Genomic DNA, 224,889 nt, shown 5'->3' on the forward strand with positions numbered 1-224,889 from the left:
CGCTCCTGACCGGCCGGGCGGCGCAGCGGTGACGACCTGGTTCCACTCCTGGCGGGCCGCGGTCCGCATCGCCCGCCGTGACGCCTGGCGCTCCAAGGGCCGCAGCTTCCTGGTCCTCGCCATGATCGCCCTGCCGATCCTCGGCGTCAGCGCCTTCGACCTGACGTTCCGCAGCTCCGAACTCACCGCGGAGCAGCAGCTGGAGAGGTCCATAGGCGCCGCCGACGCCCGCTTCTCCGACGGCCATGTCGAAGGCGTTCCGCTGCTCCAGGACCCCAAGGGGGAGCAGAGCACACCCGTCGAGGACTACGACGGCGCCAACAAGCCCTGGCCGAACGGGCCGACGGACGTCACCAAGACCGTCCCGGCCGGTGCCACGGTCCTCACCGACAGCCGCGGCACCGCCAAACTCACCACCACCCACGGTCTGCTGCAGACCGAGGTCCGTGAGCTGAAGGCCGCCGACCCGGTCGCCCGCGGCATCATGCGGCTCACCGACGGCCGCTTCCCGGAGAAGAGCGACGAGCTCGCCGCGAGCACCGCCTTCCTGAAGAACAGCGGTCTCTCGGTCGGTTCCACGCTCACCGCCCGCGGCTTCGACCGCGAGTACCGGATCACCGGCGCGTACGAGCTGCCGAGCGACCTCAACGTCGAGCAGGTCAACGCCCTGCCGGGCGCGTTCCTCGCGCCGTACGGCAACGCCGTCGAGAAGGCCGGCATCCCGAAGCCCGACGTCGACACCGTGTACCTGGTGAAGAAGTCCGGTGGTTTCACGTGGAACAGCGTGCAGCAGATCAACACCAAGGGTGTCGTCGTCGTCTCGCGCGCCGTGGTCCTCGCCCCGCCCGCCGACTCCGAGGTCCCGCTGTTCCAGAAGGAGGGCTGGGGTTCCTACGAGACCAGCGCGGGCGCCGACGCCGCCGCGCTCGCCGCGGTCGGCACCGTGGTAGGCCTCGCGATGCTGGAGATCACCCTGCTCGCCGGTCCCGCGTTCGCCGTCGGCGCCCGCCGCTCCCGCCGCCAGCTCGGCCTCGTCGGCGCCAACGGCGGTGCCCGCAGCCACATCCGGGCCATCGTCCTCAGCGGCGGTCTCGTCATCGGTGTCGCCGCGGCCGTCGTCGGAACCGTCCTCGCGGTGGTCCTCACCTTCGCGCTCCGGCCGCTCCTCGAGGAGTACATGGGCCAGCGGTTCGGCGGGTTCAACGTGCGGCCCCTGGAGCTCCTCGGGATCGCCGCGATCGCCGTCCTGACCGGTCTGCTCTCCGCGATCGTCCCGGCGATCACCGCCTCCCGGACCACCGTCCTCGCCTCGCTCACCGGCCGCCGCGGCGTGCGCCGCTCCAGCCGGGTGCTGCCGGTCATCGGCCTCGTCGCCGTCGCCATCGGCACCGCGATCGCCCTCTACGGCTCGGTCGTCACCGACCAGTTCGTCATCGTGGCCGGCGGCTCCGCCATCGCCGAGCTCGGCGTGGTCGCCCTCACCCCGGCGCTGGTCGGCCTGTTCGGCCGCAGCGGCCGCTGGCTGCCGCTCTCGCCGCGCCTCGCCCTACGGGACGCGGTCCGCAACCGGGGCCGTACGGCGCCCGCCGTCGCCGCCGTCCTGGCCGCCGTCGCGGGCACCGTCGCCGTCTCCACGTACGCCGCGAGCCGCGACGCCGAGGGCCTGGCCACGTACCAGCCGAGGCTGCCGCACGGCGCCGTCGCCGCCATCGTCACCGAGGAGGGCGGCCGGGACGCCCCCGCCGTCCGCGAGGCCGTCCAGCGCTCCTTCCCCGTCGACGTGCGCGCCGACGTCTCCCGGATCTCCGTCGGCAGGCAGGGCTGCGACACGTACGGCGGCAAGGGCTGCGGCCGCTTCGAGATCGTCATCCCCAAGGCGAACGAGTGCCCCCTGTGGGCCGCCATGCCGGACGGGTCCGACCCCTCCGAGCGGTTCACCAAGGAGCAGCGCCGCAAGCTCTACCAGGAGGACTGGCGCTGCCGGTCGATGCAGGGCGAGGGCGTCTACGTCGAGGGCAACATGCTCGTCGCCGACGCCGGCGTCCTGAAGGTCCTCGGCATCACCGACCCGGGCGCCGCCAAGGCCCTCGCCGAGGGGAAGCTCGTCAGTTTCTCCAAGCCGCAGATCGACAAGAACGGCACCGTCGGCATCCGGCTGATCACCGACAACGAGGCCTACGACAAGGCCGCCCAGGAGAACAAGCCGCTCCCCGGCGAGATCAAGTCCTTCCCCGCCTACCTGGTGCCCGGCTCCCCGCTCTCGTACGGCGTGCAGAGCATCCTCAGCCCGGCCGCCGCCAAGGCCGCCGGACTGACCACGGTGCCCATGGGCGCGTACTTCACCACCGACCACCTGCCGAGCAGCGAGCAGCGGCAGAAACTCGACGGTGAGATCGCCAAGCTGGGCTCCAGCGTCGACCTGACCCTGGAGGAGGGCTACGTCAGCAAGAACAGCATCGTGCTGCTCGCGCTGACCGTCTTCGCCGGCCTGGTCACCATCGGCGCGGCCGGCATCGCGACCGGTCTCGCCCAGGCCGACGCCGAGGCCGACCTGAAGACCCTGTCCGCCGTCGGCGCCCCGCCCCGGGTGCGCCGTACGCTCAGCGGCTTCCAGTGCGGAGTCGTCGCGGCGATGGGCGTGGTCCTCGGCTCAGCCGCGGGCGTCCTGCCCGCCGTCGGGCTCAGGCTGACCGAGGAGCGCGAGCAGATGAACTTCTACCAGCGGGCCATGGACGAGGGCTGGGGCGACCTCCAGCCGCCGGTCGTGCCGGTCGTCGTCCCGTGGGAGACGCTCGCCGCCCTGCTGGTCGCCGTACCGCTCGGAGCCGCCCTGTTGGCGGCCCTGGTGACCCGCTCCCGCGGGGCGCTGGCCCGCCGCGCCGCGCACTGAGCGTACGCGGGCCCGTCGAGTCCGTTGCCGGGTCGTGCCCCTGGAGGAGGGTGGATCACCCTCCTCCAGGGGCACACCGTGTGATGAGGCGTTCGTGCGAGAGAATGGCGGCATGGAGATGCCGAGGAATGAAAGGTCGCCGGAGAGCCCCCAGGTCCTCATCGTGGGCCAGGACGGGATGGCGCTCGGCGGCACGGGTGACGACGAATCCCGCGAGGTCCCGGTGACGGAAATGGTCGAACAGCCTGCGAAGGTCATGCGCATCGGCAGCATGATCAAGCAGCTGCTTGAGGAGGTCAGGGCGGCACCTCTCGACGAGGCCAGCCGTGTTCGGCTCAAGGAGATCCACGCCAGCTCGGTGAAGGAGCTGGAGGACGGGCTGGCCCCGGAGCTGGTGGAGGAACTGGAGCGGCTGTCCCTGCCGTTCACCGACGAGGCCATTCCCTCGGAGGCGGAACTGCGCATCGCGCAGGCCCAGTTGGTGGGCTGGCTCGAGGGCCTCTTCCACGGCATCCAGACGGCGCTGTTCGCCCAGCAAATGGCCGCCAGGGCCCAGTTGGAGCAGATGCGCCGCGCACTGCCGCCCGGCTCGTCGCACGACGATGACGACGACCACGGGCCGCAGCGCGGCCGCGCGGTCGGCTCGGGGCCGTATCTGTAGACAGCTCCGAGGTTCCGCGAGACGCTCGGGGCCCGGCACACCGTGAAGGCGGTGTGCCGGGCCCCTCGTACGTCCGGAACGGAGCCGTATCCGGGGCCGTCTACGGCGCCAGCAGGAGCACCTTGCCGACGTGGCTGCTCGCCTCGACGGCCCGGTGGGCCTCGGCGGCGTCCGCCATCGGCAGGGTGCGGTCCACGACCGGGGTGACGGTGCCCGCGGCGATCAGCGGCCACACGTGCTCGCGGACGGCGGCGACCACCGCCGCCTTCTCGGCCGGCGGACGCGAACGCAGCGTCGTCGCGAGGACGGCGGCACGCTTGGCCATCAGCGCGGACAGGTTGAGCTCGCCCTTGACGCCGCCCTGGAGGCCGATGACGACCAGCCGGCCGCTGACGGCGAGCGCCTTGACGTTCCGTTCCAGGTACTTGGCGCCGACGATGTCGAGGATGACGTCCGCGCCTTCCCCGTCGGTCGCCTTGCGGAGCTCCTCGACGAAGTCCTGTTCGCGGTAGTCGATGAGGATGTCCGCGCCCAACTCGGCGCAGCGGGCCAGCTTCTCGGCGCTGCCGGCGGTGACCGCCACCCGCGCGCCGACCGCCTTGGCCAGCTGGATCGCCATGGTGCCGATGCCACTCGCCCCACCGTGCACGAGGAGCGTCTCGCCGGGCCGCAGATGGGCGAGCATGAAGACGTTCGACCACACCGTGCAGGCCACCTCGGGCAGCGCGGCGGCCGTCACCAGGTCCATGCCCTCCGGCTTCGGCAGCAACTGGCCCATGGGCACGGTCACTTTCTCGGCGTAGCCGCCACCGACGAGCAGCGCGCACACCTCGTCGCCGACGGACCAGCCGGAGACCCCGGGACCGAGCGCGACGATCCGGCCCGCGCACTCGAGACCCGGGTACGGCGAGCTGCCCGGCGGCGGGTCGTAGAAGCCCTGGCGCTGGAGCAGGTCGGCACGGTTGACGGCGCTCGCCACCACCTCGACGAGCACTTCACCCTCGGCGGGGACGGGATCGGGCACCTCGGCCCAGACCAACGCCTCGGGCCCGCCGGGTTCCGGAATCGTGATCGCATGCATGCCGGCGAGGCTACTCCCGGAGACGCCCGCGCCCGCGGTCCGGCCGGGCGCCGGACCGGGTGAGTGCCTGGTCCGGAGCGGGTCCGGTCGGGAGCGGGCCCGGGCCGGCTGGGCGCCGGGCCGGGCTGAGTCGCGGTCGTGTCCGGTCTGGCCCGGGCGGGCTCAGTCCTCCGCCGGGGTGGTGAGCGGGGTGACGGCCGCTGCGCGCACGATGGTGATCACTCGGTCGGTCAGCTGGAGCGGGCTGGCGGCGGGGTCGTCGTAACCGAGCAGCCGGTGCCCGCGCAGCACGCTCACCACCAGGTCGTCGGTGTCCCGCACGCTGCGCCCGGCCTCGGCCTTGGTCACCGGGCGTTCCACGAGGTCGAGGCCGGTGCCCTGCTGGATGAGGTCCTCCATCACCGTACCGGCGCTGGGGCTGAGCACCGACAGACCGAGCAGCCGGCCGGCGGCACTGGCGCTGGTGATCACGGCGTCGGCGCCGGACTGGCGCAGCAGCGGCGCGTTCTCCTCCTCACGGACCGCGGCGACGATCTTGGCGCCCTTGTTGAGCTGGCGGGCCGTGAGGGTGACGAGCACCGCGGTGTCGTCGCGCTGGGTGGCGATCACGATCTGACGGGCCTTCTGCACCTCGGCGCGGAGCAGGACTTCGCTGCGGGTCGCGTCGCCGAGGACGCCGACGAAACCATCCGCGTTGGCCGCCTCGATCACCTTGGTGGACGGGTCGACGATGACGATGTGGTCCTTGCGCAGCCCGGTCGCGCACAGCGTCTGGATCGCCGAGCGACCCTTGGTACCGAAGCCGACGATGACGGTGTGGTCGCGCAAGGTGGACCTCCAGCGGTTCAGCCGGAACTCCTCCCGGGTCCGCTCCGTGAGGACCTCGAGGGTGGTGCCGACCAGGATGATCAGAAACAGTACGCGCAGCGGCGTGACCAGCAGGATGTTCGCGAGCCGCGCCGAATCGCTGTAGGGGACGATGTCGCCGTAGCCCGTGGTGGAGAGGGTGACGGTCGCGTAGTAGACGCAGTCGAGGAAGTCGACCGTCTCGTTGGCGTTGTCGTGGTACCCCTCACGGTCGACGTAGACGATGAGGACGGTGACGACGAGGACGCCCAGCGCCATGAGGAGCCGTTTGCCCACCTGCCGGAGCGGCTTCTCGACCACCCGTCGCGGCAGCCGCACGCGGGGCCCTGACACCCGCTCGTCGGCCTGTCGCGCCATCGCGTCTCCACTGGGAAGTTTCACGTGAAACACGCCCCCTCGTCCGCGTCGAGTCCGGCACCTGCCGGCCAGGGAAGATCGAGGACCTCCAGCGGCTGCCCGGCGGCGGCACCCCCGGGAGGGACCACGGCCATCCCGTCGGCGGCGGCGATACCCCGGAGCATGGCGGGCCCGTGATAGCGCAGCGGCACGGCCTCGTCGCCACGCCGTACGACGGGCACGAGCCGGGTGTCGTAGGGATGCCCTTGGATCTCCTCACGCACCTCCACGCGGTACGGGCCCGGGGCCGGGGATGCGCCCGAGGACGCGGCGGAGCGTCCGGCGAGCGCGCGGAGCAGCGGCTCGGCGAGCGTGAGCAGTCCGGAGACGGCAGCGAGCGGGTTGCCGGGCAGGCCCACGAGATGCCGGGCGGGACGGCGGGCGCCGCCCGCGGCCGGGAGCTCGGCGAGGAGCATGGGGTGGCCGGGGCGGACCTTCACGCCGTCGACCAGCAGGGCGGCACCTGCCTTGGCGAGCACCGGGTGGACGTGGTCGACAGGCCCGGCCGCGGTGCCGCCGGTGGTGACCACGAGCTCGGCCTCGGAGCCGGTGACGGCCGCGTACAGCTCCTCGGCGTCGTCGCGGATCCGGCGGGTGCCGAGCACGTCGGCGCCGAGCGCCCGCAGCCAGGGGTCGAGCATGGGGCCGAGCGCGTCGCGGATCAGGCCCTCGTGGGGGAGCCCGGCGGTGAGGAGCTCGTCGCCGAGGACCAGGACCTCCACGCGGGGGCGCGGGTGCACGGTCAGCTCGTCGTAGCCCGCCGCGGCGGCGAGCCCGAGGACGGCGGGACTCACGGCACTCCCGGCGGGCAGCAACCGGTCGCCGGAGCGGCACTCCTGGCCGCGCGGGCGGATGTCCTGGCCGTGCGTGACCACGCGCAGGGCGTGCAGCTGGCCCGCCGGGTCGGTACGGGCGTGCTCGCTGCGTACGACGGCGGTGGCCCCGGCCGGTACCCGTGCGCCGGTGGCGATCCGTACGGCGTCGCCGTCGGCGAGCTCGGTGGGGCCGGACTGCCCGGCGAGGACGGAGCCCTCGGGGTCGGTCCGCCAGGGGCCGGGACCGGCGACGGCCCAGCCGTCCATGGCGGAGGTGTCGAAGGAGGGCAGGTCGGTGAGCGCGTGCAGCGGCTCGGCCAGGATCCGGCCGAGCGCCTGCCCGAGCGGCACCCGCCCGGCCGGCCGCGCCGCCGCCGCCCTCGCCCCGGCCCGCGCGGCCACGGCCCGCGCCTCGGGCCAGTCGGTGGCCCGATGCCGCTCGGGCTTCGGCACGGGGGCGGAAGCGGGCGCGGGTCCGGCGGCTGACGTGTCGGGCGAGGAATCGGTTCGGCGGCGGCCGACGAGGGCGAGGACATCGTCCACGCCGTCGTCCACGCCGTCGTCGGGCACCCGCTCCTTCATGGTCATCCGGCCTCGTCCTGCTCCGCGGCCCAGCGCTGGGCGAGCGCGGCGGCCTTGCGGGCGGCCTCGGCGACGGCCTCCCGGCCGCCACCGGCCCCGGCGGCGCTCGCCGCCGCGTACCCGACCAGGAAGGTGGTCAGCGGCGCGGCAGGCCGTGCGACGCCGTGCGCGGCGTCGCGGGCCAGGTCGAGCAGCACGCCCGTGTCGACGTCCAGGTCGATGCCCAGTTCGTCCTTGACTGCGGTGATCCATTCATCCAGCACGTTCCCATGCTCCCTGATCCGCGCCCGGGCGGTGGCGATGTCCTCCCAGGTGTCGCAGTCGAACGACGCCGAGCCCTCGGCGGCGACCCGCTCGACCCGCAGCCCGCCGACGACCTTCCGCAACGGAAGGCCGCCCAGCTCCGCCCCGGCACGCTCCAGCTCCCGCCGCAGCGCCTCCACCCGGTACACCGCCACCAGCGGCTGCTCCCGCCCTTCGCCGTCGACCAGGACGGCCCCCTCACTGCCCGGCGCCGCCTCCAGCGCCCGAACGAGCCGCCGCGCGGCCCGCACCTCGAAGAACGGCAGATCGGCGGAGAGCACGAGCACGAAGGGCGCGACGGGGCGGGCGGGGACGGAGGGGGCGGCGGGGACGGAGGGGACGGAGGGGGCGGCCAGGACGGAGGGCGCGGGCGCGGAGCCTTCTCCCGGGGCGGCGGGCGCGGGCGCGGAGCCTTCTCCCGGGGCGGTGGGCGCGGGCGCGGAGCCTTCCCCCGGGGCGGCGGGCGCGTCGCCGGAGGCTGCGAGGTCGGAGGCCGCGGGGCCTGTGGCCGCCGCATCGGGGCCTCCTGCCGCCTCGGTGGCGTCTGTGGCCGCCACGTCGGGGTCTGTGGCCGCCGCCTCGGTCAGGCGGCGCAGGCCCGCGTCGAGGGCGGCGACAGGGCCGCCGCCGGGCGGTTCCTCGCGTGCCCACTCGACGGGGTGGGCGGTCGCGCGGGGCTCGGCGACGACCACGATGCGGCCGGCGTCGCGGCAGGCCGCGAGGACCCGGTCGAGCAGGGGGCGTCCCCCGACCCGTACCCCGGGCTTGTCCGCCCCGCCGAGGCGCCTGGCGGCGCCCCCGGCGAGCACGATGGCGTCGTACGCGGTCGTCATCCCAGCAGTATGGTCCGCGCCCGGGCCGATGGGGTGACCGGCCCGGCACAGCCCGGCGCACCGGGAACGCGTCCGGGACCCGGCGTGGGGTTGGGTCCCGGACAGGGCCGCCGGGTACCGCCGGGGCCCCGTGCCCCGGCCGGTGTCCTTCCCGGCGGAGTCGTACGTCGTGAACCGGTCAGAGCGTGCGGAGCAGCACCGCCGGGTTCTCGACGCAGTCGGCGACGTAGCGGAGGAAGCCACCGGCCGTCCCGCCGTCGCACACCCGGTGGTCGAAGGTGAGCGAGAGCTGCACCACCTGACGCACCGCCAGCTCACCGCCGTGCACCCAGGGCTTGGGCACGATCCGGCCGACACCGAGCATGGCCGCCTCGGGGTGGTTGATGATCGGCGTGGAGCCGTCGACCCCGAACACCCCGTAATTGTTCAGGGTGAACGTGCCGCCGGTCAGGTCCGCCGGGGTCAGCGTGCCCTGCCGCGCGGACTCGGTGAGCCGGGCGAACTCGGCGGTCAGCGACTCGGCGGTGCGCCCGCCGGCGTCCCGGACCACGGGCACGACCAGACCGCGCGGGGTCTGGGCCGCGAAACCGAGGTGCACGCCGGGCAGCCGGACGATCTCCCGCGCGGCCGTGTCGACGGTGGAGTTGAGCTCGGGGAAGCGGGCCAGGGCGTGGGTGCATATCCGGGCAAACAGCGCGAGCACGGAGATCTTCGGGCCGCCCGCCGCGTTCATCGCCGCCCGCGCGGCCATGAGTTCGGTCGCGTCGGCGTCGACCCAGCAGGTCGCGTCGGGGATCTCGGTGCGGCTGCGCGACAGCTTGTCGGCGACGGCACCGCGCACGCCCCGCAGCGGCACGCGCTCGCCCACGGCGGCGGAGGCGGCCACGGCGGACGGCGCCGGGGCCGGGGCCGGGGTGGAGACCGTCGCGGCCTGCTCGCGGACGGCGAGCGCCGTCTCCACGTCGGCCCGCAGGATCAGGCCCTCGGGGCCGGAGCCGCGGACCTGCCGCAGGTCGAGTCCGCCGTCGCGGGCGAGCTTGCGCACGAGCGGCGAGATGACGGGCACGGGCCCCGCGGGGGCCTCGGCCTGCACGAGGGCGGCGGGCGCGGGGGCCGGAGCCGCCGCGGGCGTCTCGTGCCGCACCCGGCGGCGCCGGGCGGCGGGTCCGGCGGTGCCGTAGCCGACGAGGACGTTGCCCGAGTACTCGGAGGACTCGGCGTCCTTGGCTGCCGCGGCCTGCGGAGCCTTCGTGGCCTCGGGGGCCGGCGATGCGCCGTCGTCCGGCGCACCGCCGACGGCGACCGTCAGCAGCGGCGCGCCGACGGGAAGTTCCGTGCCCTCCTCGCCGAAGCGGGCGGTGACGACACCTCCGTACGGGCAGGGCACCTCCACCATCGCCTTGGCCGTCTCGACCTCGACGACCGGCTGGTCGATGGCGACGACGTCGCCGACGGCGACGAGCCAGCGCACGATCTCGGCCTCGGTGAGGCCCTCACCGAGGTCGGGCAGCTTGAATTCGAGCACCTGGGCCATCAGCGCCCCGCCTCCCACTGGAGGCGGGCGACCGCGTCGAGGACCCGGTCGACGCCCGGCAGGTGGTGCCGCTCCAGCATCGGCGGCGGGTACGGGATGTCGAAGCCCGCGACGCGCAGCACCGGCGCCTCCAGGTGGTGGAAGCAGCGCTCGGTGACCCGGGCGGCGATCTCGCCGCCGGGGCCGCCGAATCCGGCGGACTCGTGCACGACGACGGCCCGGCCGGTGCGGCGCACGGACGCGCAGACGGTCTCGTCGTCGAAGGGCACGAGCGAGCGCAGGTCGACGACCTCCAGGTCCCAGCCCTCGGCCGTGGCCGCCTCGGCGGCCTCCAGACAGACCGGCAGGGAGGGGCCGTAGGTGATGAGGGTGGCGCTGGTGCCGCGGCGGCGCACGACCGCCTTGCCGATCGGCTCGACGGCCGTCGGCGCCTCGGGCGACCAGTCGGACTTCGACCAGTAGAGCCGCTTGGGCTCCAGGAAGACGACCGGGTCGTCGGAGGCGATGGCGGCCCGCAGCAGCCCGTAGGCGTCCTCGACGGTCGCCGGGGTGACGACGTGGAGGCCCGGCGTCGCCATGTAGTACGCCTCGGAGGAGTCGCTGTGGTGCTCGACGCCGCCGATCCCGCCGCCGTACGGCACACGGACCACGATCGGCATCGGCATCGTGCCGCGGGTGCGGTTGCGCATCCGCGAGACGTGGCTGATGAGCTGCTCGAACGCCGGGTAGGCGAAGGCGTCGAACTGCATCTCGACGACCGGCCGCAGCCCGTACATCGCCATGCCGACGGCCGCGCCGAGGATGCCCGCCTCGGCCAGCGGCGTGTCGGTGCAGCGGTCCTCGCCGAACTCCTTGGCGAGGCCGTCGGTCACGCGGAAGACGCCGCCGAGCGTGCCGACGTCCTCTCCCATGACGTGGACGGTGGGGTCCTCGGCCATCGCGTCGCGCATGGCCCGCTGGAGCGCCTGCGCCATGGTGGCGGGCTTGGCCGCCGCCTTGGCGGCCGGCCGGGCAGTCGCGTGGGTGGTCATCCCGCCTCGCTCTCGGCGTCGAGCTCCGCCCGCAGCTGCGCCGCCTGCTCGCGCAGCTGCGCGGTCTTCTCGGCGTAGACGTGGGCGAACAGATCCATGGGGTCGAGCACGGGGTCGGCGTTCATCGCATCGCGGAGCCGCGCAGCCATCGTCTCGGCCTCGTCGGCCGCCGCGCGGCGGCCGTCCTCGTCGAGCAGTCCGCGCTCGGTGAGCTCCCGCTCCATGAGGAGGATCGGGTCGTGCGCCCGCCAGGTCTCGACCTCGCTGTCGCCGCGGTAGCGGGTGGCGTCGTCGGCGTTGGTGTGGGCGTCGATCCGGTAGGTGACGGCCTCGATCAGGGTGGGCCCGCCGCCGCGCCGGGCGCGGGCGACGGCCTCGGTGAGCACCTGGTGGACGGCGATGGCGTCGTTCCCGTCGACGAGCCGGCCGGGCATCCCGTATCCGACGGCCTTGTGGGCCAGGGACGGGGCGGCGGTCTGCTTGGCGAGCGGCACGGAGATCGCGAAGCCGTTGTTCTGCACCAGGAAGACCACGGGGGCCTGCCAGACGGCGGCGAAGTTCAGCGCCTCGTGGAAGTCGCCCTCGCTGGTGCCGCCGTCGCCGACCATGGCGAGCGCGACCACGTCGTCGCCCTTGAGGCGGGCGGCGTGGGCGAGGCCCACCGCGTGCGGCAGCTGGGTGGCGAGCGGGGTGCTGAGCGGCGCTATGCGGTGCTCGTGCGGGTCGTAGCCGGTGTGCCAGTCGCCGCGCAGCAGGGTGAGGGCCTGGACCGGGTCGAGGCCCCGGGCGACGGCTGCGAGGGTGTCGCGGTACGAGGGGAAGAGCCAGTCCCGCTCCTCAAGGGCCAGCGCCGCGGCGACCTCACAGGCCTCCTGACCGGTCGTGGAGGGGTAGACGGCGAGCCGGCCCTGCTTGGTGAGCGCCGTCGCCTGCGCGTTGTACCGACGGCCGCGGACGAGCTCCCGGTAGAGGCGGCGCAGCAGCTCGGGGTCCGCGTCGGCCACCGCGTCCGTGCCGAGCACGCGCAGCGGCTCGGCCTCCGGCAGCAGCGGGGCGGGGTCGGTGCGCGGCCGCCAGGCCGGGGGCGGGGTGGGCCGGTAGGCGCTCGCGGCGCCGGGGGGCTCTTGGACTGTCGAACTGCGCTGTTGCAACGAGTCCACCTCCTCGTGGGAGCGGGCATAAGACCCGAAGGCGGGTGGCGCGGAATGTGGCGCGCCTCACCTACCGATTGTTCGGTCGTGGAGGCATTTTGGCTACAGGCACCTCCAGCCTGTGGACAAACGGTTCTCCACAGCCTGGGATGGGTGCAGGTCGTCCACGAGAGAGAGGCGGGGGGACATGGCGGATGAACAAATGGCCGACGTCGACGAGCACACGGACGACGCGCCCCTGAACGCGCCCCCCGGCGCCGCCCCCGCGGCCGGGACGGCGCCCGTCCCGGCGGGGCCGTGGGGGAGCCCGTCGGGCCCGTCGGCGGGAGCGCCGACCGGCCCTGCCATGGTCTCCCCGATGCCGCCGGCCCGCCCGCTGGACGCCGTCGACCGCGACATCCTGCGGCTGCTCCAGGCCGACGGCCGGGCCTCTGTCCGTTCCGTGGCCGAGCGGGTCCACGTCTCCCGCGCCAACGCGTACGCGCGGATCAACCGGCTCATCGACGACGGGGTGATCCGCGGCTTCGGCGCCCGGGTGAACCACGAGCGGGCGGGGCACGGCGCCTCCGCCTACATCACGCTCAAGATCGTCCAGAACTCGTGGCGCACCGTGCGCGAACAGCTCCAGGCCCTGCCGGGCGCCGCGCACATCGCCCTGGTCAGCGGAGACTTCGACGTCCTGCTGCTGGTGCACACCCCGGACAACCGGACGCTGCGCGAGCTGGTGCTGACCCGGCTCCAGTCCATCCCCGAGGTGCTGTCGACGCGCACCCTGCTGGTCTTCGAGGAGACCGACCTGGACCCGTACCCGGAACGCGGCGACTGAGCGGAAAGGCGTCGCGCCCGCCCGGGAAGGTCCCCGGACGGGCGCGACGCACTCCAGCTGCGCTCAGTGGGCCGTGCGCAGCCCGTCGAAGGCGAGGTGGACGACCGTGTCCACCAGCTGCTCCCGCTCCGCCACGGAGGCGTGGTGCGGCCGGTACCACTCGACCAGCGAGTTGATCATGCCGAAGAGCAGCCGGGTCGCGAGCCGGATGTCCAGGTCGGCCCGCAGGTCGCCGTCGGCGGCGGCCGCCTTCAGGAGCTCCGCCACCCGGTGGTCGAACTCGCGGCGCCGCTCCATCGCCCACCGCTCGGTCGAGGTGTTGCCCCGCACCCGCAGCAGCAGCGTCACGTACGGCAGCTCGGCGATCAGCACCTCCACCGTGCGCCGGGTGACATACTCGACCCGCTCGACGGCCCGCCCGCGGTTCGCGGCCGGCTCGTCGAGGATGGCGAACAGCCCGTCGAGCGCACGGCTGACGGCCCGCCGCAGCAGCTCCTCCTTGCCCGCCACGTGGTGGTAGATCGACGACTTGGAGATGCCCGCCGCCTTGGAGAGGTGCTCCATGGACGTGCCGTCGTAGCCACGCTCGTTGAAGACCTGCACGGCGACCGAGAGCAGCGTCTCGGGGGTGTACGTGTCGCGTCGCGCGGTGGTCATCTCGCCTCCTCCGCTTCCTCGGCGTACGCCCGGCGCACGAGGCCGAGGCTCGGCGCGTACCGGCCCGTCGGGTACCGCTCGTGCAGCGCGTACAGCAGTGCCGCCGCGCGCCGGTGGCCGACCCGGGCGGCCCACTCCAGCGGACCGGCCGGGTAGTTGACCCCGAGGCGCATCGCGGTGTCCACGTCCTCGGCGGTGGCGACGCCCCGCTCGACCGCGTCGGCCGCCAGGTCCGCGAGCATCGCGACCGTACGGGCCACGATCATCCCGGGCACGTCGCCGATCACCGACACCTGCTTGCCGATCGCCTGGAAGAGGCCCACGGCCTCGGCGAGACCCTCCGGGGAGACGTCCTCCCGGGCGGACAGGACGATCCTGCCCGCCTTCTCGTAGTCGAGCGCGAGGTCGAAGTAGACGATGTCCTCCTGGTGGTACTCGAAGGAGGTCTCGCCGTCCGCGAGGCTGAGCTTCGCGCCCGACGGCAGGTCCACGAACCCGTCGCCCTTCTTGCGCCGGACGGCGACGCCCGCCTGTTCGAAGAGGTCCACCAAAGGCTGCGCGGGACCGAGGTCACCGCGCACCGTGATCCGCGCGGGCGCCTTCTCCGGCGCCGCGGTGTGCGGCTCGGGGCGCTCCGCGCCGTCCGCGTACGGGAACCAGCCGTGCCCCGACTTGCGGCCGAGCCGCCCCGACTCGACGAGCCTGCGCTGCGCGAGCGAGGGCGTGAACTTGGGGTCCTGGTAGAAGGACTCCCAGACCGACCGCGTCACGGCCTCGTTGACGTCCTGCCCGATCAGGTCGGTCAGCTCGAACGGGCCCATCTTGAAGCCGCCGGACTCGCGCAGGGCCGCGTCGATCGTGGCCGGGTCGGCGGCGCCCTCCTCGAAGACGCGCAGCGCCTCCGCGTAGAAGGGGCGGGCGACGCGGTTCACGATGAAGCCCGGGGTGTCGGTGCAGCGCACCGGCGTCTTGCCCCAGCGCTTCGCCGTCTCGTACGCGCGCGTGGCGACGGCCGGGTCGGTGGCGAATCCGCTGACGACCTCGACCAGCGGCAGCAGCGGCGCCGGGTTGAAGAAGTGCAGGCCGACGAAGCGACCGGGCAGCCGCAGCCCTCCCGCGATCGCGGTGACGGAGAGCGAGGACGTGTTGGTGGCGAGCACGGCGTCCGCGCTGACGACGTCCTCGAGATCGGCGAAGAGCCGCTGCTTGACCTGCAGCTGTTCGACGATCGCCTCGACGACGAAGGCGGCGTCGGCGAGCTCGGCGAGGCCGTCCGCCGGGTGCAGCCGGGCCACGGCCGCGTCCCGCTCGTCCTTGTCCAGCCGGCCCTTCTCGACCAGCCGGTCCAGACGGCCCGCGACGGCGGCGACGGCCTCCGCGGCCCTGCCGGGGGCGCTGTCGTAGAGGCGTACGGGATGCCCGGCGACCAGGGCGACCTGGGCGATCCCCTGCCCCATGGTGCCGGTGCCGACGACGGCGACCGTGCTGCCCGGCCCGATGCCCTGCCCGATGGGCCCGGATCCGTCGGCCGACAGCTCGTCGCTCCCCGGGCGGACGTTCGCGTTGGCGGTCATAGGAGTGATCCTCCCCGATGGGTTTTCCACAGGATCGCCGGACCCCCTTGTCCCGACCGATCGTTCGGTTACTCTAACTCCGTACGCGTCTCCCTGCCCAGCTCGACGAGGAGTTGGTCCACCCATGGCCACCGCTCAGCTGACCACCGACCGTCTGGCCGAGAAGCACCGGTCCACACTCGATCAGGCGCTCTCCACCATCCGCACCCGCGCCTACTGGTCCCCGTACCCGGAGCACCCGAAGGCCTACGGGGAGAACGGCTCGCTGGACGCAGCCGCGGGCCTCGCCGCCTACCAGGACCTGCTCGGCAAGCGCTTCGAGCTCGACCAGCCCGGCACGGACGGCTGGACCGACGGCGAGACCTCGCCCTACGGCCCGGCCCTCGGCATCGAGTACCCGCACGCCGACATCGACGTGCTGCTCCCCGCGATGCGCGCGGGCATGGCCGCCTGGCGTGAAGCCGGCCCCGAGACCCGCGCCCTGGTGTGCCTGGAGATCCTCGGCCGGATCTCCGCCCGCACCCACGAGTTCGCCCACGCCGTCATGCACACCAGCGGCCAGGCCTTCATGATGGCGTTCCAGGCCGGCGGCCCCCACGCCCAGGACCGCGGCCTGGAGGCCGTCGCGTACGCCTACGAGGAGCAGACCCGCACCCCGGCCGGCCGCGCCGCCTGGTCGAAGCCCCAGGGCAAGCGCGACCCGCTGGAACTCAGCAAGGAGTTCACGCCGGTGGCGCGCGGCATCGCGCTCATGATCGGCTGCAACACGTTCCCGACCTGGAACGGCTACCCGGGCCTGTTCGCCTCCCTGGCCACCGGCAACCCGGTCCTGGTCAAGCCGCACCCGCGCGCGGTCCTCCCGCTGGCCCTGACCGTCCAGGTCGCCCGCGAGGTCCTCGCCGAGTCCGGCTTCGACCCCAACCTGGTCGCGCTGGCCGCCGAGCGGCCGGGCGAGGGCATCGCCAAGACCCTCGCGGTCCGCCCCGAGATCAAGATCATCGACTACACCGGCTCGACCGCCTTCGGCGACTGGCTGGAGGCCAACGCCCGCCAGGCCCAGGTCTACACGGAGAAGGCCGGCGTGAACACGGTCGTCGTCGACTCCACCGACGACTACAAGGGCATGCTCGGCAACCTGGCCTTCTCGCTGTCCCTCTACAGCGGCCAGATGTGCACCACCCCGCAGAACCTGCTGATCCCCCGCGACGGCATCAGCACCGACCAGGGCCCGAAGACGTACGACGAGGTCGTCGCCGACCTCGCCGGCGCCGTCAGCGGCCTGCTCGGCGACGACGCCCGGGCGAACGCGCTGCTCGGCGCCCTCGTCAACCCGGACGTCAAGGCCCGTCTGGAGGCCGCCGCGGGCCTGGGCGAGGTGGCGCTGGCCTCCCGCGAGGTGACGAACCCGGACTTCCCGGACGCCGTCGTCCGCACCCCGGTCATCGTCAAGCTCGACGGCTCCAAGCCGGACGCCGAGGCCGCCTACTTCTCGGAGTGCTTCGGCCCCGTCTCCTTCGCCGTCTCGGTCGACTCCACGACCGACGCCCTGGAGCTCCTGCGCCGCACGATCCGCGAGAAGGGCGCGATGACGGTCGGCGCGTACACCACCTCGCAGGACACGGAGCGCGCGGTCGAGGAGGTCTGCCTGGAGGAGTCCGCCCAGCTCTCCCTGAACCTCACCGGCGGTGTCTACGTCAACCAGACGGCAGCCTTCTCCGACTTCCACGGTTCCGGCGGCAACCCCGCCGCCAACGCGGCCCTGTGCGACGGCGCGTTCGTCTCCAACCGCTTCCGCGTGGTGGAAGTCCGCCGCCAGTCCTGACCAGGACATCGGACTGACCCGGCCCCGCCCTCTCCGCTGAGGGGGCGGGGCCGTGGGCGTGATTCGGCTGGCGTAGGCCGTGGGCCGTGGGCCAGGCGGCGTGGGCCAGGAGGCTCAGCCCTCATGGACCGTCAGCGTGCCAGGCAGGGCAGGGCCGGGTGCGGTGCGGGATCAGAGGTGCCGTGAGGCGATCAACCGTCCGGCCCACCCGCACCACCAGGAGCATCACGCGATGTCCGCGTACCTCTGCACCCACGCATGCATCGCGACCGCCGCCGCCGCACCCGCGTTGATCGACCGCGTCGAGCCGAACTGCGCGATCGAGCAGACCATCGCCGCGTGCTCGCGGGCCTCCTCCGTGAGGCCCGGCCCCTCCTGCCCGAACAGCAGCACGCACCGGCGCGGAAGCACCGTCCGCTCCAGCGGCACCGCGCCCGGCAGGTTGTCGATGCCGATGATCGGCAGGTCCTCCTGCGCCGCCCACGCGGTCAGCGACGCCGTGTCCGGGTGGTGCCGCACGTGCTGGTAACGGTCCGTGACCATGGCCCCGCGCCGGTTCCAGCGCCGCCGCCCGACGATGTGGATCTCCTTCGCCAGGAAGGCGTTGGCCGTCCGTACCACCGAGCCGATGTTGAAGTCGTGACCCCAGTTCTCCACCGCCACGTGGAAGTCGTGGCGCCGGGCGTCGAGGTCCGCGACGATCGCCTCGCGCGTCCAGTACCGGTAGCGGTCGACGACGTTGCGCCGGTCGCCGCCGGCCAGCAGCTCAGGGTCGTAGCGTTCGCCGTCCGGCCACGGCTCCGGGTGCGGCCCGACGCCGATCTCGGGGCCGTACCCCTCGTCGTACTGGACCGGCTCGGTCGACTCGACCGGCTGTTCTTCGGTGGTGCTCACCCGACGAGGGTACGGGGGCTCGCCCCGTCACCCGAACGGCTCTGCTCGGACGCCCGGGCCTCGTCGCCCCGCGCCCGCCCGAGGCCGGCGCCGAGCACCCGGTCCCGACCCCGCGCCGCCCGCGCGCCCAGCCACACCAGGAACGCCGTCGGGAGGAAGACGGCGTCCGCCGCGATCATCGCCATCGAGAAGAACGGCAGCCCGAGCAGCAGCGCGATTCCGGCGTGCTCCAGCATCATCGCCGCGAGCAGCACGTTCTTGACCTTGCGGTTGAACAGCGTGAAGGGGAAGGCGACCTGCACGATCACCGTGCCATAGGTCAGCAGCAGCACCATCACACCGCTCGATCCCAGCAGGTCGGAGAGGGCCGGCCAGGGGGAGAAGTAGTCGAGCTTGAGCGGGAAGTAGAGCGCCGTACCGTCCTGCCAGCGCGAGCCCTGCACCTTGTACCAGCCGGCCGTGGCGTAGATCAGGCACACCTCCGCCATGATCACGGCGAGGGTGGTGTTGTGCGCGAGGTTGGCGAGGACGTCCAGCAGGGTGCGCGGCTCGCCGGGGGCGTACCGGCACACCAGCCACCACAGCCCGTGCCCCAGCCACAGCACCCAGAACAGCACCAGCAGCCACCACTCACCGGTGACGCCGGAGAAGTAGGTGGCGGCGAGCAGGAAACCGCCGAGCACCGTCCACAGCACCGGTCCGGCGAGTCCGCCGTCGTCACGGCCGCGGGCGCGGGCGGCACGCCGGGCGTCGAGCGACCAGACCTGCGCGCAGCGGGTGAGGACGAGGTAGATCGCCATGAGGTGGACGACGTTGTCGCCGCCGTCGCCCATGAAGATGGACCGGTTCTGCAGGGACAGCACGCCGGCCATGAAGACCACCGAGACGGCCCGGGTGTGCCAGCCGAGGAGGAGCAGGACGGCGGAGAGCACGGCGAGGCCGTAGACGACCTCGAACCACAGCCGCCCGTCCGACCACATCAGCACGGTGAAGGAACGGTTGTCCGCGATCAGCTGCCGGCCCATCTCCCAGGACCACGGGCCGTCCGGCCCGTACAGCTCCAGCCGGTGCGGCCACTCGCGCAGCAGGAAGAGCAGCCAGGTGAAGGAGAAGCCGATCCGAACGATCGCGGACTGGTAGGGGCCGAGGGCGTTCGCCGTGACCTTCTGGACCGCGGCGGCCAGCCGCCGGTCGAAGGGAACGCGAGACGGCGCGACAGACCGCGCGGCACCGCCGGCTCCGGCTCCGGAGCCGACTCCGGCTCCAGCTCCAGCTCCAGCTCCAGCTCCAGCTCCAGGGTTGTGGCTCATCGGGCTGCCTCCGTCCTGGCCTGGGCGGCGTCGGTGCCGTCGGTGCTGCTGCCGGCGGCCGCGCCGGGCCGGTCGGGCGCGGTGATGCGCCACCACGAGTACGTACGGAAGGACTGCGCGGTGTCGATCTTCTCGGTGCTCCAGGCGGGAGCCGGCACGGGCCGGGTGGCGGAACGCAGCTGGATCTTCTCGACGGTGCCGCCGAGCGCCCGCTCGTCGAGGCGCAGCATGACGATCCGCCGCATGTACTGCTCCGAGAGCTTGCCGCGCAGCCCGTTGGGGCGCTGGTCGTCGGTGTGGGAGTTGAGGTAGAAGTCCCAGGCCCGGCGCAGCTCGTTCTGCTGGACATGGCTGGGCAGGAGGTTGCCGCGGATCTGCGCGACGTCCTGCCCGGAGAGGTCGATCCAGTCGGTGGTCGTACGGGTCCCGTCCGGGCGGGCGACCTCGGCACGGACCTGGACGGCGATGTTCTGCTGGAGCGGGTTGGGGGCGAAGAGCTTCCAGTTCTGCTCGAACTCGGGGTAGACCCAGTCGTCGACCGCCTCGCCGTGCCGCTTGGTCAGCGTGTTCGAGGGCGCGACGTGCAGGAAGACCATCGCGAGGTGGACGCAGGCGAGAACGGTGACGACGGCGAGCGCGACGGCCGCGACGACCTGGTACGGCATGGAGAGCGCCCCGATCCCGCCCCCGGCCGCGCCACCTCCACCGGAACCCCCGCTGGCACCGACGCCGACGCCGGCGAAACCGTCCTCGGTCGCGGACTCGGCCCCGGGCTCGGACTCCGCTTCGCACTCGGCCCTGTCAGCCACACCGGCCCCGGCCCCGCCAAGGTCCCCGGCCCCGTCGATGACCCGCCCGGTCTCTGACGGCCCGGTCTCTGACGGCCCGGCCTCGGACGGGCCGGCCTCGGACGGGCCGGCCTCGGACGGGCCGGCCTCCGGCAGAACGGCGCCGTGCCGACCGGCGCCGTTCCGACCGGTCCCGGCCACCCGTTCGGGCGAACCGCCCGGACCGGGTGCGACCCCGCCCCCGTCGTCGTACGAGTCCATCGCGCCCCGCTCCCGCTCGGCCTCAGCAGTTATCCACAGGGTTGACACCATACGGGCCGCCGAACGACCATTGAAGTCATTCAACCGAACGATCGGTCGGTAGGGGTGCCCATGACCACAGGTACGGCAGAGACGACAGCGACAGAGGGGACGGCGGCGAGCCTGGCCGCCCTCGAAGCGGTGTTCGACGCCGCCGTGGCCGCCGACGAGCGCATCGAGCCCCGCGACTGGATGCCCGACGCCTATCGGGCCGGCCTCGTCCGCCAGATCGCCCAGCACGCGCACTCCGAGATCATCGGCATGCAGCCCGAGGCCAACTGGATCACCCGCGCGCCCTCCCTGCGGCGCAAGGCGATCCTCATGGCCAAGGTCCAGGACGAGGCCGGCCACGGCCTGTACCTGTACAGCGCGGCCGAGACCCTCGGCACCAGCCGCGACGAGCTCCTCGACAAGCTCCACTCCGGCCGCCAGAAGTACTCGTCGATCTTCAACTACCCGACGCTGACCTGGGCCGACGTCGGCGCCATCGGCTGGCTCGTGGACGGCGCCGCGATCACCAACCAGGTCCCGCTCTGCCGCTGCTCCTACGGGCCGTACGCGCGCGCGATGGTCCGGGTCTGCAAGGAGGAGTCCTTCCACCAGCGCCAGGGTTACGAGGCGCTGCTCGCCCTCTCCCGCGGCACCGAGGCGCAGCACGCGATGGCCCAGGACGCGGTCGACCGCTGGTGGTGGCCGTCGCTGATGATGTTCGGCCCGCCGGACGACGAGTCGACCCACTCCGCGCAGGCGATGGCGTGGAAGATCAAGCGGCACTCCAACGACGAACTGCGCCAGCGTTTCGTCGACATCGCGGCCCCGCAGGCCGAGAGCCTCGGCCTCACGCTCCCCGACCCCGACCTGAAGTGGAACGAGGAGCGCGGGCACTACGACTTCGGCCCCATCGACTGGGACGAGTTCTGGAACGTCCTCAAGGGCAACGGCCCCTGCAACGAGCAGCGGCTGAGCAAGCGCCGCCAGGCGCACGAGGACGGCGCCTGGGTCAGGGACGCCGCCGCGGCCTACGCGGCGAAGCACGACGACAAGCACGGCAAGCACGACACGCACAGCCGGCAGGACGAGCAGCAGCACACGCACGGGGAGGCACGCGCATGACCACCGACGGATGGCCGCTGTGGGAGGTGTTCGTGCGCTCGCGCCGCGGACTGTCCCACACCCACGCCGGCAGCCTGCACGCGCCCGACGCCGAGATGGCCCTGCGCAACGCACGCGACCTCTACACCCGCCGCATGGAGGGCGTCTCGATCTGGGTCGTCCCCTCCACCGCGATCACCGCCTCCTCGCCCGACGAGAAGGACCCCTTCTTCGAGCCCTCCGCCGACAAGCCCTACCGGCACCCCACCTTCTACGAGATCCCGGACGGGGTGAAGCACCTGTGACCGGCCGGACCAGCACCAGCGACACCACCACACTCCCCGCCGCCACGCTCGCCCTCGGCGACGACGCCCTCGTCCTCGCCCAGCGCCTGGGGGAGTGGGCGGGCGGCGCACCCGTCCTCGAAGAAGAGGTCGCCCTCGCCAACATCGCGCTCGACCTCCTCGGCCAGGCACGCGTCCTGCTCTCCCTCGTCGGCGACGAGGACGAGCTGGCGTACCTCCGCGAAGAGCGCGCCTTCCGCAACTGCCAGCTCGTCGAACAGCCCAACGGCGACTTCGCCCACACCATCGCCAGGCAGCTGTACTTCTCCACCTACCAGCACCTGCTGTACGGGCAGCTGGCCGCAGGCGACAGCCCCCTCGCCGGACTCGCCGCCAAGGCCGTCAAGGAAGTCGCCTACCACCAGGACCACGCCGAACACTGGACCCTGCGCCTCGGCGACGGCACCGAAGAGAGCCACCGGCGCATGCAGACCGCCTGCGACGCCCTGTGGCGCTACACCGGCGAACTGTTCCAGCCGCTCGAAGGCCTCGACCTCGACATCGAGGCCATGGACCGCGCCTGGCTCGACTCCGTCACCGCCGTCCTCGGCAAGGCCACGCTCACCGTCCCCGCCGGACCCCGCACCGGCGCCTGGTCCGCCGGCGCCGGCCGCCAGGGACTCCACACCGAGTCCTTCGGCCGCATGCTCGCCGAGATGCAGCACCTGCACCGCAGCCACCCGGGGGCGTCATGGTGACCGGCTCACCGACCACGGCCCCCACCCCGCTCGAGGAAGAGCTGGCCCGGATCGCCGGCGCCGTCCTCGACCCCGAGCTGCCCGTCCTCACCCTCGCCGAACTCGGCGTGCTGCGCGGCGTCCACGTCCACGGCCCCGGCCGCGTCGAGGTCGAACTCACCCCGACCTACACCGGCTGCCCGGCCGTCGAGGCCATGTCGTCCGACATCGAGCACGCCCTCCACGAGCACGGCGTGCCCGAGGTCTCCGTCGTCACCGTCCTCAGCCCCGCCTGGTCCACCGACGACATCAGCGAGGAAGGCCGCCGCAAGCTCGCCGAGTTCGGCATCGCCCCGCCCCGCCCGCAGGGCCCGGCCGGCGGACCGATACCGCTCACCCTGGCGATCCGCTGCCCCCACTGCGGATCAACCGACACCGAACTCCTCAGCCGCTTCTCCTCCACCGCGTGCAAGGCACTGCGCCGCTGCGCCGCCTGCCGCGAACCGTTCGACCACTTCAAGGAGTTGTAGATGCCGTCGACGCCGTCCTCGACCGCCGGACGGGCCGGGTTCCACCCGCTCCGCGTGAGCGAGGTCGAGCAGCTCACCGACGACTCCGTGGCCGTCACCTTCGCAGTCCCGCCCGAGCTCCGCGAGACCTACCGCCACACCCCCGGCCAGCACCTCGCCCTGCGCCGCACCGGCCCCGGCGGCGAGGAGATCCGCCGCACGTACTCGATCTGCACCCCGGCCGCCGCCGAAGGCGAGACGCCCGTCCTTCGCGTCGGCATCCGCCTCGTCGAGGGCGGCGACTTCTCCACGTACGCCCTCAAGGAGCTCGCCGTCGGCGACACCGTCGAGGTCATGGAACCCATGGGGCGCTTCGTCCTCGACCCGCGCCCCGGACACTTCGCGGCCGTCGTCGGCGGCAGCGGCATCACCCCGGTCCTGTCGATGGCCGCGACGCTGCTCGCCCGCGAACCCGAGGCACGGTTCTGCCTGGTCCGCAGCGACCGCACCGCGTCGTCCACGATGTTCCTCGACGACGTCGCCGACCTCAAGGACCGCTACCCCGACCGTTTCCAGCTGGTCACCGTCCTCTCCCGCGAGGAACAGCAGGCCGGACTCCCCTCCGGACGGCTCGACGAGGAACGGCTCAAGGCCCTGCTGCCCGCCCTGCTGCCCGTCGGCGACATCGACGGCTGGTTCCTGTGCGGCCCCTTCGGCCTGGTGCAGAACACCGAGCGCACCCTGCGCGACCTCGGCGTCCCGCGCACCCGCATCCACCAGGAGATCTTCCACGTCGACGACGGCTCCGCGCCCGCCCCGGCACCCGCGGCTGACGCACCCGCCCACGCCACGCTGACCGCCACCCTGCACGGCCGGTCCGGCAACTGGCCGGTCCAGCAGGGCGAGACGCTCCTCGACACCGTGCTCCGCGCCCGGGCGGACGCCCCGTACGCCTGCAAGGGCGGCGTGTGCGGCACCTGCCGCGCGTTCCTCGTCTCCGGCGACGTGCGGATGGACCGCAACTTCGCCCTGGAGCCCGAGGAGACCGACGCCGGCTACGTCCTGGCCTGCCAGTCCCACCCCGCCACCCCGGAGGTCGAGCTCGACTTCGACCGCTGACCCGGCACGACCGGACATGGGCGGGCACGCCCGGGCACGCCCCGGAGCGGGGCCCGCCCATTCCCTTCCGCTAGAACCTGTTCTATCTTGACGATCCGTCAGATCCCAGCGGGGGCAAGGCCGAAAGGGACAGGACCGTGGACTTCACCTTCACCGAAGAACAGCAAGCGGCCGTCGAAACGGCCAAGGCCGTCTTCGCCGACGTCCCACCCGACGCCGTACCCAGCCCCGCCCTCACCCCCGGCGCCGTCGCCGACGACCTCGACCGCGCCCTCTGGACCCGCCTCGCCGACACCGACCTCCTCGGCCTCGTCCTCGACCCCAACCACGGCGGCGCCGGACTCGACCCCATCGCCCTCTGCCTCGTCCTCCGCGAATCCGCCCGCGCCCTCGCCCGCATCCCCCTCCTCGAAACCAGCGCGGTCGCCCTCACCCTCCAGCGCTACGGCCCCACCGACACCGCGGCCACACTGCTCCCCCGCGTCACCCGCGGCGAACACGTCCTCACCGCCGCCGCCCACGGCCGCACCGGCCACGACCCGGCACCCCTCGCCGTCACCGCCCGACGCGACCACAACGGCTGGACCCTCGACGGCCACACCAGCGCCGTCCCCTGGGCCCACCAGGCCGACCACATCGCCGTACCCGCCCACACCCCCGACGGACACACCGTCCTCGCCCTGCTGCCCCGCACCAGCACCGGCCTCACCCTCACCGACCAGTACGGCACCCACGGCGAACGCCTCGCCGAACTCCACCTCGACGACGTCCACCTCGACACCACCGACGTCATCGACACCGAAGGCGCCTGGGAATGGCTCCACGGCCTCCTCACCACCGGAACCTGCGCCCTCGCCCTCGGCCTCGGCGAACAAGTCCTCACCATGACCAGCCAGTACACCGGCAAACGCGAACAGTTCGGCCACCCCGTGGCCACCTTCCAGGCCGTAGCCGTCCAAGCCGCCGACCGCTACATCGACCTCCGCGCCATGGAAGTCACCCTCTGGCAAGCCGCCTGGCGCCTCACCACCGACGCCGCCGGCCCCCTCCCCGCAGCCGCAGACATCGCCGTCGCCAAGATCTGGGCATCAGAAGGCGTACGCCGCGTCGTCCAGACCGCCCAACACCTCCACGGCGGCTTCGGCGCCGACACCGACTACCCGCTCCACCGCTACCACGCCTGGGCCAAGCACCTCGAACTCGCCCTCGGCCCCGCCGCACAACACGAAGAGGAACTCGGCGACCTGCTCGCCACCCACTCCCTCAACTGAACCGCGGCACGCACGCGCACTACAGCACGTACGCGGGGCTCCCGTCGTCCGTCACCATCGGGCGCCCCGCACCATCCCACGCGAGCATGCCGCCGTCGACGTTCACCGCGTCGATCCCCTGCTGCACCAGATACTGCGTGACCTGCGCCGAACGGCCACCCACCCGGCACATCACGAAAGCCCGCCGCCCATCGGCCACGGCCTCCGTCACCTCACCGAACCGCGCCACGAAATCACTCATCGGAACGTGCAGCGCACCCTCCACATGACCGGCCGCCCACTCGTCTTTCTCACGGACGTCCAGCACCAGGGCATCCGCCGGCACGGAAGCCACGTCAACCGTCGGCAGCGGGGCGAAATTCATGAACGTGGCCTTCTCTTCCGAAACTCCGCGCCCCCACGGGCGCACCTCACTCGAAACCTACTGCACCAGACCTACCGCACCAGCGCCGCGAGCTCCGCCTCACGCTCCGCGACCTGCGCCAGCAGCTGCTCCGCGATCTCCTCCAGCAGACGATCCGGATCATCCGGCGCCATCCGCAGCATCGCGCCGATCGCACTCTCCTCCAGATCCCGCGCCACCAGCGACAGCATCTCCTTGCGCCGCGCCAGCCACTCCAGCCGCGCGTACAGCTCCTCCGCCTCGCTCAGCCGCACCTCCGGCACCGGGCCGGCCGCCCACTCCTCCGACAGCTCCCGCAGCAGCGCCTCGTCACCCCGCGCATACGCCGCGTTCACGCGCGTGATGAACTCCTCACGCCGCTTCCGCTCGTCCTCGTCCCGCGCCAGATCCGGATGCGCCTGCCGCGCCAGATCCCGGTACAGCTTGCGGACCTCGTCCGACGGCCGAACCCGCTTCGGCGGCTGCACCGGCCGGTCCGTCAGCATCGCCGCCGCCTCCGCGGAAAGCCCGTCGGAGTCCACCCACTCGTGGAACAGCTCCTCCACCCCGGGCATCGGCATGACCGCCGCACGCGCCTCCTGCGCACGCCGCACATCCTCCGGATCCCCGGTACGCGCCGCCCGCGCCTCCGCGATCTGCGCGTCCAGCTCGTCGAGACGCGCGTACATCGGACCGAGCTTCTGGTGGTGCAGCCGGGAGAAGTTCTCCACCTCGACCCGGAAGGTCTCCACCGCGATCTCGAACTCGATCAGCGCCTGCTCGGCCACGCGCACCGCCTGGTCGAGCCGCGCCTCCGGCCGCTCGCCCGCCGACCCACCGGCCGACTCCTCGGACCCGCCAGCCACGCCCTGGTCCCCGCTCACGTCCACGCCCGTCCACGTCCTCGTTCCGGCTCGTCCTACCCAGCCTACGGTCCTGCCCACGTCCGGGGCGGGGGGCTCCCCCTCCCCTCCCCCCTCCCTCCCCTCCCCGCTGTGAAGCTCAGTCCTGGACGCCGCAGGCGGGACGCGGCACGTCGTAGGCCACCGCCCGGCCCTGCACCGCCCGCCGGGCCCGGCGCCGCGCACCCATCCCTGCCCCGCCCGCCAGGCCCTGCACAACAGGCCAGGCCCAACACTGTCCGCCCAGTACCACCGGCCAGGCCCAGTACCGCCGGCCAGGCCCTGCACGATCCGCCAGGCCCAGCTCGTCCCGGCCAGGCCCAGCACGTCCCGGCCAGGCCCTGCACCATCCGCCAGGCCCAGCACCGTCCCGGCCAGGCCCTGCACCATCCGCCAGGCGCTGCACCGTCCCACCAGGCCCTGCGCCGCGCGCCAGGCCGAAGGCCGCGCGTCAGGCCATGGCCGCGCTTCAGGCTCAAGGCTGCGTGCCGACTCCGCGTGCCGGCCGCAGGGCCGTGCACCCCGAGCCCGGGATGCGGGGCCGTGCGCCCCGAGCGTGCGGTGCTGCGCTCAGACGCCCGGTTCGGCGGCTATGCGGCCGGTGCGGATGGCCGCGACGAGGTCGGCGTGGTCCGCGGTGGTGCGGTCGGCGTAGGCGACGGCGAAGGAGGCGACGGCCTCGTCGAGCTCCTCGTTCTTGCCGCAGTAGCCGGCGATCAGCCGCGGGTCGGCGCTGTGCGCGTGGGCGCGGGCGAGCAGGGCTCCGGTCATGCGGCCGTAGTCGTCGAACTGGTCGGCGGTGAGGGCTGCGGGGTCGACGCTGCCCTTGCGGTTGCGGAACTGGCGTACCTGGAACGGTCGTCCCTCGACCGTGGTCCAGCCGAGCAGGATGTCGCTGACGACCTGCATCCGCTTCTGCCCCAGGACCACGCGACGCCCCTCGTGCCCGGTGTCGGGCAGGGGGAAGCCGACGGCCGGAAGGTACGGAAGCAGCGCCGAGGGGCGTGCTTCCTTGACCTGGAGGACCAGCGGCTCGCCCCGGTGGTCGAGCAGCAGCACCACGTACGACCGGGTGCCGACGCTGCCGGTGCCGACGACGCGGAAGGCCACGTCGTGTATCGCGTAGCGGGCGAGCAGCGGCAGCCGGTCCTCGGAGACGGTCGCCAGGTAGGGGCCGAGGGCGGCGGCGACGGCCGCGGCCTCCGCGTCTCCGACGCGGCGCAGTACCGGAGGCGCGTCGACGAAGCGTCGGCCGCCGCCCTCCGTCTCGGGCACGCTCTCCGTGGAGCGGGCCGCGAAGCGGGCGCTGGTGTTGTTGCGGGCCTTGGCGGAGACGCGTTCGAGGGTGCCTATGAGGTCGCGGGCGTCGGTGTGGGAGACGAGTTCCTCGTCGGCGATGGCGTTCCAGGCGTCGAGGGCGGGGAGCCGGGCGAGCAGGCGCATGGTGCGCCGGTAGGCGCCGACGGTGTCGAAGGCGGCGGCCCGGCAGGTGTCCTCGTCGGCGCCGGCTTCGCGTCCGGCGAGGACGAGGGAGGTGGCGAGCCGCTTGAGGTCCCATTCCCAGGGGCCGACGACGGTCTCGTCGAAGTCGTTGAGGTCGATGACGAGCCGGCCTCGGGCGTCGCCGTAGAGGCCGAAGTTGGCGGCGTGGGCGTCGCCGCAGAGTTGGGCGGCGATGCCGGTGACGGGGGAGCCGGCGAGGTCGTGGGCCATGAGTCCGGCGGAGCCGCGGAGGAAGGCGAAGGGGCTCGCGGACATCCGGCCGACGCGTATGGGCGTGAGTTCCGGTACGCGGCCCAGGTTGGAGTCCTCGACGGCGCGGACTGCGTCGGGCCTGTCGGGCGCGGGGGTGAGCGTGGCGTGGGCGGTGCGGGGGAGCCGGTCGCGCAGTTCCCTGCCCCGCTGCTTGGCTGTGGTCACGGCTCCGTCGGTGGCGCGACGGATGAATCCGGGGACGTAGGGGACGCGGGCGGTAGGCGTGTCCGCTGTGTGGTCGCGTGGTCCTGGTACCGCTGTCATGGTGTCGTCCATCGGACGCCCTCCCCCGTCTGTTCCGTGCGCGCCGCTCCGTGTGGCGTCGTGGCGTGCCTGTGCCGTGTCGTGCCTGCTGGCAACATCAACTTCCGTCGACTGGGCATGACGGTACCGCCGGGGCCACGGGGCCGTCGCCCCCTGTGGACAACGACCTGTGGACAACTCGGCGCCGCGTGTCTCGCGGCCTTCCGGAGCGGTCAGACGCCGACGGCTTCTTCCATCTCCTCCTCGGCGGCGGTCTCCCCGTGGGTCTGCGCGGCGGCCGGTGCCGGGGCTGAGGCCGGGGTCGTGGTCGAGGCCGTGTCCGGAGCCTGGGCCGGAGCGTCGGCCGGTGAAGCGGTCGTCCGGCGGCGGGCTTCGGTGAGGCCGGCGGTGACGGTCAGCGCGACGCCCGCGAGGAACCAGAGGGTCAGGACGAGGACGTTGCCGCCAAGGGAGTGGCCGTCGAAGTAGACGTGGCCGCGGACGCCTTCGACGAATCCGGCGCCGTTCCAGAAGGCGTGCAGCGAGCCGAAGAACCCGGGCTGGAGTTCGGGCCGGTAGATGCCGCCGGAGCTGGTGAAGTTCAGCATCACGAAGAGCACCATCACGCCGAGGGTGGTCCAGCGCTTGAGGTAGGTGTGAAGTCCGACGCCGATGAGCAGGACGCCGGCGCTGTACAGCCAGGACAGGGCCCAGACGCCGCCGAGGCCGTGGTCGACGAGGTGGAAGAGGGGTCCGGCGAAGACGGCGCCGACGAGGCTGACGACGAGGGACATGCCCGCGGCGAGCAGGGCCCTGATGCGCATGGGCAGGACGGCTCCGGCGCCGCCGATGACGGCGACGGAGGCGTAGGAGCCGATGCTGAGGGCGACGAGGAGGAAGAAGATGCCCTGGCCGGTGGGGTCGCCGGAGGCGACGGGGGCGACGTCGGTGACCTTGAGGGGCTCGCCCTGGGTGGCGGCGACCTTGGTGAAGACCTTCTCGACGGCCATGGCGCTGGTGTCGGAGGAGGCGGAGGCGACGAGCAGTTCGGGGCCGTGGCCGGCGGTGCCGGGGACGTAGGCGCCGAAGCTGGAGCGCTCGCGCAGGGCGGTGGTGGCGGTCGCGCGGTCGGGGACGGTACGGACGTCGAGGGCGCCTGCGCCCCTGTCCTGGAGGGTCTGCGCGAGGACCTGGGTCCGAGGTCCGGAGCCGACGATGTCGACGTGCAGGTCATGGGGTTGGGGGGCGTGGAAGGCGCCGAGGTAGGCGAGGCCCATGCCGATGCACATCAGCAGAGGGGTGAGCAGATGCCCGAGGACGTGGCGCAGTGCTCCCTTGGTGGTCGGTCCTGCGGACACCGGAACCTCCATGGTTGGCTTTTACAACTAAAGAACCGTTGTACTATACAACTGAAAGGGCGGGCCCGACCAGCGGGCCACCCGCGGCACCAGGGAGCGCACCATGAGCGACGGCGCGCGGGAGACGTCCCTCGACACGATCCAGCGCGAGCTGACGGCCTTCGCCCGTCGGGCGCGGGCCGCGGCGGCGCGGCTCCACCCGGAACTGCCGCTGGTCTCGTACACGCTCCTGGCCCACATCGACGACCGGAAGGGCTGCCGGGCCACGGACCTCGCGGCCCACTACCTGCTGGACAAGTCGACGGTCAGCCGCCAGATCGCGGCCCTGGAGAAGATGGGGCTGGTCGAGCGGCGCCCCGACCCCGACGACCACCGCGTTCAGGTGCTGCACCCCACCGAGGCGGGCACCCGGCTGCTCTCCTCGACGCAGGCCAGCCGGCTCGCCGCGTACGAGGAGCGCCTCAAGGACTGGTCGGCCGAGGACCTGGCCGCCTTCGCGGCGTTCCTCCTCCGCTACAACGCCGCCGGCGACGCGGGCCTCCCCACGCCGGTCGGGGATTCCTGGCCCACGCCCAAGCCGTAACCCCGTCCCCGGACCAGACGTCGGCACCACGCGCCGTCGGCTCCTGCGCCGGTTCCGAGCACCGGAGCAAGAGCAGGAGCGGGAGCGGGAGCGGGAGCAGGAGCCGGCACCAGAGCTTGAGCCTGGGCCGAACCAGCCGGCGTTCTACAACCCCGCGTCCCGGGCCAGCAGCGCCGCCTGCACGCGGTTCTCACAGCTCAGCTTGGACAGGATGCGGCTCACGTACGTCTTCACGGTGGCCTCGCTCATGTGCAGCCGCCGGCCCGCGTCGGCGTTGGACAGTCCTTCCCCGAGCAGGGCGAGCACCTCGCGCTCCCGCTCGCTCAGTGCGGTGAGCCGGGCCCGCGCCTCCTCCGCGCGTGCCGCCTCCCGGCCGGAGGCGAGCTGCTCGACGACGTGCCGGGTGGCCGCGGGCGAGAGGTAGGCGTCGCCCGCCGCCGCTGCCCGCACGGCCCGGATCAGCTCGGCCGGTGCGGTGTCCTTGAGCAGGAAGCCCGCTCCGCCGTGCTCCAGGGCCCGCAGCACGTTTTCCCGCTCGCCGAACGTCGTCAGCACGATCACGCGTGTCGCCGGGGCGGCCCGCCGCAGCTCCGGCAGGGCGGAGAGCCCGTCGAGGACGGGCATCTGGATGTCGAGCAGGACGACGTCCGCCGCGTGGGCGCGCGCCAGGTCGACGGCCTCGCGGCCGTTGGTCGCCTCGGCGACGACCTCGATCTCCGGATCCGAGGTGAGGATCATCCGGATCCCGGCCCTGATCAGGGGCTCGTCGTCGGCGATGACGACCCGGATCCGGCGCCCCGCACCCGAACCCGCGCCTGAACCCGGGGCTGAGCCCGCCCCTGATCCCGTCTCCGGTACGGCCCCCGGTCCCGGTCCTGTTCCTGCCCCGCCCACAGCCACTCCCCAACGGCCCCTGCGCGAACGCCCTAGCGCACGACCTCGTACGACTTCTTCTCGATCAGCTTGCCGTCCTTGAAGCAGAACCGGAAAACCGGCTCCTTGTCGAAGTCCTCGCTCGTCTCCGAGCTCATCAGGACCAGGCACGTCGATCCCTTGGGCTCCGCGGGGCCCTTCCCGTGCAGACCGGTGGTCGCGATCGTGTCACCCGAAGGAAGACCGTCACGCACCTTGCGCTCGCTGTCGCCGACCTTGACCGCGTCGTACTGGGCGGGATCGATCATCCCCTTCGACATCGAACCCATCAGGAACCAGAGGCCGAAGCCTGCCGCCACGAGCAGCAGCACCAGCGCCGCGACCGCGATCCCGCAGCCGATCGCTATCCCGCTGCCCGTACTCCTGCCCCTGCCCGCCTGCATCGCCATCGCCAGCTCCCGTTCGGCCACCGTCCAGTCGGACGGTCCGACTGCGACCCGACCACGGTGGCCGCGCCGGGGCCTCTTCGACTGCTGCCGGAAGTCGTCGGCCGCATCGACGAAAGGCGCGGCGTACGGGTCCGTCTGAGGGGCGGCGTAGGGGTCGACGTGAGGCGCTGCGTACGGGTCCACGTACGGCGCGGCCTCCACCGCCCCGTACGGCAGGACGCCGGCGACCCGGAAGCCGCCGCCGTCCGCCGGACCCGCGTGGACGATGCCGCCGACCAGGCGGGCCCGCTCGTGCAGCCCGGGCAGCCCCTGGCCGCCGCTGACGACGCCGGAGGGTGCCTCGGCCGTCTCCTCGTTGAGCACCTCGACGACGAACGCGTCCGGCTCGTACCGCACCTCGACGGTGATCCGGGCGCCCGGCGCGTGCTTGTAGGCGTTCGTGAGGCCTTCCTGGACGATGCGGTACGCGGCGTGGTCGACGGCCGGCGCGAGCGCCCGGGTCTCGCCGTGCCGGTTCAGGCCGATGGCGGTCCCGGCGGCGCGGGCGGCCGTGACGAGCCCTTCGATGCCGGCGGCCCCCCGCGCCGCCCGCCCCGTCTCGTCGCCCGGCCGCACCAGTTGGACGCCCTGGCCGCCCTGGTCGCCGTCGTGCGGTGCCTCCACGCCGTCGCGGAGGATGCCGACGACCTCCCGCAGCTCGTGCATGGCGTCCATGGACGCGCCGCGCAGCACGGCGACCACCTCGCGCTGGCGGTCGGTCAGGTTCGGGTCGACCTCCAGTGCCCCGGTGTGCACGGAGATCAGTGCCAGCTGGTGGCCGAGGCTGTCGTGCATGTCCTGCGCGATCCGCTGCCGTTCCCGCATCCTGGCCTGCCCGACGAGCATCGCCCGCTCCCGCAGCAGCTGCACGTTGCGCTCCTGGAGCGCGTGCAGCAGGGTCCTGCGCTGGGTCCAGTAGCGGTGGGCGAGGCCGGGTGCGAGCGTCGTCGCGAGGAAGTACAGCGTCGAGATGAAGGCGAGCGTGAGCAGCCGCTGCTGGTGCCAGGCCTCGACGGCGGTGCCCGCGATGTTCAGCACGTACGCCATGGTGAACGCCGCCAGCGCCCGTTCGACGCCCGCGACGTAGCGGCCGGCGGACCAGCCGACGAGTATCAGCAGCGCGAGGAAGCCCGGTATGAACGGGGCGAGGCCGGACGAGACGACGAGCACCGTCGCGGGCAGCCGGCGGCGCAGCAGCGAGAGCACGGCCGAGGCCAGGGCGACGGCGGCGAGCGTCCACCCTTCGCCGCCCAGGACGTCCTCGGTGCCGGCGGCCAGCAGCGCCATGACGACGGCGAGCACCAGCTCGCCCGCGGTCCTGCGCCGCGACCACTGCCCGGGCACCGCGAACCAGTGCCACCCGTCGCCGAGCAGCGTCGTCAGCCGCGAGCCGGCGGTCCGGATCTTCGTAGGAGCTTCCACGCCCGCACGATAGGCCCGGCGTCAGCGCGCCCGCCGTCCTCTTTCGTCTCGCCCCGCACCGACGAACGTCGCGACCGAAGCCCGGCCCCGGGCCCCGCCACCGTGACCGCAAACCCATCGCCGCCGCGCCCAACGTCACCGTGACCGCAACCTCATCGCCGCCGCGCCCACCGCCACCGTGACCGCAACCTCATCGCCGCCGCGCCCACCGCACCGCCCCGCCACGTGACCGCAGCCTCATCCCACCGCGCCCGCCGCACCGGTCCGCCGCCGTGACCACCCCGACCCCCACCGCCACCGTGACAAAGGCAACAACGCGGAAGCCCCGTAGGTCATCGACCTACGGGGCTTCCGTCTTGTGCGCGAGGGGGGAGTTGAACCCCCACGCCCTTGCGGGCACTGGAACCTGAATCCAGCGCGTCTGCCTATTCCGCCACCCGCGCATTGGGTGGTCTCCCGGCTCCCTCACCTTTCGGCTCGTTCGCCTGGCGACATCTGAAGATTAGCACGCCGCAGGCCTTGGATTCACATCCGTTGTTTCGCACCCTCCTCTGCGGTCGAGGAGAGAGAGGAGGGCAAGGAGTGAAGGACGGCACCTCCTGCTCCGCTCCCGTGTGCGGGACACTGTCCACAGGCCGCCTCTACGATCCGTGGGGGAAGGTCTGTGAGAGGTGACACTCGTCCACAGGGCAGAGAAGGGGAACCAGCCGATTTCCCGACGCGTGGATACGATCAGTAAGCAGTACGACGACAACGACGGAGGAGGTGCCCCATGGGAGTCCTGAAGCGGTTCGAGCAGCGACTCGAAGGTCTGGTCAACGGCACCTTCGCCAAGGTCTTCAAGTCCGAGGTCCAGCCCGTCGAGATCGCCGGCGCGCTCCAGCGCGAGTGCGACAACAACGCGACGATCTGGAACCGCGAGCGGACGGTCGTCCCCAACGACTTCATCGTGGAGCTGAGCGCGCCGGACTACGAGCGCCTCAGCCCGTACTCGGGCCAGCTCGGCGACGAGCTCGCCGGCCTGGTCAGGGACTACGCCAAGCAGCAGCGGTACACCTTCATGGGCCCGATCAAGGTCCACCTGGAGAAGGCCGACGACCTCGACACCGGTCTGTACCGGGTGCGCAGCCGTACGCTCGCGTCGAGTTCGTCACAGCCGCAGCCGCCCGCCGGCCAGCCGCAGCACCCCGGTCAGGGTCAGCAGCCGCCCCGCGGCGGCTACGGCTATCCGCCTCCCGCCTACGGGGCCGGGGCGCCCGCCGGTGCCCCGCCGATGCCCGCCTCTCCGCCGCCGGGTGCCCCGGCCATGCCGGGACACCGTCCGACGGCGCCCGCCGCGGGCCGCCCCGGCGGCCCCGCGCCGGTGCCCGCCGGAGGCGGCGGTCAGGTCCGCCGCTGGATCGAGATCAACGGCACCCGTCACCAGATTTCCCGCCCGACCCTGGTCCTCGGTCGCAGCACCGACGCCGACGTGAGGATCGACGATCCCGGCGTCTCCCGCCGGCACTGCGAGATCCGGACCGGAACGCCCTCGACGATCGCGGATCTCGGGTCCACCAACGGCATCGTGGTGGACGGGCAGCACACCACCCGCGCTACGCTCCGCGACGGCTCGCGGATCGTCGTGGGCAGCACCACCATCGTTTACCGGCAAGCCGAAGGGTGAAGCGGGGGCAATGTCAGAGCTGACCCTGACGGTCATGCGGCTGGGTTTCCTGGCCGTTCTGTGGCTGTTCGTCATCGTGGCCGTCCAGGTCATCCGTAGCGACCTGTTCGGCACGCGGGTCACCCAGCGCGGCTCGCGCCGGCAGGAGGCGCGCCCGCAGCAGGGCGGGCGGCAGGCCGCCGCTCCGCCGCAGCAGCGGGGCGGCCAGCAGGCCGCGCCCGGCGGCCGCCAGCGTCGCGGCGCGCCGACCAAGCTCGTCGTCTCCGAGGGCACCCTCACCGGCACGACGGTCGCCCTGCAGGGCCAGACCATCACGCTGGGCCGGGCCCACGACTCGACGATCGTGCTGGACGACGACTACGCCTCCAGCCGGCACGCCAGGATCTACCCGGACCGGGACGGTCAGTGGATCGTCGAGGACCTCGGGTCCACCAACGGCACGTATCTCGACCGGACCCGCCTCACCACCGCCACACCGATTCCGCTCGGCGCGCCGATCCGCATCGGCAAGACCGTCATCGAGCTGCGGAAGTAGTACGAAAATGAGCGAGCGGAGCGAGCGCGCCGGGACGGTCCCCACGCAGGGCCGCCCCGAGTACCGCGCGGCAGCCCGGGCAGTGGGCCAGGGTGGGTACGGGCTCCCGACCGGAGGGTGGGCAGTGTGGCTCGAGACCGGCGGCATCCCGACACGGCGCCGACAGGGCAGGTGGGCATGAGTCTGTCACTGCGTTTCGCCGCGGGCTCGCACAAGGGCATGATCCGCGAGGGCAACGAGGACTCCGGCTACGCCGGTCCGCGGCTGCTCGCGATCGCCGACGGCATGGGCGGCCAGGCCGCCGGCGAGGTCGCCTCGTCCGAGGTGATCTCCACCCTGGTGACGCTCGACGACGACGTCCCCGGCTCGGACATCCTCACCTCGCTCAGCACGGCCGTGCAGCGCGCCAACGACCAGCTGCGGATGATGGTCGACGAGGACCCGCGGCTCGAGGGCATGGGCACGACGCTCACCGCCCTGCTGTGGACGGGTCAGCGCCTCGGCCTGGTGCACGTCGGCGACTCCCGTGCGTACCTGCTGCGCGACGGTGTCCTCACGCAGATCACGCAGGACCACACCTGGGTGCAGCGGCTCGTCGACGAGGGCCGGATCACCCAGGAGGAGGCGACGACCCATCCGCAGCGGTCGCTGCTGATGCGGGTCCTCAGCGGCGATCCCGTCGAGCCGGACCTGTCGATCCGTGAGGTGCGGGCCGGCGACCGCTACCTGGTCTGTTCCGACGGGCTGTCCGGCGTGGTGTCGCACCAGACCCTGGAGGAGACCCTCGCCAGCTACCAGGGCCCGCAGGAGACCGTGCAGGAGCTGATCCAGCTCGCGCTGCGCGGCGGCGGCCCGGACAACATCACGGTGATCGTCGCCGACGTCCTCGACGTCGACGGCGGCGACACCCTCGCGGGTCATCTCTCCGACACCCCGATGATCGTGGGCGCGGTCGCCGAGAACCAGGCGCAGCTGCACGACGGCGGTGCCATGCACACGCCCGCGGGCCGTGCCTCCGGGCTCGGCCGGCCGGCGCCGCACCAGCAGCCCCCGTCCGGTGGTTTCGGCCCGCCCGGAAGCGGTGACGAGCACGGCTACGGCGGGATGCCGCCGCAGGGCTCCTTCGGCTCGTACACGGAGGACGACTTCGTGAAGCCGCGCTCCGGCCGTAAGTGGCTGAAGCGCTCCTTCTTCATCGTGCTGGCGCTCGCGGTGGTCGGCGGCGGTCTGTACGGCGGCTGGCGCTGGACGCAGACGCAGTACTTCGTGGGCTCGAAGGACGAGCACGTGGCGCTGTACCGGGGCATCAGCCAGGACCTCGCCTGGCTGAAGCTGTCGGAGGTCGAGAAGGACCATCCCGAGATCGAACTCAAGTACCTGCCGGCGTACCAGCGCAAGCAGGTCGAGGACACGATCGCGGGCGGCAGCCTCGGCAAGGCGCAGACGAAGATCTCCGAGCTGGCGCTGCAGGCCTCGGCCTGCAAGAAGAAGGAAGAGCGTCAGAAGGCCGCCGCGGACGCCGCGGACAAGGCGAGCACGCCGCCGCCGTCCACGGACGGTGCCGCGTCGCCGAATTCCAAGCCCACCACAGCCGCGCCGTCCCCTGGACCGACCCTGTCGGCGGAGGAGCAGAAGCTGGCCTCGAACTGCGGCAAGCAGTAAGCAGACCCGTAGGGGGCCTTTCACCACCATGAGCGTTGTCACCAACACGACCACCATCGGCGCCATCGAGGCGCCGAGCCGCCGTAACACCGAGCTGGCGCTGCTGGCGTTCGCCGTCGCGATCCCGGTGTTCGCCTACCTCAACGTCGGTCTGGCGATCGACGGCGAGGTGCCGCCCGGCATGCTCGGGTACGGTGCCGGCCTCACCCTTCTCGCGGGCGTCGCGCACCTCGTGGTGCGCAAGTGGGCGCCGTACGCGGACCCGCTGCTGCTGCCGCTCGCGACGCTGCTGAACGGCATGGGTCTGGTGCTGATCTGGCGCCTCGACCAGTCGCCGCGGCTGATCGCGCTGGCCAAGCGCTCGTACGGGGCGTTCAGCCCGTCCGCGCCGAACCAGATGATGTACTCGGCGATCGGCATCGCCATGTTCGTGGCGGTGCTGCTGCTCCTGAAGGACCACCGGGTGCTGCAGCGCTACACGTACATCTCCATGGTGGTCGCGCTGGTCCTGCTGCTGCTGCCGCTCGTGCCGGGTCTCGGCGCGGACGTGTTCGGCGCGAAGATCTGGATCCGGGTCGGCGGCTTCTCCATCCAGCCCGGTGAGTTCGCCAAGCTGGTCCTGGCCGTGTTCTTCTCCGGCTACCTGATGGTGAAGCGGGACGCGCTGGCGCTGGCCAGCCGCCGGTTCATGGGTCTCTACCTGCCGCGCGGGCGTGACCTCGGCCCGATCCTGACGATCTGGGCGGTCAGCCTCCTCATCCTGGTCTTCGAGAACGACCTCGGTACGTCGCTGCTGTTCTTCGGCATGTTCGTGATCATGCTGTACGTGGCGACGGAGCGGACCAGCTGGGTCGTCATGGGTCTGCTGATGTCCGCGGCCGGTGCCGTGGTCGTCGGTTCGACCGCGAGCCACGTCCAGTCCCGTGTGGCCGCCTGGCTCGACCCGTTCGAGTGCCTCAAGACGGCACCCGAGGGCTCGAACATGGCGTACGCCTGTGACCAGATGACGCAGGTGCTGATGTCGTTCGGCTCCGGCGGCATCCTCGGCACCGGCCTCGGCCAGGGCAACTCGGACCTGATCCAGTTCGCCGCCAACTCCGACTTCATCTTCGCCACGGTCGGCGAGGAGCTCGGTCTGGCCGGCGTCATGGTCTTCCTGCTCTTCTACGGCCTGATCATCGAGCGTGGTGTGCGGACGGCCCTCGCGGCCCGCGACCCGTTCGGCAAGCTGCTCGCGATGGGCCTGTCGGGCGCGTTCGCCCTCCAGGTCTTCGTCGTCGCCGGCGGTGTGATGGGCCTCATCCCGCTGACCGGTATGACGATGCCGTTCCTCGCCTACGGTGGTTCGTCCGTGATCGCCAACTGGGCGCTGGTCGGCGTGCTGATCCGTATCAGCGACACCGCGCGCCGTCCCGCGCCGTCCCCCGCCCCGAACCCCGACGCCGAGATGACGCAGGTGGTCCGTCCGTGAACAAGCCGCTGCGCCGTGTCGCGATCTTCTGCGGCCTGCTGATCCTCGCCCTGCTGGTGCGCGACAACTGGCTCCAGTACGTGCGCGCCGACGAGCTGAACGCCCACCCGAAGAACAAGCGGGTGACGATCGAGCGCTACTCCAACGAGCGCGGCAACATCATCGTCGACGGCAAGCCGATCACCGGGTCCGTCGACTCCGGCGACGAGTTCTACAAGTACAAGCGCACCTATGTGGACGGCCGCATGTGGGCGCCGGTCACCGGTTACGCCTCGCAGGCCTTCGACGCCAGCCAGATCGAGAAGATCGAGGACGGCATCCTCACCGGCAACGACGACCGGCTGTTCTTCGACCGCACGCTGGCGATGTTCACCGGCGAGCAGAAGAAGGGCGGCGACGTCGTCACCACCCTGAGCGGTGCCGCGCAGAAGGCCGCGTTCAAGGGTCTCGGCAACAAGACGGGCGCGGTCGTCGCGATCGAGCCGTCGACCGGCAAGATCCTCGCGCTGGCCTCCACCCCGTCGTACGACCCGGCGTCCTTCGCCGGCTACCACGACGCGGACGCCAAGGCCTGGCAGGCGCTGGAGAAGGACAAGAACAAGCCGAAGCTGAACCGCGCGCTGCGCGAGATCTACCCGCCCGGCTCCGTCTTCAAGGTCGTCACGGCCGCGGCGGCGCTGGAGAACGGCAAGGTCACGGACATCAACGCGGCCACGGACACCCCCGACGGGTGGAAGATCCCGCTCTCCTCGAAGGAGATGGTGAACCACGCCAGCGGCTGCGCCAACACCAGCCTGAACCACGCGCTGGAGATCTCCTGCAACTCGGTCTTCGCGAAGCTCGGTGACGACGTCGGCCGCGACAAGATGGTCGAGATGGCGGAGAAGTTCGGTTTCAACGCCGAGCAGTTCACGCCGGTCCGCGCGGTCGCCTCGGTGTACGACAAGAACGCCGACCGCGGTGGCAACGCGCTGTCGTCGATCGGCCAGTTCAACACGGCGACGACGCCGCTGCAGATGGCGATGGTCACGGCGGCGATCGCCAACGACGGCAAGCTGATGAAGCCGTACATGATCGACGAGCTGCGGGCGCCGAACGTCGACCTGATCAAGAAGACGGAGCCGGAGGAGCTCAGCCGCCCCGTCTCGCAGAAGACCGCCCAGCAGCTCCAGGAGATGATGGAGAACGTCGTCCAGAACGGGACCGGCCGCAACGCCGACCTGAACATGGACGGCGTGAAGGTCGGCGGCAAGACGGGTACGGCGCAGCACGGCGAGAAGAACGCCAAGCGCCCCTACGCCTGGTTCATCAGCTACGCGAAGACCGACCAGGGCTCGCCGGTCGCGGTCGCCGTGATCGTCGAGGACTCGGAGGGCACCGACCGCGAGGACATCAGCGGTGGCGGCCTGGCGGCCCCGATCGCCAAGTCCGTCATGAAGGCGGTGCTCAAGAGCCGGAGCTGAGGGCAGAAGCTGATCTTCCGGGCGTACGGCGCCGGTCTCGGTGACGGGCGCCACGCTCGGGCCCCGGCCGTGTACCGGTCGGGTATCAGGTGTCGGTCGGCGGACGAAGCGCTTCCCCGCGGCCGGTAGCGTATGCGCGAACAGCACACACCGCCGGACCACACATGGGTGCGGTCGGGACAGACGGAGAGGGCTGGAGAAGCTATGGAAGAGCCGCGTCGCCTCGGCGGCCGGTACGAGCTGGGCTCGGTGCTCGGCCGTGGTGGCATGGCCGAGGTGTACCTCGCGCACGACACCCGGCTCGGCCGCACCGTCGCCGTGAAGACGCTGCGGGCCGACCTCGCCCGTGACCCGTCCTTCCAGGCCCGGTTCCGCCGGGAGGCCCAGTCCGCCGCCTCGCTCAACCACCCGGCGATCGTCGCGGTCTACGACACCGGCGAGGACTACGTCGACGGGGTGTCCATCCCGTACATCGTGATGGAGTACGTCGACGGGTCGACCCTGCGTGAGCTTCTGCACTCCGGGCGCAAGCTGCTGCCCGAGCGCACGCTCGAGATGACCGTGGGCATCCTGCAGGCGCTGGAGTACTCGCACCGCGCCGGGATCGTGCACCGCGACATCAAGCCGGCGAACGTGATGCTGACCCGCACCGGCCAGGTCAAGGTCATGGACTTCGGCATCGCGCGCGCCATGGGCGACGCGGGCATGACCATGACACAGACCGCCGCGGTGATCGGCACGGCCCAGTACCTCTCCCCGGAGCAGGCCAAGGGCGAGCAGGTCGACGCCCGCTCCGACCTGTACTCCACCGGCTGCCTGCTGTACGAGCTGCTGACCGTCCGGCCGCCGTTCATCGGCGACTCGCCGGTCGCGGTCGCCTACCAGCACGTGCGGGAGGAGCCGCAGCCGCCGAGCGTCTTCGACCCCGAGATCACGCCCGAGATGGACGCCATCGTCCTGAAGGCTCTGGTCAAGGACCCCGACTACCGCTACCAGTCCGCCGACGAGATGCGCGCGGACATCGAGGCGTGCCTGGACGGCCAGCCGGTCGCGGCGACCGCCGCGATGGGCGCCGTCGGGTACGGCGCCGGCTACGGCGGCTACCCGCCGGAGGACCAGCCGACGACGGCGCTGCGCCAGGCGGACCCGGCGGGCCAGACGACCATGCTCCCGCCGATGAACCCGGACGACGGCGGTTACGGCTACGACGACCGCCCGGACCGCCGCCGCCAGAAGAAGTCGAACACCTCGACCATCCTGCTGGTCCTCGCGGGCATCCTGGTCCTGGTCGGCGCGATCCTGATCGGCCGCTCGATCTTCGACACCAAGGACGGCACCGACCAGGTGCCCGTGCCGCAGTTCGTCGGCAAGACGCTGAAGGAAGCGGAAAAGCTCGCGGAGAACTCGCAGGTCAGGGTGCAGCAGTCGGGCACCGAGCGCTGCGACCAGCCGAAGGGCGCGATCTGCAGCCAGACGCCCGGGTACGCCCCGACGGCGAAGATGGACGTCGGCGAGACGATCTCCGTCGTCGTGTCGGAGGGCGCGCCGCAGGTCGAGGTCCCGGACGTCACGGACAAGTTCCAGGACAAGGCCGAGGAGCAGCTCAAGGAGAAGGGCTTCAAGGTCTCCATCAAGTACGAGGAGTCCGACCAGGAGGCCGGCCGTGTGCTGCGGCAGAACCCCGACGGCGGCTCGAAGGCGGAGAAGAACTCCGAGGTGACGATCACCGTCGCCAAGAAGGAGCAGTCGCAGCTGCCGGACGTCACCGGCCGCAACTACGACCAGGCCGTGCAGCAGCTCGCACAGCTCGGCTTCACGAACGTCGCCCGCCAGGACGTGGACTCCGAGCAGCCGCTCGGCACGGTCATCGGACAGAACCCCAACGGCAGCACCAACCAGCCGAAGGACGTCCAGATCACGCTGAAGGTCTCCAAGGGCCCGCAGCAGCCCACGCAGGTCCAGATCCCGGCCGACGTCCAGGGCAAGAAGTTCAGCGACGTGAAGGCCCAGCTGGAGGCCCTGCAGCTGAACGTGGTGCAGCAGGGTTCGGACAAGGGCAACGCCACCGTCATGGGCACCAACCCGCCCGCCGGCAGCATGGTGAACCGGGGTGACACGATCACCGTCTTCAGCGTCGGCGGCAGCAACGACGACGGCAACGGCGGCTTCTTCGACTAGCCGGACCACCTGGTCGACGGACCCATGAGTAAGCCCCGGCATCCTGGATGCCGGGGCTTACGTCGTCTCGGGCACGGGGCTCGGGCCCCGGGTCTCAGGCCTGAGGCGCCCCGGGCCTGAGGCACCTCGGGTCTCAGGCCTGAAGTGCCTCAGGCCTCAGGCGTGAGGTGCCTCGGGCCCCATGTGCCTCGGGTCTCGGGCCTCAGGCCTGGAGTGCCAGGCCTGAAGTGCCTCAGACCCTCGGTCCTCAGGCCCCGGTCTCGTCTCTCAGCGCAGTTCGGCAGGCGGGGTGCGGGCGGAGTCGACCTTCTCCGTGCGCTCCAGTTCGCCCCACACGATGTAGCGGTAGTCCGAGGTGTACATCGGGGTGCAGGTCGTCAGGGTGATGAAGCGGCCCGGCTTGTTCCTGCCGGACTCCTTGGGGACGGGCTGGAGGACGTCCACGTTGAACTTCGTCGTCTCCGGGAGGGTCTTGTAGACCTTGTAGACGTACCAGGTGTCCTTGGACTCGAAGACGATCGGGTCGCCGCTCTTCAGCTTGTGGATGTTGTGGAACTTGGCGCCGTGGCCGTCGCGGTGCGCGGCGAGCGTGAAGTTGCCCTGCTCGTCCTGGGGCAGGGCGGAGCTGACCGGCTCGGTGTAGTAGCCGGCGACGCCGTTGTTGAGGGTCTTGGTGTCGGTGCCCTTCTTCACGAGCACCTCACCGCCGCCGAAGGCCGGCACGTGCAGGAAGCCGATGCCGTCCTTGGTGTCGAGCGCGCCCGGGCCGGTGTCGGCCCAGTGGTCGCGGACCTGGTCGCCTTCCTTGTCGGCGGCGCGGTCGGCGAGGACGTTGGTCCACCACAGCGAGTAGACGACGAAGAGGCCGAGGATGAGGCCCGCGGTGATGAGGAGTTCGCCGAAGACGCTGATGGTCCCGGCGATCCGGTTGCGCGCTCGTGCCACTGGGTCGTCCCGTCGAGGTGTGGGTGGTCTCGGTAGTGGGGCTCAGCCTACGAGCGCGTCCGGCTTTCCCTTGTCGCGCGGGCGTTCGTCGACGAGCTTTCCCCACACGATCATGCGGTATGTGCTCGTGAACTCGGGCGTGCAGGTCGTCAGCGTGATGTAGCGGCCGGGTCCCGTGAAGCCGGAGCCCTTGGGGACGGGGTCGATGACGGCGACGTTCGACGGCGAGGTCTGCGGCAGGATGCTCGCCATCTCGTACGTGTAGTAGGCGTCGCGGGTCTCGACGACGATCGGGTCGCCGGGCTGGAGCCGGTTGATGTACCGGAACGGTTCGCCGTGGGTGTTGCGGTGGCCGGCGACGGCGAAGTTGCCCTGCTTGTCGGAGGGCATGGCGGTCTTCAACTGGCCCTCGGCGTAGTGGCCGACCATGCCCTTGTCGAGGACCTTGGTCTTGTTGATGCCCTCGGCGACGGGCACGACGACGTCCAGCTTCGGGATGTACATGATGGCGAAGCCCGTGCCTGGCTCGAACGCGCCCGGCTCGCGGTCCTCCTGGGACCAGGAGTTCTCGATCTCCTCCTTGGCCTTGTCGGTCTCCTGGCCGGCGCGGACGTTGGTCCACCACAGCTGGTAGGTGACGAACAGGAGCATCACCACGCCGAAGGTGATGAAGAGTTCGCCGACGACCCGGCTGAGGACGACGCCGACGCTGTCCTTGGCGGCGCGGGCGGCCCGGCGGGCCTCGACGCGGGAGAGCGGGGCGGCGGGCGTCGCGGGGACGGGCGCGGGCTCCGGCGCGGCGGCGGCACCGCGCCCCTTGCGCCTGGCGGCGCGCCGGCGCTCGGCCCGCCCGGGCCCGGGCGGCGGCGCGGCCTCCTCGACGGTGCGCAGTGCCATCGTCTCGGGATCGGGCACGGGCTCGTACGGCTCGTACGCCGCCTCGTGCGCCTCGTGCCTGTCCGGCGTCCCGTAGGTCTGCGGCGTCTGTGACGTGTCGTACGCCTCCGGGGTCTGCGGCGTGTCGCGCGGCATCTCGTACGAGACCTCGTGCGCCGTCCCGTAGGGCGCCTCGTACGGGGTCTCGTACGGCGCTCCCTGCGCCTCCTGGGGCGCCGGGGGCGCCTGGCGGGGCTGGTACCCGTCGGGGGCCGTTATCGCCTCGTAGACGGCCGTCTCGGGCTCGTACGGGGGCTGTACGGGCTCCACGGACCCGGGGACGGGTATCTGACCGGGCTCGGGCTCCTCGGGCGGCAGGTTCGCCGCCCGGAACCACGGCGACCCGGCCGTCACGCGACGGCCTTGCCCACCACCGGCGCGAGTCCTTCCGACCGCGCGACCGCGCCCGTGTCCCCGCACTGCTCCAGCCAGTTGGCGAGCATCAGGTGACCGTGCTCGGTGAGCACCGATTCGGGGTGGAACTGCACGCCCTCCACGGGAAGTTCGCGGTGGCGCAGCCCCATGATGATGCCGTCCTCGGTCCGCGCGGTGACCTCGAGCTCGTCCGGCAGGGCGGCGGGCTCGGCGGCCAGCGAGTGGTAGCGGGTCGCGGTGAACGGCGAGGGCAGCCCGGCGAAGACGCCCTTGCCCCCGTGGGTGACGAGGGAGGTCTTGCCGTGCAGCAGCTCGGGCGCGCGGTCGACGATCCCGCCGTAGGCGACGGCCATGGACTGCATGCCGAGGCAGACGCCGAAGACGGGCACGCCGGTGGCGGCGCAGTGCCGCACCATGTCGATGCAGACCCCGGCCTGTTCGGGCGCGCCGGGCCCGGGTGACAGGAGCACGCCGTCGAAGCCGTCCTGGGCGTGGCTCAGCTCGACCTCGTCGTTGCGGAGCACCTCGCACTCGGCGCCGAGCTGGTAGAGGTACTGCACGAGGTTGAAGACGAAGCTGTCGTAGTTGTCGACGACGAGAATTCGCGCGCTCACTGGCCGTCCACCGTCACATCGTTGAACGGAAGCAGCGGCTCCGCCCAGGGGAACACGTACTGGAAGAGGGCGTAGACGACCGCGAGGACCAGCACGACCGAGATCAGCGCCTTCACCCAGGCGTTGCCCGGCAGGTGCCGCCAGATCCATCCGTACATGACGTCCGCTGCCCCTTCCGTTCGTTACGGGGACCAGAGTACGGGGCGTCGGGGCGGTAGGGGGTCAACCGTCCGAAGCCTGTGGACGACTCAGAGCCTGTGGACGACCGGCCGTCACCGGCTGGGTGGCGTCCAGGTGCGCCCAGACGATCAGCCGGTGGCTGCTGCCCCACTCCGGGTCGCAGGTGGTGAGGGTGAGGTAGCGGCCGGGTCCGTCGAATCCCGACTTGCGGGGGACGGGGTCGATCACGGCGGTGTCGGTGGGCACGGTCCGGTACGGGGCGCGTTCGACGCGGTACGTGAACCAGGTCGTCCCGTCGGTGAGGACGACGGCGTCGCCGGGGCGCAGCCGGGGGAAGTCCTTGAAGGGGTCTCCGTAGGTGCGGCGGTGCCCGGCGACGGCGAAGTTTCCCGTCCCGCCGAGGCGCGCGGTGCCGGCGTAGTGGCCGAGGCCCTTCTTGAGGGTGCCGGTGCGGGTGCCTTCCAGGACGGGCCATTCCCAGTCCTTGCCGAGGCGCGGCACGTACATGACGGCGAAGCCCTTGCCGTCGGTGTACGGGGCCGGTGCGGGCGTCGCGCGGGGCGCGCCGGCCGGGGCGGCGGGTTCGAGGGGGTGGTCCACCCACTCCCGCTGGAGGCTGTCGAGCTGGCCGGCGGTGGCGCTGCCGGCCTGGACGCCGGTCCAGTACAGGACGTACACGACGAACAGGACGATCAGGGCGCCGACGGTGATGCACAGCTCGCTGAGGGTCCGTACGACCAGTCGCACCGTCACCGCATCCGGCTCCCCCCGGTCAGCGCATGCGTCAGCTCACGGGCTTCGCGTAGTGGAGGTCCACTGTGCCGGAGTAGCCGGGCAGAGTCACCGCCTTGTGCTCGTCGACTTTCCAGCCGAGGCCGTAGGCCTTCACGTACAGCTGGTAGTTCTGGATGGCCGGGGAGTCGGCGAGGGCCTTGGTGAGCTTGTCGCGGTCACCGACAGCGGTGATCTTGTAGGGCGGCGAGTAGACGCGGCCCTGGAGGATCAGGGTGTTGCCGACGCAGCGCACGGCGCTGGTGGAGATGAGCCGCTGGTCCATGACCTTGATGCCCTTGGCGCCGCCCTGCCACAGGGCGTTGACGACGGCCTGGAGGTCCTGCTGGTGGATGACCAGGTCGTTGGCCTGCGGCTCGGGGTAGCCGGGTGCGGCCTGGGCGTTCGGCGGGGCGTCGTTGAGGGTGACGGAGAGGCCGGGGCCGGAGGTCTCGGTGGTGCCCGCGGCGGCCTCCAGGGCGCGCAGCCGCTCGTCCTGGGCCTTGGTGGAGCCGTCGTCGCGGGCGGCGAGTGCGTCGACCTGGTGGCGCAGGGCGGCGGCGGACTCGTCGAGGCCGGCGTTCTTGTGGCTGCGTTCCTCGATCAGATCGGAGAGCCTGAGGAGGGAGGCGTCGGTGCGGAGGTTGGTGCCCTTGGCGGTGTTGAAGCTGGTGACGAAGATCAGTCCGGCGAGGGCGAAGACGGCAGCCGTGAGCACCCGGACCGGGCGCCACCTGTGGCTGTTGCCCGGCCCGGCGGGAGTGTCGGCGGAATTGCTCAACGTACCCTGATCCCCTTCGGTGCCGCGGAACCACTACGCTAACGGACGCCCGGGGGACGCCGCGGTCCTCTGTGTCACATCCCGTTGTCACAGCCCGTCCGTCCGGCCCGGCACCAGCCACAGTTCCCTGCGCGGTCACGCAGCGCATCGACAGGAGAGTTCCTCGTGCCGAAGTCACGGATCCGCAAGAAGGCCGACTACACGCCGCCGCCCGCCACGAAGCAGGCCGCCGCCATCAAGCTGACCAACCGCAGCTGGGTGGCTCCGGTGATGCTGGCGCTGTTCGCCATCGGGCTCGTGTGGATCGTGGTCTTCTACGTCACCGACGGCACGCTGCCGGTCAAGTCCATCAGCAACTGGAACATCGTGGTCGGCTTCGGCTTCATCGCCGCCGGCTTCGGTGTCTCCACGCAGTGGAAGTGACGCGTCAAGCTCTGCCCTGAGTTATCCACAGTGTTGTGCACAGCACTGGATAACTTACGAAGATCTGTGGATAACTCCCACGGAGTTGACGCCGGTACGACCGCGAGAACGCCCGTTCGGGAACACATCGCCCCCTGCCTCTGACGAAGAAGACCAGGTCAGAGCCAGGGGGCGCGGTCATGCACCGATCACCGCAGCGCGTCGGCCACACACTGTGGATAACTCTGGGGAAAGCTTCCCCAGAAGCTCGTCCACAACCCTCTCCGCTCAGGTGAGCGCGGCGGTGCGGGCCAGCACGATCCCCAGGTCGATCAGCAGCATCAGCCCGCAGACCCCGTACTGGACCAGCTCCCGCCGCGTCCTCGGCGCGTGCACGAGCCCGTACGTGACGAGCGCGCCCGCCACCAGTCCGCCGATGTGCGCCTCCCAGGAGACGCCCGGCCGGGCGAAGGTGAAGACCAGCGAGATCGCCACGAAGAGCAGCACCGGCCCCATGTCGTGGCGCCGCCGCCGGGCGAGCACCACCCACGCGCCGATCAGGCCGAAGACGATGCCCGAGGCGCCGAGCGAGGCCTGGTTGGCCGGGGCGATCAGATAGACGAGCGCCGAGCCGGAAAGGCCGGAGAGCAGGCACAGCACGGCGTAGCGGACCCGGCCGAGCTCCGGTTCGACGATCCCGCCGATGACCCACAGGCCCAGCATGTTGAAGACGAAGTGCACGGCCTCCTGGTGCAGGAAGGCCGAGGTGATCAGCCGGTACCACTCGCCGTCCGCGACGCCGACGACCTCGCCGAGCAGCGGGTTGTAGGCGTAGCCGATCATGACCAGCTCGTCCACGAACCGGTCGCCGGCCACCTGGGCGGCGATGAACAGGCCCAGGTTGACCGCGATGATGATCTTGGTGACGAGCCGTCCGTCCGTCCTCACCCGGCCGCCCGCGATCGTCTTCGGCCGGTTGGCGTCGGGCGCGTGACCGGTGACGGAGCCGGTGCGGACGCAGTCGGGGCACTGGAAGCCGACGGCCGCGGAGACCATGCACTCCGGGCAGATCGGCTTCTCGCAGCGGGTGCAGCGGATGCCGGTCTCGACGTCCGGGTGTCGGTAGCAGTGCATCAGGGTCCTCCGAGGACGGTCGGTCGGGGACGGTCGGCGGGAACGGGCCAGCAGATCGCCCCGCCCTCCTGACGGACGGGCGGGGCGCGAAGGTTCCCGGGGGCCCGTACCGGGCCCGCCGGACGGGTCAGCGGCTCTCGATCACGACGGTCTCGATGACGACGTCCTCGACCGGGCGCTCGGTGCGCGGGTTGGTCTCGACGGCGGCGATCGCGTCCACGACCTTCTTGCTCGCCTCGCCGACGACCTCGCCGAAGATCGTGTGCTTGCGGTTCAGCCAGGTGGTCGCGCCGACCGTGATGAAGAACTGCGAGCCGTTGGTGCCCGGGCCGGCGTTGGCCATCGCGAGCAGGTAGGGCTTGTCGAAGAAGAGCTCGGGGTGGAACTCGTCGGCGAACTCGTAGCCCGGGCCGCCCGTTCCGTTGCCCAGCGGGTCGCCGCCCTGGACCATGAAGCCCTTGATCACCCGGTGGAAGACCGTGCCGTCGTAGAGCGGGGACGCCGAGACCTCGCCGGTCGCCGGGTGGGTCCACTCGCGCTCGCCTCGGGCCAGCTCGACGAAGTTCCTGACCGTCTTCGGAGCATGGAACGGCAGCAGCCGAATCTCGATGTCACCCTGGCTGGTCTTCAGAGTCGCGTACAGCTGCTCGGCCACGTTCCGCCCTTCCTCCACACCTCCGCACGGGCACGTCGATGCCCACGCGTCCTGCACGTCCGCATCCTCGCATGCCCCGGATGCCCGCCCCGCATGCCGGAGCGCGGTACGGCAGGCATGATTCCGAAAAGGATGGAAAGGTGAAAAACCGACATCGCCACCGAGGAGGAGGAATCCCGTGACCCGCATGGACAGCGTGCGCGCCGCGACAGGTTCGGCGAAGGAGAGCGTCCTGCACGCCGCGGAAGTGGTGGCGCCGTACGCCGGCACGGCCAGGGACCAGGCCGTTCTCTACGCGCACGAGGCGCGCGTCAAGCTCGCGCCGAAAGTCTCGAAGGCCGCGTCAGCGGCCCGTGTTCAGGCCCGTCAGCAGTACGACTGCCATGTCGCACCGCACGTGCCGCCGCGGGTCGACGAGGCCGCGCATCGCGCTGCGGCCGTGACCCGCAAGGCCGCCCGTCAGGCGACCGACTACACCGTTCCGCGTGTCGGGCACGCGGTTGCCGCGACCGGTCCGGTCCTGGAGGAGGCCGGTTCGCGTTCGACCGCCGCCTGGGCCGCGCTGCGCGGACAGGTGACGCCGAAGGACATCGACAGGATCATGAAGAAGCATGCGCGTCGGGCCAGGGCCGGACGCCTCGCCAAGGGACTCGTGGTCCTCGGCATCGTGGTCGGCGGCGCGTTCGCCGCCTGGAAGTGGTGGGACAAGCAGGCCAACCCCGACTGGCTGGTCGAGCCGCCCGCTCCCACCGAGGTGGACGAGGAGACCGGACTGTCGCCCGTCGACGACGCATCGTCCCTCGATCCCGGCGTTGCGGCCAAGGAGGCCGAGGAGGAGGCCGCGGATCGCGACGAAGAACGTCGCTGACCACCGGCCGTTCCGGGCGGTAGGGCTGCGGAGGATCCCGCCGCGCCCTACGCGGCAGCGGCGGCGGGGGCGCTGAGCGCCACTCCCGCCAGGTCGTGCGCTCCGGCCGGGTCCGAGCCGGCCGGGGCGTCCGCACGCAGGTGGCGGACGGCGGGGGAGGAACCGTGGGCCTCGGCACCGATGCGCTGCTTGATCGTGGGCGGCAGGGCGCGGCCCTGCGCGGTGTGCCACTGATGGCTGCTCCGCTGTGCGGGTACGGAGACGAGGGAGCGCGCGGCGGCCGTCGCGGCCTTCACGGGCGCGGCCGCCGGCTCCTCGCCCTGCTGGAGGGAGGGCTGCTGCGCGGCGGTGGCCGGGCTCGCCAGGCCGAGGGAGGCGAGCAGGGCGAAGAAGACGGAGATGAAGGCGGTCCAGAACTGCTTGACCTTGGCGGTGGCCATGGCTCCTCACTTTCCTGAGGCGGTTTCGGATGGTCCCGGATGTTCTCGGATGGTTCATTTCGGATTGCGCGCTTTTCGTACCTTCCTCATGATGAGGAAGCGCGTCCGCGATCCGTGGAGCGACGCCGTCGCCGCGCAGTTCTTCCGATGAACACCACTCGTCCGGCTCAGTGCGCGCCCGCGGGCTCCATGGCGGGGGCGCCCGGGGCCGCGCCCGCCATGGCCCGGGAGCGCTCCGCCCAGCGCACCGCCGGCGCCGTCGCGAAGCCCGCCACCAGGAAGATCCCGCCCAGGACCAGCCACCCCGCCGCGCCCCAGCCGATCAGCAGGGTGGTGACGAGCAGCGGCCCGAGCGTCCTGGCGACCGGCACGCCCGTGCCGTAGAAGCCCTGGTACTGGCCGATCCGGTCGACGGGGGCGAGCGCGAAGCCGATCTGCCACGAGCCCGCGGAGTGGCGCATCTCGGCGACCACCTGGAGGGCCGCTCCGAGGACCAGGACCGCGACGGTCTGCCAGGCGCCGAATCCGGCGGCCGTCACCGCGAACACCGCGCACGAGGCGAGCATCACCACACCCGACCGGCCCACCGCCCGGGTGGCCTCGGGCAGCCCCGTCACCGAGCGCGCGGCCCGTACCTGGAAGAGCATCACGGCGCCGGTGTTGAGGACGAAGAGCGCCGAGACCGTCCAGCCGGGGGCCGAGGTGCGCTCCACGATCCACAGCGGCAGCGCGAGGCTGAGCAGCGGCAGGCGGAGCAGCAGGACCGCGTTGAGGAGGGTGAGCACGGCGTACGGGCGGTCCCGCAGCACCACGAGCCGGGGCTCGCCGGCGCCGCCGGCCGGGCTGCCCGGCACCGGCGGGAGGCCGCGCAGCACCAGGGCGCAGAGCAGGAAGCCCACCGCGTCGAGGGCGAAGACCGTGAGATAGGCCGTGCGGGTGCCGGTACCGAGGGCGAGACCGCCGAGCGCGGCGCCGACGGCGAGGCCCGCGTTGAGCGTGGCCTGCAGCTTCGCCAGCATCCCGACCCGTTCGGCCGGCTCGACCAGCCCCGCGAGGAGCGCCTGGCGGGCGGCGGCGAGGCCGCTCTGGGCGGTCGCGTACACGGCGGCGGCTAGCAGGAAGGGCACGAAGGACCGTACGAGGAGGAAAGAGGCGACGGCCGCCGAGGTCACCAGGGCGAGCAGTACGGCGCTGCCGCGCGGCCCGCGCCGGTCCGCGAGGTGCCCGAGCGGCACCCCGGCGAGCGAGCCGATGCCCCAGGCGACGGCGAGCCCGGCGCCGATCTGCGGGGCCGAGAGCCCGACGATCCGGGAGAAGTAGAGGGCCGAGGTCACATAGAAGGCTCCGTCGCCGACGGAGTTGGCGAGCTGGGCCACCAACAGCGCCCGGCGGGTCCTCGTACTCGTGTGCGTCGTGCTCCTCGTCCGCGTCATGGCAACGAATCTAGGAGCGGATGGCCCACCGGTCCTGGTCCATTCCCGTCCCGGGACACTGGGCCACTTCACCCCGGACACGAAAAAGCTCCCTGCCCGCGTTTTCGCAGGTCAGGGAGCTTTTCTCACCAGAGTGGAGCCTAGGGGAGTCGAACCCCTGACATCTGCCATGCAAAGACAGCGCTCTACCAACTGAGCTAAGGCCCCGGAACGACAACAGAGTACCGGGTCACCCCCGGTATCCCGCAAAAGGATTGGGACTCCCCGTGGGCGACCACGCTCCGTAAGATGCTGATCGGGGTTCGCAGTGGCGAACCCAAGGGATGGGGAGAAGTAGTAATGGATACAGCGCAGCAGGAAGCCACGGCGAGAGCCCGCGAGCTTCAGCGCAGTTGGTACGGGGAGCCGTTGGGGGCGCTCTTCCGTCGACTGATCGACGATCTCGGGCTGAACCAGGCCAGGCTGGCGGCCGTGCTCGGGCTCTCGGCGCCGATGCTGTCACAGCTGATGAGCGGCCAGCGGGCCAAGATCGGCAATCCCGCGGTCGTCCAGCGTGTCCAGGCTCTCCAGGAGCTCGCCCGCCAGGTCGCCGACGGCACCGTCAGCGCCGCCGAGGCCACCGACCGGATGGACGAGATCAAGAAGTCCCAGGGCGGCTCCGTGCTGACCTCCGGCAGTCAGACCACCACGAGCAGTGGCGCGCCCACCGTGCGCCGCGTGGTCCGCGAGATCCAGTCCCTGCTGCGCTCCGTGGCCGCGGCCGGCGACATCATCGAGGCCGCCGACTCGCTCGCGCCCGTCCACCCCGAACTGGCAGAGTTCCTCCGGGTGTACGGCGCCGGGCGCACCGCGGACGCGGTCGCCCACTACGAGGCGCACCAGAACTGACGCCGACCCGTCCGGGGCCACCCGGCACGGGCCCGGCGACATCCGAGACGGCACGGGGAGCGGACGCAGCGCGATGGGTGAGGTCTTCGCTGGTCGGTACGAGCTGATCGATCCGATCGGCCGCGGCGGAATCGGCGCGGTCTGGCGTGCCTGGGACCACCGGCGCCGCCGCTATGTGGCGGCCAAGGTGCTCCAGCAGAGCGACGCCCACGCCCTGCTGCGCTTCGTGCGCGAGCAGGCGCTCAGGATCGACCACCCGCACGTCCTCGCCCCGGCCAGCTGGGCCGCGGACGACGACAAGGTCCTCTTCACGATGGACCTCGTGGCGGGCGGTTCCCTGGCGCACGTCATCGGGGACTACGGCGCGCTGCCGCCCCGCTTCGTGTGCGTCCTGCTCGACCAGCTGCTGTCCGGACTGGCCGCGGTGCACGCGGAGGGGGTCGTGCACCGCGACATCAAGCCGGCCAACATCCTGCTCGAGGTCACCGGAACCGGACGGCCCCACCTGCGGCTGTCCGACTTCGGCATCTCGATGCGCAAGGGCGAGCCCCGCCTCACCGAGACCAACTATGTGGTGGGCACGCCCGGTTACTTCGCGCCCGAGCAACTCATGGGCGCCGAGCCCGACTTCACGGCCGACCTGTTCGCGGTCGGCCTGGTCGCGCTCTATCTGCTCCAGGGCCGCAAGCCGGACTCCCAGGCCCTGGTGGACCACTTCCGGGCGCACGGCACGCCCGGCGCCCCGCAGGGCATCCCGGAGCCGCTGTGGCAGGTCCTGGCCGGGCTGCTGCAGCCCGACCCGCAGGCCCGCTTCAAGACGGCCACGGGCGCCCGTAAGGCGCTGACGACGGCGGCCGAGCTGCTGCCCGAGCCCGCGCCCGGCGAGGAGCCCGTCGAGGTCTTCGACCAGATCGGCCCGCTGCCGTCCGGCTTCGGCCCGGACGGTCCCGAGACCGGGGGCCACGGCGACCGGGCCCGGCCGTCCGCGGGGGCCGCCGCCCCGGCCCCCGCGCCCGTACCGCATCAGGACCAGCAGCAGCCACAGCCCGCGCAGCAGGTGCCGGGCCCGTCGGAGACGGGCAGCTTCCACCTGCCGCCACCGCCGCCGCAGGCGCCGGTCCAGACGCCCACGCAGGCCGTCGCGGCCCCGGCGTACGCGCCGGCTCCGGCCCCCGTGCAGGCTCCCGCGCATTCCCCCGCCTCCTTCGCCCAGGCCCCCACGGCCGCGGTGCCGTACGAGCAGGTCGCTCCTACTCGTGAATACACCGGTCAGGCCGCATCGGTTCCCGCCCGCAGGCCGGGGCCGCCGGCGAAGGTGGCGGTCCCCGTCCTGATCACGGCGCTGCTCTGCTTCGCCGTGGGCATCTGGGCGCTCATCCAGGCGTAGGGCCCGCCCCGGCCGCCGGCCGGCGGGCGAGCAGCCACCAGGCGCCCAGGCCGAGCAGCAGGACGCTCCCGGCGCCGATCCCGGCCACGCCGACGACCTTCAGGTTGCCGCTCCTGGCTGCCTGGGGGCCGCTGTGCCCGCTGGCCGCCGCGTCCCGGTCGTCGTCGGTCACTCCGAAGGACCCGGCGGGTCCGTCGTACGCCGGCGGGGACGTGGGCTGCCCGGTGAGGTTCACCCGCAGCGTCAGCGGCAGCGGCTTGTCCCCGTACGCCTTGGCGACCGCCGGATTGAGCGTGGCCGACACGTAGTACCAGCCGGCGAAGCGCATGGCGCTCGTCGAGTCGTCCCCGGCGAAGCGGTTCTCGTAGGCCACCGGCCGCTCGGGGTCGAGCGCCATCGTCGCCGGGTCGCCGTCGTAGGTCATGGTGTCGCGGCTGACGTGGCCGAGCACCTGGTTCTCCAGTGACAGCGCGAGCGCGCCGCTGATGTACTCGTCCGAGGCGGGGCTGCTGCCGAGTTCTGCGCTGACGAAGAGCTGCTGGCCCCAGTCGACCGGCACCCGGTAGACCAGCGTCTGTCCCGGCCTGATGTCGGTGCGCCACTCGCCCTGCTTCAGCGAGGTCGCGTCGCCGAAGCCGGCTCCGCCGTCGCGCCGCTGCGGCCCGCCCGTGGGCGGCGCGGGCGTGCCCGAGGGCCAGTTCGACGGCAGCGCCGTCGGCCCGTCCTTCTTGAGCCCCGGCTCGGTGCGGAAACGGATCTCCAGCTCCCAGTCGGCCGGGTCGGACTCCTGCCCCGACTCCCGCTCGACGAGCACGTAGTAGGCGCCGGCCTGCCGGCACGTGGTGGAGTCCGGGTCGATGGTGCGATCGGCGTACGCGGTGATCGGGCGGGGGAACTCGGCGGAGCCGAAGTTCGCGTCCTGGGAGCCGCACTCGGCGCTGGAGCCGTCCTGCATGCTGACCTTGATGCCGTCGCCGTACGCGGCCTTGCCGCCCGCCTTCGGGACGGCGACGACGGAGACGTACGCGTTCTGCTTCGTGTCGAGGTCGACGCGGTAGTAGAGCTTGCCGTCCTTCTTGATGGTGTCGCGGTAGGTCTGCCCGGGCTTCAGCTGTTCGGCGTCCAGGTTGGAGACGGCGCCCTTCACCCGCTGCGCGCCCTCCTCGAAGGCGTATCCGACGCCCTCCCCCGCCGCCCACGCCGTGCCCGGCAGCAGGGCGGCCGCACACACCGCCGCGGCCAGTGCCCCGGCCGCCCGCGTCCCCGCCGCACGCACCCCTGTCGTGCGCCCTCCCGCCGTACGGCCGGTCGCCCGTTGCCTCTTCACGCTCATCCCCTCGTCGTGTCCGTGCCGGCCCATCCTGCCCGCCCGTACGGCCGACACCCTACAAATTCGCGAGAGCAAGCAAATCGTTCACCGAGGCAAACAGAATGAGGCCCCGGCCGCTCGAAGCGGCCGGGGCCTCACTCACAGACGATCTTTCGTCTCACACACCCGAACCTGCGGGCACGGAGTCGGTCGCCTCCGTCCACAGATCCTGCTCGGCGCGATCCGCCTGGATCTGGCGGTACACGAGGAGCCCGCCGATGGCGGCCAGTGCGACCAGGAGAAGCTTCTTCACCGCGCGACCTCGTCTTTCGTTGACGTAGGAGACTTCTGACGCCCACTCTACACACCGGTCGATACCGATCGGTGACCTAGGCCGACAAGGCGTGCCCAAAGCAATCGGCCCGGACGGGTGAACCGTCCGGGCCGATCTTGCCGCCCGTCCACAGGCCGCGAAACGGCGATTGCGGCCGGTCGGCGGGCCTACGGGTAAGGGACCCCGAACTGGGAACCCGTGACGCCGGTGCCGGCGATGTTCGGTCGGTCCGTGTCGCCCGCTTCCCGTAGCGAGACGCACACCTCGTACTGCTCGCCGTGCTGCAGCTCCTTGCCGACCACGTACTCCACCCACTGCGGCTCGGACCGGGGCGTCGGCCAGGCCTCCCTGTCGAGCGCCTTCATGCCGTTGGGCAGGGACGCGCCCGGGTAGACGACCTGCCTGTTCGCGTCCTCCAGCCAGACGTAGACGTCCACCCGGCCCGGACCGGACTTCGTGCGCCATTCGGCCCCGATGTGGAGCCGGCCGTCCGGGGTCGTCCACCCGCACTGCTTGGCCTCCACGTTCTCCACACCGGACGGCCTCCACCCGGTGCAGGCCTTCGCCGGATTCGGCGGTGGCCCCGACACGGAGGGGCGGCGACTCGGCGACGCGGCCGGCGGTCGCTGCTGCTCCGACACGGCGCCGGGCGACGACGCCGGAGTCGCCGTCGCGGTCACCTTCGGGGCGGGGCTCGGCGTGGCGGCGGGTGAGGAGGCGGCGGCAGTCGGCTCCTTGGCGTCGCCGGCAGGGGCCGCGTCCGCCGCCGTACGCCGTTCCCACTGGTCGAGGCCCACGTACGTGCCGAGCGCCAGGACCATCGCACCCGCCAGCACCCACGCCAGGGTCGCCTTCCGGGAACGGCGGGGCGCGTAGTGGTGGTGTTCGTTGATCGTCTGGTTCCCACCGGACTGGTAGGACCGTCCCCGGTCCGAGGAAGTCGCCGTGAAGGACTGGCCGCCGGGCGTGTCCGGCGGAGAGGCGGAAGGTTCGGTCATCGTTCGTTGATCGTCTGGTCCCCGGCGGACTGATACACCCGCCCGTGCCCTGACACCGTCGCGTTGAAGACCGTGGAGGTGCCCTGCGGCTGCGGCGGAAGCGCCGGGGCGAGGTCCTCGGCCACGACACGGCGCAGCTCCTCGGCGAGATCCGGGCGCGTGGCCAGCAGCCGGCGGAACCGCAGGCGCCATTCGTCCGCCGAAACCTCGGCGGCGTCCCCCTCCGGAGCGGCGAGCAGCAGGGTCCGGGTCTCCGTGAGCTCCGCCTCCACGGTGTCCGCACGCTCGGGGTGCGCCCGCCGCCAGAGGGAGCCGACCGAGGCCTGGGCACGCTGCCACAGGTCGGTGGTGAGAGCAGTTACCACTGCGGTCCCCGCAGTGGAGGCGAGAGCCACTAACTCGGCGTCCACGGCCGCTCCTTATCGATGATCACGTTCCCAACAGGGGGCGCCATCCTAGGGCATCACGCAGGGTCCCCAAGGAACGAAGAAGACCCCCGGTCCATCCGGACCGGGGGTCTTCTGTCTGGTGGGGCTAACAGGATTTGAACCTGTGGCCTCATCCTTATCAGGGATGCGCTCTAACCAACTGAGCTATAGCCCCGCCGCGCCTTGCGGTGTGTGTCCCGCGCGCTGACTCCTGAAGATTAGCGCACGTGGGGGCCAGTCCCAAAATCGCCCGGAGCCGGAGCTCCTGAAGGGCACGCGGTCAGGCCCCCGCACAGCCTCCGGCGCAGGTCACTCGTCCTCGGCGAGGGTGAGCTCGACACCGCCCACGAAACCGGCCGACAGGTTGTAGATGAACGCGCCCAGCGTCGCCAGGGCGGTCATCAGGACCACGTCGATCACCGCGATCACCGAGGTGAACATCAGGACGCGCGGCAGCGACAGGAAGGACTGCAGATCGAAGCCGTTCGACTCGTTGGAGCCGGTCGCCTCGCTGATCGTGCCGCCCACGGTCGAGAAGACGCCCATGGCGTCCATGACCATCCACAGCACCGCCGCGGCCACGACCGTGCAGATGCCGAGCGCGATGGAGAGCAGGAAGCTCACCTTCATCACCGACCACGGATCGGCCTTGGCCACCCGCAGCCGCGCCTTACGGGTCCGCGGCGTGGTGCGCGCCCCCGTACGGGCCTTGCGCATGGCAGCGGCGTTCTGGCCGCCCAGCGTGCCACCCTGGCCGCCCTGCGTCTGGCCGCCGGCCGTCCCGTAGGCCTGCGGCGGGTGGTACGGGCCGCTCTGCTGCTGCGCCCCCGCCCGCTCGCCGGGCAGCGGCCCGTTGTACGTGTCGTACGAGGGGCCCTGCCCTCGAGTGTCCGTCACCGTAACCCCCTGGGAGTCCGTGGCGGAGCCACGGGCACCGCTCGATCCTGCGGTCCGGCCGTCGGCCGGACCGGCGCCCGTGGCTCCACTCACGCTCTACTCCTCGTGCTCCCCGGCCGCGGGCTCCGTGCCCTCGGCCGCCTCGACGGCCTCGGCAGCCTCGGCCACTCCATCGACGTCCTCGTCGTCCTCGCCGCCCGCCTCGGCGTTGCGGGCGATGCCGACGACGGCATCACGCTTGCCCAGGTTGATCAGCTGGACGCCCATGGTGTCACGGCCGGTCTCCCTGACTTCGTTGACTCGCGTACGAATCACACCGCCGGACAGCGTGATGGCGAGGATCTCGTCGGTCTCCTCGACCACCAGCGCGCCCACGAGCGAACCACGGTCCTCCACGATCTTGGCGGCCTTGATGCCGAGGCCGCCGCGACCCTGGACGCGGTACTCGTCGACGGCGGTGCGCTTGGCGTAGCCACCGTCGGTCGCGGTGAAGACGAACGTACCGGGCCGGACGACATTCATCGAGAGCAGTTCGTCGTCCTCGCGGAAACTCATGCCCTTGACACCGGAGGTCGCGCGGCCCATCGGGCGCAGCGCCTCGTCCGTGGCGGTGAAGCGGATCGACTGCGCCTTCCTGGAGATCAGCAGCAGGTCGTCCTCGGCCGACACCAGCTCGGCGCCGATGAGCTCGTCGTCGCTGCCGTCCTCCCGCTCGCGCAGGTTGATGGCGATGACACCGCCGGAGCGCGGCGAGTCGTAGTCCTTCAGCGCGGTCTTCTTCACCAGGCCGGCCTTGGTGGCGAGCACCAGGTACGGCGCGGCCTCGTAGTCGCGGATCGCCAGGATCTGGGCGATCTGCTCGTCCGGCTGGAAGGCCAGCAGGTTGGCCACGTGCTGGCCGCGGGCGTCCCGGCCGGCGTCCGGCAGCTCGTACGCCTTGGCCCGGTAGACCCGGCCCTTGTTGGTGAAGAACAGCAGCCAGTGGTGGGTGGTCGAGACGAAGAAGTGGTCGACGATGTCGTCCTGCTTCAGCTTCGTGCCGCGCACGCCCTTGCCGCCGCGCTTCTGCGAGCGGTAGTCCTCGGTCTTCGTCCGCTTCACATAGCCGCCACGCGTGATGGTGACGACGATGTCCTCCTCGGCGATCAGGTCCTCGATGGACATGTCGCCGTCGAAGGGCACGAGCTGGCTGCGGCGGTCGTCGCCGTACTTCTCGACCAGCGCCGCGAGCTCCTCGCTGACGATCGCCCGCTGCTTCTCGGGCGAGGCCAGGATCGCGTTGTACTCGTTGATCTTCGCCTGGAGCTCGTCGTGCTCGGCGACGATCTTCTGGCGCTCCAGGGCGGCGAGCCGGCGCAGCTGCATCTCGAGGATGGCGTTCGCCTGGATCTCGTCGATCTGGAGGAGGTCCATCAGGCCCCCGCGGGCGATCTCGACCGTGTCGCTGCGCCGGATGAGGGCGATGACCTCGTCGATCGCGTCGAGCGCCTTGAGCAGGCCGCGCAGGATGTGGGCGCGCTCCTCGGCCTTGCGCAGCCGGAACTTGGTGCGCCGGACGATGACCTCGATCTGGTGCGTCACCCAGTGGCGGATGAACGCGTCGATCGAGAGGGTGCGCGGCACGCCGTCGACGAGCGCCAGCATGTTGGCGCCGAAGTTCGTCTGCAGGTCGGTGTGCTTGTACAGGTTGTTGAGGACGACCTTGGCGACGGCGTCCCGCTTGAGCACGATGACCAGGCGCTGGCCGGTGCGCGAGGAGGTCTCGTCGCGGACGTCGGCGATGCCGCCGATCCTGCCGTCCTTGACGAGGTCGGCGATCTTCTGCGCGAGGTTGTCCGGGTTGACCTGGTAGGGCAGCTCGGTGACCACCAGGCACTGGCGGTTCTGGATCTCCTCGACCTCGACGACCGCGCGCATGGTGATGGAGCCGCGACCGGTGCGGTACGCCTCCTCGATGCCCTTGCGGCCGACGACGAGCGCGCCGGTGGGGAAGTCGGGGCCCTTGATGCGCTCGATGAGCGCGTCGAGGAGCTCCTCGTGGGTGGCCTCGGGGTGGTCCAGGTACCACTGGGCGCCGGCGGCGACCTCGCGCAGGTTGTGCGGCGGGATGTTGGTCGCCATGCCGACCGCGATACCGGCCGAGCCGTTGATCAGCAGGTTCGGGAAGCGGGCCGGCAGGACGGTCGGCTCCTGGGAGCGGCCGTCGTAGTTGTCCGTGAAGTCGACGGTCTCCTCGTCGATGTCGCGGACCATCTCCATCGACAGCGGCGCCATCTTGCACTCGGTGTAGCGCATGGCGGCCGCCGGGTCGTTGCCCGGGGAGCCGAAGTTGCCGTTGGAGTCGACGAGCGGCATCCGCATCGCCCAGGGCTGGGCGAGGCGGACGAGGGCGTCGTAGATCGAGGTGTCGCCGTGCGGGTGGTAGTTGCCCATCACGTCGCCGACGACGCGGGCGCACTTGTAGAAGCCCTTCTCGGGCCGGTATCCGCCGTCGTACATCGCGTACAGCACGCGGCGGTGCACCGGCTTGAGGCCGTCACGGACGTCGGGCAGCGCACGCGACACGATGACCGACATCGCGTAGTCGAGGTACGAGCGCTGCATCTCGGTCTCGAGCCCGACGGGCTCGATCCGCAGCTGCGGGCCTTCGTCTTCGGGGGTCTCGGTGTTCACAGGAGTGGTTTCGTCGGCCATTGCTGGTCGTCAGTCCTTTCGTACGGTCAGCTGAGACCGACTCAGATGTCGAGGAAGCGAACGTCCTTGGCGTTGCGCTGGATGAACGAGCGCCGCGCCTCGACGTCCTCGCCCATCAGCACCGAGAACAGGTCGTCGGCCTGGGCGGCGTCGTCCAGGGTGACCTGGCCGAGCACGCGGTGCTCGACGTCCATCGTGGTGACGCGCAGCTCCTCGGCGTTCATCTCGCCGAGACCCTTGAAGCGCTGGATCGAGTCTTCCCTGATCCGCTTGCCGTTCTGCTTGCCCAGCTCGACGAGCGCGTCCCGCTCGCGGTCCGAGTACGCGTACTCGAAGTCGTCCCGGCCCCACTTGATCTTGTAGAGCGGCGGGCGGGAGAGGTACACGTGACCGGCCTCGACCAGCGGACGCATGAAGCGGAAGAGGAAGGTCAGCAGCAGGGTGTTGATGTGCTGGCCGTCGACGTCGGCGTCCGCCATCAGGATGATCTTGTGATAGCGGAGCTTCTCGATGTCGAAGTCCTCGTGGACACCGGTGCCGAAGGCGGAGATCAGCGCCTGGACCTCGGTGTTCTGCAGGATCTTGTCGACGCGGGCCTTCTCGACGTTCAGGATCTTGCCGCGGATCGGCAGGATGGCCTGGTACATCGGGTTGCGGCCGGACTTGGCCGAGCCGCCGGCGGAGTCACCCTCGACGATGAAGATCTCGCACTTGGTGGGGTCGTTCGACTGGCAGTCGGAGAGCTTGCCCGGCAGGGACGCCGACTCCAGGAGACCCTTGCGGCGCGTCAGGTCGCGGGCCTTGCGGGCGGCCACGCGCGCGGTGGCGGCGGTGATGCCCTTGCGGATGATGTCCGCGGCCTCGTTCGGGTTGCGGTCGAACCAGTCCGTGAGGTGCTCGTGGACCACCTTCTGGACGAAGGTCTTCGCCTCGGTGTTGCCCAGCTTGGTCTTGGTCTGGCCCTCGAACTGCGGCTCGCCGATCTTGATCGAGATGATCGCGGTGAGACCCTCGCGGATGTCGTCGCCCGTGAGGTTGTCGTCCTTCTCGCGGAGCAGCTTCTTCTCGCGCGCGTACTTGTTGACGAGGGTCGTCAGCGCGGCGCGGAAGCCCTCCTCGTGCGTACCGCCCTCGTGGGTGTGGATCGTGTTCGCGAACGAGTACACGCCCTCGCTGTACGAGGAGTTCCACTGCATCGCGATCTCGACCGAGAGCAGGCGCTCCTTGTCCTCGGCCTCGACGTCGATGACGGTGGGGTGGATCAGCTCGCCCTTGCGCGAGTTGAGGTACTTCACGAAGTCGACGATGCCGCCCTCGTAGTGGTACTTCACGGTGCGCGCGGTGGGCTCCGCGGCGGCCTCGGCGTCCGGGTCGTCGGCACCGACGGTCGCCTTCGCCGACTCGCGCTCGTCCGTGAGCGAGATGGTCAGGCCCTTGTTGAGGAAGGCCATCTCCTGGAAGCGGCGCGAGAGCGTCTCGAAGGAGTACTCGGTCGTCTCGAAGATGTCCGGGTCGGACCAGAACGTGACCGAGGTGCCGGTCTCGTCGGTCGCCTCGTGCTTCGCGAGGGGCGCGGTGGGGGCGCCCATCTTGTAGTCCTGCGTCCAGCGGTGGCCGTCGGTCTTGATCTCCACCGAGACCTTGGTGGAGAGGGCGTTGACGACGGACACGCCGACACCGTGCAGACCGCCGGAGACGGCGTAGCCGCCGCCGCCGAACTTGCCGCCCGCGTGGAGGACGGTCAGCACGACCTCGACGGCCGGCTTGCCCTCGGACTCGACGATGCCGACGGGGATGCCACGGCCGTTGTCGACGACGCGCACGCCGCCGTCGGCCAGGATCGTCACGTCGATGGTGTCCGCGTGGCCGGCCAGGGCCTCGTCGACCGAGTTGTCGACGACCTCCTGCACCATGTGGTGCAGGCCGCGCTCACCGGTCGAGCCGATGTACATGCCAGGCCGCTTGCGCACGGCATCCAGGCCCTCGAGGACCTGGATGTTGCTGGCGGTGTACTGGTTGTTCTCGTTGGGGTTGCCGGAATCGGCCACGAAGCGCCCTTTCTGGCACAGCACAGGCCGTTCTCCGGGCATACGGGAGCGGCTGCGTCGTTCGACTTGTTCCGCAGGGTGGCGGGATTGTCTTCCAGTCTACCGGTACCACTGACACTCATGGGGGTTTGCCGGTACCTGAATGCTCATGTGCCGCCCTCGGCGGGCGCGAGACGACTCCCCATATCTGGAGAGGGGCTCCAGAGGCCTCTGACGGCCACCTAGCGCTTCGGGCGGTGACGGCGAGTGGCACCCGGCTGTGGGCGGTCGATTCCGCAGGGCGGAACGGGTGGGCACAGCCATCGCGGGCACGGCGCCCTACCGCTCGGACCTGCGCCCCGACGGACCTCTCGGGGCCCGGCTACCCGTACGTGTCGCCCGGCCCCGTGGATCCCGGCGCCCGCAGCGGCCCGTACCCCCGTCGCGGCCCGCCCGGCCCGAGGACCTTGATCATCCGCACGGTCCCGTGCCCCAGGTCCTCGTTCAGCCGCGCCACCAGCCGCGGCGCGAGCAGCCGCAGCTGCGTCGCCCACGCCGTGGAGTCGCACTGCACGGTGAGCACCCGCTCCTCGGGGTCCTCGTCGTACTTCAGCGGTACGCAGTGCTTGGCGAGGTCCTCGCCGACGATCTGCGGCCAGCGGCCCATGACGCCGCCGACCGCCGCGGGCGTCTCCCAGCCCCGCTCGGTGATCAGCCGGTTGATCGCGGCGCCGAGCGCCATCGGGTCGCGTCCGTCGGCGTGCGCGCCGGAGCGCAGTCCGCCGCCGCGCCGGGCCTGCTTCTTCTGCGCCGCCGCCGCGCCCCGCGCCCGCGCCTGCTCCTTGGCGGCGCGCAGTGCGACCCGGGCGAGATCCACACCGGACGGTTCGGGGGTCGGTCCGGCCGTCGGAGCCGAAGACTTGTCCACAGGCTGTGGGGAAGTGTTCTCGCTCATACGCGCTCCACCGCCCCGCCGGACACCTCGTACCGCGTCCCCGTGAGCACGCCCGGCACGTCGTCGTCGACCGCCGCCGTGACGAGCACCTGCTCGCCCGGCGCGACCAGCTCCGCGAGCCGCTCGCGCCGGCGCGCGTCGAGCTCGGCGAAGACGTCGTCGAGGACGAGCACCGGCTCGTTGCCCTCGGCCCGCAGCAGGTCGTACGAGGCGAGGCGCAGCGCCAGCGCGTACGACCAGGACTCGCCGTGGCTCGCGTACCCCTTGGCCGGCAGGTCGCCGAGCTTGAGCAGCAGGTCGTCGCGGTGCGGCCCGACCAGCGTGACGCCCCGCTCGATCTCCTGCTTGCGTACGTCGGCGAGCGCGGCGATCAGCTGTCCGTACAGCTCCTCGCGGGTGTGCCCGGCGCCGGGCGCGGACGGCTTGTACTCCAGCTGGACCGGCCCGCCGCCGGGGGCCAGCTGCTCGTACGCCTTGTCGGCGAGCGGCCGGAGCATCCCGATGAGGTCGAGCCGCTGGGCGAGCAGCTCGGCGCCGGCCCGGGCCAGGTGCTGGTCCCAGACGTCCAGGGTGGACATGTCCATGGAACGGCCGCCGTGCCGCCGGGCCATGGCGGCGGACTTCAGGAGCGTGTTGCGCTGCTTGAGCACCCGCTCGTAGTCGGAGCGGACGCCCGCCATGCGCGGCGCGCGCGCCGTGATCAGCTCGTCGAGGAAGCGCCGGCGCTCGCCGGGGTCGCCCTTGATCAGCGCCAGGTCCTCGGGCGCGAACAGCACCGTGCGGATGATGCCGAGCACATCACGGGGCTTGACCTGCGAGGACCTGTTGATACGGGCGCGGTTCGCCCGGCCCGGGTTGAGCTCGAGCTCGACCAGCTGGGAGCGTTCTCCCTGGGTGACGGCGGCCCTGATGATCGCCCGCTCCGCGCCCATCCGCACGAGCGGGGCGTCGGAGGCGACGCGATGGCTGCCGAGGGTCGCGAGATAGCCGATCGCCTCGACGAGATTGGTCTTGCCCTGGCCGTTCGCCCCCACGAACGCGGTGACGCCCGGGTCGAGCGGGACCTCGACCCGGGCGTACGAGCGGAAGTCGGCCAGCGACAGATGCGTGACGTGCATGGTGGGCGCCGACCTTCTTCCCCCGGCGGCTGTGCACCGCGGGGTGCACAGCCTGTGGATTACTTCTTCGTCTCGACCGCGTGGCCGCCGAACTGGTTGCGCAGTGCGGCGATCATCTTCATCTGCGGCGAGTCGTCCTGACGCGACGCGAACCGCGCGAACAGCGACGCGGTGATCGCGGGCAGCGGTACGGCGTTGTCGATGGCGGCCTCGACGGTCCACCGGCCCTCGCCGGAGTCCGACGCGTAGCCGCGCAGCTTGTCCAGGTGCTCGTCCTCGTCGAGGGCGTTGACCGCCAGGTCGAGCAGCCACGAGCGGATGACGGTGCCCTCCTGCCAGGAGCGGAAGACCTCGCGGACGTCGGTGACGGAGTCGACCTTCTCCAGGAGCTCCCAGCCCTCGGCGTAGGCCTGCATCATCGCGTACTCGATGCCGTTGTGGACCATCTTCGCGAAGTGGCCGGCGCCGACCTTGCCCGCGTGCACGGAGCCGAACTGGCCCTCGGGCTTCAGCGCGTCGAAGATCGGCTGGACGCGGGCCACGTGCTCGGCGTCGCCGCCGTACATCAGCGCGTAGCCGTTCTCCAGGCCCCAGACGCCGCCGGAGACGCCGCAGTCGACGAACCCGATGCCCTTGGCGGCGAGCTCCTCGGCGTGCTTCTCGTCGTCGGTCCAGCGGGAGTTCCCGCCGTCCACGACGATGTCGCCGGGGGAGAGCAGCTGGGCCAGCTCGTCGATGGTCGACTGGGTGGCGGCACCGGCGGGGACCATGACCCACACGACGCGCGGACCCTTGAGCTTCCCCACAAGCTCCTCGAGGCTGTGGACATCGGCGAGGTCCGGGTTGCGGTCGTATCCGATGACGGTGTGGCCGGCGCGGCGAATGCGCTCGCGCATGTTGCCGCCCATCTTGCCGAGACCGACGAGACCGAGCTCCATCAGAGATTCCTTAAGCGTCGTGTGCGGTTCGTACCCGGGTCCGAGCCTACGCCCGGACCCGCGTGCACACCTGTGGGGTCAGCCGCTCAGTCGACGCCGTCAGCCCGAGAGACGAACGGGCATGATCAGGTACTTGTAGGCCTCGTCCGCCTCCGCGTCGAGCGCCGGCTTGCCGCTCAGGAGCGCCGGCTTCGTGGAGGTCGTGAAGGAGAGCTGGGCGACCGGGGAGTCGATCGCGCTCAGGCCGTCCAGCAGGAAGGTCGGGTTGAAGGCGATCGAGATGTCGTCGCCCTCCAGCTGCGCGTCCACACGCTCCACAGCCTGTGCGTCGTCGCTGGAGCCGGCCTCCAGGATGAGAACGCCCTGCTCGAAGCTGAGGCGCACCGGGGTGTTGCGCTCGGCCACCAGGGCCACGCGCTTGACGGCCTCGACGAAGGGGGCGGTCTCGATCACCGCGACCGAGTTGAACTCGGTGGGGAACAGCGTCCGGTACTTCGGCAGGTCGCCTTCGAGCAGACGGGTGGTGGTGCGGCGGCCCGCGCCCTCGAAACCGATCAGACCCTCGCCCTTGCCGGAGCCGGAGAGCGCCAGGGTGACCGAGTCGCCGCTGGTCAGCGACTTGGCCGTGTCCAGGAGGGTCTTCGCGGGCACCAGCGCGACGGCGGAGGTGTCCGGGGACTCCGGCTTCCACAGGAACTCGCGGACCGCGAAGCGGTAGCGGTCGGTGGAGGCCAGGGTGACGGTGTCGCCCTCGATCTCGATGCGCACACCGGTGAGGACGGGCAGCGTGTCGTCACGGCCGGCGGCGATGGCCACCTGCGCGGCAGCGGCGGCGAAGACCTCGCCGGGGACGGTGCCGGTCGCGGTCGGCATCTCGGGCAGCGCCGGGTACTCCTCCACAGGCAGGGTGTGGAGGGTGAAGCGGGAGGAGCCGCAGACCACGGTCGCCCGTACACCGTCTGTGGAGATCTCCACCGGGCGGTTGGGGAGGGCGCGGCAGATGTCGGCGAGCAGGCGGCCGGAGACGAGGACGGTGCCGTCCTCCTCGACCTCCGCCTCGACGGAGACCCGCGCCGAGACCTCGTAGTCGAAGCTCGAGAAGCTCAGCGCGCCGTCCTCGGCCTTCAGCAGAAGGCCCGCGAGTACGGGCGCCGGCGGACGGGCCGGAAGGCTGCGGGCCACCCACGCCACCGCCTCCGCGAGTACATCGCGCTCCACCCGGATCTTCACCGGAACCGCCTCCTGCTTGTTGCTGGCTCTTCGTCGACTGCGGGAACCAGTCTGACGTACGCCACCGACACTCGGTGCGGCTCGGGGTCAAGTCGCGACAAGAGGTCGCCGAGGCTCCGGGCTCGAGTTGTGCACAGGCCCCGCTTCAAAGCGGATTCCGAGCTAACTATGAGTGGGAGTAGTAGTAGGGCCTGTGGAAACCGTGGATAACGTCGTCCGCGCAGGTCAGGCCCAGTTTTTTGTCCACTGCCCCTGTGGGTGGAACCGGTGGACAACTGACGTGTTCTGTGGACACACGAAAGTTCTGCACACCCGATTCACAGGCTACGGGGAGTTCTCCCCAGTGCTGTCCCCAGCTTTCCCCAGGTTCCCCACAGCCCAAACGTCTCCCTTGGTGTGACGGCTTTCACTCGGGCCAGTGAGGCCGGGCGTTTCGTTGCCGAACAGTGGACAGCGGTGTGGAGAAGCTGTGGGCAACCGGCCGCTGCCTGTGGGCGGCCGGTGGACAACCGCGCGGCGCCCCTGTGGACGGATCTTTCATCCACAGGCTGTGGAGATCGTTTGCCAACAATTCCACAGGGCTCTGACCTGGTGTGATGATCTGTCACCAGGGGGACCTGTGGATGCAATCCGGATAACTCGACAGTCCCCACCCTGTGGACGGGAGATCATCCCCCAATCTGTGGAGAACCCGCCACCGGAACGCAGTAATCGAACAGAGCGACCCACAGGCGACGGCGCGGTGAAGCCGCGGCGAGGGTCCGGGAGGCCGCGGTGAGGGTCCGGGAGGCCGCGGTGAGGGTCCGGGAGGCCGCGGTGAGGGTCCGGGGAGGCCGCGGCGGGGGCCCGGGGAGGGCCTGGCGGAGCTCTGGGGAGGCCGCGGCGAGGTGCCGGTGAGGCTGGGAGGTTCTGGCGGCGGCCGGGCGGCGATCGGGCGGCGATCGGGCGGCGGCCGCGCGGCGGGCGCGCGGCAGGCGCGGTCGGCTTCGGGAACGCCGAAGGGCGCCCCGGGAGGTGTCCGGAGCGCCCTTCGGAAGGCCGCGGTAGCGGTCGTCAGCCGTTCTTGATGCGGTTGGTCAGCTCGGTGACCTGGTTGTAGATCGAGCGCCGCTCCGCCATCAGCGCACGGATCTTGCGGTCCGCGTGCATGACGGTCGTGTGGTCCCGCCCGCCGAACTGCGCGCCGATCTTCGGCAGCGACAGGTCCGTGAGCTCACGGCACAGATACATGGCGATCTGGCGGGCGGTGACGAGCACGCGGCTGCGCGAGGACCCGCAGAGGTCCTCCACCGTCAGACCGAAGTAGTCGGCCGTGGCCGCCATGATCGCGCCGGCGGTGATCTCCGGAGCCGTGTCCTCGCCGCCCGGGATCAGGTCCTTGAGGACGATCTCGGTGAGTCCGAGGTCCACCGGCTGCCGGTTGAGGCTCGCGAACGCGGTGACGCGGATCAGCGCGCCCTCCAGCTCACGGATGTTCCGCGAGATCCGGGAGGCGATGAACTCCAGCACCTCCGGCGGGGCGTTCAGCTGCTCCTGGACGGCCTTCTTGCGCAGGATCGCGATGCGGGTCTCCAGCTCCGGCGGCTGCACGTCGGTGGTGAGGCCCCACTCGAAGCGGTTGCGGAGCCGGTCCTCCAGCGTCATCAGCTGCTTCGGCGGCCGGTCGGAGGAGAGCACGATCTGCTTGTTGGCGTTGTGGAGCGTGTTGAACGTGTGGAAGAACTCCTCCTGCGTCGACTCCTTGCTCGCGAGGAACTGGATGTCGTCGACCAGCAGGATGTCCACATCGCGGTAGCGCTTGCGGAACGCGTCGCCCTTGCCGTCACGGATCGAGTTGATGAACTCGTTCGTGAACTCCTCCGAGCTCACGTACCGCACCCGGGTGCCCGGGTAGAGGCTGCGCGCGTAGTGCCCGATCGCGTGGAGCAGATGGGTCTTGCCGAGGCCCGACTCCCCGTAGATGAAGAGCGGGTTGTACGCCTTCGCCGGCGCCTCGGCCACCGCGACCGCGGCCGCGTGTGCGAAGCGGTTCGAGGAACCGATGACGAAGGTGTCGAAGAGGTACTTGGGGTTCAGCCGGGCGTGCTGCTCGCCCGGTGCACCCGAGCCGGCGCCCTGACCCGACGAGGCGCCGCCCATGCCGGTCGTGCCGGCTCCGGGGCGGGGGCCGCGGCCGGCGGGGCCGGGGCCGGGGCCGTCCGCGTCGGGCAGCTCGGCCCGCTCGGGGCGCTGCGGCGCCTGCTCGTACGGAGGGCGCTCGTCGTAGCGCGGCTGCTGGGGCTGCTGGGGCCGCGGCGTCGCGTACGGATCGCGCTCCTGGAAGCCGCCGAGCCGCTGCTGCTGCCAGGTCACGTCCTCCTGGACGCGCGGCCAGACGCCCGGGTCGGGGCGCTGCTGCTGGTACTCGGGATAGGCGGGCCGGGCGGTCGGCAGACCGTCGTCCGGCATCGGACGCCCGTAGTCGTCGTAGCTCTCGTAGCTGTCGTAGCTGTCGTACGTGCCGTACGGCTGCGGTGCCGCAGGCCGGGCCGGCGGCGCGGGCGGCGTCGGCTCGCCCGCGGAGTCGTCGACGGTGATCGCGATCCGGATCGGCCGGCCGCACGCGCGGCTGAGGGCCTCGCTGATCAGCGGGGCGAGCCGGCCTTCGAGGACCTGCTTGCCGTACTCGTTGGGGACGGCGAGGAGCGCGGTGTCGGCCACCAGTGCGAGCGGCTGGCAGCGCTCGATCCACTGCTTGTCCTTGGGCTCGATGCCCTGGCCTTCGCCGAGGAGCTGTTCCAGCACGCGCGGCCACACTGCGGCAAGATCGGCAGGTACGTCAGCCACGGGGCACGCTTCCTCATTGGTCCCACGAAGGTGTGGTTCTGCGGGACGGTGGGTCGAAGTCCGGAAGGACAGGTAAGGACAGAACGGAAAAGATTGCGGAGTCCAGCCACGGTAGTCGTGGCGGCTGACGTGGTTCAAGTTGTTGTCCACAGCCTGTGCACAGAGGACCCCGATGACCGGTCGGTTTGACCGGATGGCGTAGCCGCGCGTACCGTAACCAGGTCGAGTTGTCGATGGCTGCTGCCGCCTGCCTACCGATGGGCGAAGATCACCATATGTGATCGCGAAGCGGTGCACTCGGGCGTATGCGAGCTACTCGTGGGCGCACGGTGACAGCCAGGCGATGTCCCGCCACCAACGAATCATTACTGGAGCCCCCGAGTGAGCAAGCGCACCTTCCAGCCGAACAACCGTCGTCGCGCGAAGACCCACGGTTTCCGCCTGCGCATGCGTACCCGTGCCGGCCGCGCCATCCTGGCCGCTCGCCGTGGCAAGGGTCGCGCCCGCCTGTCCGCCTGATCCGCGCACAGGTCATGACGTGCTGCCTACCGAGAATCGGCTGAGGCGGCGCGAGGACTTCGCGACCGCGGTACGCAGAGGACGCCGGGCCGGCCGCCCGCTCCTCGTCGTCCATCTACGCAGCGGTGCAACGGACCCGCACGCGCCTGGGGAGAGCGCTCCCCCGACGCGTGCGGGTTTCGTCGTGAGCAAGGCCGTAGGCGGCGCGGTCGTCCGCAACCAGGTGAAGCGTCGCCTCCGCCATCTCGTCCGCGATCGGCTCACCGAGCTTCCCCCCGGTAGCCTGGTGGTCGTACGGGCGTTGCCCGGAGCCGGTGACGCCGACCACGTTCAGCTGGCCCGAGACCTGGACGCCGCTCTCCAGCGGTTGCTGGGAGGGGGCACGCGATGAAGTACCCGCTGCTGGCTCTCATCAAGCTGTACCAGTGGACGATCAGCCCGCTCCTGGGTCCCGTCTGCCGGTACTACCCGTCGTGTTCCCACTACGGATTCACGGCCATCGACCGGCATGGCGCGATCAAGGGCACTGCCCTGACCGCCTGGCGCATCCTGCGGTGCAACCCGTGGTCGCCCGGCGGCGTGGACCATGTTCCCCCGCGTAAGCGGCCGCGTTGGCACGAGATGCTGCGGGACGCGCTGCGTGGAGACAAGGGCGGGTCCACCGCCGAGACGAGCCCGGCTGCAGAGACCTCGCCCAATGCTCAAGGAGCCTGATTAGTGGACACGATTGCCAATTTTTTCAGCTTCATCACCACACCTGTCTCATGGGTGATCGTCCAGTTCCACAAGTTGTACGGGGCGATCTTCGGCCCTGACACGGGCTGGGCCTGGGGCCTGTCGATCGTGTCCCTCGTGGTGCTGATCCGTATCTGCCTGATCCCGCTCTTCGTGAAGCAGATCAAGTCGACGCGGAACATGCAGGCGCTCCAGCCGAAGATGAAGGCGATCCAGGAGCGCTACAAGAGCGACAAGCAGCGTCAGTCCGAAGAGATGATGAAGCTGTACAAGGAGACGGGCACCAACCCGCTCTCCTCGTGCCTTCCCATCCTGGCGCAGTCGCCGTTCTTCTTCGCCCTGTACTCGGTGCTCTCGCACATCGCCGAGGGCAAGACGATCGGTGTCATCAACCAGTCGCTGCTGGACAGCGCCCGTCAGGCCCACATCTTCGGTGCCCCGCTGGCCGCCAAGTTCACGGACAGCGCGGAAAAGGTCGAGGCCCTCGGTGCCTCGATCACCGACGTGCGCATCGTCACCGCGGTCATGATCATCCTGATGTCGGCCTCGCAGTTCTTCACCCAGCGCCAGCTGATGATGAAGAACGTCGACCTCTCCGTGAAGACCCCGTACATGCAGCAGCAGAAGATGCTCATGTACATCTTCCCGGTGATCTTCGCCGTCATGGGCATCAACTTCCCCGTCGGTGTCCTCGTCTACTGGCTGACCACCAACGTGTGGACCATGGGCCAGCAGATGTACGTGATCAACCAGAACCCGACTCCGGGCAGCAAGGCCCAGGACGCCTACCTGCAGCGTCTGCTCAAGAGCGTCACCCACCACGGTGAGGTCCGCGGTCGCCGCCGGAAGAACATCGTCAAGGTGATCGTCGCCAAGGGCAGCAGCGACCGCAACGAGAACGAGCGCCGCTTCTTCACGGGCCTGGCCAAGGCCGGCTTCGCCGCCCAGGCCGACGGCACCGTGCTCAGGAGCGACACCGTGACCGCCGAGGCGGAGGGCGGTGCCGCCACCGCTCGGCGCCAGCAGCCCAAGCGTCAGACCAAGGCCCAGCGCCAGGCCGCCGCCCAGCACGCGAAGGACACCGAGGCGTCCGTCGAGTCCGAGGACGCGGTCTCCGAGGAGGCGACGACTCCCTCGCTGGAGAAGAAGCCGCAGTCCTCCGCGAAGGCTGCCAAGACCGGTTCCAAGGGCCAAGGCGACCAGCCGGCCCGTCCGAGCCGGGCGAACTCCGGCGGCTCCCGCCAGGGCCAGGCCAAGTCCGGTCAGCGCAAGGGCCAGCAGCGGCCCAAGCACCCCTCCTCCAAGAAGTAAGCCTCCACGAAGCAAGAAGGAGTCCATCCGTGACGGAAGGCACCACCTCCGCCGCCGAGGGTGGCGACACCCTGACCCGCCTGGAGCAGGAGGGTGAGATCGCGGCCGACTACCTCGAGGGCCTGCTCGACATCGCCGACCTCGACGGCGACATCGACATGGACGTCGAGGCGGACCGGGCCTCGGTCTCGATCATCAGTGACTCCGGCAGCCGTGACCTGCAGAAGCTGGTCGGCCGCGACGGAGAGGTGCTTGAGGCCCTTCAGGAGCTGACCCGGCTCGCCGTCCACCGGGAGACCGGGGACCGGAGCCGTCTGATGCTCGACATCGCGGGCTTCCGTGCCAAGAAGCGCACCGAGCTCGCCGAGCTGGGCGCCAAGGCTGCCGAGGACGTCAAGACCTCCGGCCAGCCGGTGAAGCTCGACCCGATGACGCCGTTCGAGCGCAAGGTCGTGCACGACGCGGTCGCCGCCGCCGGTCTGCGCAGCGAGTCCGAGGGCGAGGAGCCGCAGCGCTTCGTCGTCGTGCTTCCTGCCTGAACCCTCACGTAGAGTCGGCCCCGTCTGTTCGCAGGCGGGGCCGAATTTTGTCAGCCTGATAGTCAGCCACACAGTGCGCTCGCGCGGTATGCGTGCGGTACGGAAGGACGGTTCCCCGTGACGGAGGCAGCGGAGCTTCCCCAGGCGCCGGAGCAGGCCCGGACAGTCTTCGGCGAGTACTTCCCGGAGGCGGTCCGGTACGCGGAGCTCCTGGCGGATGCCGGGGTCAAGCGCGGTCTCATCGGCCCGCGTGAGGTTCCCCGGCTCTGGGAACGCCATCTCCTGAACTGTGCCGTGCTCTCCGAGGTCGTTCCCGAGGGCGTCACGGTCTGCGACGTGGGCTCGGGCGCCGGTCTGCCGGGCATTCCGCTGGCCCTGGTCCGGCGGGACCTGAAGATCACGCTGCTCGAGCCGCTGCTCCGCCGCACCAACTTCCTCCAGGAGGTCGTCGAGCTCCTCGGCCTCGACCATGTGACCGTCGTGCGCGGTCGCGCCGAGGAGATGCTGGGCAAGCTGCCGCCCGTGCATGTCGTGACCGCCCGCGCCGTGGCGCCGCTCGACCGGCTCGCCGGCTGGGGCGTGCCGCTGCTCCGTCCCTACGGAGAGATGCTCGCCCTCAAGGGCGACACGGCGGAGGAAGAGATCAACGGTGCTCGTGCCGCGCTCTCCAAGCTCGGTGTGGTCGAAGCCTCGGTGCTGCAGGTGGGCGAGGGCATCGTCGATCCGATGACCACGGTCGTCCGGGTCGAGGTGGGCGAGAGCCCCGGTGGTGTGAGGTTCGCCGCCAAGCGCGCCAAGGCCGCCCGGTCCGCCCGGCCGCGCCGCCGCCGCTGAGCGCCCTTTTTGTCGTGAACCCCAGCGGGCGAGACCTGCCCGCTGATCCGTACAAGCTGCGATACGTACAGATTTCGGAGTGTCGAGCGGTCCTGGCCCTGTGGCGCGTGCATCGTGTTTCACGTGAAACGTCGCTCACTGCTGCAGGGGATCATCAGCCGCGGCCGCGCGGCTGCCACGCCCTGGGACCGCAAGCCGCCGGTGAAGCCCCCCGTGAGGGTGAGGGGGTTGTCCACAGAGGTGGATTCATCCACAGAACCACGGGCCTCGCTGGTTCACGACCCCGAAAGCATGGCAGGCTCTGCTCATCGCGAGCCTGAAGCCGAGGAGAGTGAATCCTTGCGGTCCGACGCCAACATCGCGGGACCGATGACCGATCCGGTCCCCGGTCCCCGAACCGAATCGGTAGGGATGGATGTTTCACGTGAAACACCGCCTCCGATGGACGACACCCCCATTGGTCGTGCTGCCCAGCTGGCCGTAGAGGCGCTGGGTCGTGCCGGCGAGGGGCTTCCTCGGCCTGCCCAGACCCGCGTGATGGTGGTTGCCAACCAGAAGGGCGGCGTGGGCAAGACGACCACGACGGTCAACCTTGCCGCCTCCCTGGCCCTGCACGGGGCCCGTGTCCTGGTCGTCGACCTCGACCCGCAGGGCAATGCCTCCACCGCGCTCGGCATCGACCACCACGCCGACGTCCCGTCGATCTATGACGTTCTGGTGGAGAGCCGACCGCTCTCCGAGGTCGTCCAGCCGGTACGGGATGTCGAGGGCCTCTTCTGCGCCCCTGCCACGATCGACCTCGCCGGTGCCGAGATCGAGCTGGTCTCGCTGGTGGCACGCGAGAGTCGGCTGCAGCGGGCGATCCAGGCCTACGAGCAGCCGCTCGACTACATCCTGATCGACTGCCCGCCCTCGCTCGGTCTGCTGACGGTCAACGCCCTCGTGGCCGGAGCCGAGGTGCTCATCCCGATCCAGTGCGAGTACTACGCGCTGGAGGGACTGGGTCAGCTGCTGCGGAACGTCGATCTGGTACGGGGGCACCTCAACCCCACCCTGCATGTGTCGACGATCCTCCTCACCATGTACGACGGCCGCACCAGGCTCGCCTCCCAGGTCGCCGACGAGGTGCGGAGCCACTTCGGCGAGGAGGTCCTGCGGACCAGCATTCCGAGGTCCGTACGCATCTCGGAGGCACCGAGCTACGGGCAGACCGTGCTCACCTACGATCCGGGCTCCAGCGGTGCCCTGTCGTATCTCGAAGCGGCGCGCGAGATCGCCCTGCGTGGGGTCGATGTCGGCTATGACGCCACCCAGGCCCATGGGGGACAGCCTCCGATGGGTCACCAGAACAGCCAGCGAATGTCGGAGGGGATGCAGTGAGCGAGCGACGTAGGGGGCTGGGGCGTGGGCTCGGTGCGCTGATCCCCGCTGCTCCCCAGGAGCGACCGGTGCCGGCTGTCGGAGTGGGCTCTGTCCCGGCCGCGGCTTCTCCCGGAGCCATTCCGGCTCTCGGCTCTGAGCGTGGCGTGGCCGCGGCGAAGCTGGCGACCCTTCCGTCGAGCCCGCAGTCCCCGGACTCCGTGGTTCCGATGGCCGAGCCCGAGCCGGTGCCGGAGACCGCCGCCGGGGCGCACTTCGCCGAGCTGCCGCTGGACTTCATCACGCCGAACCCGCGCCAGCCGCGTGAGGTGTTCGACGAGGACGCCCTGGCCGAGCTGATCACCTCCATCAAGGAGGTGGGTCTGCTCCAGCCCGTTGTCGTCCGCCAGCTGGGCCCCGAGCGGTACGAGCTCATCATGGGCGAGCGCCGCTGGCGGGCCTGCCGTGAGGCCGGCCTGGAGCGGATCCCCGCCATCGTCCGCGCCACCGAGGACGAGAAGCTGCTGCTCGACGCCCTCCTGGAGAACCTGCACCGGGCGCAGCTGAACCCGCTGGAAGAGGCCGCCGCCTACGACCAGCTCCTGAAGGACTTCAACTGCACCCATGACCAGCTGGCCGACCGCATCGGTCGCTCGCGCCCGCAGGTCTCCAACACGCTGCGTCTGCTGCGGCTCTCTCCGCCCGTGCAACGCCGGGTCGCCGCCGGTGTCCTGTCGGCCGGTCACGCCCGTGCCCTGCTTTCCGTGGAGGACGCGGAGGTCCAGGACAAGCTGGCCTACCGGATCGTGGCCGAGGGGCTCTCGGTGCGGGCCGTGGAGGAGATCGTCACGCTCATGGGCTCGGAGCCCTCGTCTCCGGTGAAGCCCAAGAGTCCGCGGGCGGGTGCGCGGGTCTCTCCGGCACTGCGTGAGCTGGCGACCCGGCTCTCCGACCGCTTCGAGACCCGGGTGAAGGTCGACCTGGGCCAGAAGAAGGGCAAGATCACCGTCGAGTTCGCCTCGATGGAGGACCTGGAGCGGATCCTCGCGACCCTGGCTCCGGGCGAGGGCCGGGTCATGGACCAGGCTTCGGCGGCTCAGGACGCCGAGGACGTGCAGGACGAGCAGGGCTCCGAGGGCTGAGATCCCTCTTTTCGTCCTCAGGGCGGAGCGTGTTCCGGCGTTCACCGGAACACGCTCCGCCCTTTGCCTGTCCGCGGTTTCGCCCCGATGGCCCCCTCGTTACGATTCTGAGAGGCGTATTCGTACGGCGATTGCCGAGGGAAACGAGGAGCAGCCGTGGGGCGTCGGCTCGTACCGCTCACGCTGGACAATCTTCCGGATCTCCCCAAGCGTTGTCGCTCCTGTGTCTTCTGGGAGCTCGATCCGGTGAGTGGCGATGCCGCCGTGAAGGCCGGCCGCCCGGAGTTGGAGAAGGAGGCCTGGATCTCGGCGGTGCTCCTCGAGTGGGGCTCCTGCGGTCGGGTGGTCTACGTCGACGAGGTGCCCGTCGGGTTCGTGCTCTACGCGCCTCCGGCGTATGTGCCCCGGTCCACGGCCTTTCCCACGAGCCCGGTGGCCGCTGATGCCGTGCAGCTGATGACGGCGTGGATCATGCCCGGGTATCAGGGACAGGGGCTCGGCAGGACGATGGTGCAGACCGTGGCGAAGGATCTGCTGAGGCGGGGGTTCAAGGCGATCGAGGCCTTCGGTGACACCCGGTGGAAGGAGCCGGCCTGTGTGCTCCCCGCCGACCATCTGCTCGCCGTGGGGTTCAAGACCGTACGGCCGCACCCGAGTTTTCCCCGGCTGCGGCTGGAGCTGAGGACGACGCTCTCCTGGAAGGAGGACGTCGAGATGGCACTCGACCGGCTTCTGGGAGCGGTGCAGAAGGAGCCGGTGCTCCGGCCGCTTTGACAGAACGACAGCGGCCCGCCCCCTGGGAAGGGGGCGGGCCGCAGCTGTTTCACGTGAAACAGCGGATGCCTTGGGGCGGGGAGCGTCAGGCCTTCGGCTCGACGAAGCCCTCCAGGTCGCGCAGGAGCGCGGCCTTCGGCTTGGCGCCGACGATCGTCTTCACGACCTCGCCGTCCTTGTAGACGTTCAGCGTCGGGATGGACATGACGCCGTACTTGGCGGCGGTGGCCGGGTTCTCGTCGATGTTGAGCTTCACGATGGTGATCTCGTCGTGCTCGGCGGCGATGGCCTCGAGCGACGGGGCGATCTGGCGGCACGGGCCGCACCACTCGGCCCAGAAGTCCACGAGAACGGGCTTCTCGCTCTTGAGGACCTTCTCCTCGAAGTCAGCGTCGGTAGCGATAACGGTGGCGCCGGCCACGGCGTCCTCCTTCGGTTGGTGGGGTGTGGGGTGAGGAAGGCGTAGGGGTCAGACCGCGGGGGTCTCGGCGAGCTTCTCGCTGTCGGCGAGAGCGGCCAGGAAGCGCTCGGCGTCGAGCGCGGCGGAGCAGCCGGTGCCGGCGGCGGTGATCGCCTGGCGGTAGGTGTGGTCGACGACGTCGCCGGCGCCGAAGACACCCGTGAGGTTGGTGCGCGTGGACGGTGCGTCGACCTTCAGGTAGCCCTCCGCGTCCAGCTCCAGCTGGCCCTTGAAGAGCTCGGTGCGCGGGTCGTGGCCGACGGCGATGAAGAGGCCCGTGACCGGGAGCTCGCTGGTCTCGCCCGTCTTGGTGTTGCGCAGGGTCAGACCGCTGAGCTTCTGCTCGCCGTGGATCTCGGCGACCTCGCTGTCCCAGGCGAACTTGATCTTCGGGTCGGCGAAGGCGCGCTCCTGCATCGCCTTGGAGGCGCGCAGCGAGTCACGGCGGTGGACGATGGTGACCGACTTGGCGAAGCGCGAAAGGAAGGTGGCCTCCTCCATCGCGGTGTCGCCGCCGCCGACCACGGCGATGTCCTGGTCCCTGAAGAAGAAGCCGTCGCAGGTGGCGCACCAGGAGACACCGCGGCCGGAGAGCGCGTCCTCGTTCGGCAGGCCGAGCTTGCGGTGCTGGGAGCCGGTGGTGACGATGACCGCCTTGGCGCGGTGCACGGTGCCGGCGGTGTCCGTGACGGTCTTGATCTCGCCCGTGAGGTCCACGGCGACGACGTCGTCCGGCACGAGCTCGGCGCCGAAGCGCTCCGCCTGGGCACGCATGTTGTCCATCAGGTCCGGGCCCATGATGCCGTCGCGGAAGCCGGGGAAGTTCTCCACCTCGGTCGTGTTCATCAGGGCGCCACCGGCGGTGACGGCTCCCTCGAAGACGAGCGGCTTCAGGGACGCGCGGGCCGTGTAGAGGGCAGCGGTGTAACCCGCGGGCCCGGAGCCGATGATGATCACGTTACGGACGTCGCTCACGGGTTTCTTCCTCGTCTCTGCAGACTGCTGCCTACTGCCTACGGGGGCGGTCGGATCGGTCACTCTCACCCCACCCAACCGATCCTACGGGGCATGCATTCCCGGGACGGCCGCTCGGCACGGCGCACACGCTCACGAGCGCGGAACGGACTCCTGAAGGAGGACTTCGCCCTTGGTGTTCCCGCTGCCGGCGGCGCAGGAGGCGTCCACGACATAGGCCTGGACGCGTGTGCTGTCGACCGCGTCGGGGAGGACGACGAGATAGGCGGCCGTGCCCTGGAAGTCGCCCTGCTGGAACGCGAGAACAGCCTCGGTGCGTCCCGTACCGGCCTTGACGCAGTCGGGCAGTGTGGCGGGCAGCGACCGCTTCTGTCCGTCGCCGTCGCCCTCGACGGTGAGGGACTCGGGAGCGGAGCTCTGGTTCTGAGGAGCCTTGAAGGTGGCGTTCTGCTGGAGGAGCGCCTGCACGGTGCTCGTCACCGGCTCGCCGTCGAAGCGGGCGCTGTCCGCCGCGCTCACGGCGGCGTCGGACCGCTTGTCGGTGTCACCGTCGGCTCCGCCGAGGTTCAGCGCACCCGACTGGACGAAGAACAGGCTCAGCCCCAGGGCGGCAGCGCCGAAGACGGCGCCGAGGACCGCGACGCGACGGCGACGGGTCTTGCGGGGACGACCGGGGCCGGAGGCGGCGGAGGGCCGTCCGGCGGGCCGTCCGGTGCCGGGCGCCGCCGGTGCGGGGCGGCTGAGCGATGTTTCACGTGAAACATGGGCATCGGCCTCGGGCGCGGTCGCGCTCAGGAGCGCTTCGGCGGCGAGTGCCGCGTCGATCCGTCCGGCGATGTCGGCGGGCATCCGCGGAGGGCCGGGAAGCGTGCCGAGAAGTCCTCGGATCTCCTCGAGGGAGGCCCGCACGTCGGCGCACAAGGGACAGCCGTCGAGGTGCAGCCGTACAGCGGCGCTACGGGACGGCGAGAGCAGCCCCTCGGTGAGGTCGGAGATCTCCGAGACGTCCGGGTGCTGAGTCGTGTCGGCCGTGGAAGTCACGCGCGCCCACCTCCGCCCTTCACAGCCGCTGGATTGCTCGGTCCGGTATCCGTCGGTCCCGGCACCGGTGGGACGGATGCCCCCGGCGTCCGGTTCCTTCCCCGGTCCGGGCTCTCGTTACCCACCGTGTCACCGCGCAGATGAGTGAGCATCGGCAGCAGCCTGGCCCGCCCGCGTGCACAGCGGCTCTTCACGGTTCCCGTGGGGACATCGAGGATACGAGCGGCCTCGGCGACCGGGTATCCCTGCATGTCGACGAGGACGAGGGCAGCCCGTTGTTCCGTGGGGAGCGTGGCGAGGGCGGCCAGGAGCTGGCGGTGGAGGTCCTGGCGCTCGGCGGGTGCCTCGGCCGACTCGACCGGTTCGAGGAGCTGCTCGAAGCGGTCGGTGTCGTCCACGGGCGAGGTCCGGCGCGAGGCCGCCTTGCGGGCCCGGTCGAGACAGGCGTTCACCGTGATGCGATGGAGCCAGGTCGTGACGGCCGACTGGCCCCGGAAGGTGTGGGCGGCCCGGAAGGCCGACACGAGGGCGTCCTGGACGGCGTCAGCGGCCTCCTCGCGGTCGCCGAGCGTCCTCAGCGCCACCGCCCACAGCCGGTCGCGGTGGCGCCGTACGAGCTCACCGAAGGCGTCCTGGTCGCCGGCCACATGGCAGGCCAGAAGTTCCTGGTCGCTGCGCTCGTCGCGTGTGGCGTCGTCCAACGGTGAGCCCCTCCCCCCGGGTGTGGCGTCAGCTGGTGATCTTGATGTCCGAGATCTCGCCCCGGTAACCGCCTCCGCCGTTCGGCAGATCGGTCAGCCAGACCAGAACGTAGCGCGTCTTCGCCGGCTTCGGGGGCTGCAGGAGCACCTGAGTGCCGGATCCCTGGGCCTGCGTGGCGTAGCCGCCGGGCTGGTCCGGCCGCGAGGAGGCGCCTTCGGGTGCCGTCCTGAGCTCGACCGACGTCGAACCGAGGAAGGTGACCTCGACCTTGGCGACCTGTTGGACCTTGCCGAGATCGAGAATGATCCCGACGCCCTTCTTCAGGTTGCCGAACTTCGAGTAACCGTCGTACCGCATGGTCTTCCACGTGGTGCTCGGGTCGCCGTCGTACGCGTTCTTTATCTGGTCGCGGTTCTCGGTGCCGTCGCCCTCCGGGTCGAAGTCGTACGCGCCTACGATCGTGACCGGCTTGCCGTCCGCCGCCGGCTCCTTCTCGTCGTCGCCCGGCTGCGGCTGCGTGTTCTGCGGCGTGTCCGTGCCCTTGTCCTGGTCGAGGAGCCGGTCCGCGATCTGCCAGCTGCCCAGACCCAGGGCGGCGATCAGCAGGGCGGAGACGGCCCACTTGAGCGCCTTGCCGGCACGGCTCTGCAGCGGGGGCGGCGGGACGACGACCGGCTGGGTGACCGCGGGTCGCGGCTGAGGGCGGCCGTACGTGCCCTGCTGGTAGGTGGTGCGCTGGTACTCCGGCGGGGCGGGAAGCGGGAACTCCGGCTCCGGCGGGCGGATGCGCGGCATCGCGGCGACGGCCTTGGCGAGCTCGTCCGGCGTGGTGCAGGGCGGCTCCTGGCGCGAGGCGGTGGCCCCGTCGTTCGCGAGGGCGCGCATGGCGATCTCGGAGAGGCCGCGGTGGACGCCCGCGCGGACCTGGTCGGGGGCGAGCAGCCCGACGCCCTTGGGCAGCCCGGAGAGGCCGTAGGCGTCGCTCTCGTACGGCCAGCGCTGGGTGAGGGCCGCGTAGAGCAGGGCACCGATCGCCTCGGTGTCCGTGCGCTGCGGGCGCTCGGCGCTGATGCCGCGCAGGGCGGCGTTCACGGCGAGACCGCGGATGCGGTACTGGCCGGTCGAGCTGCGCAGCACGGCACTCGGAGTGAGCCGGAGGTGGGAAAGGCCCTCGCGGTGAGCGGCGGCCATGGCCTGCGAGACCTGGCTGACGAGCTGGTAGGCGTCGTGCGGCTCCATGGGGCCGGCCGCGAGCAGCGCGGTCAGCTCGGTGGAGTCGGGGAGCCACTCGTGCACCACGTACACGAGGTCGTTCTCCTCGACGGCGTCGAGGACCTGTACGAAGCGGGGGTCGCCGAGCAGCGCCGCGGAGCGCGCGGCGGCCAGCACGGAGCGGGCGCGGGAGTGGTCGGCGGGCAGGATGTGAACGCCGACGGCGCGGCGCAGTTTCTCGTCGACGGCACGCCAGCTGCTGAATCCGTCCAGTCGGGTGACGCACTCCTCCAGCCGGTACCGCCTCGCCAGCTTGTGGCCGCTGTGCAGCTCCGGTGCCGTGATGGAAGGCTGTTCGCCGTTCTTTCGTTCGCCCGCCTTGCTCTCCGTGGCCTCGGCGGACGTGGCCGCCTTCTTCTGCGCTTCCGCCACCCCGTCGGTCGCGGCCTTGTCCGCCTTGGCGGTCAGCGGGTCGTCACCGCTGTTGTCGGCCACGTCGACGGCAGCCGTGCTACGTTCTGCCACCGTCGTTCCTGCCTCCCCATCCGTTGCGCCACATCCAACAGCCATGCCAATTGTGCCCACAGTCCGGCGCTATGCACGACACGCGTCGGCGGGCGATGGTTGCGCGAACCCCGCGCGCCCGGCTCCGACCCGCGCCTGATCAGCGCCCAAGACGCCCGCGGACCATACCGACCATCGAGTTGAGCTCCGCGATCCGCATGCGCTTGGCCGCGACGAAGAAGACTCCCAGGAGCACCACGCCGCCGACGAGCAGGGCGACGAGCGAACCCAGGGCGCCCTCGCCGAGCACCTTCAGAAGGCCGAAGCCGGCCGCTCCGGCGACGATCGCCGCGGGCAGCGAGGCCAGGCACAGCCGGGCGTAGGTGCGCAGCACGTGGGCGCCGTCGAGGTCGCCGCCGAGGCGGTTGCGCAGCCGGCGCCAGGCGACACCGACGCCGACCGCGTAGGCCAGGCCGTAGGAGGCGGCCATGCCGACGACGGCCCACTGGGCGGGCAGCACCACGTAACAGACCGCGGAGGCGGCCGCGTTGACGGCGGCGACGATGACGGTGTTGTAGAAGGGCGTCCGGGTGTCCTCGTAGGCGTAGAAGCCGCGGAGCACGACGTACTGGACGGAGTAGGGAATCAGGCCGAGGCCGAAGGCCATCAGGATGAAGCCCATGCCCTGGGCGGCCTCGACGCCGCTGGAGGCGTAGAGCAGCGTGCACATGGGGACGCCGAGCGCCAGGAACGCGAAGGAGACCGGGACGATCGCGACGGCCGAGTTGCGCAGGCCCTGCGAGATGTCGTCGCGGACGGCGCCGGGGTCGTCGTCGGAGGCGGCGCGGGAGATGCGCGGCAGCAGCGCGGCCATGACCGAGACGGTGATGATGGCCTGCGGCATGCCCCAGATCAGCTGGGCGTTGGAGTAGGCGAGGAAGCCGGCGCCGTTCCTGCCGGACTCCTCACCCGCCGCGGTGGCGAGCTGGGTGACGACCAGGACACCGGCCTGGTTGGCGAGCACGAACAGCACGGTCCACTTGGCCAGCTTGACGGTCTTGCCGAGGCCGTGGCCCTTCCAGTCGAAGCGGGGACGGAAGCGGAAACCGGTCTCGCGCAGGTACGGGATCATCGCCAGGGCCTGGACGGCGAGTCCGAGCAGGGTGCCGATGCCGAGCAGCCGGATGCCCTCGTCGGGGATCGTCTGGACGCCCATCTGGGACTCGGCGGAGGTGCCGTAGACCCAGATGAACAGGCCGAACGTGGCGATCATGACGATGTTGTTGAGGACCGGTGTCCACATCATCGCGCCGAACTTGCCGCGGGCGTTGAGGATCTGACCCATCACCACGTGCACACCCATGAAGAAGATGGTGGGGAGGCAGTAGCGGGCGAAGGTGACGGCGACGCTGTTGGCCGCCGCGTCGTCGGCGATGGTGTTGGACATCAGCCGGATCAGCAGCGGGGCGGCGAACACGGCGATGGCGACGATCGCGCCGAGCGCCACCATGACGAGGGTCAGCAGGCGGTTGGCGTAGGCCTCGCCGCCGTCCTCGTCGTTCTTCATGGAGCGGACCAGCTGCGGCACGAAGACCGAGTTGAGACCGCCGCCGACGGTGAGGATGTAGATCATCGTCGGCAGGGTGTACGCGACGGTGAAGGTGTCACCGAGCAGCGCGGCGCCGAGGGCGCCGGTGATCACCAGGCTGCGGACGAAGCCGGTCAGCCGTGAGACGAGGGTGCCGGCCGCCATCACGGCGCTCGACTTGAGCAGCCCGGATGCACGGCCGGCCTTCTTCGGGGCGGGCGCGGGCATGGGGTTCGGCTCCGGAGAGGGCGGCGGCACCTGGCCGGGCGCCTGCTGGTCCCGATAGAGGTGCGCGAACGCGTCGGGCTCCGGCTGCTCCTCCCCCGCCCGGGTCACCAGGTCGTCGACGCCGGTGAACTGGACCGTGCGGGCGTCGTCGCCGTACGGCAGGTGGCGCGACGGGCCGTCCGGCTCGGGAGCCGGGGTCTGCGCCCAGACGCGCGGGTCCGGGGCGTGCTGGGGTGCGGCCGGCTGCTGGTAGAGGGGCTGCGGCTCCGCGAAGGTGCCCGGCGGGGGCGGCGGGTGCGCGGCACGGTCGTAGAGCGCCTCGCTCACCGGGTCCTGGGCAGAGAGATCCCGCGCCTGGTAGGGGTCGTGGGCGTAGGCGTCCTGGACGTAGGGGTCCTGGGCGTACGGACTCTGCTGGTCCGGTGCGTACGGGTCCGAGGCGGCCTGTGGCACCGGCCCGGGTGCCGGTGCGGCGGGCGTGCCACCGGACGGCGCGGGGCCGCCCGCGCCCTGCCCGCGGTCACCGTCGTACGGCGCGTTCATGGTTACCCCACCTCATCGTCCCCGGCCGACCGGCCACGACATCGCTCAACGGTCCACTTTCTCACCCGTGCCCGACGGGTCGCCGCTTTCCGAGCCGGTGTCCGGCGTCGGGTCACTCGGCTGCTCGGATTCCGCTTCCGCTTCCGCGTCGGCTTCCGAGCCGGCCTCGGCGTCCGCGGCGGCGGCCGGTCCGGCTTCCTCTTCCGCGGCCTCCGCCGCCGCGCTCCGGGCGGCGGCGCGCTTGCGCTGGCTGTACATCCGGACGCCGGCGAGAACGAGCAGCAGCACGCCGCCCGCGATGACGAGCATCACCGTCGGCGTGATCTCGGAGATCTTCACGGTGAAGGTCATCGGCTCGCCGTAGGGCGTGCCGTCCTCGGTGTAGAGCTGTGCCGTCATCGTGACCGGACCGTTGGCGTTGGCCGAGGCGTCGAACTTCACCGACTGGCTGTGGCCGCCGTCGATCTTCACCGGCCGTGCGGCCTCACCGTTGTCGTCCAGCTCCAGACGCGTCTTGTTGCTGGACTTCAGCTTGAGGACGAGGTGGTCCACGCCCTGCAGCAGCCGGTTCTGCACGGTCACCGGGATGGTCGCGCTGCGGCCCGACAGCGTGAGGTCCGACTTCTCGATCAGCTGCACCTCCTGCGTGAGGCTCAGGAGGTAGTCCTGGACCTCCTTGCGGTAGAGGGCCGCCGACGCGGGTTCGCCGCGCCACGAGGTCGACATTTCGCGGCTGATCGCGTTGGTGAAGGGAGGCACCACGCGGTCGGCGGCGGTCAGGATGACCTTGAAGTCGTCCAGCTGGTCGCGGGTCTCCTTCATCTGCCGGAACGCGACCGCGCTCAGTTCCTGCTCGCGCAGCTTCTTCGGGTAGGACGAGGTGCCCGGTACCCGCTTCGACGCCTCGGGGTCGGACTGCGTCGCGGCGGCCGCCAGATCGAGCGGCTCGGTCCAGCGCTTGGCGTTGAGCCCTTCCAGGGCCTTCGCCATGGTCTGCGCCTGGGCGGTGCTGGGCATGCGCTGCGGCGCGACCACGACGCTGCGCTGGTCCTCGGGCAGCTCCAGGGTGATCGCGAGCGACTGGGCGAGGAACTGCTGGACGGCCAGGGTGGCGTTCTCGGCCCTGATCATCTCGCCCTGGAAGGCCTTGGAAAGACCGGCGTCGCTGACGACGGCGGTCGTGCCGCCGCCGATGGGGCGGGCCGAGGTCGGCGTGTACGAGAGGTCGTCCCGGAAGCTGTCGCTGCGGGCGATTACGTTGTGCGCGCCGGCGGAGGTGGCGACCGCCATGATCGACGGGTCGACGGCACCGTCGACGGGCCAGGAGAAGTCGGTGGACGGCTTCACGTGGAGGACGGTCTCCACCGTGGACGACGCCAGCGCGGTCGCCTGCTGGAGGTGGCTGAGGGAGCCCGGCACGTCCTTGCCGTGATGGGCCAGTGAGGCCAGGTCGGGGTCGGCGAACGGCAGCGCGACGACCTTGCGGCCCTGTACGGCCTTCTCCAGGTCGTTCAGCCAGCGCTCGGCGACGGCCTGGTTCTTCCCGGCGACCTCGGTCGTCCCACTCTTGACCATGTACGGCTCGGTCATGGCGGCGACGCTCGCCAGCAGGTCAGGGTCGATCACCCAGGTGACGGGCAGGTTCTTGCCGAGCGCCACCATCTCGTGCAGTCGGCCACCCGGTGAGAGCTCGGCGGCCAGGTCGTCGTTCTCGAAGACGGGGGTCTGCTGCTGGTCCGCGCCCGTCTCGGCCGAGACATGGGCGGTGGAGATCAGCGGCCACAGATAGGTGAGCTGGGTCTTCTTGTCGGTGGCCTCGGGCTGGTAGGGCAGCAGGGTCCGCTCGATGCCCAGCACCCGCTTGTAGGACTGGCCCGCGGTCTCGCCGGAGAGGGAGACCCCGAGCTGGTAGACGCCGGCGTCGTCCAGGCCGAGCTTGGAGACCGGCACGGAGAGCGTGAACTCCTTGCTCAGTCCGGCGCCCAGCTCGGGGATCTTGACCGTGTAGGCCCCGCCGAGGGGAGCGGGGTCGCGTCCGTCCCGGTAGGCACGGCGGCCCGAGACCTCGTCGATCTCGCTGCGGCTGGTCATCTGGGGCCCGACGCGCACATCGACCGTGGCCTCGGTCACGGCCTGCTTGCCCTCGTTGGTGACCGTTCCCGTGATGGTGAGGGTGTCGCTCTCCACCGGGGCGCTGGGAGTCAGCGTGTCGAGCGACACATCCACGGTGCCGGCGCGCTTCGTGCTCTCGGCGGCCGCTGCCGCGGGGGCGGGAAGGCCCGGGAAGAATCCGGCCAGCAACGGGGCGGCGACGGCGAGTGAGGCCGTACGCCGCAGCCAGCGGCGGGCAGGTGAGGGAACGGTCCCCTGGATAGCTGCCGCCTCGGCCACGCGTCGCCCGTCCTCGTCGTCGTCTCGGTGTCAGTGGTGTCGCTGGTTCCCGGTTGCTGTGTCCAGGCATGGTAACGAGGCACGCGGGGGCCAAGTGCCGGGGACTGCTCCAGCTGATGGCCGCCGGGTCCCGGAAAAACGGGGACGATGCGGTGAGCCGGGGCACGTACCCTTTTCTGTTGTGCCGAACGCCAACGAAGACACCACGACTGCCCTGAGCCAGGTGCAACGCCGCGCGGTCAGTGAACTACTGCGTGTGTCCCCTGTCGCCGACGACCTCGCCCGCCGTTTCCAGGATGCCGGGTTCCGCCTCGCGCTGGTCGGCGGCTCGGTACGCGACGCCCTCCTCGGCCGTCTCGGCAACGACCTGGACTTCACCACCGACGCCCGCCCCGAGGACGTACTGAAGATCGTCCGTCCCTGGGCCGACGCCGTCTGGGAGGTCGGGATCGCCTTCGGCACCGTCGGCTGCCAGAAGAGCGCCCGCGTCGGGGACGCCGTTCAGCACTTCCAGGTGGAGGTCACCACCTATCGCTCGGAGGCCTACGACCGCACCTCGCGCAAGCCCGAGGTCTCGTACGGCGACTCCATCGAGGAGGACCTGGTCCGGCGTGACTTCACCGTCAACGCCATGGCGGTCGCCCTCCCGGAGAAGGAGTTCATCGACCCGCACGGCGGCCTCGAGGACCTCTCCGAGAAGGTGCTGCGTACCCCGGGCACGCCCGAGGAGTCCTTCTCGGACGACCCGCTGCGCATGATGCGGGCCGCGCGCTTCGCCGCACAGCTGGACTTCGAGGTGGCCCCCGAGGTCGTCACGGCGATGACGGAGATGGCCGGACGGCTGGAGATCGTCTCGGCCGAGCGCATCCGTGAGGAGTTCAACAAGCTCCTGCTCTCGGCCCACCCCCGCAAGGGCCTCGGCCTTCTCGTCGACACGGGTCTCGCCGCCCATGTGCTTCCCGAGCTCCCGTCGCTGCGACTGGAGAGCGACGAGCACCACCGGCACAAGGACGTCTACGAGCATTCGCTCACGGTGCTCGACCAGGCCATCGACCTGGAGGAGGACGGACCCGATCTGGTGCTGCGTCTCGCGGCGCTGCTCCATGACATCGGCAAGCCGCGCACCCGTCGCTTCGAGAAGGACGGCCGGGTCTCCTTCCACCACCACGAGGTGGTCGGCGCGAAGATGACCAAGAAGCGCATGACCGCCCTCAAGTACTCCAACGAGATGATCAAGGACGTCTCGCGTCTCGTGGAGCTGCACCTGCGGTTCCACGGTTACGGCACGGGCGAGTGGACCGACTCGGCCGTCCGCCGCTATGTGCGGGACGCCGGACCGCTGCTCTCGAGGCTCCACAAGCTGACCCGCTCCGACTGCACCACGCGCAACAAGCGCAAGGCCGCCGCCCTCTCCCGCGCCTACGACGGCCTGGAGGAGCGCATCGCGAAGCTCCAGGAGCAGGAGGAGCTGGACTCGATCCGCCCGGACCTCGACGGCAACGAGATCCAGGAGATCCTCGGGATCCGACCCGGGCCGGCGGTCGGCCAGGCCTACAAGTTCCTGCTGGAGCTCCGGCTGGAGAACGGGCCGATGGAGCACGACGCCGCCGTTGCCGCGCTCAAGGAGTGGTGGGCGGCTCAGAGCGCCTGATCCGGGGGTCGCCGTTTCACGGTCGACGTTTCACGTGAAACATCGACCGTGAAACGGCGAGACGGCCCCAGGAGCAGGGGGCGATGTTTCACGTGAAACATCGCCCCTTTCTCATGGCCCGGGCCAGCCCCAGCGTCACGAGGGCGTAGATCGCGGTCACCAGCGCCACGATCGCGGGGGAACGGCCGTCCGGAGGCAGCATGACGGCGGCGACGCCGGCCGCGCCGACGAAGGCGACGTTGAAGAGCACGTCGTAGAGGGAGAAGACCCGGCCGCGATAGGCGTCGTCGACGGAGGTCTGCACGACGGTGTCCGTGGAGATCTTCGCTCCCTGGGTGATGAGGCCTAGCACGAAGGCGGCCACGAGGAACGGCGTCCTGGCGAAGGTCAGACCCAGAGCGGGTGTCAGGACGGCGGCGAGGCCGGTGCACACGGTCATCCAGCCGAACGGCCCGAACCTCCCGACCGCCCAGGGCGAGAGCACCGCCGCCGCGAAGAAGCCGGCTCCCGAGGCGGCCACGGCCAGGCCCAGTACCGCGAGCCCGTCCTCCTCCGTGGCGCTCCACGCGTACCGGGCGAGCATGAGCACCGTCACGAACAGGGCGCCGTAGCAGAAGCGCATCAGGGTGACCACGGTGAGCGCCCCCGCGGCCGGGCGCCGCTCGGCGAGATGCCGGAGGCCGCTTGCCAGGCCCCGTGCGGTGGAGGCCAGGGCAGCGGTGAGCCGGGGCTGGACGAGTTCGGGGTCCGGCCCGAGGAGCTCGCGGGACATCCGGAGCGAGGCGAGCGCGGAGCAGAGATAGAGGACGGCGCCCAGGAGGACGACCGCGGCATCGGAGTCGTGCGCCACCAGCCGGACGCCGAAGGCCAGCCCGCCGCCCAGGGTCGCGGCGAGCGTCCCGGCGGTCGGCGAGAGCGAGTTGGCGACGACGAGCCGCTCGTCGTCGACCACGCGCGGGAGTGCCGCGGAGAGGCCGGCCAGGACGAAGCGGTTGACGGCCGTGACCGAGAGGGCCGAGGCGTAGAAGAGCCACTCCGGCACGGAGGCCAGCATGAGCACCGCGGTGCCGCCGGCCAGCAGGGCCCGCAGCAGGTTTCCGTAGAGGAAGACCTGGCGTCGCTGCCAGCGGTCGAGCAGGACGCCGGCGAAGGGGCCCACGAGGGAGTACGGGAGGAGCAGCACCGCCATCGCGGAGGCGATGGCCGCGGCGCTGGTCTCCTTCTCGGGGGAGAAGACGACGTACGTGGCGAGGGCGACCTGGTAGACCCCGTCGGCGCACTGGGAGAGCAGGCGGACGGTGAGCAGGCGGCGGAAGTTGCGCAGTCGCAGGAGGACGCGCAGATCACGCACGACGGACATGGGAGCAAGACTCACATACGACGAGGGTCCCCGGGCAGTGCCACGGGGACCCTCGTCGTCGAGCCGCTGAATCGTCGTCCGGCCATCAGGTGGTCGTCAGGCGATCAGGAGTGACCGTCAGGTCAGCGCTCGACCTCGCCCTTGATGAACTTCTCGACGTTGGCGAAGGCCTCGTCGTCGAAGTACTGGACCGGCGGGGACTTCATGAAGTACGAGGACGCGGAGAGGATCGGACCGCCGATGCCCCGGTCCTTGGCGATCTTGGCGGCGCGCAGGGCGTCGATGATGACACCCGCGGAGTTCGGGGAGTCCCACACCTCGAGCTTGTACTCCAGGTTCAGCGGAACGTCACCGAAGGCACGGCCCTCGAGGCGGACGTACGCCCACTTGCGGTCGTCCAGCCAGGCCACGTAGTCCGACGGACCGATGTGGACGTTCTTCTCGCCCAGGTCGCGGTCGGGGATCTGCGAGGTGACGGCCTGCGTCTTCGAGATCTTCTTGGACTCGAGGCGGTCACGCTCGAGCATGTTCTTGAAGTCCATGTTGCCGCCGACGTTGAGCTGCATGGTGCGCTCGAGTCGGACACCGCGGTCCTCGAACAGCTTCGCCATCACGCGGTGCGTGATGGTGGCGCCGACCTGGGACTTGATGTCGTCGCCGACGATCGGGACACCGGCCTCGGTGAACTTGTCGGCCCACTCCTTGGTGCCGGCGATGAAGACCGGCAGGGCGTTGACGAAGGCGACCTTGGCGTCGATGGCGCACTGCGCGTAGAACTTCGCGGCGTCCTCGGAACCCACGGGCAGGTAGCAGACCAGCACGTCGACCTGCTTGTCCTTGAGGACCTGGACGACGTCGACCGGGGCCTCGGCGGACTCCTCGATGGTCTGGCGGTAGTACTTGCCGAGGCCGTCGAGGGTGTGACCACGCTGGACCGTGACGCCCTTGTTCGGGACGTCGCAGATCTTGATCGTGTTGTTCTCGCTGGCGCCGATGGCGTCGGAGAGGTCGAGGCCGACCTTCTTCGCGTCCACGTCGAACGCGGCCACGAACTCCACGTCACCGACGTGGTAGTCGCCGAACTGGACGTGCATCAGGCCGGGCACCTTGGACGCCGGGTCGGCGTCCTTGTAGTACTCGACGCCCTGGACCAGCGAGGCGGCGCAGTTGCCCACGCCGACGATGGCTACGCGAACCGAACCCATTCCGGTTGCTCCCTGTGTGATCGTGGAAGCCCTGCGAACGCAGGGTTTCACTTGGCGGTGTCGTCGGACGGATCCGGCCGGGTACTGCCCCCGTGCCGGGGCAGGCCGCCCGTTTCTCCAGATTCTTCGTGCTGCTGAGCGGCGCCCTCGGGGGCGTCGGGGCCGGATCGCTGATCCCGTCCCGCCCGCTCGCTCTCGATGAGCTCGTTCAGCCAGCGCACTTCGCGCTCCACGGACTCCATTCCGTGGCGCTGCAGCTCAAGCGTGTAGTCGTCGAGGCGCTCGCGCGTACGGGCCAGAGAGGCGCGCATCTTCTCCAGGCGCTCCTCCAGCCGGCTGCGGCGGCCCTCCAGCACCCGCATCCGCACCTCGCGCTCGGTCTGGCCGAAGAAGGCGAAGCGGGCGGCGAAGTGCTCGTCCTCCCAGGCGTCGGGCCCGGCATGGGTAAGGAGCTCTTCGAAGTGCTCCTTACCTTCGGCCGTCAGCCGGTAGACGATCTTGGCACGGCGCCCCGCGAGTGAAGCCGCCACGGCCTCCTCCGGAGCGCTGCCCGGCTCCTCGATCAACCAGCCGTTGGCGACCAGCGTCTTGAGGCAGGGGTAGAGGGTGCCGTAGCTGAAGGCCCGGAAGATCCCCAGCGAGGTGTTGAGCCGCTTGCGCAGCTCGTAGCCGTGCATGGGGGCCTCGCGGAGCAGGCCGAGAACGGCGAACTCGAGGATTCCTGAGCGCCTGCTCATTCGCCGCCTCCTCCGTTCTCGGGACTCGTCTCGCGGACCTGGGGAAAACTCGTATGCCGAGCCGATGTGACGCGCTGATGTATCGGCTCGATACATCCCGACGATAGAACGACCCCATGTCCGCGACAAGTGGGGCTCGGGTGACCGGCGTCACATCGTCAATTCACAGCAATCGAGTTGCCGGATTTGGGGTGAACTTCACCCCTAGGGAGGTTTTGGCCGTGCGTAGTCTGTGCGGCATGCAGACCACCGGGAACCAAGCGATGCCGCAGGGCGTCAGTGAAGCGGGTGACCGGCTGCGACACGGAAGGGTCTTTTCCGAGGTCCGGCCGTGTGCCATTCGGGGGGACCGGAACACAACTGCCGCTTCCAGGCGTACGCGCCTGCCCGAGGAGTAGTCGTTCGATGAGCGAGCACCGTCGCAAAATGCCGCAGCAGCAACCGCCGTACGGCGGTCGTGCCGCGGCCCGGCGCGCCGCCCAGCAGCCGATGGGCCGCAGGCCGGCCCAGGGCCATGATGCCGCTACGGGGTCTCCGTCGGCCTCGTACGGGCCGCCGTCCTCCCATGGTGAGGAGCAGCGTCCTTACGGCGGCCGCGCCGAGGCCCGGCGCGCCGCGCAGAGGGGCGGGCGCAGGCGTGCGCCCGAGGCCGGCGGAGGTCCGGGCGGCCCGGGTGGCGGTCGGCGCGGCGGCGGGGGCGGCGGCCGTGGAGGCGGTTCCGGGCGCGGTCGTGACGGCGGCCGCCCGCCCGGCAAGAAGCGGCTCATCGACTACCCGCGCTACGGCAAGTACGGCTGGCGGCGCTGGGTGCCCTCGTGGAAGCTCGTGACGGGCCTGTTCCTCGGCTTCCTCGGCAGCCTCATGGGCGCGGCCACCATCGGCTACGCGATGGTGGGCATCCCCGACGAGGCGATCAGCGCCAAGCAGCAGAACAACGTCTTCTACTGGTCGGACGGCACGCAGATGGCCGCGACCGGTGGCGAGGTCAACCGCCAGATCATCGCGTACGCGCAGATCCCGAGGTCGATGCAGGACGCGGTGGTCTCGGCGGAGAACAAGACCTTCTGGACCGACTCGGGCATCGACCCCATGGGCATCGGCCGCGCCGTGTGGAACATGGCGAAGGGCGGCGAGACCCAGGGTGGCTCGACCATCACCCAGCAGTACGTGAAGAACAACCGTCTGGACGACCAGTCGCAGACGGTGACCCGCAAGGTCAAGGAACTGTTCATCTCGATGCGCGTCGGCAACGAGCGGGACAAGCACGAGATCATGGCGGGCTACCTCAACACCTCGTACTACGGCCGTGGCGCCTACGGCCTCCAGGCCGCGTCCCGTGCGTACTTCGGCAAGAACGCCCAGGACCTCAACCCCAGCGAGTGCGCCCTGCTCGCCTCGGTGCTGAAGGGCGCGACCTACTACGACCCGGCCGGCTACCCCGAGATCGACCCGGCGGCCTCCGCCCAGGCGAACACCGAGCGCGCCCAGAAGCGCTGGTCGTGGATCCTCGACGAGATGGTCAAGGACGGCTGGCTGAAGGCGGACGAGCGGGCCAAGTACACGACGCTCCCCACGACGAAGCAGCGGACCCAGGGCGCCCAGCTGGGCGGCCAGATCGGCTACCTCGTGCGCACCGCCGAGGCGAACTTCCTGAACAAGAACGAGCTGGGCATCACGACGCAGCAGCTGGCCAAGGGCGGCTTCGAGATCCACACCACCTTCGACAAGAAGAAGGTCCAGGCGCTCGAGAACTCGGTCAAGGACATCTACAAGGAGTACATCGACCCGAAGAAGCGGCCGAAGACGGACACCGACGTCCAGTTCGGCGGCGCCTCGGTCAACGTCGAGACCGGTGCGATCGTCGCCATCTACGGCGGCGAGAACGCCACGAAGCACTTCACCAACAACGCCGACCAGACCGGTGCCCAGGTCGGTTCGACCTTCAAGCCCTTCGTGCTGGCCTCCGCCATGCGCGACGGCGTGCGGGACCCGAAGCTCGGCAAGGTCCAGGACGCCTCCACGCGCAGGCTCGTCGACCCGGACAAGAGCCGCTACAACGGCCAGAACAAGCTGAAGATCAAGAACTACGACGGCACGACCTGGCGGGACGAGAACGGCAACGAGTGGCTCCAGGTCAACGACGACGACGCGAGCTACAAGAACATCAGCCTGCGTGAGGCCATGGAGCACTCGGCGAACTCGCCGTACGTGCAGCTCGGCATGGACGTCGGCATCGACAAGGTCCGCCAGGCCGCGGTCGACGCCGGTCTCCTGGAGTCGTCGCTGGTGAAGTCGGACGTGCCCTCGTTCTCGCTCGGTATCTCCTCCCCGAGTGCCATCCGCATGGCCGGCGCCTACTCGACCTTCGCGAACCAGGGTGAGCAGAACGAGCCGTTCTCCGTCACCAAGGTCCTGCAGAAGGGCGAGGTCATCTACGAGCACAAGGCCGAGCCCAAGCGCGCGTTCTCCACGGCCGTCGCCAGCAACGTCACCGACGTCCTGAAGAGCGTCGTCAAGAACGGCACCGGCAAGAAGGCCGCGCTCGAGGACGGGCGCGACGCGGCCGGCAAGACGGGTACCACCGACGGCAACAACTCGGCCTGGTTCGTGGGCTACACCCCGCAGCTGTCGACCGCGATCGACATGTACCGCTTCTCGGACGACGAGACGAAGAAGGACCGCAAGTTCGAGTCCATGTACGGCACGGGTGACCAGCCGAAGATCCACGGTAATTCGTTCCCGTCGCGGATCTGGAAGAACTACATGACCGAGGCCCTCAAGGGCGTCGAGGCGAAGAGCTTCCCGGAGCCCGAGGAGCTGGACGCCGAGGCGGTCTTCGGCGGCGGCGCGGCCAGCCCGACCCCGACGCCGACGGCGACCACGGAGTCGCCCACGCCGTCCTCCACGCCGTCGACGGAGATGCCCACGCAGAAGCCGACCAAGACGGCGGACCCGGGCAAGACCTGCAGCGTGTGGGACTGGCCGTGCAAGGACAACGGCGGCACCAGCACCGGCACCGACAGCGGAGGAACCGACGGCGGGGCGACCAGCACACCGACCACGGATCCGACGAGTACCGCCACTCCCACCGACAGCGGCGGGGGCGGAGGAAAGCCAGGAGGCAGTACCTGGGGCAGTGTGGGCGGCTGACCCCGGTCGTCCGACCCGGGGCCCCGAGGCCCTGAGGGCCGTCGTGCCCGGTCCGTACCTCGTGTGCGGGACCGGGCGCGGCGGCCCTCACCGTTTTCCCAGGGCCGTACGGCAGGATGTCCCCCATGCCGAGCCTCCAGAAGACGAGCCCTCCGCAGGATCCCCCGGTGGTCTGCCCCACCCGACGCGACGAGGTCGCCGCCGCGGGCAGCGAGCTGATCGGCGGTCCGATCGGTCGCCGGGCGATCCTCGGTGCCGGTCAGCTGACCCCGGTGCGCGTCATCGCCCTGGTGGCCATCGGAATGTTCGCGCTCGGCATGGTGCAGAAGGTGCCCTGCTACAACTGGGCCTGGTTCCGCGGTACCACCTCCCAGTACACCCACGCCTGCTACTCCGACATCCCGCACCTCTTCTCCGGACGCGGCTTCGCTGAGGGCCTGGTCCCGTACTTCGACCGGCTGGGCGGCGACATACCGTTCCTGGAGTACCCGGTCCTGACGGGACTGTTCATGCAGGTGGCCGCCTGGCTGACGCCCGGCGGCGACCTGACCTCGCAGGAGCAGTCGTACTGGCTGGCCAACGCGGGCATGCTGATGGTCTGCGCGGCCGTCCTCGCCGTCTGTGTGACCAGGACGCACCGCAACCGTCCCTGGGACGGGCTGCTCGTGGCGCTCGCGCCCGCCGTCGCGCTCACGGCCACCATCAACTGGGACCTGCTGGCGGTCGCCCTGACGGCCGCCGCGCTGCTGATGTGGTCGCGGAGCCGGCCGCTCGGCTTCGGCATCCTGCTCGGGCTCGCGACGGCCGCCAAGTTCTACCCGGCTCTGCTGCTCGTACCCGTGCTGCTGCTGTGCTGGCGCGCGGGCAGGTGGCGCGCGTTCGGCACGGCCGTGCTGGGCGCGGTCGGCGCCTGGCTGGTGGTGAACCTGCCGGTGATGCTGCTCGCGACCGAGGGCTGGAAGCAGTTCTACGTCTTCAGCACGGAACGGAACGTCGACTTCGGCTCCGTCTGGCTGCTCATCAGCCAGACCACGGGCGAGCAGATCCGGCCCGAGACGGCGAACTACTGGGCGCTGTTCCTGATGATGCTCGCGGTCGCGGGGCTCGCCTACCTGGCCTTCAACGCGCCCCGCAGGCCCCGGCTCGCGCAGCTGGCCTTCCTGGTCGTGGCCGCCTTCGTCCTCACCAACAAGGTCTACTCGCCGCAGTACGTGCTGTGGCTCATCCCGCTGGCCGCGCTCGCCCGGCCGAGGTGGCGGGACTTCCTGGTGTGGCAGGCCTGCGAGGTCATGTACTTCCTCGCCATCTGGCTGTACCTCGCCTACACGACGAGCGGGAACAAGCAGGGGCTGCCGACCGACGGCTACCAGTTCGCGATCGTGCTCCACGTCCTCGGCACGCTCTACCTGTGCGCGCTCGTCGTACGGGACGTCCTGGCGCCCGACCGGGACGGAGTGCGGCGGGACGGCTCGGACGACCCCGCCGGAGGCGTCCTGGACGGCGCCGAGGACGTCTTCGTGCTGGGCAGGGCGGCGCGGCCGGCGCGGCACGCGGCACCGGTCGTGGAGGGGCCGCGGGTGGAGTGGGGCGTCCCTCCGCGCCCATGAGGCGCCGTCGGGCGTCAGGGATCGGACAGGCACGCGAAGCGGCCCCCGGGGGACTTCCCGGGGGCCGCTTCACGTGTGTACGGGCTCAGCGCTCGACGAGCCGGTCGCTCAGCGCTCGACGAGCCGGTCGTACTGGGTCGTGGTGTGCCGCAGGTGCGCGACCAACTCGTCGCCGACCCTCGGCTCCTGGGCGTCGGACGGCACGAACAGGATCGACACCTGCATGTGCGGCGGCTCGGCGAACCAGCGCTGCTTGCCGGCCCAGACGAACGGAGAAAGGTTCCGGTTGACGGTGGCGAGACCGGCGCGCGCCACGCCCTTGGCACGCGGCATCACGCCGTGCATCGCCTTGGGGGCCTCCAGGCCGACGCCGTGCGAGGTGCCGCCCGCGACCACCACCAGCCAGCCGTCGGACGCGGCCTTCTGCTGCCGGTAGCCGAAGCGGTCGCCCTTGGCGACGCGGGTGACGTCCAGCACCGAGCCGCGGTACTCCGTGGCCTCGTGGTCGCCCAGCCACAGCCGGGTGCCGATCCGGGCGCGGAAGCGGGTCTGCGGGAACTGCTGCTGGAGCCGGGCCTGCTCCTCGGCCCGCAGATGGCTGACGAACATGGTGTGCAGCGGCAGCCGGGCGGCCCGCAGCCGGTCCATCCAGGCGATGACCTCCTCGACGGCGTCGGTGCCGTCGGGGCGGTCCAGCGGAAGGTGCAGGGCGAAGCCCTCCAGGCGGACGTCCTCGATCGCGGCGTGCAGCCTCGGCAGGTCCTCCTCGTGGACGCCGTGCCGCTTCATCGAGCTCATGCACTCGATGACCACGCGGGCGCCCACGAGGGCGTGCACGCCGTCCACGGAGGAAACGGAGCGGATGACGCGGTCGGGCAGCGGCACCGGCTCCTCACCGCGCCGGAACGGGGTGAGGACGAGCAGGTCGCCGCCGAACCAGTCCTTGATCTTGGCGGCCTCGTACGTCGTGCCGACCGCGAGCATGTCGGAGCCGAACCGTGCGGCCTCGTCCGAGAGCCGCTCGTGGCCGAACCCGTAGCCGTTGCCCTTGCAGACCGGGACGAGGCCCGGGAACTGCTCGATCACGGTCTTCTGGTGCGCCCGCCAACGAGCGGTGTCGACATAGAGGGAGAGCGCCATGGCCGGCCCGGAACCTTTCTGGTGGCTGCGGTGTATCAAAGATGTGTACGAGACTACGCAAGCCTCGCGCGCGTCGTCAGCGACGCGACATGTAGATGTCCAGGGCCTTGTGCAGGAGCTTGTTCAGCGGGAAGTCCCACTCGCCGACGTACTCCACCGCCTCGCCGCCCGTGCCGACCTTGAACTGGATCAGACCGAAGAGGTGGTCGGTCTCGTCCAGGGAGTCGGAGATGCCCCGCAGGTCGTAGACGGTGGCGCCCATCGCGTAGGCGTCGCGCAGCATCCGCCACTGCATCGCGTTCGAGGGCCGGACCTCGCGGCCGATGTTGTCGGACGCGCCGTACGAGTACCAGACGTGGCCGCCCACGACGAGCATGGTCGCGGCCGACAGGTTCACCCCGTTGTGGCGCGCGAAGTAGAGCCGCATGCGGTTGGGGTCCTCGTTGTTGAGGACGGTCCACATGCGCTGGAAGTACGAGAGCGGGCGCGGGCGGAACTTGTCGCGGACGGCCGTGATCTCGTAGAGCCGCTGCCACTCGGCCAGGTCCTCGTAGCCACCCTGGACGACCTCGACGCCGGCCTTCTCGGCCTTCTTGATGTTGCGGCGCCACAGCTGGTTGAAGCCCTTGAGGACGTCGTCGAGCGAGCGGTTCGCGAGCGGCACCTGGAAGACGTAGCGGGGCTGGACGTCACCGAAGCCGGCGCCGCCGTCCTCGCCCTGCTGCCAGCCCATCTTCCGCAGCCGGTCGGCGACCTCGAAGGCGCGCGGCTCGACGTGGGTGGCCTGGACGTCCTTGAGGCGCTTCACGTCCGGGTCCTGGATGCCGGACTTGATGGCGGCGGCGTCCCAGCGGCGGATCACGACCGGCGGACCCATCTTCACGGAGAAGGCGCCCTGGTGCTTGAGGTGCGCGAGCATCGGCTGGAGCCAGTCGTCGAGGTTCGGCGCGTACCAGTTGATGACCGGCCCCTCGGGCAGGTAGGCCAGGTAGCGCTTGATCTTCGGCAGCTGGCGGTAGAGCACCAGTCCGGCGCCGACCAGCTCACCGGACTTGTCGAACCAGCCGAGGTTCTCCGAGCGCCACTCGGTTTTCACATCCGCCCACGCCGGGACCTGGCAGTGGCTCGCCGCGGGCTGGCTCTGGATGAATGCCAGATGCTGCTCACGACTGATGGTCCTCAGGGTCAGGCTCATGCGGGGCGCTCCTCGGCAGGTGTGTCCCCATCGGTTCAGGGGCTCCGGCTCTCGCGCCGAAGCCTACTGCGACCGGGGAGCGCCCCGAATGGCCGTGTGGGGCCCTCCGGCGCCGGTGACAGGGCCCGTCTAGTTGATCACGCCGGTGAAGAGACCGCCGTGGGCCATGCCGAGGTAGAAGCCCACGCCGGCGAGGCCGAGCCCGATGATCAGCAGGAAGCGTTCACGCGTGGTGGCCGAGATGAACTGGCCGTAGCCGCCGCTGAGGATGCCGACCAGCCCCGTCCAGGAGGCCAGCAGGTGCAGGTCGTCGAAGAAACCCGTCACGAAGGAGAGGAGACCGAGCACAAGGGTGACCGCGACCAGGGTGTCCTGGACCGGGTGGGGCTTGCCGTCCGTGGCGAAGAGGGAGTGACCGGGGTCGGGTCGCATTGCCTGTGCCATGGGGCACCTCCTGGCGTGCCGTCCGGAGGGCGGCGCCATTGTGACGCCGCCCACATCCGATGTGTACAGATTGCGTCCCCTCACCGCCGGATTTCAACCGCAGGGCGGTGTGCGGGTACTCTGTACGGTCTGCACCGGTGTCTGCCCAGGTCCGTCCGAGGATCCCGACAGCACCCTCCTCGTTCGCCGAGGGGGACTGTCAGTGGTGGCGGATACCGTTGCTTACGCATCACGACCCTCCTGCCACGGAACGACCGTGGCCGCTGAGTCCAAAGGAGGTGGGTTCCACATGCGTCACTACGAGGTGATGGTCATCCTCGACCCCGATCTCGAGGAGCGCGCTGTCTCCCCGCTGATCGAGAACTTCCTCTCCGTCGTCCGTGAGGGCAACGGAAAGGTCGAGAAGGTCGACACCTGGGGCCGTCGTCGTCTCGCCTACGAGATCAAGAAGAAGCCCGAGGGCATCTACTCGGTCATCGACCTGCAGGCCGAGCCTGCGGTCGTCAAGGAGCTCGACCGCCAGATGAACCTGAACGAGTCGGTCCTCCGGACCAAGGTCCTCCGCCCCGAGACCCACTGAGCTTTCGCTCACAGGGACTCGGGTCCGAGTAGCAGTTAGCAGCCAGAAGCAATCCCGCCGAGAGGTTCACCCATGGCAGGCGAGACCGTCATCACGGTCGTCGGCAATCTTGTCGAAGACCCCGAGCTGCGCTTCACCCCGTCCGGTGCGGCGGTCGCGAAGTTCCGCATCGCGTCCACTCCCCGCACCTTCGACCGTCAGACCAACGAGTGGAAGGACGGCGAGAGCCTGTTCCTGACCTGCTCGGTCTGGCGTCAGGCGGCGGAGAACGTCGCCGAGTCGCTTCAGAAGGGCATGCGCGTCGTCGTGCAGGGCCGTCTGAAGCAGCGGTCGTACGAGGACCGCGAGGGCGTCAAGCGCACGGTCTACGAGCTGGACGTCGAGGAAGTCGGCCCCAGCCTGCGCAACGCCACGGCCAAGGTCACCCGCACCACCGGTCGCGGTGGCCAGGGCGGCTACGGCGGCGGTGGCCAGCAGGGCGGCGGCGGTGGCGGTGGCGGCTGGGGTGGCAACTCCGGCGGTGGCCAGCAGGGCGGCGGAGCTCCCTCCGACGACCCCTGGGCCTCCAGCGCTCCCTCCGGCGGCCAGCAGGGCGGCGGCGGTGGCGGCTGGGGTGGCAACTCCGGCGGCGGCTACTCGGACGAGCCTCCCTTCTAGGGCGCAAGCCCTGGAAGCAGCTCGTACCCAAACTTCTTGATCACACAGGAGAAACACCATGGCGAAGCCGCCTGTGCGCAAGCCTAAGAAGAAGGTCTGCGCGTTCTGCAAGGACAAGGTCGCGTACGTCGACTACAAGGACACGAACATGCTGCGGAAGTTCATTTCCGACCGCGGCAAGATCCGTGCCCGTCGCGTGACCGGCAACTGCACGCAGCACCAGCGTGACGTCGCCACGGCCGTCAAGAACAGCCGTGAGATGGCGCTGCTGCCCTACACGTCCACCGCGCGATAAGGGAAGGGTGACCGAACAATGAAGATCATCCTCACCCACGAGGTCTCCGGCCTCGGTGCCGCTGGCGACGTCGTCGACGTCAAGGACGGCTACGCTCGCAACTACCTGGTCCCGCGCGGTTTCGCGATCCGCTGGACCAAGGGCGGCGAGAAGGACGTGGCGCAGATCCGCCGCGCCCGCAAGATCCACGAGATCGCGACCATCGAGCAGGCCAACGAGATCAAGGCCCAGCTCGAGGGCACGAAGGTGCGCCTGGCCGTTCGCTCCGGCGACGCCGGCCGTCTCTTCGGCTCCGTGACCCCGGCCGACATCGCTGCCGCGATCAAGACCGCGGGTGGCCCGGACGTCGACAAGCGTCGCGTCGAGCTCGGTTCGCCGATCAAGACCCTGGGCTCGCACCAGGTGTCCGTGCGTCTGCACCCCGAGGTTGCCGCGAAGCTCGGCGTCGAGGTCGTCGCCGCGTAACGCTGCCCCTGGGCAGTTCGCGCTAGCAGTACGGAAGGGCCGCACCCCTCGGGGTGCGGCCCTTCCGCCGTTTCACGTGAAACGTTCAGCGGGTGGCCCCGGTGACGATCCAGCGACCGGAGCGGGCCCGGAACCACAGCGTCGCCATGCGGACCGTCATCATCAGGGTCATGGCTCCCCACAGGGCGGTCAGACCGCCTCCGGCCACCGGGACGAGCAGCGCGACCGGGGCGAAGACGGCCAGCGTCAGCAGCATGGCCCAGGCAAGATAAGGGCCGTCTCCCGCGCCCATCAGGACGCCGTCGAGAACGAAGACGACACCGGAGACGGGCTGGGAGAGGGCCACGACCAGGAGGGCGGGAACCAGGGCGTCCTGGACCGCCTGATCGCTGGTGAAGAGCGGGACGAACAAGGGCCGGGTGAGGACGAGCACCACCCCGAGCGCGACCCCGGAGAGCACGCCCCACTGCACCATGCGACGGCAGACCTGCCGGGCGCCGTCCGCGTCGTCGGCGCCGAGGTAGCGGCCGATGATGGCCTGACCGGCGATGGCGATGGCATCGAGGGCGAAGGCCATCAGGCTCCACAGGGACAGGATGATCTGATGGGCGGCGACATCGGCGTCCCCGAGGCGGGCGGCCACGGCCGTGGCGATCATCAGGACGGCGCGGAGCGAGAGCGTGCGGACCAGGAGCGGGACTCCGGCCTGGGCGCTGGCCCGGATGCCGGCGGTGTCGGGGCGGAGGGAGGCGCCGTGGCGCCTGGCGCCGCGGACGACGACGACGAGATAGGCGGCGGCCATGCCGAGCTGGGCGATGACCGTGCCCCAGGCGGATCCGGCGATGCCGAGGCCGGCGCCGTAGACCAGGCCGAGGTTGAGGGCGCCATTGGCCGCGAAGCCGGCGATGGCGACGTAGAGCGGGGTGCGGGTGTCCTGGAGGCCGCGGAGGACACCGGTGGCCGCCAGGACGACGAGCATGGCGGGGATGCCGAGGATGGAGATCCGCAGGTAGGTGACGGCGTAGGGTGCGGCCGTGTCGGAGGCGCCGAAGAGGCTGACGAGCCACGGCGCGGTGGGCAGGGTGAGGGCGACCACGGCGGCCCCCAGCAGCAGGGCGAGCCAGATGCCGTCGACGCCCTGGCGGATGGCGGCCTTGAGATCGCCCGCGCCGACGCGGCGGGCGACGGCCGCGGTGGTGGCGTAGGCGAGGAAGACGAAGACGCTGACCGCTGTGGACAGCAGCGCGGAGGCGATGGCGAGACCGGCGAGCTGGGGTGTGCCGAGGTGGCCGACGATGGCACTGTCGGCCATCAGGAAGAGGGGCTCGGCGACGAGTGCGCCGAAGGCCGGGACGGCGAGCGAGACGATCTCGCGGTCGTGTTGCCGTCGAACGGCCTTGGGGGTCGCGGGAGCCTGATGCATGCGCTCAATCTAATCTTCCACAGGTAAGAGATGCAATGCCCATATGACCCTTACCTGAGGAGCGAGAGACCCTTCGGCTGTGCGCCGTTTGTTCTGATCTTGGTCCAGGTGGCGAAGTTTTTCTCCCCCACAGCCGGTGGATGGAAAAACAGCAGGTCAGAAGTGTCCGCCGGAGCCGGTTATGAGTTTGTCCACATGGCTGTCCCCCGGTCCGTGCACAGGTTCCGGGGAGTTCTCCACAGCATCTGGGCCTTCACCCACAGGCCCTGTGGATAACCAGATTGGCTGACGGTGCCCGCGGGCCTACCGTGGTCCGGCGCCCGACGCGCCAGAAGCGGAGTCAAAGCCCCTTTTTTGTCGGAGCCGTGGCGTAAGAAAGAGGGGCACGGCGAGGTCCGCGGAGCGGACGGGAGGAGGTGGCTTGGGTGAGCATGCCCGAGCCCATGGACGATCCCTGGGCCGACAGCGGACCAGGCGACCGGCTCCCGACGCGTACCCGCGAGGGCCGGGGTCGCGGGCGCGGCCGGGAGGACCAGCACGAGCGCGGCAGTGAGGGCGGCTGGGACAGCGGCATCTCCGGCTTCGAGCGGGTCCCGCCGCAGGACCTGGACGCCGAGCAGTCCGTGCTCGGCGGCATGCTGCTCTCCAAGGACGCCATCGCCGACGTCGTCGAGATCATCAAGGGCCACGACTTCTACAAGCCGGCCCACGAGACGGTCTACGCGGCGATCCTCGACCTGTACGCCAAGGGCGAGCCCGCCGACCCCATCACGGTCGGTGCCGAGCTCACCAAGCGCGGCGAGATCACCCGGGTCGGCGGCGCCTCCTATCTGCACACGCTCGTCCAGTCGGTGCCGACCGCCGCCAACGCCTCGTACTACGCGGAGATCGTCCACGAGCGGGCCGTACTGCGCCGGCTCGTGGAGGCCGGCACCAAGATCACGCAGATGGGATACGCGGCGGACGGGGACGTCGACGAGATCGTCAACCGTGCCCAGGCCGAGATCTACCAGGTCACCGAGCAGCGCACGACCGAGGACTACCTGCCGCTCGGCGACATCATGGAGGGCGCGCTCGACGAGATCGAGGCGATCGGCTCGCGCAGCGGCGAGATGACCGGTGTGCCCACCGGCTTCACCGACCTCGACGCGCTCACCAACGGTCTGCACCCCGGTCAGATGATCATCATCGCGGCCCGACCCGCCATGGGTAAGTCCACGCTCGCCCTGGACTTCGCGCGGGCCGCGTCCATCAAGCACAACCTGCCCAGCGTCATCTTCTCCCTCGAGATGGGGCGCAACGAGATCGCGATGCGTCTGCTCTCGGCCGAGGCCCGGGTCGCGCTGCACCACATGCGCTCCGGCACCATGACCGACGAGGACTGGACCCGGCTCGCCCGCCGCATGCCGGACGTCTCGCAGGCCCCGCTCTACATCGACGACTCGCCGAACCTGTCGATGATGGAGATCCGCGCCAAGTGCCGTCGTCTGAAGCAACGCAGCGGGCTCAAGCTCGTCATCATCGACTACCTCCAGCTGATGCAGTCCGGCGGCTCCAAGCGCGCCGAGAGCCGTCAGCAGGAGGTCTCCGACATGTCGCGAAACCTCAAGCTCCTCGCCAAGGAGCTGGAGCTCCCGGTCATCGCGCTCTCCCAGCTGAACCGTGGCCCGGAACAGCGGACGGACAAGAAGCCGATGGTCTCCGACCTCCGAGAGTCCGGCTCGATCGAGCAGGACGCGGACATGGTCATCCTGCTCCACCGTGAGGACGCCTACGAGAAGGAGTCCCCCCGCGCGGGCGAGGCCGACATCATCGTCGGCAAGCACCGTAACGGTCCGACGGCCACGATCACGGTGGCCTTCCAGGGTCACTACTCGCGCTTCGTGGACATGGCGCAGACCTGATCCCGCCCGTGAGACCGGCCGTGGGTGCTGCTCAGCGCTTGGTCTCGTACCTGGTCATGACCACGCCGCCGGGAAAGGTCCGGGTCTCCACCAGGGTCAGGTTCACCCAGCTGTCCAGCGCGGTGAAGAACGACGTGCCGCCGCCCACCAGGACCGGATGGGTGGCGATCACGTACTCGTCGATCAGCCCGGCGCGCATGGCCGCCCCGGCGAGCGTCGCGCCGCCGATGTTCATCGGGGCGCCGTCCTCGGCCTTGAGCCGGGTGATCTCGGCGATCGCGTCGCCGGTGACCAGGCGGGCGTTCCAGCCGACCTCGTCGATCGTCGAGGAGAACACCACCTTCGGCGTGTCTCGCCAGTTCCGTGCGAACTCGATCTCCGCCGGGGTGGCGTCGGGCTGCTGGTCGCCGGTCGGCCAGTAGGAGCTCATCGTCTCCCACAGCTTGCGCCCGTACAGCGTCAGGCCGCTCGCCTGCTCGTGGTCGAGCCACCACTGGAACAGCTCGTCGCTCGGCGCGCTCCAGCCGATGTCGTCTCCCGCCGCGGCGATGTAGCCGTCCAGGGTCAGGTTCATGCCGTAGATCAGTTTCCGCATGGCCCAGCCTTCCGTCAGTGGGTGTCCGGCGTAGGACCAGCGTGGCGCGGGAAACCCGTCGGTGGGTGAGGACTCGCCGGTAGCCCTCGCGCCCGGCGCTCCGCGTCGCGTACCCGATCACGACGGAACAAGGGGGAAATGGGAGGCCGAGCGGGGGCCCGGGCAGCGAGGATGAGCCCATGACCTCCTCCTTCGAAGACCTGCTGCCCAGTACCGAGCGCGCCCTGCTGCACCGGATCGCCGTCGCGCAGACCGAGGGGCGCTCGCCCTCGTTCGTCGCGGGCGTGATGCGGGGCGGGCGGACGGCCTGGTCCGGCTCGCGCAGTTGTGTGGACGGGCACGCCCCCGACGCCGACACGCAGTTCCGGATCGGATCGATCACCAAGGTCTTCACGGCGGTCCTCGTGATGCGGCTGCGGGACGAGGGGCTGATCGGGCTCGACGACCCGCTGGAGAAGCATCTGCAGGGCACCGGCGTGGGCGAGGTGACGATCGCTCAACTCCTGTCGCACAGCGCCGGCCTGGCCGCCGAGACGCCGTCGCCGTGGTGGGAGCGGACGCCCGGGGCGACGCGGCCGGAGCTGGCGGACGTGCTGGGGGAGCAGCCCGTGCTGCACCCGGCCGGGCGGCTGTTCCACTACTCCAACCCCGGCTACACGCTGCTCGGTTCGCTCGTCGAGGCGCTCCGAGGCGTGTCGTGGGAGGAGGCGCTGCGCACCGAGATCCTGGAGCCGCTGGGGCTCGGCCGTACGACGGTCCTGCCGGTCGCCCCGCACGCCGGCGGCTGGGCGGTGCACCCGTGGGCCGATGTGATGCTGCCCGAACCGCTGGAGGACCTCGGGATCATGGCGCCGGCCGGGGTGCTCTGGTCGACGGTCGACGACCTCTGCCGTTTCGCCTCGTTCCTGGCCGAGGGGGACGACCGGGTGCTCTGCCGGACGTCCGTGGCCGAGATGAGGACGCCCGCGGTGCCGGCTGCGGCCGGTGACGCGGTGTGGGGGTACGGCCTCGGGGTCCAGTTGATGCGCAGCGGTGACCGGACGTTCGTCGGTCATACCGGCTCACTGCCGGGATTCGTCGCCGGCCTGTGGGTGAGCGTCGACGACGGCCTGGCCGCGGTGGCGCTTTCGAACGCCACTTCCGGCCCCCTCGCGGCGGCGGTGGCGGCCGATCTCGTCCGGATCGTGGCGGAGGCCGAGCCGCGCATCCCGGAGCCCTGGCGGCCCCTTCCCGCGGCCGAGGTGGACGAGGAGCTGCTGGCCCTCACCGGCCCCTGGTACTGGGGCACCTACGCCTTCGGGCTGCGGGTCGGTGCCGGGCGTTCCGTGACCCTGGAGCCGCTGAAGGGCGTCGGCCGTCGGGCGAGCTTCCGGGCTCTGCCGGACGGTGGCTGGATCGGTCTCGACGGCTATTACCAGGGCGAGACCCTGCGGGTGGTCCTGCGCCCGGACGGCTCCGTGAGCCATCTCGACCTGGGTTCCTTCGTCTTCACCCGCGAGCCGTACGAGCAGGGCGACGCCGTCCCCGGCGGTGTGGACGAGGCGGGCTGGCGCGGCCTCTGACCGGCGCCGCGGCCGCACGCCTGGGCGTGCGGCCGGCCGCGTACCGGGGTGCGCTGTTTCACGTGAAACAGCGCACCCGCTCACAGGCTCAGCTTGAATCCCACGTGCGAGGCCTCGAAGCCCAGCCGCTCATAGAACCGGTGGGCATCGGTGCGTGTGACGTCGGAGGTCAGCTGCACCAGTCGACAGCCCTGCTCGCGGGACTCCTCGACGGCCCACTCGATGAGCCGGCTGCCGAGGCCGCTGCCGCGCTCGTCTCCGTGGACGCGGACACCCTCGATGATCGAGCGGGTGGTGCCCCGGCGGGAGAGCCCGGGAATGACGGTCAGCTGAAGCGTGCCGACGATCCTGTCCGCGCGCACGGCGACGACCACGTGCTGGTGAGGATCACCCTCGAGCCGGTCGAACGCGGCGTTGTAGGGGCCGAGGTCGTCTGGGGACTCCCGCTGGGCACCCAGCGGGTCGTCGGCGAGCATCGCGACGATGGCGGGCAGGTCCTGCCGCCGGGCAGGCCGGATCTCAAGATCGCTCATGGAGGCAGGCTACGCGCCGCCCTCCCGGCTCAGGCCGGAACGCCGAGACCTTCGAGAACCTGCACGAACGGCGCCAGCTCCGGGTTCTTGGCCGCCTCGTCCAGTGCCTCGCGCAGCGCCGTGTCGTTGGTGGGACGGGCCTCGTCGAGGAGCTTCTGGCCGGCCTCGGTGACGTCGGTGTAGATGCCACGCCGGTCGGTCGCGCAGAGATAGCGGGTGAGCAGCCCGCGGTCCTCGAGGCGGGTGACGAGCCGGGTGGTCGCGCTCTGGCTGAGCACGACCGCATCGGCGACCTGCTTCATCTGGAGGTGGCCACCGGGCCCGTCGTGCTGCCGACTGAGGACATCGAGGAGCGAGTACTCGCGGACGCTCAGACCGTGCCGGGACTCCAGGGCCCGCTCGATGTGCGACTCGATCCTGCCGTGCAGCAGGGAGAGGGCGCACCAGCCCTGGGAGAGGGCCGTCAGGGCGGGATCCGTCGCGGTCATGATCTCTCCTCGCTTCCACGGTCTGGCCTGGTCCGGAGCGGCTCCCTACCAGCGTAGAGGATGCCGCGCAAAAGTCCGCGTATGCAATTAATGCGGGGAGTCAGTGCTTCATCCCGCGGCGACCGTCAGGGGAGCGAAGCGGCGGCTCCAGTCACCCGGCAGGTCGGGAAGTGAGCGCATCATGACCGCGTTGGTGGCGATCCGCTCCAGTCCGTTCGCCTTCAGCCAGGTCACGAGGCCGGTGTGACCGGCGTCGACGTCCGTGCGCAGCGGGCGGTCCGTGGCTGCGGCCAGGGAGGCGACCAGCGCCTGTGCCGTGGCCAGGTCGCGGGCGATCAGCGGGCCGATGACATGGGTGTCCATGTTGGGCCAGATCGCGCCGAAACCGGTGATCTCGCCGTCCTGCTCCGCGACCCGCAGCTGGTCGGCGAAGGCGGGAAGCCGGGTGATCATGTGGGTGCGGTCCGCGCCGAAGATCTCGTGGTCGAGGCGCAGCACGTGCTGGAGGTCCTCGGCGGTGGCGGGCCGGACCGCACGCCCGGGCGCGGACTCGGTCGCGGTGAACCGTCCCTTCAGCATCTCCGAGCGACCGACCTCGGCGAAGCCCAGCTCCTCGTAGAGCGGCTGCCCGTTCGGTGTGGCGTACAGGCTGAGCGGGGTGTCGCCGGCCTCCGCGAGGACATGGCGCATCAGGCGGCGTCCGACGCCCCGGCGGGCGTAGCGCTCGGCGACCAGGACCATGCCGATCGCGGCGAGGCCGGGTCCGTACGAGGTGACCACGCACGCTGCGGCGAGTCCGTTACCGGCCGGGTCGTCGATGCCGTACCCGGTGCCGGCCGCGAGGAGCAGGCCCCACTTGTGCTCCTCCCGGGGCCATCCGCGGTCCTCGGAGAGGTCGGCGCACGCCGGCAGGTCATCGGAGGTGAGACGCTGGATCGGCAGCCGGTCGAGCGGGATCTGTTCGAGCGGAGAGTGCGAGAGGGGCATGGCGATCAGGCTGTCCGACGCCCTGCGGGCGCGTCCACCGGTTTAAGAGAACTGGCCTTCACGGGCCGCCCCGGAGGTCCCGGGCGCACGGCGCGTGGCCGATCCCCGCAGGCGGCGGCCGCGTGCCGTCAGCCCCCAGGGCTTGAGCACGGAGATCGCGGTCATGAAGAGATAGGCCGTCGTGGAGACCACCGGGGCCGCGACCAGACTGCTGTCCGGCACCCCCGCGGCCGCCGCGTGGGAGATCTCCGGGCGGAGCGCGAAGATCGTCGCGGTCGCGGTGGCCACGGTGATCCAGAACTTGATCCAGACCCAGCGATGCCGGGCGAGCCCCCAGGGCGTCCCGAGGGAGAGGACGAGGCCGCTGCCCAGGGTCACCACCGCGACCGGTGCCAGGAGCCAGTCGGCGAACACCTTCATGGCCCGGTAGGCCGCCTGTGTGAGAGAGGGGTCCTGGCTCCTGTATGCGGTGAGGCCCAGGGTCAGCAGTCCCACGCTGAGGCCGAGCCAGGACACCGAGACCGCCACATGGACGACGAGGAGCGCCCGCCGTACGGGCCGCTGGAGATGTTTCACGTGAAACACCGTGCCGAACGCCGGCCGTCCGCCGCGTCTGACCGGGGGAGTAACCGGTCGTACTAGCCTCGGCGTACATGACGACCCTTCGCGGCCGGCGGCTGCACCTCTTCGATCTCGACGGCACGCTGATCCGCGGTTCGGCGGCCGCGGTAGAGATCTCCCGCCAGCTCGGGGTGAGCGCGGAGATCGAGAAGCTGGAGCAGGAGTTCCTGCTGCGTGGACTCACGCCGGACGAGTTCGCCGTGCGGGCGCACGCGCTCTGGGCGGACCTCACCCCGGAGCACGTGACCGCGGCCTTCGAGGGAGCACCCTGGCTGGCCGGGATCCAGGAGGTCTGGGCCGAGCTCCGCGCCGAAGGCGATCACTGCGCGGTCATCTCCCTGTCGCCCGATTTCTTCGTCGAACGGCTCCTGGACTGGGGCCTGGACGCCGCCCACGGCTCCCGCTGGCCCGCCGTCCCCTTCACCGAGCCGATCCATCGGCCCGGCATCCTCGACGCCTCGGCGAAGGTGCGGATCGCGGGGGAGCTGTGCGCGCGATTCGGCGTCGAGACGGCCGACTGCGTGGCGTACGGCGACTCGATGTCCGACGCGGAGCTCTTCGCGATCGTGCCCGAGACCGTGGCCGTGAACGCGGACCACCACCTCGTCGACCTGGCCCGGCACCGCTACGCGGGCGGCGATTTGCGCGAGGCGTACGAATTGGTCCGAAAGAACGCAGCCTAGCCCGCCGGGCGGGGCGAATCACCGGGAATCCCGCTTTCTGTCCAGGACCCTCCACGGACTGTCATCCTGCGAACACGGAGGCCGACTGCGGGGAGGCAACGACATGACGGATGCTCCGGCTGCGGCCACGGACGCGCCGCCCCTCATACCGATGGACGAACCCGCCACCGAGCCGGCGGCCACGACGAGCGTGCCTTCGCCCGACGCGGTCCTGATCCGCCGCACCCTGGCCGAGATCTCCTCCGTCGCCGACCGGGTGACCTCGTACTTCTACGCCCTGCTCTTCACGCGCCATCCCGACCTGCGCGCGATGTTCCCCGCCGCCATGGACACCCAGCGGGACCGGCTCCTCAAGGCGCTGCTCACGGCGGCCGAGCACATGGACAACACACCCGTCCTCACCGACTACCTCCACAACCTGGGGCGTGGGCACCGGAAGTACGGCACCCGGGCCGAGCACTACCCGGCCGTCGGCGAGGCCCTGATCGGCGCCCTGGAACGGTACGCCGGCAGTGTCTGGGACACGGAGACGGAGGCGGCCTGGGTCCGTACGTACACGACGGTCTCGCAGATCATGATCGATGCCGCGGCCGAGAACGAGCAGCACGCGCCCGCCTGGTGGCAGGCCGAGGTCGTGAGCCACGATCTGCGGACACCCGACGTCGCCGTGATCACGCTGCGGCCCGACCAGCCGTACCCGTTCCTCGCCGGGCAGTACACGACGCTCGAAACGCCCTGGTGGCCGCGGATATGGCGGCACTACTCCTTCGCCTCGGCGCCCCGGCCCGACGGGTTGCTCTCCCTGCACATCAAGGCCGTGCCCGCGGGCTGGGTGTCCAACGCGCTGGTCCACCGGGCCCGCCCGGGAGACGTGCTGCGGCTCGGCCCGCCCGCCGGTTCGATGACCGTCGACCATTCCACCGACAACGGGCTGCTCTGCCTCGGCGGCGGAACCGGGATCGCGCCGATCAAGGCCCTGGTCGAGGACGTCGCCGAGCACGGGGACCGGCGGCCCGTCGAGGTGTTCTACGGCGCCCGCAGCGGCCATGACCTCTACGACATCGACACGATGATGCGGCTCCAGCAGACCTTCCCGTGGCTCGCCGTCCGCCCGGTCACCGAGAAGGAGGGGCGGCTCCCGGACGCCGTCCGCCAGTACGGCCCCTGGGCCGAGTACGACGCCTATCTGTCGGGGCCGCTCGGCATGATCCGCAGCGGCGTCGACGCCCTGAAGGGCGCCGGCATCCCCACCGACCGGATCCGCCACGACTACCTCGGAGAGCTGGTCCCCCAGGCTTCCTAGGGCCTGTCCCTAGCCGAGGTCGGGAGCGTGCATGGCGCGGACGCCCTCGATGTTGCCGTCCAGGTAGTGGCGCAGCGAGAGCGGGACGAGATGCACGGCGGCGATCCCGACCCTGCTGAAGGGCACCCGGACGATCTCGTACTCGCCCTGGGGCTCGTCGACCTCCGGGCCGTGCCGCCGCGAGAGGTCCATGGACTCCAGACGGCAGACGAAGAAGTGCTGGACCTTCACCCCGGAGACGCCGCCGTCCACGATGTGCTCCACCGTGTCGACGAAGCAGGGGACCACGTCGGTGATCTTGGCGCCGAGTTCCTCGTCGACCTCGCGGTGCAGGGCCTCGACGACGGTCGAGTCGGTGGGCTCGACCCCGCCGCCGGGAGTCAGCCAGTAGGGATCCATGCCCGGCTTGGTGCGCTTGATGAGGATCAGATCGTCCCCGTCGAGCAGGATGGCGCGTGCGGTGCGCTTGACCACTGGTCGTTCGGTCATGGGAAGAAAATGGCCCGCACCCGCTGTCCTGAAACACTCGCCGTCCCGGAACTCACCAGTCCCCCGCGGCGCGCAGCAGCCACTCGTGGGCGCGTGCGATGTGCGGCAGGGCGAGCGTGCCGGTGCGGACGACGAGGAAGTAGGTGCGCAGCGGCGGCACCGGAGGATCGAGCAGGGCCACGAGCCGTCCGTGCTCCAGGTCCTCCTCGCACAGGTAGCGCGGGAGCACGGCGAGGCCCGCGCCGGAGGCGGCGGATTCCTTCACCGCCCGCAGGTCGGGGGCGATCACGGTCGCGGTGGCGGCCGGCTTGGACTCGAAGACGGCCGCCCAGTAGCGGGCGACGAAGGGCAGCGACTCGTGGACCTCGACCACCGGAAGCTGCTCCAGGACGACGGCGCCCTCGCGGAGCACGTCCGGAGAGAGCCGCGTGGCCCAGCGCGGGGCCGCGACCAGGACGTGCTCCTCGTCGCAGAGGGGTGTGGCGGTGAAGAGCCCGCCGCGCGGCCGGCCGGTGGCGACCGCCAGGTCGTGGTGGCCGGCGGCGAGGCCGTCCAGGGTCTCCTCCGCGTTGACCGGGAGGGAGGCACGGACGGCGAGGCCCTGGGCGATCAGCGGGGTCAGGGCGGGCAGCAGCCGGGCCGAGGTGAACTCGGGCGGCCCGGCGACGTGCAGGGTGCGCAGGCCCTCCCGCTCGTCCGGACCGGTCCCGGCGATCTCGACGAGGGCGTCCAGGTGCGGGGCGGCGCGGTGGGCGAGCTCGTCGCCGATGGTGGTGGGAGTGACCCCACGGGCCTGTCTGAGGAAGAGCGGGCGGCCGAGCTGGCGTTCCAGGGTGCGGATCTGGCTGGTGACCGCCGGCTGGGAGAGACCGAGGAGCGCGGCGGCGCGGGTGAAGGACCCGGCCCGGTGCACCGTGACGAACGTGCGCAGCAGCGTCAGATCCATGTCCGCCCCTCCCGGCCCGTCGGGCGGGCCGTTCGACTCAGGCGGTCCGCGGACGGCGCCTCAGGACCGTCCAACTATAAATAAGTCGATAGGCCGCTGTCGCTACCGTGATTGGACACTGACGCAGAGTCAACTAGCCTTGTTCAGGCGGTTGTCCGCCGAGGAAGCCGCAGGGGGCGGGGGCGTTCCGAGCCACGAGGGGGGAGGTTCGGAACGCCCCTGCGGCCGTGCCCGCCGCTTCTCTCCCTGCCGTGCCGGCTAGCCGGCGTCCTTCGCCGCCCTGTCGAGGGCCTGGAGCACGTCCGCGATCAGGTCCTCCGGGTCCTCCGCGCCCACCGAGAAGCGGACGAAGCCCTCGGGCACCGCGTCACCGCCCCAGCGTCCGCGCCGTTCGGCCGTGGAGCGCACGCCGCCGAAGCTGGTCGCGTCGTCGACCAGTCGCAGCGCGTCCAGGAACCGGTCGGCCCGCTCCCGGTCGGGCAGCACGAAGGAGACGACGGAGCCGAAGCGCCGCATCTGCCGCGCGGCCACCTCGTGCGAGGGGTCGCCGGGCAGCCCCGGGTAGCGCAGCCCTGTCACCTCGCCGCGGCCGGTGAGCGCTTCGGCGAGGGCGAGCGCGGTGGCGCACTGGCGGTCGAGCCGCAACTGGAGCGTGGCCAGGGACCGGTGGGCGAGCCAGGCCTCCATGGGGCCGGGAATGGCGCCGACGATCTTGCGCCAGCGCCGCACCTCGGCGGCCCGTTCGGGATCGCGGCAGCTGACGTGCCCGAGGAGGATGTCGCCGTGCCCGGTCATGCCCTTGGTGTCGCTGGCCACGGAGAAGTCGGCGCCCAGCTGCAGCGGCCGCTGGCCGAGCGGCGTGGCCAGGGTGTTGTCGACGGCGACGAGTGCCCCGGCCTCGTGGGCCGCGGCCACCAGGCGGCGCACGTCGCACACGTCGAGCCCGGGATTGGACGGGGTCTCGATCCACAGCAGCTTCGCCCCGGCGAGGACGGCCAGCTGGGCGTCGCCGCCGGTCGGCGCGGTGCGGACCTCGATCCCGTACGCCCGCAGCTGCTCGTGCAGCAGGGGCAGGGCCTGGTAGCCGTCGGAGGGCAGGACGACGGCGTCGCCGGACCTGAGCTGGGAGAGCAGGACGGCGGAGACGGCGGCCATGCCGGAGGCGAAGACCAGCGTCTCGACGCCGCTCTCCCCCGGCGCCTCCAACGCGCCGATGGCGCGTTCCAGATGGGTCCAGGTCGGGTTCTCGTCACGGCCGTAGGTGTACGGGCCGGTCGGCTCGCCGGGCAGGTGGAAGTGGGCCGCGAACACCGGCCCGGGCAGGGTCGGCTCGTACTTCACGGGCTCGGGCAGCCCGGCCCGTACCGCCCGCGTGCCCTCGCCGAGCCCGCCGGCGTCGTGGCGAGCGCCCGTGCCGTCCGCTCCGGGCACCTTGTTCGTCCCGCTCATGCCGTCTGCTCCTCCACCGGGTCCGCGACCGTGGCCGCGACCGCGTCGCGCACCGCCGCGAGAAGACCCTCGCTCGCCGTCTCCACCATCTCCAGGCACTCCTCGAAGTGCTCCCGGCCGCCGTAGTACGGGTCCGGCACGTCGATGTCGGGGCCCGCTCCCGGGTCGTAGGAACGCAGCAGCCGGATCTTGGCGGCGTCCTCGGGGGTGGGCGCGAGTCGCCGCAGCTCCCGCGCGTGGCCCTGGTCGAGGGCGATCACCAGGTCGAGCGCGGGAAACCAGGAGGCGCGGAACTGCCGGGCGGTGTGCCCGGACGCGTAGCCGTTGTCGGCCAGGACGGCGACCGTGCGCGGATCGGCGCCGTCCCCCTCGTGCCAGCCTCCGGTACCGGCGCTGTCCACCTCCACCGCGCCCGCCAGACCGGCCTCCGTCACGCGGGCGCGGAAGACGTGCTCGGCCATCGGGGAGCGGCAGATGTTGCCCGTGCAGACGAAACAGACGCGGTAGGTCATGGCCGGCCCTCAGTCGCCGTCGGGCAGGACGACGTTCAGCGCCCAGGAGACGACGGAGATGATCAGGCCGCCGAGGACGGCGGTCCAGAAGCCCTCGACGTGGAAGCTCAGGTCGAGCTGGTCGGCCAGCCAGGACGTCAGGAGCAGCATGAGCGCGTTGACGACCAGGGTGATCAGACCGAGTGTCAGGATGAAGAGCGGAAACGTGAGCAGCTTGACGACCGGCTTCACCAGCCAGTTCACCAGGCCGAAAACCAGGGCGACCAGGATGAGGGTCCAGGCCTTCTTGGCGGTGCTGTCACCGGTCAGCGTGATGTCCTGCAGCAGCCAGATGGCAACGGCGAGAGCGCCCGCGTTCGCGAGCGTCTTGACGACGAAATTCTTCATGTGTCTGATCGTGGCAGACATGATCCGGCCAAGGCAGGGGCGTACGACGATGAAGGCATTCCGACTGGACGAGCTGGAGGCGGAGCGCGCCGCGAACGACGGCGCTTACCTCCAGTTCCTGCGCGAACGCAACATGTCGGTGGGTCTGTACGCACTCGACGCGGGGCAGCTCGACCCGCAGCAGCCGCACGGGCAGGACGAGGTGTACTTCGTGGTGAGCGGCCGGGCCGCGATCACGGTCGGGACGGAGACGACGCCGGTGGCTCGGGGCAGTGTGGTGTACGTGCCGGCGGGCGTCCCGCACAAGTTCCACCACATCACCGAGGACCTGCGGGTCATGGTGGTCTTCTCGCCGCCGGAGGCCTGACCCCCCTGCCGAGGGGCGCCCCTCGGCAGAGGTGCGCCCTCTCCCGGAGGCCCGACCCCTTAGGGGTCGGATCAGGGAAGAGCAGGGGCCGGGAGGGCCCCGCGGGCTTGGTGTGCGCCCCTAGCATCGGAGGTGTCCGGCGCAGAGGGCGACGGCGAACCGTTCGGAGATGAGGTAAGCGCCATGGCGGTGAAGGAGATTCTCGCGGGGATGCCGTGGTGGGTGAAGTGGATCGCCATACCCGTCATCGCTCTGGTCGTCTTCGGCGGCCTGATCACCAGCCTCCTGACCGTCGTGGTCGGTCTGCTGTTCAAGCTGCTGGTGTTCGTGGCGCTGGTGGCCGGTCTGATCTACGTCGTCAGGAAGTTCACGTCCTCGTCGACCTCCCGTCGTGAGGACTGGTAGCACAAGTTACCCATCGGTATGGCGACCCCTCGGGCGATTAGCCCGGCCGAGGGAACGCGCAGGTGGAAACCCGGTGTGGCCCCGGGACCTGCCATTAGAGTGGAAAACCTCCGCCGCCCCGGGAACCACAGGCGTAGACCTCCGCAACGACTCGCGTGATCGCGTCTGCCTCCCGGACGGGTCCGCCACCGGACCCCACCGGTCCCAGGCCGCGGCGGGCGCGCGGGGGCGGCCCCCGCGGGCGGGTGCGACGCACTCGTCGACACGCCTGGGGGTGACCTTTGGCCACGGCTTCGCAGCCCGCTGCTCCTACTCTGATCGGCTCGGTGCAGCGGGCGCTGAGACTCCTGGAGGCCGTGGGCTCCCATGAGGACGGGGCTCCCGCCAAACAGCTCGCGCGCGAGGCGGGACTTCCGCTTCCCACCGCGTACCACCTGCTCCGCACCCTGACGCACGAGGGCTATCTGCGTCGCGAGAAGGGTGTGTTCGTCTTCGGCGACGCCGCCGGCAGGCTGGTCGGCGGCGGAGTTCTGCAGAATCGTCGCACCAAGATCGAAGACTCTCTCGCCCACTGGCGGGACGCCATCGGCGTCCCGGTCTACTTCGCCATCTACCGCGAGGGCGAGATCGAGCTCGTCGCCGTCGCCGACACTCCCGCGGCCCCCGCCGTGGAGGAGTGGGCCGACTTCCGGGAGACCGGTCACGCGCACGCCATCGGGCAGTGCCTGCTGAGTCAACTGGATCTGAAGACTCGTCAAGACCACCTCGACCGCCATCCGGTGGAAGCCATCACGCCGTATACGGTGCGTAATCGCCGGTCCCTTTTGGATCGTTTGGGCGGTATGGGGCGAATGGAGCCCCTGGTGGAGCGTCAGGAATATGCGCTCGGCACGGTCTGTGCGGCCATTCCCATCACCGCGGGGTCCACGGCGGCCGCGATGGCGATTTCCCTCCCTCTTCACCAGGAAGAACGGTTGCTACCTGCTATCGACCGGCTACAGAATGAGATCGGAAAGCTCTTCAGCTCGCTCGCGTTCTCTATCAGTATCTGAAAAATCACTCCTTGTGATCCGCTAGCGCGTACAGCACGATTGCGTCAAGAGGGCCATGGGGGATCATTCCTGGCCGTTTCGGTCACAGCTTTCAGCAGCGTGTTTACACAACTGCTCATCTACTGCGGGGTACATCATGCGAGAGACGGTTCAGGCCGAGGTCCTGATGAGCTTCCTCGTCTCCGAGGAGCTCTCCTTCCGGATCCCGGTGGAACTGCGATACGAGACCCGCGACCCCTATGCGGTGCGGATGACGTTCCACCTTCCCGGAGACGCGCCCGTGACCTGGGCCTTCGGCCGCGAGCTGCTGCTCGACGGGATCAACCGCCCCAGCGGGGACGGCGACGTGCACATCGCGCCGACCGACCCCGAGGGACTCTCCGACGTGATGATCCGCCTTCAGGTCGGCGGCGACCGCGCCCTGTTCCGCGCGAGCGCGCCGCCGCTCGTCGCCTTCCTCGACCGCACGGACAAGCTCGTCCCACTCGGTCAGGAAGAGGCACTGGGCGACTTCGAGGACAGCCTGGAGGCGGCCCTCGGACGCATCCTGGCCGAGGAGAACGCGGGTTGACCGCGGCGAGCCGACCCCGGCGGCAGACCGCCGGGCCTACTTGGCCCGGCGTCGCCGCCCGCCCCCGCCGGCCCGTGCCGGGCGCTGCTCGCCCGCTCCCGGACCCGGCCGGTCCGCCGAAACCACCAGCGCCGCAAGGCCGGTGGTGATCGGTACCGAGGCGACCAGACCGATCGAGCCGACCAGCGTCCGGACGATCTCCTCGGCCACCAGCTCGCTGTTGGCCACCGTTCCCACGCTGCTCTGCGCGATCGAGAAGAGCAGCAACAGCGGCAGGGACGCGCCCGCGTAGGCGAGGACCAGGGTGTTCACCACCGAGGCGATGTGGTCGCGGCCGATCCGGATAGCGGCCCGGTAGAGCCGCCGCGGGCCCATCGTCGGGTCGGCCTGGTGGAGTTCCCAGACCGCCGAGGTCTGGGTCACCGTCACGTCGTCGAGCACACCCAGCGAGCCGATGATGATTCCGGCGAGCAGCAGACCGGACATGTCGATCTCGGGGTACAGGCCGTGGATGAGACCGGTGTTGTCGTCCGTGTTGCCGCTGAGCGAGGCCCAGCCGATGAACAGCGAGCCGAGCAGGCCGATCAGCAGCAGCGAGACCAGCGTGCCCAGGACCGCGACCGAGGTGCGGGCCGACAGGCCGTGGCACAGGTAGAGCGCGATCAGCATGATCGCGCTCGATCCGACGATGGCGACCACCAGCGGATTCGATCCCTGGATGATCGCCGGCAGGATGAACAGGGTCAGCACCAGGAAGCTCGCCGCGAGCGCGATCAACGCCATCACGCCGCGCATCCGGCCGACGATGACGACGGCGAGCGCGAAGATGCCGGCGAGCACGGCGATCGGCAGCTTCCGGTTCACGTCGGTGACGGAGTACTGCAGGTCGCGCGGGGCGTCGGGGGCGTACGCCACCACCACGCCCTGTCCCTCGTGGAGTTGGCGGGGCGCGTCCGGCTGCACGATCTCGGTGAACCTACGGCCCTTGTCCGGGCCGGTGGTGACCTCGACGGTCGCCTTCTCGCACTGCCCCTGCTGGGCGTTGACCGCCTCGCGCCCCTCCGGGGTGGAGGTGTCGCCGGTCGGCGGGACCTGGGCGGCGTTCACGTCCTTGCAGTCGACCTGCTCGACGGCGACGACCTTGCCCTGCTCGGTCTGCCGGTCGAAGCCGACGCCCGTGGGCTCGTGCCCGGGGGTGCCACCCGGCCACAGCACCACGAGCCCGACGGCGACGGCGGTGGCGAAGGGGATGAGCACCGCGGCGATGACCTTCCGCAGGTGCCGTGAGACGGGTGCGGCGGGGCCGTGGCCGTGCGCATGGCCGTGCCCGTGGCCGTGCCCGTCGCCGTGGGGTTCCTGGGGCTGCTGCGTTGACGTCACCGACCGATCATCGCAAGAACGTCGAGGCCCCCACTGTTCAGCACGCCAGGGATGACGCTAGCGTGGTGACACCTTTGCACACGCGGGAGCTCGGAGCACCGGGCTGAGAGGGCGCTGATCACCGTACGCGCGTACCGATGTACGTACGGGAGGAGGCTGCGCCGACCGCCGAACCTGTTACCGGGTAATGCCGGCGTAGGGAGATTCGGTCTCATGACCATTCAGGATGCACGCACGCCTGCCTCCGACCAGGACCAGAGCGGCCCGCAGGAGCGCACGCCGGGCTGGCACAAGGGCTACGTCGAGGGTTCCCGCCCCGACATCCGGGTGCCCGTCCGTCAGGTGCACCTCACCAACGGCAAGGACGTGACGCTGTACGACACGTCCGGTCCGTACACCGACCCGACCATCGACACCGACGTGCGGCGCGGCCTGCCGCCGCTGCGCGAGAACTGGATCATCTCGCGCGGTGACACGGAGGAGTACCCGGGCCGTCCGGTGCGGCCCGAGGACGACGGCATCAAGCACACCTCGCCCCGCGGCGGAGGCCTGAAGAACCTCGACGCCGTCTTCCCCGGCCGCCCGCGGCTGCCCCGCCGTGGCCGCGACGGCCAGGCGGTGACGCAGCTCGCGTACGCCCGCCGGGGCGAGATCACCCCGGAGATGGAGTACGTCGCGATCCGCGAGAACGTCTCCCCCGAGGTCGTACGGGAGGAGATCGCGGCGGGCCGCGCGGTCCTGCCGGCGAACGTCAACCACCCGGAGATCGAGCCGATGATCATCGGCAAGCGGTTCCTGGTGAAGGTCAACGCCAACATCGGCAACTCCGCGGTCACCTCCTCCATCGAGGAGGAGGTGGAGAAGATGACCTGGGCGACCAAGTGGGGCGCCGACACGGTCATGGACCTCTCCACCGGCCGCAACATCCACACCACCCGCGAGTGGGTGCTGCGCAACTCCCCCGTGCCCATCGGCACCGTGCCGCTCTACCAGGCCCTGGAGAAGGTCGACGGCAAGGCCGAGGAGCTGACCTGGGAGATCTACAAGGACACCGTCATCGAGCAGGCCGAGCAGGGCGTCGACTACATGACGGTGCACGCCGGCGTGCTGCTGCCGTACGTGCCGCTGACCGCCCGCCGCAAGACCGGCATCGTCTCGCGCGGCGGCTCGATCATGGCCGCCTGGTGCCTCGCGCACCACAAGGAGAACTTCCTCTACACGAACTTCGAGGAGCTCTGCGAGATCCTCGCGGCGTACGACGTCACGTACTCGCTCGGCGACGGCCTGCGGCCCGGCTCGATCGCGGACGCCAACGACGCGGCGCAGTTCGCCGAGCTGAAGACCCTGGGCGAGCTCAACACGATCGCCAAGCGCCACAACGTGCAGACGATGATCGAGGGCCCGGGCCACGTCCCGATGCACAAGATCAAGGAGAACATCGACCTCCAGCAGGAGATCTGCGAGGAGGCGCCGTTCTACACGCTCGGCCCGCTGACCACGGACGTCGCCCCGGCGTACGACCACATCACCTCGGGCATCGGCGCGGCGATGATCGCCTGGTGGGGCACGGCGATGCTCTGCTACGTCACGCCCAAGGAGCACCTGGGCCTGCCGAACAAGGACGACGTCAAGACGGGCGTGATCACCTACAAGATCGCGGCGCACGCGGCGGACCTGGCCAAGGGCCACCCGGGCGCGCAGGAGTGGGACGACGCGCTGTCCGACGCGCGCTTCGAGTTCCGCTGGGAGGACCAGTTCAACCTGGCCATGGACCCGGACACGGCCCGTGAGTTCCACGACGAGACGCTGCCGGCGGAGCCCGCGAAGACGGCGCACTTCTGCTCGATGTGCGGTCCGAAGTTCTGCTCGATGAAGATCTCCCAGGACATCCGCCGTGAGCACGGCGGCGACCTGAAGGCGGACGAGATCGAGGCGGGCATGGCCGCGAAGTCGGCCGAGTTCGCCGCTGCCGGGAACCGGGTCTACCTGCCGATGGCGGAGTAGCCGGGACCCGTCCCGTACCACCGGCCCGCGACCCTCGGGGGAGTCGCGGGCCGGTGCTTCTCACTCCGGCCGGTGATCCGGCGGACCGAAGTCCGGGCTGGTGAAGTCCGGGCTCGTGTACGTCGGACGCGGGGACGGGGCGCCCCCGCCCGGGCTGGTGAAGTCCGGGCCGCTGTAGCCGACTTTGGGGATGCGGCCGGTCGGCGGCGGCGACTGGCGGGGAAGCGCCGGGGCCGTGGCCGGCTCGGCGGGCGCGGCGGCCAGCGCGTCGCGCAGGAACGGCACCACGCCGCGCTCCCGCAGCGCCTGGCGCCAGGCCTCCCTGGCGCGTGACAACTCGTCGTCGGGAGTCCCGGCCGGGACTTCGGTGGCGCTGTTGCGCAGGGCGGTGACGAGGAGGCCGGCCGCCGCCCAGAGCAGGCCGGCCGCGGCGACGGCGCCGAAGAACAGGCCGGCGGTGAGCAGGGTGTCGGCGAAGGCCGGGGCCGGGTCCAGCATCTTCAGGACGGCGCCGACGAGGAGGACGACGACTGCGGCCGTGCCCGCGAGGAGCGGGGCGAGGACGGTCACGACGGCGACGACGCCCGCGCCGTCCGTGTCGGCCGGCGCCTCGCCCGTGCCGCTTCCGCTTCCGCCGGCCGTGCCCCTCGCCGCGGAGCGGACCTGTTCGCGGACCTTCACGAAGTGGTCGTACTCGGTCGCGGCGGCCGTGGTGATGAGCGCGGTCGCGTTCAGCGCCATCGCGCGCAGCTGGGTGGTGCTGAGCCGGGTCCCGGTCTCGGCGAGATCCGGGTGGTCGTGCGCGTTGCGCAGTGCGTCGTCGACGACCCGCTCGAACTCGGCGCGGTCCTCGGTCAGCAGGTGCGGAGCCACGTTCATGTGCATCCCCCGATGCTCCGTAGGGCCGGAACCGGCCGTGCTCGACGGCGGATCAGGCGGAAACGGAGGAGAGCCTGCTACGGATGAGCCGATGGTAGGGCGGTTACCGCACGCGGTGACAGGGTGTTCCCGGAAATCGCCTTCCCCGGATGCGTAGGGTTATGCGTCAGGCGGGCAGCGGGAGTTGGACGACCAGCAGCTTTCCGGCCATGGTCACTCCGCCGTCCATCGCGATGGCGAGTCCGTCCGCGTAGACGTGCGGACCGTCGACGACCGGGCGCTCGCCCTCCTCGCCGTCCTCCGTGCCGACCTGGCCGAGAAGGTACGGGATGGGGCTGTGGCCGTGCACGATCCGGCTGCCGCCGTAGGTGGCGAGCAGCTCCCGCACCGCCTGCGGGCCGGCGGCCTCGTCGCGGAACGCGAAGCGCTTGGTGAACTTCCGGAAGAGGTCCCAGACCTCGTCCGCGTCGTTCCGGTTGAGGATCTCGTGGACCTTGTCGTTGACGTCCTCGATGGTGCCGCCGTACTCCAGGTACGCCGTGGTGTCCGAGTGCAGGAGCAGGTGACCGTCCTGCTCCACGACGGCGTCGAGCCGGGACATCCACTGCAGGTGGACGTCCTGGAGGCGGTCCATGTCGTGCTTCTGGCCGCCGTTGAGCAGCCAGGCTGCCTGGAAGGTGGCGGTGCCGGCGCCGGAGCTCACCGGCGTGTCGCCGAACCGCTTGGCGCCGATCAGGAGCAGCTCGTGGTTGCCCATGAGGGCCTTGCAGTAGCCGCCGGCGGCGGCGGCCTCGGCGGAGAGGCGCATCACGAGGTCGATCACGCCGATGCCGTCGGGGCCGCGGTCGGTGAAGTCGCCGAGGAACCACAGGCGGGCGTTGCCGGCGGCCCAGCCGCCGTTCTCGTCGATGAGGCCCTGGGCGCGCAGCGCCTCCAGGAGTTCGTCGAGGTAGCCGTGCACGTCGCCGACGACGTAGAGCGGGCCGGGGCCGTCGCCCGGCACCGGGGCCGGCTGGGGCACGGGCGTGACGTGGACCTGGACGGTGTCGCCCCGGTTGATGATCGGCAGGTCGCGCTCGGTCGGCGTGTAGCCCTCGGGCGGCTCGTCGTCGGGGAACGCGTTCCCCGGGTGGCCCGAGGAGAGCGAGCCCAGGTGGAGCGTCGCGTCGGCGGGTGCGACCTCGGGCGCGGAGGCGCGAGCGGCCTCGGGCACGGAGGCGGGAGCCGCCGCGGGTGCGGGGGCAGCGGCCGGAGCGGCCACCGGTGCGGAGGCGGGGGCGACCGCGGGCACGGGAGCGGCGGGAGGCGCCGGGACGTCGGCCGGGAACGGCTCGGCCGCGTGCCCCTGGACGGGCACCCGGGCGTACGGAGGTACACGGAAGTCACGCAACGTCGCCGTGCGCACCACGGGTTCCTGCCCGGCCCCCTGTGTCATCGACCCCTCCACCACCGTCGCGATGCCCTGCACATCGCGGACCGGCCTGGTCGTGGTGGTCCGCGGTGTCGTCCGCCCATCATAGGAATGAGGGTCCTCCTGTGTGACGCACCAGGGGTGGTGAATCCGGGTCCACTCCGGGTTCACCGGTTGTTTCGCCCGAATTGGGAAGGTCCAGGCCAGGGAACGGGCAGGGCCACCCGAAGGTTTGGCCCTGCCCGTTCCCAGAGGTGCGGCCCCCACCCCGCACCTCTCGGCCCCCCGGATCCGGTCCTCGGGGTCCCTCTCCCCGGTTCAGTCCTTCGAGGGAGAGCGCGGCGGGCTCACCGTCGTGCGCGGCGAGCGTCGCTGCGAGGAGGTGCGGACGATCAGCTCCGTCGGTATCACCTGCTCGACCGGACCGTCCGTCTCGATCCCCTCGATGGCGTCGATGAGGAGCTGGACGACGGCGGTACCGATGCGGCGCGGCTTGAGCGAGAGCGTCGTGATGGGCGGTTCGGTGTTGGCGTAGACGGTCGACTCGCTGCAGCAGACGAGCAGCAGGTCGTCCGGCACCCGCAGCCCGTAGCGGCGGGCCGCCGCGAGCAGGTCGGTGCCGTTGGGGTCGAAGAGCCCGTACACGGCGTCGGGCCGGTCGGGGCGGGCGAGCAGCCGGTCGGCGGCGACGGCGCCCGCACACGGGTCGTGCGCGGGGTAGGCCTCGTAGACGGGGTCCTGGCCGACCCGTTCGCACCAGTTGAGGTACGCGGTGGTGGAGAGCCGGGTGTACGTGTCGGTGGTGGTTCCGGTGAGCAGACCGATCCGGCGGGCGCCGGCGGCGGCGAGGTGGTCGAGCAGGTCGAGGACGGCTGCCTCGTGGTCGTTGTCGACCCAGGCGGTGACCGGGAGGGTGCCGGCGGGGCGGCCGTCGGAGACGACGGGCAGCCCCTGCCGGACCAGCTCGGTCACGACCGGGTCGTGGTCGGAGGGATCGATGACGACGGTTCCGTCGAGGGCGACGTTGGACCAGACGTCATGGCGGGAGGTGGCGGGCAGGATGACGAGGGCGTAGCCGCGGGCCAGCGCGGCTGACGTCGCGGCCCTCGCCATCTCCGCGAAGTACGCGAATTCGGTGAAGGTGAAAGGTTCATCCCCGTATGTCGTCACGGTCAGGCCGATGAGTCCCGACTTGCCGGTACGGAGGGTGCGGGCTGCCGCGGACGGGCGGTAGCCCAGTCTGTCTGCGACCTCGCGGACGTGACGGCGGGTGGCGTCCGGGAGCCGGCCCTTGCCGTTGAGCGCGTCGGAGACAGTCGTGATGGAGACCCCGGCGGCGGCGGCCACGTCCCGGATGCCCGCCCGGCCCTGCCGGCTTCCCCGGGTCTGTGCCCGGCTCACCTGGTGCTTCCCTGCTGCTGTCATGGCGAGCCGATAGTAGGGCGATGGGGGTGGGTTGGGCCGGTCGCATATGCAGGCATTGACAGGCACGTTTCTGCATGATCGACATCTGAGAAATGCCTTGGAAGCAAAGGAAGTTCAGGTCAGAGACATGAGAGCTGTGGTCCTCGGTGCCCATGCGCCTGGTGAGCGTACGAGGTCTCGAAGAGGTCTCAACTCACCTCTACGGGCGATGCGCGCCACGGCGCTCGCCACCGGCGCGCGCCACCCCTGAGCGCGCTCCCCCTGCGCGGGGTGCCGTTCGCGGACCATTTGTCCACGGCCCATTCGCAGGCGAGCCGAATCCTCATAAGGTGAGGAGTATTGGTGGTACAGAAGGTCGAGGAGGACACAGAGTGAGCGAGACCAGCGGGACCAGCGGGACGAGCGCGTCGGGCCCCAGGCTGCGCGCCGTGCTGGACGGCGTCCCCACCTACAAGCCGGGCAAGCCGGCCGCCGCGGGCGGTCCGGTCGCCTTCAAGCTGTCCTCCAACGAGAACCCCTATCCGCCGCTGCCGGGCGTGATGGAGCGCGTGCTGGCCGCCGGGGCGAACTTCAACCGCTACCCGGACATGGCCTGCACCGGTCTGATGGAGGAGCTGGCCGACCGCTTCGGCGTGCCCGTCTCGCACCTGGCCACCGGCACCGGCTCGGTCGGCGTGGCACAGTCCCTGCTCCAGGCCACCTCCGGCCCGGGCGACGAGGTGATCTACGCCTGGCGTTCCTTCGAGGCGTACCCGATCATCACGCAGATCAGCGGGGCCACCTCGGTGCAGGTGCCGCTGACCGACGGTGAGGTGCACGACCTCGACGCGATGGCGGAGGCGATCACCGACCGGACCCGGCTGATCTTCGTCTGCAACCCGAACAACCCCACGGGCACGGCGGTGCGCCGCGCCGAGCTGGAGCGCTTCCTGGACCGGGTGCCCTCCGACGTCCTCGTGGTGATCGACGAGGCCTACCGGGAGTTCGTCCGCGACACCGACATCCCGGACGGCATCGAGCTCTACCGTGACCGGCCGAACGTGGCGGTGCTGCGGACCTTCTCGAAGGCGTACGGCCTCGCCGGCCTGCGGGTGGGCTTCGCGGTCGCCCACGAGCCGGTGGCGGCGGCGCTGCGCAAGACGGCGGTGCCGTTCGGCGTGAGCCAGCTCGCGCAGGACGCGGCGGTGGCCTCGCTGCGGGCGGAGGACGAGCTGCTCGGGCGGGTCGGCTCGCTGGTGGCCGAGCGCGAGCGGGTCCATGCGGGGCTGGTGGCCCAGGGCTGGACCGTGCCGGACACCCAGGCGAACTTCGTCTGGCTGCGGCTCGGGGAGCGGACCATGGACTTCGCGGCGGAGTGCGAGCGGCACGGCGTGGTGGTGCGGCCGTTCGCGGGGGAGGGCGTCCGCGTCACGATCGGTGAGTGCGAGGCGAACGACCTGTTCCTGAAGGCGGCGGAAGGCTTCCGTAAGGAGGCGTAGTCCGTCAGGTAGGCGTCTGGCGGGGCGCGTCATCCGACGCTCCCGTCAGCCGACGGGTCCGGTCGGTCGACGGGTTTCCCCGGCCGGTCCGGTCAGTCGACGAGTTCCACGCGGATCGGGTCGCCGTCCCTGACGGTGGCCAGGATCCGCGGGTCGCCGTCCACTGCGCCCAGGATGTTGCACGGGCTCGCGAGCCGCGGCTCGTCCCCGCGCGAGATGGGCGTGGGGCCGTAGGGGAGGGCGAGCGCGTCGCCCTCCGTCCAGAAGGCCACCGTGCCCGGCGCGACGACCTGCCGGGCGTCGGGCTCGACGGGGACGGAGACCGGAGTGTCGAAGTAGACCTCCTCGCCCCAGGTCCGGGCGGTGGAGGAGATCGGGAGAGCCCCCACGAGCGCCTTGCTCGTGGGGGTTTCGTCGATGGTGGCCGTGGTGTGGCCGGCGGGCCAGGAGACGCGTATCCGAAGGGTCATGGCCCGGATTCAACAGTATGTTGAATGTCTTGGGAAGGGGTGACCTTCGGTACAGGCACCCCGCCTGTACGTACGGATTTCGTATGAGCAATAATGCTTGTGAATGTGAACGCGTTCACAAGCGTGTCCCTGTTCCTCCCGTAATGGGTGGGATTAAAGGGGCAAACTGCCGATGTGGCCACGGCGATGTAAGGAGAGACGACGTGGATCTAGCGTTGGCGCCGGAGACTCTGGCGCGCTGGCAGTTCGGTATCACGACCGTCTACCACTTCCTGTTCGTTCCGTTGACGATCTCCCTCGCCGCCCTCACGGCCGGTCTTCAGACGGCCTGGGTGCGCACGGAGAAGGAGAAGTACCTCAGGGCCACGAAGTTCTGGGGCAAGCTCTTCCTGATCAACATCGCGATGGGTGTCGTCACCGGCATCGTGCAGGAGTTCCAGTTCGGCATGAACTGGTCCGACTACTCGCGGTTCGTCGGCGACATCTTCGGTGCCCCCCTGGCCTTCGAGGCGCTGATCGCGTTCTTCTTCGAGTCGACCTTCATCGGCCTGTGGATCTTCGGCTGGGACAAGCTGCCGAAGAAGATCCACCTCGCCTGCATCTGGATGGTGTCGGTCGGCACCGTCCTGTCCGCGTACTTCATCCTCGCGGCCAACTCCTGGATGCAGCACCCGGTCGGCTACCGGATCAACGCCGAGCGGGGCCGGGCCGAGCTCACCGACTTCTGGCACGTCCTCACCCAGAACACGGCGCTCACCCAGTTCTTCCACACCATGACCGCGGCCTTCCTGGTCGGCGGCGCCTTCATGGCCGGCATCGCGGCCTACCACCTGGCGCGCAAGAAGCACGTCGCGGTGATGCGGACCTCGCTGAGGCTCGGCCTGATCACGTTGATCATCGCCGGTCTGGGCACCGCGATCAGCGGTGACCTGCTCGGCAAGGTCATGTTCAAGCAGCAGCCCATGAAGATGGCCGCGGCCGAGGCCCTGTGGGACGGCGAGGCGCCGGCTCCGTTCTCCGTCTTCGCCTACGGCGACGTCGAGAAGGGCCACAACACGGTCGCCATAGAGATCCCGGGCCTGCTGTCCTTCCTCGCGAACGACGACTTCAGCTCGTACGTCCCGGGCATCAACGACGTCAACAAGGCGGAGCAGGAGAAGTTCGGGCCCGGCGACTACCGGCCCAACATCCCGGTCGCCTACTGGGGCTTCCGCTGGATGATCGGCTTCGGCATGGCCTCGCTGGCCATCGGTGTCGTCGGTCTCTGGCTGACCCGCAAGAAGTTCATGCTGGCGCCGGGGTTGCGGACCGGTGAGGACGAGGTGCCGAACCTGGTCCTGTTCAAGCGGAAGGCGCTCAGCCCCCGCCTGGGCAGGTGGTACTGGCTCGTCGCCCTCTGGACCATGGCCTTCCCGCTGATCGCCAACTCCTGGGGCTGGATCTTCACCGAGATGGGCCGGCAGCCGTGGGTCGTCTACGGCGTGCTGCGCACCCGTGACGCCGTCTCCCCCGGTGTGTCCCAGGGCGAGGTGCTGACCTCGATGATCGTCTTCACGCTGCTCTACGCCGTCCTCGCCGTGATCGAGGTCAGGCTGCTCGTGAAGTACGTGAAGGCCGGCCCGCCCGAGCTCACCGAGGACGACCTCAACCCGCCCACCCGGATCGGCGGGGACCGCGACGCCGACCGCCCCATGGCCTTCTCGTACTGAGGCTCAGGAGACCGAGGCAATGGAACTCCACGACGTCTGGTTCGTACTCATCGCCGTCCTCTGGATCGGCTACTTCTTCCTCGAGGGCTTCGACTTCGGGGTCGGCGTCCTCACCAAGCTGCTCGCCCGCGACCGGGCCGAGAAGCGGGTGCTCATCAACACCATCGGCCCCGTCTGGGACGGCAACGAGGTGTGGCTGCTCACGGCGGGCGGCGCGACCTTCGCCGCCTTCCCCGAGTGGTACGCGACGCTCTTCTCCGGCTTCTACCTGCCGCTGCTGATCATCCTGGTCTGCCTGATCATCCGCGGAGTCGCCTTCGAGTACCGGGTGAAGCGGCCCGAGGAGAGCTGGCAGCGGAACTGGGAGCAGGCCATCTTCTGGACCTCCCTCGTCCCCGCGTTCCTCTGGGGCGTGGCCTTCGGCAACATCGTGCGCGGCGTGAAGATCGACGCGGACATGGAGTACGTCGGCAACCTGTGGGACCTGCTCAACCCGTACGCCCTGCTCGGCGGGCTGGTCACGCTGACCCTCTTCACCTTCCACGGCGCGGTGTTCGCGGCGCTCAAGACGGTCGGAGACATCCGCCTCCGGGCCCGGTCGCTCGCGCTCGTGCTGGGGCTCGTCACGGCGGTGCTCGCGCTCGCCTTCCTCATCTGGACCCAGGCGGACAAGGGCGACGGCTGGAGTCTGAGCGCGATGGTGGTCGCCGTGGTGGCGCTGGTCGGCGCGATCGGTGCGATCCGGATCGGGCGCGAGGGCTGGTCGTTCGCGCTTTCGGGCGTCACGATCGCCGCCGCGGTGGCGATGCTCTTCCTGACGCTCTTCCCGAACGTCATGCCTTCCACGCTGAACCCGGAGTGGAGCCTGACGGTGACCAACGCCTCGTCGAGCCCGTACACGCTCAAGATCATGACGTGGTGCGCCGCCCTCGCGACCCCGCTGGTGCTGCTCTACCAGAGCTGGACCTACTGGGTGTTCCGTAAGCGGATCGGCACGCAGCACATCGCGGAAGCGGCCCACTAACCGCCGCTCAGCAGGGGAGCATGTTTCACGTGAAACCGATCGATCCGCGACTGCTGCGCTACGCCGGGGCCACCCGCTTCTTCCTCCTGGCGGTGGTCGGCCTCGGCCTCGCCGGGGCGGCACTGATCGTCGCCCAGGCGATGCTCATCGCCGAGGTGGTGGTCGGGGCCTTCCAGAAGGACCTGTCGGTTTCCGGGCTCACCACGCCCCTGCTGCTGCTCGCCGCGGTGGCGGTGGGCCGGGGGCTGGTCTCCTGGCTCACCGAGCTCGCCGCCCACCGGGCGAGCGCGGCGGTCAAGTCCGAGCTGCGCGGCCGGCTGCTCCAGCAGGCGGCGCGGCTCGGGCCGGGATGGCTCAGCGGGCAGAAGGCCGGCTCGCTGGCCGCGCTCGCGACCCGGGGCGTGGACGCCCTGGACGACTACTTCGCCCGCTATCTGCCCCAGCTGGGGCTCGCGGTCGTGGTGCCGGTGGCGGTGCTCGCCCGGATCGTCACGGAGGACTGGGTCTCGGCGGCCGTCATCGTGGTGACGCTGCCGCTCATCCCGGTCTTCATGATCCTGATCGGCTGGTACACCCAGGCCCGGATGGACCGCCAGTGGAAGCTGCTCTCCCGGCTCTCGGGACACTTCCTCGACGTGGTGGCCGGGCTTCCCACGCTCAAGGTCTTCGGCCGGGCCAAGGCCCAGGCCGAGAACATCCGGTCGATCACCGCCGACTACCGGCGGGCGACCATGCGCACGCTGCGCATCGCGTTCCTGTCCTCCTTCGCCCTGGAGCTGCTCTCGACGCTGTCGGTCGCGCTGGTCGCGGTCGGCATCGGCATGCGCCTGGTCCACGGCAGCCTCGACCTCTACACCGGTCTCGTCATCCTGGTCCTGGCGCCCGAGGCGTATCTGCCGCTGCGGCAGGTGGGCACGCAGTACCACGCGGCGGCCGAAGGCCTCGCCGCCGCCGAGGAGATCTTCGAGGTCCTGGAGAGCCCGTTGCCGGCCGGCGGTACGGAGCCGGTGCCCGCGTCCGTACGGCTCGAGCTCGACCGGGTGACGGTGCGTCACGCGGGCCGGGCCGAACCCTCCCTGGACGCCGCGTCGCTCACCGTGGAGCCGGGCGAGACCGTGGCCCTGGTCGGCCCGAGCGGCGTCGGCAAGTCCACGCTGCTCGACGTGGTGCTCGGCTTCGCGACCCCGGAGAACAGCGGCTCGGAGAGCGGCGTGGTCCGGGTCGGCGGGGTGGACCTCGCCTCGCTCGACCTGGAGGAGTGGCGCTCCCGGATCGCCTGGGTGCCGCAGCGGCCGTACCTCTTCGCCGGGACGATCGCCGAGAACGTCCGCCTGGCCCGCCCGGACGCCTCCGAGGCGGCCGTGCGGCGGGCCTTGCAGGACGCGGGCGCGGACGGCTTCGTCGCCGAACTGCCGGACGGCGCGGACACCCTGCTGGGCGAGGACGGAGCCGGGCTCTCCGCGGGCCAGCGGCAGCGGCTCGCCCTGGCCCGGGCGTTCCTGGCCGACCGCCCGCTGCTGCTCCTTGACGAGCCGACCGCCGCGCTCGACGGCGAGACCGAGGCCGCCGTGGTCGAGGCGGTCCGCCGCCTCTCCGCCGGCCGCACCGTCCTCCTCGTCGTCCACCGCCCTGCGCTGCTCGCCGTCGCGGACCGGGTGGTGCGCCTCGCTCCGGCCGAGAGCCGCACCGACGGGGCCGCGACCACTGTGCCCGCAACCGCGGGCGGCCCGCACGTGGCCGGCCTGCTGCCGGACGGTTCGCCCGCGCCCACCGAGGACCCGGCCCGGGCCGACCGCTCCGGGGACACCACGGAAGCACGGGGCGAGCAGCCCGGAGCCGGGGGCGCGTCCGGGACGGCCGCGGACCGGGCCTCCGCCGTGGGGTCCGTCTTCGCACGGGTGCGTGCCATGGCGGGGGAGCTGCGGGGCCGGATGGTGCTCGCGCTGCTGCTCGGGAGCCTCGCGCTGGGATCCGCCGTCGGGCTCATGGCCGTGTCCGGCTGGCTCATCTCGCGGGCCTCCGAACAGCCGCCCGTGCTCTATCTGATGGTCGCTGTCACCGCGACCCGCGCCTTCGGTATCGGGCGGGCCGTGTTCCGCTACGCCGAGCGGCTGGTCTCGCACGACGCCGTGCTGCGGATGCTGGCCGACCTGCGGGTCGCCGTCTACCGGCGCCTCGAGCGGATCGCCCCGGCCGGGCTGCGCCGCACCCGGCGCGGCGACCTGCTGGCCCGGCTCGTGCAGGACGTCGACGCCCTCCAGGACTACTGGCTGCGCTGGCTGCTGCCCGCGGGCGCCGCGCTCGTCGTGGGCGCCGGGTCGGTCGGGTTCACCGCCTGGCTGCTGCCCGAGGCCGGTGCCGTGCTGGCCGTGGGCCTGCTGGTCGCCGGGGTCGTCGTGCCGGTGGCCGGCGGTGCGCTCGCCCGGCGGGCCGAGAGGCAGCTGGCGCCCGCGCGCGGCGCGCTCACCACCTCCGTCGTCGATCTCCTGCGCGGCTGTGCCGAACTCACCGTGGCCGGTGCCCTGAAGGGCCGCGTCGAGCGGGCCGGGGCGGCCGACCGTACCCTCACCGGCATCGCGTCCCGGCAGTCCGCCGCCACCGCGCTCGGGGTCGGGCTCTCCGCCCTGGTCTGCGGTCTGACGGTCGCCGCCGCCGCGCTCGTCGGTGTGCAGGGAGTCCGGGACGGTCGCCTGGACGGGGTCGCGCTCGCGGTCGTCGTGCTCACCCCGCTCGCCGCCTTCGAGGCCGTCACCGGACTGCCGCTCGCCGTCCAGTACCGCCAGCGCGTGCGGCGCAGCGCCGAGCGGGTCTTCGACGTGCTCGACGCGCCCGTCCCCGTACACGAGCCGGCGACGCCCGCCGCTCCCCCGGCCGGCCCGTTCCCGCTGGAGCTCGCCGGGCTCTCGGCACGGCACGCCGGACAGGACCGGCCCGCGCTCGTGGACTTCGGGCTCACCCTGGAGGCCGGGCGCCGCGTCGCCGTGGTCGGCGCCTCGGGCTCCGGCAAGACGACGCTGGCGCAGGTGCTGCTGCGCTTCCTGGATGCCGAGTCCGGCACGTACCGGATCGGCGGGACGTCCGCGCCGGAGCTCGACGGCGACGACGTGCGCCGCTTCGTCGGTCTGTGCGCGCAGGACGCCCACCTCTTCGACAGCACGCTCCGCGAGAACCTGCGGCTCGCCAGGACCGGCGCGAACGACGAGGAGCTGCGCGAGGTGCTGCGCCGGGCCCGGCTCCTCGACTGGGTGGACTCGCTGCCCGACGGACTCGACACGCTCGTCGGCGAGCACGGCTCGCGGCTCTCCGGCGGTCAGCGGCAGCGCCTCGCGCTGGCCCGCGCGCTGCTCGCCGACTTCCCGGTGCTCGTCCTCGACGAGCCGGCCGAGCACCTGGACCTGGCGACGGCCGACGCGCTCACGGACGACCTGCTGCGGGTCACCGAGGGCCGCACCACCGTCCTCATCACCCACCGGCTGCGCGGACTCGACGCCGTCGACGAGGTGGTGGTCCTGGACCGCGGCCGCACCGTGCAGCGCGGGCCGTACGCGGAGCTCGCGGTGGCCGAGGGGCCGCTTCGGAGGATGCTGGAGCAGGAGCGGGAGTCGGATCTGCTGCTCACCCCCGCCGGTACCGGCGGCCCGGCCCCGCACCACCCGACTTTTCTCTCTAAATAGGACTAACTAGGCTCAGCTCATGACCGCCGCCGTGCCCGACGCCTCGGAACCGCCCGCCTCACCGGACCCGCTCGAAGCCGCGACCCGGGCCACGCGCAGCCTGCACGGCCTCTCCACCGAGCTCACCGCGCGGGTGCCGCAGCTCCTGGAGGCGATGCGCTCCGTCGGAACCGGCCTCGAACTGCACTCCACGCTCGACCGGATCTGCGAGACCGCGGCGGAGCTCGCCGACGCCCGCTACGCCGCCATCGGGGTCGTGGACGAGGAAGGCGACGGGCTCTCCGACTTCGTCACGTACGGAGTCGGGGACGAGACGGTCCGCCGGATCGGGCACCGGCCGGACGGACACGCGGGGCTGCTCGGGGCGCTCATCCGCGAACCGCAGACGATCCGGCTGGCCGATCTGTCGACGGACCCGCGCTCGGCCGGCTTCCCGCCCGGTCATCCGCCGATGAAGACCTTCCTCGGCGTCCCCATCCGGGTCCAGGGCGAGATCTTCGGCAACCTCTACCTCGCCGAGAAGAACGGCGGCGGCGAGTTCAACGACTACGACGTCCACATGGTCCGGGTGCTCGCCACCGAGGCCGGGATCGCCATCGGCAACGCCCGTCTCTACGAGGCCGCCCGGCAGCGCGAGCGGTGGATCGACGGCTCGGTCGCCGTGACCACCGCCCTGCTCTCCGGCGGCGACGCCGACGACGCGCTCTCGGTGGTCGCCGAGCAGGCCCGCCGGCTCGCCGACGCGGCCGCCGGCATCGTGCTGCTGCCGGCCGAGGAGGGCGGCCTGGAGATCGTCGCCGTCTCCGCGCCCCGGACCACCACGTCCCTCGGCGTGGTGATCCCGCCCGAGAGCGCGGTGGTGGAGCTGCTGATGGAGGGCGAGGCGGTGTTCATCGCGGACGCCTCGACCGACCCGCGGATGGTGCACAAGCTGTCCGCCCAGTACGGGCCCGCGATGCTGCTGCCGCTGCAGAGCGGCGGGCGGGTGCTCGGCGCGCTCGCCACCCCGCGGGCGCGCGGCGACCGGCAGTTCACGGAGGCCGAGCGGACGCTGGCCACGCAGTTCGCCTCGCAGGCGGCACTGGCCCTGATGATGGCCGAGGCGCAACGGGACCGGGAACGGCTCGCGGTCTACGAGGACCGCGACCGGATCGCCCGCGACCTGCACGACCTGGTCATCCAGCGGCTCTTCGCCACCGGGATGATGCTGGAGAGCGCCCAGCGCAGGTCGATCGTCCCGGCTGTGCGGGAGGGCGTCGGCAAGGCGGTGGACGAGCTGGACGTGACCATCCAGGAGATCCGCACCGCGATCTTCGCGCTCCAGCAGGGGCCCGCCGAGGCGCCCTCGGGCCTGCGCACCCGGGTCCTGCGGGAGATCAACATGGCGGCCGTGCCGCTCGGTTTCAAGCCGGCCCACCGCTTCGTCGGCGTGATCGACGCGACGGTGGGCGACCTCACGGGCAAGAACCTCATCGCCGCGCTGCGCGAGGCGCTGTCGAACGCCTTCCGGCACGCCGAGGCCACCCGGATCGAGGTGGCCGTGGATGCCACCGTGACCCTCCCCGACGGCACCCAGGGCGTGCGGCTGTCGGTCGCCGACGACGGCGTCGGCATCCCCGAGGGAGGCCGGCGCAGCGGTCTGCGCAACCTGGCTCGCCGCGCCGAGTCGCTCGGCGGCGCGAGCTGGTGCGAGCCGGGGATCGGCGAGGACGGCGGCGGCACGACGGTGGTGTGGGAGGCCCCGCTGTAGGGCCTTACCGGCGGAAGCGGATCCCTGGTGGAGCGGGTGCCGGTGTGCAGCGGGTGCCGCCCGGCAGGGACCCCGTCAGCGGTCGCGTGCGGACTCGGCCTGTGCCTGAGGCTGGGTCCGGGTCTGGTTCGTGGCCTGGGCCTCGGCGACGAGGCGCTCGATGACGACGGCGACGCCGTCCTCGTTGTTCCCGGTGGTACGACCGGAGGCGGCGGCGATCACGTCCGGGTGTGCGTTGCCCATCGCGAAGGAGCGGCCCGCCCAGCTCAGCATCTCGATGTCGTTCGGCATGTCACCGAAGGCCGCGACCTCGGCGGGCGCGATGCCGCGCTCGGCACAGCAGTGCTCCAGGGTGGAGGCCTTGGAGACGCCGAGGCCGCTGATCTCGATGAGCGCGGTCGGGCTCGAGCGGGTGAAGGAGGCCAGGTCGCCCGCGGCCTCGCGGGCGGTGGCGAGGAAGACGTCCGGGTCGAGCTCCGGGTGCTGGGCGAGCAGCTTCAGGACGGGTGCCGCGGCTCCCGGTGTCTCCTCGAAGAGCAGCTTCTCGGCGGTGGCGACGGTGGCGCCGGGGTCGAGGAAGAAGGGCGGGTACTCCGGCTCGTAGTGGATGCCGGTGGTGAGTTCGACGGCGAAACTGGTGCCGGGCGCGGCGGTGCGCAGGGCCTGGACGACGTCGAGGGCGACGGTCCGCTCCAGCGGCCGTACCTCCAGGAAGGTCCCGCCCGCGTGCAGGTCGACGACGGCGGCGCCGTTCGCGCAGATGGCGAGGCCGTGGCCGTGGACGTGCGCGCTGACGACGTCCATCCAGCGGGCCGGGCGGCCGGTGACGAAGAAGACCTCGATGCCGGCCCGCTCGGCGGCGGCGAGCGCGGCGATGGTGCGCTCCGAAACGGACTTGTCGTCCCGCAGCAGAGTGCCGTCGAGATCGGTGGCGATCAGCCGGATGGCCGGGGCTTCGGGGAGCGCGGAGTGAGGTGAGGTCACCGCACCATTCTTCCGCACAAAGTGCACGGGCGTGCGAGGGGGCGCACATCTGAGTCACCGGATGTGCGCCCCGCGTCGGCGTCTTCCGCGCGCCGGGGCCCGGTCAGCCGAGCTGGGAGAGCGCCTCCGTGGCGATCTTCTCGAAGACGGCCGGGTCGGCGGCGAAGTCGGAGTCGGGGATCGGCCAGTGGACGACGATCTCGGTGAAGCCGAGCTCCTGGTGCCGGCCGGCGAAGTCGACGAAGGCGTCGAGCGAGCGCAGGACCGTGTTCTGCTCCGGCGTGAAGCCGGTGAGCAGGATCTTGTCGAGTTCGGCCACGTCCCGGCCGATGTCCGCGCAGGCCTTGCCGAGCTTCTCGACCTGTCCGCGGATGGCCGCGAGGGACTGCTCCGGGGTGCCCTCCTCGTACAGCTTCGGGTCGCCGGTCGTCACCCAGGCCTGGCCGTGGCGGGCCGCGAGCCGCAGTCCGCGCGGGCCGGTCGCGGCGACCGCGAACGGCAGGCGGGGCCGCTGGACGCAGCCGGGGATGTTCCGGGCCTCGTCCGCCGAGTAGAAGGTGCCCTGCTGGGTCACGGACTCCTCGGTGAGCAGCCGGTCGAGCAGCGGCACGAACTCGCCGAAGCGGTCGGCGCGCTCCTTGGGCGTCCAGGCCTCCTGGCCGAGCGCGGTGGCGTCGAAGCCGTTGCCGCCGGCGCCGATGCCGAGGGTGACCCGGCCGCCGGAGATGTCGTCGAGCGACATCAGCTCCTTGGCGAGGGTCACGGGGTGCCGGAAGTTCGGCGAGGTCACGAGGGTGCCCAGGCGCAGCCGCTCGGTGCTCGTGGCGGCTGCGGTGAGGGTCGGCAGCGCGCCGAACCAGGTGCGGTCGCGGAAGGAGCGCCAGGTCAGGTGGTCGTAGGTGTAGCCGGTGTGGAATCCCAGCTCTTCGGCCCGCTGCCACGCGGCACGCCCGCCCTCGTGCCAGCGGTCGACGGGAAGGATCACGGTGCTCAGGCGCAAGGTCATGCCTTCGAGCGTACGGGGGGACGTCAGCGGACGTTACGGGAGAGCCAGGGGTTGAGGAGGTCGCCGAGGACGAGCTCCTTGTAGGTCTCGTCGCCGGGGAGCGGGACGAAGAGCCACCAGCCGGGCGGGAAGAAGCGGCCCTTCACGTGGGCGAGGCCGCCGTACGCGGAGCGGAGGAAGGCGGGGACGGAGTCGCGGGGCACGTCCTCGAAGACGACGCCTTCCAGGGTGATCTGCGCGTCGTCCTCGGGGAAGAGCCGGACGCTGACGGAGGGGGAGCCGCCGAGTTCGACGTGGGCCTCGTGGGGGAGGGAGCCGTCCGGGTCGAGCACGGTGAAGACGCCGGCGGCGGTACGGCGGGAGGTCTGGTCGGCGCCGATGTCGTCGGTGACCGTCATCTCCAGGTGGAACTCCTCGGCGACCGCGCGGATCGCCCGCACGGCCGATTCGGTCGTGGGCAGGTGCGGGTGCTGGTGTCGTCCCATGGGGACGATCATGCCGCAGCCCGTCGTCGCAGCCCGTCGTCGCAGCTGTGGTCGCGGCCCTCGGCGCGGCCGGGATCAGCCGGGGAAGCGGATGAACTCCGGCGGTACGGCGTCGGTGAGCCAGACGCCGTTGGCGCTGACGTGGAAGCCGTGGCCGGCCCGGTGCATGGCGCCCGCGTCGACGCTCAGCACCACGGGGCGGCCGCGGCGGGCGCCTACCCGGGTGGCGGTCTCCCGGTCGGGCGAGAGGTGCACGTGGTGGCGGGCCATGGGGCGCAGGCCCTCGGTCCGGATGGCGGGGAGCCGGTCGGCGACCGTACCGTGGTAGAGGTACGCGGGCGGTTCGGCGAGCGGCAGGTCGAGGTCCACCGGGACGGTGTGGCCCTGGCTGGCGCGGATCCGGGTGCCCTCGACCGCGAAGCGCTTCTTGTCGTTGGCGGCGACCACGTGGTCGAGCTCGGCGCGGGTGATCGGGAAGTTGTGGTCGGCGGCGGCCTTCAGGAGTGCGTCGATCTCGGTCCAGCCGTTCGGGTCGAGGGCGAGGCCGATGCGTTCGGGCTGGTGACGGAGATGTTTCGAGAGGTACTTCGAGACCTTCACGGTGCGTTTCTCGTCATTCATGAATCCATTGAAGCCGCAGGTTTGTTCCACAGCCAAGTGGGTTTATCCACAGGCTAGTTGGCAACTCTGTGGACAACGACCTTGAAATCCCTTACCTATTGACCGATTTGGCTAGAGTTTGCGGTATTTGAGGCGAGTGCATCCAATGTTCTTGTCTGTACCTCTCGTTCGGCTGCCGCCGTGACGAAAGCCGCCACGTTCTCCCGGCCAACGAGCCGCTCGACGGCGCGAATCGTGTCAGGCGGCAGTGCCACCGAACGCGGCTCCCGCTCCCCGAGGACGGCCGCGTCGGGCGAGAGGTGGTACTGGAGGTGCCGGGTCGCGAACATCCGCATCGCGCGGGCCAGTTCCGCGTCGACCGTCTGCTGGGCGAGCGGCCGCAGCCGGCGCACCAGGGTCGCCGCCTCGGCCGCGTCGGCGTCCGTCGGCGGCCGGTGCTCCAGATAGCGGGCGAAGACGTGCTCGGCGGTGAACTCCAGGAAACGGGCGGCGATGTGCTCGACCTGCCCGCGAAGTTCCCTCAGATGGCCGGTGATCGCGGACAGCGGGACGCCCGCCGCGTACAACTCGGCGGCCACCGCGAGTTCTTGGGGGCTCGGTACGAGGTACTCCTCGGTCTCCCGGTCCGGTATGCGCTCCAGGACACCGAGCTCGATCGCCTCACGGACGGCGTCCTCGTCGGGAGTGCCGCCGAAGCGGGCGTCGAGCTCGGCGCGGGAGATCCGGTCGGCCTCCTCGTCCGTCCAGGGGCCGTCGACCTCGGCGACGAGACCGAGCACCCCGCCGAGCCCGCGCCCGGCGTCCCAGGCCTCCAGGAGCTCCTTGATGGAGGCAAGGGTGTAGCCGCGGTCGAGCAGGTCCGCGATCTGCCGCAGCCTGGCCAGGTGGGTGTCCCCGTACACGTTCGAACGGCCGCGGCGCTCCGGGCGGGGCAGCAGACCGCGGTCCTGGTAGGCGCGGATCGTCCGGACGGTGGCCCCGCTGTGATGGGCCAGATCCTCGATCCGGTACTCCGGCTGTGCTGACGCCGACTGCTCGGACAATCCCGTTCCCACCGCTCGCTCCTTTCACCCGTCGAGGGATGGTACGACCGCCCCGCCCCGCCCTGCTCCGTCCGGCCCTGCTCCGTCCGGCCCCGCCCGGCCCAGGCCCCTCGCCTCCCGCTACGCCGGAGGCCGCACGCGGGCCAGGGCCCGCAGCGCGCGCGGGGAGAGCCGCGACAGCAGGTGGGCGCCGCGGGCCTCCGGGGTCACCGGGACGACCGCCTCGTTGCGGAGCACCGCGCGCAGGATCGCGTCCGCGACCTTCTCCGGCGGGTAGTTGCGCAGCCCGTACAGCCGCGAGACCTTCTGCTGCCGTCGCTTCTCCTCGGCCTCGTCCGTCACTCCGGCGAACCGTGCGGTCGCCGTGATGTTGGTGTTCACGATGCCCGGGCAGATCGCCGAGACGCCGATGCCCTGGTCCGCCAGCTCGGCCCGCAGGCACTCGCTCAGCATCAGCACCGCGGCCTTCGAGGTGCTGTACGCGGGCAGCGCGCGGGACGGCTGGAAGGCGGCGGCCGAGGCCGTGTTGACGATGTGGCCGCCCTGGCCGCGCTCGGCCATCTGCGCCCCGAAGGCCCGGCAGCCGTGGATCACGCCCCACAGGTTGACGTCGAGGACCCGCTTCCACTCCTCGCTCGTGGTCTCCAGGAAGGAACCGGTCAGCCCGATCCCCGCGTTGTTGACCAGCACGTCCACCACGCCGTACTCGCCGGCGACCTTCGCGGCGAGCTTCTCCATCGCCTGCTCGTCGGCGACGTCGGCGGTCTCGCCCCAGGCCTCGGGCGCGCCGATGAGCCGGGACATCTCCGCCGTACGGGCCGCGCCCTCGGCGTCCCGGTCCACCGCCACGACCCGGGCCCCGGCCTCCGCGAAGGCGAAGGCGGTGGCCCGGCCGATGCCGCTGGCGGCGCCGGTCACCAGGACCAGCTGGCCGCCGAACCGCTCCGCGTACTCGGGACGGACCGCGCTCTTCACCGCCGGCTTCGGTGCCTTGGTCGCCGGGTCCTCGTTCGCCTCCACGAACTCGCGTATCCACGCCGCCAGTCGGTCCGGCCGGGTGCGCGGCACCCAGTGCTTGGCGGGCAGGGTGCGCCGGGTCAGGTCCGGCACCCAGTCGGCCAGGTCGTCGTAGAGCCGCTCCGACAGGAAGGCGTCGCCGGTGGGCGTGATCAGCTGCACGGGCGCGTGCGCGAAGGCGTCCGCCCGCGGCCGGGTCAGCCGGGACCGCACGTTGTCCCGGTAGAGCCAGGCGCCGTGTGCCGCGTCGCTCGGCAGGGAGGGCGTCGGGTAGTCGCCGGCGGGGACCCGCTCGAACCGCTCCAGGATCCGCGGCCAGCGCTTGCCGAGCGGTCCGCGCCAGGCGAGCTCGGGCAGCACCGGCGTGTGCAGCAGGTACACGTACCAGGACTTGGCGCCCTGGCCGAGGAGCTGGCCGACGCGGCGCGGGGTGGGCCGGGTCATCCGGGTCTTGATCCAGTGCCCGAAGTGGTCGAGCGACGGCCCGGACATCGAGGTGAAGGAGGCGACGCGGCCCTCGGTACGGGGCGCCGTCACGAACTCCCAGGACTGGACCGAGCCCCAGTCGTGCCCGACGAGGTGGACCGGCCGGTCCGGGCTGACCGCGTCCGCGACGGCCAGGAAGTCGTCGGTCAGCTTCTCCAGGGTGAAGCCGCCGCGCAGCGGGGTCGGCGCGGTCGACCGGCCGTGGCCCCGGACGTCGTACAGCACCACGTGGAAGCGGTCGGCGAGCCGGCCCGCGACCTCCGACCAGACCTCCTTGGAGTCCGGGTAGCCGTGCACGAGCAGCACCGTGGGGCGGCTCCCGTCACCCAGCTCGGCCACGCACAGCTCGATCCCGCCCGTACGGACCCGACGCTCCCGGGCCCCCTCGAGTCCCGCCATCACGGCCTCCTCTCGTTCTCTCCCAGGGCCGACGCCTGGGAGGCGCCCCCGTCCCCGCCCGTGAGGCGCGGAGGTGCGGCTGTCGTCGTGTGCTGCCCGGCGGCCTCGCGTGCGTCGCTCACGAGGCCTTCCCTTCCTCGTTCCAGCGCCGCACGTGCGGCAGGTCGTCGTCCAGCCAGAACGCGCTCTGCTCGGGGTCCTTGGAGTCGGTGACGACCAGGATCTCCTCGAACTTCGCGCCCGTCCCCCGGAATCCGAGGTGCGGCTCGACCGCCCACAGGCCCGGCATGGGCGGGTGGTCGGAGAACGTGTACGGGGACCACAGGGGCGACCAGCCCTCGCGGTGGCCGTGCAGGGCGTCGCTCGCCAGGCCCTTGAGCGACTGGGTTCCGAAGCCGAACAGGGTCGGGGACCAGCGGCGCTCCTTCACCCGGTCGATCTTGTGGGCGATCACGCCGAAGGGATACGCGCGGTGCCGGTTCGCGTACCCCTGGCGGACCATGAGCCTGTCCACGTCCTCGTAGATCTCCCGCAGCGAGCGGCGCTCGCGCACCTCGCGCAGGATCAGCTCGCGGTGGTCCTTCAGGTCGGCGAGCAGCTTGTCGTGGACCGGGTTGAGGCCCAGGCAGCCCGAGTAGCCGATGTCCGCGGTGTGGCCCTTGTAGACGGGAGCCATGTCGAGGATGAACGGCATGCCGGGCTCGAGCCGCCGGTTCGTCGGGAAGAACTGGAGCGGGATCCTGAAGTCGACGAAGGCCGTGCGGTCCCCGAACCAGGCGAACGGCCGGTGGAACCAGTCCCGGACACCCCGCGCGTACAGCCACTCGCGCTGCATCCGCGCCGCCTCGCGCTCGGTCACGCCGGGCCTGAGCTGCGCCGCGACGGCCTCGGCGCACTCGTACGAGAGCCGCTGGACCTCTCTGAACCCGCGCAGCTCCGCGGTGAGTTCGCGCGTCACTGCCGTACCTGCCGATGCCATGGCCACCCGCCCGTCCCGTGTGAGCGCCCGACTGCGCTACGCGTCCGTAACTTGACATCGATGAATGTGACAATGCCCGGCGGCTGCGTCAAGAGGCGTGCACGGGCCTGTGGAAAACGAGACCTTGGTCGCGGCTCCCCTACGGGCTTGTACGTCTGGAGTCGGACATGGATCGAGCCGTTGGGCTGACGACTGCTGTGGCCCACGCCACTACCGTCGAAGGCGTGACTGTGATCGCGACCGAAAGCCTCAGCAAGCGGTTCCCCCGGGTGACCGCTCTCGACCGGCTCTCCCTGGACATCGGGCCCGGTGTGACCGGACTTGTGGGTGCCAACGGAGCCGGCAAGTCCACCATGATCAAGATTCTTCTTGGTCTGTCCCCGGCCACGGAGGGCCGCGCCGAAGTCCTCGGACTCGACGTCGCGACCTCCGGCGCCCGGATCCGCGAGCGCGTCGGCTACATGCCGGAGCACGACTGCCTGCCGCCCGACGTCTCGGCCACCGAGTTCGTCGTCCACATGGCGCGCATGTCCGGCCTGCCCGCCACCGCCGCCCGCGAGCGGACCGCGGACACCCTGCGCCACGTCGGCCTGTACGAGGAGCGCTACCGCCCCATGGGCGGCTACTCGACCGGCATGAAGCAGCGCGTGAAGCTCGCGCAGGCCCTGGTGCACGACCCGCAGCTGGTGCTGCTCGACGAGCCGACCAACGGCCTCGACCCCGTCGGCCGCGACGACATGCTCGGCCTGATCCGCCGGGTGTGGACCGACTTCGGCATCTCGGTCCTCGTCACCTCGCACCTGCTCGGCGAGCTGGAGCGCACCTGCGACCACGTCGTCGTCATCGACGGCGGCCGGCTGCTCCGCTCCAGCTCCACCACGGACTTCACCCGCACCACCACGACCCTCGCGGTCGAGGTCACCGACTCCGACGCCCACCCCGACGGCACGGAGGCGCTGCGCGCCGCCCTCGCGGCCGCCGGCGTCACCCTGCACCCCGGTGTGGAGGACGGCCTGCCGGGCGCCGGCCACATCCTGCTCCTCGAGGCCTCCGGCGAGGAGACCTACGACCTCGTCCGTGACACCGTCGCCGGCCTCGGCCTCGGCCTGGTGCGCATGGAGCAGCGCCGCCACCACATCGCCGAGGTGTTCAAGACGCAGCAGCAGGAGGAGGTGCCGGCGCGATGAGCTCCCAGGCCCCCGGGCCCGTCCAGGCCCCCGAGAACAGCCGGATCCACAACATCGGCTACCGCAGCTACGACGGGCCGCGCCTCGGCCGCGGCGCCGCCCGCCAGGCGCTGTTCTCGCAGTCGCTGCGCGGCGCGTACGGACTCGGCCGCAGCGCCAAGTCCAAGGTGCTGCCGATGCTGCTGTTCGCCGTGATGTGCGTGCCCGCGCTGATCATCGTCGCGGTCGCCGTGGTCACCAAGTCCTCGAAGCTGTCGATCGAGTACACGCAGTACGCGATCTACCTCCAGATGGTCATCGGCATCTACGTGGCCGCCCAGGCCCCGCAGTCCGTCTCCCGCGACCTCCGCTTCCGGACGGTGCCGCTCTACTTCGCCCGCCCGATCGAGCGCACGGACTACGTCCTCGCCAAGTACGGCGCGATGGCCTCGGCGCTCTTCCTCCTCACCGCCTCCCCGCTGCTGATCCTCTGGATCGGCTCGCTGCTCGCCAAGATGGACTTCGGGGACCAGACCCAGATGTTCGGACAGGGACTCCTCTCGGTGGCGCTGCTGTCGCTGCTCTTCGGCGGCATCGGCCTCGTCATGGCGGCCCTCACGCCGCGCCGCGGCTTCGGCGTCGCCGCCGTGATCGCCACCCTGGTCATCTCCTACGGAGCGGTCACCACCCTCCAGGGCATCGCCTACAGCACGGAGAACATCGACGCCGTCAAGTGGATCGGCCTGTTCTCGCCGATCACCCTCATCGGCGGCGTGCAGTCGGCCTTCCTCGGTGCGCCCACCCCCTTCCCCGGCGGGGAGGCCGCGGCGCCCGGCGCCGGCGTCGGCGCGGTCTATCTGCTGGTCGTCCTCGCACTCATCGCCGGCTCGTACGGCGTGCTGATGCGCCGCTACCGAAAGGTCGGGCTGTAATGACAGTCCTCAACATCGACCACGCCTCGCGCTGGTTCGGCAACGTCGTCGCCGTCAACGACGTCACCATGACCGTCGGCCCGGGCGTCACCGGCCTCCTCGGCCCCAACGGCGCCGGGAAGTCCACCCTCATCAACATGATGGGCGGCTTCCTCGCACCCTCCACCGGCGCCGTCACCCTCGACGGCGCGGCGATCTGGCGCAACGAGTCCGTCTACCGGCAGATCGGCGTCGTCCCCGAGCGGGAGGCGATGTACGACTTCCTCACCGGCCGCGAATTCGTCGTCGCGAACGCGGAGTTGCACGGCCTGGGCGACGCCGAGGCCCAGCGGGCCCTCGCCACGGTGGAGATGGAGTACGCGCAGGACCGCAAGATCGCCACGTACAGCAAGGGCATGCGGCAGCGCGTGAAGATGGCCTCGGCCCTCGTCCACGAGCCGTCGGTGCTGCTGCTCGACGAGCCTTTCAACGGCATGGACCCGCGCCAGCGCATGCAGTTGATGGACCTGCTGCGCCGCATGGGCGCAGAGGGCCGCACCGTGCTGTTCTCCTCGCACATCCTGGAGGAGGTCGAGCAGCTCGCCTCGCACATCGAGGTGATCGTCGCCGGACGGCACGCCGCCTCCGGCGACTTCCGCCGCATCCGCCGGCTGATGACCGACCGCCCGCACCGCTACCTGGTCCGCTCCAGCGACGACCGGGCCCTGGCCGCCGCGCTGATCGCCGACCCGTCCACGGCCGGCATCGAGGTCGACCACAGCGCCGAGGGCGGACTGCGCATCCAGGCCGTGGACTTCGGCCGGTTCACCGAGCTGCTGCCGCGGGTCGCCAAGGAGCGCGGCATCCGGCTGCTCACGGTCTCGCCCTCGGACGAGTCCCTCGAATCCGTCTTCTCGTATCTCGTAGCGGCCTGAAAGGAGCCCGACCGATGTACAACCCCACCGTCGCCCGGCTCACCTACCGGGCCCTCCTCGGCCGCCGGCGGGCGCTGATCCTCTTCGCGCTGCCCGCGCTGCTCATCCTGATCGCCGCCGCCGTGCGCGCGTTCAACGGTGCCGACGACCAGGTCGCGGCCGATGTCCTCGGCGGTTTCGCGCTCGCCACGATGGTGCCGCTGATCGGCGTGATCGCCGGCACCGGCGCGATCGGCCCGGAGATCGACGACGGATCGATCGTCTATCTCCTGTCCAAGCCCGTGAAGCGGCCCACGATCATCTTCACCAAGCTGATCGTCGCCATCGCCGTGACCATGGTCTTCTCCGCCGTGCCCACCCTGATCGCCGGATTCGTCCTCAACGGCAACGGGCAGCAGGTCGCCGTGGCGTACACGGTGGCGGCCCTGGTGGCCTCCATCGCGTACAGCGCGCTGTTCCTGCTCCTCGGCACGGTCAGCCGGCACGCCGTCGTGATCGGCCTGGTCTACGCCCTGGTGTGGGAGGCGCTGTTCGGCTCCCTCATCGCGGGTGCCCGCACCCTCAGCGTCCAGCAGTGGGCCCTGGCGCTGGCCGAGAAGGTCACCGGGGACAGCCTGATCAGCTCCGACGTGGCGCTGCCGACGGCGGTCGCGCTGCTGGCCGCCGTCACGGTCGGCGCGACCTGGTTCGCCGGCCGCAAGCTGCGGACGCTGACCCTGGCGGGCGAGGAGTAGCCCACCGGGCTCACCCGGCCCACCGGCCCCGCCCGGCGGCCCGGCCGCGAGCGCCGTCGCGGCCCGGAGCCGTACGCGTCCTCAGACCGTACGGTTCCGGGCCGCCAGCAGTCCCACCGCGAGCGCCGTCGCGCAGACGCCCAGGACCGCGGCGATCGGCGGTGTCCAGGAGCCGGTGGCCTGGTGCAGGGCACCGGCGGCCAGCGGTCCGGCCGCGGCGAGCAGATAGCCCACCGTCTGCGCCATGCCGGAGAGCCGGGCGGCGGTGACCGCGTCACCCGAGCGCAGCACGATCAGGGTCAGGGCGAGACCCACCGCCCCGCCCTGGCCGAGCCCGAGGACCGCCGACCAAACCCAGGCGCCCTGTACCGGCGCCACCATCAGACCCGCGTATCCGGCGGCGACCATGGTCGTCACCAGGACGATCAGCGGCCGCTGGCTGCGCATCCGGCCCGCGAGCAGCGGCACGGCGAAGGCGCCCGCGACCTGGATCAGGTTGTTGAAGGCGAAGACCACGCCGGCCGTCGAGCGGCTCATCCCGTGGTCGGTGAAGATCGTCGGCATCCAGGCGATCAGCACGTACGACCACAGCGACTGCAGCCCCATGAACAGGGTCACCTGCCAGGCGAGCGCCGACCGCCACACGGACCGGACCGCCCCCGAGCCCGGCGCCGCCGCGGCCCGCACCTCGTGCGCCGCGCCCGTACGGCCACGGGCGACGACCACCTGTGGCAGCCAGGCGAGCGCCGCCACCGCCGCGAGCAGCGACCAGATGCCGAGCGAGGCCTGCCAGCCTCCGAGCGCACGCTCCAGCGGCACCGACGCGGCGGCGACGACCGTGGCGCCCGCGATCATCGCGCCCGTGTACACGGAGGTCATCGACGCGGCCCGGTCCGGGAAGTCCCGCTTGATCAGGCCCGGCATCAGTACGTTCAGCAGGGCGATGGCCGTGCCGACGAGCACACCGCCGCCGTAGAGCGCCGCCGCCGAAGGCAGCACCCGCACGAGGATTCCCGCGCCGAGCAGCAGCAGCGCGGCCGGCAGCACCCGCTCGGCGCCGAAGCGCCGGCCGAACCACGGCGCCACGAGCGCGCCGAGCCCCAGGAAGAGCACCGGCACCGAGGTCACCAGGGAGCTGGCCGCCGAGGACAGCCCGTACGCCGCCGCCAGCTCGCTCACCAACGGCGACACGCTCGCGAGCGCGGCCCGCATGTTGAGGGAGGCGAGCACGATGCCGACCATGAGCAGCGCCGGGTGCGCGACCAGCGCCGCCCGCCGCGCAGCCGCCCCGGTCGCCCCGGCTGCCCCGGTCGTCCCGGCCCCGGGCGCCCCGGCTGCCCCGGTCGCCGAAGGCAAGACGTCGGCGGATCGCCGCACCTCGACTCCGACCCCGGCCCCCACCTCAGCGACCCCGCCCCCGCGCCCGCCCCCGGCCGCAGCTGCCCCGCCCCCGGCCCCCACCTCGGCGACGGCCCTGCTCCCGGCCCCGGCCTCGACGGCCCCGGTGGCCCCGACGACCTCGACGGCCCCGGCGGCCCCGACGCTCTCAACGGCCCCGGCTGCCCCGGTGGCCCCGACGACCTCGCAGGCCCCCGCCGGGGTCCTCGTCTCCGTCCTCACCGCGAGCCCTCCACCAGAGCCGCGATCGTCTCCATGGGCACCCGCAGCAGTTCGCGCGCCCCGGCCTCGGCCGCCTCCGCGTCGCCGGCCTCGATCGCCGCGACCAGGGTCTCGTGGGCGTCGATGTCGACCGGCGGCATCGCACGGTCGCCGAGCGCCTCCACCAGGACCTCGTGCACCTGCGCGGAGAAGAAGCGGTAGACCTCGCGGAAGGCCGCGTTGTGGGTGGCCTCGACGACCGCCAGGTGGAAGGCGAGGTCCGCGTCGGCGTCCCGGTCGCCCTCCTCGCGCAGCGTGGCCAGGGCCGCCCGCAGCCGCAGCAGGTCGTGGGTGTCCCGCCGTACCGCCGCGAGCCGGGCCGCCTCGGCCTCCAGGGCGGCGCGCAGCTCCAGGACGTCCCGGGCACCCGCGTGCCGTACGCCGTGGAGGACGGCGGCCGGGTCGGCGGTGGACCGGACGAAGGTGCCGTTGCCCTGCCGGGACTCCAGCAGCCCGGCGTGGACCAGGACCCGGACGGCTTCGCGGACCGTGTTGCGGCCGACGCCGAGGAGTTCGGCGAGCTCGTGCTCGGTGGGGATGCGGTCGCCGACGGACCACTCTCCCCCGGCGAGCTGCGCCCGCAGCTGCTCGACCACGGAGTCCACCAGCGAGACCCGTCCCGCCGCCTTCAGCGCCGCCATCACCACTCCTCGATTCCGGGGATACGACCGGTCGGTCCAGTGATTCGCCCGGTTGCCCAGTCATCCTACAAGTGACGTCCCTCGCCTCCCCGGCCGGGCCGCAGCGACCGGACTACTGTGGCCTCGTACGTGGGCACGTGTGACTCGTACGCGGACCGAACACCCTCACCACCCTCGGGAGTCAGTCATGTCAGACCGCTTCGACGTCGTCGTACTCGGAGCTGGCCCCGGCGGCTACGTCGCCGCCATCCGCGCCGCCCAGCTGGGCAAGCGGGTCGCGGTCGTCGAGGAGAAGTACTGGGGCGGTGTCTGCCTGAACGTCGGCTGCATCCCCACCAAGGCGCTGCTGCGCAACGCCGAGCTCGCGCACATCTTCAACCACGAGGCGAAGACCTTCGGCATCAAGGTCGACGGCACCGTCTCCTTCGACTACGGCGAGGCGTTCCGCCGCAGCCGCACGGTCGCGGACGGCCGCGTCAAGGGCGTCCACTTCCTGATGAAGAAGAACGGCATCACCGAGTTCGACGGCCGGGGCACCTTCGTCGACGCGAACACCCTCCAGGTGGCGAAGTCCGACGGCACCACGCAGACGATCACCTTCGACAACTGCATCATCGCCACCGGCGCCACCCCGCGTCTGCTGCCCGGCACCGCCCTCAGCGACCGCGTCGTGTCGTACGAGCAGCAGATCCTCGCCGAGGACGCCCCGAAGTCGATCGTCATCGCCGGCGCCGGCGCGATCGGCATCGAGTTCGCGTACGTGCTGAACAACTACGGCACCAAGGTCACCATCGTCGAGTTCCTCGACCGGATGGCCCCGCTGGAGGACGAGGAGGTGTCCAAGGAGCTCGCGAAGCAGTACCGCAAGCTCGGCATCGACGTCCTCACCTCCACCCGCGTCGACGCGATCGACGAGTCCGGCCCGCAGGTCCGCGTCACGGTCACCGCCAAGGACGGCACGCAGAAGGTCCTGGAGGCCGACAAGGTCCTCCAGGCCATCGGCTTCGCGCCGAACGTCTCCGGCTACGGCCTGGAGAACACCGGTGTCGCCCTCACCGAGCGCGGCGCGATCGAGGTCGACGGCCGCTCCCGCACCTCCGTGCCGCACATCTACGCCATCGGTGACGTCACCGCGAAGCTGATGCTCGCGCACACCGCCGAGGCCATGGGCGTCATCGCCGCCGAGACCATCGCGGACGCCGAGACCATGGAACTCGACTACGTGATGATCCCGCGCGCGACCTACTGCCAGCCGCAGATCGCCAGCTTCGGCTACACCGAGGCGCAGGCCCGCGAGAAGGGCTACGACGTCAAGGTCGCCAAGTTCCCGTTCATGGCGAACGGCAAGGCGCACGGCCTCGGCGACTCGACCGGCTTCGTGAAGATCGTCGCCGACGCCAAGTACGGCGAGATCATCGGCGCCCACCTGATCGGCCCCGACGTCACCGAGCTGCTCCCCGAGCTGACCCTGGCCCAGCAGTGGGACCTCACGGTCCACGAGGTCGCCCGCAACGTCCACGCCCACCCGACCCTGGGCGAGGCCGTGAAGGAAGCGGTCCACGGCATCGCCGGACACATGATCAATTTCTGAGGTTCTTCACGGACCTCACCCGGCCCGGGGTGATAGGCACTGTTGCGTGCCGAGCAGAACCTCACCGCATGCGCAGGGTGTCCCGGGTGGCGAACCGTCCCGGCCGATCAGGTCGTGGGTGCGTTCGTCACCCGGTACGCACGTCTGGCTGCTCGTCATCGCGATCACCAGCCTGGTCATCGCGCTTTCCCCGGACGGTGTCGAGCGCTATCTGCTGCACCGCAACAGCAGCAATCTGTACGAGCTCTCCCGCCACCCGGTGCGCGCACTGGTCGGCAGCGCGTTCTGGATCCAGAACCCGGCGAGCCTGCCTTTCTACGCGGTCCTCTTCGAGGTCTTCCACGCGCCGGTGGAACGCTGGCTCGGCACGGTGAAGTGGCTGGTCGTCGTCGCCACGGCGCACGTCGCGGCCACGCTCGTCAGCCAGAAGGTCGTCCTGGAGGCGATCCAGGACCACGACGTGCCGCGCAGCATGGCGCACGTCGTGGACATCGGGGTGAGCTACGGGCTGGCCGCCTCGGTCGGCATCCTCACCTATCGGCTGGCGCGGCCGTGGCGCTGGTTCTACCTCGCCGGCGCGGTGGCCTTCTTCGCCGTACCGCTGGTCACCGACCGCACGTACACGGACCTCGGCCATGCGATCTCGCTCGCGATCGGGCTGGCGTTCTGGCCGCTCACGCGCGATAAACCGGTGGTCGGCGGGCCGCGGACGAGCGCACACTGACGGTACGGGAACGGGGCGGCCGCTTCGAGCGCGCGGGGGCGAACCGCGCGGGCCGCCCCGCTTTCCGTACCGGTGTCCGCTAGGCGCCCAGCAGGCGCTCCAGGACGACGGCGATGCCGTCCTCCTCGTTCGAGGCGGTCACCTCGTCCGCCACCGCCTTCAGCTCCTCGTGGGCGTTGGCCATGGCCACGCCGTGGGCCGCCCAGCCGAACATCGGGATGTCGTTGGGCATGTCGCCGAAGGCGATCGTCTCCGCGGCCTTCACGCCGAGCCGGCGTGCGGCGAGCGACAGCCCGGTCGCCTTGCTGAGGCCGAGCGGCACGATCTCCACGATGCCCGGACCCGCCAGGACGACGTCGACGAGCCCGCCGATCGTCTCCTTGGCGATCCGGGTCAGCTCGTCGTCGCCGAGCGTCGGATGCTGGACGTAGAGCTTGGTCAGCGGCGCCGACCACAGTTCGGCCGGGTCCTCGTACGGCACGTACGGCAGGGGACCGTCCTGGACCCGGTAGCCGGGTCCGATCAGGACCTCGCCCTCCAGGCCGTCGCGGCTGGCGGCCAGGGCCAGCGGCCCGACCTCCGCCTCGATCTTGGAGAGTGCCAGGCCGGCCAGCTGCCGGTCGAGGGTCAGCGAGGTCAGCAGCCGGTGCTCGCCGGCGTGGTAGACCTGCGCGCCCTGCCCGCACACCGCGATCCCCTCGTAGCCGAGGTCGTCGAGGATGTGCCGGGTCCAGGGCACGGCCCGCCCGGTCACGACGATGTGCGCCGCTCCGGCCTCCGTCGCCGCGGCGAGCGCGGCGCGGGTGCGGGCGGAGACGGACTCGTCGGCCTTGAGCAGCGTGCCGTCGAGGTCCGTCGCGACCAGGCGGTAGGGGAAGGTGCTCACTTGGAGATCGGCTCCAGGACCTCACGGCCGCCGAGGTAGGGACGCAGCACCTCGGGGACGCGGACCGAGCCGTCGGCCAGCTGGTGGTTCTCCAGGATCGCCACGATGGTGCGCGGTACGGCGCACAGCGTGCCGTTCAGGGTGGCCAGCGGCTGCACGGTCTTCTTGCCCTCCTTCTCGTCGCGCATGCGGACGGAGAGGCGGCGGGCCTGGAAGCCGTCGCAGTTGGAGGCGGAGGTCAGCTCGCGGTACTTGCCCTGGGTCGGGATCCAGGCCTCGCAGTCGAACTTGCGGGAGGCGGAGGCGCCCAGGTCGCCGGTGGCGACGTCGATCACCTGGAACGGCAGCTCCAGGGAGTTCAGCCACTGCTTCTCCCACTCGAGGAGCCGCTTGTGCTCGGCCTCGGCGTCCTCCGGAGCGACGTACGAGAACATCTCGACCTTGTCGAACTGGTGGACGCGGAAGATGCCGCGGGTGTCCTTGCCGTACGTGCCGGCCTCGCGGCGGAAGCAGGGCGAGAAGCCGGCGTACCGCAGCGGCAGCTTGTCGGCCTCGATGATCTCGTCCATGTGGTACGCGGCGAGCGGGACCTCGGAGGTGCCGACCAGGTAGTAGTCGTCCTTCTCCAGGTGGTACACGTTCTCCGCGGCCTGGCCGAGGAAGCCGGTGCCCTCCATGGCGCGCGGGCGGACCAGCGCGGGCGTGAGCATCGGGATGAAGCCGGCCTCGGTGGCCTGGGCGATTGCCGCGTTCACGAGGGCGAGCTCCAGGAGCGCGCCGACGCCGGTCAGGTAGTAGAAGCGCGAGCCGGAGACCTTGGCCCCGCGCTCGACGTCGATGGCGCCGAGCGCCTCGCCGAGCTCCAGGTGGTCCTTGGGCTCGAAGCCCTCGGCGGCGAAGTCGCGGATGGTGCCGTGCGTCTCGAGGACGACGAAGTCCTCCTCGCCGCCGACCGGGACGTCCGGGTGGACGATGTTGCCGAGCTGGAGGAGGAGCGCGCGGGCCGTCTCGTCGGCCTCGTTCTGCTCGGCCTCGGCGGCCTTGACGTCGGTCTTGAGCTGCTCCGCCTTCTGCAGGAGCGCGGCGCGCTCCTCGGGGGAGGCCTTGGGGATCAGCTTGCCGAGCGACTTCTGCTCGGAGCGGAGTTCGTCGAAGCGGACGCCGGACGACCTGCGCCGCTCATCGGCGGAGAGCAGGGCGTCGACGAGTGCGACGTCCTCTCCACGGGCGCGCTGGGAGGCGCGAACACGGTCGGGGTCCTCACGGAGCAGGCGAAGGTCAATCACCCCCCCAGGCTACCGGTGCGACCCCGGACGCCCCCACCCGATATGGCAATGCGTCTCGCTTTGCCCGAATTGCATTGTTTTTACCGAATTCCCCTGGGAGGGTTCTCCACAGCAATGCACAGCGAGAGTGAGTTATCCACAGGCTGTGCGAAAGATCTGTGGACCATGAAGATCGCGTCCATTTTCCCACTCCTTCGAGTGGGAATTGCCCACCCTGAAGAGTGGGGGCCCGGAGCTGGGCTGACGGGCGACTGGTGCGGATTTGTCGACCGGGCCGACGCGCCTTGTCGACTTGTCCCCAGGTCGAGGAGCGTGCCTGTGGATAACTTCTGTGGGTAACCCGGCTCGGGTCAGGCCCGGCCGTCCTGGGCGCGCGCCAGCCAGTCGGAGGCGTCGGTGAATTCCACGTCCGAGGTGCCGCGGCGCAGCGGCCGGACGTCCTCCCGCGAGACGCCCGCCCGCGGATACGAACCGAGGAAGCGCACGTTCGGGCAGATGCGCTTCAGGCCCATCAGCGCCTCGCCGACCCGTCGGTCCGAGATGTGCCCCTCCGCGTCGACGGCGAAGCAGTAGTTGCCGATTCCCGCGCCCGTCGGCCGCGACTGGATCAGCATCAGGTTCACACCCCGCACCGCGAATTCCTGGAGGAGTTCGAGCAGGGCGCCGGGGTGGTCGTCGCCCAGCCACAGAACGACCGAGGTCTTGTCCGCACCGGTCGGCGCCGCCGGCCGGGCCGGCCGGCCCACGAGCACGAAGCGGGTCTCCGCGTTCGCCGCGTCGTGGATCTCGGTGACCAGGGCCTCGAGACCGTACGTGGCCGCCGCGAACTCGCCCGCGAAGGCCGCGTCGAACCGGCCCTCCTGGACCAGCCGGGCCCCGTCCGCGTTGGAGGCGGCCGACTCCCACAACGCGTCGGGAAGGTTGTCCCGCAGCCAGTTCCGCACCTGCGGCTGGGCCACCGGGTGCCCCGTGACCGTCTTGATCTCCGAAAGCTTCGTCCCGGGCCGTACGAGCAGGGCGAAGGTGATCGGCAGCAGCACCTCGCGGTAGATCATCAGCGGTTCGCCGGAGGCCAGCTCGTCGAGGGTCGCGGTCACCCCGCCCTCGACCGAGTTCTCGATCGGCACCAGCGCCGCCGCCGCCTCGCCGTTCCGTACGGCGTCCAGCGCGGCCGGGACCGAGACCATCGGGACGAGCTCCCGCGTCGCGGCCTCGGGCAGCGTACGCAGCGCGGCCTCCGTGAAAGTGCCTTCGGGACCGAGATACGTATACCGGGTGGCGGACATACGGTCACCCTAATGGCAGCGGGCCGCCGAAGGCCCACGGCCGGTGGCGCGGAACGCCCCCGGAACGGGCACCGCCGAAGGCCCCTTGCCTCAGGCACCACCGAAGGCACCCCGGCCCGGGCACCAGCGAAGGCCCCCGGCCCGGGAGCCGCCGAAGGCCCTCCGGCTCGGCCACCATCGAAGGCACCCGGCCCGGGAGCCGCGCCTCAGGCCTCCAGCAGTCGCTGTCCCACGTACTCGCCCTCGGCCGGCCCACCCGGCACCGCGAACAGACCGCTCGCCTCGTGCCGGAGGAACGGGGACAGCGCGTCACCCCGGTCGAGCTTGCGCTGCACCGGTACGAAGCCGCGCAGGGGATCCGCCTGCCAGCAGACGAAGAGCAGCCCGGCGTCCGGGGTCCCGTCCGCGGCGATCCCGTCGTGGAAGGAGAAGGGGCGACGGAGCATCGCCGCCCCGCCGTTCTGTTCGGGGGCGGAGATCCGGGCATGGGCGTTGTCGGGGATGACGCCCTTGCCGTCCGGGCCGATCTTGTTCAGGTCGAGCTCGGTGGTCTCGGTCCCGCCGGTGAGCGGCGCCCCGTCCGACTTGCGCCGCCCGATCACCTTCTCCTGCTTGTCCAGCGGCAGCTTCTCCCAGTCGTCGAGCAGCATCCGGATCCGCCGGACGACCGCGTACGAGCCGCCCGCCATCCAGTCCTGGGCGCCGGCCGCGCCCTGCGGCACGAAGATCCGCCGGTCGAAGTCGGCGTCCGTCGGCTTGGGATTGCCCGTGCCGTCTATCTGGCCCATCAGGTTCCGGGCCGTCATCGGGCGGGCGGTGGCACCGGCCGAGCGGTTGAAGCCGTTCATCTGCCAGCGCACCCGGGCCGCGTCACCCGCGTCCTTCTGGATCGCGCGCAGCGCGTGGAAGGCGACCAGCGCGTCGTCCGCGCCGATCTGCACCCACAGATCGCCCTCCGAGCGCTTCGGGTCGAGCACGTCGGAGGAGAAGGCCGGCAGCGGGTCGAGCTGCGTCGGACGGCGCGCGGTCAGCCCCGTGCGGTCGAAGAAGGTGCGGCCGAAGCCGAAGGTCACCGTCAGGGAGGACGGGCCGGCGTCGAGGGCGATGCCGGTGTCGGCGCCCGCGGCCGCCGTCCGGCCCGCCATCAGCGCCTTCGCGGTGGCCGACCAGCGGCGCAGCAGTGCGGCGGCCTCCTTGCGGCCCGCGCCGGGTGCGAGGTCGAAGGCGACAAGATGGCCCCGGGACTGAAGCGGAGTGGTGATCCCCGCTTGATGTTTCCCGTGAAACATCACCTCGGTCGAACCGACCGTGGTCAGGGCGGGCGAGCCGGTGGAGCCGGAGTCGTCTCCGGCGGCGGAAATCCCCACGCCACCGGCAGCGCCGATCACGAGGCCGGTCGCGCCCGCCGCCCCGACGGTGCCGAGGAGCCGGCGTCGGGAGATTTCAAGGTTGTCGTTGCTCACGGGCTTGCTCACGGTCAGCCGATCTTCACGTTCTTCTCGATGGTGGTCTGGTCGATGTCGGAGGTGCGGACGGTCACCTGCATGAGCCACTCGCCCGCCATCGGCAGCTGGACACCGGTCGCCGTCCAGTGTCCGGTCTGGACGCGGTCGGGCAGCACCGGCAGCGGGCCGATGTTCTTCTCCTTGAGGGTGAAGGCGACCTTCACCTCGGGGACGTCGAGACCGCGGCCGTTGGGGCGCAGCACGTAGATGTGCAGGGCGTTGGAGCCGGTGCGGCCGGGGTCGAGGGTGAGCTGCACGGTGCCCTTGCCGTCCACGCCGCCCGTGTCGAAGGGCAGCCGGACATCGATCGGGCGGTTCGGCACCGCGGCCGCGCCGGCGGCGGACCGGCCCTGGCCCGCCTCCTCCTCGGTACGGGCGGGCTCGGTCGAGGTCAGCACGGTCGTCACGGCGAGCAGGACGACGGCGACGGCGGCCTCGGTGAGCACCGAACGGCGCAGCCCGGCCCGCTCGGGATCGGCGTCCCGCGCCTTCTTCCGCGCGGCGGTGGCGACGGCGGCGCGCTGCCGCGCGAGCTGCGCGGCCCGCTCGGCGCCGGCCCCGGTCCCGGCCGCCTCGCCCGCCGCGCCGCCCGCCGCCTCGCCCGCCGCGCCGCCCGCCGCCTCGCCCGCCGGCTCTTCCCCGAGTCGGTCCACGAGTCCGTCGGAATCCGCGTCCGTGTCCGTGTCCGACTTCGCGTCCGAGTTCGCGTCCGCGTCCGCGTCCGAGTTCGCGTCCGTGTGCGCGTCGTCGTCGGCCTCGGCGGCGGCCGGCCGCTCCGCGAGTCGCCGCACCCACCTCCGTGACACCCAGCCGACGCCCACGAGGACGGCGACAAGCCCGATCTTGACCAGGAGCAGCTGCCCGTAGCGGGTGTCCGTCAGCGCGGACCAGGTGCCGACCTGCCGCCAGGACTGGTAGACGCCGGTGGCCGCGAGGACGACGACCGACCCGAAGGCGATGTTCGAGTAGCGCTCCACGGCCCGGCGTTCGACCGACGGGGCGCGGTGGAGCGCGACGAGCAGCGCCGTGAGCCCGCCGAGCCAGGTGGCCACGGCCAGCAGGTGGAGGATGTCGACCGGCATGGCGATGCCCGGCTGGATCCCGGTCGAGGCGTGCTCGGCGAGCGCCCACGTGCCGGCGATGCCGGCCGCGACCACGCTGCCGCCGATGGCGAGGCCGAAGGTGAGGTCCTTGTGCTCCTTCTCGTCCGTCCGCCGCGCGTACGCCCCGAAGAGCACGGCCACGAAGAGCGCCGCCGCGCCGAGCAGCAGGAGTCGCGAGGAGAGCGCGGCGCCGGTCTTGGTCTCCAGGACGGCCCGCAGCCCGCCGAGGTCGAAGACGTCGCCGAGTTTCCCGGTCCGGGTGTACGGGTGACGGAGCATCAGCAGCGCCAGGGTGGCCGCGGTCAGCGTGAGCCAGCCCCGGACGACGAGCCGCTGCACCGGCCGCACGGAGGCCCCGCGCGGCCAGCAGGCCAGGACGAAGACGCCGCCGCCGACGAGGACGACGAAGCCGGCGTACGCGAGGTAGCGGGCGATGCCGTACAGCGTGCCGACGAGTCCGCCGCCCACGGCGGTCTCGGGCAGCGCGACGGAGGTCGTGGACGGGGCGCCGATGGAGAAGGTGAAGGCGCCGGCGACGGGATGGCTGTCGGCTGAGACGGTCTGCCAGGCCACGGTGTAGGTGCCGTCGGGCAGTCCGGGCAGCAGCGCGACCCCGTAACGGACGACCGAGCCGCTGCACAGGTCGCGGATCTCTCCGGTGTCGACCCGCTTGCCCGAGGGGTCGAGCACCCGGATCGAGTCGTCGCTCATGGCGACCTGTTCCGAGAAGGTCAGGTTGACCTCCTTGGGGGCGGTGGCGACCACCGCCCCGTCCTGCGGGTCGCTGCCGGTCAGCGCCGCGTGCGCGGACGCGGGGCCCGCCGTGGCGAGCAGGGCGCCCAGCAGCGCGGCGGCGACGAGCAGCAGCCTGGTGAGGGCGGGCCCGAGGCGCGGGGCGGTGGTGGTCACTGTTTCTGTCACTCCCTGGGGCGAGCTCAGTGCTGCTTCGGGTTGTGGTTGGGCGCCTCGACGGGAAGCTCGACCTTGATGGGGTCGGCCTTCTCGAAGTGCAGCTCTATGGCGACCTTCTCGCCCTGCTTGGGCTGCTTCTTCAGGTCCATGAACATGATGTGGCTGCCCCCGCGTTCGAGCTTCAGCTCGCCGTTGGCCGGGATGTCGAAGGACTCCACCTTCTGCATCTTCTGGTTCTTCGTCTCGTGGATCTGGACGTCGTCCGAGATGCCGCTGGTGACGGAGGTGAGCTTGTCGGCCGTGTCACCGCTGTTGGTGATGGTGAGGAAGCCGCCCGCCATGTCCATCACGGGCTGGGGCATGAACGCGCCGCTCACCTTGAGCTCGGGTCCGCCGTCCTCGGACGAGCAGCCGGTCAGGGCGAGCGCGGCGGCGAGTGCGACGGCGGCGGACAGGGCGGTGGTGCGGCGGTTCACGGGTTCTCCCCCTTGATGATCTTCGGCAGGTCCTTGGCGTAGTCGTCGGCGGTGGTGTCCTCGCCGTACAGCACGTAGCCCTGGTCGGTGGTCGGCGAGAACGCGATCACCTGGGCGCCGTGCATGGAGACGACCGAGCCGTCCTTCTCCTTCTTCGGCGGGTCGATGCCGATGCCGATGGAGCGGGCACCGGCCTGGATGGCCGAGAAGTCGCCGGTCAGTCCGGTGAAGGTCGGGTCACCGGCGGCTGGCAGCCACCTGCCGAGCTCGGCGGCGGTGTCCCGCTCCGGGTCGGTGGTGACGAAGACGACCTGGAGCTTGTCCTGGTCGGCCTTGGGGAGCTGCTTGCGCGCGATGGCGATGTTGCTCATGGTCAGCGGGCAGACGTCCGGGCAGTGCGTGTAGCCGAAGTAGAGCAGGGTCGGCTTGCCCTTGGTCCTCTCGCGCAGGTCGAACTTCTGGCCCTTGGTGTCGGTGAGCACCAGGTCGGGCTTGGTGAAGGGCCGGTCGAGGACGGTGGCGGCCTTGGTGGCGTCGGTGCCGCCGGAGACCTCGGCGACCGCGCTCTTCGGGCCGGACGTGTCGCCGTCCCCGCCGCCGAGGCCGACGGCGGCCGTGACGCCGATCGCCGCGACGATGGCCGCCGTGGCGATGACCAGCGGGGCCCGGCGGCCGGGGCGGCCGCCGTCCTTCCCGCCCTCGGCACCGGAGGTCTGAACAGCTGTCTTCTTGTCGGACATGGTGTTTCTTTCGGTGAGGGGACGGCCGTCAGGCCGAGCGGCGGCGCCCGGCCAGGACGCCGAAGGCGATTCCGGCGACACCCACGAGGATGCCGATCACCCCGAGCACCCGGGCCGCCGTGTCGGTCGATCCGGCGGCCTCCTCGTGCGCGCCGCCCCTGTCGTGGTGGCCGGCCTTGTCGGCGGCCTTGCCGTCGGCGGCGGGCGTGGCGCCGCCGCCGTGGTGGTCGCCGGTCGCGGCGGCCAGCTTCAGGACGGGCGCCGGGTTCTCGGGCTCGGCCGCGCCTTCCTTGGGCTCCTCGATCCAGCGCACGACCTCGTTGTTGTCGTAGGTCTGGATCGCCTTGAGGACGAGCCGGTCGGTGTCCTCGGGCAGCTGCCCGAGGGAGAGCGGGAACTGCTGGAACTGGCCGGGGCCGATCTTCGAACCGTCGGCGGTCCAGGTGACCTTGGCGACGGCCTCGTTGATCTTCTTGCCGTGCAGCTCCAGCGGCTTGGCGAGCTTGGCCTTGGTGACCTCGACCTTCCAGCCGGGCACCGGCTGCGGCATCACGGAGGCCAGCGGGTGGTCGGTCGGGAAGTTCACCTCGACCTTGACGGTGGAGGCGTTGTCGCGCTCGTTCGGCACCTTCACGTTGACGGTGGCGTAACCGCCCTTGGCGGCCTCGCCCTGCGGCTGCACGCTCACGTGGGCGAAGGCGGTGCCGGAGAGCAGCAGCACGGAGGAGACGGCGACACCGCCGGCGAGGGCGGCGCGGGACAGGAACGTACGGGACAGGTGCGTACGGGAAACGCTCATGGCAGAAGACACTCCAGCTCGGAGAGGCGATGCGGAAGACATCCGCGAGACGGGTGCGGAGCGGTCCGCGCGTGCTCACGCCGGCGGCGACGGGCGTCGGGAGACACGTTCCGGACGACGGGTCCCGGCCGGAGCTCCCGGCCGGGGCCGCGGCCACGGGACGTGGTGACGGTTCCTGGCCGGAGGTCCTGGCCGGAGTCCGGCGGTCCCGGCTACGGGACGTGGTGACGGGTCTCGGCGGCGACGGTGTCGGCGGGTGGGCAGGCGCGGACGGCCGCGGAGCCGCCCAGAGGAGCGGTCCGCGTCAGGCTGCGAGGACGCAGGAGACGGCCGGCGGGCCGCGCCTGATCACCGTGTGCTGAAGTGCCTCGGCCACCGGCGGCGGCGAGGAGTCGGCCGTACGGGCGGGCCCGCGCGGCCCGGTGGCCGGAGCGCCCGGCAGACCGGCGAGCAGGGTCCGTACGAGCGAGAGCGCGGCGCGCAGCGCGCGGACGAGCGCGCACTCGGCGAGCTCGACGGCACCCTGCGCGGACAGCGCCACGAGCCGGCCGAGGGCGAGGTCGCCCCGGCGCAGCAGCCAGCCGGTCGCGAGCGCGGCCAGCAGGTGGCCGAGCAGCATCGGCAGGCTCGGCACCAGTTCGGCGGCGCGGGCGGTCGCGGTCGCCGCGTCCGTCGCGCCCGCCATGCCGGCCGCGCCGCCGAGGTGCTCGTGCACCCCGGAACCGGCGGTGGTCCCGGCCGCGCCGACGGCCGCGGGCGCGAGCCCGGCGTCACGGACGATCCGGGCCGCGTCGGCCGGATTCAGCGCGGAGGTTCCGCCGCAGACCAGCTTGGCGGCGAGCCGGAGCAGGGTGTCGTCGCCCTGCGGCCCCACGACGACCCGGCGCTGGCCGAGCCCGAACAGGGCGTGCAGGCCGAGCTGTCCGACCGTCAGCGCGCCGACGATCGCGGGCAGCGAGCGCTCGCGGTCGGCGAACAGCACCGTGATCCCGAAGACGCCGAGGAACCCGGCGACCAGCGACCACGCGGCGATCCCCGCGCAGGCGGCCAGGGCGTGGCCGAGCGCGGACAGCACGACGCAGACCGCGGTGAACACCGCGGCCCTCAGCAGGCGTGGCGCGAGCGCGGGGGCAGACATGGCGGGCCCATCATCGCACCAGCCCCACCCCTCCCATACGGCAGGTCCGGAAGGTCGCTCTTGGGGCCCTTCCGACCGACATACACCGGCCCGCGGGGCCGGGGGACCGCAGCGCACGGGGCCGGGGTACCGCGGCGCACGGGCCGTCGTATACCGGCCCACGGGGCCGACATACACCGGCGTCCTGGATCGCGCATCCGCCGAACGGGGGCTGTTGCCCTCCCAGGGGGCTTATGGACCACGCGGCACGGCAATACGTATCGGTATGTCGTGCCGCAGCATGTCGAGCCGCAGCCAGGAGGCTGAAGCATGAGCATCTGGTGGTCCCTGCATCTGCGGCGCGAGGCCGCGAGCGTCCCGCTCGCCCGGCGGCTGCTGCTCGGCACGATGGAGACGGCGGGGGTCGACCCGGACGTCTCGTACGAGCTGTCGGTGGCCCTCACGGAGGCCTGCGCCAACGCGGTCGAACACGGCGGTGCCGTCGCCGGCCGCGGCGGCCCGGTCTCGGAGGCGTACCGCGTCACCGCCTATCTCGACGGCGAGACCTGTCGCATCGAAGTGGCCGACTCGGGCCCCGGATTCTCGGCGGCCCCGGCGGGGCAGCGGGCCGTGGCGGCCGACGAGGCCGAGAACGGGCGCGGGCTCCGGCTGATCGAGGAGCTCGCCGACCACGTCCACTTCGGACGCACGGGACGGGGCGGCGCGCTCGTCAGCTTCGACAAGATCATCAAGTGGCGCCCGGACGCGCCGCTGGCGCTCACCTAGCCGACACGTGAAGGGCCCCCGCCGACTCCGGTCGGCGGGGGCCCTTCACGAGGTGCGCGAGATCAGCCCTTCAGGCCGGCCATCCACGCCTCGACCTCGTCGGAACGGCGCGGCAGCGCCTCCGAGAGGTTCCGGTTGCCGTCCTCCGTGACGAGGATGTCGTCCTCGATCCGGACGCCGATGCCCCGGTACTCCTCCGGCACGGTCAGGTCGTCGGCCTGGAAGTAGAGCCCGGGCTCCACGGTCAGGCACATGCCCGGCTCCAGGGTCGTGTCGACGTACGCCTCTGTGCGCGCGGCGGCGCAGTCGTGGACGTCCATGCCGAGCATGTGGCCGGTGCCGTGCAGAGTCCAGCGGCGCTGCAGACCGAGCTCCAGGACCCGGTCCACCGGGCCCTCGACCAGGCCCCACTCGACGAGCTTCTCGGCGAGCACGCGCTGGGCGGCGTCGTGGAAGTCGCGGTAGGCGGCGCCCGGCTTCACCGCGGCGATGCCGGCCTCCTGCGCCTCGTACACAGCGTCGTAGATCTTGCGCTGGACGTCCGTGAACCGGCCGTTGACCGGCAGGGTGCGGGTGACGTCGGCGGTGTAGAGCTCGGTGGTCTCCACGCCGGCGTCGAGCAGCAGCAGGTCGCCGGAGCGGACCGGGCCGTCGTTGCGGACCCAGTGCAGGGTGCAGGCGTGCGGACCGGCGGCGGCGATGGTGCCGTAGCCGACGTCGTTGCCCTCGACGCGGGCACGCAGGAAGAAGGTGCCCTCGATGTAGCGCTCGCTGGTCGCCTCGGCCTTGTCGAGGACCCTGACGACGTCCTCGAAGCCGCGGGCGGTCGCGTCGCAGGCCTTCTGCAGCTCGGCGATCTCGAAGTCGTCCTTCACGAGGCGGGCCTCGGAGAGGAAGACCCGCAGCTCCTCGTCGCGCTCGGCGGTGACCTTGTCGACGAGCGCGGACTCGATGCCGGCGTCGTGGCCGCGGACGTTGCGGACCGGGCCGGTGGCCTCCTTGAGCCACTCGGGCAGCTCGCGGACGTCCTTCGCCGGGATGCCGAGCAGCTGCTCCGCCTCGGCGAGGGAGTGGCGGCGGCCGACCCACAGCTCGCCCTGGCCGTCGAGCCAGAACTCGCCGTTCTCGCGGTTCGAGCGCGGCAGCAGGTAGACCGTGGCCTTGTGGCCGTCCTTGACCGGCTCCAGGACGAGCACGCCGTCCTGCGTCTGGTCGCCGGTGAGGTACGCGTACTCGGTGGAGGCGCGGAAGGCGTACTCGGTGTCGTTCGACCGGGTCTTCAGCTTGCCGGCCGGGACCACCAGGCGCTCGCCCGGGAAGCGCGCGGAGAGCGCGGCACGCCGGGCGGCGGTCTGCGCGGCCTGCGCGATCGGCTCGAGGCCGTGCAGCTCGGTGTCGGCCCAGCCGGACTTCATGTTCTCGGCGAGCTCGTCGGAGACGCCCTGGTAAAGGCCGTTCTTGCGCTGCTTGATCGGCTGCTCTTCGGAATCCTCCGGGGTCTCCGGGTTCTCCGGCGTGAGCTCCTCGGCCACGGGTCTGCCTCCTTGTGGGTACGACAGTGGTACGACACTGAACCTTCACCATCGTACGGTCGTGCGGAAGGGTCCCAGAGGCGGAAGACCCATTACCGGTGGGTCACCCGTGCCCGGTGGTGAGCATCCTCACTCGTAGCGGACGCGCCTCGAAGCGGGTGGCCGCGGAAGGGGCGCACTCGAAGCGGGATGCCCCGAAGCGGACGCGCCTCGAAGCGGGATGCCTCGAAGCGGGCGGCCGGAACGGGCTCACTCGAAGCGGGCGGCCAGCAGCACCACGTCCTCGCCGTCGGCGGCCGGGGCGTCGAGACCTTCCGGGAGCACGGTCCGCAGGACGTGGTCGGCGACCGCGCCCGGATCGGCCCGGTCCGCCTTCGGCACGCTCGACGCGGCGGCGTGCAGCCGGGCGAAGGCCCGGTCCATGGCGTCGCCGGTGCGCCGGAGCAGCCCGTCGGTGTAGAGCAGCACCGTTTCTCCCGGCGCGGGCGACAGCTCGACGCTGGGCGCCTCCCAGCAGGACAGCATGCCCAGGGGCGCGGACAGCGAGGTCTCCACGTACTCGGTGCGGTGCTCGCCGACGACCAGCGGCGGCGTGTGACCGGCCCCGGCCAGCACGATCCGGCGCGCGGCCGGCTCGCAGTAGGCGAAGAGCGCGGTGGCCGAGCGCGCGGGCTCGGTGAGGCGGAGCAGCAGTTCGAGGTCGGAGAGGACGGCGACCGGGTCCTCGCCCTCCATGACGGCGTACGCGCGGAGCGAGGCCCGCAGCCGTCCCATGGCGGCCAGGGCGCTCGGCCCGCTCCCCGTGACGGAGCCGACGGCGAGGCCGAGGGCGCCCTCGGGCAGCGGCAGCGCGTCGTACCAGTCGCCGCCGCCCTGGGGAACGGTGTGGTGCCGGGCGGCGAGCTGGACGCCGGGGACCCGGGGCAGTCGGCTGGGCAGCAGCTCCTCGGAGACGGTGGCGAGCCGGACCCGGGCGCGCTCGACCTCCAGGAGGCGGGCGAGGTGCTCGGTGGCGAAGCGGCCGTAGAGGCCGACGAGGTGGCGCTGGCGTTCGGCGGGCTCGGCCGGCTCGTCGTACAGCCAGACGAGGGCGCCGAGCTTTCCGGCTTCCTCGGTGGCGAGCGGCAGGGCGTAGCTGGCGGCGTAGCCGAGGCGGGCGGCGACCTCGCGGTGGCGCGGATCGAGGTCCTCCTCGCCGCGCAGGTCGGGGATCGCGACGGGGCGGGGCAGGGCGCCCTCGGGGAGCGGATCGAGGCCGTCGAGGATCCGGCCGTACGAGGTGACGCTGCGGGGCACGGTCTCGATGGTGCCGAGTTCGGCGTGGGCGAGACCGAGACCGACGGTGAGCGCCGGGCCGAGGCCGTCGGCGGGTTCGAGGACGGCCATGCCGCGGCGGGCCCCGACGAGGGCGGCGCCGGCGCGCAGCACCTCGTGCAGCGCGCCGTCGAGCGAGCCGGCCCTGATCAGGGACTCGGTGAGTTCGTGGAGCAGGGTGAGGTCGGAGACCCAGCCGGCGAGGCGGTCCTGGAGCGGGCCGCCGGAGGGACCGGAGGCCGCCGACACCGCGGCGGACATCGCGGAGAGCGGCGCGCCGATCGCGGCCGCAGTGTGCGGGGGAGAAGGAACAGTGGAATCGATTCCGGCCACTTTCGGCGCACGTGGGGTACTCATCGCACTCGGCTTTCCGACCTGCGCGTTTCATGCAATAGCATCGCAAACCCCCAAGTCATTCTGCGCCGCTATCCATCGATCCACATCTACACGCACATGTGGATCGATGTCCAGCATTGTCACCATGGGACTTCTGGTGTCCGTGAGATGCGGCGAGAGGGTTGAAGACTAGGGGAAGTTGGCCGAAAATTACCCCCGGTGTGCACCATTTGCGGTCGACTGGCGTCGTTTGAAAGCGCGTCATTTTGAGCGTGACGGGTACGTAATCGGTGACGGGCAGGGGCAGTTGGAGACGCCCCTGAATACGGACGCGGAACCCGAGCGTCCTCATCACCGCAGGCCGCACCCCTACCCCGAGTGGCGGGGAACGTGTTCCGGCAGGATCGCCGCCTGGAACGCCCGCCGAGAGCGCCCGCCGAGTCCGGGCGCGGCTCGTATGCGCTGAGGCGCGAGTGATACGCACGGTGAAGACATGTGTACGTGCTGTGATGTGCACGTGGTGTGATGTGGATTCGGCGTTCAACGGAAAGGAACGAGCGCTCATGCGCGAGATCCTCGGAAGGCGACGCAGGCTCCGGTTCGGGCGCGGCAGGCGCGGGGGCCCGGCGGGCGTGTCGGACCTGGTGGGCACGGCGGACGCCGCCGACGCGGCCGACGCGGCAGACGTTCGGGGCGCGGAGCGCCGGACGCCGGCAGCGCGCGTGACAGGTGGCGCACGCGGGGCGCGCACGGCGCCCGCGGCGCCCACGCCGGATGACCGGCTCGGAGCGGCGCTCCTGTACGCCACGGAGTGGGAATGGCCGGTCCTGCCCGGCGTGGGCGTGCGGGTGAGCGGCGCGTCGGCCGCGAAGTCGCCGGCCGGCGCCGCGCGCACCGCGGCGAGAGCCGGTGCGGAGGCCGGTGCCGGCGCGGAGACGGGCGAGACGGGCGCGGGCGTGGGTGAGACCGGCCGCCGCAGGACGCCGTGGTGGGCGGCCGGCCCGTGGACGACGGGACTGTCGACGACGGGCCTGTGGGCCGCCATGACGTCCAGGACGGTCATGAGGTCGACGAGGTCCACGGGTCCCACGACGTCCGGGTCCCGGCGGGGTACCGGGGTCGAGCCGCTGCCCGCCGTCGTGGGCTGCGCCTGTCCCGATCCCCAGTGCGTCGTGCCCGGCGCGCACCCCTTCGACCCGGGCCTGCTCGCGGCCACCACCGACGCCCGCATGATCCGGTGGTGGTGGAGCCGCCGCCCCGAGGCCCCGGTCCTCCTCGCCACCGGCGGCCGCGCCCCCTGCGCGGTCAGCCTGCCGGCCGTCGCCGGCGCCCACGCGCTGACCGCGCTCGACGCGCTGGGCATGCGGCTCGGGCCGGTCGTCGCCACGCCCACCCGCTGGGCGATCCTCGTCGCCCCGTACGGCCTCGAACGGCTCGGCGAGCTGCTGTACGCGAAGGACTGCGTGCCCAGTTCGCTGCGCTTCCACGGCGACGGCGGCTATCTGCCGCTGCCGCCCTCGACCACCGGCACCGGACAGGTCCGCTGGGAGCGGGCGCCGCTGGAGGGCTCGGCGCGACCGTGGCTGCCGGACGTCGAGGCGGTCGTGGACGCCCTGGTCGAGGCGAGCACGAGCATGCCGGGCGGCGGTAGCAGGCTCGCGTACTGAGAGCGGGCGCCTGCCGACCGAGGACTCGGGCGCCGGGCGCCGGGTTCACCCGAACGGGTGTGGAACGCCCCGGCATCCAGGCGAAACGGGCGCGCGGCCGGCCGGGAGCCCGCCGGCCGCGGATATCTTCGCGGGGAGGATCCGTTCCCGTTGGGTCCGTTCCCGAGAAGCAGGTGAGCCGACGTATGGGGCGCATGAGTCCGGCACAGCTTCGTGGACTGGGGCTCGGTGCCGCCGTGCTGGTCGCCGTTCTGGTGCCGATCGCCGCGTCGGCCGGCCCCGCGGGAGGCCCGGCACGGGGCTCGACCGGGTCGGGCAGCGGCACCGGGGACGCCGGGGACGCGAAGGGGAACGGGCTGATCCCGGAGCTGGGCCTCGGGCCCGTCCGTGACTCCGCCGCCGGTACCGCGCCGGACGCCGCTCCGGATGCCGTCCCGGATGCGGGGCCGGACGCCGAGTCCGACTCCGGGGAGCCGCCTTCCGCCACGCGCTGCGGACCCGAACTCGCCTCTCCCGACGGGGTCGAGGCGCAGACCTGTGTGGTGACGGAGGGCGCCGACACCTGGGCCCGTACGTACTACCGCAACAGGACGGGGCAGGAGCTCGACGCCGTACTCACCCTGATGGCGCCCGGCGGGCGGACCGTACAGGTGCGGTGCGCTGTCGAGGCGCGGGACGAACCGGGCACGTGCGAGACGCCGAGGGAACCCGTGCGGGGCGGAGTCGACGCTTATACGGCGGTCGCGGAATTCGCCGGAGCGGGAGAGGGCGGCAACACGCCGCTGCTGCTGCGCTCGGGAAGCAACGTGGCGGATCCGGGCGGCAGTTGAGCCGGGAGCGCGGAATCCAGGATTCCGTGACGAGCGCGCGCCCGTCCCCCGGGCAGGATCCCGGACATGAGAACGCCCGATCGCTGGCGACGGGGGATGCACCAGCGACCGGGCTTCCAGAACGGTAACAAGAGATCTGCCGTTCGCAAATTCGATCTCGGTTATTCGGACAGGGATTTAGCCCTTCCGAGGGGGGTCTTGTGGCGGACGTCACCGACTGGTCGGTCTGTCAGTCACGGATACCACCCCGGGTATCAGCTGAGCGTCACCTGGCGGTTGGTGAGGCCGCCGCGCGCACGGCGCTCCTCCGGGGTGAGCGGGGCGTCCGAGTCGAGCGCCGCGGCAAGGCGCTCGGCGAACTCGGCGGCCGGCTTCTCGCAGTCCTCGGCGGTCATCGAGGTCGGCAGGTCCCACACCGGGACCATGAGCCCGTGGGCCCGGAAGGAGCCGACGAGGCGGGTGTCGGGGCCGAGCGAGGAGGTGCCGGCGGCCTGCAGCCGGGCGAGCGCGTCGAGCAGCTTCTCCTCCGGGTGCGGCATGACCCAGCGCAGGTGGTTCTTGTCCGGCGTCTCGCACCAGTACGACGAGTCCACACCGGCGAGCTTCACGGTGGGGATCGCGGCGGCGTTCGCGCGCTCCAGGGAGGCGGTGACCTCCGGGTTGGAATTGTCCGCGGACTCCGGAATCCAGAATTCGAATCCCGAGTGCACGACCGGCGAAAAATCGCTGTCCGCGTCGAGCAGATCCTGAAGTCGCGGACCCTCCGCCGGTACGCGACGGGCGGCGACCGGAGTGCCGGGCTCGGCGACCAGCGCGCGCTCCAGGGTGTCGGCCAGGTCGCGGGCCAGGTCACCGGACGAGGAGTCGTTCTGCAGCGCGACGAGCACGGAGCCGTCGTCGCGGCGCAGCGCCGGCCAGGCCATCGGCAGCACGGTCGCGAGGGTCACGGACGGCACGCCCTCGGGCAGCCCGCCCTTGAGGGTGAGCGGCACGGTCGCGGCGGGCACCAGCTCGCGCAGCGCGACCCAGTCGCACTCGCCCGGCAGGCCCTCGAAGGGACGCTGCACGAGCTCGGTCACCGCGTGCGAGGCGGCCCGGCCGTGACACGCCTTGTAGCGGCGGCCCGAACCGCACGGGCAGGGCTCGCGCGCGCCGACGACCGGGATCTCCCCGTTCGTGACCTGTGCCTGGCCGGTGGTGCCGGCCTTCGCGGGCTTCGTCTGGGGGCGCTTCTTGGCCATGGTGTGGCTTTCTCCCGATCGCGGCGGTGCTGTCTCGGGCGCGAGCCTAGCCGTACGCGGTCCCACACGCGGGTATGCCGGACCACTTCCTCAGGGAGTGCCGGTGCCACTTCCTTGGGGAGTGCCGGTGCCATCTCCTGGGGAAGAGTGGGTGCCGCTTCCTTCAGGAGCGCCGGTGTCACTTCCTCGGGGAGTGGGTGCCCCTTCCTTCAGGGATGCCGGTGCCGCGTCCTTCAGGGGTGCCGGTCGCGGGGAGGCGCCGCCCGGCGCCCCGCCCGGTCACCCTCACTCCAGCTCGTCGTACGCGTCCAGGAAGGCGAGTCCGGAGCCGCTGCCGACCCGGGCCGCGAAGTCCTCGCGGCGATGGCCGCCGGTGACCTGCACCCAGACCGTGACCTCGCCGGTCGCGCTGTCCCGTACGCCCCAGTCCTGGGCGAGCGCGCTGATGATGTTCAGCCCGCGGCCGCCGCGCGCCGTGACCGACGGTGTGGCCGGAACAGGGCGGGTGGGACCGCCGCCGTCCGTCACCTCCACCATGAGTCCGCCCGAGCGGTCGATGCTCCAGGCCGCCCGTACGTCACCGTCACCCCTGTCCGCACAGCCCAGCGGTCTGCCGTGCCGACAGGCATTGCTCAGCAGTTCGGAAAGGATCAGTACCGCGTCGTCGACGACCGATTCGGCCATTCCGCTGCGGCTCAACTGCTCCCGCATCCGGTGCCGTGCCTCACCCACGCCCGCAGGGCCATGGGGAACGGCCATGCTCGACGACGTGGGCACCTCCTGTGCCACCACCAACGCCACCCCCGAGACCTCCTTTGCCCCACGCCACGAGGTGAATGCCCCAATGGCCTGGACCGGAAACCGGCCAGTACGCCTCCGGTGACGCACTCGTGACGATCGCGTACGTCCCGAACGCGCCGGTGCACACCCCGCACGCCTGTGACGACCGGTGCAAAAGGGGTGACCGGGCTCCAATTGGAGAGGCGTGGGCACGGGCTCCAGTGGGCCTCCGTGGCCTTTAATGGGGCCTCCAATGGGCCTCCAGCGGGTCCTTTAGAGGCGGCCCAACTGGGACAGGACCTGCTTCGGCCGGTTCGTGATGATCGCGTCCACGCCGAGCCGCTCGCACAGCTCGACGTCCTCCGGCTCGTCGACGGTCCAGACGTGGACCTGGTGGCCGGCCTTCTGGAGCCGCAGGATCACGGCGGGGTGGTGGCGCACGATCCGGATCGAGGGACCGGCGATCCGCGAGCCGGCCGGAAGCCGTCCGTCGCGCAGCCGCGGCGAGACGAACTGGGAGAGCGAGACCGTGGGCAGGGTCGGTGCGGCCTTCGCGATGCGGTACAGCGAGCGGGCCGAGAAGCTCATGACGCGGACCGGCGATTCCTCGGGCGCGGCCGGCTCGGCGAGTCCGAAACGGTCGAGGAGCTGCAGCAGCTTCTCCTCCACCTGCCCGGCCCACCGGGTGGGGTGCTTGGTCTCGATGGCCAGTTCTATGCGCCGGCCCGCGTCGGAGACCAGCTCCAGGAGGCGCTCCAGGGTGAGGACGGAGGTGGCACCGGGGTCGCCCCAGTCCGGGCTCTCGCCGGCCTCGTCGCGTCCCTTCCAGGTGCCGAAGTCGAGCGCGGCGAGGTCCGCGAGCTCCAGGGCGGAGACGGCGCCCTTGCCATTGGAGGTGCGGTTGACGCGGCGGTCGTGGACGCAGACCAGGTGGCCGTCGGCGGTGAGCCGGACGTCGCATTCCAGGGCGTCGGCGCCGTCCTCGATGGCCTTCACGTAGGCGGCCAGGGTGTGCTCGGGGGCGTCCTCGGAGGCGCCGCGGTGGGCGACCACCTGGACGGAGGCTCGGCGGCTCGGCTGCTGCGGTGCGTGGGTCACCGCGTCATGGTACGGGTGTCCGTTATGGCCGCATATAAAGATAGAGGGTGCGGACGCACAGCTCCGGCTTACAGTGGCCTGACGTGCTGTGGGAAAAGCTGACCGCAGCGACCGTGCAATCCGTGCGACGGTCGGACAGTGAGCGAGGAGAGAGCTGTGAGCACCGAGAACGAGGGCGCGGCGGTTCCGGCGGACCAGAGTGCCCCGTCCACTCCTTCCACGCCTCCGGCCGCCCCGCCCGCGCCTGCCAGCCCGCCGTCCGCGCCTCCGGCGCAGCCCGCGCAGGGCGAGCAGTCGTCCGCGAAGCCGGTGACGGAACCGACGACGGAGCCGATCCCGGCGGTCCGGGAGCCGAGGACCGCCGAGCCGGTCACGGCGGTCCAGGAACCGGTCACGGCGGTCCAGGAGCCGGCGACCGCCACGGCGGCGGCTGCCAGTGGATGGCCGCCCGCCCCGCCCGTGACCCCGTCCTGGGGCGCGCCCGTTCCGCCAGTCCCGGAGGCCCCGCGCAAGCGCACCGGAGGTCTGGTCGCGGCCGTCCTCGTCGCGGCCCTGGTCGCCGGCGGTGTCGGCGGTGGCATCGGCTACTGGGCGGCGTCCCAGCGCGACGGCGACTCCGGGAGCTCGACCACGGTCTCCTCGGGCGACGCGCCCTCCTCCTTCAAGCGCGACCCGGGCACGGTCGCGGCGGTCGCCGGCAAGGCGCTCCCCAGCGTGGTCACCATCCAGGCGAAGTCCGGCGGCACGGACGGCGAGGGTGGCACGGGCACCGGCTTCGTCTACGACAAGGAAGGCCACATCGTCACCAACAACCACGTGGTGGCGTCGGCGGCGGACGGCGGCACGCTCTCCGCGACCTTCTCCAACGGCAAGACGTACGACGCCGAGGTCGTCGGCCGCGCCGAGGGCTACGACGTGGCCGTCCTGAAGCTGAAGAACGCGCCCTCGAACCTCGTGCCGCTGCCTCTCGGCGACTCCGACAAGGTCGCCGTCGGCGACTCGACCATCGCGATCGGCGCGCCCTTCGGCCTGTCGAACACGGTCACCACCGGCATCATCAGCGCCAAGAACCGCCCGGTCGCCTCGGGCGACGGCTCCGGCGGCAAGAACTCGTACATGAGCGCCCTGCAGACGGACGCGTCGATCAACCCGGGCAACTCCGGCGGCCCGCTGCTCGACGCGAGCGGCGCCGTGATCGGCATCAACTCGGCGATCCAGTCGGCGGGCAGCGGCTTCGGCCAGTCCCAGGCGGGCTCGATCGGCCTCGGCTTCGCGATCCCGGTCAACCAGGCCAAGAACGTCGCCGAGCAGCTGATCAAGACGGGCAAGCCGGTCTACCCGGTCATCGGCGCGGTCGTGAACATGCAGGACCGTGGCGAGGGCGCGACCATCGCCGACCAGGGCACCGGCGGCACCCCTTCCATCACCCCGAACGGCCCCGCTGCCAAGGCCGGCCTGAAGCCGGGCGACGTGATCACCGCCTTCGACGACCGCCAGATCGACAGCGGCCCGACCTTGATCAGCGAGATCTGGACCCACGAGCCCGGCGACTCCGTCAAGATCACCTACGAGCGCGACGGCAAGCCCGCCACGACGACGGTCACCCTCGGCGAACGCACCGGCGACAACTGACCACCCGCACGGCACCCGGGCCCTTACGGCAGCCATACGACCGGTGCCCGCGAGCCGGTAGGCTGTAGCCGCTCCGCGCCAGGCGGCGTGGGGTGAGGGTGGGTTGCCCGAGCGGCCTAAGGGAACGGTCTTGAAAACCGTCGAGGCAGCGATGTCTCCGTGGGTTCAAATCCCACACCCACCGCAGGCAGGTCAGAGAAGCAGCAGGTCAGAGGGCGGTCCCCGGGATCCGGGGGCCGCCCTCTGTGCTCAGGCGGCGCGCTGGCGCGGCGTGGCTGCTCAGGTGCGGTCGATGCGGGCGAGCAGCGTCCGCGCATCATTGGTGCGGATGTCGTCCGGGCCGAAGGCGGCCAGGCAGGTGTCGTAGGCGGATGCGGCCAGCGGGCGGGCCTCGGGGCACGGGCACGGGACCCTCGACGGGCCTCTTGAAGCGCCAAGTCGGAGCGCAGTACCAGGAATTCGGGACCGCCCTCCGTGCGTATCAGGGGAATCCGTTCCGGTTGCGAGCCGGGAGGCGTTGGGGGAACGTAGTGGGTGAAGGGCCTGGAGGCTGCTGAATGAGCTGGTCAAAGCGCCGCAGCAGCTGAACCCCGGCCCGGTTCACGGACAGCCCCGCGAAATCGGCACCCGATCCTGGCTGTCATGTCAGCGCTAGGGGCGTCCCCACGGAACTACTCGTACGCCAACGAGCAGGTGCTCCCATGTCTATGCGCACGTCCCGCATCTCCATGGCCTCGGTCCTCACCGCGGTGCTGGTCGGCGGCCTCCTGGCGGCCGGTCCGGCCTCGGCAGCGCCACCAGTCGGCTCGGTGTCCTTCAAGGGGAAGGTGACCTGCAAGACCGCATTCCCGACCCCCAACACGTCCGTCCCCACCCGGGTATCGCTGGACAGCGGTGAGGACGATGCGTCGGGTCGCACCAACAACCCGACCGACCGCAGGGCGACCTACGGTCCCCTCACCCTCGATGTCCCGCTGGACTCGCCGTTCAGTCTCACGGTCGAAGTCACGTGCAAGGCACCGGGGAAGAAGGCCCAGACGTTCGAGAGGGCAGTCCCCTACGACAACCTCACCGAGGGCGACGAGGTCTCGCTGAACATCAAGTAGGCGCCTATGGAGCACGCCGCGCACCGCCTCGTAGGACCACGGGTCTGACGGGGCGTCTGCGTCGTCTCGCGGTTGCCGCCTCGGACGTCCGGGGGTCGGTCACACGGGTCCGGGGCCGTTCTGCCGGGTGCCGGGGAAGCCCGACCGTGCGGTGATCGTGGCTGCCGAGGCGAACGTGGCGTGGATCTCCGGCGCCGGCAGGCCCGCGCTCAAGGCGGCTTCGGTGAGGCGGGGCAGGAGGGTGGGGGCGAGACCGGTTTCGTAGGCGCGGCAGGCGGCCCAGAAGAGGCGGGTGTTGCGCTGGCCGCGAGGAGCGGCCTCGACGAAGCGGACCAGGCCCTGCCCGCCGTCGGACGGGCCGGTCGGCCTGTCCGGTCCGGGGTCCCGCGGCGGGTCGGGCGGGGCCAGCAGGGGCAGCAGGGCCGCGGGGCAGGGGGCCGGAGAGAGGTCGGCCGTGCCGGGGGCGAGGCGGTAGGTGCCCCGCGGGGTCACGGAGCCGGGGCCGACCAGGTAGCCGCCCGCGCCGCGGATGTCGACGCCGGGGGCCAGCCGGCTCGCCGAGTTCGGGATCACGGTGTCGGGCGGGCCGGTCAGCCAGAGGTGGCGGCCGCCGCCGGGGGTGAGGACCGTGACGGTCGGCGGGACGGTGAACCGATGGTGGCGCGCCAGGGCGTCGAGCGCGGCCACGCCGTCGAGCGCCGCCGCGCAGTCGGCCTCGGCCCGTACGTCCAGGTCCACGCCGATGAGGCGGTGCGGCGGCCGGCCGCAGGCGATGCCGTAGCCCGTGGCCCAGGGAGCGGCGGCGAACAGGGCTCGTACGGCGGCCGGGTCGGTGGTCGCGTCGTACACGCCGTGACCGGGCAGGCCGCACTCCCCGCGGCAGGGGACCGGCAGGCGCTCGCCGCCGCCCTCGCCGCTCCTGGCGCCGCGCGCCGCCCGGTGCGGTGAGCGGAGGGCCGGGAGCTTCGTGCGGGACAGGGGAATGACGGGGAGCCCGCGCTCCGCGGCGGAAAGGGCGTGGGCGACGGCCAGGGCGTGGGTCAGAGCGGTGGTCTGCCGGGCAGAGGCGGTCATGGATTTATTTTCGTACGTAAGTTCGATAAAAGGAAGAGGGGGAGGGTGGGGGTGAGCGGAAGGGCGGATTGGCTGAAAAGCTGCCGAAACGCTTCCCCTCTTGCCGTGCCCGGCCTCCTGGCTTCTTCGGGCCTCCATTCCTGTGAGCTGCGGGTTTGATGAGGTCGAGGGGGTTTATCGACTTGTCTTCATGCTTGAGGGGGAATTGGGTGCTAGGGGGTGGTTCGCCGGGGATTCGGTGGGCAACTCTGATCTTGCGACGTCGAGCACAGCGACCGAGGCGGCCGGCCAACTGCCTTGGTTCAACGAGTAGTTCAGTGCATTCAGCGCAGTAGTTCAGAGCTTCAGTTCCTGGAGGAACAGACATGGCAAGCATCCGTACCGCCCGCGTTCTCGCCGCTGCCGCCGCCCTGCCCCTCGCCGCCGCGCTCTTCACGGGGGTGGCCCAGGCCGACAACGGTGGATTCGCGAACGACGGATCGAATGCGAGCGTCGCCACGATCATCGGCAGCGGTGTCGGTGGCAACAACAGTGGCAACTCCACCACCACGCAGCAGGTGGCGACCGGCTCCGGCGCCTCCAACCAGAACAACACCGCGAGCGTGAACGGCTCCGCCTTCACGCACATCGACCAGTCCAACGCGGTGGTCAACTTCTATCCGTGGTGGTAGCCGGCCCGACGGGGGGATGATCGTGGGGTGAACGACGGCCCGTGCGGCGGTACTTCGGTACCGACCGCGCGGGCCGTTCCCGTCGGGTCGCCTGCCTGTCGCACGCCCGTCACACGTCCATCGCACGTCCATCGCGCGCCCGTCGCCTGCCCACCGCCGCCTCATCGCGCTGCCGTTCTTGACACGGGTCACGGCTCTGACCGAATCTGACGGCCTGTCAGAAATGCTTGCAGGGAAAGCCCGTCCTCCTCACGAGAGGCCGTCGCCGTGCACCTCGCCCCGACCGAACGGCAGCTACGGCTGCGCGCCGAGCTCCGCGCGTACTTCCGCGACCTGATGCCCGACGGCCCACCGCCGCCGACCGACTCCGCCGCCCAGCGTGCCCTGCTGCGCCGCATCGGCGCCGACGGGCTGCTGGGCCTCGGCTGGCCCGAGGAGTACGGCGGGCAGGGCCGCGGCCCCGACGAGCAGTTCGTCTTCTTCGACGAGGCCTACCGGGCCGGCGCCCCCGTCTCGATGGTCACCCTCAACACGGTCGGCCCGACCCTGATGAAGTACGGGACCGAGGAGCAGAAGGCCTCCTTCCTGCCCCGCATCCTCCGCGGCGAGACCGTGTTCGCCATCGGCTACAGCGAGCCCGAGGCCGGCACCGACCTCGCCTCCCTCCGTACCCGGGCCGTACGCGACGAGGGCTCCTGGCTGATCGACGGGCAGAAGGTCTTCACCTCCAACGCCCAGAACGCCGACTGGATCTGGCTGGCCTGTCGCACCGACTCCGACCCCGGCACCCCGCGCCACCGCGGCATCTCGATCGTCCTGGTCCCCACCGACGCGCCGGGCTTCTCGTGGACGCCCATCGAGACCGTCGGCGGCCTGACCACCACGGCCACCTACTACGACTCCGTCCGCGTGCCCGTCGGCAACCTCGTCGGCCCCGAGCACGGCGGCTGGGGGCTCATCACCAACCAGCTCAACCACGAGCGGGTCGCGCTCGCCGCGATCGGCATGCAGGCCGAGGACTTCTACGCGGCCGCGCTGGACTCGGCTCGTACACCCGATCCGGTGACGGGCAGGCGTCGGATTGACGAGCCGTGGATACGGATCCGGGCCGCCGAGGCGCATGCCCGGCTGGCGGCAACGCGCCTGCTCAACTGGCGTTTGGTGGGGGACGTGGGGGCGGGTCGGCTGGGGCCGGGGGACGCGAGCGGAGTGAAGTTCGCGGGAACCGAATCGGCGGTCGAGGTGTACCGAATGTGTCAAGAGATCGCGGGTGGGGCCGGACTGGTCCGAGCGGGGTCGCCGGGAGCGTTCGACGGCGGCGAGCTCGAGCGGATGAACCGGGCCGCCCAGATCAACACCTTCGGGGGAGGGGTGAGCGAGGTGCAGCGCGAGATCGTCGCGACGATGCGGCTCGGCATGAAGGGGAGGGGGCGCCGATGAGCACGGAGGAGAGCAGGGAGCAGAGCACGGGTGCGGGCAGGGGTTCGGGCGCGGGCGCGGGCAGGGGCGCGGGCATGGGTGCGGCCACGGGTACGGCCACGGCCACGGGTACGGACCAGCGGACCGGTGCGGCGACGGGCACGGCCACGCCCGCGGACCCGCTGTACGAGCGGCTCAAGGCGTACGAGGGGCGGTCCACGTCCAACGCCTCCGTCGGCAAGGACCCGGTCAACGAGCCCATGATCCGGCACTGGTGCGAGGCGATGGGCGACACCAACCCGGCGTACGAGGGGCCCGACGCCGTCGCGCCGCCCACCATGCTCCAGGCGTGGACCATGGGCGGCCTGTCCGGACATCCGGACCGCTCCGGGGCGTACGAGGAGCTGTCCGCCCTCCTCGACGACGCCGGATTCACCTCGATCGTCGCCACCGACTGCGAGCAGGAGTACCTGCGGCCGCTGCGGCCCGGCGACAGGATCACCTTCGACGCCGTCATCGAGTCGGTCTCGCCGCGCAAGACGACCAAGCTCGGCACCGGGCACTTCATCACGACCCGCATGGACGTACGGGCCGGCGGCCTGCTCGCCGGAACCCATCGGTTCCGCGTCCTCAAGTACGCGCCGGCCGCGCGGAGGGTCCCGGAGCCCGGGCGGCCCAAGCGGCCCAGGCCAGTGATCAACCGCGACAACGCAGGCTTCTGGGAGGGCGTCGCGGAACACCGCCTGCTGATCCAGAGCTGTGTCGGTTGCTCGACCCTGCGGTTCCCCTGGCTGCCGGGATGCAACGCGTGCGGCTCGCGGGAGTGGGACACCGTCGAGGCGAGCGGCGAGGGGACCGTCTACTCGTACGTGGTGATGCACCACCCGCCCTTCCCGGCGTTCACCGTGTCCGACCACGGCGCGGACACGGGCGGTCCGTACGCCGTCGCGCTGATCGAGCTGGCCGAGGGCGTGCGGATGATCAGCAACGTGGTCGGGGTGCCGTACGACAAGGTGCGGATCGGGATGCCGGTCCGGCTGGAGTTCCTGCGGGCGGACGAAGAGCTCGAGCTCCCCGTGTTCCGCGCGGGCGGGGAGGGCTGACATGGACTTCACGCCGACCGAGGAGCAGGAGGCCGCCCGGGAGCTCGCCGCGCGCATCTTCGGCGACCTCGCCACGCACGAGCGGCTCGCGGCCGCCGGCACCGGTACGGACGCCGAGCTGTGGAAGGCCCTGTGCGCCGCCGGGCTGCCCGGGGCCGTCGAGGAGACCGGGCTCCTCGGACTCGTCCTGCTCGCCGAGGAGCAGGGCCGCACGACGGCCCAGGTCCCCTTCACCGCGAGCTGCGTGTACGGACTCCTCGCCGTGGCCCGGCACGGCACGGAGGGGCTGCGGGCCCGGCTGCTGCCGGGTCTGAGGGACGGTTCGGCGGTCGTCACGGGCGCCTTTCCGGCCGTTCCCGGGGCAGGGGCGGTACGGGCGGAGGACGGCGGCCGGCTGACGGGCACCGTCCCCTGGGTGCCCTGGCTGCGGGACGCCACCCATGTCCTCGTACCGGACGGGCAGCGGGCCCTGTGGCTCGTCCGCACCGAGGACACCGGGCCGGCGACGGACGTCGAGCTCACCGCTCCCTGGTCCGCCGGGCGGCTCGTCCTCGACCGGACGCCGGGAGAGGCGGTCGGCGGCCCCGGGGCGTACGAGGAGGTGGTCGCCGCCGCCCGGATCGCCTTCGCGGGGCTCCAGGCGGGGGTCTGCGCCGGGTCGCTGGCCCGCGCGGTGGCGTACACCTCGCAAAGGGAGCAGTTCGGGCGGCCGCTGTCCTCGAACCAGGCGGTACAGCTGCGTGCCGCCGACGCACACATGGACACGGAGGCCATCCGGGTCACCGCCTACGAGGCGGCCTGGCGGTACGACCAGGGCCTGCCCGCCGCCGAGCACGCCCTGACGGCGGCCTGGTGGGCCTCGGAGGCGGGCAAGCGGGTCGTCCATGCCGGCCAGCACCTGCACGGTGGCATGGGGGCGGACCTCGACCATCCCGTCCACCGGCACTTCCTCTGGGGCCGCCAGCTCGACGCGTACCTCGGCTGCGGCACCGAACTCCTCGCCGAACTGGGCGACCTGCTCGCGAAGGGAGAGCCCGCATGAAGTCCGAGGCCGCGAAGAAGGGCCCGGAGCCCGGCATCCGGCCGGGGGACGAGCTGGCGCCCCTGGCGATCCCGGTCACGCGCACCCTGATCGTCGCCGGTGCGGTCGCCTCCCGCGACTACCAGGACGTGCACCACGACGCCGAGCTGGCCAGGGAGAAGGGCTCCCCGGACATCTTCATGAACATCCTCACCACCAACGGCCTGGTCGGGCGGTACATCACCGACCGCTTCGGCCCCGGCGCCGTGCTCCGCAAGGTCGCCATCCGGCTCGGCGCCCCCAACTACCCGGGAGACACCATGACCTTGACCGGCACGGTCACGGAGGTCGAGGGCGGCACGGTCCGGGTGCGCGTGGTCGGCGCCAACCGTCTGGGCCACCACGTGACGGGCAGCGTCACCGTCGAGCTGCCGGTGGAGGTGCCGCGATGAGCCTGCACACCCGGGACACCCTCGGCGGGCGGGCCGCCATCGCCGGGATCGGCGCCACGGAGTTCTCCAAGGACTCCGGCCGCAGCGAGCTCACCCTCGCCGTGGAGGCCGTGCACGCGGCGCTCGACGACGCCGGTCTCGTCCCCGCGGACGTCGACGGCCTGGTCACCTTCACCATGGACACCAGCCCCGAGATCACCGTCGCCCAGGCGGCCGGCATGGGCGAGCTGTCCTTCTTCTCCCGTGTCCACTACGGGGGCGGCGCCGCCTGCGCCACCGTCCAGCAGGCTGCCCTCGCCGTCTCCGCCGGCATCGCCGAAGTCGTCGTCTGCTACCGGGCGTTCAACGAGCGCTCGGGGCGTCGCTTCGGCTCCGGGGTGCAGCGGCGCGAGCCGTCCGCAGAGGGCGCGGCGCTCGGCTGGCAGCTGCCGTTCGGGCTGCTCACGCCGGCCTCCTGGGTCGCGATGATCGCCCAGCGCTACCTCCACACCTACGGGCTCACGCCGGAGGCCTTCGGTCATGTCGCCGTCACCGACCGGCGGTACGCGGCCACCAACCCCGCCGCCTACTTCCACGGCAAGCCGATCACCCTCGCCGACCACGCCGCCTCGCGCTGGATCGCCGAGCCGCTGCGGCTGCTCGACTGCTGCCAGGAGACCGACGGCGGACAGGCGATCGTCGTCACCTCCACCGAACGCGCGCGCGACCTGCGCCGTCCGCCCGCGGTGATCGTGGCCGCCGCCCAGGGCGCGGGCCGCAACCAGGAGGCGATGACCAGCTTCTACCGGGACGGCCTGACCGGCCTGCCGGAGATGGGTGTGGTGGCCCGTCAGCTGTGGCGGAGCTCGGGGCTCACGCCGGGGGAGATGGACGTCGGCATCCTCTACGACCACTTCACGCCCTTCGTTCTGATGCAACTGGAGGAGTTCGGCTTCTGCGGACCGGGCGAGGCGGCCGACTTCGTGGCGGCGGACGCGCTGCCGCTGAACACCCATGGAGGCCAGCTAGGCGAGGCGTATCTGCACGGGATGAACGGGATCGCGGAGGCGGTCAGACAGGTCCGCGGCACGTCCGTGAACCAGATACCCGGGGCGGCCAGGGCGCTGGTCACGGCGGGCACCGGGGTTCCCACGTCCGGGTTGATCCTGGGCACGGACGGCTGAGGCCACGGCCCCAGCGGTGGCCGCGCACGGCGGGGCGCTTTTCACTCGCGCCATGAGGAACACCCCGCCGCCCCACCCCCGGCCCGGACCCGGCCCCACGGAGCCCGCCCGTCGGCCTCGGCCCGGCCCTCGGCCCGGGACCGGCCCTTGGACCGGGACCGGCCCTCGGCCCGGGACCGGCCCTTGGACCCGGATCCTCCGAACCGGGGCCCGCACCTGGACCAGCCTCTGGGCCGGGACCCGGAGCTGGACCAGCCTCTGGGCCGCCGGGACCCGGAGCTGGACCGAGCCCCGGTCCGAGACCCGGAGCTCGACCAGGACCGGCTCCCGGACCGAGACCTGGAGCCAGACCGGGACCGGCTCCCGGACCGAGACCCGGAGCCCCACCGGGCCGCGGGCGAGTACCCATACCCGCCCCTGGACCGACCCGCGCACCGGAACCCAGCCCCGGGCCTGGACCGACCCCGGGACCTGGCCCACCGGCCCCCGGACCGGGGCCTGGATCCGGCCCACCGGCCGCCGCCCCTGGACCGAATCTCGCACCGGGACCGGATCTCGCACCGGAACCGGAACCGGAACCGAAACCGGGACCGGGACCGGGCCCTCGGGCCGGGGCCGCTCCGGGGGCCAGGGCCGGGCTGTTGTGGCCGTTGTCGCGGCGGTCGTGGCGGCCGCCGTGCTCCTGGCCGCTCCCGCGCACGGCGCACCGGCCGCGGTGCCCGTCCCGGGCCCCGGGCAGGCCCCGGCGTCCGCGCAGGCCCCGGCGTCCGCGCATGCCCCAGCATCCGCGCAGGCCCCAGCATCCGCGCATGCCCCGGCGTCCGCGCACGCCCCGGCGTCCGCGCACGCCCCCGTGGCGCGCGCCCGGGCCGCCGCGCCCGCGCCCCGGTACTTCGCGGGGCGGGCGTTCGACACGTGCGAGGCGCCATCGGTCGACGTCATGCGGGCCTGGCGGGCCTCGCCGTACAAGGCCGTCGGGGTGTACTTCGGGGGCCGGGGCCGGGGCTGCCGTACCCAGCGGGAGCTCACTGCCGGGTGGGTGGCGTCGGTGCACGCCCAGGGCTGGCGGTTGCTGCCGCTGTTCGTGGGTTCGCAGGCGCCGTGCGTGATCGCCGAGGCCAAGCGGCGGTACGCGATCGGCCGCAGCCCCTGGCGGCAGGGCACCCAGGAGGCCGGGGAGGCGGTGCGGGCGGCCCGGGCGCTCGGGTTGGCCGCGGGCAGCCCGCTCTACCTGGACATCGAGGCGTACCAGACGGGCGACGCCTCGTGCGTGGCGACGACCATGCTCTTCGTCCGGGGGTGGAACCGGGAGGTCCGTCGCCTCGGCTATCTGCCGGGCTTCTACAGCAGCGCCGAGAGCGGCGTCCGGGAGCTGGAGCGGCAGCGGTCGGCTGGGACGAAGGACCTGCCGTCCGTGGTCTGGTTCGCGCGCTGGCGGGGCGAGCCCGCGCTCGACACGGAGAGTGCGCTGCACCCGCTCGCCTGGCGACCGCACGCCCGGATCCACCAGTACGCGGGCGAGGTCACCGAGACCCACGGTGGCAGGCGCCTCGTGATCGACCGCAGCCTCGTCGACGCGCCTGTGGCCCGCGTCGGCACGTGACGCCCCCGACCCTCCGCCTGGCCTCCGCCCTCCTCTCCGCGCCCGGGCCTTCGCCTGGCCCCTGCCCTCCTCTCCGCCTATGGGCCTCCGCTGGCCTCCGCCCTCCTCTCCGCCCCCGGCCCCGGCCCAGCCCCCGCCCTCCTCTCCGCGCCTGGCCCCCGCCCTCCTCTCCGCCTGCGGGCCCCGCCCAGCCCCCGCCCTTCTCTCCGGACGCCCCGGGCCTCCGCCCCTCGCGCCCTCCTCCCACACGCCCCCGGGCCTCCGCCTGGCCTCCGCCCTCCTCCCCGCCCCGGCCCAGCCCCCGCCTTCCTCTCCACACCCGACCCTGACTTCGCGTCCTCCGGGCTCCACCTTCAGGAGGTCCGGTGGTCCCCACCCCTACAACCTGAGGGGGAGTGCGGTTCGGGACCTGGGGCCGATCCGGGGCGGGGGAGTCGCTCATAGCGTGGAACCATGACTCCGCCGCCTTCCGGCCCCGTCTGTGCCGGCGCATCCACGGCCGCCACGGCCACCCGCTCCGGCTCCGGCCCCGCGCCGTACGCCGCGTACCCGTCGTTCACCTCGTACGTCCGGGCCCGCGGTCCCGTCCTCCTGCGCACCGCGCGCTCGCTGACCGCGAACCACTCGGACGCGGAGGACCTGCTCCAGACGGCGCTCACCAAGACCTACGTCGCCTGGGAGCGCATCGAGGACCACCGTGCCCTGGACGGTTACGTCCGGCGGGCGCTGCTGAACACCCGTACGTCGCAGTGGCGCAAGCGCAAGGTCGACGAGTTCGCCTGCGACGAGCTGCCGGAGCCCCTCGGGCTGCCCGCGCCGGACCCGGCGGAGCGCCAGGCGCTGCACGACGCGATGTGGCGCGCGGTGATGAAGCTCCCCGACCGTCAGCGCGCGATGGTCGTCCTCAGGTACTACGAGGACCTGAGCGAGGCGCAGACCGCCGAGGTGCTCGGGGTCTCCGTCGGGACGGTCAAGAGCGCCGTGTCGCGGGCGCTCGGCAAGCTCCGTGAGGATCCGGAGCTGTCCCCCGTCCGTTGAGGACGGGGCCGGGCGGGGCACAAATGCGGGTTACCCTCGGTTATGCCAGTGATCGCTGGCGAATTCGCACTCCTGGGTAGTGACATACCGCGTGGTATGCGCGCAGAATCAGGCCATTCCTACTGCCGCGTAGCGCCCTCGGGAGGACGCCCGTGCTCAGCACCATGCAGGACGTACCGCTGACCGTGACCCGCATCCTGAAGCACGGGATGACGATCCACGGGAAGTCCACCATCACCACGTGGACCGGAGAGGACGAGCCGCAGCGCCGCACGTTCGCCGAGGCCGGGGCGCGCGCCGCCCAGCTGGCCAACGCCCTGCGCGACGAACTCGGCGTCACCGCCGACGAGCGGGTCGCCACCCTCATGTGGAACAACGCCGAGCACGTCGAGGCGTACTTCGCGATCCCCGCCATGGGCGCGGTCGTCCACACCCTCAACCTCCGCCTGCCCGCCGAGCAGCTGGCCTGGATCGTCAACCACGCCGCCGACCGCGTGGTCCTCGTCAACGGCTCCCTGCTCCCGCTCCTCGCCCCGCTGCTCCCGCACCTGCCGACGGTCGAGCACGTCGTCGTCGCCGGCGCGGGCGACCGTTCCGTCCTGGACGGGGTGGCGCCGCGCGTGCACGAGTACGAGGAGCTGATCGCCGGCCGCCCCACCACGTACGACTGGCCCGAGCTCGACGAGCGCAGCGCGGCCGCCATGTGCTACACCTCCGGCACCACCGGCGACCCCAAGGGCGTCGTCTACTCCCACCGTTCCATCTACCTGCACTCCATGCAGGTGAACATGACGGAGTCGATGGGCCTCAACGACAGGGACACGACCCTGGTCGTCGTCCCGCAGTTCCACGTGCTCGCCTGGGGCCTGCCGCACGCCACCTTCATGACCGGCATCAACATGCTGATGCCCGACCGTTTCCTCCAGCCTGCTCCGCTCGCCGAGATGATCGAGCGCGAGAAGCCGACCCACGCCGCCGCCGTCCCCACCATCTGGCAGGGCCTGCTCGCCGAGGTCACCGCGAACCCGCGTGACATCAGCTCCATGGCCCAGGTGACCATCGGCGGCGCCGCGTGTCCGCCCTCGCTCATGGAGGCGTACGACAGGCTCGGCGTCCGCCTCTGCCACGCCTGGGGCATGACGGAGACCTCCCCGCTCGGCACCATGGCCCACCCGCCGGCCGGCCTCACGCCGGAGGAGGAGTGGCCGTACCGCGTGACGCAGGGCCGCTTCCCGGCGGGCGTCGAGGCCCGCCTGGTCGGCCCCGACGGCGAGATCCTGCCCTGGGACGGCGAGTCGGCGGGCGAGCTGGAGGTCCGCGGCAACTGGATCGCGGGCGCGTACTACGGCGGCGCGAACGGCGAACCGTTCCGCCCCGACGACAAGTTCAGCGAGGACGGCTGGCTCAAGACCGGCGACGTCGGCGTCATCAGCACCGACGGCTTCCTCACCCTCACCGACCGCGCCAAGGACGTCATCAAGTCCGGCGGAGAGTGGATCTCCTCCGTCGAGCTGGAGAACGCCCTCATGGGCCACCCGGCCGTCGCCGAGGCCGCCGTCGTCGCCGTTCCCGACGAGAAGTGGGGCGAGCGCCCGCTCGCGACCGTCGTCCTCAAGGAGGGCGCGAGCGCGGACTACGAGGAGCTGCGGGCCTTCCTCGCCGCCGAGGGCGGCATCGCCAAGTGGCAGCTCCCGGAGCGCTGGGCGGTCGTGCCGAGCGTCCCGAAGACGAGCGTCGGGAAGTTCGACAAGAAGGTGATCCGCAAGCAGTACGCGGAGGGCGAGCTGGACGTCACCCAGCTCTAGCGCTTCCGCCTTGGCGTTCCAGAGTTCCGGCCTTGCGTTCCAGAGCGCCGGCCTTGCGTTCCGGAGTTCCGGCCCTGGCGTTCCAGAGCTTCAGAGCTTCAGATCCAGCGCTCCGGCGCTCCGGCGCTCCGGCGCTCCGGCGCTCTGGCGCTCTGACAAGTGGCGCGGCGATCGGCGCCAACCGGCCCCCCGATGGGGCTAGTTGGTGCCGATCTTCGCGAGCAGGTCGACGATCCTCGCCTGCACCTCGGCGCTGGTCGAGCGCTCGGCGAGGAAGAGCACCGTCTCGCCCGAGGAGAGCCGTGGCAGCTCGGCCTCGTCGAGGCCGGCGGACGTGTAGACGACCAGCGGCGTGCGGTTCAACTGGCCGTTGGCCCGCAGCCAGTCGATGATCCCGGCCCGGCGGCGGCGCACCTGCATCAGGTCCATCACCACCAGGTTCGGCCGCATCTGCTGGGCCAGCGCGACCGCCTCGGTGTCGGTCGCCGCCCGCGCCACCTGCATCCCGCGCCGCTCCAGCGTCGCCGCGAGCGCCTGCGCGATGTCCTCGCTCTCCTCGATGACCAGCACGCGGGACGGGTGCTGCTCGCTGTCCCGGGGCGCCAGCGCCTTCAGCAGGACGGCGGGATCGGCGCCGTACGCCGCTTCCCGGGTCGCCTGTCCGAGCCCGGCCGCGAGCAGCACCGGCACCTCGGCGGCGACCGCCGCCTGCCTCAGCGACTGCAGCGCGGTACGGGTGATGGGACCGGTCAGCGGGTCGACGAAGAGCGCGGCCGGGAAGGCGGCGATCTGCGCGTCGACCTCCTCGCGGGAGTGCACGATCACCGGCCGGTAGCCGCGGTCGCTCAGCGCCTGCTGCGTGGACACGTCGGGCGCGGGCCAGACGAGCAGCCGGCGCGGGTTGTCCAGCGGCTCCGGGGGCAGTTCGTCGTCGACGGGCTGCGGCAGCGGCTGGTTCGACACCTCCACCGCGCCGCCCGGGCCGTCCAGCGGCTCGGGCCCCTCCGCCGAGCCCTCGGCGGGCGCCTCTATGGCGTAGGCGCGGCCTTCGGGAGCGGGCGTCGGGCCGAGCTTGGCCGCGGAAGGCACGGCGGGCGCGGAGGACATGGCGGGTGCCGAAGCCACGGAGGGCATGCCGGGCGGGGGCGTCGTCTCGACCACCGGAGCGGCCCCGGCGGGCGTCGCCGCGGGCACCGGGATCGGGGCCTCCGTCGGAGGGTGGGCCTTCGCCGTGGCCTCCGGCACCGCGGCCGGGTTCGCGACGGGGTTCGCGGCAGGGGCCGGAGCCGAGGCGGCCGGGACCGGTGCCGACTGCCGGCCCTCCTCCGCCGGGTTGCCGAGCTTGCGCCGACGGCCGGAGGGCGTGGGCGTCGCGGAGGTGGCCGGTGCGGGAGTCGGCATCGTGGAGGTGGCCGGTGCGGGTGTCGGCATCGCGGACTGGACGAATGGCACGCCCTGACCCAGGGTCCGCACGCTGAACGCGCGTCCCCCTTGCGTCCCGTCCTTGGGTACGGCCGCGGCCGCGGGGGCGGCCGGAGCCATTGGTGCCGCCTGAGCCATTGGTGCCGCCGAAGGCACCGGAGCCGCCGAAGCCGCCGGAGCCTCGGGGGGCAGCGGCACGGATCCGGTGCCGGTCCCGCTCGTGGTGGCGGCGGAAACGACCTGCGGTGCCTGCATTGCCTGCGGTGCGTGCGGTGCCTGCACGGCGGGCAGCGGATGCGGCTGCGGCGGCGTGTGGTCGTCCTCAGGCAGGGTCCGTGCGGCCCCGTGGGCGGGGGTCGGGGCGGGGGCCGGGTCGGCGCCGCGGTCGGCCCCGGCCGGCGGCAGCGCGAACGGCGTGCGCGGTCCGGCCTCCGCCGCCGCGGCCCGCTCCTGCGCGGCCGCGAGCGCGCGCCGCCGGCGCCCGGTGGGCTGCGGGGCGGGCGGTTCCTCGGACGGTACGGCCGGCAGCGCGAGCGCGGACGCCGGAACGGAGGAACCCATCGGGGCAGGGGCAGGGGCAGGGGCAGCGACGGCATCGACGGGTACGCCCTGCGGCGGAACCGTGTCGCCCAGCGCCGGCCGGCCCTGCGCGCTCTCGGCGGCGGTCACGACGGCGCCCTCGGCGGGCCGGCCACGCCGCCGGCCCGTGCCGGTCGGGGTGCCGGTCGCGACACCGGCACCGGCGGTGGCTTCGGCGCCCGCGTTCTGGGCGGGGATCAGCTCCGCCGGAGTGCCGGCGGGAGGCGTGTCGTCCGAGCGGCCGCGGCGGCGGCCCGTCGGCTGGGGTGCGGGTACGGGCCCGCCTTCCGGCGCCATCGGGCTCGCCAGGAACGCGTCCGTGGACGCCCGCCGCGCGCGGCGCCGCCCACCGCCCTGGGTGGCGCCACCGGGCATGGCACCGGCGAGGGTGCCGTCGGCTGCCGGGGCCGGGGCCTGGGCGGGCAGGGAAGGCAGCCCGGGAGGCGCGGGCGCCTCACCGGAGGGCTCCGACCGCCGCCCGGCGTGCTCCTGTCCGGAAGGGCCCTGCTCGGCGGGCTCCGGCCGCAGCGAATCGACGGCGGGCGAGGCCGCCACCGCAGGCGAGCCAGGTGCCGCAGGCATGGCCGCCACGGCGGGCGGGACGGGCGCCGCCGGCGTTGCGGGCGAGACGGGCGCTGCGGGCAGCGCGGGCTGGTCCGAGACGGCCGGCGGCAGGGTCACCGTGCCGCGACCGGCGCCGAGCGGCAGCTCGACGACGTACGCCCCGCCCACCGTGCCCGGCACCTCGTGGGTCTGCACGACACCGCCGTGCGCGGCGACGATCCCGCGCACGATCGGCTGGTGGACCGGGTCGCCGCCCGCGTACGGGCCGCGGACCTCGATCCGTACGACATCGCCTCGCTGCGCGGCCGCGACGACGATCGTCGAGTCGGCGTACCCGCCCTGCACGGCCACCTTGCTCTTGCCGGTCGCGTCGATCCCGGCGACGTCCGCGACGAGGTGCGACAGCGCGGTCGTCAGCCGGACCGCGTCCACCTCGGCCTCGATCGGCGGCGCGTGCACGGCGAACTGCGCCCGGCCGGGGCCGATCAGCTCCACCGCCCCGTCGATTCCGCCCGTGACGACGGCGTCGAGCAGCACGACGTCCTTGGCCAGTTCCTCGGCGCCCGCGTCGAGCCGCTGGTAGCCGAGGACGTTGTCGACGAGGGTGGTCATACGGGCGTAGCCGGCGGCCAGGTGGTGGAGCAGCTGGTTGGCCTCGGGCCACAGCTGACCGGCGTCGTCGGCGGCGAGCGTGGCCAGCTCGGCGCGCAGCTCCTCCAGCGGCCCGCGCAGCGACTCGCCGAGCACGGCCGTCAGCTGCTCCTGCCGGGCGGTGAGCGCGGCGACCCGCCGCTTCTCCTCGGCGGCCCGCTGCCTCTCCTCGGCGAGCTCAGCCTCGTACCGCTCCTTCTGCCGCTCCAGCTCGGCGGCGTGCCGCTCGGCCGTCTCGGAGGCTTCGGCGGCGTGCCGCTCGGCGGCCTCGGAGATCTCGGCGGCGTGCCGCTCGGCCAGCTGCTCGTACGGCCTGCGGTCGGTGAAGGTCATGACGGCGCCGACGAGCTGGTCGCCGTCGCGTACCGGTGCGGTGGTCAGGTCGACCGGGACCCGGTCGCCGTTCTTCGACCACAGCACCTGGCCGCGGACGCGGTGCTTGCGGCCGGACTTGAGGGTGTCGGCGAGCGGCGACTCCTCGTACGGGAAGGGCTGGCCGTCGGCGCGCTTGGGAAGGATGAGCGGGTGCAGCTCCGCGCCGCCGAGCTCGCCGGCGCGGTAGCCGAGGATCTGCGCGAAGGCGGGATTCACGAGGACGACCCGGCCGTCGGTGTCCGTGCCGACGACGCCCTCGGACGCGGCGCGCAGGATCATCTCGGTCTGGCGCTGGGAGCGGGCGAGTTCGGCCTCGGTGTCGAGGGTGCCGGTGAGGTCGCGGACGACGAGCATGAGCAGCTCGTCGCCGGTGTAGCCGCTGTACGAGTCGTAGGCCTCGCGGCCGTCCTCGAGGCTGGCGCTGGTGACCTCGACGGGGAACTCGCTGCCGTCGGTGCGGCGGGCCATCATCCGGGTCGGCCGGGTGCGGCCCCGGTCGTCGGTGCCCTCGGGGCGGCGCATCGAGCCGGGGATCAGGCGCGAGTCGAAGTCGGGGAGCAGGTCGAGCAGCCCGCGGCCGACGAGCGCGGTGCCGGGGGTCTCGAACATGCCGAGGGCGATGGTGTTGGCGTTGACGACGGTGCCGTTGCAGTTGACCAGCACGAGACCGTCGGGGAGCGCGTCGAGTATGGCTGCGAGGCGAGCAGCGCCTCGGGATGGCCTGCTGCTCACGAGACGCTTCCTCCCTGAACCCACTGCAACTGCACTTGCCCGCAGCCCTTGCCTGGTGCTTGGTGCCTAGTGGCCGGCGGCCCCCATCTTGCCCCTCGGGCCGCGGCCTGTCACTGGAGGGAGTCTAAGGGAGGGCGGGCCTCCGCCTCTGGAGACGGGGTGGAGGTTCGGTGCCCGGCACGGAGCCGGGCAGGCCGCCCGGCGTGTCCCCGTCCCTGGTGGGGTCAGCCGGTCACGCGGGGGAGGACGGGCCGGAGGTTCTCCCAGCGGTCGATCTCGCAGCCGTTGGCGCGGGAGAAGCGGGCGTCGACGGAGCGGCCCTGCCAGCGGCCGGTGATGTGGGCGGTGGCGGGCCCGCCGTACTGCTGGGTGCACAGCTGGTCCGCGGGCACCGGCTTGAACGGGTCGGTGCCCGCCTGGGCGAGCTGGCCGAGCCGCTTGCAGGCGTTGCCGGCGGCGGGGTGGGTCCCGCCGGGCTCGCCGTCGCACTCCAGCTTGAACGTGCCGTCGGCGTCCGCGTGCCCGCTCTTCTCGATGGTCACGGTGAGGGAGTCGGGCTCGGAGAGCAGCGGCAGCGGGGGCAGCGGTCCGAGCCCGATGGCGGTGGTGGCGAAGGTCGCGAGGAGAAGAGGGCGCAGCATGAGGACTCCCGTGAGGGTGCGTGCCTGGAGCGGAGGGACGGGCGGGCGTTCTTCCCTCACTAACGCTCCTGGCCCCGCTCCGTTGCGCAACCGGGATGCGCCGGGCGGGGGCGGAGGAGGACGGGAGGGAGGAGGCGGGAGAGGAAGCGCGGGACGAAGGGGGCGAGGAAGGGGCGAGGAAGGGGGGCGCGCAGGCGTGAGGCCTTTGCCCTGGCCCCCTGGGTCCTAGTACGGTGATAAGCGATTGGTGGCACCCCGCTTGTCTGTGTCATCATCTGCACGCACCACTCGCGTACGCGCGAGGTGCATGGAGGCGTCGCCTAGTCCGGTCTATGGCGCCGCACTGCTAATGCGGTTTGGGTCTTAAAGCCCATCGAGGGTTCAAATCCCTCCGCCTCCGCCACACGAAGCCCCGGTCCCGAGGACCGGGGCTTCGCCCGTTCCGGGACCGCGGCGGGGACTTACGCGCCCGGAGACGCGCCCCGGATCCGCTCGCGCAAGAACCCGCTCCTCCCGGGATCCGCTCCTCCCGGGATCCACTCCTCCCGGGATCCACTCCTCCTGGGATCTCCCCGCTCCTGCTGAGTCCGCCCCTCCCAGGATCCGCTCACCCGGAGAACCGACACGGCAGTCCTGCTCCAGCCCCGCCCCTCCCGGCTACCGTCCGGACGACCCGTCCGGACGACCCGTCCGGCGACCGCCCAGGACTCCCGGGCTGCGCCCCCCGCGCCGCCTGTGTGACCCCGGTCTCTTTTGGCGCCTTTCTGCCCCTGTCCGCCCCCGTCGGGCCGACGCCCAGGCCGCGCCCCGCCCGGTGATCGTCTGACGTTTCCGCAGGTCACAAGGGGTGAGCCCAATGGATTTCACATGACGGCGGCAGTCATGTAATGTTCTTCCTGTCGCCGCGAGCGGGCCGAAAGGCCGGGGAGCGGAGGCGGGAGAAACAAAAAAACAAGCACTCGTAGCTTAACGGATAGAGCATCTGACTACGGATCAGAAGGTTGCAGGTTCGAATCCTGCCGAGTGCACAGAGACAAGAGGCCCGGACGAAAGTCCGGGCCTCTTGCGTTGTTGGGTCGTACGGCAGGACCCGGCGGAGGCGTGCGGGCGGAGGCGTGCGGGGCAGCCGATAGCGTCTGGCGGCATGTACGTCTGGTACGCCGCCTATGGGTCGAACATGCATCGCGAGCGGCTCGGGCGGTACCTCGCCGCCTGTCGGGACCGGGCCGCGCCGCTCGACTCGCGGGCCGTGGAGCTGCGCGGCGTGCTGTACTTCGCCACCGAGTCGGCCGTGTGGGGCGGCGGGCGGGGATTCCACGATCCCGGGGCCGCCGGGCGGGTGTTCGCGCGGGCGCACCTCATCAGCGACCGGCAGTTCTCCGACATCGCCGCCCTGGAGATGTACCGGGAACCCGGCGCCGATCTCGACCTCTCCGAGGTCGTGGCCCAGGGGCGGGTGCAGTTCGGGCCCGGGCGGTACGAGACCGTCGTGTGCGCCGGCGATGTCGACGGGGTCCCGCTGCTCACCTTCACCGCGCCCTGGGCCGTGCACGAGGTGGAACTGCGCCCGCCCTCGGAGCCGTACCTGCGGCAGGTCGCCGCCGGACTGCGCGAGTCGGGCGCCTGGGCGGACGAGGAGATCGCCGGTTATCTGGCCGGCTGCCCCGGCGTCTCGCCGCACTGGACCGTCGACCGCGTCCGTGCGCTCCTCAGGGACGGCGGGGACGGCAGGGGCGGCGGGGAGGGCGGTAAGGGTGCGCAGGGCGGGGCGTGAGTTCTCTCCACACCTTTGGGTGAACCAGGGTGATTTCCATGTCATTTGAATATGCCCTCGGCCTAGCGTGCAGGTGGAGGTGACGCCCAGATGAACGCCATCGACGCCATCGACATCGACGACTTCGTTCACGCCGCCACCGGCGCGCGGCTGCGCCGGCTCACGCTGCCGGACGGGACGCACTGGTTCCCCGCCGTGGACGCCGCCCGCCGGCTCGGCTTCGCCAGCCCGGCCAAGGCGCTCCGTACCCACGTCGGAGACGCGCTGCACGCCACCATCGGTGAGCTCCCGCTCGACATGACCGGTCCCCGCCGCCTGCGGAAGTCCACCCGGATGGTGCGTCTCGAAGGGCTCGTCCAGCTGGTCAACGCCTCCGGGCGCGCGCAGGCCGCGCCGTTCAAGGACTGGGTCGCCGAAGTCGTCGTGGGCGTCCAGCGCGACGGGTCCTACGGGCTCGAACCCTCGCCCGTGCACTCCGGGTTCGTGCTTCCGCAGCAGCTCCTGGACGTGCTCGTGCGGCTGGAGGAGCGTGCACTGCGGCTGGACGGCGACGGGTCGGAGTGCGGTGAGTTGTTGCGCGAGGCCGTCGGCGACCTCCACCGGATCGCCGCATCGCTGGAACGGCTCTCCTTGCCCGCCCAGCGCTCCGAGTCCGTGGCCGGTGAGGACGGTTCGGCGTCCTCCGGAGCCGTCGCCCGCAGTCCGCAGGAGCTCCTCGACTCCTGGCGCGCGCGGAACGCCGTCGTCGGCGCCGACGTCCACGCCGTCGCCGCCTACCTCGCCCCGGCCCTGGTCCGCGGCGGGGTCCGCTACCGACTGGAAGAGGTCGCCCACCGCACCGGGCTCACGGCCGAGCGCGTCCGCGACTGCGTCCGCACGCTCGTCGAACGCGGCTGCATGCGGCACGCCGGCGGGGCCGGTACGGACGGCGGGCTCCTCTACGCGCTGCCCTGATCGCCCCGGTTGATCGTCCCGGTTGTCCCCCGTCGTTCCCGCTCAGCCGGCCGGCTCCTGCCGGCCCAGCCTCCGGCGGCTCGCCCCTGCCGGCCCAGCCCCGCCCGGCTCGCCTCTGCCAGCCCGCCCCTGCCGGCCCTGCCCGCCGTCGGCCCCGCCCTCCCGTCGGCCCGCCCCTGCCGGCCCAGCCCCCGGCCCGCCCGCCTCTGCCAGCCTCGCCTCTGCCAGCCTCGCTCCTGCCGGCCCGCCTCCTGCCGGCCCGCCTCCTGCCGGCCCGCCTCTTGTCGGCCCTGTCCCCAACGTCCCCCTCGCTGTCAGTGGCACGTACGACACTGGGTGCATGGTGGTGTGGCGGAGTGCCGGGGTGTCCTGGCGGGGCGGAGTGCCCAGCCTCCGCTGGGAGGGCGGCGGCAGGCGGGTCAGCCCGCTCTCGTACGGGCGTGACCTCGCCTTCCGGGCCGTCGGCGAGCGGCGCTGCTCCGGTGCCCGCGGCAACCCCTGCCCCCTCGCCGCCGTCGTGCCCGCCCGGGGCACCGGCGGGCGGTGCGCCGAGTGCGCGCGGCTCGACCGGGCCCACTCGGTGGCCGCCGACACCGTCGCCGACGACCCGCGGCCGTACCGCGTGTACCTGGCCTGGTTCGGGCCCGGGATGATCAAGGTCGGCATCACGGCGGAGGAGCGCGGCCCGGCGCGGCTGCTCGAACAGGGCGCGGTCGCCTTCACCTGGCTCGGCCGCGGGCCGCTCATGGCCGCGCGGCGGACGGAGGAGGTGCTGCGGCACGCCCTCGCCGTGCCGGACCGCATCCCGTACGCGCGCAAGCGCGCCGTGCGGTACGGCCTGCCGCCCGCCGCCGAGCGGGCCGCCGAGGTCACGGAGCTGTACGGCCGCGTCGTCGCCGTGCCCGACTGGGCCGAGACCCTGGAGCCGGTGCCCTGCCGCGTGAGCGACCACGCCGAGGCCTTCCACCTGGGCGCGCTCGCGAATCCGTCCGCCGCCCTCGTCGTCACCGGGCTCGTCGACGGCGGAGTTCTCGCCGGCCGGTTGACCGCCGCCGCCGGGCCCGACCTGCACCTCGTCGGCCGCGACGGGCGGGGGCTCGTCCTCGACACCCGGCTGCTGTCCGGGTGGGAGCTGGTCGCGGCGGAGGCGGCCGAGGACGGCGTCAGCATGCCCCTGGCCGCCCTCCTCACCGCCGGGGGCGCGCAGGACCAGCCGCTGTTCTGACGTGGGCGCCAAGGGCCGAACCGTAAAGTCTTGGATCCCTTCCGGCGGCTTCCATGGACACCGCCGGCACCTCCGCCGCAGGGTGATCACATGACCCAGAACCTCGTGGGCGGCTTCGAACCGCCCTACTACACCGCTGTCTTCACCTCGATCCGGCCCGACGCGCCCGAGGGCTACGCCGAGACCTCGGCCCGGATGCAGGAGCTCGTCCAGGACATCCCCGGCTTCCTCGGGTACGAGTCGGCCCGCACGCCCGGCGGGGTCGGCATCACCGTCGCGTACTTCCGTGACCTGGACGGTCTCGCCGCCTGGCAGCACCACCCGGAACACATGGCCGCCAAGCGGTACGGCCGCGAGCACTGGTACGACAGCTACCGCGTCCACATCGGGAAGGTCGAGCGGGCCTATGGCTACGACCGCGACTGAGCACCGGCACCCCGGCGGAGAGGCCGAGGAGATCCGGCGCTTCGCACGCCGCCTCGGGATTCCCGGACTCGTCGACGTCCACACCCATTTCATGCCGCGCAACGTCCTCGACAAGGTGTGGGCCTACTTCGACTCCGCCGGGCCGCTCACCGGCCAGGAGTGGCCCATCACCTACCGCGAGGAGGAGGACCGACGGGTCGAGCTGCTGCGGGAGTTCGGGGTGCTGGCCTTCACCTCGATGCTCTACCCGCACAAGGCCGGCATGGCCGCGTGGCTCGACGACTGGGCCGCCGGCTTCGCCGCCCGCGTCCCCGACTGCCTGCACACCGCCACCTTCTTCCCCGAGCCCGGCGCCCCGGCCTACGTCCGGCGGGCCCTGGAGCGCGGCGCCCGGGTCTTCAAGGTGCACGTCCAGGTCGGCGGCTTCGACCCGAACGACCCGCTGCTCGACGAGGTGTGGGGCATCCTCGCGGAGGCGGGCACCCCGGTCGTGATCCACTGCGGGTCCGGGCCGGCCCCGGGGCCGTACACGGGGCCCGGGCCGATCGGGCGGCTGCTCGCCCGGCACCCGCGACTGGCCCTGGTCGTCGCGCACATGGGGATGCCGGAGTACGACGACTTCCTCGACCTCGCCGAGCGCCACGAACGCGTCCACCTGGACACCACCATGGCCTTCACCGACTTCAGCGAACGCCTCGCGCCCTTCCCGGCAGCCACCGGCCTGAAGCGGCTCGACGCGCTCCGCGAGCGGATCCTGCTCGGCTCCGACTTCCCCAACATCCCCTACCCGTACGCGCACCAGCTGCACGCCCTGGAACGGCTCGGGCTCGGCGACGACTGGCTGCGGGCGGTCTGCCACGACAACGGAGCCAGGCTCTTCGGGCTGCCGCCGCGCGGGTAAGGGGCCCCCTCCGGGGCGGCCGTTGCCGGCCGTTGCCTTTCGCCTCCCGCGCCGCCGCGCGGGTAGGGGCTCCCTCCGGGGCGGCTGCTCCTTTCGCTCCCGGGCCCTTTCTCAGGGAATTCACAGGAAAGCCCAAGCCGGGTCTCACCCTCCCCCGCGACCGTATCCCCATGACTGCGACCACTCCCCGTTCGCGTACCGATCTGCTCCGGCCCGACGGCAGTGCCGTCCGCGTCCTCGTCGTCGACGACGAGGCCTCGCTCGCCGAGCTGCTGTCGATGGCCCTGCGCTACGAGGGCTGGCAGGTGCACAGCGCCGGCGACGGGGCCGGGGCGCTGAAGCGGGCGCGGGAGTTCCGGCCCGATGCCGTCGTGCTCGACATGATGCTGCCCGACATGGACGGGCTCGCCGTCCTCGGGCGGCTGCGGCGCGAGCTGCCCGAGGTGCCGGTGCTGTTCCTGACCGCGAAGGACGCGGTCGAGGACCGGATCGCCGGGCTCACGGCGGGCGGCGACGACTACGTCACCAAGCCGTTCAGCCTGGAGGAGGTGGTGGCCCGGCTGCGCGGGCTGATCCGCCGGTCCGGGGCCGCGCAGGCGCGCGCCGAGTCGCTGCTCACCGTCGGGGACCTCACCCTGGACGAGGACAGCCACGAGGTGGCCCGGGGCGGCGAGTCGATCCATCTCACCGCCACCGAGTTCGAACTGCTGCGCTTCCTCATGCGCAACCCGCGCCGGGTGCTCAGCAAGGCGCAGATCCTGGACCGGGTGTGGTCGTACGACTTCGGCGGCCAGGCCAACGTCGTCGAGCTCTACATCTCCTACCTGCGCCGGAAGATCGACGCAGGGCGCAGCCCGATGATCCACACCCGGCGCGGGGCGGGCTACCTCATCAAGCCGGGGGAGTAGTCCGCGTGCCCGTCCGCCCGAGGGCGCCCTGGTCGCTGCGGACCCGGCTGGTCGTCTCCGCCGTCGCGCTGATCGCCGTGGTGTGCGCGGTCATCGGCACCGTGACGACGATAGCCTTCCGGTCGTATCTCTACGACCAGGCGGACACCCGCCTGCAGGAGGTCGCCAACCGGGCCGCGGGGCCGCCGCCCGACTCCGCCGTGCCCTCGCCGGGCGGCTTCGACACGCCCCTGGGCTTCGTCATCGGGCCCGGCGCGCCGCTGGGAACGGTCGGTGCGCGGCTGGTGGACGGGGAGCTGACGACGGCGGACCGCTCCGTGCCGCCGGAGGACGGCGTGTACGGGCCGAGGTACCGCTCGATCAAGCTCGACGACGCCCAGAGCGCCGCCCTCGCCGCCGTCCCCCGCGACGGCGATCCGTACACCGTGTCGCTGCCCGGCGGCCTCGGTGACTACCGGGTGCAGTACGCGACCGGCAAGAACGGCGACTACCTCATCGGCATCCCGCTGACCGAGGTCCAGGACGCCCTCTCCACGCTCGTCGTCGTCGAGCTGAGCGTCACCGGCGCCGGGCTCGTCGCCGCCTCGCTCGCGGGGACCGTGCTCGTACGGGTCGCCCTGCGGCCCCTGCGAAGGGTCGCCGTGACCGCGGCCCAGGTGTCCCGGTTGCCCCTGCACAGCGGTGAGGTGGCGCTCGACCACCGGGTGCCGGAGGCGCAGGCCGATCCACGGACCGAGGTCGGGCAGGTCGGCGCGGCCATCAACCGGATGCTGGACCACGTCCATTCGGCACTGGACGCGCGCCAGCGCAGCGAGACGCGCGTACGGCAGTTCGTCGCCGACGCGAGCCACGAGCTGCGCACGCCGCTCGCCTCGATCCGCGGGTACGCGGAGCTGACCCGGCGCGGCCGGGAGGAGTGCGGGCCCGACACCCGGCACGCCCTCGGGCGCATCGAGTCCGAGGCGACCCGGATGACGGGCCTGGTGGAGGACCTGCTGCTGCTCGCCCGGCTCGACGCCGGCCGCCCGCTCTCGTACGAGAGCACCGACCTCTCGCTGCTCGTCGTGGACGCCGTCTCCGACGCCCGCGCCGTCGGGCCGGACCACCACTGGCGCCTCGAACTCCCCGACGGGGAGGCGGCGGTGAAGGTGCCGGCCGACGACGCCCGGCTCCAGCAGGTGCTCGTCAACCTCCTCGCCAACGCCCGCACCCACACCCCGCCCGGCACCACCGTCACCGCCCGCGTCCGTACGGAGCCGGGCCACGCGGTCGTCGAGGTCGAGGACGACGGGCCGGGCATTCCCGGCGAGCTGCTGCCCTCGGTCTTCGAGCGGTTCGCGCGCGGCGACGCCTCCAGGTCCCGGCAGGCCGGCAGCACCGGTCTCGGGCTCGCCATCGTCCGCGCCGTCACCCTCGCCCACGGGGGCGAGGTGACCGTCGACAGCCGACCCGGCCGGACGCTGTTCGCCGTACGCCTGCCCCGTCGGCGCTGACTGAGTCACCGCGAAAGGGAGTCACCGCGGAAGAAAGTCGCCGCGGAAGGGCGTCAGCGCGGAACGCCGACTCTCACTCACGCCGACTCTCACTCACGCCGACTCTCACTCACGCCGACTCTCACTCACGCCGACTCTCACTCACGCCGACTCCCACTCACGCCGACTCCGACTCACGCCCCCTGACTCACAGGCGGGCCACAGGCTCACCACACGGCCGTGACAGCGGGCCCGGCGAGTGTCGGGGACATGCGAACGTCACCGAGCGCCGAAACGCTTCCCTCCCGGGAGCACCTGCCCGTGGGCGCGGCCGGCCGGCCCGTCCTCGACGTGGTGGTCCCCGTCTACAACGAGGAGAAGGACCTGGAGCCGTGCGTGCTGCGGCTCCACGAGCACCTTCACCGCACCTTCCCGTACGGCTTCCGCATCACCGTCGCGGACAACGCCTCCACCGACGCCACCCCGCAGGTGGCCCGCGCGCTCGCCGCCCGTCTGCCGGACACCGTCCGCAGCGTGCGGCTCGAGCAGAAGGGCCGGGGACGGGCGCTGCGGACGGTGTGGTCGGCGTCGGACGCGCCGGTCCTCGCGTACATGGACGTGGACCTCTCCACCGATCTCAACGCGCTGCTCCCGCTCGTCGCGCCGCTCATCTCGGGCCACTCCGACCTGGCGATCGGCTCGCGGCTCGCCCGCTCGTCGCGCGTGGTGCGCGGCCCCAAGCGGGAGTTCGTCTCCCGCGCCTACAACCTGATCCTGCGCGGCTCGCTCGCCGCCCGGTTCTCGGACGCCCAGTGCGGGTTCAAGGCCATACGGCGGGAGGTCGCCGAGCGGCTGCTCCCGATGGTCGAGGACTCGGGCTGGTTCTTCGACACCGAGATGCTGGTGCTCGCGGAGCGGGCCGGGCTGCGGATCCACGAGGTGCCGGTCGACTGGGTCGACGACCCCGACTCGACCGTGCACATCGTCCGTACCGCCACCGAGGACCTGAAGGGCGTGTGGCGGGTCGGGCGGGCGCTCGCGACCGGGTCACTGCCGCTCGACCGGCTCGCCCGGCCGTTCGGCGACGACCCGCGCGACCGCGAACTGAAGGGCGTGCCCGGCGGGTTGGCGCGCCAGCTGGTCGGCTTCTGCGTGGTCGGGGCGCTGTCCACGCTCTTCTATCTGGCCCTGTACTCGCTCTTCCGGCTCGGCGTCGGCGCCCAACCCGCCAACGCCGCCGCCCTCCTGGTCTCCGCGGTCGCCAACACGGCCGCCAACCGCCGGCTCACCTTCGGCGTACGGGGCCGGGAGCGGGCCGCCCGCCATCAGGCGCAGGGCCTCGTCGTCTTCGGCATCGGGCTGGCCCTGACCAGCGGTTCGCTCGCCGCGCTGGGGGCGGCGAGCGGCGACCCGGCGCACTCCGCCGAGCTCGCCGTGCTGATCGTCGCCAACCTCGCCGCGACCGTCGTCCGCTTCCTCCTCTTCCGGCTCTGGGTCTTCCCGGACCGCCAGGACCGCCAGGACCGCCGGCACCGCCCGGACCGCTCCCCGACCACGACTAGGACGACCACTCGATGACCACCGACACCGACACCGACACCGGCACCGGCACCGGCACCGACACCGGCACCGGCCCCGGCACCGACCGCCGTTCACCCGCCCGGTTGCACCGTGCGTGGCGCGGGCGGCCCGAGGACGCGCCGTCGGTGCGGCCCGCGTTCTACGGCCTGCTGCTCGCCTCCGCCGCCCTCTACCTCTGGAACCTGAGCGCGAGCGGCTACGCCAACTCCTTCTACTCCGCGGCCGTCCAGGCCGGCAGCCAGAGCTGGAAGGCCTTCTTCTTCGGCTCGCTCGACGCGGCGAACGCCATCACGGTCGACAAGCCGCCCGCCGCGCTGTGGCCGATGGCCCTGTCGGTGCGGCTCTTCGGGCTCGGTTCGTGGCAGATCCTCGTGCCCGAGGTGCTGATGGGCGTGGCCACGGTCGCCGTCCTGTACGCGGCCGTCCGCCGCCGCTTCGGTGCCGGCGCCGGTCTCGTCGCGGGCGCGGTCCTCGCGCTCACCCCGGTCGCCGCGCTGATGTTCCGCTTCAACAACCCGGACGCGCTGCTCGCGCTGCTCATGACGGTGGCCGTGTACTGCGTGCTGCGCGCCCTGGAGCTGGACAAGGGCGCGGCGAAGTGGCTGGTGTGGGCGGGCGTGGCGCTCGGGTTCGCGTTCCTCGCCAAGACGCTGCAGGCCTTCCTGATCCTGCCGGTGCTCGCGCTCGTGTACGTGGTGTGCGCGCCGGGCGGAGTCGGGCGCCGGCTCGGCCGGCTCGGCCTCGGCGGGCTCGCGCTGCTGGTGTCGGCGGGCTGGTGGGTGGCCCTGGTCGAACTGTGGCCGAAGTCCTCCCGCCCGTACGTCGGAGGCTCGCAGAACAACAGCTTCCTCGAGCTGACCTTCGGCTACAACGGCCTGGGCCGGCTCAACGGCAACGAGGTCGGCAGCGTCGGCGGCGGTGGCCGTGGCGGCGCGGGCGGACGGGTCACCGAGAACCTGCCGGCCGGTATGGAACTGCCCACGCGGGCCGGTGGCGGACCCGGCGGCGGTGGCGGCTGGGGCGAGACGGGCCTCGGCCGGATGTTCGGGGAGCAGATCGGCGGCCAGATCTCCTGGCTGCTGCCCGCCGCGCTGATCCTCCTCGTCGCCGGGCTCGTGGTGACCTGGCGGGCCGCGCGCACGGACACGGCGCGCTCGGCGTTCCTGGTGTGGGGCGGTTCGCTGCTGCTGACGACGGCCGTCTTCAGCTTCATGGCCGGCATCTTCCACGAGTACTACACGGTGGCCATGGCGCCGTACATCGCCGCTCTGATCGGCATGGGCGCGGCGGTGCTGTGGGAGGAGCGGGGCCGGTTGCCGGCCTCGGCGGCGCTCGCGGCCGCGGTCGCGGTGACGGCGGTGTGGGGCTGGACGCTGCTCGGCCGTACGCCGGACTGGCTGCCGTGGCTGCGCTGGACGGTGCTCGTCGCCGGGTGCGCGGCGGCGCTCGGGCTGCTGCTCGCGGTCCGGCTGGGAGGGGCCGCCCGACGGTTCGGGCTCGCGGCGGCGGGCCTGGGTCTCGCTGCGGGACTGGCCGGCCCCTTCGCGTACACCCTGGCGACGCTGGCCGACGGCCACCAGGGCTCGATCGTGACGGCCGGCCCGGCGGGCATGGCCGGCCCGGGCGGCATGCGCGGCGGTCCGGGCGACGGCCGGATGGTCTTCTTCGGGCCCGACGGCCAGGGCGGTCAGGGCCAGGTCCCGGGAGGACCGGGCGGCCAGGGCCAGGTCCCGGGAGGGCCCGGCGGTCAGGCGCCCGGCGGTCAGATGCCCGGTGGCGGGCAGGCCCCCGGTGGGCAGGGGCAGATGCCCGGTGGTGGCCAGGCCCCTGCCGGTCAGGACGGTCAGGGCGGTCCGGGCGGTCAGGCCCCCGGCGGTGCGGCCCGGGAGAACCAGGGCGGCCCCGGCGGCATGGGCGGTCTCCTCAACGGCGCGAACGTCGGCACCGAGGCCAAGGAGAAGCTGCTGGCCGACGCCGACGACTACACCTGGGTCGCCGCCGCGATCGGCGCGCAGAACGCGGCCAGCTACCAGCTCGCCACCGAGAAGCCGGTGATGGCCATCGGCGGCTTCAACGGCAGCGACCCGTCGCCGACCCTCGCGCAGTTCAAGCAGTACGTCGCCGAAGGGAAGATCCACTACTTCGTCGCCTCCGGCGGAGGCTTCGGCGCGGGCGGGAACGGCGGGGACATCACCTCCTGGGTGGAGGAGACCTTCGAGGAGGTCGCTGTCGGCAGCGCCACCTTCTACGACCTGACCAGCAAGAAGTAGCCGGACAAGGCGGAGAAGGCGGAGGAGCAGCGACAGAAGCGGCGAGAGGAGCAGCCGGAACCAGTCGGCCGAAAATAAGCGCTATACAGCGTACGAGAGAGTCTTATACGGTGTACGAGTCCAAGCCTCGTACACCGTATAAGGAGTTTCCATGACGGCGTCGACCGCCGCGAACGAACCGGCCGCCACCGGCGGCCACCCGCAGCGCTGGCTGATCCTCGGCGTCATCTGCCTCGCCCAGCTCACCGTGCTGCTCGACAACACCGTGCTCAGCGTCGCGATCCCCTCGCTGACCACCGAGCTCCACGCCTCCACCAGCGACATCCAGTGGATGATCAACGCCTACTCGCTCGTGCAGTCCGGTCTGCTGCTCACCGCGGGCAACGCCGCCGACCGCTACGGCCGCAAGAAGATGCTGGCCATCGGTCTCGCGCTGTTCGGCCTCGGCTCGCTCACCGCCGGACTCGCCGACTCCACCGGCCAGCTGATCGCCGCCCGCGCGGGCATGGGCATCGGCGGCGCGCTCCTGATGACCACGACCCTCGCCGTCGTCATGCAGATCTTCGACGACTCGGAGCGGGTCAAGGCCATCGCGCTGTGGGCCACCGTCGGCTCGCTCGGCTTCGCGGCCGGACCGCTGATCGGCGGCGCCATCCTCAACCACTTCTGGTGGGGAATGATCTTCCTCATCAACATCCCGGTGGCCGTGATCGGCCTGGTCGCGGTCCTCAAGCTGGTTCCCGAGTCCAAGAACCCGCAGGGCGAACGCCCCGACCTGGTCGGCGCGCTGCTCTCGACCATCGGCATGACCTCCGCGGTGTACGCGATCATCACCGGTCCCGAGCACGGCTGGACCTCCGTCGAGGTGCTCGTCCCGGCGGCGATCGGCGTGGCCGTCCTGGCCGCGTTCGCGCTGTGGGAGCTGCGCGTCCCGTACCCGATGCTCGACATGCACTTCTTCCGCAACCAGAAGTTCGTCGGCGCCGTCGCCGGCGCGATCCTGGTGATGTTCGGCATGGGCGGCTCGCTCTTCCTGCTCACCCAGCACCTGCAGTTCGTCCTCGGCTACGAGCCGCTGGAGGCCGGTCTGCGGATGGCGCCGCTCGCCCTGACTGTCGTCGCCCTCAACCTCACCGGCGTGGGCCCGCGCATCGTCATGAAGCTCGGCACCCCGCTCACCGTGGCCGTCGGCATGACCCTGGTCGCGGGCGGTCTCACCTCGATCGCCGTGATCGGCGGCGGCTCGGACGGCACGTACTGGGGCATGCTCCTGGGCCTGGTCCTGATGGGCGTCGGCCTCGCCGTCTCCAACCCGGCCATGGCCAACGCGATCATGAGTGCGATCCCGCCGGAGAAGGCCGGTGTCGGCGCCGGTGTCAACGGCACCCTCGCCGAGTTCGGCAACGGCCTCGGTGTCGCCGTCCTCGGCGCCGTCCTCAACGCCCGCTTCGCCGCCCTCGTCACCGTCACCGCCACCTCGCTCCCGGCCGCCCTGGCCGCGGCGGGCAGCGACGCCGAGCGCGGACAGATCGCCGACGCCTACGCCACCGGCCTCCAGACCAGCCAGCTGGTCGGCGCGATCGCCGTCTTCGCCGGCGGTCTGCTCGCGGCGGCCCTGCTGAAGCGGGCCGAGCGGGCGGAGGCCAAGGCCGCGGGCGTTGCCGGACAGCAGGCCGTGGCTGCCTAGCATGGTCACGGATCACTGACGGCGGGATCAGGATGGAGCGCGCGATGGTCAAGGCAGCCGACCGGGCCAAGAACCCGGCGGGTTCCAGCGTCTGGCTCGAGCACCGGGCCGCCCGCAGCGGCGGCGGCCCGGCCGGGCTCGACCGGGAGCGGATCGTCGCCGCCTCCATCCGGATGCTGGACGAGGAGGGCCTGGCCAAGCTCTCCATGCGCAAGCTCGCGAACGAGCTGAACGTCACCGCGATGTCCCTGTACTGGTACGTGGACACCAAGGACGACATCATCGAGTACGCCATCGACACCTGCTACGGGGAGATCGACCTCGCCGAGATCGACTCGGCGGACGACTGGCAGGGCCGGATCAAGCTGCTCGCCCTGGCCTATCGCCTCATGCTGGTACGCCACCCCTGGATGTCGCCCTGCGCCGGCCAGTACCTCAACATCGGCCCGAACGCGATCGCCGTCGGCGCCAAGATCCAGGAGGCGGTCCGGGACAGCGGGCTGCCGATCGACCGCCAGCCGAGCGCGATGTCGGCCGTCTTCCAGTTCGTGTACGGCTACGGGACGATCGAGTCCCAGTTCCAGCGCCGTGCGGACGAGGCCGGGATGACGCAGGACGACTTCTACGGCGAGTCGGTGAAGGCCTTCCGCGACGATCCGCAGTTCGTGGAGGCGCTCGAACCGATGGCGGAGATCCTCGACGAGCGCGCCTCGCACGGCAGCGTCAGCGCCATCTGGGACCGCGACTTCGCGTACGCCCTGGAGGTCCTGATCGCGGGCATCGAGGTCATGGTCGAGCGGGCCGGGGCCGAGCAGAACGGCACGTCCCAGTAGACGGACCCCGGTAGACGGACCCCGGTAGACGGACCCCGGTAGACGGACCCCGGCAGGCGGCGCGGCAGGCGGGCCCGGTGGACGGCCCCGGACGGCGTACCCGCCGGGGTCCGGCCGGCGTACCCGCCGGGACCCGGCGGGCGGACATGACGGAGCGGCGGGCCGTCCCCTGCCCGCCGCTCCGTACCCGACCCGGCCGTGCCTCCGCTCGAAGCGCGGCCGGGAGTCCGTTACCTGCCGTCCTCCGAGGCCACCGTGCCGCTCTTCAGCGCGACCTCCTTGATGAACAGCGTCACCAGGAAGGCGAGCAGCGCGAACGGCGCCGAGTAGAGGAACACGTCGCCGACGCCGTGGCCGTACGCGCTCTCCATCACCGTGCGGATCGGAGCGGGCAGCTTGTCCATGTCCGGGATGCCGCCACCGCCGCCGCCCTGGCCGAGGGCCGCCGCGGCCTTCGGACCGAGCTCGGCCATGCCGTCCTTGACGTAGTCGGTGACCCGGTGGGCCATGACCGCGCCGAGCGCCGAGACACCGATCGCACCGCCCAGCGAGCGGAAGAAGGTGACGACGGAGGAGGCGGCGCCGAGGTCGGAGGGCGCGACCTGGTTCTGGGTGCACAGGACCAGGTTCTGCATCATCATGCCGAGGCCGAGGCCGAGGACCGCCATGAAGACGGCGATGTGCCAGTACTCGGTGTCGTAGCGGAGGGTGCCGAGCAGGCCGAGGCCGGCCGTGGCGAGCGCGCCGCCGCTGATCAGCCAGGCCTTCCAGCGGCCGGTCTTGGTGATGATCATGCCGGAGGCGGTCGAGGAGACGAACAGTCCGCCGATCATCGGGATGGTGAGGACACCGGACATGGTCGGCGACTCGTTGCGGGCCAGCTGGAAGTACTGGCTGAAGAACACCGTGCCGGCGAACATCGCGACACCCACGAAGAGCGAGGCCGTCGAGGCGAGAGTGATCGTGCGGTTGCGGAAGAGGCGCAGCGGGATGATCGGCTCGGAGGCCCTGGACTCGACGAGGACGAAGACCGCGCCGAGCAGGATCGAGCCACCGACCATGACGGCGGTCTGCCACGACATCCAGTCGTACTTGTCGCCGGCGAAGGTGACCCAGATGAGGAGGAGGGAGACGGCGGCGCTGATGAAGAAGGCGCCGGCCCAGTCGACCTTGACCTCGCGCTTCACGACCGGAAGCTTGAGGGTCTTCTGCAGGACGAGCAGCGCGATGACCGCGAAGGGCACGCCGACGTAGAAGCACCAGCGCCAGCCGAGCCACTCGGTGTCGGTGATGACGCCGCCGAGCAGCGGGCCGCCGACGGTGGCGACGGCGAAGACGGCGCCGAGGTAGCCGCTGTACCGGCCGCGCTCACGCGGGGCGATCATGGCGGCCAGGATGATCTGGGAGAGGGCGGTCAGACCGCCGACGCCGATGCCCTGGACGACGCGGCAGGCGATGAGCATGCCGGTGTTCTGGGAGAGACCGGCCACGACCGAGCCCGCGACGTAGATGACCAGGGCTATCTGGACGAGCAGCTTCTTGGAGAAGAGGTCGGCGAGCTTGCCCCAGAGCGGCGTGGTCGCCGTCATCGACAGGAGGGCGGCGGTGACGACCCAGGTGTAGGCGGACTGGCCGCCGCCGAGGTCGGTGATGATCTGCGGGAGCGCGTTGGAGACGATCGTCGAGGACAGGATGGCGACGAACATGCCGAGCAGCAGCCCGGACAGCGCCTCCATGATCTGCCGGTGCGTCATCGGGGCGGCGCCGGAGCTGTCGGTCCGGGCTTCCCGTGCACCCGTGGCAGGTGCGGTGGTAGCCATGAGTTTCCTTTGAGTGGCGTCGGTCAGGCGTGGTGGGCCCGGCAGTCCCCGAAGGAGTCGCGGAGGCGGGCGAGCAGGCTGGTGAGCAGAGCGACGTCTTCGTCGGACCACTCCGCGAGGTGGCGGGTGAAGGCCTCGGTGACCCGGCGGTCGAGTTCGCCGAGCATCGCGTAGCCCTCGTCGGTGAGGCGCAGGATCCGGGAGCGCTTGTCCTCCGGGTCGGGCAGTCGCTCGACCCAGCCGCGCTCCACGGTGTGCGCCACATGGCGGCTGCACACGGACATGTCGACGGCCATGAGTTCCGCCAGCCGGCTCATCCGCATGTCGCCGTGGTGCTTGATGAGGGCGAGCACCGCCGCCGCTCCGCCCTGGCAGTGGGCGGGCAGGGCGCGGGCGAGGCCGCGCTTCACGGCGCCGATGGCGCTCACCGCCCGGGCGAGCTCCTCGTACCGGCTCAGCGTCTCCATCGCGTCTCCATCGAGCTTCCGCACATCTTGTTGCTTAGAGCAACCATAGAGATGGATGGTTGCTTCAGGCAAACTAAATCGGTCAAAGCGCGCTAAAGAATCGGCAAAGGGGCTCGGGCAGCGCTGGAGGAGGCGGGAGAGGGCCTGGAGGAGGCCTGAGAGAGGCGGGAGGAGGCCTGGAGGGGCGGAGGGAGAAGGCTCCGGGGAAGGCCCTGGAGGAAGTGCTGGAGAAGGCCCTGGAGGAGGGGGCGATGGGGGCTTCGTGCAGGTCCCGGGCAGGCCAGATGACCGGGGCTTGGGGCGGTCGGCCCTCCTTCGCTAGGGTCCGGGCCATGGCACACAACCCCCAAGCACCGTACGGCCAGGGCGCTCAGGGCCCCGAGGGCTCCTACGACCCCGCCGGCAGCACCCAGATGTTCCGCGCCTTCGTCGACGAGGGCACCCCGCAGCGACAGCCCCAACAGGCCGTCGCCCCGTCCTCCGGCCCCCGCGTCGGACTGATCGTCGGAGTCGTCGTCGCGATCGTCGTCCTCGCGGGCGTGGCGTGGCTCGCGCTGGGCTGATCGCGGTACGCGCGTACGCCGACGCGTCCGGCGCGTAGGCGAGTACGGCACGCACGCCGCGGGCCGCCCTCACGTGGAGGGCGGCCGGGCGGCGTGCGGGACGGTCAGCGGACGACGTCGAAGACCTGCTTCTGCAGACCGTTCGCGTAGACCTCGTGCTCGACCAGCTGCAGCTTCTGGACGTCCTTGTCCGTGGTGCTGAAGAGCCGCTTGCCCGCGCCGAGCAGAAGCGGGAAGACCAGCAGGTGGTAGCGGTCGATCAGGCCGGCGTCCGAGAGGGCCTGGTTCAGGGTCGCGCTGCCGTGGACGATGATCGGGCCGCCCTCGGTCTCCTTCAGCGCGGCGACCTCGTCGAGCGAGCGCAGGATCGTGGTCTCGCCCCAGTCCGACACCAGGTCGTCCTCGGTGAGCGTCGAGGAGACGACGTACTTCGGCATGACCTTGTAGTCGGCGAACTCCTCCATGGCCGGCCACACCGGGCTGAAGGCCTCGTAGCTCACCCGGCCCAGCAGCATCGCCGCCGCTTCCTTCTGCTCCCTGTCCTTGATCTCGAAGGATTCGGGCAGGAACTCGGTGTGCTTGAAGGTCCAGCCGGAGTTGCGGTAGCCGGGCTCGCCGCCCGGGGCCTCCACGACGCCGTCGAGCGAGATGAAGGCGGTGCTGATCAGGGTGCGCATCTTGGATCCTCGGTGTCTCGGGGCTTGGCTCGGCTCTTCGGTCCTGGTGTCTTGTTGACCGGCGTCCAGGGGAAAACTCATCGGCCTCGTCGAAGGAAGTGGTCGTAGGTCCGTTCGGGTCACGGGTCACGGGTCGGGGGGTTTTGCCCGCGCACCCCGGCGTCTCACCCCGGCGTCTCAGGCCTGCTCGCCGAACCCTTCGAGGAGCAGCTTCGCGGTCTTCTCGGCGCCGTCCGTGCGGATGTCCGGCGCCAACCCGCCCGCCGCGGTGACGGTGTGCGGCGCGAGCGCGGTGGTCAGGGCCGCCGAGAGGGAGTCGAAGGTCGGGACCGGGCCGTCGTGGGCGGCGCCGATGCCCAGGGCCGCCACCCGGCTCGCCCAGTACGGCTGGTCGACGAGCTGGGGGATCACCACCTGCGGCACACCGGCCCGGGCGGCCGTCGTGGTCGTGCCCGCGCCGCCGTGGTGGACGACGGCGGCCACGCGCGGGAAGAGGGCCTGGTGGTTCGCCTCGCCCACGGCCATGCAGTCCTCCCGGTCGTCGATCAGGTCCAGGTCCGCCCAGCCACGGGAGACGAGCACGCGGCGGCCCTGGGCGCGTACCGCCTCGATGGCCACCCGGGCGGTGTCGGAGGAGCTGTGCACGGACATGCTGCCGAAGCCCACGTACACCGGTGCTTCCCCGGCCCGCAGGAAGGCCTCCAGGTCGGCGGGGAGCGGACGTTCGTCCGGCTGGACCCAGACGCCGGTCTGTACGACGTCGAGGTCGGCGGGTTCCTGCCACGGGCCGAGTACGGGGTCGGCGGCCAGGAGCGGCCGGCCGGTGATCGCGTAGTCGCGGACGCTCGTCAGGGGCGGCAGCCCGATCGTCTCCCGGAAGGCGGTGAGTCCCGGGCCGTAGACCTCGTTCTGGCCCTCGACGTCCAGGTCCCACAGCGTCCGGTTGTCGGTCACGCCCTCGGGGAGCGGGCGGCCGGGCAGCGGGTACGGCGGGTGGTGCGGCGACGGCAGCATGCCGGGGAAATACGACACGTACGCGAAGCGCAGCCCCCGCTTCTCGGCCGCCGAGCGGGCCCCGGCCACGGCCGGGAACAGTCCGGTCGCCACCACCGTGTCCGCGCCCTCGGCAGCCTCGGACACCGCCTCGTACTGGGCGGTGGCCACCATCGTCACGCGCTCGGTCATGGAGACCGGCGCACCGGCCCTCGCCCCGGCCACCAGTGCGCGGATCGAGAGGCGGACCGGCACGAACTCCACGCCGACCCCGGCGAGTCGCTCGGCGAACTCGGCGTCCTCGGGCGCGCACACCCGTACGTCGGCGCCGAGCCCGCGCAGGGCGACGGCCAGCGCCGCCATCGGCTCGACGTCCCCGCGCGATCCGTAGGACGACAGCACCACTCGCATGACGGTTCCCCCTTCGTCTGTTCTGGTCAACATTGTTGATTGTGCGTCAGGAACGAAATCCTGCCGCAAGGTCCTCACGCGCTGTACGTCGAGAGGGGCGGGAGGCGGTTCCTCAGAGGCTGCGGGCCGTGATGTCGCCGTAAGAGGTGGTGGCGTGGATGTTCAGGCCCGGGGTGCCGCCGGTGTTCTTCAGCGTGTTGTCGATGCGGCCGTAGGCGGTGCCGGCGTCCAGCGAAGCGGAGACGCCGTGGGCGGCGGTGACCGTGATCCGGCCGTGCTCGGTGCGCAGGGTGACGGTGCCGCCCATGGCCTCGTCGACGCGGAGGTCGCCCTTCTGGGTGGTGATCTCGGCGGGCCCGCCGAGGCGGCCGACGGTGATGTCGCCGGCCTGGAGGGCGAGGCGGGCGCTCGCGGTCTCGTCGAGCTTGACGGTGCCGGCGGCGCCTTCGAAGGTGACGTCGCCGAGCCGTCCGACGCCGTGGAACTCGCCGGCGGCGGTCTTCGCGTCGACGCGGGAACCGGCGGGCAGCTGGACGACGACCTCGATCGCCCCGGAGTTGCCGAGGATCCGGTTCTTCGCGGCGGGCACCTCGATCCGCAGGACGCCGCCGTCGAAGCCGACCTCGGTCTGCCCGGCCGCCTTCACGTCGCGGCTGTCGGAGGCGTTCGCGGGCCGGACCTCCACGGTGGTGTCGACCCGGTCGCCCGCGATGAACCGAACGCACCCGGCGGGGACGTCGACGAGGGCCGAGACGGGGGCGGGGGTGTCGAACTTCTGCATCACGTTCTCCTAGCGATCCGTTGTTTCTGACAACGGAAAAGCTACGTTGCGTTCGAGGATCCAGCAACACCCTACTCGTCCCCAACTCCCATAAGTGCAGGCCAGGCTAAGGAAATTGTTGCAACAGCCCTGAGATCTAACGCAACGCCTCGACTCCAGGGTTGCAATGAGTTGCAGGTGAACGCTCTGCTGTCCACCCCCGACGCGACCAACGTGGATCTCCCGGCTCTCGCGGGCCGTCGAACCACCTCTCCTGTCACACGAGTTCACCCCCACCCCGCCGAGTCTTGCGGTGCGCGCACTTTTCTCGCTCCACCCACCGGGAGTGACCAGCGGGGCATGAGCATCGGCCGAACGACGGCCGACGGCCGCCAAGCCCGGATTGGGCACCCCCTTCCACGACCGCGCACCCCGAACGGACGGAGGCGAACGCATCCGCCCCGACCGCGAACCGGGCCTCCACCCACCGGCCCGCGCGCCGCCCACGGCGCGGCGGGCTACCCGAAGCGAGTGGCGTGGCCGGGCCCCGGCCGCCCTCCGAGTGTGAAAAGGCTCCCGGAGCCGCCGGGTCAAGGGTGGCCGCAGGCCATCGCGGAGCGACGCGACCGAAGGGAGCGCCCTTGAGGCGGTGGTGGAGGAAGCCACACTCGGGTCAAGGGCGGCCGCACCAGAAGCCCACACGCAACGCCCGCCCGTACGACCTCTGCGACCCGCCACCCATACCGGCCGGAGAAAGAAGTCGCCGGACCTGTCACACGTACGTCGAGCGCGGTGTCAGTGCAGTGAGCGCGCGGGAAACGCCCGTCGCCGCCCCAGCGAGGAGCCCGAGATGTCCACCACCGCCACCGTCGTCACCGCCGTCGCCGCGTTCATGGCCGGGTTCTCGGGAGCGTCGATCTTCGCCCGCGCCAAGTTCGTCGTGGAGCCGCTCGCGGAGTACGGCGTCCCGCGCTCCTGGTGGAACCGGCTCGGCGCCGCCAAGCTCGCCGGCGCGGTCGGACTCCTGGTCGGCTACGCCGTCCCGGCGATCGGCATCGCCGCCGCGATCGGGCTCGTCCTCTACTTCGCCGGCGCCGCCCTCACTGTGATCCGCGCCCGCTCGTACGCACACGTCCCGTTCCCGCTGCTCTACATGGCCCCGGCGGTCGCCGTCCTCGCCCTGGCGTGAGGGCTCGATTCACAGGCTGTGGACGAAGGTCTCCCAGGCCGTACGCTCGAAGACGACGGCAGGGCCCTCCGGGGCCTTGCTGTCACGCACGGGGACGAGGCCGGGGAATCCGGGGGCGACTTCGAGGCAGTCGCCTCCGTTGGCCCCGCTGTAGCTGCTCTTGATCCAGGTCGCCGCAGTCAGATCGTGCCTCTGCATGGTGCCCGTACCTTTCCATCATGTCGCTGATCAGAACGGCGGACTCGCGGCCCGACAGGCAGTCAGCCCTCAGCACATCATAGGTTTGGCTGTGTCGCGCGAAGATGGTCGGATCATCGCTGAAGTGGCCGCTGTCGAGCGATTCCGAGTAGACCCATTGATGCCCGTCAGGCAGCAGGATCAGCGACATCGAGGCGTCCGGGCGGTCGATTCCGGGTTGGCTGAACGGCGCCACCTGTACGCGGATGTTGGGAAGCCGGGCCACTTCCAGCAGATGGGCGCACTGCTCTCGCATCACGTCGGCGTCTCCGACCATGTTCCGGAGGCAGCTCTCGTCGAGCACGGCGATGTACGCCGGCCCGCCTGGCGAGAGGAAGCGCTGCTGGCGACTCAGTCGCGCGCGGACGCGATCCTCCACCTCATCGGTGTCTTCGAGTCGCTGTGCGTACAGGGACTGTGCGTAGGCAGGGGTCTGCAAGAGACCGGGCACCACCTGGATCTGATACGCACGGATCTCGGTCGCCTTCGCGTCCATCTCCGCCCTGCGCTCGAACCAGTCGGGGTGCTGCACCTCCGGATACCAGTCGATCCTCCGCCACAGGCGAAGTAACACCCCGCCGGTCCGGAGGACTTCGTCGCACGCCTTCGCGAACGCGTCCGTCGGTACCCGCTTAGCCGCCTCCACCCGGGCCACCTGCGAGCGGTCGCAGTGGAGGGAGCGAGCCAGCGCCTCCTGGGTCAGCCCCGCCGACTCCCGGTAGTGACGGAGCAGTTCACCGAACACCTCCGCCGTCGTCGCGGCGGCCTCGCTCCCCGCCGTGCTCCTCTTGGTCACCCCGACCCCCTCGTGACAACAGCCCTTGGCACGCGATCAGCGTTGTGACCGCCCTCTCCATTGAGCAACGCTGGAACCACACAGAGTAATCGCCCGATCGGGTGAGTCACGAGAGGAACAGCGCAATGGCAGGGTGCGCGGGTGCGGGACCGGGGTGCGGGGACTACCTGTTCGACCTGGTGGCGCGGAAGGTCGGTGAGTACCGGGGGCAGGCCGGGCCGTACGCCATGCTGCGGCCCGTCGGCGGCGGGCGGGAGTGGCAAGCGGATCCGGAGCGGGTGCGACCGGCGACGCGGGACGAGCGCATCACCGCCGGGGTGCGGGCCGTCAACGAGCGCGCCAACGCGGCGTACGAGCTGCTCCGCCCGCCCGCGCCCGTCCCGCACTGCGGCCAGTGCGCCGAGCTCGCGGCCTCCCGTGCCGCCGCCCGCGCCCGCTTCGACTGGAGCGCCGAGACCGACGCGAACGTCCTGCTCCGCCGGCACCTTCATTCGGGTCACCCGGAGTGACGAGATAGGGCGCGCCCGTACCTAGGAATGCTAGGTTTCTTCCTAGGACCCCTAGGAAGGAGATTCGCATGGTGCGCCGCGCCGGAATCACCCCCGACCTCCTCGTCCAGGCCGCCGCCGAGCTCGCCGACGAGGACGGGCTCGACAAGGTCACCGTCTCCGCGCTCGCCCGCCGCTTCGGTGTGAAGGACGCGAGCCTCTACTCGCACATCAGGAACCTCCGCGATCTACGGGTCCGGCTCGCGCTCCTCGCCTCCTCCGAGATGAACGACGCCATCGGCGCCGCCGTCGCGGGGCGCTCCGGCAAGGACGCGCTCGTCGCCTTCGCCGACGCGTACCGCGCCTACGCACTCGCCCACCCCGGCCGCTACGCGGCCACCCAGCAGCGGATCGAGCCGGCCGAGGTCGCCGACACCGCGGTCTTCCTCCGGGCCGTCGAGCTCACCTACGGCATGCTCCGCGGCTACGGGCTCACCGAGCCCGACCTCACCGACGCCGGGCGTCTGCTCCGCGCGACCTTCCACGGTTACATCCACATCGAGCTGAGCGGCGGCTTCCAGCACACCCGCCCCGTCGCCGAGTCCTGGGCACGCTCGCTCGACGCCCTCCACACCACCCTGGAGAACTGGGGGAACCCCTCATGAGTGTCATGAACGTCGGCGTGGGCGTCGGCGTCGTCGCCGTCCCCGGCGCCACCCTCCGCTACGAGACGCGCGGCAGCGGGCCCGTCCTCCTGCTCGTCCCCGGTGGCGCGGGCGATGCCGGGATGTACGACGGGATGGCGGACCGGCTCGCGGCCGCCGGGTACACCGTGGTCTCGTACGACCAGCGCGGGCTGTCCCGCAGTCCCCTCGACGGGCCGCTGGCCGACCAGTCCGTGGCCGAGTGGGCCGACGACGCCCTCGCCGTCCTCGACGCGGTCTCCCCGGACGGCGCCGGGCCCGCGTACGTCTTCGGCGGCAGTTCCGGCGGCATCGTCGCGCTCGCCCTGCTCGCCCGCCACCCCGGCCGGGTGCGCCGCGTGGTCGCCCACGAACCGCCCCTGGTCGAACTGCTCGCCGACCCGGCCCCGTACCGTGACCACTTCGCCGAGGTGCGCGAGCTCCAGCGCACCCAGGGGCTCGGCGCGGCGATGGCCCGGTTCGCCGAGACGCCGGACGGTCGCAAGCCGGAGTCCGACCACCCGGAGTCCGAGGGGCACCCGGATCCCGACCACCCGGACCCCGAGGGGCACCCGGACCCCGGCCACCCGCACTCAGAGCGGCACCCGGGCCCCGACCATCCGGCCCCCGGGAAGCAGCAGGCCACCGAACTCCCGCCCTCCATACGGCAGATGGCCGACCGCATGGCGGCCAACATGCCCGTGTTCCTGGAGCACGTCCTGTGCCCCTTCTCCTCGTCCGCTCCCGAACTCGACGGGCTGCGCGCCGCCGCCGGGAAGCTGGTCCTGGGCGTGGGCCGCGAGACGGGCGATCAGGAGGCGCTGGTCGGGCCGGCACGGCGGCTCGCGGAGTCCACCGGTGCCGCGACGGTGGAGTTCCCTGGTGGGCACGTGGGCTGTGTGGAGCACCCGGAGGAGTTCGCCGAGCTGTTGCTCGACGCGCTCGCCGGCACCCTCACTGCCACGCGGCGCTGACCTGCTGCGTGTCCACGCGCATGCCGAGCGGTACCCGCCAGGACTCCACGCAGACCGTGTACGTGTGCGTACGGGCCGTTCCTGCCGCGATCGGGGAGGGCAGCGGCTGGGAGGACGTGAATGTGCCCCAGTCGATGCCCAGTGCGCCGATAACGTGCGTCGCGAAGCTGACCGTGCCCGAACGGGCCGCTGTGCCACCGGTGTTGCGGAAGGTGACGGTGACGTTCTCGCACCAGCGCCTGTCGGTGTCGGTGAGCACGGGCGCGGAGAGGGTGAGTGCGGCGGGTGCCGGGGGGCTCGTGGACGGCGCAGGGCTCTGTGAGGGCGGCGGCGCCGTCGCCGTCGGCGCCGGCGTCGGCCGACCCGGTTCGGCCGGCGTGGTCGGTGTCCCGGGGGTGCGCGGCGGGGCCGTGCCGTCCGCGACCGGAGGCGGTGCCGTGGCCGTACCGCCGGAGCCCGGCTGCTCGCCGGGTCGCGGTGACGGGCGTGACGTGCTCGACGTGAGTCCGGGGTCCGTGGACTTCGCCGGGCCCTTCGGGTCCAGCGGGACCAGGCTGACCGATCCGGACGGCGGCACGGCGCCCTTCGGCGAGGAGCCGGCGCCGACCGCCGCGTATCCGTCGCCGTCGTCGCCCGATCCGCACGCGGTCAGCGCCCCGCCGAGGTAGAGCGCGACCACCGCGAGTCCCGGGCGTCGCTTCCTTCGCCACTGGCACTTGGACATGGTCAGCAGTGTGGCTGACGATGTGTCAGTAAGGAAGCAGAACGGGGAATGTCAGTCCGCGATCAGGCCCTCGCGCAGCTGCGCCAGCGTCCGGGTCAGCAGTCGGGAGACGTGCATCTGGGAGATGCCGACCTCTTCGCCGATCTGCGACTGGGTCATGTTCGCGAAGAAGCGGAGCATGATGATCTGCCGTTCGCGGGGCGGGAGTTTGGCGAGCAGCGGCTTGAGCGACTCGCGGTACTCGACGCCCTCCAGGGCCGTGTCCTCGTAGCCCAGGCGGTCGGCGAGGGAGCCTTCGCCGCCGTCGTCCTCGGGCGACGGGGAGTCGAGCGAGGAGGCGGTGTACGCGTTGCCGACGGCGAGGCCGTCGACCACGTCCTCCTCCGACACCCCGAGCACCGCCGCGAGTTCGGGCACGGTCGGCGAGCGGTCGAGCTTCTGCGAGAGCTCGTCGCTGGCCTTGGTGAGGGCGAGCCTCAGCTCCTGGAGGCGGCGCGGGACGCGCACCGACCACGAGGTGTCGCGGAAGAAGCGCTTGATCTCGCCGACGACGGTCGGCATCGCGAACGTCGGGAACTCCACGCCGCGTTCGCAGTCGAAGCGGTCGATCGCCTTGATCAGGCCGATGGTGCCGACCTGGACGATGTCCTCCATCGGCTCGTTGCGGGAGCGGAAGCGGGCGGCCGCGTAGCGCACGAGCGGGAGGTTGAGCTCGATGAGGGTGTCGCGGACGTAGGTCCGCTCGGGGCTGTCCGCGGCCGCTCCCTCCTCGTCCAGGGCGCGCAGGCGCAGGAACAGGGAGCGGGAGAGGGTGCGGGTGTCGAGGGCCTCGGGCGTGACGGCCGGCGGCGCGGGGAGCGTCTCCACGCCCTCGGTGACGTCAGCGGGGGCGACGTCAGCGGGGGTTACGTCCGTGGCGGCGGTGTCTGCGGCGGTCGGCGCCGTCGTCTGCGTGGGCATGGGCGTGAGCGTGAGCACCTTCGAGCTGCCCTGTTCTGCGGACATGCCACCCCCTTGAGGTCGCGGACGGTCGTGGCGGCCACGACCATCTGAGGAACGCAGCCTCCACCTGAATACCGGAGGCGGGGCTGCGGCAAACGCGGTTCCTGCAGAATGTCACATGTCGGCAACACGCTGTAGTGACTTGTCGACAAGGAGGGCTGACATATCCGCAGGAAACAAGGGGTGTGCGGCATTTGAGGGGGCGGAAGACCGCCCGGAAACGGTCTACCCGTTCTGGTTACGCTTCGATCCTGTTTGCGGATCTCAATCGGGCGAAGCTCCGGGCGAGGAGCCTTGACACGTGCATCTGTGAGACCCCGAGCTCCTGGCTGATCTGGGACTGGGTCAGGTTGCTGTAGTACCGCAGCATCAGGATCCGCTGTTCGCGCTCGGGCAGCTGGACGAGCAGATGCCGTACGAGATCGCGGTGTTCGACCCCGGCGAGCGCGGGGTCCTCGTAGCCGAGCCGGTCGAGGAGGCCCGGCAGCCCGTCGCCTTCCTGGGCCGCCTCCAGGGAGGTGGCGTGGTAGGAGCGGCCGGCCTCGATGCAGGCCAGCACCTCGTCCTCGCCGATCTTCAGCCGCTCGGCGATCTCGGCGGTGGTCGGCGAGCGGCCGTGCGCGGTGGTCAGGTCCTCGGTGGCGCCGTTGACCTGCACCCACAACTCGTGGAGCCGGCGGGGCACGTGCACGGTGCGGACGTTGTCGCGGAAGTAGCGCTTGATCTCGCCGACGACGGTGGGCATGGCGAAGGTGGGGAACTGCACGCCCCGGTCGGGGTCGAAGCGGTCGATGGCGTTGATCAGGCCGATGGTGCCGACCTGGACCACGTCCTCCATCGGCTCGTTGCGGCTGCGGAAGCGGGCGGCGGCGTACCGCACGAGCGGCAGGTTGGCCTCGATCAGCGCGCCGCGCACGCGGTGGTGCTCGGGGCTGCCGGGTTCGAGGTTCTTGAGCTGTCCGAAGAGCACCTGGGTGAGGGCCCGGGTGTCGGCGCCGCGGGTGCTCTGGGGCCGGGGGCGCGGGGGTTCGGGGGCCCCGGCCTCGTTCTGGGGCGGGACTTGAGGCGCTGTACTGGCCGGCACGTTCACGCCACCCCTTCAGGTCAACTTCGCATGTCAACTTCGGTCGACTCATCCGTCAAAAGCGGTCATAGCATCACAAGACATGTCCACTGTGTGCAAGCACCGGATAACCACGTGTTGAGGGTGCGTTGGACGGGTAAAAAACTCGGCCCCTCGCCGTCGAACGGCAAGGGGCCCAGGGGAGCGGCCGGACTTCGGCCGGCTCAGAACTCGTAGTCGGCGATCACCCAGGTAGCGAACTCGCGCCACTGGGCGACGCCCGCCTGGTGCGCCGGGTGGTCGAGGTAGCGCTGCAGCGCGTCCTTGTCCTCGACGGCGGAGTTGATGGCGAAGTCGTACGCGATCGGCCGGTCGGTGATGTTCCAGTCGCACTCCCAGAACGTCAGCTCCGGGATCTGCGAACCGAGGGCACGGAAAGCCTCGACGCCCGCGACCACGCGCGGCTCGTCGCGCTGGACGCCGTCGTTGAGCTTGAAGAGGACCAGATGGCGGATCACGGCGGTACTCCCGGTAGTCCGGAGCCGTCCTAATTGACGAGCTCGGTCATGAACTGGCCGACGCCTTGAGCGGCGCTCGATATGCCCTCGAACCCTACCTGGACGAGGTCCGCCGCCCGGGCCGGGGACGTGATGATCGTGTACAGCACAAAGACCACGACCGCGTAGAGCGCGATCTTCTTCGCCTGCGCCATTCGTCCGCCCTCCCCTGGCCGAGCCTCCCGCGCCTCTCTGGCCGCGTAAGCCTAACCGAGTCTTTATGGACCAAGGGCCCGGGGATCGGGGCCTTTTGCCGCCCCCCGGAAGGGTGACGGACGAGCAGGATGGATGTCGAGCCCGGCGGATCTGGCAGGAATCCGCAGGGCATGGAACCGGCCCACACTGCGGGGTCCGCGCCGCGAGCTTCCCCCTGACTGCGGCGCAGGACTTGCGGGCCGGGTTCTCGTCGGGGGGAGCGGCTTGTCCCCCCGATGCCGCTCCCCCCGTCCAGACCTCCCGCAAGCCCCTTCGGGATCCCCTCCCTGGTCCTTTCCGCTCCCCGGCTCACTCCGCTGTCGCCCTCCGGCCCCCTCTCGTATCGCCGCTCCGGCACTCTCCCCGGTCGCCGCTCCGGCACCCTCCCCGGTCGCCGCTCCGGCACTCTCCCCGGTCGCCGCTCCGGCGCCCTCTCCGGTCGCCGCTCCGGCACTCTCCCCGGCCCGCCCCTCCGGCGCCCTCCCCGACCGCCACGGACGCCCGGCGCACCGCGCGGCGGCTGCTGGCGGACGGGAACGTGGTCCTGCCGCGGACCCTCACCGGCTTCCGTGTGGACGCCGGCACGGTGGCTTCGCCTCCGACGGCCGCACCCTCGCGAGCGCCGGCGAGGGCCGGGCCGTGCGGCTCTGGTCCACCGAGCCGGACGCCGCCGTCCGTTGGATCTGCCCGGCCGCGGGAAATGTCCTCACGCCGGCCCAATGGGCACGGTACGTCCCCGGATTGGCGTACGACCCGCCCTGCGGGAACCGGGGCTGAGCGCATGAAAAAACCTCCCCGATCCGCGTTTCCGCAGTTCGGGGAGGTTTCTCTGGCGGTAGCGGAGGGATTTGAACCCTCGGTGACTTGCGCCACACTCGCTTTCGAGGTCTGTTCCTGCTGCTCAGGGGGCCATTCAGGCTCGTTCAACCTCGTTCATCCTCGCCCTGTCGTCGCCCGAGTGAACCGGTCTGAACTGCTCCGGACGGGGGTGAATGAGACGGAAACTGAGCCGGAGGCCTGCCCGCTGACCTGCGCGTCTGCCCGCTAAAACGTCAGGGGCGTGACGCGTCCAAGGTCGCGATCACGGCGCCGGGGTCGCCGTCGTACAGCAGATGCGGTTCGTCAGCCTCCGGGGGGACGAACCGCGTGCGGTACCGCTGTAGGTCGCTCTCGGAGAAGTAGATCGAGTTCGGGTCATTGGCGTGGAACTCGTTGCGCCTGCTGACCCGAGCCCAGAGTTCGTCATGGCTCACCGCCAGGTAGACAAGGACAGGGGTCGCGCCTGCATCGGTGGCAATCTCTCGCCACTTCGCCCGGTCCTCCGGAGTCCAGAAGCCGTGGTCAACGACGACATCGTGACCCGCCTTGAGCTCTTCACGGAGTTCGACCGCCACGTCTTCCAGCACCGGCCGTTCGAGGGTCGGGAAGATACCCCGGGGGAAGTCCACCCCATAGACGCCATGCCGGCGGAACATCTCTTCGTCCGGGCACAGCCGCACGAACCCGCGAGCAGTGAGCGCGCGAGAGAGGGTGGTCTTGCCCGAGCCGGGAAGCCCGGCCATCAAGACGCAGAGCGGCGGTTGATCGAGCGTCACGAGACCTCCGATTCTGTGCGCCATGTCCGACCCGGTCCCCCAAGGTCGACGCCGTACTCCACGATGCTGCCCTCGCTGTCGACGAACTTTGCGGTCATTACGACCACGGGTTCCGCCGGCAAGTTGCCGGGCTCCAGCTCCAGGAGCCGGGCGTATTCGGGCGTCAGCAACGAGGCTGAGGCGGTGTCGATTCGGTGGCTGATCGGGTGGCCGGTCGCCTGGGCGATGAGCTGGAGGGAGGTTCCCCCTGTCAGTCGCTCACTCGTAGCCAGCTGAGGAATCAGCATGCCGTACCGGGCGGGGATCCACGACGTGCTGTGAGCCACGATGCCGTGCCGGTCCCTGTAGACACGGCTACGGCGGATGACGTCGGAGCCGGGCGGGATGTCCAGCGCTTGTGCCACTTCGGCGGGCGCGGGCACGACGGTGGCCTGATGCGAGTCGGACCGTTCGCCATCTCCCCAGCTAGACCCTGTGCGACGGCCCCGGTCCTGGCGCTGTGACCCCGAGGACATCGGAGCCGGCGCGTCCAAGACCTCAGTGCCGATGCCGTGGATGCCTCGGACAAGACCGTCGTTGCGCAGCTTGCGTAGCGCCTTCTCCGCCGTCGCGGTGCTGACCTTCCACTCTTCCGAGAGGTTCTTGATGCTCGGCAAGAGGGTCCCGGGCTGAAGCTGACCGGACGTAATCAGCTCCGTGTAGTGGGCGGCAATCCTCGCGTACGGCGCCCGATTGTCGGCCTGGCCTGCCATGTCGCTCACTCCCTGTCGGTGACTTCCCTGGGGTTCCCTAGCTTACCGCTTGACACCGCAGGGAACCCTAGGGAACCTTAGGGACGTGCCCGCCGGTCGGTTCAACGGCCAACGGGTGCGGGACCTCAATGCGCCCTGATCTAGGGGCCTTTCGAGGTCAAGGGGCCCGGGACAGAGCGGGCCGAGGGTCCCGGATCCCTGGTCAACCGGAGGGCGAGACCGAAAGGTCGCCGTCTCGCATGCCTAAGCCGGGAGCGCGCTCCCGAAGGCGAGACACGTACGACCAACCTCCGCAGCTCTGCTGCGGCCGGTTGTCTCCTCTGCCCGTCCGGACCCCATTGGTGCCGTACGGGCGGGGTTGAGGGGAGCCGGATGGTTCCAACGGCAAGAGGTCCCGGAGGGGCAACTCCGGGACCTCGTTCGGGCCGTTCCTGGATGAGAGGAACACACCCAATGAAGTCCATCGCTGCACCTCAGAGCCTCGTTACGACCCTCCCGGCCGAGTGGGAGCCGACGAACGCTGAGCTGGACGCGATCGAACGGGAGATGCCGCTGATCCTGGCGGAGGTCGACCTGCTCGACGTGGAGATCACCCTGCTGGATCGTCCGGTCACCGAGCTGGACGACCGGCGGTTGCGCCGGCACCGCAACCGGGTGCTGGCGGCCCGCCGGCACCTGGCCAACCGCGCCGGTCTGGTGCAGGCGGGCGGTGTCGCGTGAACCGCCTGACCTTCTGGGTGCTGCTCGCCCTGTGTGTCGCCGTGGAGGTACTGGGGCTGCTCATCGACCGCCGGGACATCCACTGTGCCGGGGCCGTCACCGCGCTAGGCGTGATCGCCGTCGCCCGGCTGCTCTACCTGGCACGCAAGGGCGGGGGCGGTGAGGAGTGAACAGGACCGGTAAGGCCCTGCTTGTCCTCGCGCTGGTCGCTGTGGTCGGCATGGCGTTCCGGGTGTCCTGGAACGCGCTGCGGGACGTGGCGACCGCCGTCGGCGCGGACAAGACGGGAGCGACTCTCTACCCGTTCGTGGTCGACGGCCTCATGGCCCTGGCGCTGGTCGCCACGCTGGTGCTGACCGATCGGGCGGACAAGCGGTTCGCGCTGCGGGTGCTCGCCGCATACACGGTCGCCTCGCTCGTGCTGAACTTCGTGCACGGTCTGGTGCCGGAGTTGCACGGTCGATCGGTCGACTGGACGCGGCTGGCCGAGTGGGATGCGGTCAACTGGCTGCTGGTTCTGCTCGCCACGTCGCTGCCGGTCGGGTCGATCTACTTCGGCTCCGATCTGGTCGCCAAGGTGCTGCACCACCGATCGATCGAACCCGTAAATGCGGAGGAATCGACCCAGACCGACACGGAACGGTCTACCCCTGACCTCGTGGAACCCGCCCCGGGGCCGGTCGCGGCCCTGGTCGAGCACGTGGCCGAGGATCGGGCCGAAGGGGTCGATTCCTCGGCCGAGACGCAGCCGTTCGAGCGGGTCACGGTGCAGGCGGTCGCGGCCGAGCAGTCGACCCCGCGCCGGGCGACCGGTCGGGTCCCGGACGTTGCCCGATCGACCCGCCCTCGGCGCACGGCCGAGGAACTTCTGATCGAGGCGCGGCAGGTGACCCAGTCGTGGCCGGTCGATCAGTTGACCGCCGAGGGCATCCGTAAGGCCCTGCGTACGTCTCCGGACAAGGCGCGCATGCTCCGCGAGACCTTGCGGGCCGAACGCGCCGCGCTGGCGCCTGAGCCGGTCGGGGCCGGGGCGTGAGCCGCCTCCCGGTCTACCGGTGGCGGCTCGCCCCGGAGGGGTTGGCGACTTTCCGGCAGCTTCGGGCGATGGGGCTGCGGCCGGGCGGTTCGCCGGTCGTGGCCCAGCTCGAACGCCCCCGCCGGCGGCGCGGGCCGCTGGTCGCCTACCTGTACCGGGTCGACCTGGCCCTGCCGGTCCGGCCGATGACCCCGGCGAAGCGGGCCGCTCTGGAGCGTGCGAACGCCGCCCGCCGGGTGTGCCCGGAGTGCGGCCGGGACGCCGGATACCGGATCCCGCCCTCGCTCGGCATGTGCACCCCGTGCGCCTACCCCGAGCACGGCCTGAGCGCTGTGTGCGGCTAGCTCAGCAGCACACTCAGGACGAACCCGAAGAACTGGCGGACGCGGTACTTCAACCGGTGCCAGTTGCCGCAGAAGCGTCTCGGTGTCCACCACCGGCGCTGTTCGAGCAGCCGCCCGCAGGCCTTGCACGGCAGCGGGTCCACCTCGATCTCTATAACCCCCATGCCGCGACTGTAGCGGCCACCTACCAGGGAGAACCCATGGAATCCCTGCCCGAGCCGGTCCGGGTTGTACAGCTCCCGGACGGCACCTACACCTACGCCGACCAGCTTCCCGCGACGTTCCAGCCGACACAGGTGGTCCATCAGCACATCCACCAGGCCCCGCCCGACCGCACGGTCCAGCGGATCGCGCTTGGCTCCGGCATCGGTGCCGGCGCGGTCGCGGCCGGGGTCTACTTCGGTCCGCTGCTGGTCGGCGCGTTTACCGCGATCGCCGCGAACCTGGCCCTGCTCGCGTTCCTTGCCGTCGCCCTCGCGTGGGGTGTGCACACGGTGGTGAAGTCGATCGGCGGGCCGGACGGCATGGCTGCCGCCAAGACCCTGGCCAAGAGCCGCAGGTCTCTGCGCCGTCGCTGACGGCTGCCCGATCCGCCCGCGCGCTTGTGCGGGCGGTGAGGGGAGTCGGGACAGCCCCGGCCCCAGAGAGGGACCTGTCGTGGCCAGCAAGAAGAGCGAGCAGCCGGACCCGAACTACCCCAAGCTCACCGCCGGCGAGCACGCGCAGATCGCCTGGAACGTCGCCCGCATGGCCAAGCGCTGCCTGGCCGGCGAGAACGCCGACCGCTCCGACCTGGAGCGCAACGTCGACCGCATCCTCGACCGCGCCCACAAGCGCGAGCAGAAGAACGCCAAGTAGCGGTGCCCCGGGGCGGCCGACAGCCGCCAAGCATCACCGGCCGCCCCGGGCCCTGCCCTCCACTCTTCCGAGCAGCAGCAGGAGACCAGCATGACCGAGAACGTCGTCCCCCTGTTCAAGCCCGTCCCCGAACAGCCCACGGAGCCGACCGTCCCGCTCACGGTCGTGCCGGAGCCCGCCCCGACCCGGCCGGTACGGGTGTGGAAGCGCACCGGTCGCGCCGTCGCCCGTGCCGCCCGCCACGAGCGCACCAAGACCGCCGGCCGCGTGGCCGTCCGGCACACCTCCTACGTCCTCGGCGGCACCCGGATCGTGGTCCGCCGCGCGTGGGACGGACGCACCGGCGCCCGCTACGAACGCCTGCTGCGTGCGGCGGAAGCCGCGGGGAACTACCAGGCCGCCGGAGAGTGGGAAGAGCGGCTGCACCGCTTCCGCTCGGAGCGGCACAAGCGCCGCATGGACCTGATCACCGCCCCCGAACGGATCGTGAAGGGCGCAGCGTTCGGTGTCGGCGGGAGCATAGGAGCGCTGATCCTGATCGGTATCGCCCTGGCCATCGCCAACGGCGAGATCGCCGACGTGGTCACCCCGCTCATGGCCGTCATCAAGCTCATCAGCCTGCTCGTCGTCATCGTCCAGGTCGTGTGGGGCCCGGCGATGGTCATCGGGCCGTGGCTCGCCCTGGCGGGCGTGTGGGCGGTCGGCCGCAAGCGCGGCGCCGCCCCGCAGTGGGCCCTGCCGACCGGCAAGGGCGGTGACGATGCCGGGGCACCGATCACCCCGTCCATCGTGGTCACCGCGCTCCGCGACCTGGGTGTGGCTCCGCTCGCGCGGGCCATCAAGGAAATGGGCGACGCCGGCGCGGCGATGCTCGGCCCGATCCGGATCGCCGGATGCGGCGTCGAGGTCGACGTCACCCTGCCCTCCGGGGTCTCCACCCTGGAGGTGCAAAACCGGCGCCGCAAACTCGCCGAGAACCTCTCCCGCCACGAGCACGAAGTGTTCATCACCATCCCCACCGCCGCCCGCACCGTGCGGCTGTGGATCGCGGACTCCGGCGCGCTGGACGAGCCGATCGGCCCGTCCCCGCTGGTCACCGACGAGACCATGACCGCCAACTACAAGACCGGCAAGGCCCCGTGGGGTCAGGACCTGCGCGGCGACGCGGCCATGCTCAGCCTGTTCCAGCGGATGCTGCTGATCACGGGTCTGTCGAACCAGGGCAAGACCGCTGCCCTGCGCGCGCTCGCCCTGTGGCTCGCGCTCGACAAGAGCGTGGAGTTCCGCATCGCCGACCTCAAGGGCGTGGGCGACTGGGGCATGTTCGACGGCCTGGCCACCGTCCTCATCCAGGGCCCGACCGACGACCACGTCATCGACGCCACCGAGATGGTGGAAGGCCTGGTGGAGGAGATGGAGCGCCGCATCCAGGCCCCGCCCGGCACGACGTTCGACCCGCTGATCGGCATCGTGGACGAAGCGCAGGTCGCGTTCATGTGCCCGGCCGTCGACGACAACAAGCGCCCCTACGGCGGGTCGAAGGCCACGTCCCGGTACTTCATGGCCGCACGGAAGATTCACAACCAGGGCCGGGCTGTGGACGTGCTGCTGTGGGAGGGCACGCAGGACCCGACCGACCAGAACCTGCCCAAGCTCGTCCGCGAGGGCGCCCACACCCGCATCTCCCTCGCCCTCGGTACCGAGTCGCAGGCCCGCATGGCCCTCGGGGACAAGGCCGTCGACGGCGGCGCCGCCCCGCACCTGCTCCGCCAGGGACTCGACAAAGGGACGGTCGTCGTCGCCTCCGACGGCATCCAGATTCCCGCCGGCCAGGCCTCCATCACCGTCCGAACCCACTACATCGACACCGACACCGCCGCCGCCATCGCGGAGCGGGCCAAGGCCATGCGCGAGGGCGTCACCACCCTGACCGCCGTCGAGCAGCCGGCCACCGTCGTCGACCCGCTCGCCGACATCGCCGACATCCTCGGCGACAAGCCCCGGATGCTCACGCAGGAAGTCCTCCAGCGGCTCGCCCAGAAGAACCCCGGCGAGTACCGCGAGTGGACATTCGCCGACCTCCGCCAGGTCCTCGAAGCGGCCGACGCGGCCCCCCGCAAGTCCGACGGCCGCATGGTCGTCGACAGCCTCCGCGTCGCCAACGCGCTCGCTCAGCGTGACACCGAGGACTCCGACAGCGCCGACTGGTGACAGGGAGGCGTCAGGGAGGCAGGGAGAACTCCCTAACCGCCTCCCTAACCCGCCTCCCTGGCACTGACCAGCACAGACACCCATCCAGGGAGGCAGGGAAGCACCCCAGGCCAGCGGCCCGAAACCCCATCCACAGGGCCGTTCCGGGCCAGGCCTGCCTCCCTCCCTGCCCACAATCATCGATCACGAGGAGTTACATGCTGCGCCTGCGCTTGCGCGTCACCAACTGCCCCGGCAGGACCCTGACCCTCACCGACACGCCCCGCCCCGACTGCCTGGACTGCCAGGGCGAGGGCGGCCACTACCGGCACTACGGCGACTACGACACCGGCGAGTACGCCGGCACCGAGTGGGACCCGTGCCCCTGCTGGGACGTGGGCCGCTCGTGGGTCCTGCTCCCGCTCCCGCGCCGCCGTCCGCGCGGCGGCTACAGCGATGAGCCGCCGTTCTAGCAACGCCAAGGGCGGCCCGCGTCTCGCCAAAGCCTCGGGCCGCCCGGCACTCCGTCAGTTCCTCAACAGACCTGTGGAGGTCTCCAGCATGACCCAACCCGCCCCCATCCGGCGAGAGTCCGATGGGTTACCGCTCATCGATCTGCCCGGGCTCGACCTGCTCGCGCACGCCGTCGCGGCGGCTGAGCGCGGGTGGCACGTGTTCCCGCTCCGCCCCCGGGACAAGCGGCCCGCCGGCCACTCGACGGCCCGCTGCCCCGGCACCGGCCGGTGCGCGAACGGCCACCGCACCCCCGAGCAGCGCGCCACCACCGACCCGGACCTGCTCGCCGCCGCGTGGACGCACGCCCCGTACAACATCGGGATCGCCACGGGCCCGTCTGGACTGCTCGTGGTGGACCTGGACACGGTCAAAGACGGAGAGCAGGAAGGAACGCCTGACGGCGTGACTACCTTTGAGGCGCTCTGCG

206 protein-coding genes, 6 tRNA genes, 1 pseudogene and 1 riboswitch (2 of these 214 only partly in view) are annotated in these 224,889 nt (G+C 71.5%); of the genes and pseudogenes, 100 read left to right on the forward strand and 113 right to left on the reverse strand.

Going from position 1 to position 224,889, the window contains the following annotated elements:
• The 3 genes from ACFY8W_RS18785 to ACFY8W_RS18795 form a co-directional block, all read left to right on the forward strand.
• On the forward strand, positions 1–32 hold the final stretch of the coding sequence (locus ACFY8W_RS18785; protein ID WP_391106195.1) for an ATP-binding cassette domain-containing protein. Its footprint begins 709 nt before the window's first position; the window shows 32 of its 741 coding nt (coding positions 710–741); its start codon lies off the left edge, out of view; the stop codon is at positions 30–32.
• Positions 29–2,890 carry an FtsX-like permease family protein gene (locus tag ACFY8W_RS18790; RefSeq protein ID WP_391106197.1) on the forward strand — a complete coding sequence of 954 codons (2,862 nt, stop codon included), beginning with the start codon at positions 29–31 and terminating at the stop codon, positions 2,888–2,890. Before ACFY8W_RS18785 ends, ACFY8W_RS18790 begins: the two co-directional genes overlap by 4 nt.
• Positions 2,891–3,002: 112 nt before the next feature.
• Positions 3,003–3,551, forward strand: a complete 549-nt coding sequence (locus tag ACFY8W_RS18795) for a proteasome activator (protein ID WP_391106199.1) — start codon at positions 3,003–3,005, stop codon at positions 3,549–3,551.
• Positions 3,552–3,651: 100 nt separating this feature from the next.
• Here the strand turns inward: ACFY8W_RS18795 and ACFY8W_RS18800 are convergent, their stop codons facing one another.
• The 7 genes from ACFY8W_RS18800 to pdhA all read right to left on the reverse strand — a co-directional run bounded on the left by ACFY8W_RS18800 (position 3,652) and on the right by pdhA (position 12,153).
• On the reverse strand, positions 3,652–4,632 hold the full coding sequence (locus tag ACFY8W_RS18800; protein ID WP_391106201.1) for a zinc-binding dehydrogenase: 981 nt from the start codon (positions 4,630–4,632) through the stop codon (positions 3,652–3,654).
• Positions 4,633–4,794: 162 nt separating this feature from the next.
• Positions 4,795–5,856, reverse strand: a complete 1,062-nt coding sequence (locus ACFY8W_RS18805; RefSeq protein WP_391106203.1) for an NAD-binding protein — start codon at positions 5,854–5,856, stop codon at positions 4,795–4,797.
• Between the two features lie 20 nt (positions 5,857–5,876).
• The gene (locus ACFY8W_RS18810; protein ID WP_391106205.1) at positions 5,877–7,298 is read right to left on the reverse strand and encodes a molybdopterin-binding protein; all 1,422 of its coding nucleotides are present in this window, start codon (positions 7,296–7,298) and stop codon (positions 5,877–5,879) included.
• Positions 7,295–8,428: a DUF6457 domain-containing protein gene (locus tag ACFY8W_RS18815; RefSeq protein ID WP_391106207.1), complete on the reverse strand. Its 1,134-nt coding sequence runs from the start codon at positions 8,426–8,428 to the stop codon at positions 7,295–7,297. Before ACFY8W_RS18815 ends, ACFY8W_RS18810 begins: the two co-directional genes overlap by 4 nt.
• Before the next feature lie 178 nt (positions 8,429–8,606).
• Positions 8,607–9,962 (reverse strand): 2-oxo acid dehydrogenase subunit E2, encoded by a 1,356-nt coding sequence (locus ACFY8W_RS18820; RefSeq protein WP_391106209.1) that lies wholly within the window; start codon positions 9,960–9,962, stop codon positions 8,607–8,609.
• Positions 9,962–10,993, reverse strand: a complete 1,032-nt coding sequence (locus ACFY8W_RS18825; RefSeq protein ID WP_391106211.1) for a transketolase C-terminal domain-containing protein — start codon at positions 10,991–10,993, stop codon at positions 9,962–9,964. Before ACFY8W_RS18825 ends, ACFY8W_RS18820 begins: the two co-directional genes overlap by 1 nt.
• A complete protein-coding gene (gene pdhA, locus ACFY8W_RS18830; protein WP_391106213.1) occupies positions 10,990–12,153 on the reverse strand; it encodes a pyruvate dehydrogenase (acetyl-transferring) E1 component subunit alpha in 1,164 nt (387 codons plus the stop codon). The genes ACFY8W_RS18825 and pdhA overlap by 4 nt, the downstream gene beginning before the upstream one ends.
• A 178-nt stretch (positions 12,154–12,331) precedes the next feature.
• Here pdhA and ACFY8W_RS18835 point away from each other — a divergent pair, with 178 nt between their 5' ends.
• Entirely contained in the window at positions 12,332–12,970 is a 639-nt protein-coding gene (locus ACFY8W_RS18835; RefSeq protein WP_391106215.1) for a winged helix-turn-helix transcriptional regulator, read from the forward strand.
• A 63-nt stretch (positions 12,971–13,033) separates the two neighbouring features.
• Here the strand turns inward: ACFY8W_RS18835 and ACFY8W_RS18840 are convergent, their stop codons facing one another.
• Together ACFY8W_RS18840 and ACFY8W_RS18845 are read right to left on the reverse strand one after the other, a co-directional pair.
• A complete protein-coding gene (locus tag ACFY8W_RS18840; RefSeq protein WP_391106216.1) occupies positions 13,034–13,627 on the reverse strand; it encodes a TetR family transcriptional regulator in 594 nt (197 codons plus the stop codon).
• Positions 13,624–15,084 (reverse strand): 3-hydroxyacyl-CoA dehydrogenase, encoded by a 1,461-nt coding sequence (locus ACFY8W_RS18845; RefSeq protein WP_391106868.1) that lies wholly within the window; start codon positions 15,082–15,084, stop codon positions 13,624–13,626. The genes ACFY8W_RS18840 and ACFY8W_RS18845 overlap by 4 nt, the downstream gene beginning before the upstream one ends.
• A 241-nt stretch (positions 15,085–15,325) precedes the next feature.
• Here ACFY8W_RS18845 and paaN point away from each other — a divergent pair, with 241 nt between their 5' ends.
• Positions 15,326–17,023, forward strand: coding sequence for a phenylacetic acid degradation protein PaaN (paaN, locus tag ACFY8W_RS18850; protein ID WP_391106218.1), 1,698 nt, complete (start codon positions 15,326–15,328; stop codon positions 17,021–17,023).
• Positions 17,024–17,248: 225 nt separating this feature from the next.
• Here the strand turns inward: paaN and ACFY8W_RS18855 are convergent, their stop codons facing one another.
• Genes ACFY8W_RS18855 through ACFY8W_RS18865 form a run of 3 tightly spaced genes read right to left on the reverse strand, consistent with a single transcriptional unit; the run spans position 17,249 to position 20,036 of the window.
• Entirely contained in the window at positions 17,249–17,917 is a 669-nt protein-coding gene (locus ACFY8W_RS18855; RefSeq protein WP_391106220.1) for a TrmH family RNA methyltransferase, read from the reverse strand.
• On the reverse strand, positions 17,914–19,227 hold the full coding sequence (locus ACFY8W_RS18860; RefSeq protein ID WP_391106222.1) for an HTTM domain-containing protein: 1,314 nt from the start codon (positions 19,225–19,227) through the stop codon (positions 17,914–17,916). Before ACFY8W_RS18860 ends, ACFY8W_RS18855 begins: the two co-directional genes overlap by 4 nt.
• The gene (locus ACFY8W_RS18865) at positions 19,224–20,036 is read right to left on the reverse strand and encodes a DUF5819 family protein (protein WP_391106224.1); all 813 of its coding nucleotides are present in this window, start codon (positions 20,034–20,036) and stop codon (positions 19,224–19,226) included. Before ACFY8W_RS18865 ends, ACFY8W_RS18860 begins: the two co-directional genes overlap by 4 nt.
• A gap of 351 nt (positions 20,037–20,387) precedes the next feature.
• On the opposite strand from ACFY8W_RS18865, the gene paaA reads away from it, so the two are divergent.
• The 6 genes from paaA (at position 20,388) to ACFY8W_RS18895 (ending at position 25,327) form a co-directional block, all read left to right on the forward strand.
• Complete coding sequence (gene paaA / locus ACFY8W_RS18870; RefSeq protein WP_391106226.1) at positions 20,388–21,428, forward strand: 1,2-phenylacetyl-CoA epoxidase subunit PaaA; 1,041 nt, start codon at positions 20,388–20,390, stop codon at positions 21,426–21,428.
• Positions 21,425–21,712: a 1,2-phenylacetyl-CoA epoxidase subunit PaaB gene (gene paaB / locus ACFY8W_RS18875; protein ID WP_128977085.1), complete on the forward strand. Its 288-nt coding sequence runs from the start codon at positions 21,425–21,427 to the stop codon at positions 21,710–21,712. Before paaA ends, paaB begins: the two co-directional genes overlap by 4 nt.
• On the forward strand, positions 21,709–22,449 hold the full coding sequence (paaC, locus tag ACFY8W_RS18880; RefSeq protein WP_391106228.1) for a 1,2-phenylacetyl-CoA epoxidase subunit PaaC: 741 nt from the start codon (positions 21,709–21,711) through the stop codon (positions 22,447–22,449). The genes paaB and paaC overlap by 4 nt, the downstream gene beginning before the upstream one ends.
• A complete protein-coding gene (gene paaD, locus ACFY8W_RS18885; protein ID WP_391106230.1) occupies positions 22,443–22,958 on the forward strand; it encodes a 1,2-phenylacetyl-CoA epoxidase subunit PaaD in 516 nt (171 codons plus the stop codon). Before paaC ends, paaD begins: the two co-directional genes overlap by 7 nt.
• Entirely contained in the window at positions 22,959–24,056 is a 1,098-nt protein-coding gene (locus tag ACFY8W_RS18890) for a 2Fe-2S iron-sulfur cluster-binding protein (RefSeq protein ID WP_391106232.1), read from the forward strand.
• A gap of 137 nt (positions 24,057–24,193) precedes the next feature.
• A complete protein-coding gene (locus ACFY8W_RS18895) occupies positions 24,194–25,327 on the forward strand; it encodes an acyl-CoA dehydrogenase family protein (RefSeq protein WP_391106234.1) in 1,134 nt (377 codons plus the stop codon).
• Positions 25,328–25,346: 19 nt separating this feature from the next.
• On the opposite strand, the gene ACFY8W_RS18900 is transcribed toward ACFY8W_RS18895, so the two are convergent.
• The 4 genes from ACFY8W_RS18900 to ACFY8W_RS18915 all read right to left on the reverse strand — a co-directional run bounded on the left by ACFY8W_RS18900 (position 25,347) and on the right by ACFY8W_RS18915 (position 29,979).
• Entirely contained in the window at positions 25,347–25,691 is a 345-nt protein-coding gene (locus tag ACFY8W_RS18900) for a rhodanese-like domain-containing protein (RefSeq protein WP_391106236.1), read from the reverse strand.
• Positions 25,692–25,762: 71 nt separating this feature from the next.
• Positions 25,763–26,575, reverse strand: a complete 813-nt coding sequence (locus tag ACFY8W_RS18905) for a hypothetical protein (protein ID WP_391106238.1) — start codon at positions 26,573–26,575, stop codon at positions 25,763–25,765.
• A 606-nt stretch (positions 26,576–27,181) separates the two neighbouring features.
• A complete protein-coding gene (locus ACFY8W_RS18910) occupies positions 27,182–28,630 on the reverse strand; it encodes a DUF2252 family protein (protein WP_391106240.1) in 1,449 nt (482 codons plus the stop codon).
• Positions 28,631–28,842: 212 nt separating this feature from the next.
• A complete protein-coding gene (locus tag ACFY8W_RS18915) occupies positions 28,843–29,979 on the reverse strand; it encodes a hypothetical protein (RefSeq protein ID WP_391106242.1) in 1,137 nt (378 codons plus the stop codon).
• A gap of 91 nt (positions 29,980–30,070) precedes the next feature.
• Here ACFY8W_RS18915 and ACFY8W_RS18920 point away from each other — a divergent pair, with 91 nt between their 5' ends.
• A complete protein-coding gene (locus tag ACFY8W_RS18920; RefSeq protein WP_391106244.1) occupies positions 30,071–30,550 on the forward strand; it encodes a MarR family transcriptional regulator in 480 nt (159 codons plus the stop codon).
• A 144-nt stretch (positions 30,551–30,694) separates the two neighbouring features.
• On the opposite strand, the gene ACFY8W_RS18925 is transcribed toward ACFY8W_RS18920, so the two are convergent.
• The 3 genes from ACFY8W_RS18925 to ACFY8W_RS18935 form a co-directional block, all read right to left on the reverse strand.
• Entirely contained in the window at positions 30,695–31,339 is a 645-nt protein-coding gene (locus ACFY8W_RS18925; protein WP_391106874.1) for a response regulator, read from the reverse strand.
• A 137-nt stretch (positions 31,340–31,476) separates the two neighbouring features.
• On the reverse strand, positions 31,477–33,198 hold the full coding sequence (locus tag ACFY8W_RS18930; RefSeq protein WP_391106876.1) for a histidine kinase: 1,722 nt from the start codon (positions 33,196–33,198) through the stop codon (positions 31,477–31,479).
• A 494-nt stretch (positions 33,199–33,692) separates the two neighbouring features.
• Positions 33,693–33,776: transfer RNA gene (locus ACFY8W_RS18935), tRNA-Leu, on the reverse strand.
• Between the two features lie 329 nt (positions 33,777–34,105).
• Between ACFY8W_RS18935 and ACFY8W_RS18940 the strand changes: the two genes are divergently transcribed.
• From ACFY8W_RS18940 to pknB, 6 genes are all read left to right on the forward strand, one after another.
• Positions 34,106–34,999, forward strand: coding sequence for an FhaA domain-containing protein (locus ACFY8W_RS18940; RefSeq protein WP_391106246.1), 894 nt, complete (start codon positions 34,106–34,108; stop codon positions 34,997–34,999).
• Positions 35,000–35,009: 10 nt separating this feature from the next.
• Positions 35,010–35,534, forward strand: a complete 525-nt coding sequence (locus ACFY8W_RS18945; RefSeq protein ID WP_391106248.1) for an FHA domain-containing protein — start codon at positions 35,010–35,012, stop codon at positions 35,532–35,534.
• A gap of 177 nt (positions 35,535–35,711) precedes the next feature.
• A complete protein-coding gene (locus ACFY8W_RS18950) occupies positions 35,712–37,196 on the forward strand; it encodes a protein phosphatase 2C domain-containing protein (protein WP_391106250.1) in 1,485 nt (494 codons plus the stop codon).
• A gap of 28 nt (positions 37,197–37,224) precedes the next feature.
• Positions 37,225–38,667, forward strand: a complete 1,443-nt coding sequence (locus tag ACFY8W_RS18955) for an FtsW/RodA/SpoVE family cell cycle protein (RefSeq protein ID WP_391106252.1) — start codon at positions 37,225–37,227, stop codon at positions 38,665–38,667.
• Positions 38,664–40,130: a penicillin-binding transpeptidase domain-containing protein gene (locus tag ACFY8W_RS18960; RefSeq protein WP_391106254.1), complete on the forward strand. Its 1,467-nt coding sequence runs from the start codon at positions 38,664–38,666 to the stop codon at positions 40,128–40,130. The genes ACFY8W_RS18955 and ACFY8W_RS18960 overlap by 4 nt, the downstream gene beginning before the upstream one ends.
• A gap of 204 nt (positions 40,131–40,334) precedes the next feature.
• A complete protein-coding gene (gene pknB, locus ACFY8W_RS18965) occupies positions 40,335–42,308 on the forward strand; it encodes a Stk1 family PASTA domain-containing Ser/Thr kinase (RefSeq protein WP_391106256.1) in 1,974 nt (657 codons plus the stop codon).
• A gap of 267 nt (positions 42,309–42,575) precedes the next feature.
• On the opposite strand, the gene ACFY8W_RS18970 is transcribed toward pknB, so the two are convergent.
• The 6 genes from ACFY8W_RS18970 to ACFY8W_RS18995 all read right to left on the reverse strand — a co-directional run bounded on the left by ACFY8W_RS18970 (position 42,576) and on the right by ACFY8W_RS18995 (position 46,910).
• Positions 42,576–43,253 (reverse strand): class E sortase, encoded by a 678-nt coding sequence (locus ACFY8W_RS18970; protein ID WP_391106258.1) that lies wholly within the window; start codon positions 43,251–43,253, stop codon positions 42,576–42,578.
• A 42-nt stretch (positions 43,254–43,295) separates the two neighbouring features.
• On the reverse strand, positions 43,296–44,543 hold the full coding sequence (locus tag ACFY8W_RS18975) for a class E sortase (protein WP_391106260.1): 1,248 nt from the start codon (positions 44,541–44,543) through the stop codon (positions 43,296–43,298).
• Positions 44,540–45,178, reverse strand: a complete 639-nt coding sequence (locus tag ACFY8W_RS18980; RefSeq protein WP_391106262.1) for an aminodeoxychorismate/anthranilate synthase component II — start codon at positions 45,176–45,178, stop codon at positions 44,540–44,542. Before ACFY8W_RS18980 ends, ACFY8W_RS18975 begins: the two co-directional genes overlap by 4 nt.
• Positions 45,175–45,336, reverse strand: a complete 162-nt coding sequence (locus ACFY8W_RS18985; protein WP_169092881.1) for a hypothetical protein — start codon at positions 45,334–45,336, stop codon at positions 45,175–45,177. The genes ACFY8W_RS18980 and ACFY8W_RS18985 overlap by 4 nt, the downstream gene beginning before the upstream one ends.
• Positions 45,337–45,400: 64 nt before the next feature.
• Positions 45,401–46,111 (reverse strand): class E sortase, encoded by a 711-nt coding sequence (locus tag ACFY8W_RS18990; protein WP_391106264.1) that lies wholly within the window; start codon positions 46,109–46,111, stop codon positions 45,401–45,403.
• 31 nt (positions 46,112–46,142) lie between these two features.
• Complete coding sequence (locus ACFY8W_RS18995) at positions 46,143–46,910, reverse strand: DUF881 domain-containing protein (RefSeq protein WP_391106266.1); 768 nt, start codon at positions 46,908–46,910, stop codon at positions 46,143–46,145.
• Positions 46,911–47,075: 165 nt separating this feature from the next.
• Between ACFY8W_RS18995 and crgA the strand changes: the two genes are divergently transcribed.
• Positions 47,076–47,333 (forward strand): cell division protein CrgA, encoded by a 258-nt coding sequence (gene crgA, locus ACFY8W_RS19000; RefSeq protein WP_128977105.1) that lies wholly within the window; start codon positions 47,076–47,078, stop codon positions 47,331–47,333.
• A 267-nt stretch (positions 47,334–47,600) separates the two neighbouring features.
• On the opposite strand, the gene ACFY8W_RS19005 is transcribed toward crgA, so the two are convergent.
• Positions 47,601–48,446, reverse strand: a complete 846-nt coding sequence (locus tag ACFY8W_RS19005) for a rhomboid family intramembrane serine protease (RefSeq protein WP_391106268.1) — start codon at positions 48,444–48,446, stop codon at positions 47,601–47,603.
• Positions 48,447–48,573: 127 nt separating this feature from the next.
• The gene (locus tag ACFY8W_RS19010) at positions 48,574–49,101 is read right to left on the reverse strand and encodes a peptidylprolyl isomerase (RefSeq protein ID WP_391106270.1); all 528 of its coding nucleotides are present in this window, start codon (positions 49,099–49,101) and stop codon (positions 48,574–48,576) included.
• 178 nt (positions 49,102–49,279) lie between these two features.
• On the opposite strand from ACFY8W_RS19010, the gene ACFY8W_RS19015 reads away from it, so the two are divergent.
• Positions 49,280–49,969 (forward strand): DUF5324 family protein, encoded by a 690-nt coding sequence (locus ACFY8W_RS19015; RefSeq protein ID WP_391106272.1) that lies wholly within the window; start codon positions 49,280–49,282, stop codon positions 49,967–49,969.
• Positions 49,970–50,016: 47 nt separating this feature from the next.
• On the opposite strand, the gene ACFY8W_RS19020 is transcribed toward ACFY8W_RS19015, so the two are convergent.
• From ACFY8W_RS19020 to ACFY8W_RS19030, 3 genes are all read right to left on the reverse strand, one after another.
• Positions 50,017–50,409 carry a DUF6344 domain-containing protein gene (locus ACFY8W_RS19020; protein WP_391106274.1) on the reverse strand — a complete coding sequence of 131 codons (393 nt, stop codon included), beginning with the start codon at positions 50,407–50,409 and terminating at the stop codon, positions 50,017–50,019.
• A gap of 167 nt (positions 50,410–50,576) precedes the next feature.
• Positions 50,577–51,842, reverse strand: coding sequence for an MFS transporter (locus ACFY8W_RS19025; protein ID WP_391106276.1), 1,266 nt, complete (start codon positions 51,840–51,842; stop codon positions 50,577–50,579).
• A gap of 134 nt (positions 51,843–51,976) precedes the next feature.
• A tRNA-Ala gene (locus ACFY8W_RS19030) sits at positions 51,977–52,049 on the reverse strand.
• Positions 52,050–52,181: 132 nt separating this feature from the next.
• Between ACFY8W_RS19030 and ACFY8W_RS19035 the strand changes: the two genes are divergently transcribed.
• Together ACFY8W_RS19035 and ACFY8W_RS19040 are read left to right on the forward strand one after the other, a co-directional pair.
• Positions 52,182–52,730, forward strand: coding sequence for a helix-turn-helix domain-containing protein (locus ACFY8W_RS19035; RefSeq protein WP_391106278.1), 549 nt, complete (start codon positions 52,182–52,184; stop codon positions 52,728–52,730).
• 73 nt (positions 52,731–52,803) lie between these two features.
• A complete protein-coding gene (locus ACFY8W_RS19040; RefSeq protein ID WP_391106280.1) occupies positions 52,804–54,117 on the forward strand; it encodes a protein kinase in 1,314 nt (437 codons plus the stop codon).
• Here ACFY8W_RS19040 and ACFY8W_RS19045 read toward each other — a convergent pair.
• The 13 genes from ACFY8W_RS19045 to dnaA form a co-directional block, all read right to left on the reverse strand.
• Positions 54,104–55,444, reverse strand: coding sequence for a hypothetical protein (locus ACFY8W_RS19045; protein WP_391106282.1), 1,341 nt, complete (start codon positions 55,442–55,444; stop codon positions 54,104–54,106). The two genes, ACFY8W_RS19040 and ACFY8W_RS19045, sit on opposite strands and share 14 nt — an antisense overlap.
• A 160-nt stretch (positions 55,445–55,604) precedes the next feature.
• Positions 55,605–55,739 carry a DLW-39 family protein gene (locus tag ACFY8W_RS19050; protein WP_003958712.1) on the reverse strand — a complete coding sequence of 45 codons (135 nt, stop codon included), beginning with the start codon at positions 55,737–55,739 and terminating at the stop codon, positions 55,605–55,607.
• Positions 55,740–55,927: 188 nt separating this feature from the next.
• Positions 55,928–56,758 carry a hypothetical protein gene (locus tag ACFY8W_RS19055; RefSeq protein ID WP_391106284.1) on the reverse strand — a complete coding sequence of 277 codons (831 nt, stop codon included), beginning with the start codon at positions 56,756–56,758 and terminating at the stop codon, positions 55,928–55,930.
• Positions 56,755–57,168, reverse strand: coding sequence for a hypothetical protein (locus tag ACFY8W_RS19060; protein ID WP_391106286.1), 414 nt, complete (start codon positions 57,166–57,168; stop codon positions 56,755–56,757). Before ACFY8W_RS19060 ends, ACFY8W_RS19055 begins: the two co-directional genes overlap by 4 nt.
• A 116-nt stretch (positions 57,169–57,284) precedes the next feature.
• Positions 57,285–57,361, reverse strand: a tRNA-Ile gene (locus ACFY8W_RS19065).
• 134 nt (positions 57,362–57,495) lie between these two features.
• Positions 57,496–58,083: a DUF3566 domain-containing protein gene (locus ACFY8W_RS19070; RefSeq protein ID WP_391106288.1), complete on the reverse strand. Its 588-nt coding sequence runs from the start codon at positions 58,081–58,083 to the stop codon at positions 57,496–57,498.
• Between the two features lie 96 nt (positions 58,084–58,179).
• Positions 58,180–60,777, reverse strand: coding sequence for a DNA gyrase subunit A (gyrA, locus tag ACFY8W_RS19075; RefSeq protein WP_391106290.1), 2,598 nt, complete (start codon positions 60,775–60,777; stop codon positions 58,180–58,182).
• A 41-nt stretch (positions 60,778–60,818) separates the two neighbouring features.
• On the reverse strand, positions 60,819–62,849 hold the full coding sequence (gyrB, locus tag ACFY8W_RS19080; RefSeq protein WP_391106292.1) for a DNA topoisomerase (ATP-hydrolyzing) subunit B: 2,031 nt from the start codon (positions 62,847–62,849) through the stop codon (positions 60,819–60,821).
• 337 nt (positions 62,850–63,186) lie between these two features.
• A complete protein-coding gene (locus ACFY8W_RS19085; protein ID WP_391106294.1) occupies positions 63,187–63,759 on the reverse strand; it encodes a DciA family protein in 573 nt (190 codons plus the stop codon).
• Positions 63,756–64,877 (reverse strand): DNA replication/repair protein RecF, encoded by a 1,122-nt coding sequence (gene recF, locus ACFY8W_RS19090; protein WP_391106296.1) that lies wholly within the window; start codon positions 64,875–64,877, stop codon positions 63,756–63,758. The genes ACFY8W_RS19085 and recF overlap by 4 nt, the downstream gene beginning before the upstream one ends.
• A gap of 59 nt (positions 64,878–64,936) precedes the next feature.
• Complete coding sequence (gene gnd / locus ACFY8W_RS19095; RefSeq protein ID WP_391106297.1) at positions 64,937–65,815, reverse strand: phosphogluconate dehydrogenase (NAD(+)-dependent, decarboxylating); 879 nt, start codon at positions 65,813–65,815, stop codon at positions 64,937–64,939.
• Positions 65,816–65,914: 99 nt separating this feature from the next.
• Positions 65,915–67,045 carry a DNA polymerase III subunit beta gene (gene dnaN / locus ACFY8W_RS19100; RefSeq protein WP_386867906.1) on the reverse strand — a complete coding sequence of 377 codons (1,131 nt, stop codon included), beginning with the start codon at positions 67,043–67,045 and terminating at the stop codon, positions 65,915–65,917.
• A 1,053-nt stretch (positions 67,046–68,098) separates the two neighbouring features.
• Positions 68,099–69,871, reverse strand: coding sequence for a chromosomal replication initiator protein DnaA (gene dnaA, locus ACFY8W_RS19105; RefSeq protein ID WP_391106298.1), 1,773 nt, complete (start codon positions 69,869–69,871; stop codon positions 68,099–68,101).
• Between the two features lie 381 nt (positions 69,872–70,252).
• Between dnaA and rpmH the strand changes: the two genes are divergently transcribed.
• From rpmH to ACFY8W_RS19150, 9 genes are all read left to right on the forward strand, one after another.
• Complete coding sequence (gene rpmH, locus ACFY8W_RS19110) at positions 70,253–70,390, forward strand: 50S ribosomal protein L34 (protein WP_125638610.1); 138 nt, start codon at positions 70,253–70,255, stop codon at positions 70,388–70,390.
• Between the two features lie 19 nt (positions 70,391–70,409).
• Positions 70,410–70,781: a ribonuclease P protein component gene (gene rnpA / locus ACFY8W_RS19115; protein ID WP_391106300.1), complete on the forward strand. Its 372-nt coding sequence runs from the start codon at positions 70,410–70,412 to the stop codon at positions 70,779–70,781.
• Positions 70,778–71,104 (forward strand): membrane protein insertion efficiency factor YidD, encoded by a 327-nt coding sequence (gene yidD, locus ACFY8W_RS19120; RefSeq protein ID WP_128983195.1) that lies wholly within the window; start codon positions 70,778–70,780, stop codon positions 71,102–71,104. The genes rnpA and yidD overlap by 4 nt, the downstream gene beginning before the upstream one ends.
• Positions 71,105–71,107: 3 nt before the next feature.
• The gene (gene yidC / locus ACFY8W_RS19125) at positions 71,108–72,436 is read left to right on the forward strand and encodes a membrane protein insertase YidC (protein ID WP_391106302.1); all 1,329 of its coding nucleotides are present in this window, start codon (positions 71,108–71,110) and stop codon (positions 72,434–72,436) included.
• 29 nt (positions 72,437–72,465) lie between these two features.
• Positions 72,466–72,975 (forward strand): R3H domain-containing nucleic acid-binding protein, encoded by a 510-nt coding sequence (locus ACFY8W_RS19130; protein ID WP_391106304.1) that lies wholly within the window; start codon positions 72,466–72,468, stop codon positions 72,973–72,975.
• A 117-nt stretch (positions 72,976–73,092) separates the two neighbouring features.
• A complete protein-coding gene (gene rsmG, locus ACFY8W_RS19135; RefSeq protein ID WP_391106306.1) occupies positions 73,093–73,809 on the forward strand; it encodes a 16S rRNA (guanine(527)-N(7))-methyltransferase RsmG in 717 nt (238 codons plus the stop codon).
• 291 nt (positions 73,810–74,100) lie between these two features.
• Entirely contained in the window at positions 74,101–75,189 is a 1,089-nt protein-coding gene (locus tag ACFY8W_RS19140; RefSeq protein ID WP_391106879.1) for an AAA family ATPase, read from the forward strand.
• A complete protein-coding gene (locus ACFY8W_RS19145) occupies positions 75,186–76,310 on the forward strand; it encodes a ParB/RepB/Spo0J family partition protein (protein ID WP_391106308.1) in 1,125 nt (374 codons plus the stop codon). Before ACFY8W_RS19140 ends, ACFY8W_RS19145 begins: the two co-directional genes overlap by 4 nt.
• Positions 76,311–76,466: 156 nt before the next feature.
• Positions 76,467–77,084 (forward strand): GNAT family N-acetyltransferase, encoded by a 618-nt coding sequence (locus ACFY8W_RS19150; protein WP_391106310.1) that lies wholly within the window; start codon positions 76,467–76,469, stop codon positions 77,082–77,084.
• An 85-nt stretch (positions 77,085–77,169) separates the two neighbouring features.
• Here the strand turns inward: ACFY8W_RS19150 and trxA are convergent, their stop codons facing one another.
• From trxA to ACFY8W_RS19185, 7 genes are all read right to left on the reverse strand, one after another.
• The gene (gene trxA / locus ACFY8W_RS19155) at positions 77,170–77,505 is read right to left on the reverse strand and encodes a thioredoxin (RefSeq protein WP_384417877.1); all 336 of its coding nucleotides are present in this window, start codon (positions 77,503–77,505) and stop codon (positions 77,170–77,172) included.
• A 48-nt stretch (positions 77,506–77,553) separates the two neighbouring features.
• Positions 77,554–78,519 (reverse strand): thioredoxin-disulfide reductase, encoded by a 966-nt coding sequence (trxB, locus tag ACFY8W_RS19160; RefSeq protein WP_391106312.1) that lies wholly within the window; start codon positions 78,517–78,519, stop codon positions 77,554–77,556.
• 132 nt (positions 78,520–78,651) lie between these two features.
• Positions 78,652–79,560 (reverse strand): hypothetical protein, encoded by a 909-nt coding sequence (locus ACFY8W_RS19165; RefSeq protein WP_391106314.1) that lies wholly within the window; start codon positions 79,558–79,560, stop codon positions 78,652–78,654.
• Positions 79,557–80,261 (reverse strand): RNA polymerase sigma factor SigM, encoded by a 705-nt coding sequence (sigM, locus tag ACFY8W_RS19170; RefSeq protein WP_391106316.1) that lies wholly within the window; start codon positions 80,259–80,261, stop codon positions 79,557–79,559. The genes ACFY8W_RS19165 and sigM overlap by 4 nt, the downstream gene beginning before the upstream one ends.
• Positions 80,262–80,289: 28 nt before the next feature.
• On the reverse strand, positions 80,290–81,999 hold the full coding sequence (locus tag ACFY8W_RS19175) for a protein kinase family protein (RefSeq protein WP_391106318.1): 1,710 nt from the start codon (positions 81,997–81,999) through the stop codon (positions 80,290–80,292).
• A gap of 139 nt (positions 82,000–82,138) precedes the next feature.
• On the reverse strand, positions 82,139–84,337 hold the full coding sequence (gene murJ, locus ACFY8W_RS19180) for a murein biosynthesis integral membrane protein MurJ (protein WP_391106320.1): 2,199 nt from the start codon (positions 84,335–84,337) through the stop codon (positions 82,139–82,141).
• 45 nt (positions 84,338–84,382) lie between these two features.
• Positions 84,383–86,728, reverse strand: a complete 2,346-nt coding sequence (locus ACFY8W_RS19185; protein WP_391106322.1) for a DUF6049 family protein — start codon at positions 86,726–86,728, stop codon at positions 84,383–84,385.
• 181 nt (positions 86,729–86,909) lie between these two features.
• Here ACFY8W_RS19185 and ACFY8W_RS19190 point away from each other — a divergent pair, with 181 nt between their 5' ends.
• A complete protein-coding gene (locus tag ACFY8W_RS19190) occupies positions 86,910–88,379 on the forward strand; it encodes a CCA tRNA nucleotidyltransferase (protein WP_391106324.1) in 1,470 nt (489 codons plus the stop codon).
• 88 nt (positions 88,380–88,467) lie between these two features.
• Here ACFY8W_RS19190 and ACFY8W_RS19195 read toward each other — a convergent pair whose 3' ends face one another.
• The 3 genes from ACFY8W_RS19195 to ACFY8W_RS19205 all read right to left on the reverse strand — a co-directional run bounded on the left by ACFY8W_RS19195 (position 88,468) and on the right by ACFY8W_RS19205 (position 91,681).
• On the reverse strand, positions 88,468–89,739 hold the full coding sequence (locus ACFY8W_RS19195; protein WP_391106327.1) for an MFS transporter: 1,272 nt from the start codon (positions 89,737–89,739) through the stop codon (positions 88,468–88,470).
• A 122-nt stretch (positions 89,740–89,861) separates the two neighbouring features.
• The gene (locus ACFY8W_RS19200) at positions 89,862–90,944 is read right to left on the reverse strand and encodes an inositol-3-phosphate synthase (protein WP_391106329.1); all 1,083 of its coding nucleotides are present in this window, start codon (positions 90,942–90,944) and stop codon (positions 89,862–89,864) included.
• Positions 90,945–90,991: 47 nt separating this feature from the next.
• A complete protein-coding gene (locus tag ACFY8W_RS19205; RefSeq protein ID WP_391106331.1) occupies positions 90,992–91,681 on the reverse strand; it encodes a helix-turn-helix transcriptional regulator in 690 nt (229 codons plus the stop codon).
• Between the two features lie 405 nt (positions 91,682–92,086).
• Here ACFY8W_RS19205 and ACFY8W_RS19210 point away from each other — a divergent pair, with 405 nt between their 5' ends.
• Together ACFY8W_RS19210 and ACFY8W_RS19215 are read left to right on the forward strand one after the other, a co-directional pair.
• Complete coding sequence (locus tag ACFY8W_RS19210; protein WP_391106333.1) at positions 92,087–94,831, forward strand: transglycosylase domain-containing protein; 2,745 nt, start codon at positions 92,087–92,089, stop codon at positions 94,829–94,831.
• Positions 94,832–94,956: 125 nt separating this feature from the next.
• Positions 94,957–96,438: a glycosyltransferase 87 family protein gene (locus tag ACFY8W_RS19215; RefSeq protein WP_391106335.1), complete on the forward strand. Its 1,482-nt coding sequence runs from the start codon at positions 94,957–94,959 to the stop codon at positions 96,436–96,438.
• A 108-nt stretch (positions 96,439–96,546) separates the two neighbouring features.
• Here the strand turns inward: ACFY8W_RS19215 and ACFY8W_RS19220 are convergent, their stop codons facing one another.
• The 3 genes from ACFY8W_RS19220 to ACFY8W_RS19230 all read right to left on the reverse strand — a co-directional run bounded on the left by ACFY8W_RS19220 (position 96,547) and on the right by ACFY8W_RS19230 (position 99,217).
• Positions 96,547–97,578, reverse strand: a complete 1,032-nt coding sequence (locus tag ACFY8W_RS19220; RefSeq protein ID WP_391106337.1) for an alanine racemase — start codon at positions 97,576–97,578, stop codon at positions 96,547–96,549.
• Positions 97,579–97,654: 76 nt separating this feature from the next.
• Positions 97,655–98,773 (reverse strand): lipid II:glycine glycyltransferase FemX, encoded by a 1,119-nt coding sequence (locus tag ACFY8W_RS19225; protein ID WP_384407653.1) that lies wholly within the window; start codon positions 98,771–98,773, stop codon positions 97,655–97,657.
• 129 nt (positions 98,774–98,902) lie between these two features.
• Entirely contained in the window at positions 98,903–99,217 is a 315-nt protein-coding gene (locus tag ACFY8W_RS19230; protein ID WP_391106339.1) for a hypothetical protein, read from the reverse strand.
• 289 nt (positions 99,218–99,506) lie between these two features.
• On the opposite strand from ACFY8W_RS19230, the gene rpsF reads away from it, so the two are divergent.
• The 4 genes from rpsF (at position 99,507) to rplI (ending at position 101,214) form a co-directional block, all read left to right on the forward strand.
• Positions 99,507–99,797, forward strand: coding sequence for a 30S ribosomal protein S6 (rpsF, locus tag ACFY8W_RS19235; protein ID WP_004950685.1), 291 nt, complete (start codon positions 99,507–99,509; stop codon positions 99,795–99,797).
• Between the two features lie 72 nt (positions 99,798–99,869).
• Positions 99,870–100,454, forward strand: coding sequence for a single-stranded DNA-binding protein (locus ACFY8W_RS19240; RefSeq protein ID WP_391106341.1), 585 nt, complete (start codon positions 99,870–99,872; stop codon positions 100,452–100,454).
• Positions 100,455–100,512: 58 nt separating this feature from the next.
• The gene (gene rpsR, locus ACFY8W_RS19245; protein ID WP_128983236.1) at positions 100,513–100,749 is read left to right on the forward strand and encodes a 30S ribosomal protein S18; all 237 of its coding nucleotides are present in this window, start codon (positions 100,513–100,515) and stop codon (positions 100,747–100,749) included.
• An 18-nt stretch (positions 100,750–100,767) separates the two neighbouring features.
• Complete coding sequence (rplI, locus tag ACFY8W_RS19250; RefSeq protein ID WP_365343988.1) at positions 100,768–101,214, forward strand: 50S ribosomal protein L9; 447 nt, start codon at positions 100,768–100,770, stop codon at positions 101,212–101,214.
• An 85-nt stretch (positions 101,215–101,299) separates the two neighbouring features.
• Here rplI and ACFY8W_RS19255 read toward each other — a convergent pair whose 3' ends face one another.
• Positions 101,300–102,637 (reverse strand): MATE family efflux transporter, encoded by a 1,338-nt coding sequence (locus ACFY8W_RS19255; RefSeq protein ID WP_391106344.1) that lies wholly within the window; start codon positions 102,635–102,637, stop codon positions 101,300–101,302.
• Positions 102,638–103,080: 443 nt separating this feature from the next.
• Between ACFY8W_RS19255 and dnaB the strand changes: the two genes are divergently transcribed.
• Positions 103,081–104,541 (forward strand): replicative DNA helicase, encoded by a 1,461-nt coding sequence (dnaB, locus tag ACFY8W_RS19260; RefSeq protein WP_391106882.1) that lies wholly within the window; start codon positions 103,081–103,083, stop codon positions 104,539–104,541.
• A 31-nt stretch (positions 104,542–104,572) separates the two neighbouring features.
• Here the strand turns inward: dnaB and ACFY8W_RS19265 are convergent, their stop codons facing one another.
• Positions 104,573–105,136 carry a dihydrofolate reductase family protein gene (locus tag ACFY8W_RS19265; RefSeq protein ID WP_391106346.1) on the reverse strand — a complete coding sequence of 188 codons (564 nt, stop codon included), beginning with the start codon at positions 105,134–105,136 and terminating at the stop codon, positions 104,573–104,575.
• A 179-nt stretch (positions 105,137–105,315) separates the two neighbouring features.
• Here ACFY8W_RS19265 and ACFY8W_RS19270 point away from each other — a divergent pair, with 179 nt between their 5' ends.
• Positions 105,316–106,698 carry a serine hydrolase gene (locus ACFY8W_RS19270; protein ID WP_391106348.1) on the forward strand — a complete coding sequence of 461 codons (1,383 nt, stop codon included), beginning with the start codon at positions 105,316–105,318 and terminating at the stop codon, positions 106,696–106,698.
• Positions 106,699–106,778: 80 nt separating this feature from the next.
• Here the strand turns inward: ACFY8W_RS19270 and ACFY8W_RS19275 are convergent, their stop codons facing one another.
• From ACFY8W_RS19275 to ACFY8W_RS19290, 4 genes are all read right to left on the reverse strand, one after another.
• Positions 106,779–107,231 carry a GNAT family N-acetyltransferase gene (locus tag ACFY8W_RS19275; RefSeq protein WP_391106350.1) on the reverse strand — a complete coding sequence of 151 codons (453 nt, stop codon included), beginning with the start codon at positions 107,229–107,231 and terminating at the stop codon, positions 106,779–106,781.
• 29 nt (positions 107,232–107,260) lie between these two features.
• Positions 107,261–107,719 (reverse strand): MarR family transcriptional regulator, encoded by a 459-nt coding sequence (locus ACFY8W_RS19280; protein ID WP_391106352.1) that lies wholly within the window; start codon positions 107,717–107,719, stop codon positions 107,261–107,263.
• A gap of 108 nt (positions 107,720–107,827) precedes the next feature.
• On the reverse strand, positions 107,828–108,706 hold the full coding sequence (locus tag ACFY8W_RS19285; RefSeq protein ID WP_391106354.1) for a GNAT family N-acetyltransferase: 879 nt from the start codon (positions 108,704–108,706) through the stop codon (positions 107,828–107,830).
• A 42-nt stretch (positions 108,707–108,748) separates the two neighbouring features.
• Positions 108,749–109,282: a DUF2269 domain-containing protein gene (locus ACFY8W_RS19290; RefSeq protein WP_391106356.1), complete on the reverse strand. Its 534-nt coding sequence runs from the start codon at positions 109,280–109,282 to the stop codon at positions 108,749–108,751.
• A gap of 77 nt (positions 109,283–109,359) precedes the next feature.
• Here ACFY8W_RS19290 and ACFY8W_RS19295 point away from each other — a divergent pair, with 77 nt between their 5' ends.
• Positions 109,360–110,010, forward strand: coding sequence for an HAD-IB family phosphatase (locus tag ACFY8W_RS19295; RefSeq protein WP_391106358.1), 651 nt, complete (start codon positions 109,360–109,362; stop codon positions 110,008–110,010).
• A 103-nt stretch (positions 110,011–110,113) separates the two neighbouring features.
• Entirely contained in the window at positions 110,114–111,313 is a 1,200-nt protein-coding gene (locus tag ACFY8W_RS19300) for a globin domain-containing protein (protein ID WP_391106360.1), read from the forward strand.
• Between the two features lie 9 nt (positions 111,314–111,322).
• Here ACFY8W_RS19300 and ACFY8W_RS19305 read toward each other — a convergent pair whose 3' ends face one another.
• The 5 genes from ACFY8W_RS19305 to ACFY8W_RS19325 all read right to left on the reverse strand — a co-directional run bounded on the left by ACFY8W_RS19305 (position 111,323) and on the right by ACFY8W_RS19325 (position 115,096).
• Positions 111,323–111,802: an NUDIX domain-containing protein gene (locus ACFY8W_RS19305; protein WP_391106362.1), complete on the reverse strand. Its 480-nt coding sequence runs from the start codon at positions 111,800–111,802 to the stop codon at positions 111,323–111,325.
• Between the two features lie 52 nt (positions 111,803–111,854).
• On the reverse strand, positions 111,855–112,748 hold the full coding sequence (locus ACFY8W_RS19310) for a LysR substrate-binding domain-containing protein (RefSeq protein WP_391106364.1): 894 nt from the start codon (positions 112,746–112,748) through the stop codon (positions 111,855–111,857).
• Between the two features lie 258 nt (positions 112,749–113,006).
• Complete coding sequence (locus ACFY8W_RS19315; RefSeq protein ID WP_391106366.1) at positions 113,007–114,197, reverse strand: cystathionine gamma-lyase; 1,191 nt, start codon at positions 114,195–114,197, stop codon at positions 113,007–113,009.
• On the reverse strand, positions 114,194–114,709 hold the full coding sequence (locus ACFY8W_RS19320) for a low molecular weight protein-tyrosine-phosphatase (protein ID WP_391106368.1): 516 nt from the start codon (positions 114,707–114,709) through the stop codon (positions 114,194–114,196). Before ACFY8W_RS19320 ends, ACFY8W_RS19315 begins: the two co-directional genes overlap by 4 nt.
• A 9-nt stretch (positions 114,710–114,718) precedes the next feature.
• Complete coding sequence (locus tag ACFY8W_RS19325) at positions 114,719–115,096, reverse strand: phage holin family protein (protein ID WP_391106370.1); 378 nt, start codon at positions 115,094–115,096, stop codon at positions 114,719–114,721.
• Positions 115,097–115,145: 49 nt separating this feature from the next.
• Here ACFY8W_RS19325 and ACFY8W_RS19330 point away from each other — a divergent pair, with 49 nt between their 5' ends.
• The 4 genes from ACFY8W_RS19330 to ACFY8W_RS19345 all read left to right on the forward strand — a co-directional run bounded on the left by ACFY8W_RS19330 (position 115,146) and on the right by ACFY8W_RS19345 (position 117,491).
• On the forward strand, positions 115,146–115,463 hold the full coding sequence (locus ACFY8W_RS19330) for a cupin domain-containing protein (protein WP_391106372.1): 318 nt from the start codon (positions 115,146–115,148) through the stop codon (positions 115,461–115,463).
• A gap of 189 nt (positions 115,464–115,652) precedes the next feature.
• Positions 115,653–115,868 carry a DUF5326 family protein gene (locus tag ACFY8W_RS19335; RefSeq protein WP_391106885.1) on the forward strand — a complete coding sequence of 72 codons (216 nt, stop codon included), beginning with the start codon at positions 115,653–115,655 and terminating at the stop codon, positions 115,866–115,868.
• A gap of 314 nt (positions 115,869–116,182) precedes the next feature.
• Positions 116,183–116,920, forward strand: coding sequence for a helix-turn-helix domain-containing protein (locus ACFY8W_RS19340; protein ID WP_391106887.1), 738 nt, complete (start codon positions 116,183–116,185; stop codon positions 116,918–116,920).
• A 136-nt stretch (positions 116,921–117,056) separates the two neighbouring features.
• Positions 117,057–117,491, forward strand: coding sequence for an SsgA family sporulation/cell division regulator (locus tag ACFY8W_RS19345; protein WP_391106374.1), 435 nt, complete (start codon positions 117,057–117,059; stop codon positions 117,489–117,491).
• Between the two features lie 36 nt (positions 117,492–117,527).
• Here the strand turns inward: ACFY8W_RS19345 and ACFY8W_RS19350 are convergent, their stop codons facing one another.
• Complete coding sequence (locus ACFY8W_RS19350) at positions 117,528–118,871, reverse strand: YibE/F family protein (RefSeq protein ID WP_391106376.1); 1,344 nt, start codon at positions 118,869–118,871, stop codon at positions 117,528–117,530.
• A gap of 72 nt (positions 118,872–118,943) precedes the next feature.
• Positions 118,944–119,090, forward strand: a riboswitch (TPP riboswitch).
• Here ACFY8W_RS19350 and thiC point away from each other — a divergent pair.
• On the forward strand, positions 119,085–120,875 hold the full coding sequence (gene thiC, locus ACFY8W_RS19355) for a phosphomethylpyrimidine synthase ThiC (RefSeq protein WP_391106378.1): 1,791 nt from the start codon (positions 119,085–119,087) through the stop codon (positions 120,873–120,875). (Overlaps the previous riboswitch by 6 nt.)
• 60 nt (positions 120,876–120,935) lie before the next feature.
• Here the strand turns inward: thiC and ACFY8W_RS19360 are convergent, their stop codons facing one another.
• The 3 genes from ACFY8W_RS19360 to ACFY8W_RS19370 form a co-directional block, all read right to left on the reverse strand.
• Positions 120,936–121,760 (reverse strand): hypothetical protein, encoded by an 825-nt coding sequence (locus ACFY8W_RS19360; RefSeq protein WP_391106380.1) that lies wholly within the window; start codon positions 121,758–121,760, stop codon positions 120,936–120,938.
• Between the two features lie 160 nt (positions 121,761–121,920).
• The gene (locus tag ACFY8W_RS19365; protein ID WP_391106890.1) at positions 121,921–123,204 is read right to left on the reverse strand and encodes a metallophosphoesterase; all 1,284 of its coding nucleotides are present in this window, start codon (positions 123,202–123,204) and stop codon (positions 121,921–121,923) included.
• A 279-nt stretch (positions 123,205–123,483) separates the two neighbouring features.
• Positions 123,484–124,590, reverse strand: a complete 1,107-nt coding sequence (locus tag ACFY8W_RS19370) for a LacI family DNA-binding transcriptional regulator (RefSeq protein ID WP_046908646.1) — start codon at positions 124,588–124,590, stop codon at positions 123,484–123,486.
• A 371-nt stretch (positions 124,591–124,961) separates the two neighbouring features.
• On the opposite strand from ACFY8W_RS19370, the gene hisC reads away from it, so the two are divergent.
• A complete protein-coding gene (hisC, locus tag ACFY8W_RS19375) occupies positions 124,962–126,068 on the forward strand; it encodes a histidinol-phosphate transaminase (RefSeq protein ID WP_391106382.1) in 1,107 nt (368 codons plus the stop codon).
• 92 nt (positions 126,069–126,160) lie between these two features.
• Here the strand turns inward: hisC and ACFY8W_RS19380 are convergent, their stop codons facing one another.
• Positions 126,161–126,538, reverse strand: a complete 378-nt coding sequence (locus ACFY8W_RS19380; protein ID WP_391106384.1) for a cyclophilin-like fold protein — start codon at positions 126,536–126,538, stop codon at positions 126,161–126,163.
• 203 nt (positions 126,539–126,741) lie between these two features.
• Here ACFY8W_RS19380 and ACFY8W_RS19385 point away from each other — a divergent pair, with 203 nt between their 5' ends.
• From ACFY8W_RS19385 to ACFY8W_RS19400, 4 genes are read left to right on the forward strand one after another with little or no spacing between them, the layout of a single operon-like run.
• On the forward strand, positions 126,742–128,247 hold the full coding sequence (locus ACFY8W_RS19385; RefSeq protein ID WP_391106386.1) for a cytochrome ubiquinol oxidase subunit I: 1,506 nt from the start codon (positions 126,742–126,744) through the stop codon (positions 128,245–128,247).
• A 19-nt stretch (positions 128,248–128,266) separates the two neighbouring features.
• Complete coding sequence (cydB, locus tag ACFY8W_RS19390) at positions 128,267–129,271, forward strand: cytochrome d ubiquinol oxidase subunit II (protein WP_391106388.1); 1,005 nt, start codon at positions 128,267–128,269, stop codon at positions 129,269–129,271.
• Between the two features lie 29 nt (positions 129,272–129,300).
• The gene (gene cydD, locus ACFY8W_RS19395) at positions 129,301–132,945 is read left to right on the forward strand and encodes a thiol reductant ABC exporter subunit CydD (protein ID WP_391106390.1); all 3,645 of its coding nucleotides are present in this window, start codon (positions 129,301–129,303) and stop codon (positions 132,943–132,945) included.
• A gap of 19 nt (positions 132,946–132,964) precedes the next feature.
• A complete protein-coding gene (locus tag ACFY8W_RS19400; RefSeq protein WP_391106392.1) occupies positions 132,965–134,695 on the forward strand; it encodes a GAF domain-containing protein in 1,731 nt (576 codons plus the stop codon).
• Between the two features lie 75 nt (positions 134,696–134,770).
• On the opposite strand, the gene ACFY8W_RS19405 is transcribed toward ACFY8W_RS19400, so the two are convergent.
• From ACFY8W_RS19405 to ACFY8W_RS19435, 7 genes are all read right to left on the reverse strand, one after another.
• Positions 134,771–135,679 carry a Cof-type HAD-IIB family hydrolase gene (locus ACFY8W_RS19405; protein ID WP_391106394.1) on the reverse strand — a complete coding sequence of 303 codons (909 nt, stop codon included), beginning with the start codon at positions 135,677–135,679 and terminating at the stop codon, positions 134,771–134,773.
• 103 nt (positions 135,680–135,782) lie between these two features.
• Positions 135,783–136,685 carry an LLM class flavin-dependent oxidoreductase gene (locus ACFY8W_RS19410; RefSeq protein ID WP_391106396.1) on the reverse strand — a complete coding sequence of 301 codons (903 nt, stop codon included), beginning with the start codon at positions 136,683–136,685 and terminating at the stop codon, positions 135,783–135,785.
• A 23-nt stretch (positions 136,686–136,708) separates the two neighbouring features.
• Positions 136,709–137,170: a hypothetical protein gene (locus ACFY8W_RS19415; RefSeq protein ID WP_391106398.1), complete on the reverse strand. Its 462-nt coding sequence runs from the start codon at positions 137,168–137,170 to the stop codon at positions 136,709–136,711.
• Positions 137,171–137,245: 75 nt separating this feature from the next.
• Positions 137,246–137,791, reverse strand: a complete 546-nt coding sequence (locus tag ACFY8W_RS19420; RefSeq protein WP_391106400.1) for an RNA 2'-phosphotransferase — start codon at positions 137,789–137,791, stop codon at positions 137,246–137,248.
• Between the two features lie 95 nt (positions 137,792–137,886).
• Entirely contained in the window at positions 137,887–138,846 is a 960-nt protein-coding gene (locus ACFY8W_RS19425) for a MerR family transcriptional regulator (RefSeq protein WP_391106402.1), read from the reverse strand.
• A gap of 108 nt (positions 138,847–138,954) precedes the next feature.
• A complete protein-coding gene (locus tag ACFY8W_RS19430) occupies positions 138,955–140,736 on the reverse strand; it encodes an SDR family oxidoreductase (RefSeq protein WP_391106404.1) in 1,782 nt (593 codons plus the stop codon).
• Positions 140,737–140,854: 118 nt separating this feature from the next.
• Complete coding sequence (locus ACFY8W_RS19435) at positions 140,855–141,715, reverse strand: M24 family metallopeptidase (RefSeq protein WP_391106406.1); 861 nt, start codon at positions 141,713–141,715, stop codon at positions 140,855–140,857.
• Positions 141,716–141,945: 230 nt separating this feature from the next.
• On the opposite strand from ACFY8W_RS19435, the gene ACFY8W_RS19440 reads away from it, so the two are divergent.
• The 4 genes from ACFY8W_RS19440 to ACFY8W_RS19455 are packed head-to-tail and all read left to right on the forward strand — an operon-like array spanning position 141,946 to position 145,461.
• Positions 141,946–142,902, forward strand: a complete 957-nt coding sequence (locus ACFY8W_RS19440; protein WP_391106893.1) for an ATP-binding cassette domain-containing protein — start codon at positions 141,946–141,948, stop codon at positions 142,900–142,902.
• Positions 142,899–143,813 (forward strand): ABC transporter permease, encoded by a 915-nt coding sequence (locus ACFY8W_RS19445; protein ID WP_391106408.1) that lies wholly within the window; start codon positions 142,899–142,901, stop codon positions 143,811–143,813. The genes ACFY8W_RS19440 and ACFY8W_RS19445 overlap by 4 nt, the downstream gene beginning before the upstream one ends.
• Positions 143,813–144,727, forward strand: a complete 915-nt coding sequence (locus ACFY8W_RS19450; RefSeq protein WP_391106410.1) for an ATP-binding cassette domain-containing protein — start codon at positions 143,813–143,815, stop codon at positions 144,725–144,727. The genes ACFY8W_RS19445 and ACFY8W_RS19450 overlap by 1 nt, the downstream gene beginning before the upstream one ends.
• Before the next feature lie 14 nt (positions 144,728–144,741).
• The gene (locus ACFY8W_RS19455; RefSeq protein ID WP_391106412.1) at positions 144,742–145,461 is read left to right on the forward strand and encodes an ABC transporter permease subunit; all 720 of its coding nucleotides are present in this window, start codon (positions 144,742–144,744) and stop codon (positions 145,459–145,461) included.
• An 81-nt stretch (positions 145,462–145,542) separates the two neighbouring features.
• Here ACFY8W_RS19455 and ACFY8W_RS19460 read toward each other — a convergent pair whose 3' ends face one another.
• On the reverse strand, positions 145,543–146,727 hold the full coding sequence (locus ACFY8W_RS19460; protein WP_391106895.1) for an MFS transporter: 1,185 nt from the start codon (positions 146,725–146,727) through the stop codon (positions 145,543–145,545).
• A 350-nt stretch (positions 146,728–147,077) separates the two neighbouring features.
• A complete protein-coding gene (locus ACFY8W_RS19465; RefSeq protein WP_391106414.1) occupies positions 147,078–147,761 on the reverse strand; it encodes an FCD domain-containing protein in 684 nt (227 codons plus the stop codon).
• A 187-nt stretch (positions 147,762–147,948) separates the two neighbouring features.
• On the opposite strand from ACFY8W_RS19465, the gene lpdA reads away from it, so the two are divergent.
• Both lpdA and ACFY8W_RS19475 read left to right on the forward strand, forming a co-directional pair.
• Entirely contained in the window at positions 147,949–149,352 is a 1,404-nt protein-coding gene (gene lpdA, locus ACFY8W_RS19470) for a dihydrolipoyl dehydrogenase (RefSeq protein ID WP_391106416.1), read from the forward strand.
• Positions 149,353–149,398: 46 nt separating this feature from the next.
• Positions 149,399–150,076 carry a rhomboid-like protein gene (locus ACFY8W_RS19475; protein ID WP_391106418.1) on the forward strand — a complete coding sequence of 226 codons (678 nt, stop codon included), beginning with the start codon at positions 149,399–149,401 and terminating at the stop codon, positions 150,074–150,076.
• Between the two features lie 79 nt (positions 150,077–150,155).
• Here the strand turns inward: ACFY8W_RS19475 and ACFY8W_RS19480 are convergent, their stop codons facing one another.
• From ACFY8W_RS19480 to ACFY8W_RS19520, 9 genes are all read right to left on the reverse strand, one after another.
• Positions 150,156–150,962, reverse strand: a complete 807-nt coding sequence (locus tag ACFY8W_RS19480) for an HAD-IIB family hydrolase (protein WP_391106420.1) — start codon at positions 150,960–150,962, stop codon at positions 150,156–150,158.
• Positions 150,959–152,248 carry a serine--tRNA ligase gene (gene serS / locus ACFY8W_RS19485; protein ID WP_391106422.1) on the reverse strand — a complete coding sequence of 430 codons (1,290 nt, stop codon included), beginning with the start codon at positions 152,246–152,248 and terminating at the stop codon, positions 150,959–150,961. The genes ACFY8W_RS19480 and serS overlap by 4 nt, the downstream gene beginning before the upstream one ends.
• A gap of 350 nt (positions 152,249–152,598) precedes the next feature.
• Positions 152,599–153,534: a prephenate dehydratase gene (gene pheA, locus ACFY8W_RS19490; protein WP_391106424.1), complete on the reverse strand. Its 936-nt coding sequence runs from the start codon at positions 153,532–153,534 to the stop codon at positions 152,599–152,601.
• 206 nt (positions 153,535–153,740) lie between these two features.
• On the reverse strand, positions 153,741–155,015 hold the full coding sequence (gene efeB, locus ACFY8W_RS19495) for an iron uptake transporter deferrochelatase/peroxidase subunit (protein ID WP_391106898.1): 1,275 nt from the start codon (positions 155,013–155,015) through the stop codon (positions 153,741–153,743).
• The gene (locus ACFY8W_RS19500) at positions 155,012–157,051 is read right to left on the reverse strand and encodes a copper resistance protein CopC (RefSeq protein ID WP_391106426.1); all 2,040 of its coding nucleotides are present in this window, start codon (positions 157,049–157,051) and stop codon (positions 155,012–155,014) included. Before ACFY8W_RS19500 ends, efeB begins: the two co-directional genes overlap by 4 nt.
• Before the next feature lie 26 nt (positions 157,052–157,077).
• Positions 157,078–157,530, reverse strand: coding sequence for a copper chaperone PCu(A)C (locus tag ACFY8W_RS19505; protein ID WP_391106428.1), 453 nt, complete (start codon positions 157,528–157,530; stop codon positions 157,078–157,080).
• Entirely contained in the window at positions 157,527–158,270 is a 744-nt protein-coding gene (locus ACFY8W_RS19510; protein WP_391106430.1) for an SCO family protein, read from the reverse strand. Before ACFY8W_RS19510 ends, ACFY8W_RS19505 begins: the two co-directional genes overlap by 4 nt.
• Positions 158,271–158,298: 28 nt before the next feature.
• Positions 158,299–159,069, reverse strand: coding sequence for a DUF1775 domain-containing protein (locus tag ACFY8W_RS19515; protein ID WP_391106432.1), 771 nt, complete (start codon positions 159,067–159,069; stop codon positions 158,299–158,301).
• A gap of 304 nt (positions 159,070–159,373) precedes the next feature.
• The gene (locus tag ACFY8W_RS19520; protein ID WP_391106434.1) at positions 159,374–160,207 is read right to left on the reverse strand and encodes a hypothetical protein; all 834 of its coding nucleotides are present in this window, start codon (positions 160,205–160,207) and stop codon (positions 159,374–159,376) included.
• 309 nt (positions 160,208–160,516) lie between these two features.
• Between ACFY8W_RS19520 and ACFY8W_RS19525 the strand changes: the two genes are divergently transcribed.
• Complete coding sequence (locus ACFY8W_RS19525; RefSeq protein WP_391106436.1) at positions 160,517–160,972, forward strand: ATP-binding protein; 456 nt, start codon at positions 160,517–160,519, stop codon at positions 160,970–160,972.
• Between the two features lie 62 nt (positions 160,973–161,034).
• Here ACFY8W_RS19525 and ACFY8W_RS19530 read toward each other — a convergent pair whose 3' ends face one another.
• Together ACFY8W_RS19530 and ACFY8W_RS19535 are read right to left on the reverse strand one after the other, a co-directional pair.
• A complete protein-coding gene (locus ACFY8W_RS19530; RefSeq protein ID WP_391106438.1) occupies positions 161,035–162,504 on the reverse strand; it encodes an aminopeptidase P N-terminal domain-containing protein in 1,470 nt (489 codons plus the stop codon).
• A 249-nt stretch (positions 162,505–162,753) separates the two neighbouring features.
• Positions 162,754–164,175 carry a SpoIIE family protein phosphatase gene (locus ACFY8W_RS19535; protein WP_391106440.1) on the reverse strand — a complete coding sequence of 474 codons (1,422 nt, stop codon included), beginning with the start codon at positions 164,173–164,175 and terminating at the stop codon, positions 162,754–162,756.
• 1,040 nt (positions 164,176–165,215) lie between these two features.
• On the opposite strand from ACFY8W_RS19535, the gene ACFY8W_RS19540 reads away from it, so the two are divergent.
• Both ACFY8W_RS19540 and ACFY8W_RS19545 read left to right on the forward strand, forming a co-directional pair.
• On the forward strand, positions 165,216–165,821 hold the full coding sequence (locus tag ACFY8W_RS19540; RefSeq protein ID WP_391106901.1) for a bifunctional DNA primase/polymerase: 606 nt from the start codon (positions 165,216–165,218) through the stop codon (positions 165,819–165,821).
• Positions 165,822–166,015: 194 nt separating this feature from the next.
• Positions 166,016–166,651 (forward strand): hypothetical protein, encoded by a 636-nt coding sequence (locus ACFY8W_RS19545; RefSeq protein WP_391106442.1) that lies wholly within the window; start codon positions 166,016–166,018, stop codon positions 166,649–166,651.
• 254 nt (positions 166,652–166,905) lie between these two features.
• Here the strand turns inward: ACFY8W_RS19545 and ACFY8W_RS19550 are convergent, their stop codons facing one another.
• From ACFY8W_RS19550 to ACFY8W_RS19560, 3 genes are all read right to left on the reverse strand, one after another.
• Entirely contained in the window at positions 166,906–167,892 is a 987-nt protein-coding gene (locus tag ACFY8W_RS19550; RefSeq protein ID WP_391106444.1) for a DUF5926 family protein, read from the reverse strand.
• 285 nt (positions 167,893–168,177) lie between these two features.
• The gene (locus ACFY8W_RS19555) at positions 168,178–168,780 is read right to left on the reverse strand and encodes an ATP-binding protein (RefSeq protein ID WP_391106446.1); all 603 of its coding nucleotides are present in this window, start codon (positions 168,778–168,780) and stop codon (positions 168,178–168,180) included.
• A 165-nt stretch (positions 168,781–168,945) separates the two neighbouring features.
• A complete protein-coding gene (locus ACFY8W_RS19560; protein WP_391106448.1) occupies positions 168,946–169,770 on the reverse strand; it encodes a glycerophosphodiester phosphodiesterase family protein in 825 nt (274 codons plus the stop codon).
• A 156-nt stretch (positions 169,771–169,926) separates the two neighbouring features.
• On the opposite strand from ACFY8W_RS19560, the gene ACFY8W_RS19565 reads away from it, so the two are divergent.
• From ACFY8W_RS19565 to ACFY8W_RS19575, 3 genes are all read left to right on the forward strand, one after another.
• On the forward strand, positions 169,927–171,402 hold the full coding sequence (locus ACFY8W_RS19565) for a trypsin-like peptidase domain-containing protein (protein ID WP_391106450.1): 1,476 nt from the start codon (positions 169,927–169,929) through the stop codon (positions 171,400–171,402).
• 97 nt (positions 171,403–171,499) lie between these two features.
• A tRNA-Ser gene (locus ACFY8W_RS19570) sits at positions 171,500–171,586 on the forward strand.
• Between the two features lie 517 nt (positions 171,587–172,103).
• Positions 172,104–172,508: a hypothetical protein gene (locus tag ACFY8W_RS19575; protein ID WP_391106452.1), complete on the forward strand. Its 405-nt coding sequence runs from the start codon at positions 172,104–172,106 to the stop codon at positions 172,506–172,508.
• A 99-nt stretch (positions 172,509–172,607) separates the two neighbouring features.
• Here ACFY8W_RS19575 and ACFY8W_RS19580 read toward each other — a convergent pair whose 3' ends face one another.
• On the reverse strand, positions 172,608–173,582 hold the full coding sequence (locus ACFY8W_RS19580) for a bifunctional DNA primase/polymerase (protein WP_391106454.1): 975 nt from the start codon (positions 173,580–173,582) through the stop codon (positions 172,608–172,610).
• A gap of 365 nt (positions 173,583–173,947) precedes the next feature.
• Between ACFY8W_RS19580 and ACFY8W_RS19585 the strand changes: the two genes are divergently transcribed.
• The 9 genes from ACFY8W_RS19585 (at position 173,948) to ACFY8W_RS19625 (ending at position 183,857) form a co-directional block, all read left to right on the forward strand.
• Positions 173,948–174,253, forward strand: a complete 306-nt coding sequence (locus tag ACFY8W_RS19585; protein ID WP_391106456.1) for a hypothetical protein — start codon at positions 173,948–173,950, stop codon at positions 174,251–174,253.
• Positions 174,254–174,520: 267 nt separating this feature from the next.
• The gene (locus ACFY8W_RS19590) at positions 174,521–175,693 is read left to right on the forward strand and encodes an acyl-CoA dehydrogenase family protein (protein WP_391106458.1); all 1,173 of its coding nucleotides are present in this window, start codon (positions 174,521–174,523) and stop codon (positions 175,691–175,693) included.
• 74 nt (positions 175,694–175,767) lie between these two features.
• Complete coding sequence (locus tag ACFY8W_RS19595) at positions 175,768–176,775, forward strand: OB-fold domain-containing protein (RefSeq protein ID WP_391106904.1); 1,008 nt, start codon at positions 175,768–175,770, stop codon at positions 176,773–176,775.
• Between the two features lies 1 nt (position 176,776).
• Positions 176,777–177,817, forward strand: a complete 1,041-nt coding sequence (locus tag ACFY8W_RS19600) for an acyl-CoA dehydrogenase family protein (RefSeq protein ID WP_391106460.1) — start codon at positions 176,777–176,779, stop codon at positions 177,815–177,817.
• Positions 177,814–178,248 carry a MaoC/PaaZ C-terminal domain-containing protein gene (locus ACFY8W_RS19605; protein WP_391106462.1) on the forward strand — a complete coding sequence of 145 codons (435 nt, stop codon included), beginning with the start codon at positions 177,814–177,816 and terminating at the stop codon, positions 178,246–178,248. Before ACFY8W_RS19600 ends, ACFY8W_RS19605 begins: the two co-directional genes overlap by 4 nt.
• The gene (locus tag ACFY8W_RS19610; RefSeq protein WP_391106464.1) at positions 178,245–179,411 is read left to right on the forward strand and encodes a lipid-transfer protein; all 1,167 of its coding nucleotides are present in this window, start codon (positions 178,245–178,247) and stop codon (positions 179,409–179,411) included. Before ACFY8W_RS19605 ends, ACFY8W_RS19610 begins: the two co-directional genes overlap by 4 nt.
• An 853-nt stretch (positions 179,412–180,264) precedes the next feature.
• A complete protein-coding gene (locus tag ACFY8W_RS19615) occupies positions 180,265–181,014 on the forward strand; it encodes a glycoside hydrolase domain-containing protein (RefSeq protein WP_391106466.1) in 750 nt (249 codons plus the stop codon).
• Positions 181,015–181,467: 453 nt separating this feature from the next.
• Complete coding sequence (locus ACFY8W_RS19620) at positions 181,468–182,052, forward strand: SigE family RNA polymerase sigma factor (protein ID WP_391106468.1); 585 nt, start codon at positions 181,468–181,470, stop codon at positions 182,050–182,052.
• 152 nt (positions 182,053–182,204) lie between these two features.
• The gene (locus ACFY8W_RS19625) at positions 182,205–183,857 is read left to right on the forward strand and encodes a long-chain-fatty-acid--CoA ligase (RefSeq protein WP_391106470.1); all 1,653 of its coding nucleotides are present in this window, start codon (positions 182,205–182,207) and stop codon (positions 183,855–183,857) included.
• Between the two features lie 198 nt (positions 183,858–184,055).
• On the opposite strand, the gene ACFY8W_RS19630 is transcribed toward ACFY8W_RS19625, so the two are convergent.
• Complete coding sequence (locus ACFY8W_RS19630) at positions 184,056–188,180, reverse strand: PAS domain-containing protein (protein WP_391106472.1); 4,125 nt, start codon at positions 188,178–188,180, stop codon at positions 184,056–184,058.
• A gap of 224 nt (positions 188,181–188,404) precedes the next feature.
• Complete coding sequence (locus ACFY8W_RS19635) at positions 188,405–188,821, reverse strand: SSI family serine proteinase inhibitor (protein ID WP_391106474.1); 417 nt, start codon at positions 188,819–188,821, stop codon at positions 188,405–188,407.
• 309 nt (positions 188,822–189,130) lie between these two features.
• Here ACFY8W_RS19635 and ACFY8W_RS19640 point away from each other — a divergent pair.
• The 13 genes from ACFY8W_RS19640 (at position 189,131) to ACFY8W_RS19700 (ending at position 202,852) form a co-directional block, all read left to right on the forward strand.
• Positions 189,131–189,224: transfer RNA gene (locus tag ACFY8W_RS19640), tRNA-Ser, on the forward strand.
• A gap of 552 nt (positions 189,225–189,776) precedes the next feature.
• Positions 189,777–189,849, forward strand: a tRNA-Arg gene (locus ACFY8W_RS19645).
• Between the two features lie 116 nt (positions 189,850–189,965).
• Positions 189,966–190,595 (forward strand): histone deacetylase, encoded by a 630-nt coding sequence (locus ACFY8W_RS19650; protein ID WP_391106476.1) that lies wholly within the window; start codon positions 189,966–189,968, stop codon positions 190,593–190,595.
• A 90-nt stretch (positions 190,596–190,685) separates the two neighbouring features.
• Positions 190,686–191,549 (forward strand): BRO family protein, encoded by an 864-nt coding sequence (locus ACFY8W_RS19655; protein WP_391106478.1) that lies wholly within the window; start codon positions 190,686–190,688, stop codon positions 191,547–191,549.
• Positions 191,550–191,889: 340 nt separating this feature from the next.
• On the forward strand, positions 191,890–192,774 hold the full coding sequence (locus ACFY8W_RS19660; RefSeq protein WP_391106480.1) for a DUF2797 domain-containing protein: 885 nt from the start codon (positions 191,890–191,892) through the stop codon (positions 192,772–192,774).
• 90 nt (positions 192,775–192,864) lie between these two features.
• On the forward strand, positions 192,865–193,200 hold the full coding sequence (locus tag ACFY8W_RS19665) for an antibiotic biosynthesis monooxygenase (RefSeq protein ID WP_391106482.1): 336 nt from the start codon (positions 192,865–192,867) through the stop codon (positions 193,198–193,200).
• The gene (locus tag ACFY8W_RS19670) at positions 193,181–194,101 is read left to right on the forward strand and encodes an amidohydrolase family protein (protein ID WP_391106484.1); all 921 of its coding nucleotides are present in this window, start codon (positions 193,181–193,183) and stop codon (positions 194,099–194,101) included. The genes ACFY8W_RS19665 and ACFY8W_RS19670 overlap by 20 nt, the downstream gene beginning before the upstream one ends.
• 170 nt (positions 194,102–194,271) lie before the next feature.
• The gene (locus ACFY8W_RS19675; RefSeq protein ID WP_391106486.1) at positions 194,272–195,009 is read left to right on the forward strand and encodes a response regulator; all 738 of its coding nucleotides are present in this window, start codon (positions 194,272–194,274) and stop codon (positions 195,007–195,009) included.
• Positions 195,010–195,014: 5 nt separating this feature from the next.
• Positions 195,015–196,502 (forward strand): ATP-binding protein, encoded by a 1,488-nt coding sequence (locus ACFY8W_RS19680; protein WP_391106488.1) that lies wholly within the window; start codon positions 195,015–195,017, stop codon positions 196,500–196,502.
• Between the two features lie 249 nt (positions 196,503–196,751).
• Positions 196,752–198,059 carry a glycosyltransferase gene (locus tag ACFY8W_RS19685; RefSeq protein ID WP_391106490.1) on the forward strand — a complete coding sequence of 436 codons (1,308 nt, stop codon included), beginning with the start codon at positions 196,752–196,754 and terminating at the stop codon, positions 198,057–198,059.
• On the forward strand, positions 198,056–200,332 hold the full coding sequence (locus ACFY8W_RS19690) for a glycosyltransferase family 39 protein (RefSeq protein ID WP_391106492.1): 2,277 nt from the start codon (positions 198,056–198,058) through the stop codon (positions 200,330–200,332). Before ACFY8W_RS19685 ends, ACFY8W_RS19690 begins: the two co-directional genes overlap by 4 nt.
• Before the next feature lie 151 nt (positions 200,333–200,483).
• Positions 200,484–202,019 carry an MFS transporter gene (locus ACFY8W_RS19695; RefSeq protein ID WP_391106494.1) on the forward strand — a complete coding sequence of 512 codons (1,536 nt, stop codon included), beginning with the start codon at positions 200,484–200,486 and terminating at the stop codon, positions 202,017–202,019.
• Positions 202,020–202,063: 44 nt separating this feature from the next.
• Positions 202,064–202,852 carry a TetR/AcrR family transcriptional regulator C-terminal domain-containing protein gene (locus tag ACFY8W_RS19700; protein ID WP_391106496.1) on the forward strand — a complete coding sequence of 263 codons (789 nt, stop codon included), beginning with the start codon at positions 202,064–202,066 and terminating at the stop codon, positions 202,850–202,852.
• Between the two features lie 230 nt (positions 202,853–203,082).
• Here the strand turns inward: ACFY8W_RS19700 and ACFY8W_RS19705 are convergent, their stop codons facing one another.
• Together ACFY8W_RS19705 and ACFY8W_RS19710 are read right to left on the reverse strand one after the other, a co-directional pair.
• Positions 203,083–204,672, reverse strand: a complete 1,590-nt coding sequence (locus ACFY8W_RS19705; RefSeq protein ID WP_391106498.1) for an MFS transporter — start codon at positions 204,670–204,672, stop codon at positions 203,083–203,085.
• A 23-nt stretch (positions 204,673–204,695) separates the two neighbouring features.
• The gene (locus ACFY8W_RS19710; protein ID WP_391106500.1) at positions 204,696–205,139 is read right to left on the reverse strand and encodes a MarR family transcriptional regulator; all 444 of its coding nucleotides are present in this window, start codon (positions 205,137–205,139) and stop codon (positions 204,696–204,698) included.
• A gap of 332 nt (positions 205,140–205,471) precedes the next feature.
• Here ACFY8W_RS19710 and ACFY8W_RS19715 point away from each other — a divergent pair, with 332 nt between their 5' ends.
• Positions 205,472–205,702 (forward strand): hypothetical protein, encoded by a 231-nt coding sequence (locus ACFY8W_RS19715; RefSeq protein ID WP_391106502.1) that lies wholly within the window; start codon positions 205,472–205,474, stop codon positions 205,700–205,702.
• A 104-nt stretch (positions 205,703–205,806) separates the two neighbouring features.
• Here ACFY8W_RS19715 and ACFY8W_RS19720 read toward each other — a convergent pair whose 3' ends face one another.
• From ACFY8W_RS19720 to ACFY8W_RS19730, 3 genes are all read right to left on the reverse strand, one after another.
• Complete coding sequence (locus ACFY8W_RS19720) at positions 205,807–206,379, reverse strand: dihydrofolate reductase family protein (RefSeq protein WP_391106504.1); 573 nt, start codon at positions 206,377–206,379, stop codon at positions 205,807–205,809.
• A gap of 177 nt (positions 206,380–206,556) precedes the next feature.
• Positions 206,557–207,783 carry a nucleotide disphospho-sugar-binding domain-containing protein gene (locus tag ACFY8W_RS19725; protein WP_391106506.1) on the reverse strand — a complete coding sequence of 409 codons (1,227 nt, stop codon included), beginning with the start codon at positions 207,781–207,783 and terminating at the stop codon, positions 206,557–206,559.
• Positions 207,784–207,895: 112 nt separating this feature from the next.
• Entirely contained in the window at positions 207,896–208,564 is a 669-nt protein-coding gene (locus tag ACFY8W_RS19730) for a DUF4097 family beta strand repeat-containing protein (RefSeq protein ID WP_391106508.1), read from the reverse strand.
• A gap of 829 nt (positions 208,565–209,393) precedes the next feature.
• Between ACFY8W_RS19730 and ACFY8W_RS19735 the strand changes: the two genes are divergently transcribed.
• Complete coding sequence (locus tag ACFY8W_RS19735) at positions 209,394–209,732, forward strand: DoxX family protein (RefSeq protein ID WP_391106510.1); 339 nt, start codon at positions 209,394–209,396, stop codon at positions 209,730–209,732.
• A gap of 9 nt (positions 209,733–209,741) precedes the next feature.
• On the opposite strand, the pseudogene ACFY8W_RS19740 reads toward ACFY8W_RS19735, so the two are convergent.
• A pseudogene (locus tag ACFY8W_RS19740) lies at positions 209,742–209,846 on the reverse strand (DUF397 domain-containing protein); the annotation flags it as partial.
• Positions 209,815–210,765 carry a Scr1 family TA system antitoxin-like transcriptional regulator gene (locus ACFY8W_RS19745; RefSeq protein ID WP_391106512.1) on the reverse strand — a complete coding sequence of 317 codons (951 nt, stop codon included), beginning with the start codon at positions 210,763–210,765 and terminating at the stop codon, positions 209,815–209,817. The gene ACFY8W_RS19745 and the pseudogene ACFY8W_RS19740, both read right to left, overlap by 32 nt.
• A 125-nt stretch (positions 210,766–210,890) precedes the next feature.
• On the opposite strand from ACFY8W_RS19745, the gene ACFY8W_RS19750 reads away from it, so the two are divergent.
• The 3 genes from ACFY8W_RS19750 (at position 210,891) to ACFY8W_RS19760 (ending at position 212,910) form a co-directional block, all read left to right on the forward strand.
• Positions 210,891–211,274, forward strand: coding sequence for a hypothetical protein (locus tag ACFY8W_RS19750; protein WP_391106515.1), 384 nt, complete (start codon positions 210,891–210,893; stop codon positions 211,272–211,274).
• Between the two features lie 68 nt (positions 211,275–211,342).
• The gene (locus tag ACFY8W_RS19755; RefSeq protein WP_391106518.1) at positions 211,343–211,918 is read left to right on the forward strand and encodes a WHG domain-containing protein; all 576 of its coding nucleotides are present in this window, start codon (positions 211,343–211,345) and stop codon (positions 211,916–211,918) included.
• Positions 211,915–212,910 carry an alpha/beta fold hydrolase gene (locus ACFY8W_RS19760; RefSeq protein ID WP_391106521.1) on the forward strand — a complete coding sequence of 332 codons (996 nt, stop codon included), beginning with the start codon at positions 211,915–211,917 and terminating at the stop codon, positions 212,908–212,910. Before ACFY8W_RS19755 ends, ACFY8W_RS19760 begins: the two co-directional genes overlap by 4 nt.
• Here the strand turns inward: ACFY8W_RS19760 and ACFY8W_RS19765 are convergent.
• The 7 genes from ACFY8W_RS19765 to ACFY8W_RS19795 all read right to left on the reverse strand — a co-directional run bounded on the left by ACFY8W_RS19765 (position 212,891) and on the right by ACFY8W_RS19795 (position 218,798).
• On the reverse strand, positions 212,891–213,634 hold the full coding sequence (locus ACFY8W_RS19765; RefSeq protein ID WP_391106524.1) for a hypothetical protein: 744 nt from the start codon (positions 213,632–213,634) through the stop codon (positions 212,891–212,893). The genes ACFY8W_RS19760 and ACFY8W_RS19765 overlap by 20 nt on opposite strands.
• Before the next feature lie 51 nt (positions 213,635–213,685).
• Positions 213,686–214,639, reverse strand: coding sequence for a SigB/SigF/SigG family RNA polymerase sigma factor (locus ACFY8W_RS19770; protein ID WP_391106527.1), 954 nt, complete (start codon positions 214,637–214,639; stop codon positions 213,686–213,688).
• Between the two features lie 235 nt (positions 214,640–214,874).
• Positions 214,875–215,720 carry a SigB/SigF/SigG family RNA polymerase sigma factor gene (locus ACFY8W_RS19775; RefSeq protein ID WP_391106530.1) on the reverse strand — a complete coding sequence of 282 codons (846 nt, stop codon included), beginning with the start codon at positions 215,718–215,720 and terminating at the stop codon, positions 214,875–214,877.
• Positions 215,721–215,923: 203 nt separating this feature from the next.
• Complete coding sequence (locus tag ACFY8W_RS19780) at positions 215,924–216,217, reverse strand: Dabb family protein (RefSeq protein WP_391106532.1); 294 nt, start codon at positions 216,215–216,217, stop codon at positions 215,924–215,926.
• Between the two features lie 29 nt (positions 216,218–216,246).
• Positions 216,247–216,411 (reverse strand): hypothetical protein, encoded by a 165-nt coding sequence (locus ACFY8W_RS19785; protein WP_164986384.1) that lies wholly within the window; start codon positions 216,409–216,411, stop codon positions 216,247–216,249.
• A gap of 1,092 nt (positions 216,412–217,503) precedes the next feature.
• A complete protein-coding gene (locus ACFY8W_RS19790; protein ID WP_391106907.1) occupies positions 217,504–218,013 on the reverse strand; it encodes an AAA family ATPase in 510 nt (169 codons plus the stop codon).
• Positions 218,014–218,042: 29 nt separating this feature from the next.
• Entirely contained in the window at positions 218,043–218,798 is a 756-nt protein-coding gene (locus ACFY8W_RS19795) for a UTRA domain-containing protein (protein WP_391106535.1), read from the reverse strand.
• A gap of 453 nt (positions 218,799–219,251) precedes the next feature.
• Between ACFY8W_RS19795 and ACFY8W_RS19800 the strand changes: the two genes are divergently transcribed.
• Genes ACFY8W_RS19800 through ACFY8W_RS19815 form a run of 4 tightly spaced genes read left to right on the forward strand, consistent with a single transcriptional unit; the run spans position 219,252 to position 220,898 of the window.
• Positions 219,252–219,518 carry a DUF6284 family protein gene (locus ACFY8W_RS19800; RefSeq protein WP_391106538.1) on the forward strand — a complete coding sequence of 89 codons (267 nt, stop codon included), beginning with the start codon at positions 219,252–219,254 and terminating at the stop codon, positions 219,516–219,518.
• Complete coding sequence (locus tag ACFY8W_RS19805; protein ID WP_391106541.1) at positions 219,515–219,688, forward strand: hypothetical protein; 174 nt, start codon at positions 219,515–219,517, stop codon at positions 219,686–219,688. Before ACFY8W_RS19800 ends, ACFY8W_RS19805 begins: the two co-directional genes overlap by 4 nt.
• Entirely contained in the window at positions 219,685–220,554 is an 870-nt protein-coding gene (locus ACFY8W_RS19810; protein ID WP_391106544.1) for a DUF2637 domain-containing protein, read from the forward strand. The genes ACFY8W_RS19805 and ACFY8W_RS19810 overlap by 4 nt, the downstream gene beginning before the upstream one ends.
• The gene (locus ACFY8W_RS19815) at positions 220,551–220,898 is read left to right on the forward strand and encodes an RRQRL motif-containing zinc-binding protein (protein ID WP_391106547.1); all 348 of its coding nucleotides are present in this window, start codon (positions 220,551–220,553) and stop codon (positions 220,896–220,898) included. Before ACFY8W_RS19810 ends, ACFY8W_RS19815 begins: the two co-directional genes overlap by 4 nt.
• On the opposite strand, the gene ACFY8W_RS19820 is transcribed toward ACFY8W_RS19815, so the two are convergent.
• Positions 220,895–221,062, reverse strand: a complete 168-nt coding sequence (locus ACFY8W_RS19820; RefSeq protein ID WP_391106550.1) for a hypothetical protein — start codon at positions 221,060–221,062, stop codon at positions 220,895–220,897. The genes ACFY8W_RS19815 and ACFY8W_RS19820 overlap by 4 nt on opposite strands.
• Before the next feature lie 36 nt (positions 221,063–221,098).
• On the opposite strand from ACFY8W_RS19820, the gene ACFY8W_RS19825 reads away from it, so the two are divergent.
• The 5 genes from ACFY8W_RS19825 to ACFY8W_RS19845 form a co-directional block, all read left to right on the forward strand.
• Positions 221,099–221,476, forward strand: a complete 378-nt coding sequence (locus tag ACFY8W_RS19825) for a DUF6251 family protein (RefSeq protein ID WP_391106553.1) — start codon at positions 221,099–221,101, stop codon at positions 221,474–221,476.
• Positions 221,477–221,555: 79 nt separating this feature from the next.
• Complete coding sequence (locus ACFY8W_RS19830) at positions 221,556–221,756, forward strand: DUF6257 family protein (RefSeq protein ID WP_391106556.1); 201 nt, start codon at positions 221,556–221,558, stop codon at positions 221,754–221,756.
• 90 nt (positions 221,757–221,846) lie between these two features.
• Positions 221,847–223,967, forward strand: coding sequence for an FtsK/SpoIIIE domain-containing protein (locus tag ACFY8W_RS19835; protein ID WP_391106559.1), 2,121 nt, complete (start codon positions 221,847–221,849; stop codon positions 223,965–223,967).
• Positions 223,968–224,164: 197 nt separating this feature from the next.
• On the forward strand, positions 224,165–224,419 hold the full coding sequence (locus tag ACFY8W_RS19840; RefSeq protein ID WP_391106562.1) for a hypothetical protein: 255 nt from the start codon (positions 224,165–224,167) through the stop codon (positions 224,417–224,419).
• A gap of 88 nt (positions 224,420–224,507) precedes the next feature.
• Positions 224,508–224,889 carry the start of a bifunctional DNA primase/polymerase gene (locus tag ACFY8W_RS19845; protein ID WP_391106565.1) on the forward strand. Its footprint extends 572 nt past the window's final position, so only the first 382 of its 954 coding nucleotides appear in the window; the start codon lies at positions 224,508–224,510; the stop codon falls past the right edge of the window.

It is taken from the genome of Streptomyces sp. NPDC012637, assembly GCF_042954805.1.
In the GTDB taxonomy this organism is placed as follows: Bacteria; Actinomycetota; Actinomycetes; order Streptomycetales; family Streptomycetaceae; genus Streptomyces.

Excerpts from the sequence above, each read along its gene's own strand:
- ACFY8W_RS18795 (WP_391106199.1), top strand. The coding sequence starts at position 3,003 with ATGGAGATGCCGAGGAATGAAAGGTCGCCGGAGAGCCCCCAGGTCCTC.
- ACFY8W_RS18800 (WP_391106201.1), bottom strand. The coding sequence starts at position 4,632 with ATGCATGCGATCACGATTCCGGAACCCGGCGGGCCCGAGGCGTTGGTC.
- ACFY8W_RS18805 (WP_391106203.1), bottom strand. The coding sequence starts at position 5,856 with ATGGCGCGACAGGCCGACGAGCGGGTGTCAGGGCCCCGCGTGCGGCTG.
- ACFY8W_RS18810 (WP_391106205.1), bottom strand. The coding sequence starts at position 7,298 with ATGACCATGAAGGAGCGGGTGCCCGACGACGGCGTGGACGACGGCGTG.
- ACFY8W_RS18815 (WP_391106207.1), bottom strand. The coding sequence starts at position 8,428 with ATGACGACCGCGTACGACGCCATCGTGCTCGCCGGGGGCGCCGCCAGG.
- ACFY8W_RS18820 (WP_391106209.1), bottom strand. The coding sequence starts at position 9,962 with ATGGCCCAGGTGCTCGAATTCAAGCTGCCCGACCTCGGTGAGGGCCTC.
- ACFY8W_RS18825 (WP_391106211.1), bottom strand. The coding sequence starts at position 10,993 with ATGACCACCCACGCGACTGCCCGGCCGGCCGCCAAGGCGGCGGCCAAG.
- ACFY8W_RS18835 (WP_391106215.1), top strand. The coding sequence starts at position 12,332 with ATGGCGGATGAACAAATGGCCGACGTCGACGAGCACACGGACGACGCG.
- ACFY8W_RS18840 (WP_391106216.1), bottom strand. The coding sequence starts at position 13,627 with ATGACCACCGCGCGACGCGACACGTACACCCCCGAGACGCTGCTCTCG.
- ACFY8W_RS18845 (WP_391106868.1), bottom strand. The coding sequence starts at position 15,084 with ATGGGGCAGGGGATCGCCCAGGTCGCCCTGGTCGCCGGGCATCCCGTA.
- paaN (WP_391106218.1), top strand. The coding sequence starts at position 15,326 with ATGGCCACCGCTCAGCTGACCACCGACCGTCTGGCCGAGAAGCACCGG.
- ACFY8W_RS18860 (WP_391106222.1), bottom strand. The coding sequence starts at position 19,227 with ATGAGCCACAACCCTGGAGCTGGAGCTGGAGCTGGAGCTGGAGCTGGA.
- paaA (WP_391106226.1), top strand. The coding sequence starts at position 20,388 with ATGACCACAGGTACGGCAGAGACGACAGCGACAGAGGGGACGGCGGCG.
- paaB (WP_128977085.1), top strand. The coding sequence starts at position 21,425 with ATGACCACCGACGGATGGCCGCTGTGGGAGGTGTTCGTGCGCTCGCGC.
- paaD (WP_391106230.1), top strand. The coding sequence starts at position 22,443 with ATGGTGACCGGCTCACCGACCACGGCCCCCACCCCGCTCGAGGAAGAG.
- ACFY8W_RS18890 (WP_391106232.1), top strand. The coding sequence starts at position 22,959 with ATGCCGTCGACGCCGTCCTCGACCGCCGGACGGGCCGGGTTCCACCCG.
- ACFY8W_RS18900 (WP_391106236.1), bottom strand. The coding sequence starts at position 25,691 with ATGAATTTCGCCCCGCTGCCGACGGTTGACGTGGCTTCCGTGCCGGCG.
- ACFY8W_RS18910 (WP_391106240.1), bottom strand. The coding sequence starts at position 28,630 with ATGACAGCGGTACCAGGACCACGCGACCACACAGCGGACACGCCTACC.
- ACFY8W_RS18915 (WP_391106242.1), bottom strand. The coding sequence starts at position 29,979 with ATGGAGGTTCCGGTGTCCGCAGGACCGACCACCAAGGGAGCACTGCGC.
- ACFY8W_RS18920 (WP_391106244.1), top strand. The coding sequence starts at position 30,071 with ATGAGCGACGGCGCGCGGGAGACGTCCCTCGACACGATCCAGCGCGAG.
- ACFY8W_RS18930 (WP_391106876.1), bottom strand. The coding sequence starts at position 33,198 with ATGGCGCTGCTGGCCGCCGGCACCGAGGACGTCCTGGGCGGCGAAGGG.
- ACFY8W_RS18940 (WP_391106246.1), top strand. The coding sequence starts at position 34,106 with ATGGGAGTCCTGAAGCGGTTCGAGCAGCGACTCGAAGGTCTGGTCAAC.
- ACFY8W_RS18945 (WP_391106248.1), top strand. The coding sequence starts at position 35,010 with ATGTCAGAGCTGACCCTGACGGTCATGCGGCTGGGTTTCCTGGCCGTT.
- ACFY8W_RS18950 (WP_391106250.1), top strand. The coding sequence starts at position 35,712 with ATGAGTCTGTCACTGCGTTTCGCCGCGGGCTCGCACAAGGGCATGATC.
- ACFY8W_RS18955 (WP_391106252.1), top strand. The coding sequence starts at position 37,225 with ATGAGCGTTGTCACCAACACGACCACCATCGGCGCCATCGAGGCGCCG.
- pknB (WP_391106256.1), top strand. The coding sequence starts at position 40,335 with ATGGAAGAGCCGCGTCGCCTCGGCGGCCGGTACGAGCTGGGCTCGGTG.
- ACFY8W_RS18985 (WP_169092881.1), bottom strand. The coding sequence starts at position 45,336 with ATGTACGGATGGATCTGGCGGCACCTGCCGGGCAACGCCTGGGTGAAG.
- ACFY8W_RS19005 (WP_391106268.1), bottom strand. The coding sequence starts at position 48,446 with ATGCACTGCTACCGACACCCGGACGTCGAGACCGGCATCCGCTGCACC.
- ACFY8W_RS19020 (WP_391106274.1), bottom strand. The coding sequence starts at position 50,409 with ATGGCCACCGCCAAGGTCAAGCAGTTCTGGACCGCCTTCATCTCCGTC.
- ACFY8W_RS19025 (WP_391106276.1), bottom strand. The coding sequence starts at position 51,842 with ATGACGCGGACGAGGAGCACGACGCACACGAGTACGAGGACCCGCCGG.
- ACFY8W_RS19035 (WP_391106278.1), top strand. The coding sequence starts at position 52,182 with ATGGATACAGCGCAGCAGGAAGCCACGGCGAGAGCCCGCGAGCTTCAG.
- ACFY8W_RS19040 (WP_391106280.1), top strand. The coding sequence starts at position 52,804 with ATGGGTGAGGTCTTCGCTGGTCGGTACGAGCTGATCGATCCGATCGGC.
- ACFY8W_RS19055 (WP_391106284.1), bottom strand. The coding sequence starts at position 56,758 with ATGACCGAACCTTCCGCCTCTCCGCCGGACACGCCCGGCGGCCAGTCC.
- gyrA (WP_391106290.1), bottom strand. The coding sequence starts at position 60,777 with ATGGCCGACGAAACCACTCCTGTGAACACCGAGACCCCCGAAGACGAA.
- ACFY8W_RS19085 (WP_391106294.1), bottom strand. The coding sequence starts at position 63,759 with ATGAGCGAGAACACTTCCCCACAGCCTGTGGACAAGTCTTCGGCTCCG.
- recF (WP_391106296.1), bottom strand. The coding sequence starts at position 64,877 with ATGCACGTCACGCATCTGTCGCTGGCCGACTTCCGCTCGTACGCCCGG.
- gnd (WP_391106297.1), bottom strand. The coding sequence starts at position 65,815 with ATGGAGCTCGGTCTCGTCGGTCTCGGCAAGATGGGCGGCAACATGCGC.
- yidD (WP_128983195.1), top strand. The coding sequence starts at position 70,778 with ATGAAGTACCCGCTGCTGGCTCTCATCAAGCTGTACCAGTGGACGATC.
- ACFY8W_RS19140 (WP_391106879.1), top strand. The coding sequence starts at position 74,101 with ATGGCAGGCTCTGCTCATCGCGAGCCTGAAGCCGAGGAGAGTGAATCC.
- murJ (WP_391106320.1), bottom strand. The coding sequence starts at position 84,337 with ATGAACGCGCCGTACGACGGTGACCGCGGGCAGGGCGCGGGCGGCCCC.
- ACFY8W_RS19195 (WP_391106327.1), bottom strand. The coding sequence starts at position 89,739 with ATGTCCGTCGTGCGTGATCTGCGCGTCCTCCTGCGACTGCGCAACTTC.
- ACFY8W_RS19200 (WP_391106329.1), bottom strand. The coding sequence starts at position 90,944 with ATGGGTTCGGTTCGCGTAGCCATCGTCGGCGTGGGCAACTGCGCCGCC.
- ACFY8W_RS19205 (WP_391106331.1), bottom strand. The coding sequence starts at position 91,681 with ATGAGCAGGCGCTCAGGAATCCTCGAGTTCGCCGTTCTCGGCCTGCTC.
- ACFY8W_RS19210 (WP_391106333.1), top strand. The coding sequence starts at position 92,087 with ATGAGCGAGCACCGTCGCAAAATGCCGCAGCAGCAACCGCCGTACGGC.
- ACFY8W_RS19215 (WP_391106335.1), top strand. The coding sequence starts at position 94,957 with ATGCCGAGCCTCCAGAAGACGAGCCCTCCGCAGGATCCCCCGGTGGTC.
- ACFY8W_RS19220 (WP_391106337.1), bottom strand. The coding sequence starts at position 97,578 with ATGGCGCTCTCCCTCTATGTCGACACCGCTCGTTGGCGGGCGCACCAG.
- ACFY8W_RS19225 (WP_384407653.1), bottom strand. The coding sequence starts at position 98,773 with ATGAGCCTGACCCTGAGGACCATCAGTCGTGAGCAGCATCTGGCATTC.
- ACFY8W_RS19230 (WP_391106339.1), bottom strand. The coding sequence starts at position 99,217 with ATGGCACAGGCAATGCGACCCGACCCCGGTCACTCCCTCTTCGCCACG.
- rpsF (WP_004950685.1), top strand. The coding sequence starts at position 99,507 with ATGCGTCACTACGAGGTGATGGTCATCCTCGACCCCGATCTCGAGGAG.
- ACFY8W_RS19240 (WP_391106341.1), top strand. The coding sequence starts at position 99,870 with ATGGCAGGCGAGACCGTCATCACGGTCGTCGGCAATCTTGTCGAAGAC.
- rpsR (WP_128983236.1), top strand. The coding sequence starts at position 100,513 with ATGGCGAAGCCGCCTGTGCGCAAGCCTAAGAAGAAGGTCTGCGCGTTC.
- rplI (WP_365343988.1), top strand. The coding sequence starts at position 100,768 with ATGAAGATCATCCTCACCCACGAGGTCTCCGGCCTCGGTGCCGCTGGC.
- ACFY8W_RS19255 (WP_391106344.1), bottom strand. The coding sequence starts at position 102,637 with ATGCATCAGGCTCCCGCGACCCCCAAGGCCGTTCGACGGCAACACGAC.
- dnaB (WP_391106882.1), top strand. The coding sequence starts at position 103,081 with ATGGACGATCCCTGGGCCGACAGCGGACCAGGCGACCGGCTCCCGACG.
- ACFY8W_RS19265 (WP_391106346.1), bottom strand. The coding sequence starts at position 105,136 with ATGCGGAAACTGATCTACGGCATGAACCTGACCCTGGACGGCTACATC.
- ACFY8W_RS19270 (WP_391106348.1), top strand. The coding sequence starts at position 105,316 with ATGACCTCCTCCTTCGAAGACCTGCTGCCCAGTACCGAGCGCGCCCTG.
- ACFY8W_RS19275 (WP_391106350.1), bottom strand. The coding sequence starts at position 107,231 with ATGAGCGATCTTGAGATCCGGCCTGCCCGGCGGCAGGACCTGCCCGCC.
- ACFY8W_RS19280 (WP_391106352.1), bottom strand. The coding sequence starts at position 107,719 with ATGACCGCGACGGATCCCGCCCTGACGGCCCTCTCCCAGGGCTGGTGC.
- ACFY8W_RS19285 (WP_391106354.1), bottom strand. The coding sequence starts at position 108,706 with ATGCCCCTCTCGCACTCTCCGCTCGAACAGATCCCGCTCGACCGGCTG.
- ACFY8W_RS19295 (WP_391106358.1), top strand. The coding sequence starts at position 109,360 with ATGACGACCCTTCGCGGCCGGCGGCTGCACCTCTTCGATCTCGACGGC.
- ACFY8W_RS19300 (WP_391106360.1), top strand. The coding sequence starts at position 110,114 with ATGACGGATGCTCCGGCTGCGGCCACGGACGCGCCGCCCCTCATACCG.
- ACFY8W_RS19305 (WP_391106362.1), bottom strand. The coding sequence starts at position 111,802 with ATGACCGAACGACCAGTGGTCAAGCGCACCGCACGCGCCATCCTGCTC.
- ACFY8W_RS19310 (WP_391106364.1), bottom strand. The coding sequence starts at position 112,748 with ATGGATCTGACGCTGCTGCGCACGTTCGTCACGGTGCACCGGGCCGGG.
- ACFY8W_RS19315 (WP_391106366.1), bottom strand. The coding sequence starts at position 114,197 with ATGAGCGGGACGAACAAGGTGCCCGGAGCGGACGGCACGGGCGCTCGC.
- ACFY8W_RS19320 (WP_391106368.1), bottom strand. The coding sequence starts at position 114,709 with ATGACCTACCGCGTCTGTTTCGTCTGCACGGGCAACATCTGCCGCTCC.
- ACFY8W_RS19325 (WP_391106370.1), bottom strand. The coding sequence starts at position 115,096 with ATGAAGAATTTCGTCGTCAAGACGCTCGCGAACGCGGGCGCTCTCGCC.
- ACFY8W_RS19330 (WP_391106372.1), top strand. The coding sequence starts at position 115,146 with ATGAAGGCATTCCGACTGGACGAGCTGGAGGCGGAGCGCGCCGCGAAC.
- ACFY8W_RS19345 (WP_391106374.1), top strand. The coding sequence starts at position 117,057 with ATGCGAGAGACGGTTCAGGCCGAGGTCCTGATGAGCTTCCTCGTCTCC.
- thiC (WP_391106378.1), top strand. The coding sequence starts at position 119,085 with ATGACCATTCAGGATGCACGCACGCCTGCCTCCGACCAGGACCAGAGC.
- ACFY8W_RS19360 (WP_391106380.1), bottom strand. The coding sequence starts at position 121,760 with ATGCACATGAACGTGGCTCCGCACCTGCTGACCGAGGACCGCGCCGAG.
- ACFY8W_RS19370 (WP_046908646.1), bottom strand. The coding sequence starts at position 124,590 with ATGACAGCAGCAGGGAAGCACCAGGTGAGCCGGGCACAGACCCGGGGA.
- ACFY8W_RS19380 (WP_391106384.1), bottom strand. The coding sequence starts at position 126,538 with ATGACCCTTCGGATACGCGTCTCCTGGCCCGCCGGCCACACCACGGCC.
- cydB (WP_391106388.1), top strand. The coding sequence starts at position 128,267 with ATGGAACTCCACGACGTCTGGTTCGTACTCATCGCCGTCCTCTGGATC.
- ACFY8W_RS19400 (WP_391106392.1), top strand. The coding sequence starts at position 132,965 with ATGACCGCCGCCGTGCCCGACGCCTCGGAACCGCCCGCCTCACCGGAC.
- ACFY8W_RS19410 (WP_391106396.1), bottom strand. The coding sequence starts at position 136,685 with ATGACCTTGCGCCTGAGCACCGTGATCCTTCCCGTCGACCGCTGGCAC.
- ACFY8W_RS19415 (WP_391106398.1), bottom strand. The coding sequence starts at position 137,170 with ATGGGACGACACCAGCACCCGCACCTGCCCACGACCGAATCGGCCGTG.
- ACFY8W_RS19420 (WP_391106400.1), bottom strand. The coding sequence starts at position 137,791 with ATGAATGACGAGAAACGCACCGTGAAGGTCTCGAAGTACCTCTCGAAA.
- ACFY8W_RS19430 (WP_391106404.1), bottom strand. The coding sequence starts at position 140,736 with ATGGCGGGACTCGAGGGGGCCCGGGAGCGTCGGGTCCGTACGGGCGGG.
- ACFY8W_RS19435 (WP_391106406.1), bottom strand. The coding sequence starts at position 141,715 with ATGGCATCGGCAGGTACGGCAGTGACGCGCGAACTCACCGCGGAGCTG.
- ACFY8W_RS19445 (WP_391106408.1), top strand. The coding sequence starts at position 142,899 with ATGAGCTCCCAGGCCCCCGGGCCCGTCCAGGCCCCCGAGAACAGCCGG.
- ACFY8W_RS19450 (WP_391106410.1), top strand. The coding sequence starts at position 143,813 with ATGACAGTCCTCAACATCGACCACGCCTCGCGCTGGTTCGGCAACGTC.
- ACFY8W_RS19455 (WP_391106412.1), top strand. The coding sequence starts at position 144,742 with ATGTACAACCCCACCGTCGCCCGGCTCACCTACCGGGCCCTCCTCGGC.
- ACFY8W_RS19465 (WP_391106414.1), bottom strand. The coding sequence starts at position 147,761 with ATGGCGGCGCTGAAGGCGGCGGGACGGGTCTCGCTGGTGGACTCCGTG.
- lpdA (WP_391106416.1), top strand. The coding sequence starts at position 147,949 with ATGTCAGACCGCTTCGACGTCGTCGTACTCGGAGCTGGCCCCGGCGGC.
- pheA (WP_391106424.1), bottom strand. The coding sequence starts at position 153,534 with ATGTCCGCCACCCGGTATACGTATCTCGGTCCCGAAGGCACTTTCACG.
- ACFY8W_RS19510 (WP_391106430.1), bottom strand. The coding sequence starts at position 158,270 with ATGTCCGACAAGAAGACAGCTGTTCAGACCTCCGGTGCCGAGGGCGGG.
- ACFY8W_RS19515 (WP_391106432.1), bottom strand. The coding sequence starts at position 159,069 with ATGAGCGTTTCCCGTACGCACCTGTCCCGTACGTTCCTGTCCCGCGCC.
- ACFY8W_RS19520 (WP_391106434.1), bottom strand. The coding sequence starts at position 160,207 with ATGTCTGCCCCCGCGCTCGCGCCACGCCTGCTGAGGGCCGCGGTGTTC.
- ACFY8W_RS19525 (WP_391106436.1), top strand. The coding sequence starts at position 160,517 with ATGAGCATCTGGTGGTCCCTGCATCTGCGGCGCGAGGCCGCGAGCGTC.
- ACFY8W_RS19535 (WP_391106440.1), bottom strand. The coding sequence starts at position 164,175 with ATGAGTACCCCACGTGCGCCGAAAGTGGCCGGAATCGATTCCACTGTT.
- ACFY8W_RS19540 (WP_391106901.1), top strand. The coding sequence starts at position 165,216 with ATGAGGTCGACGAGGTCCACGGGTCCCACGACGTCCGGGTCCCGGCGG.
- ACFY8W_RS19545 (WP_391106442.1), top strand. The coding sequence starts at position 166,016 with ATGAGTCCGGCACAGCTTCGTGGACTGGGGCTCGGTGCCGCCGTGCTG.
- ACFY8W_RS19550 (WP_391106444.1), bottom strand. The coding sequence starts at position 167,892 with ATGGCCAAGAAGCGCCCCCAGACGAAGCCCGCGAAGGCCGGCACCACC.
- ACFY8W_RS19575 (WP_391106452.1), top strand. The coding sequence starts at position 172,104 with ATGTCTATGCGCACGTCCCGCATCTCCATGGCCTCGGTCCTCACCGCG.
- ACFY8W_RS19580 (WP_391106454.1), bottom strand. The coding sequence starts at position 173,582 with ATGACCGCCTCTGCCCGGCAGACCACCGCTCTGACCCACGCCCTGGCC.
- ACFY8W_RS19585 (WP_391106456.1), top strand. The coding sequence starts at position 173,948 with ATGGCAAGCATCCGTACCGCCCGCGTTCTCGCCGCTGCCGCCGCCCTG.
- ACFY8W_RS19595 (WP_391106904.1), top strand. The coding sequence starts at position 175,768 with ATGGGTGCGGCCACGGGTACGGCCACGGCCACGGGTACGGACCAGCGG.
- ACFY8W_RS19600 (WP_391106460.1), top strand. The coding sequence starts at position 176,777 with ATGGACTTCACGCCGACCGAGGAGCAGGAGGCCGCCCGGGAGCTCGCC.
- ACFY8W_RS19605 (WP_391106462.1), top strand. The coding sequence starts at position 177,814 with ATGAAGTCCGAGGCCGCGAAGAAGGGCCCGGAGCCCGGCATCCGGCCG.
- ACFY8W_RS19610 (WP_391106464.1), top strand. The coding sequence starts at position 178,245 with ATGAGCCTGCACACCCGGGACACCCTCGGCGGGCGGGCCGCCATCGCC.
- ACFY8W_RS19620 (WP_391106468.1), top strand. The coding sequence starts at position 181,468 with ATGACTCCGCCGCCTTCCGGCCCCGTCTGTGCCGGCGCATCCACGGCC.
- ACFY8W_RS19635 (WP_391106474.1), bottom strand. The coding sequence starts at position 188,821 with ATGCTGCGCCCTCTTCTCCTCGCGACCTTCGCCACCACCGCCATCGGG.
- ACFY8W_RS19650 (WP_391106476.1), top strand. The coding sequence starts at position 189,966 with ATGTACGTCTGGTACGCCGCCTATGGGTCGAACATGCATCGCGAGCGG.
- ACFY8W_RS19655 (WP_391106478.1), top strand. The coding sequence starts at position 190,686 with ATGAACGCCATCGACGCCATCGACATCGACGACTTCGTTCACGCCGCC.
- ACFY8W_RS19660 (WP_391106480.1), top strand. The coding sequence starts at position 191,890 with ATGGTGGTGTGGCGGAGTGCCGGGGTGTCCTGGCGGGGCGGAGTGCCC.
- ACFY8W_RS19665 (WP_391106482.1), top strand. The coding sequence starts at position 192,865 with ATGACCCAGAACCTCGTGGGCGGCTTCGAACCGCCCTACTACACCGCT.
- ACFY8W_RS19670 (WP_391106484.1), top strand. The coding sequence starts at position 193,181 with ATGGCTACGACCGCGACTGAGCACCGGCACCCCGGCGGAGAGGCCGAG.
- ACFY8W_RS19675 (WP_391106486.1), top strand. The coding sequence starts at position 194,272 with ATGACTGCGACCACTCCCCGTTCGCGTACCGATCTGCTCCGGCCCGAC.
- ACFY8W_RS19685 (WP_391106490.1), top strand. The coding sequence starts at position 196,752 with ATGCGAACGTCACCGAGCGCCGAAACGCTTCCCTCCCGGGAGCACCTG.
- ACFY8W_RS19690 (WP_391106492.1), top strand. The coding sequence starts at position 198,056 with ATGACCACCGACACCGACACCGACACCGGCACCGGCACCGGCACCGAC.
- ACFY8W_RS19695 (WP_391106494.1), top strand. The coding sequence starts at position 200,484 with ATGACGGCGTCGACCGCCGCGAACGAACCGGCCGCCACCGGCGGCCAC.
- ACFY8W_RS19700 (WP_391106496.1), top strand. The coding sequence starts at position 202,064 with ATGGTCAAGGCAGCCGACCGGGCCAAGAACCCGGCGGGTTCCAGCGTC.
- ACFY8W_RS19705 (WP_391106498.1), bottom strand. The coding sequence starts at position 204,672 with ATGGCTACCACCGCACCTGCCACGGGTGCACGGGAAGCCCGGACCGAC.
- ACFY8W_RS19710 (WP_391106500.1), bottom strand. The coding sequence starts at position 205,139 with ATGGAGACGCTGAGCCGGTACGAGGAGCTCGCCCGGGCGGTGAGCGCC.
- ACFY8W_RS19715 (WP_391106502.1), top strand. The coding sequence starts at position 205,472 with ATGGCACACAACCCCCAAGCACCGTACGGCCAGGGCGCTCAGGGCCCC.
- ACFY8W_RS19720 (WP_391106504.1), bottom strand. The coding sequence starts at position 206,379 with ATGCGCACCCTGATCAGCACCGCCTTCATCTCGCTCGACGGCGTCGTG.
- ACFY8W_RS19725 (WP_391106506.1), bottom strand. The coding sequence starts at position 207,783 with ATGCGAGTGGTGCTGTCGTCCTACGGATCGCGCGGGGACGTCGAGCCG.
- ACFY8W_RS19730 (WP_391106508.1), bottom strand. The coding sequence starts at position 208,564 with ATGCAGAAGTTCGACACCCCCGCCCCCGTCTCGGCCCTCGTCGACGTC.
- ACFY8W_RS19735 (WP_391106510.1), top strand. The coding sequence starts at position 209,394 with ATGTCCACCACCGCCACCGTCGTCACCGCCGTCGCCGCGTTCATGGCC.
- ACFY8W_RS19750 (WP_391106515.1), top strand. The coding sequence starts at position 210,891 with ATGGCAGGGTGCGCGGGTGCGGGACCGGGGTGCGGGGACTACCTGTTC.
- ACFY8W_RS19755 (WP_391106518.1), top strand. The coding sequence starts at position 211,343 with ATGGTGCGCCGCGCCGGAATCACCCCCGACCTCCTCGTCCAGGCCGCC.
- ACFY8W_RS19760 (WP_391106521.1), top strand. The coding sequence starts at position 211,915 with ATGAGTGTCATGAACGTCGGCGTGGGCGTCGGCGTCGTCGCCGTCCCC.
- ACFY8W_RS19765 (WP_391106524.1), bottom strand. The coding sequence starts at position 213,634 with ATGTCCAAGTGCCAGTGGCGAAGGAAGCGACGCCCGGGACTCGCGGTG.
- ACFY8W_RS19770 (WP_391106527.1), bottom strand. The coding sequence starts at position 214,639 with ATGTCCGCAGAACAGGGCAGCTCGAAGGTGCTCACGCTCACGCCCATG.
- ACFY8W_RS19785 (WP_164986384.1), bottom strand. The coding sequence starts at position 216,411 with ATGGCGCAGGCGAAGAAGATCGCGCTCTACGCGGTCGTGGTCTTTGTG.
- ACFY8W_RS19790 (WP_391106907.1), bottom strand. The coding sequence starts at position 218,013 with ATGGCCGGGCTTCCCGGCTCGGGCAAGACCACCCTCTCTCGCGCGCTC.
- ACFY8W_RS19795 (WP_391106535.1), bottom strand. The coding sequence starts at position 218,798 with ATGGCAGGCCAGGCCGACAATCGGGCGCCGTACGCGAGGATTGCCGCC.
- ACFY8W_RS19800 (WP_391106538.1), top strand. The coding sequence starts at position 219,252 with ATGAAGTCCATCGCTGCACCTCAGAGCCTCGTTACGACCCTCCCGGCC.
- ACFY8W_RS19820 (WP_391106550.1), bottom strand. The coding sequence starts at position 221,062 with ATGGGGGTTATAGAGATCGAGGTGGACCCGCTGCCGTGCAAGGCCTGC.
- ACFY8W_RS19825 (WP_391106553.1), top strand. The coding sequence starts at position 221,099 with ATGGAATCCCTGCCCGAGCCGGTCCGGGTTGTACAGCTCCCGGACGGC.
- ACFY8W_RS19835 (WP_391106559.1), top strand. The coding sequence starts at position 221,847 with ATGACCGAGAACGTCGTCCCCCTGTTCAAGCCCGTCCCCGAACAGCCC.
- ACFY8W_RS19840 (WP_391106562.1), top strand. The coding sequence starts at position 224,165 with ATGCTGCGCCTGCGCTTGCGCGTCACCAACTGCCCCGGCAGGACCCTG.